Genomic DNA, 230686 nt, shown 5'->3' with positions numbered 1-230686 from the left:
GGGCGTCCTGAACGTCACGGCCGATTCCTTCTCCGACGGCGGCCGCTATCTCGACACCGATGCGGCGGTAGCGCACGGGCTCCAACTGATCGAGCAGGGTGCCGACCTCATCGACGTCGGCGGCGAATCCACGCGTCCGGGCGCCGTGCGCGTCGAACCCGCTCTCGAGGCGCAACGTGTCGCCCCGGTCATCGCCGCCCTCGCGTCGCACGGCGCCACGGTCTCGGTCGACACCATGCGGGCCGACGTCGCGTCCGCCGCCATCGAGGCCGGCGCCGCGATCATCAACGACGTCTCGGGCGGACGCGCCGACGCCGACATGGCGCGGGTGGTCGCCGACGCCGGGCTGCCATGGGTCCTGATGCACTGGCGGCCCGCGGGCGAGAGTTCGGATCGCCGGTTCACCCATCGCAGCGGTGACGTCGGCGGATACCGCGACGTGGTCGCCGAGGTGAGCGGCGAGCTGCTGGCGCAGGTCGACGCCGCGGTCTCGGCGGGTGTCGACCCGGACCGCCTCATCCTCGATCCCGGACTCGGGTTCGCCAAGACCGCCGAGCACAACTGGGCGCTGCTGCATGCGCTGCCGACTTTCGTCGGACTGGGCTTCCCCGTCCTCGTCGGCGCCTCCCGCAAGCGGTTCCTCGGCACGCTACTCGGTCGCGACGGCGTCGACCGACCACCCGCGGGACGCGACGTCGCGACCGCGTCGATCTCGGCGCTGACCGCGGCGGCGGGGGCCTGGGGTGTCCGCGTCCACGATGTGGCGAGCAGCTACGACGCCGTCACCGTCGCCGAGGCCTGGCGTGCGGGTGGCTCACGGACCACGTTCCCGGCAGGAGGATCGCATGGCTGACCGGATCGAACTACGCGGACTGAAGGTCCGGGGCAACCACGGGGTCTTCGATCACGAACGCGCCGACGGCCAGGACTTCTTCATCGATGTCACCCTCTGGCTCGATCTGCGTGCCGCCGCCGACACCGACGATCTCGCCGAGACCGTCGACTACGGTGCACTGGCCCAGCAGGTCGCCGCGATCGTCGGGGGCGAGCCGCGCGATCTCATCGAGACGGTCGGTGCGGAGGTCGCCGAGACGATCATGGCCGACGAGCGCATCTCCGCGTGCGAGGTCACCGTGCACAAGCCGTCGGCACCGATCCCGCTGACCTTCGACGACGTCGCGGTGGTGACCCGCCGTTCCCGGAAGGGCATGCGATGAGTCGCGCGGTTCTCTCGGCCGGCTCCAACGTCGGTGATTCGCTGGGCCATCTGCGGTCGGTGGTCGAGAGCTTCGCCGACGAACTCGTCGCGGTGTCCGCGGTGTACGCGACGCCGCCCTGGGGTGGGGTCGAGCAGGACGACTTCCTCAACATCACGCTCATCGTCGACGGCCCGCTGAGCGCGCGGCAATGGCTCGACCGGGCTGCCGGTCTGGAGCAGTCCGCGGACCGAACCCGTGAGGTCCGCTGGGGACCGCGGACCCTCGATGTCGACGTCATCTCGGTGTCGGACGCCGGACGCGTCGTCGTCGACGACGACGACCCGGTCCTGACGCTTCCACATCCGCGGGCCGCAGAGCGTGCGTTCGTACTCATCCCGTGGCTGGAGATCGAACCGGAGGCCACGTTGTGGACACCTGACGGCGAGCGGTCCGTGCGTGAACTGATCGATGCGCTCGATCCCGACGAGCGGGACGCGGTCCGTGCCGTTGACCGGCTCACCGATGGCCCGGTTGGGGGTGGCACGTCATGACCCGGCCCGACCCGCACCGCCCCGGGAAGGACGACGAACAGACCGGCCTCGGTCCCACCCGCATCCGCGACCTCCTCGTCATCGCCGCGGTCACCGCCATCGCCGCGTGGATTCTGGTGCGGTACAACTACAACGACTTCCCGCCGCTGCCCCTGCTGGCCGGGATCGTGCTGTACGTGCTCGCCGCGCTCGAGGTCGTCATCGCCTTCGTCGTGCGGTCGCGGGTGGAGTCCCGCGACGTGGGTCGTGCCCGTGGGCAGCTTCATCCGCTGACCGCGGCACGAGTGCTGGCCCTGGCCAAGGCATCTGCCATCCTCGGGGCGATCGCCGTCGGGGTGTGGACCGGTCTGCTGGCCTTCCTCCTCGGCCAGCAGGATGTGGCGGCCGCCGACCACGATCGTCCCGGCGCGATCGTGGGCTTGATCGGCGGCGTGCTGTTGGTGTGCGCGGCGATGTGGCTCGAGTACTGCTGCCGGGCTCCCGACGATCCGCCCGCCGTCGGCGATTCGTGACTTCGGCTCCGTGCGAATGGCGTGGGTCGGGAGCGGATGTCGCCGAGTGGACCGATCATGGGCGACATAACACGTCGCCGATATGAGAAACTCCGTGCCCGCTTGGCCTCTGAATGTACTCACAGCGGGTAAGTTCACGATCATGACGACCTCGAACGGCCGTTCTGCCGACTCGCGACGCTCCAGTCGGTCGGCGGCGCAGTGGCTGCTCGGTCTGCTGATCGTGCTGGCTCTGGCGGCCAGCGTGCTGATGGTCTTCACCGACCGCCTGTCGATCCTCGGTTCGCTGGCGGTCATCGCGGCATTGTGGGCGGCGGTCATCGGCGCCATCCTGGTGACCAAGTTCCGGCGTCAGGCCGAGAGCGCGGAGGCGAAGAGCCGAGACCTACGGCTGGTCTACGAACTGCAGCTCGAGCGTGAGATCGCGGCGCGACGTCAGTACGAGCTCGACGTCGAGACGACCATCCGCAAGGAGGTCACCGCCGAGTCCAACGAGGAACTCTCCGAGCTGAAGGCCCAGGTGCTTGCCCTGCGTTCGAGTCTCGAAATGCTTCTCGGAGAACCGCTTCCGGATCAGCGTGCCGCGCTGTCGAGTGAGAAGATGCGTGAGCTCGCCTCCGGATTGTCCGGAACCCACGCGGGTTCCTTCGGCGGCGTCCCGCCCTACAGCTCGGCCTACGACGACGACGGTCTGCTCGCCGCCCGCGACTTCGCGGCCACCGCGCCGACTGCCGACGACGGCCGGCACACGGAGCCGGTCGATCCGAACGAGATGACGGAGGTCATTCCGGTCGTCACCGACGAGCCGATCTCCGGTCGCATCGCCACCGAGGTCCCCGTCGAGGAGGTCGACCAGCATTCCGCCGGTTCGGCGCCGTTCGCCGCGTACACCGACGAGGCCCCGGCAGCCGACACCTCCGTCGCCGAGGAGGTGTCCGATGCGGAGGTCGTCGACGACGCGCACGGTGCCGCCGAGTCGGGCGCCTACACCGACGAGACGCCGACCGACGAGTGGGCGACCGGTGCGAGGACCGGGCCCGAGGCCGGGTCTCGCGAGCCGACTCCGGCTCCGGCGGAGGAAGCGTCGGCGGCTTCCGATGTCGAACCTCCCGCATTCCTCGCTGCCGGCGGTCGGCACGAGGGGAGTGCCGGACGCCCGGCCGCGGCGTACGGCGGTGGTCGACGCCGACGCGGTGCCGACGACGACTCCGAGTCGGCTCATTCGGCTGGCCTCCCGGTCTCGGAGCTACTCAGTCAGCTGCGGCAGCAGACCGGTTCGAGCGGCGGCCGCCGGCGCCGCGACAGCTGACGCCAGACGACGCCGGTACGACGGATTTCTGCTCGTCAGAACCCGATTCGGGCAGACGATTTCCGGGATTCGTATCAGTTTCGTCATCCGGTCGGATCACTTCTGTGACATGGGTGCGAATTCGGTTCCTCGAAGTTGGACGATCGCCCTAGAATGCGGAAATGAGGGGAGCTCTGGCGGGCGGTACGTCCGGTCTGGTCGACCGGGCCACCGCTCTTGCGCCCGTCCGCCGAACCGATCGCGGCACGGCGGTCAAACGAACGCTGGTGAGTGCCTCGCTGTTCCTGCCGGTCCTCGCCTGGTGGCCGATGGTGTTGTGGCTGTTCACCTTCGACCCGCTCAACGAGACCCCGTTCCCCGAGTACTACGCGGACTATGTCGCCAACGGACCCGCGACGAGCCTGATCCTGATCTGGGTGCTCACGGCGTTGATGCCCGTCTACATGGTCCTGGTGCTCGCGTTCTGGTCACGGAGTGTCGTCCGCGCGGCGTTCGCGGTCCCCATCGGCGCGATCGGAGCACTGGGTTTCTGGGGCGGTCAGATACCGGTCCTGGTCAGGTCGGGAGAGTACGGGATTCTCAATTTCTGTTCCGATCACATGCCGGCGTGGGTCGTGTTGCTGATCGTCGCGTGGTCGGTCGCACGTCGCCGACAGTTCTGGTGGGTGCTCGCGATTCCGGTCATCGCATTGCTCGCCGTCAACGCCTACGCGGGGTGGGCCGCGAATCCGGTGGACGCGATAGTGGACGGCACCGGTCACCTGCTGGGTGTGCCCGCGTCCAGGGTCCTCGACCCCTTCTCGCCGCGTTTCCGGTCGCCGTTCGACGACACCGTCGACATCATCGCCGGTGTGGTGACGCTGTGGATCGTCGACGCGGTGTTCGGTGCGCTGTCACGTCAGGGACGGCCGGAGCCGACGACGTACGACGAGCGGTGACCTCGCGGACGCCGAGCGGGCTCGTCAGAATTGCAGGGCGATCGCCCGGCCGATGACGAAGCCGAGGAACCCGAGACTCAGCAGCATCCCCAGAACGGACAATGTCTGTGCCAGTCGCGCCGCCGACGAGGCACGACCACGTCCGGCGAGATACCAGCCCGCGACGCCCACCGGAAGGCCGAAGCCGCCGACGAGGCTGAGCGGCACCGAAGCGATTCCGCAGGCCAGCGACGCCGTCGTGAGTCGCGCCGCCTCCGCCCCGGTCGGACGAGGGTCGATCACCACGAGGTCGCCGGAGGCCCGGATCATCGTCGACTCGAGGGCGGGGCCGGGGACCGTCTGCCCCGGGAGCTCCGAATAGGCCGTCGCCGCGGGGAACCCGTGACCGTGTGAGGAGGACGAGGGCACCTGTCCGGTCTCGGCGGGGGCGGGATCCGATGGTCCGGCGGGGGTGATCGGTACCGCGGTGGTGCGCACCATCGCGGCCCCGGTCGGAGGCGAGGTGCCTCGGTTCCGCATCGTCTGGGTCTGCGGCGGAACCGGAGTGCTCCCTCCCGTCCGGGAGCGGGACGGGATTCCTGCACCGACGCGCCCGGCGGGGGCGGGGAAGAAGCCGGTGGTGTCGACCGCATACCGGAACTCCGCGGCGAAGGCGCCCGCCGAGGGTGGCCGGTCCGCGGGGTTCTTGGCGAGCCCGTGGCGCACCGCCTCGGACACTGACGGCGGGAGGCCGGAACGCAGGGACGAGACGTCCGGTGGCGGTGTCGTGAGGTGATGGTGGATCATCATCATCGGCGTCCGTCCGGTGAACGGCACAGTGCCGGTGAGCAATTCGAAGATGCTGCACGCGAGCGAATAGACATCGCTGCGGGCGTCGAGCGTCTCGGCCGACAGTTGTTCGGGTGAGGAGTAGGGGAACGAACCGAGCACCAGATTGGCCGAGGTCAGCGAGGTTCCCCCGTCGGTCTGGCGGGCGATCCCGAAGTCGGCCAGTCGAATACGACGCTCCTGAGAGTCTCCGGAGTCGGATTCGGTTGCGCTGATGAGGATGTTGGCGGGTTTCACGTCGCGGTGCAGAAGGCCGTGTCGGTGCGCATGGTCGAGGGCGGCGCCGATCGAATCGCTCACCGCCGCGACGTCGTCGAGGGGGAGACCTCCGGGGGACGCCTTGACGAGAGCCGCCGCATCGGTCCCGGGCACGTACTGCATCGAGATCCACAGCCGGCCGTCGACCTCACCGCGGTCGTAGACGCTCACGATGCACGGGTGGTCGAGCTGCGCGGCCAGGTCGGCTTCGCGGGTGAAGCGTGCACGGAACGTCGGGTCGTTGGACACGTGTTCGGCGAGGACCTTGATGACGTCGAGGCGCGGGAGCCGGGGGTGCTGCGCGAGGTAGACCGCGCCCATGCCACCGGCACCGATCTTGCGCATGATCGTGTAACCGGCGAACTGAGTACCCGCTTCCAGGCTCATCTGCGGACTCCCTGAGGTCGGGCGTTGGAGCGATGACACGCCTCGGACGGCCTCAGAGTACGCCGGTTCGGGCCAGGTCACAGCGGGGTACGTCGAGCGTCGGACACCGGCGAGGCCGCCGCGCGACACCGGTGGAGGACCGTCATGCCGGGTGACACCTGTCACACAGCTGGCTCGGACCGCGGTGAGAGTCCTACCCTGGCTCTGCAACGTCTGGTACCCGTGCCGACGCCGCTGAGGAGTAAGGCTTCTCCCCGCGGAATCCGGCGACGACGGGACTGGAACGAACCACGGAGGACAGCGGTGACCTCACCGATCGGTGATCCCGGCGTGCCGTTCGCACGGCAGGCCGGCGGCGACGACGCTTCCGGCACTCATGCCGGGCACTCGCTCGGCAGCTCTGCTGAGGACGCTTTCGGCGATCGCCCGTATCCGGTTCACCCCGACCCTTTTCCCGGCACGTCCAATCTGCCCGCACCCGCCCGCCTCACCGTCGGCATCGTTTCCGCCGGACGCGTCGGGACCGCACTGGGCGAGGCCCTGGAGAAGGCCGGCCACGTCGTCGGCGCGGTCGTCGCCCGGTCCGCGGAGTCGCGCGCTCGAGCAACGCAGCGCCTTCCGGACTCCGAGATCCTCGACCTCGGCGCCGTCGTCGCCCGCTCGGAACTGCTGCTGGTCAGCGTGCCCGATGCCCAGTTGAGCGCGGTGATCGACGAGATCGCGGCGTCGGGTTCGCTGCGCCCCGGCACGATCGTCGCGCACACCGCCGGTGCCCAAGGGGTGGACATCCTCGCGCCGGTGACCTCGCGTGGGGCGCTCGGGCTGGCCCTGCACCCGGCGATGACCTTCGTCGGCACCGCGGAGGACACCGCGCGCCTGACCAACGCCTGCTTCGCGGTGACCGCCGCCGACCCCGTCGGGGAGGCCATCGCGTCGTCGCTGGTCCTGGAGATGGGCGGGGAACCGGTGCGGATCGCCGAAGCCGACCGCACGCTCTACCACGCGGCGCTCGCGCATGGTGCCAACCACCTGATCGCGCTGATCTCCGACGCCGTGGCCGCGCTGAACGCCGCCATCGACCATTCCGGACGCGACGTCGCGACCGTCGACGGGAGCGGCGCGCGACTCGCCGAACGCATCCTCACCCCGCTGGTCACCGCGTCGTTGAGCAACGTGCTCGAACTCGGACCGTCGGCGCTCACCGGTCCGGTGGCACGCGGCGACGCCGCCGCCGTTCGACGACACCTCGCCGCGCTCCGCGCCGTCCCCGGCGGCTCCGGCGAACGCGGGATCGCCGAGGCCTACCGCACGATGGCTCGTCGCGCCGCGGCGCGCACCGACGCGCCGGCCGCACTTCTCGACCTCCTGGAGGGGCGATGACCCGCACCGAGGTCACCGACCCGACACCGCCTATCGAAGGAGATGCTGTGAGTGTCCCGCCCGATGAGACGCCGACCTACAGGGCCGGTCAGATGACGGTGCACCGTGAACCGGCGACCCTGACCCGGGTGACCAGAACGCTGCGCGCCGCGGGCAAGCGGGTGGTGCTGGTCCCGACCATGGGAGCGCTGCACGCCGGACATCTCCAGCTTGTGCGCGCGGCGAAGGCCAAGGGCAACACGATCGTCGTGGTCTCGATCTTCGTCAACCCGCTTCAGTTCGGTGCGAACGAGGACCTCGACGCGTACCCACGCACCCTCGACGCCGACCTCGCGCTGCTCGAGTCGCTCGGCGTCGAACTGGTCTTCGCGCCGAACGCTGCGTCGATGTACCCCAACGGGCAGCGGACCACGGTGCACCCCGGCGGGGCCGGTGCGATCCTCGACGGCATCTCCCGCCCGACGCACTTCGCGGGGATGCTGACAGTTGTCCTCAAGCTGCTCAACATCGTCGGACCCAATGCCGCCTACTTCGGCGAGAAGGATTATCAGCAGCTCGTGCTGATCAAGCAGATGGTCACCGACCTCGATCTCGACGTCGAGATCGTCGGGGTCCCGACGGTCCGTGAATCCGACGGGCTGGCGATGTCCTCGCGCAACCGCTACCTCAGCCCGGAGCAGCGGGAGCTGGCCACGACGTTGTCGGCCGCGCTGGTGGCCGGGGCGCATTCCGCCGAGGGCGGCCGGGACGCGATCGTCGCGGCGGCGCAGGCGGTGCTCGACACCGTGCCCGAGATCGACGTCGAATACCTGGCCCTCCGCGGCCGCGCACTGGAGGACGCCCCGGAGAAGGGCGCCGCCCGGCTGCTCGTCGCCGCGCGCCTCGGACCCGCCCGCCTCATCGACAACGTCGGCGTGAACGTCGGAGGCCTCGCCGCACTCGAAGAAGAACTCTCCGGACCCGCAACCACATCCACGACCGACACAGGGGGACACTGACCCATGCTGCGCACCATGATGACCTCGAAGATCCACCGCGCCACCGTGACCCAGGCGGATCTGCACTACGTGGGGTCGGTGACGATCGACCAGGATCTGCTCGACGCCGCGGGTCTGCTCGAGGGTGAACAGGTCACCATCGTCGACATCGACAACGGTTCCCGACTGGTGACCTACGCGATCGCCGGGGAGCGCGGCAGCGGTGTCATCGGGATCAACGGCGCCGCAGCACATCTCGTTCACCCCGGGGATCTCGTCATCATCATCGCCTACGGCATGCTGAACGAGGCCGAACTGGAGGCCTATGCGCCGCAGGTCGTCTTCGTCGACGACCACAACCGCATCCTCGAATCCGGTGACGACCCGGCGCATGCGCCGGAGGGTTCGGGTCTGCTCGACCCGCGGCAGTTCGACGGCCCGGTCTTCGCCGACTCCGCGGTCTGACACCGACGAGCGACCCGGAGCCACCGATGCTGCTCGCCGTCGACGTCGGCAACACCAACATCCACCTCGGCGTCCACGCCGGAGCAGGGGATCACGCGCGATTGGTGCGCGATTGGCGTATCCACACCGACCCGAACTACACCGCCGACGAACTCGCCTGGGTCTTTCGCGGCATGCTCGGCTCGGACATCGAGCAGGTCACCGGGGTCAGTGCCCTGTCGACGGTGCCCTCGTTGCTGCGCGAGCTGCGGGTCATGCTGCCCCGTTACTTCGGCGACGGCCCGCACGTCCTGCTCGAACCCGGCGTGCGGACAGGTGTGCCGCTGCTCGTCGACAACCCGAAGGAGGTCGGTACCGACCGTGTCTCCAACTGCCTTGCCGCGCATCATGAATACGGCGGCCCCTGCATCGTGGTGGCCTTCGGGACCGCGACCGTCGTCGACGCGGTGTCGGCGAAGGGTGAATTCCTCGGCGGCGCCATCGCGCCCGGCGTGAACCTGGCGGTCGAGGCGCTCTCCGAGCACACCGTGACCGTGCGCAAGGTCGAGTTGATGCCGCCACGAAGCGTGCTCGGCAAGAACACGGTCGAGGCCCTGCAGTCGGGCATCCTCTACGGATTCGCCGGCCAGGTCGACGCGCTCGTCGATCGCGTCTGCGACACCGTGCCCGGCTTCGACGGCGACGACGTCACCGTGGTCGCCACCGGCTACCTGGCCCCGCTGATGTTCGACGAATGCCGGTCGCTCACCGACCACCACCCGCACCTCACCCTCGAGGGGTTGCGGCTGGTGCATGAGCGGTCCAAGGCCAACCCTCGTCGGGGCAAGTAGGACCCGGACATCGCGTTGACTGAGCCGAGGGAGCGCATCCCTCGCTGCCTGATCCGGAAGGACCCCACACCAGCGGTCCGTCGGGGCACTCCGGACCGGTGCGCGCCGGAGCGATGTCGCATGCGACCTCACTTCTTTCCCGCTGACGCGGGCCCCGAGGGTGAGGTGAGCCGGCTTCGCCAAGCCGTTCATGACGTGCGGCAAGCGGCTGAGGAACTCGTCCCCGTGAGCACCCACGAAGGGCACATTTCCCTCGGAAGCCACTGAGATGGACGCGAAGTCACCCCACCCGACCCACTGTGCGGCATCCACACCCGCAGCCCAGTTCCCGGCACCAGTGGTACACGATGTCAACCGAAGTCCTACAGCCACAGCGATGGTCGACCCGTCATTCTTCTCCGTGTGGAGAGGTCTGGGATGAAGGTCGTCATCGTCGGTGCAGGCATCGCGGGGTTGTGCACTGCTGCCGGGTTGTCGTCGATGGGCGCGGAGGTCACGCTGCTCGAGCGGTCGGCGGAGGTTCGTGGGGGAGGTTCGGGACTCAGCCTGTTCGGCAACGGGCTCCGCGCGCTCGAAACGCTCGGCCTCCGGGCGGCGGTTCCCGACGCCGTCGGGGTTTCACCCACCGTGAACGGAACACGTCGCGCCGACGGACGTTGGCTCACCCGCTTCGACCCGTCGGCGATCGGGCAACTCCGGGTGGTGCGCCGCGGCGATCTCCACGAGGCGCTCCTCGGCCGGCTCGGGTCGGGCGTGGAGATCCGGACCGGAACCGCGGTGCGTGAGGTTCGTGACGGGTCGGTCCGGCTCGAGGACGGCACGTCGATCGACAGCTGTGACCTGGTCGTCGGAGCCGACGGTCTGCGGAGTCGGGTACGGCCCGCGGTCGCCGACGACCCGGGTGTGGCCTACCGCGGATATGTCGCGTGGCGAGCCGTCACCGCACGGCCCGTCCACCTCGACGCGGCGGGCGAGACGATGGGACGCGGTCAGCGGTTCGGCATCGCCCCGCTGCCGGACGGACACGTCTACTGGTTCGCCTCCGTCACCTACGGGCAGAGTGGCGAGCCGGGTGGTATCGACGAAGTGCGGCAACGGTTCTCGGGGTGGCATGCACCGATCGGGGAGATCCTCGACGCGACCGATCCGACGGACGTCGGAGTGTTACCCATCGAAGAACTGGCGCGTCCGTTGTCCACCTTCGTCCGGGGCCGGCGCGTGCTCGTGGGCGACGCCGCGCACGCCATGACCCCGAACCTCGGCCAGGGGGCGAACCAGGCCATGGAGGACGCGGCGACCCTGGCCGCGCTGCTCGGGCAGGGCGGAGCAGGCGTCGACGAGGCCCTGCGAACCTACGACCGTCTACGACGGCGTCGCACCCGACGCATCGCTCGCCAGGCGTCGGTGATCGGACGGGTCGGTCAGTGGCGGTCGGGACCCGCGGTCCGCCTGCGCGAGCTGGCCCTGCGGGCGGCCCCCGATGCGGCACTCGACCGCCGGCTGCGGCGCATTCAGGATTGGCAACCACCGGTGCGGTAGTCGTCACTCGAGTCTGGTCCCAGGCGCGCAGCTGTGGCATACTCGTCGCCGTGATCAAGAGCTGTCAGGAGTGTTGTCAGGGCTAGTACCGCATCTGCGGCTGCCCTCCTTCGCGCTCCCCGCTCGTTTTCGATCACCCGAGGACTCCCTCTCATGACCGCTTCGGTTGCTACCCCTGTTCTGTCCCGCACCACCTTCGCCGCGACCGCGCCCATCGTCGCTCCGGCACCGGCCGCACCCCTGTCGCTGCAGGTCGGCGACTATGCGGAGGCCGTCGCCGAGGGCGCGACACCCGTGGACGTCCGCTCGCATCGCCGACGCCAGGTCGACGGCGCACTGTTCGGCGCACTCGCCATCGACGCCGTCGAGGTCCTCGACCGGCTCACCCCCGGCACCCCCGAGTCGCTGACCGCGGCGCGCACGGATTCCCGCTGGATCCTCGTCAGCGAGGACGGCCACGAGGCCGAGTGGCTGGCCTGGCACCTGCAGGCGAGGGGCATACACGGCGCGGTGTTCGTCGTCGGCGGGCACCGCCGGATGCGCCAGGCCAAGGTCAACGGTCGCCTCCGCGCAGACGAACTCGCCGTCATCTCCGCGCACGAGAGCTGAAACCACTGGCGGTCTGTCACCGCTGTCACAGCGACTGCGGCGAGTTGGGAGTCGGTGACCGGCACCGATAGGGTGCGTGGGGTGAGTGACAGCCCGACCACCGCCGCTTCCGCCGCGGCCGCGAAGACCCCGGACGCCGACGACCAGACTCCCGAGCAGTTGCGAATCCGCCGCGAGAAGCGCGAGCGCATCCTGTCCGAGGGCCGCGAGGCATACCCGGTCTCGATTCCGCGCACCCACTCCCTCGGCGAGATCCGCGCCGCCTACCCCGACCTCGAGGCCGGCACCGAGACCGGCCGGCACGTCGGTGTCTCCGGGCGCGTCATCTTCCTGCGGAACAAGGGCAAGCTGTGCTTCGCGACCCTCCAGGAGGGTGACGGCACCCAACTGCAGGCGATGGTCAGCTTCAACGGCGTCGGCGAGGAATCGCTGGCCCGCTGGAAGTCCGACGTCGACCTCGGCGACATCGTCTTCATCTCCGGCGAGGTCATCAGCTCTCGCACCGGCGAGCTGTCGGTGATGGCCGATGGTTGGCAGATGGCGTCGAAGTCGTTGCGGCCGTTGCCGGTTGCCCACAAGGAGATGAACGAGGAAACCCGGGTGCGGCAGCGCTACGTCGACCTCATCATGCGTCCGGAGGCCCGTGACAACGCCCGGACCCGCATCCAGGTGATCGCCGAACTCCGTGCGGCGCTGGGGCGTCGAGGGTTCCTCGAGGTCGAGACCCCGATGCTGCAGACCCTGCACGGCGGTGCCGCGGCGCGTCCGTTCGTGACGCACTCCAACGCCTTCGACATGGACCTCTTCCTGCGCATCGCGCCGGAGCTGTTCCTCAAGCGCTGCGTCGTCGGCGGCATCGAGCGCGTCTTCGAGATCAACCGCAACTTTCGCAACGAAGGCGCCGACTCCACCCACTCGCCCGAGTTCGCGATGCTCGAGACCTATCAGGCCTACGGCACCTACGACGACTCCGCGGTCATGACCCGTGAGCTGGTGCAGGAGGTTGCGCAGGCCGCCCTGGGTACCCAGACCCCGATCATGCCCGACGGTTCGACGTACGACCTGTCCGGCGAGTGGACCTCCCTCGAGATGTACCCGTCGCTGTCGGAGGCGCTCGGCGAGGAGATCGTGCCCGCGGGTGCGCCCGGGGAGACCACCGTCGACCAGCTGCTGGCGATCGCTGATCGTGTCGGCCTGGAGGTCCCCAAGGGCAAGGGCTACGGCCACGGCAAGCTCGTCGAGGAACTGTGGGAGCACATGGTCGGCGAGAAGCAGACCCGGCCGGTGTTCGTCCGCGACTTCCCGGTCGAGACCTCGCCGCTCGTCCGCGCGCACCGGTCGGTGACCGGCGTGGTCGAGAAGTGGGACCTCTACGTCCGCGGGTTCGAGCTGGCCACCGGCTACTCGGAGCTCGTCGACCCGGTGATCCAGCGTGAGCGCTTCATCGACCAGGCACGACTCGCCGCCGCCGGTGATGACGAGGCCATGGTCCTGGACGAGGAATTCCTCACCGCGATGGAGTACGGCATGCCCCCGACCACCGGAACCGGCATGGGCGTCGACCGTCTGCTGATGGCCCTGACCGGTCTCGGAATCCGCGAGACCGTCCTGTTCCCATTGGTCAAGCCGCTCCCTCGCGGCTGACCGGACGCTATCGGGTGCCGGCGGACCCGGGCAGGCCGAGTGCGTGCCGCACTCGATCGAGAACCCCGGCGCCGGCGTCGACGTGCACCCATTCGGCCCCTGGGGTCTCCAGCGACCGGGTCTGTCGTCGTGCCACCGACGCATCGGCATCCGACGCGTCGGCGCCGCGCGCCTCGATGCGCGCGATGCGTTCGGCCTCGTCGAGTTCGAGCCAGATGCCGGTGAACGGGACAGCAAGTGTCTCGGCGACGCCGGCGATCGCGTCGCGCTGTGCGGCACGGCCGAACACCGCGTCGGCGATCACACTCATCCCGCCACCCAGCGTCTGAGCGGCCAGCCGGCACAGCTCTCCATACACCCGGGAACCCATCTCCACGGTGTAGCCGGTTGCCGGGAGCCGGGTGTGCTCCGGCACCCCGGCGAGGCGCTTGCGCAGCACATCGCTGCGCAGAATGCGAGTGCCCGGTGCCGGGACGAACTCCGCTCCGATGGCGCGGGTCACGGTCGACTTCCCGGTGCCTGATCCGCCGCCGATCGCGACCAGCCGTGCCGGTGCCGGATCGACGACTGCCAGGGCGAGGTCGAGGTAGTCGTGGGCCTTGCTGACGGCCCCTTCGGCGGCGGCGACATGAGCGCGCACCGTCGCACGCACCGAGAGGAAGATCGGCATCAGCGAATAGCCGTCCTCGTCCGCAGGAGAGAGGTCGAGGTAGTTGTTGACCACCACGTTGGCCTCATGCCGCAAATCTCGTGCCCACAGGTCCATGACGAGGAACGCGACGTCGTAGAGCACGTCGGTGGTGGCCATGTCGGCGTCGAACTCGAGACAGTCGAAAGGCAACGGTTCGCCGTCGATCACCGCGATGTTGCCCAGATGCAGGTCACCGTGACCGTGCCGGACCCGACCGGCGCGGGCCCTGGTGTCGAGCAGATCGGAGTGAGCGCTGATCATCGCGGTCAGGCGATCGGTCAGCAGCCTCGCTCGCGAGGGATCGAGGATCTCCGGAAACGCCGACATGCTCCCCAGGTTCCCGTCGACGACCTCCTGGATGCGCGCGGCACCGTGCGGGTCGGGGCAGATCTCCGACGCCGCGTGCAGTTCTACGGTGAGCTCCGCCAGTCGTCGCAGTAGGGCGTCGTCGAGATCGCCGCGCTCGGCCCGGGTGGACAGCAGTGCGTCGTCGTCGAAGCGACGCATCTCCAGCACCCAATCGCTGTTGCCGTCTGCGTCGTCCACCTTGTGCAGTCCGAGGTAGACGCCGGGGGCGATGCGCCGGTTGAGGCGCAGTTCGGCGTCGAGTGCGTCGTGCCGGAATTCCGGGGTGGAGAAATCGAGGTAGCGATAACGCACCGGCCGCTTCATCTTCCATGCACGATCACCGTTGAGGAACACCACCGCGCCGTGCGTGACGATTCGGGTGGTCGGCAGATCGGGATCCAGAATGCCTGCCCGGGTGAGGAATTCGGTGGTGGGATCGGTGCCGATCAGGGTCATGGCCGGACCGCCGCCGGACGTGCGGACCCGACCGTGATCATCATCGGTGCTCTGTCGTGAGTCGTCGCCACCCGTCCATCCGACCACAGCGGCTTGCCGATCGCACGGGGTGGTCAGGCAGTCATGGGACCGATCGCGCGCTCACAGCACCGCCGCACCGAGGACGTGTGCGGTGTGCAGGGCCAGTTCGGTGTCGAGGCGACGCTCGCCGATCGGGTGACCCAACTCCTCGACGACTCGTCCGAGCCGGTACTTCACGGTGTTGCGGTGCATGTTGAGGGCCTCGGCCGTCGCGACGTAGCTGTTGCCGCAGTCGAGGAACACCCGGGCGGTGTCGCGCAGTCGCTCGGCGGCCTCGGTGTCGGCGGCGAGCGGTCCGAGGACATCGCGCACCCAGCGTCGTGTGCCGGGTAGATCGCGAGCGAGCATCGCGATGATCGACATGCCGCCCGAGCCGTGCCCCACCACTGTCATCGCCTGATTCGTCGACACCGCCGCCACATGCTTGACACTCTCGGCCTGCTGGTGACTCTCCCGGAATCCCTCGAGTCCGGGTGCCGGGGAGCCGAAGGCCATCCGTGCGCCCGGCACCACGGACAGCACTGGTCGGACCACCTCGGGATCGGCGTCGGCCACGGGGTACCAGACCCACGCGGTGCTGCGGTCCACCGAGGTGAAAAGGGGTGCTCTGGAGCCGAGAGTGGTTGCGACGTCGTGCGCCAGGGACTCCAGCAGTGCGGTGTTGTCGGTGCCCGGGTTGGCGCGGTCGATCCACAGGGTGGCCGCGAGATGGGTGCGCGTCAGCGGATAGCCGGTCCTGACGGTGAACTCGTCCGTGCTCGTGAGGTCGCCCTGCAGCGCCCGCCGCACCATCGTCGACACCACGGTCGCGTTCTGTTCGACCGAGTACCGGCGGCCCTCCTCGTGTACGTCGAGAACCACACGGGTGATCCAGTCGACGTACTTGTGCAGCCAGCCGGAGAAGTGGTGCAGCACCCGCAGCCGCAGTTCGGGAGAGGTGTCGAGCTCTCTCACCTCCTCGAACACATTGGCCAGCAGGTCATCGGAACCGAAGTGGTATGCCCGCCGCAGCGACGAGGCGGGGATGCCCCGCTGTCCCAACCGATCGGCATACTCGGTCGCTGCGGTGACCGGTGGCGCCTGATCGAGCGGGATGTTGTTGCGGATCATGTGCAGGATCGTCGCGATGTTGGCGGCGACGCTCGCTCGCAACAACTCGAGAAGGTCGGGGTCGTTGAGCTCCTCGAGGCCGTTCTCGATCGCCGTGGTCATCGACTCGCTCAGTTCATCGCTGCGCGCGGCGAGCCGCTCGCCGACGATGGTGGACAGCCGGATGATCTCCGCCGCGTCGGGTGAATCGGGGGAGACCAGCCGGCGTCCGAGAGCGCCGTTGCTCATCAGGACGAACCCTGTTGGGTCGAATCCTGTTGCCTCGAGGCCTGCGGGCCGCCACCGCGTTCGAGCTTCTTCAGGGCCGAGTTCGCGGCATGGAACCCGCACAGGCCGTGTGCACCGGCCCCCGGTGGCGTCGCCGCCGAACACAGGTAGACGCCGTCGACGCCGGTCGAGTAGGGGTCGAACGCCACTCGCGGACGAAATATCAACTGGCGCGCGGAGTTGGCGCCGGTGGTGATGTCGCCACCCACGTAATTGGGGTTGTCGGTGGCGATCGTGGCTGTTGCGCGGACATGCGATGCGCGAATGCGCCGGGTGAAGCCGGGGGCGAATCGTTCGATCTGATCGACGACGAGTTGCCTTGCGTCACCGGTGAACCCGGCAGGCACATGGGCGTAGGCATCCACCGGGACGAGGTTGCCCGCTGCGCGGTCCGGATCGGCCAGATACTGCTGCCCGACCAAGAGGAAGGGTTTCGACGGCATCCGCCCCGACCAGGTGTCGCGTTCGGCGGCCACGACTTCGGAGGAACTCCCGGCGACATGGATGGTCCCGGCCCGACGTGCCGGTTCGTAGCTCCACGGGATGCCGTCCTCGACGGCGAATGCCACCTGGAATGCCGCCGGCCCATGCCGGTATCGGCGGTAGGCACGCGCCACGCGCTCTGGCTGCTTGCCGGAGAGGATGCCGGCCGCCGCCTGTGGCGAGGTGTCGAGGAGGACGACGTCGGGGGAGTCGAGCTGGTCGAGTGAGGTGACGGTTGTGTCGGTGACCACCGTTCCGCCCAGCGACTCCAGGAGTGCGATCATCGCACGGCTGATCGTCGCCGACCCCCCGACCGCGACGGGCCATCCGTAGCGATGTGCGGCGGTGCCCAGGGCGACGCCGATCGCCGACGACAGCGGTGTGGTGAGTGGATGGAAGGCGTGCGCCGCCACTCCCGTCCACAGTGCCGCCGCCCGCTCGTCGCGCAACCACCGGGCAACCCAGGTGGCCGGCAGAGCCGCCGGAATCCCGAACTGCGCCAGCGGGAACGGGTCCCGCGGTACGTGGAGCATGGGCTGGAGGAACTCCCCGGCGATGCGATCGAACTTGCCGGTGATCGAGCCGAAGAGCTGCCGGTACCGACGGGCGGAATCACCGAACTGGTCGGCGGTCTCGTCCACCGAGCGATAGGCCGCTGCACCGTCACCACCGTCGAGCGGGTGGGCGTACTGCACAGGTGGAGCGGCCCAGCGCAATCCGTGTGCAGCGAGGTCGAAACGCCTGCTGAACGCGTTGTCCAGCGCGAGTGGGTGGAAGCCCGAACATTCGTCGTGCACCAGGCCGGGGACGGTGACCTCGGCCGACCTGGTTCCACCGCCGGGCACCGCCGCGGCCTCGAGGACGGTGACCTCGAGACCGGCGGCGGCGAGGGTGATGGCGGCAGCGAGTCCGTTGGGCCCGCTGCCGACCACTACTCCACGACTCATGCATTCACCCTAGACTGCTGCACGTACTGCGAACCGTCCGATGGCGCAACATATCCGGGGCGCGTCCAGGTGACGGTGTGCTTGATCGGCCCGTTGGGCAGCCACGGCAGTTCCTCGGTGGCGTCGGCGACCACATAGGTGCCGCGTTCCACCACGCCGATCGCCGCGTCGATCACCTTGTACTCGATGTAGTTGCGGTGGATCGGCTGGGACTCGGTCCAGGTCACGATCACCTCGCCAGGTGCGAAGTTGCAGCGTCGCTGCACCGCGGCGATGGTCTGCTCGTTGTGCAGGTGTGCGTCGCCGAACTGCCAGCCGATCAGGGTGGTGCACACGAACTCGGCCTCACGGATCACGTAGTTGTCGAGTTCGTCGGTGTGGCGCATCATCAGCGAGATCAGCGCTCGCCCCTGGCTGTGCATGGTGCGCCAGGCCACCGCTTTCTGCATGAAGATCTCCGCAACCTCATTGCCGAATGCCGCAGTGAGCTGGTCGATCTGGTTCAGGTTGGACTTGACGAGATGCTGGTTGAGCTTGTCCTCCACCTCTCGTCCACGGAACGCCCAGGTCGCCGACGCCCAGTTGCCGGCGTACTGCCGCATCGACGGGAGGAAGGAGACGAGGTCCGGACGCAGGTTGCCCAGGATCGGGAAGAACGCGGCCATCACGATGGCGGCGAGCAACCAGCCGGTGCTCATGTCGGTGACCGCCCAGCCCTCACCGGCCGGGTGACCCCAGAAGAGGAACCACGCCGAGAAGATGAAGAAGACGTTCCACTCCAGCGGCACCGCCAGCGGGAAGGTGGAGATGATGAAGATGTGGAACCCGGTCATGCCGATCAGGGCGAGCAGCGTGAGCGTGGTGTTGGTCGAGAACAGCAGGATCAGCGGCAACGCGAGCTCGACGATGGTGCCCAGGATGTGGGCGATCGAGCTGGTGACCTTGGAGGCACGGATGTCCTCCGGGAAGTTGCGGTACAGCGATCGCTTCAGACGCCGTGAGGTGATCCACGGGGTGTTCGACACCATCGGCGCGACGACCAGGGTGAAGTGGCGGCCGAGCTTGGAGATGCCGGCACCGAACCAGCTCGCGAAGATGAAGATCTTGGCCGCGATGATCATCTCGACCACGGAACCGGCCGAGGCGAAGATCAGGAGTGCGGCGAGGTACTGCTCCGAGCGGGCGGCCAGGAAGACCGTCTTGTCGCGCAGGCCCATGAGCACGATCAGCCCGATGTAGCTGAACATCGCCCACTGCGGGGGCAGGCCGGCCTCACTGCCGGGAACGCGGTCGGTGACCTGTCCCGGGAAGCAGACCAGGAACGCCAGATTGAGCAGGATGAGGCCGTAGACCGCCACGTCCCACAGCTGACGGGTGTCACCGGCGGTGAAGGGCACCTTGCCCGGCCATGGTGGAACACGAATCGTCTTGGGGCGCAACCAGTACAGGCAACCGCCGATGAACGGCGAGAACTTGAACGCCAGCGGTCCCGACGACGAGGCGAGGCCCAGGACCTCGAACAGCGTGGTCCACGCCATCAGCTTCACGTAGACGATCGGCTCGGTCCACCACGAGCCGATCTCGCCGAAGCCGCCGAGCGCCGGGGTGGTCAGGCCGACCAGCAGCAGGCCGACAACCGTGAAGAAGATCAGTTTGTAGACGTAGAGCATGTGCAGCTTCTTGGGGCTGCCGAAGCCGTACTCGCACCAGTGGGTTGCGAGCAGGCGCATGCGTTCCATGAAGGGTAAAGATCCGAACTTCGCCGGATCGACCGGCGGCATGTCGGCGGTGTTGAAACCCATTGTCGCTCTCTTTCTTGAGGGATCGGGTGGAGGGGGCTCTTCTCGGAGGCTCGGGGGGGGGGGGGGACCTCGCGGTGGGCAGGACCTACCGGCACGCCGGCGTGGTGCGGTGCCGGGGTGCGTTGGGGGCTCGGTCGGTCAGGTCACCGCGAGGCCGCGGCGCAGCGAGGGCTTGTCGATCTTGCCGACCGGATTCTTCGGCAGCTCGTCGAGGATGGTGACCTCGGCAGGCACCTTCACCCGGGTGAGGTGACCGGCGCAGTGCGCGAGGACGTCGTCGGCGGTGAGTTGCGAGTCCGGGTACCGCACCACGTAGGCGACGGGTTCCTCTCCCAGCACCTCGTGCGGGCGACCGACCACCGCGGACTCGAGCACACCCGGCAGTTGCGCGATGGTGGACTCGATCTCCTTGGGGTACAGGTTCTCTCCGCCACGGATGATCATGTCCTTGATGCGGTCGACGATCTGTAGGTAGCCGTCGGCGTCGAGGCGCCCGATGTCGCCGGTGTGCAGCCAGCCGTCACGGATGGTTTCGGCGGTGGCCTCGGGATTGTTCAGGTAGCCCGCCATCACGGTCGGTCCCGAGATGATGACCTCGCCGGTCTCGCCGGTGGGGACGTCGTGTCCGTCGGCGTCGACGATCCGGATCCGTTGTCTAGGAAGGGCCGGCCCGACGGTGCCGAGTTTGCGCACTCCGTCCACCGGGTTGCAGGCCGACGCGCAGGTGCCCTCGGTCAGGCCGTAGCCCTCGACGAGGCGCAGACCGTAGCGGGTCTGGCATGCGTCGAGCAGTTCTCGGCTGACCGGTGCAGCGCCGCAGATCGCGAAGCGGAGCGACGAGGTGTCGGGTCGCACCTCGGGGGGCATCGCGGTCAGCACCGCGAAGATCGTCGGCACGGCCGAGAAATAGGTGGGCCGAAGGGTTTCCACGTCGTCGAAGAAGCGCGACGCCGAGAACCCGGTGCGGATCGTGAGACGGGCACCGGCGCGCAATGGGGCGAAGGTGGACACCATGAGTGCGTTCGCGTGGAACAGCGGCAGGATCAGCATGCAATGGTCGTCGGCGGTCAGGCTGAAGTGCTCGGCCATCGTCGCGCTCATCGCGTCGACGTTGGCATGGGTGACCTGCACGCCCTTGGGACGTCCGGTGGAGCCGCTGGTGTAGATCAGCAGCGCGGTGTCGGCGCCGGCGACCGGTGCGGGCGCGAGTGGACCCTGTTCGTCGGGGAGTTCGGTGGCCAGTTCGTCGACCGCCAGGCCGGCGACGCCCGAGGTGGGGGACGAACCGTCGACACTGATGATCAGCCGAGCACCGGAGTCGCTGACCTGATGGTCGGCTTCGGTGTCGGTGAATGCCGGGTTGATCGGCGTGGCGGCGGCGCCCAGGCGCCACGCGGCGGCGATCGCCACGACCAGCTCGACCCGGTTGGGGAGCTTGATCGCCAGCACGTCACCGCGGCCGAGTCCGAGTGCACGGAGTTGGGCGGCCAGCGCGGCGGATCGGGCGTCGAACTCGGTGAAAGAGAGCTCGGTGCGTTCGTCGGCGAGTGCGGGCGCAGAACCGTGCTGCTCGGCGAGGTGCCAGGGGAGGTACGCGAGGTCAGGCATCGATGCCCTTTCGGAGGGTCGGTCGGTGTGTGATGACCGACACTAAGCCGCCCGCTGTGATCTATCCCACGTCCTCTCGCAACGAAGTTCCGACGGGGTGTTGGCCAAAATGCACAAACCCGCCCCCGGCCGTCTTATAGCTCGAGGCCGCGCTCCGAACGTGACCCGTCGGCGATCGCCGCGACCATCTCGCGAGATCTTCGCGAGCCTCGTCGTCCGCTGTTGCGGGTCTGCGCGTCGACGACGTCGGCCACCGTCGTGTACTTACGAAGCAGTGCGGAGTCCAGTAGCCGGGAACCGCCGTCGACGGCGGCATCGAGGACGGTGAGGGCTTTCTCTGTCACGCGCAGGTCGTCGACCTCGGTGAGGTCGGGCGGCGCGACTGTTCGATGCCAGATGCGGACGCCGTCGACGGGGCGTCCGTGGCGTCCCTGAGGTGTGACCACGTGGATCTGCTTCGGCGCTTTGGTCGTGAAGCCGTGCCACCAGTAGGCGGTTTCGGAGCAGAGTGCGGCCCGCGGTGAGGTGCACAGCACTGCGATCCGTGCGCGCATCCGGTCGTCGAGTCGGCGATCGCCGACATGGAAGACACCGCGGGAGACCCGAATCCATTCGCCTGATCTCACCCTCCGGAACGCCGCGTCGGGGCTGATGGCACAGGCACTGACGTCGGCGCTGGTGAACACGCCGTCGCGAGCGGCGACCAGTTCGCGGAACCTGGTGAAGTCGGGCACGCATCTTCGACGCGACAGCCCAGCGCCCGGTTCCCCTCCCGAAACTCATAGCTCGAAGCCGCGCTCAGCGCGGCTTCGAGCTATGAGTCGGCTAGGTGTACTGACCCGCCAGGTTGGGTACGCGGTCGGCGGGTGAGTCGCCTCTGAGTGCGGTGTGGCCGCGTTCGTGATTGTAGATGCGCAGGAACTCGTCGAAGGCGGCCACGCGTTCGGTCTCGCTGTTGTAGGGGCGGGCGTAGGCCCATTCCTCTTGCAGTGTGCGGTTGAATCGTTCCACCTTGCCGTTGGTTTGCGGCCGGTACGGTCGTGTCCATTTGTGTTTGATCCCGTTGTCGGCCAATCGTTTCCGGAACATTCTGGACCGGTAACAGGACCCGTTGTCGGTCATCACCCGTGTGGTCGTGACGCCGATCGAGGCAAAGTGGGCCAAGGCCCGGGTCATGAACGCGGTCGCGGTTTCCTTCTTCTCATCAGCGAGGATCTCCGAATAGGCGTATCGGGAGTGATCATCGACGGCGTGGTGCAGGTAGGCGTATCCCAGGTTGGGGCGGCCATGCACGGTGCGGGGCCGGGACGGATCGCGATGGGCACTGGAATTGCGGCCGCCTCGGGCGCGGCCGTGCACGCGGTGCCCACCACCGTCGGGGATCCTGCCCAGCTTCTTGATGTCGACGTGGATCAAGTCCCCGGCAGCTTCGCGTTCATACCGGCGAACCTCACGTCGTCGTGCACGCACCGGTGCTCCGGTGGCCGGGTCGGTCCACGACAACCGCACACACTGGTACCGGGTGAGGATGCGGTGGACTGTGGACACGTTCAACCCCAGGTGGAACCCGATCCGAGCTGGTCCCCAACGGCGCGACACGCGTAACCCCACCACCCGGCGTTCCCGGCGACGGGTGGTGCGATGCGGGCATGAGCGGGGCCGGCTTGAGCGGTCAACCATCCCTGCGGGCCCGTGGTCGCGGTAGCGGTCGGCCCACCGTTTGGCCGTGGTCACCGAGACATTGAAACGGTCCGCGGCACGCCGCAGCGGCCACCCATCCTCGACAACACACCGAGCCAGACGCAGCCGGCCAGTCGGGGACAACGGTGAATTACGGTGAGACATGAAGACCTCCGGGTTGAGGAGCGGTTCTTAGACAGCTCCACACCTCACTCGGAGGTCTTCCCTATGTCACGCCGACTCGCCGAACCCCGTACCTAACGTCCCGGGTCAGTACAGCTAGGTGAGGTTGCGCTTGAGGATCTTGCCCGAAGCGTTGCGTGGGAACTGGTCGACGAAGACCACCGACCGCGGAACCTTGAAATTCGCCAGATGCTCTTTGGCGTAGTCGATGACCTTCGCCTCGTCGAGGTCGGCGTCCTCGCGAACGGTGAGGTATGCGCGGCCCACCTCGCCGAGCCGGTCGTCGGGGACGCCGATGACGGCCGATTCGGTGACCCCGTCGAGGCGCGCGAGTGTCTGCTCGATCTCGGCGGGGTAGACGTTGAAGCCGCCGGAGATGTACATGTCCTTGAGGCGGTCGGTGATCTTGAGGTTGCCGCGGGCATCGATGGTCCCGATGTCGCCGGTGTGCAGCCAGCCGTCGGCGTCGATCGTCTCGGCGGTCGCCTCGGGGTCATCGAGGTATCCGACCATCACCATCTCGCCGCGCGCGAGGACCTCGCCGGCGTCGGACAGTGTGATCTCCATGCCCGGGAAGGCTCGACCGCAGGTGTTGGCGACGGTTTCGTCGTCGTCGTCGGGGGTGCACGTGGACACGAATCCGCTGGCCTCGGTCAGCCCGTAGGCGGTGATGACTGTGTCGACGCCGATGTCGTGCTGCAGACGTTCGACGAGCACCACCGGCACGATCGCCGCGCCGGTGATGACGATGCGCAGGGACGACAGGTCGTGGTCGGAACGTTTCGGGTCGTCGAGGATCGTCTGGAAGATGGTCGGTGCACCGGGGAAGACGGTGATGCGGTGTTCGGCCACCATCTGCATCGACTTCTCCGGCGAGTACACGGCCAGGGGCACCATCGTTACGCCGAACAGCACGCACGGCAGGATGCCGGCCTTGTATCCGAACGTGTGGAAGTACGGGTTGGCCATGAGATAACGGTCGTCGGGGGAGAGGGCCGCGTTGGCACCCCACCCGTGCGACCCGGTCATCGTCTGACGGTGAGTTGCCAACACGCCCTTGGACTTCCCGGTGGTGCCGGAGGTGAAGAGGATGTCGCAGATGTCGTCTTCGGAGACGGCCGCCGCACGACGGTCCGCCTCGTCGCGTGCATCCGGGGTCGCCCGGGACAGGAAGTCGTCCCAGTCCACGGCACCGTCGGGTACGGCTTCGCCCGCCGAGAACGGCACCCGCACCACCAGATTCGGCATCGCGTCACGGTGCTTGTCGAGCAGTTCCGCGCAGTGGTCGGCGGCGAGGAACGGTCCCGACACGACGACGCCCTTCGCGCCGGAACGTTCGATGATCTCGATCGCCTCATTCGCGGTGTAGCGCGTGTTCAACGGCACGAGTGTCGCTCCGGCGCAGTGGATGCCGAGTGCGGCGATCGGCCAGTGGAAGCTGTTCGGTGACCAGAGGGCCACGCGATCGCCGGCCTCGATGCCCGACGCCACGAGCGCCGCCGCGAAGTCGCGCGCCGCATCGCGCAGCTGTGACCAGGTCAGTTCGACGTGCGGTTGTGGCGAAAGGTGCCACTGGTCGTCGATGAGGGCGATACGGTCGGGCCAGCTGTGTGCGGCGTGTGCCAGCGCGGCCGGAGTCGTGATCGCGGAGAGTTTCCCGAGCTGGGACGTCTGCGCCATGGCCCCAACCTAGCACTTGCTTGGTGCGTTATGCTAGCTCGCATGACCTCGATCAATCTGGCCGATCGTGCCGTCGACCTGGGCGAATGGGCCAAGGCCACGCCGAACTCCGCCGAGGTGTTCGCCAAGGCGGTGCGCACCTGGCTGGAGGACAACCTCACCGGGACGTTCGACGGCCTCAAGGGGCGCGGCGGACCCGGCAGCGAGCACGAGTTCTTCGCCGAACGCCTCGAATGGGACCGTCACCTGGCTGCCGGCGGGTGGACCTGCATCGGTTGGCCTCCCGAACACGGCGGTCGCGGGGCGACGCTGGAGCAGCGGATCATCTTCCACCGCGAGTACGCCCGCGCCAACGCGCCCGCCCGGGTGAATCATCTGGGCGAGGAGTTGCTCGGTCCGACGCTCATCGCGTACGGCACGGAGGAGCAGAAGAAGCGCTTCCTGCCGGGCATCGTCGACGTCACCGAGCTGTGGTCGCAGGGTTACTCCGAACCCGGTGCAGGCTCCGACCTCGCCGGGGTCTCGACGAATGCCCGTGTCGAGGACGGTAAGTGGATCATCAACGGCCAGAAGATCTGGACCTCGCTGGCGCATGTCGCGCAATGGGTGTTCGTGATAGCGCGGACGGAGAAGGGGTCGACACGACATGCCGGTCTGAGCTTCCTCCTGGTCCCGCTCGACCAGCCCGGCGTCACCGTGCGTCCGATCCAACAACTCACCGGCACATCGGAATTCAACGAGGTCTTTTTCGACGACGCGGTGACCGACGCGGACCTGATCGTCGGCGAACCCGGTGACGGCTGGAAGGTCGCCATGGGTCTGCTGCAGTTCGAGCGAGGTGTGTCCACGCTGGGCCAGCAGGTCGGGTTCGCACGTGAGCTGGAGAACCTGACCGAGGTCGCGCGCACGAACGGTGCGGTCGACGACCCCGAACTCTCCTCCCGGCTCGCGCGCGCCGACATCGGGCTCAAAGTCATGCGGGCACACGCCCAACGGACCCTCGACGGCGACGTGACCAGTCAGGCCGGTGCCGCGTCGGTGTCGAAGCTGTTGTGGGCCAACTGGCATCGCGATCTCGGCGAACTCGCGATGGATGTCGTCGGGGCGCCGGCACTGATCGGTCCCGACGCGACCGCGGAAGGACAGCCCAACGACATCGCCGATCCCGAACACGTCGAACTCGACGAATGGCAACGGCTCTACCTCTTCACCCGCGCCGACACCATCTACGGCGGCTCGAACGAGGTGCAGCGCAACATCATCGCCGAGCGTGTGCTCGGTCTTCCCCGAGAGGCACGCTGACATGACCCAGACTGATGTGACGGAGCACGGTGCACGGGCGATCTCGCCGCTGGCCGTCCCGCCCGCCGAGACCCCCGGTCACGATCTGCTGCTCGGTAAGAAGGTCGTGATCACCGCAGCTGCCGGTACCGGAATCGGGTTCGCATCGGCCCGTCGGGCACTCCTCGAAGGTGCGGACGTCCTCGTCAGCGACTGGCACGAACGCCGCCTCGGTGAGGCCGCCGAGAAGCTCGCGGTCGAATTCCCCGAACGGACTGTCGCCCAGCGCACCTGCAACGTCCAGGTCACCGCCGAGGTCGACGCCCTGATCGCCGACGCCGCAACCGAACTCGGACGCATCGACGTACTGGTCAACAACGCCGGACTCGGCGGGGAGACGCCGGTCGCCGACATGACCGACGAAGAGTGGGACCGTGTCCTCGACATCACGCTCACCGGCACCTTCCGCGCCACCCGAGCCGCGCTCCGTTACTTCGGATCGGTCGAACACAACGGCGTCATCGTCAACAACGCCTCGGTCCTCGGCTGGCGCGCCCAGCGCGGACAGGCGCACTACGCCGCGGCGAAGGCCGGCGTCATGGCGTTGACCCGGTGCTCGGCACTCGAAGCCGCCGACGTGGGGGTGCGGATCAATGCGATCGCGCCGTCGATCGCCAAGCACCCGTTCCTCGCGAAGGTCACCAGCGACGACCTTCTCGACGAGCTGGCCTCGAAGGAGGCCTACGGCCGTGCCGCGGAGGTATGGGAGGTCGCCGCGACCGTCGCCATGCTCGCCAGCGACTACACCACATACCTCACCGGCGAGGTCATCTCGATCTCCAGCCAGCGAGCCTGAACCGGTTGCCCTCCAGCACCGCCCACCCAAAGGAGTACCGCCCATGACCACGCCGCAGGCCTACATCGTCGACGCCATCCGCACCCCCGTCGGCAAACGCAACGGCTCGCTCGCCATGGTCCACCCCGCCGATCTCGGCGCGCACATCATCTCCGCACTCGTCGAGCGGACCGGCATCGACCCCGACGTCGTCGACGACGTCGTGTTCGGCTGCGTCGACGCCATCGGCCCCCAGGCCGGCAACATCGCACGCACCGCATGGCTGGCCGCGGGTCTGCCGCTCGACATCCCCGGCACGACCGTCGACCGGCAATGTGGATCGAGCCAGCAGGCCATCCACTTCGCCGCGCAGGGCGTCATGAGCGGCACCCAGGACGTCGTCGTCGCCGGCGGCGTACAGAACATGAGCGCGATCCCGATCTCGCAGGCCATGATCGCCGGCCAGGAGTTCGGATTCACCACGCCCACCGCAGAATCCGCGGGCTGGCGGGAGCGCTTCGGCGACACCGAGATCTCGCAGTTCGTCGGCGCGGGCATGATGGCCGAGAAATGGGACATCAGCCGCGAGGACATGGAGCACTGGGCCCTGCAGTCCCACGAGCGCGCCCGCGCGGCCATCGCCGCCGGCCGTTTCGACAACGAGAACGTCCCGCTCGGCGACTGCGTCGTCGACGAGTGCCCGCGTGAGACCTCGCTGGAGAAGATGGCCGGACTGCAGCCGCTCGCCGAAGGGTCGCGCCTCACCGCGGCCGTCGCCTCGCAGATCTGCGACGGCTCGTCGGCCACCCTCGTCGTCTCCGAACGCGCGCTCAAAGAGCACAACCTCACCCCGCGCGCCCGCATCCACCACATGTCCGTCCGCGGCGACGACCCGGTGATGATGCTGTCCGCGCCCATCCCCGCCACCAAGTACGCACTCGGCAAGGCCGGCCTGTCCATCGACGACATCGACGTCGTCGAGATCAACGAGGCCTTCGCGCCGGTCGTGCTCGCCTGGCTGAAGGAGACCGGCGCCGACCCCGCCAAGGTCAACCCCAACGGCGGTGCCATCGCACTCGGACACCCGCTCGGTGCCACCGGCGCCAAGCTGTTCGCCACCCTCCTCAACGAACTCGAACGCACCGGCGGCCGCTACGGCCTCCAGACGATGTGTGAGGGCGGCGGGACCGCCAACGTCACGATCATCGAAAGGCTCAGCTGAGGAGGGCGGTCAGCCGCGGGTGTGAGGGCGGCGGGACCGCCAACGTCACGATCATCGAGCGCCTGAGCTGACCACCCGCAAGGTCGAGACCTCCCCGAAGATCCCCCGGGCGAGGTCTCGACCTTGCGGCGTGCCGGTCGTACCATTCTGACAACGGACGTACCCACATCCTGGTGTGGTCTGGCGCATACTATGGTGTGGGACAAGCGGACTCTTTTGTTCCAAACGCCGCACGTCCGACCTGCAGCACGAACTACCTGAGGGGATCTCGATGACCAAGCCTGCTGAGCACACCAGCACCGGGGCGACGACCGCGAAGCGTGGCGTCTCCTCGGAAGAGCACACACTGACCGAGTTGGTCGAGATCCAGCGAGCCGCGTTTCTGCGTGACGGCATCCCCGACGCCGACACCCGCATCGACCGCATCACCCGACTGGTCGCGCTGCTGCTCGACCACTCCGACGAGATCGCTGCCGCGCTGACCGAGGACTACGGCTCACGTCCGCGCGAGCTGTCGCTGGCCGCCGACGTCGCGGGCTGCATGATCGACCTCACGCACCAGCGTCGTGGCGTCAAGGAGTGGATGGGTGAGACCAAGTACGCCAAGGTCCAGGGGCTCCTGGGCTACAAGCAGAGCGTGCGCCACGACCCGCTCGGCGTCGTCGGCATCATGGGCCCCTGGAACTTCCCGCTGCAGCTGACGATCGTTCCGGCCGGCTCGGCGTTCGCCGCGGGTAACCGCGTACTGATGCGCCCGTCGTCGATCACCGCGAAGACCACGGACGTTCTCGCCAAGTACGCACCCGACTACTTCTCCATCGAAGAGCTGGCCATCGTCACCTCGAAGCACGGGTCGGGCTCGGACTTCGCGAAGCTCAAGGTCGATCACATGTTCTTCACCGGCTCGCCCGAGGTCGGCGCCTCGGTGGCCCAGGAGGCCGCCAAGAACCTGATCCCGGTCACCCTGGAGCTGGGCGGCAAGAACCCGGCCGTCGTCGACCTCGACGCCGACATCGACAAGGCCGCCAACATGCTCGCCGACGCCCGCCTGGTCAACGGCGGCCAGGTGTGCCTGTGCCCCGACTACGTCTTCGTCCCGGAGGCCAAGCTCGGCGAGTTCACCGACAAGGTGGTCGCGCGCTGGACCGAGCACTTCCCGACGATCTACGACAACGACCAGTACACCGCGACGATCAACCAGAAGAACTTCGACCGCATCGTGGGCCTCATCGACGACGCCGTCGCGCTCGGCGCCACCAAGCGCCAGGTCATCCCCGGCGGTGAGCCGCTGCCGAACGCCGAGCGTCGCAAGATCCCGCCGACGCTCCTGACCGGCGTCAAGGCCGGCATGAAGATCGAGGAGGACGAGGTCTTCGGTCCGGTACTGACCGTCTACCCGTACCGCGAGCTGTCCGAGGTCATCAGCCACATCTCGTCGCATCCGCACCCGCTGACCATGTACTGGTGCGGCGATCGCAACGACCGCTTCGAGAAGCTGGCCGACAACACCCGCAGCGGCTCGATCAACGGCAACGATTTCGCCATCCACCTGTTCAGCGGCGAGCTGCCGTTCGGTGGCGTCGGTCGCTCCGGCATGGGCGGCTACCACGGCCGGACCGGCTTCGAGACCTTCAGCCACGCCCGCGCGGTCGCGTTCTCGACGCTGCCGCTGACGGTGGCCGAGATGATGTCGCCGCCGTTCGTGGCCAAGGACACGAAGATGACCGATCAGCAGCTCAAGCTGTTCAAGTTCTTCAACACTCGCGCCATGAAAAAGGTGCGCAAGCGCCTCGGCGCCTGACACGGGTGCGCATGATCTGCGCGTAGGACGCTTGGCCGGGTTCGTCGGATAACGTACCCGGCCAAGCGCTTGCTAGGGTGATGGGCAGACTCCAGGAGGATGCGTGTCACCACGTGGTCAGACCAAGACCGATGACAAAGGCGGGACCGACGCAAAAGCCGGCGCCGATACCGTCGTCCGTTCGTCGCGCCGTGACGAGTTGCTCGCCACCGCCGGGCGGATGTTCGCCGAGAACGGCCTGCGTTCGACGACGGTGCGCGACATCGCCGATGCCGCGGGAATCCTGTCGGGCAGTCTCTACCATCATTTCGACTCCAAGGAGTCGATGGTCGACGAGATCCTGCGCCGGTTCCTCGACGACCTGTTCGCCCGGTACCGCCAGATCGCCTCGGCGGGACTCTCGGCGACCGAGACGCTCCGCGGGCTCGTCGTGGCCTCCTTCGAGTCGATCGACGCCGAACGCAATGCGGTCGCGATCTACCAGGACGAGGCCAAGCGGCTGTCGGGGCAGGAGCGGTTCGGCTACATCTCGGAGCTGAACGTCGAGTTCCGCCAACTGTGGCATGCGGTGCTGCAGCGGGGCGTCGACGACGGTGAATTCCGTCCGGATCTCGATGTCGAACTGGTGTACCGCTTCATGCGCGACACCGTGTGGGTGGCCGTGCGCTGGTACCGGCCGGGCGGCCCGATGACGGTGGAGTCGATCGCCGATCAATACCTGTCGATCGTCCTCGACGGCATCCTGCCCCGCTGAGAGCGGCGAGAGTTAGGGTACCTTTCCTTAACTCGTCGGCGGCCGCTAAGGTGCGCCTATGACAACTGGCGGAACCGAAGTGGCCGCACCTGCACCGACCCGGGTCCCGGAGGAGACGCCCGACGACCCGAAGGCTGCCCGGAACAGGGCTCGGGCGGAGGCCAAGGCCAAGTCGGCGGCTCTCGCCGACGTGCTGGCACCGGTGAAGACGCGGACCGTTCTCGCGCAATTCGTCCAGATCTTCGCCTCGGCCGCGACCGTGGTGCCGTTCATCGGCATCGTCGAGCTCGGGCGCACACTTCTGGCACCGGGCCCGACCGACACCGGCCGGGTCTGGCTGGTGGTGTGGCTCGTCGTGGGCGGTCTCGCGGCGCGCGCCCTGTTCGCCTTCCTGGCGCTGGCGATCACCCACTTCGCCGACCTCGACCTCCAGGCACAACTCCGAATCCGCATCGCCGACAAGCTCGGTCGGCTCCCGCTCGGCTGGTTCAGTCGTACCAGTTCGGGTGCGGTGCGCAAGTCGGTGCAGAACGACGTCGCCGACCTGCACTATCTGGTCGCCCACGCGCAGGTGGAGGCGACTGCCGCGGTGCTGTCGCCGATCTTCGCGCTGATCTACTGCTTCGTCCTCGACTGGCGCCTCGGTCTGCTGGCCATCGCCACCGTGCCGCTGTACGCCCTGACCTACTCCTACATGGCGCGTGACCTGACCGCCGAGATGGAGAAGATGGACAAAGGTGTCGCCCGCATCAGCGCGACCATCGTCGAGTTCATCGCCGGTGTCGCCGTGGTCAAGACGTTCGGGCAGACCGGAAAAGCCCACCGCCGCTTCATCGATGCCGCCGACGAGTTCAACGACGACTTCGCCGGGTACATGGGCCCGATGCTCCGCGTCCAGGCCATCACCACGGTCCTGATCTCCGCCCCGCTGATCCTGCTGGTCAACCTCGGCGTCGGCTACTGGTTCGTCGACCAGGGCTGGGTGTCGCCGATCGAACTCGTCGGTTCGACGCTGATCGCGATGGTGCTGCCGACGGCGCTCCTGACGGTGTCCACCGCGGTCCACACCCGCCAACAGGCGTCGGCCGCGGCGCTGCGCATCGCGGATCTGCTCGCCGAACCCGAGCTGACGGTCCCCGAGAACCCGCAGGTCCCCGCCGGACACGACGTGCGAATCGAGAACGTGCACTTCACCTATCCGCCGCGACTGGGTGTGCCCGCCGGGGTCAAGGCACTCGACGGCGTCAGCGTCGAACTCGCCGAGGGCACCGTGACCGCGCTGGTCGGACCGTCGGGAAGCGGTAAGTCGACCCTGGCGACACTGTTGCCGCGATTCGGCGATCCCGATTCCGGGTCGGTGCGCATCGGCGGGGTCGACGTCCGCGACATCGCCCCGACCGAGCTCTATCGACACGTCGGATTCGTGCTGCAGGACGTGCAGCTGCTGACGATGTCGGTGCGGGACAACATCCGTCTCGGCCGGCCCGGCGCCTCCGAGGAGCAGGTCCACGACGCCGCGCGTGCGGCCCGGATCCACGAGCGCATCCTGGAACTGCCCGACGGATACGACACCGTCGTCGGCGACGGCGCACACTTCTCCGGTGGTGAGGCGCAACGGGTCTCGATCGCCCGCGCCCTGCTCGCGGACACCCCGATCCTGGTGCTCGACGAGGCGACCGCCTTCGCCGACCCGGAATCGGAAGCCCAGATCCAGCAGGCCATCGGCGCACTGATGGTCGGCCGGACGGTCCTCGTCATCGCGCACCGGCTGGGCTCGATCACCCACGCCGACAACATCGTCGTGCTCGATCGCGGCCGGGTCGTCGAACAGGGACGTCAGGACGAGCTGGTCGCCAACGGTGGTCTGTACGCGTCGATGTGGGCGAGCTACGAGGCCGGCACCACCCGGCAGGACGAGAAGATCGCGCTCGGCGCGGTCGAGAGTGGCGAGGTGGCACGATGATCCGCGGTTTCTACACGATTCTGGGTTCCGAGCGTGCCCGCATGGTCGTCTTCCTGAGCTGGGTCGTCCTGTACGGCGTCGCCCAGGGCCTCGCGATGCTCACACTCGTCCCGATCACCGAGAACCTGCTGACCGGCGACCTCTCCGGCGCGGCGAAGTGGTTGTGGCCGTTGGCCGTCCTGGTGCTGATCTGTGCCGTGAGCGCTTACATCCAGTCGCTCAAGGGCATGACGATGGCCCTGTACGCGATGCGCATGCTGCATCACCGGCTCGGCGACCACATGGTCACGCTGCCACTCGGCTGGTTCACCCGCGAACGCATCGGCGACGTCTCGCAGATCGCCGTCAAGGGAACGATGTTCGTGGGCAGCACCGGCGCGCACTACATCACGCCGGTCGTCGTGAACACGGTCAGCTCGGTGGTCGTCGTGTTGGGAATCTGCGTCTTCGACTGGCGGATCGGCCTGCTGATGGTCGCCGGGACGCTGGTCCTCATGTACGTCGGCAAGCTGTCCAGCCGGTTCCTGGCGAAGGCCGAGCGCCGCAAGCGGGCCGAGGCCGTGAAGGTCAACAACCGTGTACTGGAGTACGCGCGATGCCAGGCCGTGTTGCGTGCCTTCGGCGCGGCCGACTCCGCACACGCACCGCTGGCCGATGCGCTCGGACAGCAGGCGCGGGTGGGCAAGTCGATGCTCTGGCGCTCCATCCTCGGCATCCTGCTCAACGGGCTCTCGGTCCAGGTCGTGTTCAGCGCGGTCCTCGCGCTCGGCGCCTGGCTCGCGGTGTCCGGTCACATCGAACCGGCCCTGCTCGTCGCGGTGTTCGGTCTCGCGGCCCGCTTCTTCGGCCCGATCGGCGAACTCGCCGAACTCGGTTCGACGCTGCGCATGTCGACCGACGAGATCAACCGCATCACCGGTGTCCTCGACACCGACCGGATGCCCGCCCCCGACCAGCCGCAACCGATCACCGAGCCGGGTTCGGTCGAACTGTCGCAGGTCGCTTTCGGTTACGAGAACGGCACCCCGGTGCTCCGAGATGTGTCGTTGCGCGCGCAGCCCGGCACGATGACCGCGCTCGTCGGCCCGTCGGGCTCGGGCAAGTCGACGATCTTCCGTCTGATCGCCCGGTTCTACGATGTCGACGGCGGTTCGGTGAAGGTCGGCGGTGTCGACGTCCGCGACCAGGAGACCGGCGCGCTGATGGGCCAGCTGTCGCAGGTCTTCCAGGACGTCTATCTGTTCGACGACACACTGTGGGAGAACATCAAACTCGGCCGCCCCGATGCCTCCGACGCCGAGATCCGCGCGGCCGCCGAGACCGCCGGTGTCACGTCCATCGTCGAGCGTCTGTCCGACGGGTGGGACACCGTCGTCGGCGAAGGCGGATCTGCGCTCTCCGGGGGTGAGCGGCAACGTGTTTCGATCGCTCGCGCGCTCCTCAAGGACGCCCCGATCGTGCTCTTCGACGAGGCGACCTCCGCTCTCGACCCGGAGAACGAATCGCACGTCGCCGAATCCATCCGTCGCCTCGCCGACCGCAGCACCGTGCTCGTCATCGCGCACAAGTTGTCGACCGTGATCGCCGCCGACCAGATCGTCGTCCTCGACGACCGGGGCGGCGTCGACGACATCGGTACGCATGACGAACTGCTCAGCCGCGGTGGCCGTTACACCGAGTTCTGGAACCAGCGCACCGCAGCCGCGGGCTGGACGCTCACGCCATCGTCGTGACAACCTCTGCTGCCTGAGATGCGAGGAGCGGCGGGGTCCCCCATCTGCTCCCTGAGGAGCGAGCTTGCGAGCGTCTCGAAGGGTCAGCCCAGCGAACCGAGCGTCTTCAGCCGTTCGTGGGCCTGGTGCATGATCGACTGGATCAGCTCGTCGCAGCTCGGCAGGTCATCGATCATGCCGACGACCTGTCCCGACGCGAGAACACCGGCGCGGGTGTCACCCTCGACGAGTCCGGCCTTCAGCAGCATCGGGGTGTTGCCGGCCATGATGACCTGCTGCCAGGTCCGCTCACCCGACTTCTTCATCGTGCGACCGTCTTTGAGCATGGTGGTCCAGCGCATGCCGGTCATCTGTTTGAACTCGTTGGCATTTCGGGCCGCGGCGAACAGCGCCCGCACCGGACTGCCGCTTTCCAGTGCCTCGACGAGCGGGGTACGCAGCACGCGGTGGGGCATGCCGTCGACCTTCACCGACACGACGGTGTCGTTGAGGCCGCGCTGCAGGTACTCCTGCTTGACCGAGTCGGGGACCGCGCTGTCGGAGGTCAGCAGGAACCGGGTTCCCATCGCGACGCCCTGGGCGCCGTAGGCGAGCGCCGCGGCGAGTCCGCGACCGTCGAAGAAGCCACCCGCAGCGACCACCGGCATGTCGATGTTCTTCGCGGACAGCGCATCCAGGACGGACGGCAGCAGCAGGGTGGTGGCGACCGGACCGGTGTGACCGCCGCCCTCGCCACCCTGAACGATGACCGCATCGGCGCCCCAGGAGGCGACCTTCACCGCGTGTTTCGCTGCGCCGATCGACGGGATCACGACGATGCCGTGGTCCTTGAGCTTCGCGATCAGCTCGGGCTTCGGCGCGAGCGCGAACGACGCGACCTTGACGCCCTCGCGGATCAGCAGATCGATCCGTTCCGGGGCGTCGGTGGCGTCGGCGCGCATGTTCACGCCGAACGGCTTGGTGGTCAACGACTTCGTCTTGGCGATCGCGGCCTCGAGTTCGGCGAAGGTCATCGTCGCCGACGCCAGGATGCCGAGACCGCCGGCATTCGACGTCGCCGAGGTCAGCGACGGCCCGGAAACCCAGCCCATTCCCGTCTGCACGATCGGGTACTCGACCCCGACCAGCTCGGTGAACGACGTGGACAGGCCGGCCGCCCGCGCCGGACTCATCGGACTTCCTTGTTGCGAACACCCTTGGGATCGAGGACGTCTCGGATCAGGCCGAGTTCCTCGGCGGTGGGCTGCCGGGTCTCCGGAGCGTCGGCGAGACCCTCGATCTCGAAGCCGGTGTTCTCCGCGACCTCGTCGGCGGTGACCCCCGGATGCAGCGACAGTGCCCGCATCGTGTGACCCGCCCCGCCGAAGTCGAAGACACCGAGGTTGGTGACGACTCGATGGATGTTCAGGTCGTCGTATGCCGGGTTGTCCGGGTCGACCTTGTCGTATCCGATGCCGGACACGATGTCGACGGTCTCCCCGAAGACGCGTGCCGTGTGACGCGGCACCCAGTAGCTCGTCGGGTGGTTGATGGTGTTGCCGGGTGCGCCGCGGACACCGAACATCTGCCGCGTCGGGTGCTGCAGCGGGCCGAACGCCGACAGGTTCTGGTTCCCGTGACGATCGATCTGGTTGGCGCCCATGACCACATGACGACGGCCCGACGCCACGACGTCGAACACCTTGCGGAACGGCATCCAGCCCTCGATGGGGCCGGTCTTGCCGATCGGCGGTGTGTCGGCGAGGATCAGCGCCTCGCCGTCGGTGATCAGCAGGTCGGGTTCGGTGGTGAGGCGTGCCAGGCGAGCGCCCAGCAGGGGGACGGGCGCCATCGGCGACGCCATGATCTCGCCGGCACCGGCGAAGATGCCGGCGCATGAGATGACGCAGTACTCGGCGCGCGTGACTTCGACAGGCTCAGCCAGCGGGGAGGAAGGCTCAGCCGGCGGGATATTCGTTGCCTGTGTCTCTGCGGTGCTCACTGTGCGTTCTCCTCCTGCTCGGCCTGCCATGCGGTCACCTCTCGCTGGTAGGTCGCCTCGTCGACCTGAAGGAATCGGCGCGAGAACGCTTCCCAGGTGTCGGGTTCCTTGGCGCTGGCGACGTAGAACTGCTGGAACTTCTCGTCCCGCCCGTACTCGCCGGCAAAGGTGAAGTGCGCGCCGTTGGGGGCGTGCACCACGCGGTCGACGTTCATCCGGTTCAGCAGGAGTCGCTGATGCGGAACGGTTTTCACCAGTACCTCGTTCGAGACGAGCTGATCGGTCTCCAGGTAGCGGCGCTCGGCGGCCGCGCAGTAGAGGTCGTCGAAGTACGGGTCCACGCCGGTGTAGGCGGCGTTGCCGTGGGCGTCGGCCAGATCCAGGTGGACGAAAGCGGCGTCGAGCTTGAGCGCCGGCATCGCGACCAGCGTCTGGGTCCGTCCGTCGGCGTCCGGATACGGGGATTCGACGGTTTTCAGTTCGCCCTCCCAGAAGTTCAGGACGTCGGAACCGAGTCCGGCGCGGATCGGGAGGAACGGCAGCCGTGCGGCCGCGGCCTCCAGGCCGCACTTGACCATGCCCTCGTCCATCTCGCGCACCTCGATCTCGCCGTTGGTGCGCGCCTTCGCGAACCACGGGTCGTAGAACGGGGCGGAGTCGAGCGACACGAAGCCGTAGTATGCGCGACGCACCTTGCCTGCGGCGCAGAGCAACCCGAGGTCGGGGCCGCCGTAGGTCACGACGGTGAGGTCCTTGACGTCCGAGCGGGCGATCGCGCGCACGAGCGCCATCGGCTTGCGGCGCGAACCCCAGCCGCCGATCCCGATGGTCATCCCGTCGCGGAGCTCCGCGACGACGTCGTCGAGAGTGCTTGTCTTGTCGGTCGGCATCTCAGGCGTGTCCTCCGTTGTGAGAAGCGTTCGAGGCGAGCGGTTTACCGGTCGAGACGAAGGCGTCGCGGTGCTCGTCGGCGACGCCGGCCAGGTTCAGCTCGAAGGTGTAGCCCTGTTCCAGGCGGTAACTGGCCTTCACGTCCACCGGATCGATGTTGTTGATGGCCTCTTTGGCCGCGCGGATCACCCGGGTGTCCTTGGCCGCGATGGCCTCGGCGACCTCGAGTGCGGCGTCGAGCAGGTCCTCGCGGGGGACGACCCGGTACACCGAACCGAAGTGCTCGAGTTGCTGGGCGGTGACGTTCTTCGCGGTGAAGTAGAGGGTGCGCATCATGTGCTGCGGCACCAGGCGCGCGAGATGTGTTGCCGCACCGAGGGCGCCGCGGTCGACCTCGGGAAGCCCGAAGACCGCGTCGTCGGAGGCGACGATGACATCGGCGTTGCCGACCAGACCGATTCCGCCGCCCACGCAGAAGCCGTTGACCGCGACGACCACCGGCACCGCGCAGTCGTAGACCGCGCCGAAGGCGGCCGCGCATCCCCGGTTGGCGCCGATCAGGGCGTCGAAGCCCTCGGTGGCCTGCATCTCCTTGATGTCGACGCCGGCGTTGAAGCCTCGTCCTTCGGCGCGTAACACCACGACGTGTGTGGCCGGATCGTTGCCGGCCGCCGTGATGGCGTCGGCGAGTTCGAACCACGCTGCCGATGGCAGCGCGTTGACCGGCGGGTAGTCGACCGTGATGGTCACGATGCCGGACTCGGTACGTGTCGTGGTGATCGGCACGCGTGCTCCTCTCGTGGCTGCGTTGGCAACCTCGTGGGCTGCGCAAGCATTGAACCAAGCAAGTGCTTGGTTGTTTGGTAGGGTAGCACCCATGCAGACGCAGTCACAGGCCGAGCTGGGCCTGGTCGGGAAGGTTGTCCTGGTCACCGGTGGTGCACGCGGAGTCGGTGCGGGTATCACGCGGGTGTTGTCGACCCTCGGTGCCCGGCCGGTCATCTGCGGCCGGAGTGCGGACAGTCTCGCCGACGACCTTCGCGAGATCGACTTCGTCTCGTGCGACGTCCGCGACGCCGCGGCCGTCGAGGCGATGATCGACGACATCGTCGACCGCGCCGGACGCATCGACGGGGTGGTCAACAACGCCGGTGGGTCGCCCTTCGCGCTGGCCGCCGACGCATCGGTCCGGTTCGCGAGCAAGATCGTCGACCTCAACCTCCTGGCCCCGCTGGCGGTGGCGAAGGCGGCGAACGCGGTCATGCAGACGCAGCCGGACGGTGGGGCGATCGTCAACGTGTCGAGCGTGAGCGGACACCGGCCGTCGCCCGGGACGTCGGCGTATGGAGCCGCCAAGGCGGGCCTCGACAACCTGATGACTTCGCTCGCCGTCGAATGGGCCCCGAAGGTGAGGGTCAACTCGGTCGTCGCCGGACCCGTGGAGACCGAGCAGTCGCATCTCCACTACGGGGACGACGCCGGAGTCGCTGCCGTGGGCGCCACCATCCCGCTGGGCCGGATGGCAACCCCCGTCGACGTCGGCAACGCCGTTGCCTTCCTGCTGTCACCGCTGGCGGGATACATCAGCGGCTCGACGCTCACCGTGCACGGCGGGGGCGAGAAGCCGGCCTTCCTCGACGCCGCGACCGCCGGCAACGCCGTCTGACCCACCGCACAAGCACAGTCTTCGCAGTTCAGAAAGGAAACACCTTGAGTAGCAAGTTGAATGAGGGCCGCGTCGTCATCGTGACCGGTGCCGGACAGGGCATCGGACGAGCCCACGCGCTCGCGTTCGCCGCCGACGGGGCGAAGGTCGTGGTCAACGACTATGCGGAGGATCTCGCTGCCGGGGTCGTGGACGAGATCGTCGCGGCCGGCGGCGAAGCCGTCGTCTCGGTGGGCGACGTGGCCGACTGGAAGAGTGGCGAGGCCATGGTCGCCACCGCCCTCGACGCCTTCGACCGGCTCGACGTGCTCGTCAACAACGCGGGATTCGTCCGCGACCGCATGCTGGTGTCGCTGTCGGAGGACGAGTGGGATGCCGTCATTCGCGTGCACCTCAAGGGTCACTTCGTCGGCTTGCGTCATGCCGCGGCCCACTGGCGGGCCGAGGCCAAGGCGGGTCGTACGCCGCAGGCGCGGATCATCAACACGAGTTCCGGTGCCGGACTGTACGGTTCGATCGGCCAGGGCAACTATGTCGCGGCCAAGGCGGGTATCGCGGCGCTCACCGTCCAGGCGGCCGCCGAACTGGGCGGCTACGGCGTCACGGTCAACGCGATCGCGCCCGCGGCCCGGACCCAGATGACGATGGGTGCCGGTGACGAGATGGCCGCGCAGATGGCCGCCCCCGCGGACGGATCGTTCGACGCGATGGATCCGGCGAACATCTCACCGCTCGTGGTGTGGCTCGGCTCGCCCGAGTCGGCGTCGGTGAGCGGTCGGGTCTTCGAGGTCGAGGGCGGCAAGATCTCGGTGACCGACGGCTGGCAGCGAAGCGTCGAGCGGGACAAGGGGTCTCGCTGGGAGGTTGCCGAACTCGGTCCGGTGGTGGAGGAGATCCTGGCGAAGGCGCCGGTCCCCATGCCGGTCTACGGCGCGCGGTGACCTCGGCGGACAGAGACCAGCAGCGGGTCGCGGCGGCCCGCGCATATGTCGACGCCCTGGTCAGCCACGACCCGTCGGCGGTGTCGCTGCATCCCGACTGCACCCGCGTGGAATTCGGTCTGCGGACCGGCCGCAACGGCCCCCACATCGCACGAAGCCTCGCGCGGGGTCCGCAGTTCCGGTTGATCCACCGCGTCTCGGACTTCACCGCGACGGTCGACGGTCACAGCGTCACCACGCGGTATGTGGTGCATGTCCGACCCCGGACCCTGCGACTCGGTGCTCCGGTGTCGGAGACCTTCGTCGTCGACGAGGAGAACCGGATTCGCGCGATCGTCGCGCGGTTCGGACTACCGCGTCCTTACTTGGCCCCGCACGCCCAGCAGTGACCGACGCGTCTACTACTTTCGGGACGGGTCGTCGAGTGCGATGCGTTGCCTGTTGGGTAGTGGGTGCGAGGACCTGTGGATGCCGACGAGACGGCTCGCCGATATGTGCCTAGCATCGGTTGAGCAGGTACTTCGCCGGGCGACTGCGCGCAGATTGTGGCAGGCGCAGTACTGTGTTCTGCGTAGCCATCTCGGGGGAGAAACATGTCGGATCTGGTCGTAAAGCCTGAATCGTTGATTTCGGCCGCTCAGGCGATCGAGCAGAGTGCATCTCGGATCGGCGAGCTGACGCTCGGTCCAGGCGGGGAAGACGGCTACGCCACAGAGTCCTTCAGCTCTCTCGTGAATGCGTTCCGCGGTGCGACGCACGATATGTCGCGTATCGCGTCGAAAACGGACAAGTAGATCGCGACCGCGTTGTCGAACACCTCAGACGCCGTCTCCTCATTCGCCGCGTTGGTGATGAACTGCCGGAACATCACCGTTGAGGCTGACGATGACAGTGCCAAGCGGATCGAGGACTCTATCGGATATCCGACACGCGTCGGGGCGCTCACCGATCATCTTGTCCCGGCTCCCATCCTTGAGGACGTCACAGCGAAGGCATCTCGCTGAGATGACGCCTAGCTACGACGAGATCGCGTCGTGGAAGCCGGAGGCACTGACCCCGATCGCGAATGGGTTGTTTGCACTCAAGGCGAACCTCGACCTTGAAGCCCCGAAAGCCGGGAACCCGGTCCTGAATCTGATGCGCGGCGAGTGGACCGGAGACGCACGTGGACCTGCCGACGACCGTGCCGTGTCCATCACGTGCTGGCTTCAGAGCATGGCCGATGAGTACGGCGATCTGGCGCAGACCTTGAATACCGACGCAGGCGACATCGCCAGCGCCAGGACCGGACTGAGAAACGCTACCGATGCCGCCGCGGACCTCGGGTATGTCCTCGACACGGCGAGCCGTGACTACATGCTGAATTTTGTTCCGGAGAAGGCGCCCGACGGCGCGGAGTTCGACGCCACCACGGCTGCCGAGATCCAGGGACGATTGAAGGGCTTGGGAGATGCCGCAGACCAGGCTGTCACCTCTGCCGGTAGCGCGATCAGCGCTGCGGTCGGCGAGCTCTACGCCATGGCCCCGGAATCTCTCGTTGTCAACAGCGGTTTGGTTGCCAATCAGATCGAGGCTTTCCGCAAAGTCTATGGACGGGAGCCCGACACCCTCAATGACTGGCGAATGGCAGCAGCGTTGGACCTCCACAGTTGTCATTTGCCACCGTGAAGGGACCACCTGGGCTGATTGTTTGCCATAGGGATGGGACCACCTGGATTGCCAGTTATGGGACCACCGGCGCGTCGCGCTGGTGGTCCTTCATTTTGTCCGTTGACTCGGCCGTGACGATGTTCACGGAAGGGGCCGACGGCATGGGCTACCGGGAGGTTGCAGTGGAAGAGATCAGAGAAGTCCTGCGGTTGTGGTTGGGCCTTGCGGTGGGGTTACCGGCGCCGGGTCTGCGCACGATCGCCGCGCGTGCGGGTGTCGATAGGAAGACGGTGCGACGCTACATCGCGGCGGCGCAGGCGGCGGGGTTGACGCGCGATGTCGGTGCGTCGGCACTGACCGATGAGTTGCTCGGTGCGGTGGTGGCCGGGGTGCGTCCGGCGCGGCCGAATGGTCATGGCCAGGCGTGGGAAGCGTTGGTGCCGTTCAGCGAACAGATCACGCAGTGGGTGAGGGGAGGAACGCCGGAGAATCCAGAACCGTTGACGGTGACGAAGATTCACATCCTGCTGGCCCGTCAGGGGTGTGTGGTCCCGTATCGGACGCTGGTGCGGTTCGCGACCGAGTGCTGTGGGTATCGCCGCACCACGACCACGGTGCGGGTGGCCGATGGGGATCCCGGGGTGGAGTGCCAGATCGACTTCGGCTACCTCGGGATGCTCGATGATGCGGCAACAGGTAAGCGCCGCAAAGTGTTCGCGCTGGTGTTCACCGCCGTGTACTCGCGGCACACGTTCGTGTGGCTCTCACACACCCAAACCCTGTCAACGATCCTCGAGGGCTGTTCAGCGGCGTGGGAGTTCTTCGGCGGCGTGTTCGCTGTGATCATTCCGGACAACATGAAACCTATTGTCACCCAAGCAGACACCCTCAATCCGAGGTTGTCTCGGGGCTGGTTGGACTACGGCCAGCATGCCGGGTTCGTCACCGACACCGCCCGAGTCGCCACACCAACCGACAAGCCGCGGGTAGAACGCACCATCCACTACGTGCAGAACAACTTTTGGGCCGGTGAGCGATTCTCGAGCCTGCCCGATGCCCAGGCCGCCGCGGTGGCGTGGTGCCAGAGCACCGCGGGGCTGCGGATTCACGGCACCACCGCCGCCGCGCCAGCGGTGCTGTTCGACACAGACGAGCGCGCCCACCTGTTACCGATACCGGCCGACTACGACGTACCGATCTTCAAAACTGTCAAGGTGCACAGAGACTTTCACGCCTCGGTCGGCAAAGCACTGTACTCACTGCCCGAAACCTGGATCGGCTCGACACTGGACGTTCGCCTGGACAGCGAAGCGGTGAAGTTCTATCACCGCGGCGAGTTGGTCAAGCAACACCCGCGCCAGCCCGCCGGTGGGCAGAGCACCGACCCCAACGACTACCCCGCAGACAAGGCCGCCTACGCGCTGCGCAACATCAGCAAGCTGCAGGCCACCTGCGAGCATCACGGCCCCCATATCGGGCTCTACGCGGCCCGTATCGTCGACGACCCGCGCCCGTGGTCTCGGGTGCGGGCGGTGTACACCCTGCTCGGCCTGGTGCGCACCTACGGGCCCGGACCTGTCGATGCTGCCTGTGCCACCGCCCTGGAGTTCGATGTCATCGCCGTGCCCAAGATCGCCTCGATGCTTGAGCAGGCCACCGAGAACACCACCCCGGACATGCCCGTGGCCGCCGGGTCGGAATCGTCTCGCTTTGCCCGCGACCCCTCCGAATACGCAACCAACAGAACACAGTTGACACTTGTTCCTAACCCCGACAACACCATTCAGGAGTGAACCGATGACCCGAACCACCAACAGTGTGCCCGAACCTGTCGGCGCCGACATGCTCGGCCTGCTCAAAACCCTCAAACTCGGAGCCCTCGCCGACACCCTGCCCCAACGCGCAGCCCTGGCCCGCCAACACAAAACCTCGCACCTGACGTTCCTGCAACAATTGCTCGCCGATGAAGTCTCACGGCGTGAATCCAGCTCCGCCGCCCGACGATCAGCCAAGGCAGGTCTCGACCCCAGCATGCGGATCGACAACTGGCGCGCGGCAGACGATCTACTCTACGACCGCCCCCTGCTCGAGGACCTCACCACCCTGCGGTTCATCGACGCCGGCCACTCCGCGATCCTGCTCGGCCCCGTCGGAGTCGGCAAAACACACCTAGCAAACGCGTTGGGCCACATGGCCATCGGCCGACGCAAAACAGTGCTGTTCGCGCGAGCGGACAAACTGTTCCACCGACTCAAAGCCGCCCGCCTCGACAACAGCGTCGACGCCGAACTCCGCCGCATCACCGCCGTCGACATCCTGATCATCGACGACTTCGCACTCAGAGCGCTCGACGCGACCGAAACCAACGACTTCTACGAACTCATCGTCGAACGCCACCAGCAGACCAAGACCACCATCGTCACATCCAACCGAGAACCCGCCGAATGGCTCACCATGACCGCCGACGCGCTACTGGCCCAATCGGCCATCGACCGACTCACCTCACGCGCGCACACCCTCGTCATCGAAGGCCCCTCCTACCGCCAACGACACCGACCCGGACTTGACCGACCCAACCCCGCAGAGCATCCTCAATAACGCGCCAAGGTGGTCCCATCCTCGTGGCAATCCAGGCGGTCCCATAGCAGTGGCAAATGACACACAGTTATAACCCCAAGAACCAAGGGGTCCCGCCGGTCATCAGCGTCATCAAGATTGACCCCGTACCCGGACAGGGTGTTGTCGCCACTGGTCTGTTCATCCCCAACGGCAAGGTACTCGGGGGAGCATCGCGGCACTATGGAGACGGCCGCGAATTTGACCCGAACTTCGCCCCCGAGAACACCCGGGTCTCGTACTTCATCGACTACGAGAACGGCATAGTGATTGCGCGGCAGAATCCGTCGGCCGATACGGTGGGGCAAGTCAGGACCGGCACGCCCAAGATGTCTGCTGCTCAGCTGCCAGACGGCACTGTGTTGATCAACTACGACGCCGCGGATCCACTTGCTCCTGGGCCGGCTGGTGACGCGGGGTGGAGGGTGCGCGGACAGACGATCGTGACCCCTGGCGTTGACGGTGCCCTGGTCTCGGGGGTTGCGACCGACTTCCCGTCGATGGAGACCTACCAGTACCTACCTGACGGCAAGACCAGGATCTTGCATCAAGACGACTCCGGCGACCACATCGGGTTAGGGCCGCTCGTGCATCTCCCGTTCCGCCATGAGTACGGGGACTATCAATGGGACTTGCAAGGATTTCCGAGAGAGAACAACCCCGAGCAAGTGTATGGTCCTCATCCGCCCGGCATCGAGGGGATAACGGACTTCGGATCGGCAGACAGTCCGCCTACCGTCAAAGGAGCCGCATGAGTGACGGCGCTCATCGAAATTCCCTAGTTTCGCTCACCGAAATTCCCTACCCGTGTGGCATCGCCAACGAGGGCGGGTCTCCCCGGATGCTGGTGGTCTCTGACCACGCACCAGCTATCCAAAGGAGACCCGCTCCTCATGCTTACACGAGAGGAAGACGTGGAAATTCGCGCCCTGAAAGAACGAGGCTGGACGATCGCGGCGATCGCCCGTCACACCGGCCGAGACCCCAAAACAATCCGGTCCTACCTGAACGGCACCACCGCCCCTGGCGTGCGTAAACGTAGCGCCCCGGACCCGTTCGACAGGTTCGTCGCCTACGTCACCGCCCGCCTGCTCGACGACCCGCATCTGTGGGTGCGGACGTTATGCGACGAACTCGAAGACCTCGGCTACGCGATGTCGTATCAGACACTTTCCCGCAAGATCCGCGAGCTGGCGCTGCGACCGATCTGCCAGGCCTGCCTGACCGCCACCGAACGTCCCAACGCTGTCATCGAACACCCACCTGGTGAAGAGACACAATGGGATTGGGTGGATCTTCCCGATCCACCGGCCACCTGGGGCTGGGGTTCGACAGCCCACTTGTTCGTCGGCACCCTCGCCTGTTCAGGCAAGTGGCGCGGCGTACTGGCCCCAGCGATGACACAACCGCATGTCGTCGATGGACTCGATCGGATCAGCCGAGGACTGGGCGGAATCAGCCGAGTCTGGCGATTCGACCGGATGGCCACGGTCTGCCATCCAGAATCGGGACGCATCACTGCGAGCTTCGCCGGCGTCGCCAAATACTATGGAGTCTCGGTCGCGATCTGCCCACCGCGCCGCGGCAACCGCAAAGGGGCAGTGGAGAAGTCCAATCACACTGCCGCCCAACGCTGGTGGCGCACATTGCCCGACGATGTGACCGTTGAACAAGCTCAAGCGAGTCTCGATCAGTTTTGCCGCACCCGCGGCGATACCCGCTTACGGGCAACCAAAGACGGCAAAGCCTCCGTAGCGACGATCGCGACCGCCGAAGGGCTGCACCCCCTGCCAGCCACCGCGTATCCCGCGATTCTGGCCACCGAGCGCACCGTCTCACGACAAGCATTGGTCGCCTACCGCGGCAACCGCTACTCGGTTCCACCCGAGCTCGCCTGCGCACAGGTCACCGTCACCCAGGTCCTGGGCACCGAGGTCATCGACGTCGTCACCGCCTCGGGAATCACCATCGCCCGCCACCAGCTGGCGGCCGACGGGACCGGGGCGATGGTCCGCGATCACGGCCACATCTACGCCCTCGAACAAGCAGCCATGGCCAGCGCGAACACCGGACGACCCCACCGCCGCAAAGAACGCATCCCACCCGGCCCGGACTCCATCGCTGCCGCACAGCAGCTTCAGGCAACAGCTAGCAAAGCCGATCAGCACGACTCCATGATTACCGAAACAGTCACTAGTGCAACCCAATCCGAAGAATCAGACGCAGTGATATACGACCTTTCGGTCTACGAACGTGCCGCCCACGGAAGGAACACCCTGTCATGACCACCCACGACACACCGACCGGCGCCGACCGGTTGCCGGCACCGAACACCGCCGAAGCCGCCAGCCTCTACCAACGCCTGCGCGGGCATCTCGCGGTCCTCAAACTTCACGACGCCGCCGAAGCGCTGCCCTCGGTCCTGAACCAAGCAGCCGCCGAAGAACTATCGATGACCGCAACACTGGACCGGCTCCTTTCCATAGAAGTCGAGGCCACTGAAGCACGCCGGCTACTGGGTCGCCTGCGGTTCGCGTGCCTGCCCACACCAGCATCACTGCAGGACTTCGACTACGACGCCGCCGCAGGCATCGACCGCAAGCTGATCGAGGAACTAGCAACCTGCAGATACCTCGAAACAGCGACGAACGTGCTGCTCATCGGCCCTCCAGGAGTCGGAAAAACACATCTGTCGGTCGGACTCGCCCGCGCCGCGGCGCACGCCGGATACCGGACGTACTTCACCACCGCAGCCGACCTCGCGGCCCGCTGCCACCGAGCCGCCCTCGAAGGCAGATGGGCCACCACGATGCGATTCTATGCCGGGCCGACACTGCTCGTGATCGACGAACTCGGGTATCTTCCGCTGCCCGGCGAAGCGGCATCAGCTTTGTTTCAGGTTGTCTCACAACGATATATGAAGACATCAATCGTAATGACAACCAACCGTGGCGTGGGATCGTGGGGCGAAGTACTCGGCGACAACACCGTCGCCGCAGCAATGCTCGACCGCCTCCTACACCGCTCGGTCGTACTCAACCTCGATGGCGATTCCTACCGCTTACGAGACCACAACGCACGAACGGAAAAGCTCCGCAAAGCCACCACCGGAACCCGCCAACCGCTACAGTAAACACCGCTCACAGGTAGGGAATTTCACCGAGCATGATCAGGGAAATTCGCTGAGCCTCGTCATGAGCACGCCCGATATCAACTCACGCAACGCAGCACAATGACCAGCGAGCAGGCTGCGACAGTCGAGCCCGGCGACAGTACCAGTCAACGGAGTTACGCGACGAGGACGTGCGTGGCTCTCCTGCTCATGATTTTGTGTTTCTTTGCCTCGTATTTTGCTGAGCGCTTGCCCATTTACCAGGGCGCCAAGGCGATTCCGGTCGCAATCATCGTGGGAGCATGCGTTCTGGCGATATTCAGAAACACGCGCGGCTGGGCGTCCGTGGTTGCTACAGCCGCGGTTTCCGCGGGGCTCGCCCGACTGATTTTCGAAAGCGCGACGTGAACCCGATTACGAGCGAAGTCCAGGACCATCGGTTCTTCGGGCCAATGACACCGTTCGCTGCAATCGGCACATTGGCGCTGGCCCCGTTGACCTGGATCGTGGTGTTGGCGGCCAGCTTCGTGCTGTACCTTCTGGTGGCCGTTGTCGGTGGGTTCTTGATGTTCAACGGTGGTAAGCGTCGTCAGATAGGCGCCGGCATCGTTTTCGGGTCGATGGCGTATGTGCTCGTGTTGGTCGTACTTGCCGTCAGGCTCGCGCTCGGCGCGTGAGCGTTCATGTGCAGCGCCACAGGCCTTCGCGCTCGACCCGCAGCGTAATCCACCGAGAATGATGGACCCACCAACAGCCTGGCAGTGGGTCCAGCGAGAAATGCTGGATTATGCGCCGGGCGCCCGCACGACCATCGGCACTCCGGGGAAATATGCGGCCATCTCCGAGCGCGACTTGCGCAGGGCAGCCGTGCCGTAGCCGGACTTGCGGTACTGCGGGTGGATCCAGATCCGCAGGTCCACCTCGCCGTCCTTCAGTTCGCCGAAGACGAAGCCCACCTTGGATTCTCCCTCGACGGCGACGAGCCACACGGCCTCTTCGGCGTCGACGCGGTCGGCGGCGGCGCTGATCTCGGCGGCGACGTCACCGGCCGGTGCCCCGGAACCGTCGCCGGCGGTGCCGAGTTCGTCGGTGCGGGCCGCGAACAGTTCGGCATCGGCCTCGGCGTCGAACGGGCGCAGGTCGAGGGTGTCCCCGCTGCTGGCCGGACGCTCGGCGAGTGTGAAGGTGAGGGCGTTGTTGAGGTCGTCGAGCTCGGCTTGGTTCTTGCGGCGCTCGTCCTTGGTCAGCTGGTCGAGTTTCATGTCCAGGATCGCCTTGGCGCCCAGCTGCGACTTGCCGAGCAGCTCGACGATCGCCGTGACGGCTTCATCGTGATTCTCCGCGTCGACGATGGCGTCGAGAACCTCGTGGCGGCGTTCCAGCGCGGTCAGCAAGGCGTCGGCGATGTCGCGGCGAGTGGTGGCCAGGTCGAGATCAGTCATACTTCGATCGTAGGGCAACCCGCTCGATCCGTGGCGGGAGTCGCGGATGGGTGAGCGTTCCCCGGAGACCGCAACCTAGAACGTGTTCTACAGGCGATAACCGCGATTTTGGTGGACCTTCTTTCCTGAAGCTGTAACACGTCCTAGTCTTGTGGCATGACGAACGAGGGTACGACGACCGCACCGACCGACTTCGATCACCTTCGCGGGGGCACGCACATGGGCGACCTGATGGTCGCCGCGCTGCGGCGCCATGCCGATCGCACGGTGTTGTCCCTGGGGGACACCGAGATGACCGGCGGCGAGATGGCCGCCGCGATCAGCCGCTACATCCAGGCGTTCGAGGGGCTGGGCGCGGGCACGGGCACCGCGGTCGGCCTGCTGGCACTGAACCGGCCCGAGGTGCTCTTCGTCATCGGGGCCGGCCAGACGCAGGGGTGGCGACGGACCGCGCTGCACCCGCTCGGCTCGCTCGACGACCACGCCTACGTCCTGTCCGACGCCGGTGTCTCGACCCTCATCATCGACCCCGTGCCGATGTTCGTCGAGCGTGCGGCGGCGCTGCTGGAACGTGTCCCCGGACTGAAGCAGGTGCTGACCCTCGGCCCGGTGCCCGAGCAGTTGTCGGCCCAGGCTCGTGACGTCATCGCCGAGGCGGACAATTTCGAACCGAAACCGCTTGTGGCCGAACATCTGTCGCCCGAACACGTCGTCTCGATCACCTACACCGGCGGCACCACCGGAAAACCCAAGGGCGTCATCGGAACCGCGCGCGCGATGGCGACGATGACGCAGATCCAGCTCGCCGAATGGGAGTGGCCGGAGCATCCCCGGTTCCTGCTCTGTACGCCGCTGTCGCATGCGGGTGCGGCATTCTTCATCCCCACCCTCATGAAGGGCGGGTCGATGGTGGTGCTGTCGAAGTTCGATCCGGCCGAGGTCCTCAAGACCATCGAGGAGCAGAAGATCACCGCGACGATGCTCGTGCCGTCCATGCTGTACGCGCTGATGGACCATCCGGATTCGCGGACGCGTGACCTGTCGTCGCTGGAAACGGTGTATTACGGTGCGTCGCCGATCAATCCGGTCCGGCTCGCGGAGGCGATCGAACGGTTCGGCCCGATCTTCGCCCAGTACTACGGCCAGTCCGAGGCGCCGATGGTGATCAGCTACCTCGCCAAGGGGGATCATCCGGGGCCGGGGGAGGACCAGCGTCGCCTGAGCAGTTGCGGCCGGCCGTCGGCCTTCCTGCGCACCGCACTCCTCGGCCCCGACGACAAGCCCGTCCCGCAGGGTGAGCCGGGCGAGATCTGCGTTGCCGGACCACTTCTCGCCGGCGGATACCTCGGACTCCCGGAGCAGACCGCCGAGACCTTCCGCGACGGATGGCTGCGTACCGGCGATGTCGCACGTGAAGACGAGGACGGATTCTGGTTCATCGTCGACCGCACCAAGGACATGATCGTCACCGGTGGCTTCAACGTGTTCCCGCGCGAGGTCGAGGACGTGGTGGCAGAGCATCCTGCGGTGGGCCAGGTCGGCGTGATCGGTGTGCCCGACGAGAAGTGGGGCGAGGCGGTCACCGCGATCGTCGTGCTTCGTCCCGACGCGGACGCCGACGACGCAGCCAAGGAGCGCATCACCGCCGAGATCCAGCAGGCCGTCAAGGATCGCAAGGGTGCCGTGCAGTCACCGAAGCGGGTGATCTTCGCCGATGCACTGCCGTTGACCGCGCTGGGCAAGCCGGACAAGAAGGCACTGCGGGCGCAGTACTGGGCCGACGCGGAGCGCGGGGTCGGCTAGGCGTCCCGCGCCTGGAAACCGCCCCTGGAAACCTCCCCTGGAAACCGCGCTGAGCAGGCGGAACGCCGACATACTGTCGTCGAGCCGCCTGTGGAGGGCGGATTTCGGGGGCGCATTTCAGGGGCGGGCGAGGACCGCTCGCGCCCGGTCGGCCAACGACTCCCGGACCCACTGCGGTTCGAGGACCGCGATGTCGAGGTCGAACATCGCCGCCCACAACGCGCCGGCGGCATGCCGGCGGTCGGCGAACCGGAGTTCGACCCGTCGACGATCTGCGGCGTCACCCCTCGTCTCCGAGGAGAGCACGATCGCGCGGACCCGATCGACATCGTCGGGGGTGCACTCGACCACGACGTCGACCGCATCGAACGAGGAACGAAACGCGGTACGACGCCGCTCCCAGATCTCTTCCAGATCCACGTCTGCGTCGCGCACCGCCGGTTCGTCCAGGACCTCCACCTCGCTCATCCGCGACAATCGGTACATCCGTTCCTCGGTCCCGTCACCCGCACCGTGTGCGACGAGGTACCAGGTGTCGCCCGCGATGATCAGCCCGATCGGATCGAGAATCCGCTCCCGTGCCTCGCCCACCCCACGCGGGCGGTACCGGGTGCGGATGCGCCTGCCCGCGAAGACCGCGAACTGCACCGGATCGAGAGCGTCGAGTTCCTTCGGCGTCCGCACGAATCCCTCGGGGCGGACCAGAACCCGCTGGGCGGCCCGTACCGCGGTACCTCTGTACGCCTCGGGCAGTGCCGCGGTGACCTTGCGCATCGCGCTGGCGAAGGCGGGCGAGTCGAGCCGTCCCGTTCCGGCGAGCAGCGAGGTCGCCTCTTCGACCGTCAGGCCGGTGAGGTCGGTGCGATAGCCGGGGACGAGCGAGAACCCGCCGTGCCGGCCGCGCTCCGCGTAGACGGGCACCCCGGACAGCGACAGCGCCTCGATGTCGCGCAGCACGGTCCGCTCCGACACCCCGAGTTCGACGGCGATCGTCGACGCGGTCACCCGATCGTGCTTCTTGAGCAGCATCAGGACCGCGATGAGGCGTTCGGCGCGCATGCCGACGATCATCTCGCACAAACATGACAGAAGATGTCAGGTTTCGCGGTTTGACTGGACTCGTCAGCCACCGACGAAAGGAAAGACCATGAACGCACAGACCACACCGCCGGATCCCCGCCCGGTCTTCGCGGCCGCCACCACCTGGGTCACCGAGCTGCTCTCCGCGGTGACAGCCGACCAGTTCGCCGCCCCGACGCCGTGCGACGACTTCGACGTCCGCACTCTCGGGGCCCATCTGCTTGCGACGGCGCAGCGCGCGGCCGCCCTGCCCGCGGGAGTCGACGTGCGGTCGATGCCGTTCATCGCCGACCGTTTCGACGCGCAGGAGTATGCGGCGGTCGTGGCTCGTGCCCTCGAACTCTGGTCCGACGACGCAACGCTCACCGCGCCGGTGCAGGTCCCGTGGGGTGAGGTTCCCGGCGCCGGTGCGTTGTGGGGTTATGTCAACGAAAGTCTGGTGCACGGTTGGGATCTCGCGGTGGCGACCGGGCAGCCGTCCGAAGCCGTCCCGAAAGCCGCCGCCGCGACGCTCGCGATCGCGCGTCAGTTCATCCCCGCCGAGATCCGCGAGGACCCGAACGTTCCCTTCGGCGTCGTTGTCGAGCCGCGGGACGGCGCCGTGCCGACCGAGACGCTGGCCAACTGGTCCGGACGGCGTTCCGCGGCATGGATTCCGGCCGCGACTCGGTGAACCGGTCCGGCCACCTCAGTTCCGGTAGGAGACGTCGAACTGTTTGACCCCGTTCAGCCAGCCCGATCGCACACGACGCAGTTCGCCGAGCCGGGCGATGTCGGGCAGGGTGTCGGCGATCGCGTTGAAGATCAGGTTGAGTTCGAGTCGGGCGAGGTTGGCGCCGATGCAGAAGTGGGCGCCGTTGCCGCCGAAGGACAGGTGCGGGTTGGGATCTCGCGTGATGTCGAAGGTGAACGGGTCGTCGAAGACCTCTTCATCGAAGTTCGCGGAGCTGTAGAACAACCCGACACGCTGGCCGGCGGCGACGTCGACGTCGCCGATTCGGGTGTCGGTCAGGGCGGTTCGCTGGAATCCATGGACCGGGGTGGACCATCGCAGGATCTCCTCGATGGCCGTCGCCGGACGTTCCCGCCGGTAGAGCTCCCACATCTCCGGATGGTCCAGGAAGGCGTTCATCCCGTGCGACGTCGCGTTGCGGGTTGTCTCGTTGCCGGCGGTGATGAGCAGGACGACGAAGAAACCGAACTCGATCTCGGTCATTCTCTCGCCGTCGATGTCGGCCTCGATGAGGGCGGTGATGAGGTCGTCGGTCGGGTTCTTGCGGCGTTCCTCCGCCATCGCATATGCGTAGGCGAGTACCTCGGCGTTCGCGGTCGCCGGGTCGATGGTCTCGTCGGGGTCGTCGTTGTTGATCATCGCGTCGACGAGCACGTGGAGCCGCTCGCGATCGGCCTGCGGGACGCCGATGAGGTCGAGGATCGACTGCAGGGGTAGATGCACCGCGATGTCGTCGACGAAATTGCCGCTGCCCTTGGCGGCCGCGGCCTCGACGATCTCGTGAGCCGAGGCCGCCAGTTGGTCCTTGAGCAGTGCTACCGCCCGCGGAGTGAACATGCGCGACACGATCTTTCGCAGTCGAGTGTGCTCCGGCGGGTCGTGGTTGATGAGCAACGCCTTCGTGAGTTCGATCTGGTCGGGCGTCACGTAGTCGGGCAGGCGCAGGATCGCGCCCTTGGCGTTGGTGGACCACAGCTGGTTGTTCTTCGAGATCTCGCGGATGTGCGCGTGCTTGGAGATCACCCAGAAACCGCCGTCGGTGAACCCCGATGTACCTACCGGCTGCGCATTCCACCAGACGGGTGCGGTGCGGCGGAGCTCGGCGAACTCCTTGACCGGCATGCCGTGCTGCTGGAGTAGATCGGGGTCGGTGAAGTCGAAACCGTCGCGGAACGGATTGACCTTCGTCGGTGTCGTCATCTCGAACCTCCGGGTGGACGAGCACGCATGTACGCGATCTGTGCTACATCACCACACCATACATCATTGGGTCATGCGTATGGTCAGCTCGAGACGCGGGCAAACGGACTGGTGACGGTAGGCTCATGACCTGATGCGCACACATGGTTGGAGCGGTCGGGTACCCGTCAACGACGCCGAGGCGGTCGCGCGCATCCTGGCGGCGACCCGCACGACCATCGACCGGCGTGGCACGGCCACCAGCATCGCCGACGTCGCACGTGAACTCGGGGTCACCCGGCAGACGGTGTACCGCTATTTCTCCGGCACCGAGGAATTGTTGTCGGCGACCGCCCTCGACGCCGTCGAAGGACTGCTCGAACGGGTGATGACACGACTGGCCGGTATCGCCGAACCCGACGCGGCCCTCGTCGAGGGCATCGCCGCCGTACTCGAGGAGCTCGCCGAAGACGACTACGTCGGCCTACTCCTGCGGGCCGACAAGCTGAGCGTGCCGGTGGTCGGCGGATTCACCTCCGCCGACGCCCGACGATTCGCCCGCACGATGGTCGACCGACTCGAGGTCGGCTGGGCCGAGAATGGCTACGACGCCCACGCCCTCGACCTCATCGCCGAGATCGTCCTGCGCACACTGCAATCCATGGTCCTCGACACCGAGTCGCACCGGACCGGTGCCGAACTCCGGGCTTTTCTCGACGCCTGGACCGGTGCCGCGGTTCGGGAGCTCGCGCGACAGGGCCCGGTCGTTCCCTGAGGTGCGAGCCGGCGCTTGTACTTGCTCCCTGAGGTGCGAGCGCAGCGAGCCACGAAGGGCTGGCGACGTCGACTCACCAGGCCTTCGTGGCTCGTCGCTTGCGCTCCTCACACCTCAGGCAGCACTGCTGGTGTGTCGCGTTCTCTCCGATCAGGCACCAGAGGTGTCGCGCTCCTCAGGCGGCAGCGGCAGGCTTGCAGATCACCACCGGGATCTCCCGGTCGGTCCAGGCGGCGTAGGTGTCGTAATCCGCGTAGACCTTGACCAGATCCGGCCACAATCCGGCGCGCTCGGCGTCGGTGGCGGTATGTGCGACGAGGTCGTACTTCTCCTTGCCGAGCTGGATCGTGACCTGAGGGTTGTCGCGCAGATTGAGGTACCACGCAGGGTGTTTCGCCGAGCCGCCCTGCGAAGCGACTACGACGAACGCGTCCCCGCGACGCAGGTAGATCAGCGGCGCGGTACGCGGCTGACCGGATTTGCGGCCGATGGTGGTGAGCAGGCACACCGGCGCTGGCTTCTTGAGCCCCGCACCGATGCGCCAGGTCTCGCCGAATCGTCCGCCCGTCAGCTTGTACACCGCGGTGTGTGCCCGTGAGCCGAGCTTGATGATGGTGCTGACGATCGGCGAATCGAGCTGGTCCGGTTTCTTGTCCGGGTCGAAGACGGCCACGCGGTCAGATGCGCTCGAGGATGGTGCCGGTGGCCATCGCGCCGCCGGCGCACATGGTGACCAGGGCGGTCTGTCCGTCGCGTCGCTCGAGTTCGTGCAGGGCCGTGGTGATCAGGCGAGAACCGGTGCTGCCCACGGGGTGGCCGAGAGCGATGGCGCCGCCGTTGACGTTGACGCGATCCATGTCGGCGTTGTGGACCTGGGCCCAGCTGAGCACCACCGATGCGAAGGCCTCGTTGATCTCGACGATGTCGATGTCGGACAACGACATTCCCGACTTCGCCAGGACACGTTCAGTCGCCTGGACCGGGCCGTCGAGGTGGAAGTGCGGTTCCGAGCCGACGAGCGCCTGAGCCTTGATGCGGGCGCGCGGCGTCAGGCCGAGGGCACGGGCCTTCGCCTCGTCCATGATCAGCACGGCCGCGGCGCCGTCGGAGATCTGCGACGACGTGCCCGCCGTGTGGATGCCGCCGTCGATGACCGGCTTGAGTGCGGCGAGGGATTCGAGAGTGGTCTCCCGCAGGCCCTGGTCGCGGCTGACATCGATGATGTTGCCCGTCAGCTCGCCGTCCTTGGTCCGCTCGGGCGCCTTGAACGTGAGCACCTCACGGTCGAAGCGTCCTTCGTCCCAGGCCTGGCGGGCGAGGCGCTGGCTTCGTTCGCCGAGTGCGTCGACGTCGGCACGGGTGATGCCGCGTCGCTTGGCGATCCGCTCGGCTGCCTCGAACTGATTCGGCAGGTCCACATTCCATGAGTCCGCGTGGTAAGGGCCGGCATTGGTGCCGACATTCGCGCCGAGCGGCACGGCGGTCATGGTCTCCACGCCGCAGGCGATGCCGACCTCGATGGCGTCCGACGCGATGAGCCCGGCGATGAGGTGATTGGCCTGCTGGGCGGATCCGCACTGGGCGTCGATCGTGGTGGCGCCGGTGTGCTCGGGGAGTCCGGCCGACAGCCAGGCCTTGCGGGTGACGTTGCCCGCCTGCGAGCCTGCCTGCGTGACGCAGCCGCCGATGGCCTGCTCGACGAGGGCCGGGTCGATTCCGGCCTTCTCGATGAGACCGCGCTGCATGATGCCCAGCAACTCCTCTGCGTGGAGGCCCGACAACCACCCGGCGCGCTTGCCGATCGGCGTGCGTGCTGCTTCCACGATGACCGGAACGCCCATCTTCACTCCTTCGTTCACCCGGCGGACCTCGTCCGTCGTCTGCGGGTCGACGGCACTTCGACGGAGGTGTCGAGGCCGTGCAATCAAGCTAGAACATGTTCTATGTTTGCGTCCATGGGCAGCGTCGGAAGGCCGGTCTGGGCGGTGTCGTAGCACGTTCCGCCGGACTTCCGATGCGTACCGGGATACATGGGATCTTATGTCCCCGACGGCCGAACTCCGCAGGTGGGGCGGGTGCGCGATCCAAAAACTAGAACAAGTTCTCATCCGGGGGTGTCGCGTGTGTCACAATGTGGTCTAATGAGATTGAAACAGGTTCTAAATCTCCAGCAAGGTGGTGTGACGTGACCCAGGCCCAGAGTGCCCCGATCGGCAGTGAGCCGACCACGGCGGATTCTGCGCGCACGAGCCCTTCCGACGTAGTCGTGAAGTGTGCGTTCATGGAGCAGGAGGGTTGGGACTTCACCAACCCCGACCTGCTCGAGCAGGGAATCCCGGTGGAGGAGTTCGCGCAGCTCCGTAAGACCGCGCCGGTCTGGTGGAACGCCCAGGCGCCCGGCAAGGGTGGAGGTTTCCACGACGGCGGTTACTGGGTGATCTCGAAGCACGCCCACATCCGCGAGATCTCCAAGAACAACGATGACTGGGAGACCAACGCCAACGGCGTCATCATGCGTTTCGACGACGAGATGACCGCCGAGCAGATCGAGATCACCAAGGCCCTGCTGATCAACCACGATCCGCCGGAGCACACCCGTCTGCGCAAGTTGGTCTCCAAGCTGTTCACTCCCCGTGCGGTGCACTCCCTCGAGGAGAAGCTCGACGACGCCGCCCGCGAGATCGTCACGCGCGCTCTGGAGAAGGGCAGTGGCGACTTCGTCAAGGACGTCGCCGTGGACCTGCCGCTGCTCGCCATCGCCGATCTCCTGGGTGTTCCGGAGCAGGATCGCGAGAAGCTGTTCGACTGGTCGAACTCGATGATGAACGCCGACGACCCGGATTACACCACCGATCCCCAGCAGGCCAACGCCGAAATCCTCGGCTACGGCTACACGATGGCGGAGGAGAAGCGCCGCAACCCGGGCGAGGACATCGTCACCAAGCTCGTGAACGCCGACATCGACGGGCAGTCGCTCGACGAGACGGAGTTCGGCTTCTTCTTCATCCTGTTGACCGTGGCCGGCAACGAGACCACGCGTAACGCCATCAGCCACGGCATGAACGCCTTCCTGGACAACCCCGACCAGTGGGAACTGTTCAAGAAGGAGCGCCCCGCGACGGCCGTCGACGAGATCGTCCGCTGGGCGACCCCGGTCAACTGCTTCCAGCGGACCGCGAAGCGCGACACGCAGATCGGTGGCATCGACATCAAGAAGGGCGAGCGCGTCGGCATGTTCTACGGCTCGGCCAACTACGACGAGGACGTGTTCGACGATCCGTTCTCGTTCAACATCCTTCGCGACCCGAACCCGCACGTCGGCTTCGGTGGCAACGGTGCGCACTTCTGCGTCGGCGCCAACCTGGCGCGCATGGAGATCAACCTGATGTTCAACGCGCTCGCCGATCTCGTCCCGGACATCACCAAGGTCGCCGCGCCGCGTCGTCTGCGTCACGGCTGGATCAACGGCGTCAAGGAACTCCGCGTCGACTACGGGACGAAGTGACCGCGACAGACCCGAAGCCGGCCTACCTGGACATCGACCGCGAGAACCATCCCGCGGTCGTGGCGGGTCGTCGTTCACGAGAGTTCGTGGAGTCCCGCGACAAGCAGGCGTGGATCGACAACTTCGCGCCGGACGCGATCGTCCAGGATCCGGTGGGTCCCTCGATGTTCGATCCGGAGGGTGTCGGATTCCGGGGGTACGAGCGCATCTCGGAGTTCTGGGACAAGTCGATCGCGACCACCGAGAGCATCGAGTTCCGCTTCGACGAGGAGATCATCTGCGGGAACGAGGTCGCCTACATCGGCAGCATCGTCACGCACATCGCAGGTCATGTCTCCGAGGCGCGTGGTGTGTTCACCTACCATGCCGACTCCGAGGGCCGCCTCTCCGCACTGCGGGCCTACTGGGAGGTCGAGAAGACGATCAACTCGGTGCGCAAGGCCTGAACGAGCACACGAACCGCCGCGGGCGGGACCGGTGATGACCTCACCCGTCCCGCCCGCGGTCTTCTTGTCGGATCGGTCGTTACAGTGGTTGCCTCGTGGCCGGAGATGGGTCGAGAGAACCATCGACACGAAGGGTGGAAGGACTCGGAGTCCGGCGCGATCGATCAGTTCGACGCGGTGTACCGCGAGCACGTTGCGGGGGTGTGGCGCTACGTGCGTACCCGTGTGCCCGGAACCGCCGATGCCGACGACGTCACCGCTGAGGTGTTCGCCAAGGCGATCCGCTCCTGGGGCCGTTTCGACGGCCGGCGCGGCTCGGTGGGCAGGTGGCTGATCGGGATCGCCCGGCATGTCGTCGCGGACTGGTGGGCGCGTACCGCGCGAGAGGTGCCCGTGGCCGAGGTGAGTGCCGATGCCGACCGGTCCGAGGGGCATGATCCGGAGACGGCGATGCTCCGCGCGGCGGACGTCGACGATGTCCGGAGTCGCCTGTGGGTTCTCACCGCGCGGGAACGCGAAGCGGTCACGCTGCGGTTCACCACCGAGCTGACCTCGGAGGAGATCGGTGCTGCGATGGGTCTCTCGGCGACCGCGGCTCGCATGCTGGTCTACCGCGGCGTGGCCAAACTGAGGGAGGTGATGCCGCGGTGACGTCGAACGATCCATCCGATTCCGAGCCGCCGTTCGATCCCGAGGAGGTCGCGGCGGCCGAGCGCCTCGACGACGACATCGCCGCCGTTCTCGCCGGCTCCGCCCGACCGGGTGCGGTGGAGCCGGATCTCGTGTTGCTGGCCAATGCCTTCCGGCGTGCGCCGACCACGTCGACCTACGCGGCCGTGGAACGGCAGGTCGCCGCGGCGCGGGCGAGTTCCGCCGGCCGGTGGCGGTGGTCGCTCGCACAAGGGGCCGCGGCTGTGCTCGGGCTTCTCCTTGTCCTGCATGGTGTTGGCAACATGGTTGCCGGAGAATGGCTCTCGACCTCGCTCGGTGAGCCGTACAACCAGCACGCGATGGTCGACGGTGGCCTCGCGTTCATGGCGGTCGGTGCGGCGATCGTGGTGGCGTCGACGCGTCGCCGATGGCTGCCGGTCGCATTTCTCGTGGGGGTGCCGCTGGGTCTGGTGCTGGGCGGCCGCGGGGTGCATGAGATCGGGGTCTTCGCCTGGGGGGCCGTGGCGCACGGTGCGGTGGCGCTGGCGGCGATTGTACTGCTGGTCACATACTTGGCTGCACGGCGTTACAGCCGGCGACGCGGACGGGAAGGGTAGATATGAGAGCACTACACCGGATCCGAAACTACCTCAGCGCCATGAGCGGGGCCCGGCGCAACCGCACCGAACTCGTCGGGAAGATAGCGCGGCGACCACTCATCGCCGGGGCGACGATGGGGATGGAGAGCGCGATGCTGCTGTCCAACAGTGTCGACCCGAAACTCAAAGAGCTCGCCGAACTCAAGGCCGCGGGGATGGTCAGCTGCGAATTCTGTCTCGACATCGGCTCGGCGCTGGCATCGGGTGCCGGGATCACCGAGCAGCAACTCCGTGATCTGCCCGACTACCAGGACTCCGATGCCTACAGCGAGGTCGACAAGCTCGTGATCGCCTTCGCCGAGGCGATGACCCGCACCCCCGCGGTCGCCGACGATCTCGCCGAGGTGCGTCGACGCCTGGCCGGTCACTTCTCGCCGACGCAGATCGTCGAACTCGCGATGACCGTCGCCTGGGAGAATCAGCGGGCTCGCCTCAACCAGTCCCTGGGGGTCCGTCCGACCGGAATGGCGGACGGGATGGCCTGCGCTGTGCCCGAGCGGATTTCGTAGCATCCATGCGCTGATGGTGCGCATGAATGCTACGAAACGCCGGTCAGTGGAGGGGCTTGTCGGCTCCGACGAGCCACATCGAGAAGTACTGTGAGCCACCGCCGTAGGCGTGGCCCAGGGCCTTGCGGGCACCGTCGACCTGGTGGTCGCCGGCCTTGCCCATGACCTGGATCGCGGCCTCCGCGAAGCGGATCATGCCCGACGCGCCGATCGGGTTCGACGACAGCACGCCACCGGAGGCGTTGAGCGGGATGCGCCCACCGATCTCGGTGTCGCCGGATTCGGTCAGCTTCCAGCCCTCGCCCTCGGCGGCGAAGCCGAGGTTCTCCAGCCACATCGGTTCGAACCACGAGAACGGCACGTAGATCTCGGCGACGTCGACCTCGTCGAGCGGATTGCTGACGCCCGCCGACTTCCACAGGGCGGCAGCGGCATCCCGGCCGGCCTGCGGACTGACCACGTTGCGGTGTGCGAACGACAGCGGCTCGGTCCGCATGGCGGTGGCGTGAATCCACGCGACCGGGTTGCCACCGGCGACCGCGTCGTCGGCGACCTGCTCGTCACCGATCACGACCGCACACGCGCCGTCCGACGACGGGCATGTCTCGTCGTAGCGGATGGGATCCCAGAGCATCTGTGAGCTCATGACCTTCTCCACGCTCTGATCCGGCTGATGCAGGTGCGCCAGCGGATTGAGTGCGCCGTTGCGACGATCCTTCGCCGCGACCATCGCGCCGATGTGCTCCGGTGCGCCCGACTGGCGGATGTACGCGCGCACGTGCGGCGCGAAGAAGCCGCCGGCGCCGGCGCCGACGGGCTTCGTGAACGGCACCGGGATGGACAGCGCCCACATGGCGTTGGACTCGGACTGCTTCTCCCAGGCGACGGCGAGGACGCGCTTGTGGACGCCTGCGAAGACCAGGGATGCGGCGACGTTCGCCGTCGAGCCACCGACCGATCCGGCGGTGTGCACCCGGATCAGACGCTTGCCGACGGCACCGATGGCCTCGGCCATGGCGAGCTCGGGCATCATCGACCCCTCGAAGAGGTCGGGGGCCTTGCCGATGACGATGGCGTCGATCTCGTCGAGGGAGACCCTGGAGTCGATCAGCGCCGCGTCGATCGCCTCGCGGACCATACCGGCCATCGTGACGTCGGAGCGCTTGGCGACGTAGCGGGTCTGGCCGGTACCGAGGACTGCCGCACGGTTCTTGTGTCCCATCAGTTCCCGCCTCCCGCGTTGTTCTGGTCGCTCAGGGTGACCACCATGTTCTGCTGCAGCAGAGGGCCGCTCGTCGCGTGGGCGACGGCGGTGCCGGCGTTGCCGGTGAGGATCTCGTGGGCCGCATAGCCGATGCGCTGTAGGCCTACCGAGAACAGCGAGTTGCCGGCCAGCGCACCGCCGGACGGGTTGATCCGCACCGAATCAGGTAGATCGAGAGCATTACGCACGATGATCTCCTGATGCGAGTACGGCGCGTGTATCTCGGCCACGTCCACCGCTCGGCTGCGGTCACCGAACGCGGTGTCGCCGGCGAGCTTCGTCGACGGCGAGACGGTGAGATCCCGGGCCCCGAAGTTGGGCGTGTCGATGCGGTGATCCCAACCGGTGACGAACGCCGGATTGGCCACCAGTTCACGGGCTTTGCGCTCGCTGGCGATGACGACCGCGGCGGCTGCGTCGGTGTAGGGCGCGATGTCATGGCGGCGCAGGGGATTCGCGACGTAGTCGCTCGCCAGGAGGTCGTCGACCGAACCGCCGGAGGTGCGGGCCCCGATGGCGGCCATGTCGGCCTCGGTCCAGGTCCCGGCGTCGATCCCGGCGCGTGCCTGCAGCGCGGCCAGCGAACGGGCATCGGGATGCAGCGGCGCGACCGTGTAGGGGTCGGTCTGCAGGGCGAGGGTCTGGTCGGTGTTGCCTGCGGAGGCCTTGCCGAAGCCGTAGGCGAGCGCCAGGTCGACCTCGCCGGTGGCGATCTTCACCCAGGCCTCATAGAGTGCCCAGGCGCCGTCCATCTCGACATGGGACTCGTTGATCGGCGGCATCGCGCCGATCGAGTCGATTGCGGAGATGAACGAGAAGGCGCGTCCGGCAAGATAATCCGACGAACCGCTGCACCAGAACTCGATGTCGGTGCGGCCGATGCCCAGTTCGGCGTAGAGCTTGTCGAAGCAGGGGATGAGCATCTCGACACCGTTGGTGGTGCCATGTGTGCCCACGACGTTGGGGCTGTGGGCGAACCCGATGATCGCGATCGGCGGCAGTGTCATCACAGATGGTCCTTCATCACAGGTGGGCTCGGTAGGTGTCGTACTCGGCGTCGGGTTCGCCGGTGGGTGCGAAGTGGCTGATGTTGCCGATCGAGTGCTCCCACTCGTCCTCGGGCAGCCAGACGGCCTTGACGCGCATGCCCATTCGGACGTCGTCGGCCTCGCAGTCGAGGATCAGGTGCAGGAACGGGATGTCCGCACCGTCGAGGAGCACATATGCGGCCACATACGGAGGCTTGATCCGCTGGCCCTGGAACGGCACGTTCACGATGCAGAACGTCGTCACGATGCCGGTGTGTGGGAGTTCGACTCGTTCGACGGCGCGGGCGCCGTCCGCCGGGCTGACCGAACGGGGCGGGAAGTACACGCGCCCTTCGTCGACGCCCGAACCGATCCGGGTACCGATCAGCTTGCCCGCCTTGAGGCCTTCGAGGTAGGCGGACTCCTCCTCGGTGGCCGAATGCGTGATCTCGGTCGTGATGGGGGTCGGGATGACGACGAGGCCGGCCTCGGCACCCTTCGGTGCGTCGGCGGTGTTCTCCGGTGCGGTCTGTGGGCTCTCGCCCGGGGCGAAGTACGCGATGTCGTCGATGCGGCCGATCCGTGCGGCGCCGAACACCGCGTGCACACGCAGTCCGGTGGAGATCTCCGACGGCGACTCGACCGAAACCGCCTGCAGCAGTGCGGTGTCCGCGCCGTCGAGCCGGATCAGTGCCCACGCGAAGGGTTTGTCGAGCGGCTGTCCGGGCACCGGCTCGTCCTGCCAGGTCCAGCTGGTGACGGTGCCGACGGTCGAGACCTCCGCGAACTCCGTCGACTGTTTCCCGGTCACGGGATCGAATTCGGCCGGCGGCACGGAGACCTTGCCGTCGCTGCCCTTCGACCCGACGATGCGGCCGTCGCGCAGCGCGAGCGCGAACTGGCTCAGCACCGGACCCAGCGACCGTGTGTAGTCGAAGGAGTTGATCAGGGGAGCGGTCAGGATGGGGGACTTCGGCTCGGGCACCGTGGCAACAGGACTGGCGATGGGGTTGCCGGCGGCCGGAGACGTTACGCTCATGCTCACATCTCGAGTAGAACACGTTCTAGTATTGGACACAAGACGCATGTCAGGCCGTGAGAATCTCCGCGGCCGGCGAAAGGGAATGCGAGTGAAGCTCGGTCTGCAACTCGGATATTGGGGTGCCGATCCGATCCCGAACGCGCCAGAGCTGATCGCGGTCGCGGAGGAATGCGGATTCGACGCGGTGTTCACCGCGGAGTCCTGGGGATCGGACGCCTACACGCCGCTGGCGTGGTGGGGTGCGGCGACGTCGCGCCTCCGATTGGGCACCGCGGTGGCCCAGCTGTCGGCGCGGCCGCCGACCTCGCTGGCGATGCACGCGCTGACCCTCGATCACCTGTCGAACGGCCGGCACATCGTCGGCCTCGGTGTCTCCGGGCCGCAGGTGGTGGAGGGCTGGTATGGCGAACCCTTCGGAAAACCGTTGGCGCGCACCCGTGAATACGTCCAGGTGGTTCGTGACGTCCTCGCCCGCGCCGACAAGGTGACGAGTGCCGGACCGCACTATCCGCTGCCGTACCCGGCCGACGCGCCCGGCGCCACCGGACTCGGCAAGTCGCTCAAGCCGATCACGCATCCGCTGCGCGCCGACCTCCCGATCTGGCTGGGCGCCGAGGGGCCGAAGAACGTCGCGCAGACCGCCGAGATCGCCGACGGCTGGCTCGCCATCTTCTTCAGCCTCGGGCTCGCCGATCAGTACAACTCTTGGCTCGACGAGGGATTCACACGTCCCGGAGCACGCCGAAGTCGTGAGGACTTCGAGGTCGCGGCCACGGTGCAGGTCGTCATCACCGACGACGTGGCGTCGGCGATCGAGCGGTACCGGCCGTCGACCGCGCTGTACGTCGGCGGAATGGGCGCCAAGGAGAAGAACTTTCACGCCGAGCTCTACAAGCGCATGGGTTACGGCGACGCGGTCGACGAGATCGTCAGCCTGTTCCTGAGCGGCAAGAAGGCCGAGGCGATGGCCGCGGTCCCCGACGAGATGGTCCGCGAGACGATGCTCGTCGGAACCGCCGACGTGGTCCGGGCGCAGATCAAGGATTGGGAGGCCGCGGGTGTGACGATGCTGATGGTCACCGCGCGCGACACCGAGACCATCCGGCAGTTGGCGACGCTGGTGTAGTCGCCTCATCGCTCAGGCAGCAAGTGGTCAGAGGCTGTCGATGATCTCCGCGAGCGTCTCGTCGGCGAGCGGGAACGGTTGGTAGATCGCGACATCCGTGGCGATGTCGTGCGACCGTGCGCGGATCGTCGCGGCCACATCGCGTGGACTGCCGTGTGCGGCGATGAGTTCGAGGAGTTCGTCGTCGACGAGACCGGCCATCTCCGCCCAGCGCCCCTGCTTCGACAGCAGGTTCAGCTCGGTCTGGAGGTCCCCGTACCCGTGCATCTCCAGCACCGGTCGATAGGCGGGCGTCGACCCGTAGAACGACAGGAGGCGGCGGGCCGCGTCGACCGAGGTGTCGAACTCCTCCTCGGTGCGACCGGTGGCGACGATGATCTCCGGGACGACCGCGAAGTCCGCGCGGGTACGTCCGGACGCGTCCAATCCGGCGTCGACGCGCGGCAGGATCGATTCGCGGACGAATCGATCGGTGGTGAACGGCATGACGAGCAGGCCGTCGGCATGTTCGGCGACGGCGCGGGTGAGGCGGGGTCCCAGGGCGCCGACGTAGATCGGTGGCATGCCGTGTGGGTTGGGTCCCGGGTTGAACATCGGGGTCATCAGGCGGTGCCGATAGAACTCGCCGTCGAAATCCAGACGGGTGCCGTTCTGCCAGCAGTCGAAGATCGCGCGCAGTGCGGAGACGAACTCGACCATCCGGTCGACGGGCCGCTCGAACGGCACCCCGAACCGCTTCTCGATCTGCGGTCGGATCTGCGTGCCGAGTCCGAGGGTGAACCTGCCGTCGCTGAGCAACTGGAGGTCGTTGGCCTGATGGGCGACCGTGATCGGATTACGCGGGAACGCGATGGCGACGTTGGTCATCAGCGCGACGTCGTCGACGCCGGCCGCGCCGAACAGCGGGCTGAAGACGTCGTGCGGGCCGTCGAAGGTGAAGATTCCGTCGATCCCGACGTCCCGTAGTGCCCGGGCGCGTTCGGCCGCCTGCTGCGGACCGAAGAGTGCGGTGTGGATTCTCACCGGTGGTCGGTGGTCCTCACTCGCCGGTGAACTCCGGGGTGCGCTTCTCGGCGAATGCACGGGGACCCACCTTGGCGTCCTTCGACTTGAAGACCGAGACGCCGATCTTCGCGTCGACCTCGAAGGCATCCATCTCGTGCAGGCCCTCGGTCTCGCGGATGGTCTTGAGGATGCCCTGGACCGCGAGTGGTCCGTTGGCGGCGATCTGCTTGGCCAGCTCCAGGGCTTTGTCCAGTGCCTTGCCGTCGTCGACGACATGCCCGATGAGGCCGTACTCGAGCGCCTCGCGCGCGGTGATGTGCCGGCCGGTCAGGAGGATGTCACAGGCGACGGTGTACGGGATCTGCCGGACCAGGCGCACGGCGCTGCCGCCCATCGGGTAGAGACCCCACCGTGCTTCGGACACGCCGAACTTCGCGCTCTCGCCGGCGATTCGGATGTCGGTGCCCTGCAGGATCTCGGTGCCGCCGGCGATGGCCGGGCCCTCGACCGCGGCGATCAGCGGCTTGGTCAGGCGACGGCCCTTGAGCAGCGCAGGCAACGATGCGGGGTTCCACGCGCCGGAGTCGACGGTGTCGCCAGGGGCCTGCTTGTTCATGCTCTTGAGGTCGGCGCCCGCACAGAAGTAACCGCCCGCGCCGGTGAGGATCGCGACCCGGATGTCGGGATCGGAATCGACCTGGTCCCAGGCCTCGGTCATGATCCGCATCATCTCGGTGGAGAGCGCGTTGCGTGCCTCCGGACGGTTCATCGTCACGATGAGGATGTGTCCGCGCTTCTCGACGAGGCACTCGGGAGCCTTGTCGGTGACGGACTCGGTGGGGGTGGCTGTGGTCATCGCTGTCTCCCGGGTCATATTCCGCACTTGCCCAGAACGATAACACGTTCTAATTTTGAGCCATGGCCTATACGATTGCCGACCTCATCGAGCATGCCGTCGACCTGGTTCCGGAGCGCGTCGCCCTGGAATCCGGCGATCGCGGCCGGACCTATGCCGAACTCGAGGCGCGCTCCAACGCGCTCGCGCACAAGCTCCGCGAACTGGGCGTGCAGCCCGGCGACCGGGTGGGTCTGTACAGCAGAAACACCCTCGAGTCGGTCGAGTCGATGATCGCCGTCTTCAAGGCGCGAGCGGTCATGGTGAACGTCAACTACCGCTACGTCGAGGCCGAGCTCGAGCACATCTTCACCGACTCCGGGATGAAGCTCCTGATCCACGAGCGACGGTACTCGCAACGGGTGTGCAACACGTTACCGAAATCGCCGGCGATCGAGCACCGCATCGTGATCGAGGACGGGACGTCGGAAGACCTGTGCTGCGAGGGCCACGACGACGCGATCCGGTATGAGGAGGCCATCGCCGGGGCGCCGTCGGAACGCGACTTCGAGGACCGCTCCAACGACGACCTGTACATGCTCTACACCGGCGGCACGACCGGCAAACCCAAGGGCGTCGTGTGGCGCCAGGAGGATGTGTGGCGCGTCCTCGGCGGCGGAATCGACTGGTACACCAGCGAACCCGTGCCCGACGAGTGGCACCTCGCGAAGACCGGAGTCGACGGTGGACAGCTCGTGCGCTACCCGATCCCGCCGTTCATCCACGGCGGCTCCCAGTGGGCGATCTTCCAGTCACTGTTCGCCGGCGGAAAAGCCGTGGTGTACCCCGAGTTCAGCGGTCCGACGGCCTGGGAGATCGTCGAGCGCCACAAGGTCAACGTCGTGTTCATCACCGGTGATGCCATGGGGCGCCCGATGGTCGAGGCCCTCGGGCAGGGCAGGGAGTACGACCTGTCGAGCGTCGTCTCGATCGCCTCGTCGGCCTGCTTGTTCTCGCCGAGCGTGAAAGAGCAGTTCCTGGAACGCTTCCCGAACGCCGTCATCGTCGACGCGATCGGCTCGTCGGAGACCGGTTTCGGTGGTCTGGGCATCGTCGCGAAGGGCACACCGCACACCGGGGGCCCACGCGTGAACGCCGACAGCGAGACCCACGTCCTCCGTGAGGACGGTACGCCGGTGGAACCGGGCAGCGGCGAGATCGGGGTGCTCGCACGGTCGGGCCATGTGCCGCTGCGCTATCACAACGACCCGGAGAAGTCGGCGAAGACGTTCAAGGTCTTCGACGGCGTGCGCTACTCGCTGCCGGGCGACCACGCGGTGCTCGAGGCCGACGGCAGCATCACCATGCTCGGCCGCGGATCGGTGTCCATCAACACCGGCGGGGAGAAAGTCTTCCCCGAGGAGGTCGAGGGTGCGCTCAAGGCCCATCCCGATGTGTTCGACACCGTTGTGGTGGGAGTCGCCGACGACCGCTGGGGTCAGCGCGTCGCCGCGGTGATCGCCGCCCGTGACGGGGCACGTCCCTCGCTGGAGAGTCTCAACGACGTCGTGCGCAAGGAGCTCGCGGGCTACAAATGCCCGCGCAGCGTCTGGTTCGTCGACGAGATCAAGCGTTCGCCCGCAGGTAAACCCGACTATCGCTGGGGGGCGGCGGTCACCGCCGAGCGTCCCGCCGACGAAGCGCTGTAGCGCCGGAAATGTGACAAGGCGCTGTAGAGCGCCGGAAACGAGTGAGAGCAATGCGTACAGAACTGGCCGACAGGTTCGGCATCGAGTACCCGATCTTCGGGTTCACCCCGAGCCAGGATGTCGCGGCGGCGATCAGCCGTGCCGGCGGATTGGGTGTGCTCGGATGTGTGCGGTTCAACGAGGCCGAGGAACTCGACGAGGTCCTCGAGTGGATGCACGAGAACACCGACGGCAAGCCGTTCGGCGTCGACGTGGTGATGCCGGCCAAGATCCCGACCGAGGGGTCCAAGGTCGACCTGGATTCGATGATCCCGCCGGAGCATCGGGCGTTCGTGGAGCGCACGCTCGACGATCTCGGTGTCCCGCCGTTGCCGGGTGGTGATCGCGTGAATGCGGGTGTGCTGGGCTGGCTGCACTCGGTGGCCCGCTCGCATGTCGACGTCGCGATGGAGCATCGTCGTAAGTACGGGCAGATCAAACTCATCGCCAACGCGCTCGGATCGCCGCCGTCGGATGTCATCCAGACCGCGCACGACAACGGGGTGCTGGTCGCCGCCCTCGCGGGCGCGAAAGACCATGCGCTGCACCATGTCGAGGCCGGCGTCGACATCGTCATCGCCCAGGGCTACGAGGGGGGCGGCCACACCGGCGAGGTCACCTCGATGATCCTGTGGCCCGAACTCGTCGACGCGGTCGGCGACTCCGCGCCGGTGCTCGCGGCCGGCGGTGTGGGTAGCGGTCGCCAGATCGCCGCGGCCATCGCGCTCGGTGCGCAGGGCGTGTGGATGGGTACGTACTGGCTGACCGCCGCCGAATACAAACTCGGTGTGCCCGAGGGCTCGGACAAGCCGTCGACGGTACAGCAGGCGCTGCTCAAGGCGACGTCGCGCGACACGGTGCGTCGTCGTATCTACTCGGGCAAGCCCGCGCGTCTGCTGAAGACGGCGTGGACCGACGCCTGGGACGCCGAGAACGCTCCCGAACCGCTGCCGATGCCGCTGCAGAACCTCCTCGTCGCCGAGGCGCACGCGCGCATCTCGGCGGCCGACGATCCCGACGTCGTCGCGATGCCCGCGGGTCAGATCGTCGGACGCTGCAACGCGATCACCCCGGTCGCCGGCCTCATCGCGGATCTCGTGAGTGAGTACGAAGAGGCCGTCGGGCGGATGAACAAGACGCTGGGCGGCTGACCCGCCCCGCACCCACCCCTTTTCGGCAAACCCAGCACGCGCGGGTGGTGGAAACGCCGAAAAGGGGTGGGTCTGCGTCAGGAGCGGTAGGTTCGACCCTCACGTCGCCAGGTGGGCGGGCCGGGATCGGATGCCAGTAGGCGCTTCACCGTCTTGAACGTGGCGGTCTCGGGAAGCGAGTCGACGATCCGCACCCGGTGTGGCCATTGCTTCGGGCCGAGATCGTTCTGCGCCGAGAGGAAGTCGGCGAAGTCCTCGGGGTCCAGGTCACCGTCCGCGACGATCACCGCCTCGATCTCGTCCCCGATCTCCACCGGTATCCCGTGCACCGCGACCTGTCGGATCGCGGGATGCCGCAGCAGGATTCGTTCGATGGGTCCGGTGCCGAGGTTCTCCCCGTCGACGCGCAACCAGTCGCCGAGGCGGCCGGCGAAGTGCAGGTAGCCGTCGTCGTCCACCCAGGCGAGATCGCCGGTGTGGTAGACGCCGCCGCGCATGCGTTCGGCCGTCGCGTCGGGGTCGTTGTGGTAGCCGGCGAACAACCCCGGCCCCGAGGAGTTCACGATCTCACCGATTACGCCGGGCGGTGCGGGTTCACCGGTCTCGACGTCGACGACGGCGGTCGGTGCACGAAGCGGACCCAGCGCATCGTGCGGGGTGTCCGGGGTCCGGGTGATCGCGACACCGCCCTCGGTGGACCCGAATCCGTCGACGACGCGGCAGCCGAAGCGGACGGCGAAGCGTTGCCGATCCACCGCCGACGCCTCGTTGCCGTACATGATGCGCAATGAACTCGACGCGTCGTCGGGATGTGGGTCGGTGGCGAGGATGTAGTTGAGCGGCTTTCCGACGTAGTTGGCGTAGGTCACGCCGTAGCGGTGGAGGTCGGCGACGAAGCCGCGTGCGGAGAAGCTGCGACGCACCGCGATCGACGCACCACCCGCGACGGCCACGCTCCATCCCGCGATCATCGCGTTCGAGTGGAACATCGGCATCGACAGATGGATGACATCGTCGGCACCGATTCCGAACCGTTCCGCGAGCATCGGTCCGCTGACCGCGAAGGTCCGATGCGTGCAGCGCACAGCCTTCGGATCGCCGGTGGTTCCCGACGTGAAGATCAGCATCAGCAGGTCGTCGGGCGTCGCTTCGACCAGCGGTGCCGCGGCACCCGATTCGATCGCCGACGACCACTCCGGACCATCGACGTCGACGACGCGGACGTCACCGAGGTCGACGCCGGCAAGCAGGTCGCGGGTATCGCTGCCACACAGCACGATCTGGCAGTCGGCGCGCGCGACGTCGGCGGCGAGCGCGGCGCCGCGTCGAGTGGTGTTGAGTCCGACGAGGACGAAGCCGTGCCGCGCCGCGGCCGCGAACAGGGCGCTGAACTCCGGTGTGTTGGTGAGTAGTACACCGACATGGGGTGGCCGGTCGGGTGACAACCACTCGAGCAGGACGTCCGCCCGGACCGCAGCGCCCTCCAGATGGCGTGCCCACGAGGTGAACTCCTCCTCGAAGTACACACCGCGGTCGGTGACCTCGCTCAAGGGGGCGAGCAGGTCGCCGACCGTCGACACCACCGACCCCGTCGACACCCGGCCCGGCGCGCTCACGCCGGGGTGGCGGCCAACTCGGCGCCGATCGCGCGTACCGACGCCGTCGCCGATCCGTAGGCGAACTCGTTGTGCTTGGCGCGCAGGAAGTATCGATGAACCGGATGGCTGGTGTCGAGGCCGACGCCACCGTGCACGTGGACCGTGGTGTGCGCTACCCGATGCCCGGCCTCCGCGGCCCAGAACTTGGCAGTCGCGATCGCGTTGTGCACCTCGGTGGCGTTGTCCGAGTTCGCCAGCAGCCAAGCGGCCTGGGTGGCCGTCAGCGCGAGACCCTGAGCGTCGATGTAACCGTCGGCGAGACGCTGGGCGACGGCTTGGAAAGAGCCGATCGCCCGGCCGAACTGCTCACGCTCACGGGCATATTCGGCGGTCAGCTCGAGCGCGCGTTGCACGACACCCGACTGTTCGGCGCAACAGGCCAGCGTCACCCGTGCCCACAGGGCGTCCGCCACGCCGGAACCCTCGAGCACGGCGTCGGGATCCACCGGCACGTCGTCGAACTCGACCTGCGCGGTCGGTATCAGTCCGGTCGACGGCGCGGCCGTGACCCGGACCCCGGTCGAGTCGGTGCGCACGGCGACCACCACGACGCCGTCGGGCCCGACCGCGTCGACCAGCAGCAGATCAGCGGCCTCGGCATAGGGCACGTTGACCTTGACGCCGGACAGTCGCGAACCGTCGGACGAGAGGGAGGTGGTGGGGGAGTCGGTGGGCGAGCCCAGGTCCTCCTCGACGGCCACCGAGACGACGAGACCACCAGAGGCCCCCGAAGCCAACACCTGCTCACGAAGAGCCGTCGACCCGTGCGCGGCGATGACCGGCAGTGCGGCGATCGCATGCGATCCGAACGGCACCCGCGCGAGAGTCCGGCCGAGTTCGGTTGCGATGAGTGCGTTCTCGATGACGCCGAGATCGCCGCCGGCATCGCCCGCGTCCTCCGATGTCAACTCGAGCCCCAGCAGGCCCGCATTGCCGAGTTGCCGCCAGAGTTCGGCGTCGATCGGTGCGCGTGCGGATTCGAGTTCGGCGACGCGTTCGGGCGTGCTGACGGCGGTGGCGATGTCACGGGCAAGGCCACTGACGTCGTCACCGGATTCGGGAAGGGAGAAATCCATGGTGGAGTGCCTCTTTCGAGTGAGTCGTCAGCGACGCTGGTGGGGAAGACCGAGGGCGAGCATGGCGATGATGTCGCGCTGGACCTCGTTGGTGCCGCCGCCGAAGGTGAGGATCAGCGAGGTGCGCTGGAAGCGTTCGAGCCGACCGTTGAGGTGGGCGCCGGGGCTTCCCGCGCGCAGCGTCGCCGCAGGGCCGACGACCTCCATCAGCAACCGGTAGGCCTCGGTGGCGAACTCGGTGCCGTACACCTTGGTCGCCGAGGCGTCGGCGGGGCTCGGCGCCTCGCCCGAACCGGCGATCGAGGCGATCTTCCAGTTGATCAACTTGAGGAACTCGACCTTCGCATGCACCCGGGCGAGATTCTGCTGAACCCACTGGGCGTCGATGAGTCGCTGTCCGTCGCCGGTCTTGGTGTGCTGTGCCCAGGCGATCGTCTCGCGCAGAGCGGTCTGGATCGGTGCCGCGCTGCACAGGGCGACGCGCTCGTTGTTGAGCTGGTTGGTCACCAGCGGCCACCCGCCGCCCTCGTCGCCGACGATCGCCGACGTCGGTACCCGCACGTCCTGGTAGTACGTGGCGCTGGTGTCGACCCCCGACATCGTGTGCACCGGGGTGTAATCGAAACCCTCGGCGGTCGTCGGCACGATGAGCACCGAGATGCCCTTGTGCTTCTTGCCGCCTTCCTGCAGCGTCGACGGATCGGTACGACAGGCGAGCCAGATGTAGTCGGCGTAGGGGACCAGGCTCGTCCACATCTTCTGGCCGTTGATCACGTAGTCGTCGCCGTCGCGGACCGCGGTGGTGCGCAGCGCAGCGAGGTCGGTGCCGGCGCCCGGCTCGGAATAGCCGATGGAGAAGTGCAGCTTGCCTGCCGCGATGCGCGGTAGGAAGAAGGCCTTCTGGTCCTCCGTGCCGTAGTGCATGATCGTCGGCGCCACCGAGTTGATGGTGAGGAAGGGAACCGGGGCACCTGCGATGGCGGCCTCGTCGGTGAAGATGAGCTGATCCATCATCGAGCGGTTCTGGCCGCCGAACTCGGTGGGCCACCCGAGGGCGAGCCAGCCGTCGGCGCCCATCTGCGCAACGACATCGCGGTAGGCGTCCCCCTCGCCGAGTTCGCCGTCGCCGCCGGACAGCGCCGCGCGGCGCTCCTCGGTCATCAGGGACGAGAAGTAGCCACGCAGCTCCCGCCGGAGCTCGGACTGTTGATCGGTATAGGCGATTCGCATCGAAACTCCATGGGTGGGTGGCTAGCGTCCGAACCCCGCTTGTGGTCAAGTTATGGGGGAAGGCTCGTCTAGTTTCTGAAACACGTTCTAACCTGTTCTGGCAGCCCCGTCAACAGGCGACGAGCCGGTGAGGAGGAGGTTCTGATGCGTATCAAGGCAGATTTCGACCTGTGCGAGTCCAACGCCATCTGTGTGGGGATGGCACCGGACTTCTTCGACCTGGATGATGACGATTACCTGGTCATTCTCCAAGAGGAGATCCCCGCGGACCGCGTCGAGGAACTGCGGCAGGTGGCGGCCAACTGCCCGAAGTCCGCACTCTCGGTCGTCGAGGACTGACAGAGCTGGAACTCCCGTTCGGTTCCATCTGATCGGGAATCATGCTAGAACAGGTTCTAGTTTCAGCTCAGGAGGATGTCGGGTGGGTTACTCGTTGGACGGTCGCGTCGCGGTCGTCACCGGTGCAGGTGCAGGTCTCGGTCGGGCGGAGGCCATCGGTCTCGCCGCAGAAGGGGCCGCGGTCGTCGTGAACGACCTTCCGGCAGCGCTCGATTCGAGCGATGTCATCGACACGATCACCGCGACCGGTGGTCGAGCGATCGCCGTGCCCGGCGACATCAGCGACTCGTCCACCGCGACTGCCATCATGACCGCGGCGACCGAGCAGCTCGGTTCGCTCGACATCGTCGTGAACAACGCGGGCGTGGTTCGCGACAAGATGCTGTTCAACATGACCGACGACGAGTGGGACCTGGTCATCCGCGTGCACCTGCGCGGCCACTTCCTGCTCAATCGCAATGCGGCGTCGCACTGGCGTGCGGCGTCGAAGGCTGCTGGTGGTCCGGTCTACGGCCGGATCATCAACACCTCTTCGGAGGCCGGTCTACTCGGTCCCGAGGGGCAGGCCAACTACGGTGCCGCCAAGGCCGGCATCACCGCGCTCACGCTGTCCGCGTCGCGTGCACTCAAGCGTTACGGCGTTCGCGCCAACGCCATCTGCCCGCGCGCGCGGACCGCGATGACCGCGGACGTCTTCGGAGAGGCGCCCAGCGATGGCGTGGATCCGCTCGATCCAGCACATGTGGTCCGTCTCGTGACCTACCTCGCCGGCCCCGAAGCCGACGGCGTCACCGGACAGGTGTTCGTCGTATACGGCCCCAAGGTCACCCTCATGGCGGCACCCACGATCGACGAGGTGTTCACCGCCGACGGCGATGCGTGGGACTCGGAGGACCTGGCCAAGACTCTCACCGGCTACTTCGCCGACCGAGATCCGGGACGTACGTTCTCGGCAAGCGCTCTGGTCAACTGACTTAATCGCCGGGATTCTGCGTGATAGGTTTCGCGATGGTGCGAGGGTGAAGGGGGTCCGCTGGTGCTGAACAAACTGGCAACACCCCTCGGGGTGATCGGGGATTTCGTCGCGCTCGGCGTCGATTCGGCGCGTGAGCTCTTCCGTCGTCCGTTCCAGTGGCGGGAGACAGTCGAACAGTCGTGGGCCATCGCCCGGGTGTCGATGGTGCCGACCTTGCTCGTCGCAATCCCGTTCACGGTGCTCGTGAGCTTCACCTTGAACATCCTGCTGCGCGAGATCGGTGCGCAGGATCTGTCCGGTGCGGGCGCGGCCCTGGGCACCATCACCCAGATCGGCCCGATCGTCACCGTGCTGATCGTCGCAGGTGCGGGTGCCACGGCCATCTGCGCCGACCTCGGCGCCCGCACCATCCGCGAAGAGATCGACGCGATGAAGGTGCTCGGCATCAACCCGATCCACCGTCTCGTCGTCCCGCGCATCGTGGCGTCGACGGGCGTCGCCCTCCTGCTGAACAGCCTGGTCTGCACCATTGGCATCGGTGGCGGTTTCGTCTTCTCCGTATACCTCCAGGACGTGAACCCGGGCGCCTTCGTGGCCAATCTGACCCTGCTCACCGGCTTTGGCGAGCTGATGATCTCCATGGTCAAGGCCGCCTTGTTCGGCCTCTTCGCCGGCATGGTCGGCTGTTACCAGGGACTCAACGTCAAGGGAGGCGCGAAGGGTGTCGGCGATGCCGTCAACGAGACCGTCGTGTACTCGTTCATGGCACTGTTCGTCGTCAACGTCGTCGTCACCGCCGTCGGACTCAAAGCAACGACGGGCTGAGCGATGGTACTTCCGTTCACCACCCGCTTCCGGACCGCGCGCGTCGCGGTGAAACGAGCCGGCGAGGACTGGGACCAGATCGGCGATCAGGCACTGTTCTACTGGGACAGCATCGTGTCGATCCCCCGTGCGCTCAAGCAGTACAAAAAGGAGACCCTCCGGCTCATCGCCGAGATCTCCATGGGCACAGGGGCACTCGCCATGATCGGCGGCACCGTCGTGGTCGTCGGCTTCCTGACGCTGTTCACCGGTGGCACCATCGCCGTCCAGGGCTACAGCTCGCTGGCCAACATCGGCGTCGAGGCCCTCACGGGCTTCTTCTCCGCGTTCATCAACGTGCGTATCGCGGTGCCGGTGATCTCCGGGATCGCGCTGGCCGCGACCATCGGCGCCGGCGCGACCGCGCAGCTCGGCGCCATGCGGGTGTCGGAGGAGATCGACGCCCTCGAGACGATGGCCATCTCCTCGATCCCGTATCTGGTCAGCACCCGCATCGTCGCCGGTCTGATCGCGATCATCCCGCTGTACGCGTTGGCGTCCCTGGCATCGTTTCTCGCGAGCCGCTCGGCGACGGTGTTCCTCTACGGACAGTCGCCGGGTGTGTACGACCACTACTTCGACACCTTCCTGATCCCGTCGGACATCCTGTGGTCGTTCGTGCAGGCCATCTGTATGGCCGTGGCGGTCATGCTCATCCACACCTATTACGGGTACAACGCCTCCGGCGGTCCGGTCGGCGTGGGCGTCGCGGTCGGCAACGCCGTTCGTGCCTCGCTGGTCGTGGTCGTCGTCATCACCCTGCTCACCTCCCTCGCCATCTACGGCGCGGACGGCAAGTTCAACCTGGCGGGCTGAGCGATGAGCAAGAGACAAGAACGGACACGGACCACCCGTCGCCTGGCGGCAGTCGTCATGGTCTCGGCGCTGCTGGCCCTGATCATCGGCGCCAGCGCGTCGTTCCTCGGCGCGTTCAAGGGAACCCAACAGGTCACGCTCGTCGCACCGCGCGCCGGCCTGGTGATGAATCCCGACGCCAAGGTCAAACTGCGCGGGGTCGAGGTGGGGCGGGTCGGCGAGATCACCGAACGCGGCGGCGACGCGATCCTCACCCTGGACATCGCCGACAGCGAGATGTCGAAGATCCCGGGTAACGTGGTCGCCGACATCAAGTCCAACACCATCTTCGGCGCCAAGGCCGTCAACTTCGTCGTCCCCGGCGAGGCCGAGGGAGAACTCACCGCGGGCGCGGTCATCCCCGCCGACCGCGTGGTCGTCGAACTCAACACCGTCTTCCAGCAACTCGTCTCGGTGCTCGCCGACCTGCAGCCCGAGAAACTCAACGCCACCCTCGGTGCGGTCGACACCGCGTTGTCGGGTCAGGGTGAGGACATCGGTGTGGCCCTGGAGCAGCTGACCACGCTGCTGGGCAAGACCAATCCGCACCTGCCGGCGCTGAACCGGTTGTTCCGAGAGGGGGCGACCGTCACCAACGTCTACGCGGACTCGATGCCGGACCTGATGCGCACCGTCGACAACTTCACCGTCGTCGGAAACACATTGGTGGACAACACCTCCAACCTCGACGCGCTGCTGATCAACGCCACCGGGATGGCCAACACCATCGACGGTGTCATCGCGCCGACCAAGAAGACGCTCATCGGCGCGCTGTCGGATCTCAATCCCATTGCTGCGCTGCTCGGTTACAACTCGCCGGGCATCAAGTGCTTCCTCACCGCGGGGGCCATCGCCTCGGAGGTCGCCAAACCGTTCATGGGTGGCCGCAACGGCATGCTGATGCTCGACGCCGGACTGTTCCCCGGCAAGGACCCCTACGCCTACCCGTATGACCTGCCCAAGGTCGGGGTCGAGGCACCGCCCACCTGCGCCGGTGGTCTCTCCGACCCGGGCAGTACCGAACACGCCCCGTTCTTCGTGGGCGACAACGCTCCTCAGCCCTACGAGCCCAGGACCAAGCCGAAGGTGAACTCGAAGAAGCTGTTCCAGATCCTGTTCGAAGAGCCGCCCCGTGGATAACCGCGCACGCGCGTTCCGCGCGACCCTCATCAAACTCGGCGCGTTCACCGTCGTGATGATCCTGGTGTTCGTCGCGCTGGTCGTGGTTTTCAGCCGGTACCGCTCCGGGGCGTCGAACGAGTTCTCCGCGGTCTTCACCAGCGCATCGGCGATGAAGTCGGGCAGCAAGGTCAAGATCGCCGGCGTCGAGGTCGGTTCCGTGGGCGGTGTGGAACTGAACCGGGCAAACGAGGCCGTGGTCACCTTCTCCGTCGACGAGCAGTACCCGCTCCCGAAATCCGTTCGGGCACTGATCCGGTACGAGAACCTCACCGGCGACCGGTATCTCGAACTCCAGCAGGGGACCGGTGACACCTCGAGCTTCCTCGGCGACGGTGCGCAGATCCCGATCACCCAGACCGAACCGGCACTCGACCTCGACAAACTCGTCGGTGGTTTCAAACCGCTGTTCCGGACCCTCAACGCCGACGACGTCAATGCGCTCACCAGCTCGCTGATCGCGGTCTTCCAGGGCCAGGGCGGGGCGCTGAACACCCTGCTGGCCAACACCGCGTCGTTCACCGATGCACTCGCCGACCGCGACCAGTTGATCGACAGCGTCATCAACAACCTGAACACGACACTCGCGACCCTCGACGGCGACCGCGCGGGACTCGACACCAGCGTGGACCTGCTGCAGCAGTTGGTGACCGGCCTCGCCGAGCAGAAGGGCACGATCGGCAATGCCCTCACCCAGACGTCGCGGGTCACGAACGGTCTCGCCGATCTGCTCTCGACAACCCGTCCCACGCTGCAGTCGATGGTCGCCAACACTGGTCGGGTGTCGGAGGAGCTGCTGGCCGCCGAGCCATTCGTCCGCAATCTGCTGACGCGCCTGCCGGAGGATTACAAGACCTTGTCGAACCTGGGTTCCTACGGTGCCTGGCTGCAGATCTACTTCTGCCGCATCCGACTACTGCTCCCCGCGCCGGGCGGACAGACGATCATCTACACCTCGAACAACGTCATGGGCGACACCACCCGCGCGGGCGGAAGGTGTGACGGCTCATGAGTCTTCCCTTCGGCGGCATGTTCTCCAGCCGCAGAACCGAATCCGACGAGGCCGACATCGCGCGCGAGCAGAAGCGCGGCGGACGCACCCGGGCGCAGGTGGGTGTCATCGGCATCGTGGTGATCGCGCTCGTCGTCATCACCGCCATGCAGATGGACAAGCTGCCGTACCTGGCACCCATCAGCACCTACAGCGCCTACTTCGACGACGCCGGCGGACTCGCCAAGGGTGACATCGTGGTGGTGTCGGGCGTGCAGGTGGGCACGGTGGAGGGCATCGAACTCGCCGGCACCGACCAGGGCACCAAGGTCAAGGTCTCGTTCCGGATGAACGACGAGGTCGAGATGGGCGACGAGACGCAGGCCGCCATCCGCACCGAGTCCGTGCTGGGCCGGCGCAACCTCACGGTCATCCCGCACGGCGGCGAACGGATCAAGCCGGGGGGATCGATCACCCTCGGCAACACCATCGCGCCGTATTCGTTGCAGGACGCACTCGAAGGCGCTACCGACACGATCTCGGGGACGAAGACCGACCAGTTGAACACCGCGCTGAACACGCTGTCGGTGACTTTCTCCGAGACACCCGACCAGGTGCAGGGCGCGGTCGACGGCGTCGCCCGGCTGTCGAAGGCCGTGGCCGACCGCGACCAGGAACTCCGTGCCCTGCTGGCCAAGGCCAATCAGGTCGGCAAGATCGTCGGAGACCGCAACGACCAGATCAACCGGCTGCTCATCGACGCCAACGCCCTGGTCGGCGAGATCGAGATGCGGAGATACGCGCTCAACCAGCTGATCAAGGGCATCGGCGACGTGACCGCTCAGTTGCGTGGCTTCATCGCCGAGAACAACGCACAGCTGACGCCGGTGCTCGAGAAGTTCGACCGGGTGGCGACGATCCTGACCGACAACGAGAAGAACCTGAAGGAGACGATCGATCGGCTCGGGCCTTTCGCCAACACCCTGGGCGAGGCGGTGGCGTCCGGTCCGAACTTCGACTCCCTGGTGGGCCTCAACAGCTTCGGCGACTACACCGCGACCTTCCTGAACGCGCTGCGCGGACGCTACCCGCAGGTCTGGCAGTCGCTGATGTATACCGGCTTCCCGTTGATCCCGGACTACTACAAGCTCGGTCCCCCCGACGGCACGGACTCGCCACGCGGCCCGCTGCCATCCCCGACCTATCCCACGCCGGCGCCGACCACGAGAGGGCGGTGAACATGACCATCGGACGCAAGGTGCTGCTCGGTGTGCTCGCCGTGGTACTCGTGATCGCCCTGGTCGTCGTCGGCTGGACGGTCTTCCTCCGGTCCACGACGAACACCTTCACCGCCTACTTCGGATCGGTCGCGAGCCTCTACGAGGGTGATCCCGTGCGGGTCCTGGGTGTGAACGTCGGCCGGGTCTCGAAGATCACGCCCCGCGAGAACGACGTGAAAGTCGAACTGCGCGTGGACAAGAGCGTCGACATCCCGGAGGACGCGAAGGCGGTCATCGTTGCGCAGAGCCTGGTGTCGGGGCGTTTCGTCCAGCTGACCCCGGTCTACTCGGGCGGCCCGGTGATGTCCGACGGCTACGACATCCCGATGGATCGCACGGCGGTCCCGATGGAATGGGATGACATCAAGGCCCAGCTCACGAAGCTGACCGAGGCGATCGGTCCGGAGGGTCCCGACCAGGGCTCGGCGGCCAGGGCGGTCAACGTCTTCGACGAGAATCTCGAGGGCAACGGCGCCGCGATCAACAAGTCGATCCGCGAGGTCTCCGACGTCATTGGCACCCTCGCCGCCGGCCGGGGAGATCTGTTCTCGACGATCCAGAGTCTGCAGAAGCTGACCGACGCGCTGTCGGGCAGCCACGAGCAGCTCGTGCAGTTCAACGGCCGGCTCGCCTCGGTGAGTTCGGTTCTCGCCGACAACACCACCGAGCTCGACGAGGCGCTCAAGGGCCTGGACTCGGCGATGACCGACGTGCAGGGCTTCATCGACACCAACAAGGACGCACTGGCCTCGTCGGTGGAACGGCTGCAGGCGACCACCAAGATCGTCGCCGACAAGAACGAGCAGGTCGAGGGCGTGCTGCACTCCGCGCCCAACCAGCTCGCGAACTTCTACAACATCTACAACCCGCTCTCCGGCTCGCTGTCGGGCGTCTTCGGCCTGGGCAACGGCACCAACCTGATCACGCTGCTGTGTGGTTCGATGGATGCCACCAACCGTCCGGGAACGTCGATGCAGGACATCGACAAATGCGTCGAGATCCTCGCGCCGGTGCTGTCGTCGATCTCGATGAACTACCCGCCCTTCCTCACCAACCCGGTGCAAGGAACCAATGCGCTGCCGAGTCAGCTGCAGTACCAGAATGCGAACGTGAAGGCGCGGGCGCAGGCCGGCGTGCGGCGCATCGACAACGAGACGCGGCGGGACAACGCCGGTTCGCCGCTCGGAAACCTCCTGGTGCCGTTCGGGGGTGACCGATGACCTCGGCACGCCTACGCGGCGGACTGGCCGCAGGCGCGGTGGCGCTCACCGCGCTCCTCGCCGGATGTTCTTTCGACGGACCGAATTCGCTGCCCGTGCCGGGTGCGGAGGGGACCGGCGGCGGCTCCTACCAGATCACCGCCCTCATCCCGTCCGCCGCCGGACTGGTGAACAACGCCCCGGTCCTCATCGACGATGCGAACGTCGGCAGCGTCGGCGACATCGAGGTGAAGGACTGGAACGCACAGGTGACGATCCGTCTGAACGACGGCGTCATCGTCCCGCGCGGTTCGCATGTGATGGTCGGGATGACTAGTGTGTTGGGCTCGACGCACCTGGAGATAGTCCAGCCCGCCGAACCGAAGGGCGGACGCCTCGAAGCGGGCGACGAGATCCCGCTGACAAAGTGTCCCGAACAGTCCAACATCGTCACCGATCCCAAGGTGCCGACGGTGCCCGACATCAATGCCGCGCAACAGGTCGCGGCGTGCACCTACCCGAGCACCGAGCAGGTGCTGAGCTCGCTGTCGGTGGTCCTCAACGGCGGCGGGCTGTCGCAGGTGGGCGACATCGTGCACGAGATGAGCCAGGTGTTCGGCGGACGTGAGACGCAGATCAAGAAACTCATCCCGCGGCTGACCACCCTGGTTGCGGATCTGAATGCCCAGAAGGACAACATCATCCGCGCCACCGAGGGGCTTGATCGCCTGTCCCGCACGATGAACGAGCAGAAGGACACGATCGAACGAGCGCTGGACGCGAGCCCGCAGATCCTGCAGCTGCTCGTCGACCAGCGTCAGCAGTTCCTCGACACCCTCGCCTCGGTGTCGAAACTGTCGAAGACCGCCAACGACATCCTCGGCGCCAACTCCGAGGACATCGTCACGATCGTCAAGGGAATCGAACCCGCCCTCGATCAGCTGCAGGCCTCGGGACCGGCGATGACGCAGTCGCTGAACATCCTGCTGACCTTCCCGTTCTACGAGCCGACCATCCGCCAAATCGTCAAGGGCGACTTCGTGAACTCGGATCTGACCCTCGACCTCACGGTGGACCGGCTGAGCGAGACGATGTTCGCCGGCCTGGGCGTCACCGGCCCAGAAGGCGTGTTCGGCCGCCCGGCCGGTGCGGCCGCTCGCGGACTCAACCCCTTCACCGCGCCGTTGATCCCGGGTGGTGAGAAGCTTCCCGACACCGCGGAACCGGTTCCGGCCAATCTCATTCCACCGGTGCAGGTGCCGTCGCCCACGGCGCCGCCGACGGTGCCCTCGTATGCGGGAGGTGGGCGCTGATGAAGATCACTCGATTCGTCCGGATCCAGCTGATCATCTTCTCGATCGTCACCGTGATCGCGATGGTCGCGATGGCGCTGTTCTACATCCGGATCCCGTCGATGTTCGGCGTGGGCAGCTATCGGGTGCAGCTGAACATGGAGACCAGCGGCGGCCTGTACCAGAACGCCAACGTCAGCTATCGCGGCGTCTATGTCGGCAAGGTCGACTCGGTCAAGCTCACCGACGACGGCGTCGCGGCGACGCTCGTCATCGACAACGGCACCGACATCCCGGCGTCGGCGGTGGCATCGGTGCGCAGCGTCTCGGCGATCGGTGAGCAGTTCGTCGAGTTCACCCCGAACAAGAACCCGCCGGCCGACGCTCCGACCGGGTACCTCCACGACGGCACCGAGGTCACCGTCTCCGAGGTCCCCGTGGAGATCTCGACCATGCTCGACCAGGCCGACGCGATGCTGCAGGAGATCGGCGACACCAAACTCCGGTCGCTGGTCGACGAATCCTTCGTCGCCTTCAACGGCACCGGTGAAGCGCTGCAGCGGCTCCTCGACTCGATGACCCTGTTCATCGGCGAGGCCAACAACAACACCGACACCACCATCGCACTCGTCGAGCAGGGGGCTCCGCTGCTGGCGACGCAGTCCCGCACGGCCGACGACATCCGGGCGTGGACCCGTGACGTCACCGCGTTCACCGACCAGCTGCGGGCCGATCGTCCCGAGATCGGCGACATCCTCCGCAAGGGGCCGTCGACGACGTCGAAGGCACAGAAACTGTTCGAATCGCTCGGCGGTTCGTACCCGTTGCTGGTGTCGAATCTGGGCACGATCGCCCAGACCCAGGCGATCTACCTGCCGAACTGGAAGCAGATCCTGGTGCTCTATCCGCGTCTGATGAACTCACTGATCACCGCCCTGAACACCGGCACCAACAACTACGGGCCGAATGTGAACTTCTCGCTGGGCTTCCAGGACCGGCCGGTGTGCAACATCGGCTTCCTGCCCAAGGAGGAGTGGCGGTGGCCGTCGGCGCAGACCGCGCGCGAGCTGCCGCCGGGAATGCTCTGCCGGGTGCCGCAGAACTCCAACGTCGCCGTGCGCGGCGCCCGCAACTACCCGTGTGCGGAGTTCCCGGGCCGCCGCGCGACGACGCCGGCCGAGTGCCGCACGGGCTACAAACCGCTGCCGGGATCGGTCGATCCGTTCCAGAGCGGTCTTCCGTTCGGCTTGAAATGGCAGCCGGCGTCCTCCGGTACCGTGACACCGGGCACACCGAAGGACTTCACCCCGGAGCCCGCGGTGTACGCCACGACATACGATCCGGAGTCGGGCAACTTCATCGGACCCGACGGCAAGACGTACAACGCCGGCACGGGGAGTGAAGGGCAGGGACAGAGCAGTACATGGCAGACGATGATCAGCAGGACGGTCAGTCCGTGACGCCTGACGGCACCACGTCGACCCCGGTCACCACGAGCCCGGCCGGCACGGCACCGAGTCGCACCGCCCAGACCGACCGTCGGAAGCCGACGAGGCCGGTCCGGTCGGCGCCGATCCGACGTGGCCGCCCGGCCGGAAAGAAGCCCGCGGAGCAGACCCCGGTTACCGAGACCCCCGTTGCCGAGACCGCCGCCGCCGAGACCCCGGTCGAGTCGGCCGAGGAGACGACGACCCCCGCAGTGCCACTCGCCGAGCCGGACGCCGGGTCGGAGATCGCTCCCGATCCCTCCGAGGTCGAGAAGACGGTCAGCTACCGCGAGCGACGTCGGGCACGTCTGGCGTCGAAGTCCCCGGAGAAGGCCGGCAAGGGCAAGGTTCGCTACCGCGGGTCGGGCCGGCGATCGCCGCGGGCCGTGGTCGGCGTCGTCGTCGCGATCGTGGTCATCGTCGTCTGCGCGGTGGCCTCGGTGGTGTTCGCGCTGGGCATCGCCCGGCAGAACGAGCAGAACGATCTGCGGGCGGAGTACTCGGCGTTCGCCTCGCAGGTGCTGATCAACCTGACGAGCATGAATCCCGACACCGTCGACCAGACGCTGAGGTCGGTGCAGGACGACACCAGCGGCAAGGTCAAGCAGGAAGTGCAGAACAACATCCAGCAGGTCGCCTCGCTCGTGCGGGACGGCAAGCTCGAGACCAAGTCGATCATCCTCAGTTCGGCGGTCACCAAGGCCGAACCCGACGAGGGTTCGGTGATCATGGTGTTCGGCTGGCATCAGCAGTCGCTCGACGGCCAGACCCCCGCCCAGGACAAGGTGTTCCGCTGGCGTGTGGACATGACCCGGATCAACGGCGACCTGAAGATGACGGATTTCGAGTGGGTGGCGTGATGGCAGGCAAGACATCCGGGCTCAGCAAGGCGCGCCTGGGATTGATCGTGCTGGCCGTCCTCGTGGTGGCGACCGTCGCGGCCACCGCGTTCCTCGGCTACCGGTACACCCAGGGCCGTGCGGAGGAGGAAGCGCGCGAATCCTCGCTCGCCACCGCCCGCGACTACGCGAACACCATGTTCGGGTACAACGCCGGGAACGTCAGCGATCACATCGACCAGTCGATGAGCGTGCTCACCGGCCCGGCCAAACCCGAGTACACCAAGCTGATCACCGAGAACAACCTGGCCGCGGAGGTTCGCAAGCAGCAGGTCGTCTCGGAGGTCACCATCCAGGACGCCGGCGTGGTCACCAACACCGCCGACACCTCGCAGGTGCTGATCTTCATGAACCAGTCGGTCACCCGTGGCCAGAAGGAACTCGTCAGCATCAACCCGTCGCGGCTGACCTTCGACATGGAACGCCAGGGCGGGCGCTGGATGATCAACCACATCGAGGTCATCACCGACGACACCTTCCGCTCCAAGCTCGAGGTCGTCGAGTCCCTGCCGCCGGATGCCAAGCCGGTGCCCGGACAGTCGCCGGCGCCCTCCCCGGCCCCGGCAGCGCCGCCGGCCGCGCCGGTCCCGGGATCGGGCGCACCCGCAGTACCCGTGCCCTGATCCACCCCGTCTGACCCAGCTGATCGAGCCGCGTGCCCCGATCGAACCGGTGTCGAGCGAAGGGCGGAGCCGTGTCGAAAATCCCGTTGCGGGACGCCGAGAGCGGGCGTACTTTCGCGGTTACACAGGGAAGGAGGTGGTCTGATAGTGATTTCTCATCGGACATGTGAGGTGACCATCCGTTAGCAGCTGACCGTGTGGCATTCGTGTCGCCGGAGGTGGGTCACCACCTCATCAGCGCCGACGAATACCAGGTGGTCACCCGGCCCCCGCATCCCGACCCGGTCCGGTCGGCACGAGGCTCGTTCGAGCGATGCGGGGGCCGTTCCGTGTCTCGGGCCCTCATGTCCGCCCACCACTCGTTCCCGGCACGACGGCCATCGGTGATCCGCGTAGCGCACTACTCGTGAGACCGGGCTCCAGCGGGAGTGAACTGGAGCAGTCCACCGTTGTGCGTGCCACGAATACCTGCCAGAGGAAACACCGGCCAGAGGGAGAGAACGATGGTCACCACGAACGCTGTCCGTGAAGACCCGATCGAACCCGGTCTCGACGGCCCTGAAACCAATGAAGCGGCCGCCTGTCATTTGCCACTGCTATGGGACCGCCTGGATTGCCACGAGGATGGGACCACCTTGGCGCGTTATTGAGGATGCTCTGCGGGGTTGGGTCGGTCAAGTCCGGGTCGGTGTCGTTGGCGGTAGGAGGGGCCTTCGATGACGAGGGTGTGCGCGCGTGAGGTGAGTCGGTCGATGGCCGATTGGGCCAGTAGCGCGTCGGCGGTCATGGTGAGCCATTCGGCGGGTTCTCGGTTGGATGTGACGATGGTGGTCTTGGTCTGCTGGTGGCGTTCGACGATGAGTTCGTAGAAGTCGTTGGTTTCGGTCGCGTCGAGCGCTCTGAGTGCGAAGTCGTCGATGATCAGGATGTCGACGGCGGTGATGCGGCGGAGTTCGGCGTCGACGCTGTTGTCGAGGCGGGCGGCTTTGAGTCGGTGGAACAGTTTGTCCGCTCGCGCGAACAGCACTGTTTTGCGTCGGCCGATGGCCATGTGGCCCAACGCGTTTGCTAGGTGTGTTTTGCCGACTCCGACGGGGCCGAGCAGGATCGCGGAGTGGCCGGCGTCGATGAACCGCAGGGTGGTGAGGTCCTCGAGCAGGGGGCGGTCGTAGAGTAGATCGTCTGCCGCGCGCCAGTTGTCGATCCGCATGCTGGGGTCGAGACCTGCCTTGGCTGATCGTCGGGCGGCGGAGCTGGATTCACGCCGTGAGACTTCATCGGCGAGCAATTGTTGCAGGAACGTCAGGTGCGAGGTTTTGTGTTGGCGGGCCAGGGCTGCGCGTTGGGGCAGGGTGTCGGCGAGGGCTCCGAGTTTGAGGGTTTTGAGCAGGCCGAGCATGTCGGCGCCGACAGGTTCGGGCACACTGTTGGTGGTTCGGGTCATCGGTTCACTCCTGAATGGTGTTGTCGGGGTTAGGAACAAGTGTCAACTGTGTTCTGTTGGTTGCGTATTCGGAGGGGTCGCGGGCAAAGCGAGACGATTCCGACCCGGCGGCCACGGGCATGTCCGGGGTGGTGTTCTCGGTGGCCTGCTCAAGCATCGAGGCGATCTTGGGCACGGCGATGACATCGAACTCCAGGGCGGTGGCACAGGCAGCATCGACAGGTCCGGGCCCGTAGGTGCGCACCAGGCCGAGCAGGGTGTACACCGCCCGCACCCGAGACCACGGGCGCGGGTCGTCGACGATACGGGCCGCGTAGAGCCCGATATGGGGGCCGTGATGCTCGCAGGTGGCCTGCAGCTTGCTGATGTTGCGCAGCGCGTAGGCGGCCTTGTCTGCGGGGTAGTCGTTGGGGTCGGTGCTCTGCCCACCGGCGGGCTGGCGCGGGTGTTGCTTGACCAACTCGCCGCGGTGATAGAACTTCACCGCTTCGCTGTCCAGGCGAACGTCCAGTGTCGAGCCGATCCAGGTTTCGGGCAGTGAGTACAGTGCTTTGCCGACCGAGGCGTGAAAGTCTCTGTGCACCTTGACAGTTTTGAAGATCGGTACGTCGTAGTCGGCCGGTATCGGTAACAGGTGGGCGCGCTCGTCTGTGTCGAACAGCACCGCTGGCGCGGCGGCGGTGGTGCCGTGAATCCGCAGCCCCGCGGTGCTCTGGCACCACGCCACCGCGGCGGCCTGGGCATCGGGCAGGCTCGAGAATCGCTCACCGGCCCAAAAGTTGTTCTGCACGTAGTGGATGGTGCGTTCTACCCGCGGCTTGTCGGTTGGTGTGGCGACTCGGGCGGTGTCGGTGACGAACCCGGCATGCTGGCCGTAGTCCAACCAGCCCCGAGACAACCTCGGATTGAGGGTGTCTGCTTGGGTGACAATAGGTTTCATGTTGTCCGGAATGATCACAGCGAACACGCCGCCGAAGAACTCCCACGCCGCTGAACAGCCCTCGAGGATCGTTGACAGGGTTTGGGTGTGTGAGAGCCACACGAACGTGTGCCGCGAGTACACGGCGGTGAACACCAGCGCGAACACTTTGCGGCGCTTACCTGTTGCCGCATCATCGAGCATCCCGAGGTAGCCGAAGTCGATCTGGCACTCCACCCCGGGATCCCCATCGGCCACCCGCACCGTGGTCGTGGTGCGGCGATACCCACAGCACTCGGTCGCGAACCGCACCAGCGTCCGATACGGGACCACACACCCCTGACGGGCCAGCAGGATGTGAATCTTCGTCACCGTCAACGGTTCTGGATTCTCCGGCGTTCCTCCCCTCACCCACTGCGTGATCTGTTCGCTGAACGGCACCAACGCTTCCCACGCCTGGCCATGACCCTTCGGCCGCGCCGGACGCACCCCGGCCACCACCGCACCGAGCAACTCATCGGTCAGTGCCGACGCACCGACATCGCGCGTCAACCCCGCCGCCTGCGCCGCCGCGATGTAGCGTCGCACCGTCTTCCTATCGACACCCGCACGCGCGGCGATCGTGCGCAGACCCGGCGCCGGTAACCCCACCGCAAGGCCCAACCACAACCGCAGGACTTCTCTGATCTCTTCCACTGCAACCTCCCGGTAGCCCATGCCGTCGGCCCCTTCCGTGAACATCGTCACGGCCGAGTCAACGGACAAAATGAAGGACCACCAGCGCGACGCGCCGGTGGTCCCATAACTGGCAATCCAGGTGGTCCCATCCCTATGGCAAACAATCAGCCCAGGTGGTCCCTTCACGGTGGCAAATGACAGCCGCCCGCGACAGCCATTGGCAAGACGGCTACTGGGGCCCGGGTGACACGGATTTCGGAACCGCGACACCACCGCGTTTCGCCTTCGCCGATCCCCACGCCGCCGGGCTCTTCCACGCGGACGACGAGCATGTGACGATCCACAACCGGGGTGACGGCTCCGCGGCCGCGCTCATCTTCTTCGATGGCCGCGTCGAACTCCGCCGCCTCGGACCCGGTGAGACGATCACCCTGTCCGACGAGGACTCGTTCACCTATGTACAGGCACCCCGTCGAGCCGACGGTCGTCCGGTGATCTACGGAGGGGTGTGGGTCCACCGGGGTCGCGCGATGCCGGTGACCATCCCGATCCCGTCGGAGCGGGAATTCTTCGACCAGCGTTACCTCACACCATGGAGTGCCGACTGGGTCAGCGGACTCGCCGGCTGCCGGCTGCGGGACCCTGTAGAGGACCGGATAACGTACCAATTTCGTTCCGGCGGAACGACATTCACGGTCCGCAATGCGGGTGACACCTGGGTCGCGGTCGTTCATCGTTCCGGAGCGGAGTACACCGTCGTCGAATGCGGGCCGCATGAGCGGGTCGACTTCAAGATCGCCCCGTACTCCACCCACAGCGACGTGTTCTCCGTGGTGGGGCCGCGGCGCGGCGGTTCACCCGGACACGGACCCTACATCTCGGCGTCGGGGACGGTTCACCCCGGCTGGGCGGGCCGACCCGGCGCCGCGACGGCGTACGGGTCGGTCGTGATCATGCTCGGGTCGCTGGTCTACAGCGCCCTTCCGAAGCGGAATCTGTACCTGGCGTTCTCGGATCTACGACGTTGCGGCCGGACTCATCGGTGAGGGGCTCCCGGGAATCCGCTGATCCCGCGAGATGCTCAACCGACGTGGCGTCGGAGCTTGGCCGACAGACGGGGGATGAGGTCGCCGTCGGTGTCGACGCGCTCCTCGACGTAGGCCAGGTCACCGTCGGGGACCAGACCGTAGAGGCGCTTCGCCCCGCCGGCGCGGCGGCCGGACTGGGACTTGATGACGACGTCGGTCGCCAACTCCCACGAGGTCTGGTTGAGGGGAGTGCCGTAGAAGAGCTCGACCGAACCCTCGGCGTGGGCAAGGAGCAACTCGATGGTGTCGTCCTCGCCGATACGCCAGAAACCGGATTCGCGGAGGTCTGGTCGGACGAAGACGGCGTCGTCGTCGATGACCCACGAGCGCGACTCCCAGGTGAGGAAGTTCTGGCCGTCATGCGAGACGACGATCTGCTGCGCGAAGTGGTAGTCGGTGTCGGTGTCCGCGTCGTGGCCTTCGCCCTCGCCGCGCCAGACGCCGACCAGCGGCAGAAGTGCCAGCAGGCCGGGATGGAGATCGGCGCCCAGGCGAAGGTTCGCGGTGTCGGCGGGCAGCGGGAGGTCGTCCCAGGTGGGGACGTTGCGCTCGCGGCTGCCGGACTCGACGGCCCGTGCCTCGGCCTGGCTTATCGCCTCGTCACCGGAACGATGGGCGACACCTTCGCCCGCGGGCACAGCGACACCGTCGCCCGATGGCGGCGTGACACCGTCGCCCATGGGCACGGAGCCGGCAGGCTCGTCGGCGGCTCCACCGGTTCCCGGGTGGGACGTCACGACTCGTCGGTGACCAGGCGGTAGAGGGTGTAGACACCGAACCAGGTGATCAGCACGGCGGCCAGGATCAGCAGGATTTCGAAGAAGAGGACCACGAGGCAAATTCTAACCCGGGCTCCTGCGGAGGGTTCAGCGGGTCGCCACTCGAGGGACCCGAAAACGACGAAACCCGGTCACCGCAGTGCGGTGACCGGGCGGCGTCGTGAGGTCTCGGACACCCACGACGAGGAGTGCATCACTTGGAGACGGTGATGTCCTGTTCGTGGATGCCGGGGCCCTCGGGGCTGATCGACGCATCGCCGTTGCCGACGGACGACAGGGCGCGAAGCGTCCAGGTGCCGGGGGCGGCGAAGAAGCGGAAGTCGCCGGTCGGTGAGGCGACGACCTCGGCGGTGAACTCACCGGTCGAGTCGAGCAGACGAACGAAGGCGCCCGCGACCGGGTTGCCCGAGCCGTCGGTGACCTGCCCGGTGAGGACCGTCTCCTTCTCCACGTCGACGCCGGCAGGCAGCTTCTGTCCCTGCTTGGGTGCAGCACACATAGTTGTTACTTTCCTTCTCCGAGTTCGATCGGCGCGCCGACCAGCGAGCCGTATTCGACCCAGCTTCCGTCGTAGTTCTTGACGTTCTTCTTGCCGAGCAGCTCGGTCAGTACGAACCAGGTGTGGCTCGAGCGCTCGCCGATGCGGCAGTACGCGATGGTCTCGCGGCTGTCGTCGAATCCCTTGCCCGCGTAGAGAGCCGTGAGCTCTTCGTCGGACTTGAAGGTGCCGTCTTCGTTCGCGGTGGTCGACCACGGGATGTTGATGGCGCCGGGGACGTGGCCGCGCTGCTGTGCCTGCTCCTGCGGGAGGTGCGCCGGCGCGAGGATCTTGCCGGAGAACTCGTCAGGGCTGCGCACGTCGACCAGGTTCTTGGTGCCGATGGCGTCGATGACCTCGTCGCGGAACGCGCGGATGCTCAGGTCGGGCGAGGAGGCCTTGTACTCGGTGGCCGGGCGGGTGACCGCATCCGAGGACAGCGGACGGCCGTCGAGCTCCCACTTCTTGCGGCCGCCGTCGATCAGCTTGACGTCGTTGTGGCCGTACAGCTTGAAGTACCAGTAGGCGTAGGCCGCGAACCAGTTGTTGTTGCCGCCGTACAGGATCACGGTGTCGTCGTTGGCGACGCCACGCTCGGACAGCAGCTTCGAGAAGCGATCGGCGTCGACGAAGTCGCGGCGGATTCCGTCCTGCAGGTCCTGCTTCCAGTCGAGCTTGATCGCGCCGGGGATGTGGCCGCCGTCGTAGGCCGAGGTGTCCTCGTCGACCTCGATGAAGACGGTCTTGTCGGCGTTGAGGTTCTGTTCAGCCCATTCGGCGCTGACCAGGACGTCGGAACGTGCCATGTCTGGTTCCTTTCGGATGAATATCTGGTGGTGGATGGATCTGTGTGGCGAAACAGCGGCGAGGCGCGGACAGACGCCCGCGGGCTCTGATCTGTGATGAGCGAGGAGGCGTGTGGAGAGAGGACTCAGGCCTCGGTGAAGACGCACCCCGTCGTCATCGGCGGTGCGCATGATGCGACTGCGTGGCAGCGCATGTAGGGCACACCGTCAGCGGTGCGTGCGACAGCAACAATCGGCGACACGACAGAAGTCGATCGCCCGGCGGCGTGTGAGCAAGTACTCACGGCGCTGTTGCATGCCCACGAGGGTACAACAGTGCCGATCGGAGTCCGAACCCCCGGGTGGATTGCGCTCTGACCAGCGCAGAAAGGCCGCGTGCAGAGCGGTGTGTGCGCTGCGTACGGCGTTGTCAGAACCGGCCCGGCCGGAGGCCGGCGGGGCCGGAGTCGGCGACGAGTTGCACGTCGCCGCCGAAGCTCTCCGCACGTTGGGCCACGAGTCCCCAGGCCATCGGGAGCGGGGGGAGGACCATGCTGAAACGGTCGAGTACAGCTGCGCGCATCTGCTCGGGGACGTCGGCGTCCACGTGTCGTTCGGGTCCGGTGTAGAAGTCGGTGGCCCGGATCTCCAGTGCGCCGTCGGAGACCGACAGGTCGACCGCGACGCTGACCCGAACCTTCGGCCCGGTGAACGAGGACGCCGAAGGGGGATCATCGGCGGCGAGCCCGGCGTCCGGCGGCAGGGCGACCGTGCCGGTGAAAACGACACCCTCCGAACGGGAGACGACGCCGTCCTGGGGACCACCGCCCCCGGCCTTGCCGTCTGGGGCGGGCGTGCTCACCGTCAGATCGGTGATCCGCAGATAACGCGCGAGGGTGACCGCGTCGAGGCGGGTGTAGGCCGAGATCGACGATGTGTGCAGAACATCACTCCCGGTGAAATCCCCTCGTTCCGGGCCCTGGAAACGGCCGAGTGTGGCGCCGAGTTCGCCTCGGCAGATGCCGCGGGCGGGTTCGCAACCGGGTAGTTCGACACCGCGAGCGGCGATCGTCGCCCCGGAGTAGTCACCCTTCGACGCCTGGGTGAGGAACGGGAACCCGGCGAGTGTCACCTCGGGATCGAATGGGACGCGCGGTGATTCGGCGAGGGCACGGGCGAGTCGGTGCTCGCTGCGAATGGCCGCGCCGACGTCGACGAGCAGCACCGATCCGGCGGCGACGACCGCCACGGTGACCGCGATGACGAGGACTTTCCGGATGCCCGGCATGCTCGGACGACCATCCTCTCCGGCGTGTCCACCGATCGCCCCGACTCGACTTGTTAACAGCGAAGTGCGCGGATGGCGCTATTCTGTCACCTATCTCGCACACGTTGGTAAGCCAGAGTAAACAATCTGCGGTGGCGTGTGCGGAGGCGTTCACAGCGTGGTGGGCGGATTGGATGGTCTGGGACGGGGACGAACGAGATCGGAGTGCTAGGTGGATCTCTTGTTGTTGACGGCCGATCCCAATCCGGAGTCGGTCCTGCCGTCGCTGTCGCTGCTCGCTCACAACGTGCGTGTCGCCCCGACGGAGGTTTCCTCACTCATGGAGGCGGGCAACGCGGACGTGGCCCTGGTCGACGCACGCGCGGATCTGGCGGCGGCACGAGGACTGTGCCGGCTGCTGGGTAGCACCGGCTCCTCGGTGCCGGTGGCGGCCGTGCTGACCGAGGGCGGATTGGTCGCGGTCAATGCGGACTGGGGCATCGACGAATTCCTGCTCCCGGGCACGGGACCGGCGGAACTCGACGCGCGGTTGCGCCTGCTGGTGGTGCGCACCCGCGGAGTGGCCGCCGAGGAGACGTCGGGGAAGGTCACGCTCGGGGAGCTGGTCATCGACGAGGGGACGTATACCGCGCGACTGCGTGGACGTCCCCTCGATCTGACTTACAAGGAATTCGAACTCCTGAAGTACCTGGCGCAGAACGCAGGTCGTGTGTTCACGCGCGCTCAGCTGCTGCAGGAGGTGTGGGGGTACGACTTCTTCGGCGGTACGCGCACGGTCGACGTGCACGTGCGCCGTCTGCGCGCCAAGCTCGGCAGCGAACACGAATCGCTGATCGGCACGGTCCGCAACGTCGGATACAAGGCGGTGCGGCCCACGCGCGGTCGGGGGGCCCAGGCCGAGGTCGAGGAAGTGCCGGAAGACGTTGCCCCGGAAGTTGATCCGGGCGAGTTCGACGACACCCTCCACGGTCCGGATACCTTCGACGAGGAGTTCAGTGCCAGCGCCGGAAACTGACCGAATGCAGGTACGACGAGGTGCCGCCCCCGCGGAGGTCGTCGCCGAGGCACGTCGCATGGTGCGTGCGGCGACCTCTGCCGACGGCGTCGCTCCGCTCTCGGACGAGGCGGTCAAAGCGATTGACACCGACGCGGATTCGCCGGTCATCCACGTGTGGTCCACAGGTGCCTACGCCAACGTCGTGCCCGGTCGGGACGGCGAGCCGTCGATGATCGAGGCGGTCGTCGACCCCGAGCGGCGGCGCGAGGGACTGGGACGCTCGCTGCTCGACGCCGCTTTCGCCGCGGCGAAGCAGGAAGGGCTCCCGGCCCGGGTGTGGGCGCACGGCGATCTGCCCGGTGCAGTCGCGCTCGCATCGGCGATGGGACTGCAGAAGCGGCGCGAACTCCTGCAACTACGGCGCCCGGTCGGTGAGGGACACGAGCTCCCCGAACTCGTCGTCGATCCGGGTCTCACACTCCGGACCTATGCCGGGTCGGACGACGATGCAGAGATCCTGCGCGTCAACAACGCCGCCTTCGACTGGCATCCCGAACAGGGCGGCTGGGAGCTCGATCAGATCGCCGAGCGGGTCGCGGCCGACTGGTTCGATCCCGAAGGTCTGTTCCTCGCCTTCGACGCCGAGGATCCGGCACGGCTCCTGGGTTTCCACTGGACCAAACAGCACGATGCCGATCTCGGCGAGGTGTACATCGTCGGTGTCGATCCGCAGGCGCAGGGGCGCGGGCTCGGGAAGCTGCTGACGCTTGCCGGACTCCACCACCTCGCACGGCGCGGTGTCGCCGAGATCAACCTCTACGTGGAAGGCGACAACACGGCGGCCTTGCGCACGTATGAACGCCTGGGCTTCACCAGGTATGCCGTCGATGTCGCCTACGGGTGAAGCCCGCGGCTGAGCGCGGTCCGCATCGCCCCGACGATGTCGCCGATGTGTGGCTCCCGCCAAGTAAGGACACCTGCGTTGCGTAGATCACTTCCATCCGGTCCCGGAGGTCGCGGCACGCCATTCGCACCTGACCGCCTCGGGTGGTTCACCTTCCGTTCACCTTCTGTCGGGGATTCGGCCACCCGGCGCGCCTAGCTTTCCTTTTCGGACACTCCGGACGCCCGGGCCTCGGGACGGAGCACGATACGGAAAGGCAACACCTGCGGTGAGAATCAAGCGGAACGGCGCTCTGGCGGCGGTGTCGGCGATCGCGGCATTGACCCTGGTGACGGCGTGTGGTGGGGGAGACACTCAGACGGTGAGTGGCGAGGGTTCCACCGCCCAGCAGAAGGCCATGGAGCACTTCAGTCAGATCCTCTCGGACGACAGCGACATCGTCCTCGACTACACCGGCAGCGGCTCCGGTGACGGCATCAAGAAGTTCATCGCCGGCGACGTCGACTTCGCGGGTTCGGACTCGGCCCTGAAGGGCGACGAGATCACCAAGGCCAAGGATCGCTGCAACGGCAACGACGCCTGGCATCTGCCGATGGTCGTCGGACCGGTTGCGGTCGCCTACAACCTCGAGGGCGTCGACGACCTCAAGCTCAATCCCGCCGTCATCGCCAAGATCTTCAACGGCAAGATCACCAAGTGGAACGATCCGGCGATCGCCGCACTCAACCCGGGCGCGCAGCTGCCGGGCGGCGACATCGTCCCGGTCTACCGCTCCGACAGCTCGGGCACGACCGACAACTTCCAGCGGTTCCTGCAGAACTCGGCGCCCAACGACTGGCCGTATGAGCACAGCAAGGAATTCGCTCCCAAGAACGTCGGTTCGGGCGCGTCGAAGTCGACCGGTGTCGGTGACACGGTCAAGAAGACCCCCGGCTCGATCAGCTACGTGGAGTGGGGCTTCGCGACCGAGAACAAGCTCGGTGTCGCCGACATCGACTTCGGAGCGGGTCCGGTCGAGCTGAACGCGGAGAGTGCCGGCAAGGCCCTCGACGCGCTGGAGTTCAAGAACCCGGCCAGCAAGGACCTCGTCGTCGACACCGACGCGCTGTTCGCGTCGAAGACCCCGGGTGCCTACCCGCTGTTGCTGACGCCGTACAGCATCGTCTGTTCGGCCGGTTACTCCGACGAGGCCACCAGTGCCACCCTGAAGGATGCGTTCACGAAGATCCTCGGCGACGGCCAGACCGGTCTCGCGGAGATCGGCTACGTGCCGGTGCCGCAGAACTTCAAGGCCAAGCTGCAGGGCAGCATCGACGCGCTTGCCGGCAGCGGCAACGCCTGACGTGACACAACGGAACAGTGCATGCGGGGCCGCCAGGAATTGCGGCCCCGCATGTGCGGTTGACACACTGACACGACTCTTCGCGTGTCGCACGGACTGTGAGCAGTGGACCGGGAAGTGGCCCCAATGACCAGAGCGGAAGCACAAGAGGGACGCATGACGTCGCTGAGCAAAGAAAGTGGTGCGATCCCGCCGGATTCGGATGGGACGAGCCTTCCCGAGTCGTCGCCCGACGGCGCCACACCCAGCAACCTGCACTCCGGGGCGCGTCACCGTGTGGCCGACCAGGTGTTCCGCAACCTGGCGGTCGGTTCGGGCTTCGTCGTCTCGCTCGTCATCGGGCTCATCGCGCTATTCCTCCTGGCGCAGGCCATCCCGTCGCTGGCCAAGAACGAGGAGAACTTCTTCACCTACACCGGTGACTGGATCACCAGCGGCAACCAACTCGCGTTCGGCATCCCACAGCTGTTCTACGCGACGGTCGTCGTCTCCGTCATCGCCCTGCTCATCGCGATGCCGGTCGCGCTCGGGATCTCGATCTTCCTCACCGAGTACGCCCCCAAGCGCCTCGTCGGACCGATCACGTACACCGTCGACCTGCTCGCCGCGGTGCCCTCGATCGTGTACGGCTTGTGGGGCATCCTCGTCCTCGGCCCCGCGCTGGTGCCGGTGAACGAGTGGCTCGTCGGCCACCTCGGTTTCCTGCCGTTCTTCCAGCAGCCCACCCAGGTCGCGAACATGTCCACCGGTGGCACGCTGCTCACCGCGGGCATCGTGCTCGCGGTCATGATCCTGCCGATCATCACCGCGGTCACCCGTGAGGTCTTCATGCAGACGCCCAAGGGGCACCGTGAGGCCGCTCTCGCCCTGGGCGCGACGAAGTTCGAGGTCGTCAAGCTGGCGGTGCTGCCCTTCGGCTTCTCCGGCTACATCTCCGGTTCGATGCTCGGCCTCGGTCGCGCGCTCGGAGAGACGATGGCGCTGCTGCTGATCATCTCCACCGCCGGCCCGATGAACTTCAACCTCATGGAGAGCGGCGAGACCTTCGCGACCAAGATCGCCAACAACGCCGCCGAGTTCGACTCACCGGCCAAGACCGGCGCCTACATCTCCGCCGGACTCACCCTCTTCGTCCTGACCTTCATCGTCAACGCCGCCGCACGCGCGGTCGTCGCCGGAAAGAAGTGACCATGACCGTCACAACGCCCTCTCGATCGGCCGACCCGGTCAAGAAGCCGACCGGCTTCGCCCCGCTCGCGAAGCGTCGGCGCCTGACCGATCACATCGTCCGGACCTCGGTCATCGCCGCACTCCTCATGGCCTTGGTCCCGCTCGTGTGGCTGGTCGCCACGCTGGTCATCCGCGGCATCGAACCACTGCTCGACATCGACTGGTGGACCCTGCCCGAGCGCAAGGGCGGCGCGGCCAACGCCATCGTCGGAACGCTGATGCAGACCGCACTGGCCGCCGTGATCTCGATCCCGCTCGGCATCTTCGTGGCCATCTACCTAGTCGAGTACGCCACCAAGAAGTCGCTGCTCGCCCGGGTCACCACGTTCATGGTCGACATCCTCTCCGGAGTTCCGTCGATCGTCGCGGCCCTGTTCGTCTATGCGGTGTGGCGCACCAGCCTCGGACTGCCCCGCTCGGGGTTCGTGGTGGCGATCGCGCTGGTGCTGCTCATGGTGCCGCTCGTGGTCCGTGCCACCGAGGAGATGCTCAAGATCGTCCCGCAGGATCTGCGCGAGGCGTCGTATGCGCTGGGTATCCCGAAGTGGAAGACCATCGCGAAGATCGTGCTGCCGACGGCCCTCTCGGGCATCGTGACCGGCGTGATGCTGGCCATCGCCCGCGTGATGGGGGAATCGGCACCCGTGCTCATCCTCGTCGGCTCGACGCGCGCGATGAACTGGAATCCCTTCGACGGCAACCAGGAATCACTGCCGCTGATGATGGTTCAGCAGTACAACAACGGGCCCGGTGCCTTCGACAAGGTCTGGGGCGCGGCCCTGTGCCTGGTCATCCTCGTGGCCATCGTCTACTTCGGGGCCAAGGTCGTGTCGAAGATCTTCGCACCCAAGACATCCTGAGTCTCGGTGACTCTGAGACCACCCCCGGCCCGGTGAACGGGTCGACACTGTAGAAACGGACAACGTCATGGCAAAGCGCCTCGACATCAAAGACCTGAACATCTACTACGGCGACTTCCATGCGGTGAAGGACGTGACCCTCGAGGTGCCGCCGCGCTGCATCACCGCCTTCATCGGCCCGTCGGGCTGCGGCAAGTCGACGGTCCTGCGCACCCTGAACCGGATGCACGAGGTCACCCCCGGCGCCTACGCCGAGGGCAGCGTGCTGCTCGACGGCGAGGACATCTACGGCCGCAACGTCGATCCGGTGAGCGTGCGCGCCACGATCGGCATGGTGTTCCAGCGACCCAACCCGTTCCCGACCATGTCCATTCGCGACAACGTCGTCGCCGGCCTGCGCCTCCAGGGTGTGCGCAACAGGGCCGAGCTCGACGAGGTCGCCGAGCGCAGTCTGCGCGGCGCGAACCTCTGGGAAGAGGTCAAAGACCGTCTCGACAAGCCCGGCGGCGGACTCTCCGGCGGCCAGCAGCAGCGGCTCTGTATCGCGCGGGCCATCGCGGTCTCCCCGGACGTGCTGCTGATGGACGAGCCGTGCTCGGCGCTCGACCCGATCTCGACGCTGGCCATCGAGGATCTGATGGGTGAGCTCAAGAAGGAGTACACGATCGTCATCGTGACCCACAACATGCAGCAGGCCGCCCGCGTCAGCGACCAGACCGCATTCTTCAATCTCGAGGGTGCCGGTCAGCCCGGACAGCTGGTCGAGATCAGCGACACCGAGACGATGTTCTCGAATCCGACGAAGAAGGAGACCGAGGACTACATCTCGGGGCGCTTCGGCTGACGCACGCACCAACCCCGCGAACAGGGCCCTTCCCGGTGACGGGAGGGGCCCTGTCTGCTGCTCACATGTTGATCAGGAGAATGACCAGCAGAGCGGTGAGCGATGCGATGACGCCGAGGTAGGTGATGATCTGCCGTCGGTGGGCGGCTGCCGCGGCGTCCTCGTCGGTCATCGCATTGAAATCGGGTTCGATCGGCTGATTCTGGCCCATGTCCGCCACCATAACGGGGACATGTGCAGCTGTGAAATCGTTCCCGGGCGTAAAACGCGCCAGATCTTCACTGACATGAAGAGAGACCGAGTTCAGTTCATCCAACTGAATCCTCGGCCTCTCGAAATGTGTGCCCTCGCTCCCCGGGAAGGGTGAGCGAGGAAGATCACCCGATGTTCTGGAACTGTTCGGGGGTCTTGCCGGTGGCGGTGAACACCACCCGGCGACCGATCAGCACGGCATGATCAGCGAAGCGTTCGTAGTAGCGACCGAGCAGGGTCACATCCACCGCCGCGGCGACGCCGTGCTGCCATTCGCGGTCCATCAGGACGGTGAACAGGTGGCGGTGGAGATCGTCCATCGCGTCGTCGTCTTCCTGCAAGCGCAGCGCGGCCTGCGGGTCGCGAGTCACCAAGACCTCATGCGCATTCTTGGCGAGTGTCACCGCGAGCCGGCCCATCTCCGCGAAGTAGCCGTTGACCTCCTCGGGGAGGGCCTTTGCCGGGTGGCGACGACGGGCGACCTTGGCCACGTGGAGGGCGAGGGCACCCATCCGGTCGGCGTCGGCGACGATCTGGAAACCACTGACGACTCCGCGGAGGTCGCCGGCGACCGGGGCCTGGAGAGCGAGGAGAGCGAAGGACTGTTCCTCGGCGCGGGCCGACAACTGTGCCATCCGTTCGCTGTCGCCGATGACCTCTTCGGCAACGGCGAGGTCGGCCTGCAGGAGCGCCTGGGTGGCACGCGACATCGCGGTACCCGCGAGTTCACACATTTCACCCAGGACGTTGGTCAGCTCCTCGAGTTGCTCTTGGTAGGCAGTACGCATGTACCCAGGGTACGTCGGGGAACGGTCTTCTTCGCTCACGGGCGATGAACGCAGCGTGAACGACCGGCGCGGTGACGTCGTCGTCGTCTCATCCGGACGATCGTGCTAGGTACAGGTCGTGTCGCCCGCGTTGGTGACGGCGAGATCGTTGGGCAGATCACCGGTGTTCTCGGCCGGCGCGAGCTGCTCGACGTTCACCGTGGCCCCGGCGTCGGGCACCGATCCCAGCTCGCCGGTGAAGTCGGACCCGAGGATGAGTTCGACCCCCGATTTGACCGTCCGGTCGAGCTGGATCTCGGCGCCGGGGAACATGGCGGCCAGCGTGGCGGCCGCGTTCTGCTGTCCGGTGCCGTACCGCACGACGGTGTCGTCCCGGCTCTCCGAGGCGTCGGCCACACCGCGGACGTCGAAGCCGTACGGCTTCAACTGGTCGGACACCTCGGCGGCGAGACCGGTGGTGCTGGTCCCGTTGAGCACGCGGATACCGATGTTGCCGGGATTCTGCGCGGTGGCGTTGATCCGTCCGGGGGTCTCCGTCGAGTTCCTCGAACTCGGAGCTCGCGAGGGCGCCTTGGACGTCGGCTTCTTCTTCTCGACCTTCTCGCCGGGCAACGGCAGGTCGTCGATGATCGCGTTGAAGATCGCATCGACGTCGTCGGTGCGTGGGATCTCATTGTTGGAACCGTCGGTGGTCGTGCCGGAGGTGGGGATGGTCAGGAACGAGACGCGACCGGCCTCGATGCCCTGCATCGACTCGGCGAGGTTGATCAGCGACTGGGTGTCGACGCCGTCGACGTAGCTGTACCTGATGAACGTGTTGACGATGCTGTTGAGCTTGTTGGGGTTCGCCAGCACGTTGCCCGACAGCGTCGAACGCAGCAACGACGACATGAACAGCTGCTGACGCTTGATGCGACCGTAGTCGCCGTTGCCCTCGGAGGCGATGTTGCGGGCGCGGACATAGTTGAGGGCCCTGCGCCCGGTGAGCTTCTGTTTGCCGGGTTTGCGGAGGATGTTGCCGAGCTCGTAGTCGTAGAGTGGCACCGTCGAGCACACCTCGACACCACCGATCGTCCGTACGACCTGCTCGAAGCCGTAGAAGTCCATGCCGATGAAGTGGTTGATGTTGAGGCCGCTCATCTGGGTCAGCACCCGGACGAGGCACTGCGGGCCGCCGTAGAAGTAGACGCTGTTCAGCTTCACGCCGCTCTGTGCCGGCATCTCCGCGCCGTACTTGCCGGTCTCGTTGTCCCACGAGTTGCATGCGGGCTGGTCCACCTGGAGGTCGCGTGGGAAGGACACCGCGACGACGCGTTCACGGTTGGCCGGGACGTTGACCAGGATGACGGTGTCGGAACGGGCGCCCTCGGCATCGGCGGTGGTGCCCGCACCCACCTTCGCGTTCTTGCCGCCACGCGTGTCGGTGCCGACGATCAGGTAGGTCTCGTCGCCGTTTTGGGCGTCCTTGTTGCGGATGTTCTTGTCTTCGGCGTCGACGGCGGTGACATTGCGCCAGTTGCCGTTCCACGACTGCAGGTAGTTCCAGACGAAACCGGTGCCGACCAGGGCGGTCACACATGCGATGGCCACCAGGATGCGTCCGGTGGCGGTGGTCTTTCGGACGAGTGCACCGCGACGGTCGCCGCCGCGCCCCGGGTGGTGGCGGGGCGCCTGGCGGAGTTGGAGTGGACCGGTCAGGTCGGGGGTTCGTTCGAGCGGTTCGCGAGGGGTCGGCGGTTCGTCCGGCGTGGTCGCGGCCGGGGGTACCAGCGCGTCCTGGGCACGCGACTCCTCGAAGGCGCGCTGGGCGGTGGCGCGGTCCGACAGGTCGGGTGCGGGCTCGCCGGGTTTGTCACCGATCGTGGGGATCTTCTGGGTGACGTCGTTGTCGAAGCGGTGGATCTCGGTGGGACGATCGTCGGCCGCGGGCTGGCTCTGGTCGCTCCGTCCGAGCGGAGGACGAGGGGGCCGGACCTGATCGGGCTGCGCCGGGTTGAAGCGGCGGGACCGGCTGCGGGTCGTCGGCGGGATGTTCGCGTAAGGGCCGGGCGGGGGTGCCTGGTCGGGCGCACCGGCGCGGGAGCGTCCGCGGCGGGGGGAGTCGGCCGGGGGCGTCCGGGGTTCCTCCGCGTTCATCTGCTCCATGAGCTCGCGGACGGTCAGTCGGGTCCGCCCGCGGACGAAGCGATCACTGGAACGCGGCTCGCGGAGACTCGGGTGCGCTCCCGGCGGCGAGGCGTCCCGAGCGCCGGGGTCCACCGGCGGACGGCGGTCGTTGGCATCGTCGGGACGCCCGGCACGACGGCCACGACGAGACCGGTTGGCCTCGTCTCCCGCCTCCGGTTCGTCCGGTCCCGATGTCCGACTCAATGCACGTTCCTCTACCCCGTAGGTCTCGAATGCGCATGACCGCGCGTCGGGGCTGATCGACGCGGCACGCACGCACGCAGGGCCCCGGGTGGCCGGGACCTTCGCGCCATATTACTGATCGCACCTGAGAATCGAACTCAGCCGGACCGTCGTTGTGACGGTTTTCGCAGAACGTGTCAGCCGCCGGAGTGCATGATCTCCGCACCGGCGGGCACGACGTCCTCGTCGGGATCGTCGAGCCAGCCGTCGGGCAGGGCGACCTTCGCCGGCGAACCCTGGCGGCCGCGCGGGCCATGACCGTCTCTCGGGAACGGTGCGTCGGCAGGCAGTTCGGACAGCAGTTCGCGCAGCTCGTCGACGCTGCCGACGAGCGCCATCCGCCGACGGATCTCCGAGCCGGCCGGGAATCCCCGCAGGTACCACGCCACATGTTTGCGGATCTCGCGGCAGCCCTTCATCTCGCCGTGGTGGTCGACGAGGAGCTGGCAGTGCCGGACCATGATCTCGGCGACCTCGCCCAGGTTCGGGGGACTGGGTGCCTCGAATCCGTTGAGTTCGGCGGCGAGTTCGGCGAACAACCAGGGGCGTCCGAGGCAGCCGCGGCCGACGACGACTCCGTCACACCCGGTCCGGTTCATCATCGCCACCGCGTCCGCTGGTTCGAAGATGTCGCCGTTGCCCAGCACCGGCACCGAGGTGACGTGCTCCTTGAGGCGGGCGATCTCATCCCAGTCGGCTTCGCCGGAGTAGCGCTGCGACGCGGTCCGGGCGTGCAGGGCGACCGCGGCGGCACCCTCCTCGGCGGCGATGCGCCCCGCGTCGAGATGCGTGCGGTGGTCGTCGTCGATGCCGATGCGGAACTTGACCGTGACCGGGATGTCGGTGCCCTCGGTCGCACGGACGGCGGCCGCGACGATCTTGCGGAACAGCGTCCGCTTGTAGGGGATGGCCGAGCCACCGCCCTTGCGCGTCACCTTGGGTACCGGGCAGCCGAAGTTCATGTCGATGTGATCGGCGAGGTTCTCGTCGACGATCATCTTCGCCGCCTGGTACGTGTACTCCGGGTCAACGGTGTACAGCTGCATCGATCGCGGACTCTCGTCGGGTCCGAAGGTCGTCATGTGCATCGTGACCGGATGACGTTCGACGAGGGCGCGGGCGGTCACCATCTCGCAGACGTACAGACCGGAGACGGTCCCGGTGCGGGCGAGCTCGAGTTCGCGGCACAGCGTGCGGAATGCGACGTTGGTGACACCCGCCATCGGCGCGAGGACGACGGGGCTCGCCAGCTCGATGGAGCCGATGCGGAGCTTGGCCGGGGACGCAGAACCGGCGCCTTCGGAGGTCGAAGGCGCCGGGCTGCTGGAGAGGGTCGTGCTCAGGATGCCCGCTGCTCCCGCTTCTTGGCCTCGCGGGCGAGCGAACGGTCGCGCATCTCCTCGAAGCGGATGGTGTCCTTCTCGAGCTGCTCGAGGAAGGCGGCGAGCTCCTCACGGGTCTTCTCGCCCTCGGCGGTGAAGTCGTCGCGCTCGAAGACGTTCCACTTGCGCAGAACCGGCATGACGACCTCTTCGAGGTGCTGGCGAAGGTCGTAGATGCCGTGCTTGGCCATCAGGACGCCGTGGCGGCGGAAGTTCGGCATTCCGGCGCCGGGCATCTGGAAGTTGGTCACGATGTCGGTGACCGCGCGCAGCGTCTGGTCGGGGGAGATGTCGAAGCCCGCACCGCAGATGTTGCGGTAGAAGATCATGTGCAGGTTCTCGTCGGCCGCGATGCGCTGCAGCATCTTGTCCGCGATCGGGTCCTTGCAGGCCTTGCCGGTGTTGCGGTGGCTGACGCGGGTCGCGAGTTCCTGGAAGGTCACGTATGCGACCGAGTGCAGCAGGCCGAGTTCGTCGGCGTGCTCCTCGAGTTCGTCGACGCGACCGGCGGTCGCCAGCATCGGGTCGTAGCCGTTCGTCATGTGGATCATCCGCGCCTCTTCGAGGGCGACCGGATCGACACCGCGGGTGACGACGAGGTAGTCGCGCATGACGATGCCGTGGCGGTTCTCCTCGGCGGTCCAGCGACCGACCCAGTGGCCCCAGGCGGAGTCCATCGAGAAGTTGTCGGCGATGACGCGGTGGTACGATGGGAGGTTGTCCTCGGTCAGCAGGTTGGTGATCATCGCGGCCTTGGCGACCTCGTCGAGCTGCGACTGCTCGGGGTCGTAGTCGACGCCGCCGAGCGCCGCGAAGTTGCGACCCTCGTCCCACGGGACATAGTCGTGCGGGTTCCAGTCCTTGGCGGTCTTGAGGTGACGGTTGACGTTCTCCTCGGCAACCGGGGCGAGTTCCTTGAGAAGCTCGAGTTGCGTCAGCTCGCGTGCCATATAGATGTCCTCCGAAGGGTGTCCGCGTATGTCGTACGTGTGTCGTCTTTTCTTGCCTCGCGACGGTGCCGCGAGTGGGATAGCGGCGTCGTCGTGGGCGGGTCACGCCCACCCGGGCGGACCTTGGGTGGTCTCGGACGCGCGACTGCGCAGCCCTCCTCCACTGGTCAAAGCCCTAGCCTACGGCACTTGCGATCGGGTCCCAAGTCCGTCTGTGACACTGTCGTGTCCGTATGGTGCCGACGTTACGACCGTGCACGGTGGTGTCGGTCACGGTTGTCCTGGGCGATCGGTTCGGTCGCCTCGTCGCAGGTCGGCGGGGATTTTTCCCGGCGTCAGCCCTTCTTGTGGGACCGGGCGAAGAAGGCGCCGCTGGTCTCCATCCACGTGGCGGCGGGCTCATCGAGATTGCCGTGTTCGCGGGCTTTCTCACACCACCGCATCGCTGCCCGGCCGAACTCCATCGGGTTGTAGACATCCTCCTCGCGGCTCCACAGACCGTCGCCCGCATAGGTGAGGATGGTGATGTTCGTGGCGGTGATGAGGCTCTGGTCCCCCGGATCGCGCATCGGGTTGTCGACCTCGCAGATCACCCGACCGGTCGGGGCGTCGACCACGTGCCACAGCGACGGGAAGCCCGTCATGTGACTTCCGGGGAAGGCGGTCATCGTGCGCCAGGCCCAGGCGCGGATCTCCTCGCGGCCGCGCAGCGTCCCCAGCGCGTGCTCGACGAAGTCGGCGTCCTCGGTGAACATGTCGGCGTAGCGGTCCCAGTCACCGCTGACCGCGACCTCGGCGACCGTGCGCTGGAATTCGGCGAACGCCTCGTCGAGTTCGGTCGCGCTGAAGGCCCCGCCCGGGGCGTCGGGAAGTTTCTCGGTGGATTCCATCGACGCCGATCGTAGGGTTCGGACGGTGTACCCGGCCGGGGTTTGGTGACACTCGGTAGCATTCGGTGCCTATGCATCCGCCCGAAGCCGCGGGTGCACGGGGTATCGGTGAGGACGTCATGTACCAGGTAGGGGACCTGATCGCGGGGTACCGCGTCCTTGACGTGCTCGGACGCGGTGGCATGGGCGACGTCTACAAGGCGGCCCACCCGCGGCTGCCGCGGTCGGATGCACTCAAGGTCCTGCGGTCGGGACACGCCACCGATCCGGTGTTCCGCGCCCGGTTCGAGCGGGAGGCGGACATCGTCGCGCCGCTACACCACCCCAATGTCGTCACCGTCTACGACCGGGGGGTCTTCGAGGGTCAGCTCTGGATCGCGATGGAGTACGTGCCCGGTGTCGACGTCGCGCGGATGCTCGCGGCCGACGCGCCCCTCGACCCTCGGCTGGCGTGCACGATCGTCCGCGGCGTGGCCGCCGGGCTCGACGCCGCGCACCGTCGCGGGATCATGCACCGCGACATCAAACCGGCGAACATCCTCGTCACCCCGGGTCTCGGCGGCGACCGTCCCGGAAACACCGGCTCCCTCACACCCGAGGCCGTCAAGGTCACCGACTTCGGCATCGCGCAGGTGCTCGACGAGGTGACGAACCTGACCGGGACCGGCATCACGATCGGGACGATGCATTACGCGTCGCCCGAGCAGATCGAGGGCCGACGCGTCGACCCCCGTAGCGACATCTATTCGCTCGGCGCCACCGCCTTCGAACTCCTCACCGGCGCACCGCCTTTCGATGCGACGTCGCTGCACGGCCTGATGACCGCGCACATGTACCACGAGCCGCCGCCGGCGAGCAGTCGCAATGGGGCGCTCCCGGCCGCGGTCGACGCGGTCCTCGCTCGGGCGATGGCCAAGAACCCAGACGACAGGTACCCGACCGCCGGCGAGTTCGCCGACGCCCTGCACGATGCCTTCGACACCCGTCAGACCCTCGTCGGGCCGCGTATGCAGCCGGATCCCCATGCGTCTCCGGGTTCTTCGGGGTCGGCTCCGGGCATGCCTGCCGCCGGAGATCCGACTTCATCTGCGGCGTACCGTGATCGGGCGACCGATCCGACCGCCCGGGAGCGGCTGGGGCCGCCGATGGTCTCGACCGAGACCCTGCACGGATGGGAGCCCACACATGCCGCGGAACCGGCCCGGCCCGTCCGGCGTGGAGGTGGCGCCACGGTCGTCGCGATCGGGGCGGCGGTCGCGCTGATCGCCGGAATCCTCGGCGCCGGTGCCGGATTCGTGAGCACCTCGGCGGGGACACTGGAGACCCCGAACGCACCCGACGCCGAGGTGACGACGACCGCCGTCGAACTGTCCTGGGGTCACGTCGACGACGCGACCGACTACGTCGTCACCCAGAACCACGAGGTCATCTACTCCGGTCCCGATACGAAATTCACCGCACCGCGCCCGATTCCGGGTACGTACACCTACCAGGTCGCTGCGCAGGACGAGGACGGCCGGACCTCGGAGTTCTCCCGCAACTCAGAGGCTGTCGACGTCTTCATGACCTGGGGCGAACTTCAACCCATCGCCGACCTCTACCACGACCTCGTGCCGGCATCTCCGTTGAGCACCAACGGTTTCGACGGCATGCGGTGCTGGGGCGAGGACGGCGACCTCGCGTTCGAGTCCTCCAAGCGCACCGTGTGGTGCACCCGTTACCGCGACGACGAGGCGAAGAATGCGGACTACCAGGTGATCGTCGACGTGTACGACACACCCGAGGAGGCGCGGGCGGCGGCGGACGTGACCGCCTACAATCTGCGCGGCACCGGTTACACAACGGCGCAGGGTTTCACGGGGACGCTGTACCTCTCGGACAAGCAGCGTGATCAGGGGCAGGCCATCCTCGCCCATGACACCGGCGACCGCGCCAAGTCGGTCGTGTGGGTCGTGGTGCCCGGCAAACCGGCTGCCGCTGCGGCCGATCTGCTGAAGAGGCTGCCGATCTGATGGCACAACCTGTGACCACCCCACCCGCGGGCCCGCCCACCACCCCGCCGAACTCACCGACCGTGCGGCCGTGGACGATCGCGGCGATCGTCGTCGCCGCGGTGCTGCTCGCCGTCGGCTCCTTCTTCTCGGTACGTGCGCTCACCAGCGTCGACGTGCCGGATGCACCGACCGGCCTGAAACTCGACGCCGGAACCGGACGCCTCGTCGCGACCTGGGATGCGGTGCCGGGTGCGACGGGCTATCAGCTCGTCCGCGACGACGGGATAGTCGTGTACCGCGGTACGGAGACCGAGGTCGTCGACGCCTCGGTGCCCGCAGGCGAACACACCTACCGGGTGGCCGCGCTGGACGGCGACACCGTCTCGCCGCCGAGCCCGTCGCAGTCCGTACGCACTGGCGCGACCTGGGGGGTCTTCGCGCCGCTCGTGGCGCAGTTCCCCGAGCTCCTCCCACAGACCCCGGACACCGCCGCGAGATGGGGCAACGCCGAGTGCGTCCGTAGGTACGCCGGCGGCCGCGACGAGGTCGGCCCGTCGGAGACCGGAAACGGCAAGGTGCGTACCGTGTTCGTGGTGCGATGCGCCGCGGGGGCGGTCGACCGCCCGTTCGGCGTGTTCTGGTTCGCCTCCAAGGACGCCCTCAACGCCGAGTACTCCCGCTCGTCGGCGACCTCGCGGCCGGTGCGGTGGAAGCACGGCACCGGCCTCATCGACGAGAACGGTCGCGGCGTCTTCAAGATCACCGACGACCCGGCTCGGGAACTGGCGATGATCGTGGTGCTGGAGACCCCGGCCCAGAACGTCCTCCAGATGGTCGATTCGATGCCGATCTGAGTCCTGTCCGGGCGGTGGAGGACAACCTGGTCGATCGACTGGGACGAACACGCTTCCGGAGTCTCCGGCGTGCGGCATGATGGCGTGGGGGCTTTCGGGTGCGGGGAGACGAGAGGTTGATGTCATGCAGCGGTTGAGTGGTTTGGACGCTTCGTTCCTCTACCTGGAGACCCGGAGCCAGCTGATGCACGTCATCGGTCTCGTGGAGATCGATCCGAGCACCATGCCCGGCGGGTACAACTTCGACAGGCTGCGCGAGGAGATGGAGCGGCGCGTCGCCGCGATCCCGGCCTTCCGCCGAAAGCTCGACAACTCGATCTTCAACATCGACCACCCGGTGTGGATCGAGGACGAGGACTTCGACATCCAGCGTCACGTCCATCGCGTGGCGGTGCCCGCGCCGGGCGGTGCGGGTGAGGTCGCCGAACTGTGCGGTCATCTCGCCGGCCAGACCCTCGACCGGGGCAAGCCCCTCTGGGAACTGTGGATCATCGAAGGGCTCTCCAACGGCCGCATTTGCGCGATGCTGCGTATGCACCACGCCGGCACCGACGGTGTCACCAGCGCCGAGATGCTCGCCCAGATGTGCACTCTCACACCGGACCCACCCGAACTCGACTCGTCGAAGGTCCACGAATCGGCGGGCCCGCCGTCGCGCGCAACGATCGCCGCGACCGGGGCGATCAACTACTTCGCCAGCGCCCGCAGGCGATGGCGAAACTGTTGCCGCGGACGGTCAGCGTCCCGGTCGGCTGGCTGCGCCGGGCTCAACGGCAGTCCGCCATGCCCGCACCGTTCATGGCGCCCCGGACCCGGTTCAACTCGGCGATCACGCCCCACCGCAGCATCGGCCTCAGCCAACTGTCGCTCGACGACGTCAAGCGCGTGAAGAACCACTTCGGGGTGAAGCTCAACGACGTCGTGCTGGCGCTGGTCGGCGGTGCGATGCGCACCTACCTACTCGAACACGACGAGCTGCCCGACAGGCCGCTCGTCGGGATGGTGCCGGTGTCCGTCCACGGTGCCGACGAGTCCGACCTCGTGGTCGAGGGCACCAACAAGGTGACGGGAATGTTCACCCAGTTGTCCACTGACGTCGAGGATCCGGTGGAGCGACTCGAGAAGCAGGCGGAGTTCAGCCGAAAGTCGAAGGAACACCACGCCGAGATCGACGCCAACATCCTGCGGTCCTGGGCTCAGTTCGCACCGGGGGTCACACTGTCGACGGCGATGAAGTTCTACGGCAACCGGAAGCTTGCCTCGGCGCATCCGCCGATCTTCAACGTCCTCGTGTCCAACGTGGCCGGCCCCGATTTCCCGCTCTACTTCCTCGGTTCACGCGTCACCGCCGTCTACCCGCTCGGGCCGATCTTCCACGGACTCGGACTGAACATCACGGTGTTCTCCGCCGACGGACACCTCAACATCGGCATCCTGGCGTGCACCGACCAGACCCCCGACCCGTGGGAGATCGCCAACGCCTTCGACGATCAGCTCAAACAGCTGCTCGCCGCCTGCGACTGAGCCGCGCCGCGCGCGGCGTGACCGGTGGGCGCTACACCCGGTCCGATCCGCCCGCCAGCTGGTCGAGCCAGACCCGCGCCGACGCATCGGACGGCGAACGCCAGTCGCCGCGCGGTGACAGCGAACCGCCCGAACCGATCTTGGGGCCGTTGGGCATGGCGGTGCGTTTGAACTGGTTGCCCATGAAGCGCTTCAGGAAGATCCCGAGCCAGTGCTCGATGGTCGCGGTGTCGTACTCGTTGCGCTTGTCCTCGACCAGCAGCTCCGACCACGGGCCGCGTGAGCGGTCACCCCAGGCCTGCCGGGCGAGGTAGGCGACCTTGGTCGGCCGATACCCGAACCGGGTCACGTAGTAGAGGAAGAAGTCGTGGAGTTCGTACGGGCCGACGGTGTCCTCGGTGGACTGGATCTTCCCGTCGTCGCCGGCCGGGACGAGTTCGGGGGAGATGACGTCGTCGAGGATCTCGGCGAGCACCTCGGTGGTCTCCGCGGAATGGTGGCTGTTGCTGATCATCCACCGGATCAGGTGCTGGATGAGGGTTTTCGGCACCGAGCCGTTGACGTTGTAGTGCGACATCTGGTCGCCGACACCGTATGTGCACCACCCGAGCGCGAGTTCGGACAGGTCGCCGGTGCCGAGGACGATGGCGCCGTGGTGGTTCGCCAGCCGGAACAGATGCGACGTGCGTTCACCGGCCTGCACGTTCTCGAAGGTGACGTCGTAGACCTTCTCGCCGCGGGAGTAGGGGTGGTCGAGGTCGGCGAGCATCTGCTCGCACGACGGCCGGATGTCGATCTCCTTGCCGGTCACACCGAGTGAGTTCATCAGGATGTGAGACCGGCGCAGCGTCGCGCCGCCGGTGGCGAAACCGGGCATCGTGTAACCCAGGATGTTGGTGCGGGGCAGGCCGAGTCGGTCGAAGGTGTCGACCGCGACGAGCAGTGCGAGAGTCGAGTCGAGTCCGCCGGAGACGCCGATGACGATCTTGTCGATGCCCGTCGAGCGCAACCGCTGGGCCAGACCCTGCACCTGGATGTGCCGGACCTCGGCACAGCGCTCGTCGAGATCGGCGGAATCCGTCGGGACATAAGGAAATCGGGGCACGACCCGGCGCAGCACATCGTCGTCGCCGTTCAGTTCGCCGAACGAGAACCCGATGCGCCGCAACGACTTCAGTTGATCGGAGTAATCGCCGGCCTGGTCGCGCAGGCTGATCATCCGCATGCGTTCCTGCCGGAGCCGGTCGAGGTCGATGTCCGCGGAGATCACCTGATCGGTGGTCGCGAACTGTTCGCTCCGGGCCAGCAGAGAGCCGTTCTCGGTGATGAGGGCGTCACCGTCCCAGGCGAGATCGGTGGTCGACTCGCCGTAACCCGCCGCGACGTAGACGTGCGCGGAGATCGTGCGCGCGGAATGGCCTGTGCAGAGGTTCTTCCGGTAGGACTCCTTGCCGATCGTGACCGGGCTGCCGGACAGATTGGCCAGCACGGTCGCGCCGCCCAGGGCCGCCCAGGTGCTCGGCGGGATCGCCACCCAGCCGTCCTCGCAGATCTCGACATGCAGTGCGAAACCGGGCAGATCGGTCGCCTCGAAGATCAGATCCGCCCCGAACGGGACCTCTTTGCCGTCGACGGTCACGGTGGTGGGCACCGCATCGCGGGCGGCCGAGAAGAATCGCTGTTCGTAGAACTCGCGGTAGTTCGGCAGATACGACTTCGGGACGATGCCGAGCACCTCGCCGTCGTGGATGACCGCCGCGCAGTTGAACAGTCCGTCGCCGACGACCATCGGCAGACCCACCACGATCAGTGGTCGGAGACCCCTACTGGCCGTGGCGATCTCGCTCAGTGCGTCGCGGCACCCGTCGATCAGCGCGTCCTGGTGGAACAGGTCGTCGATGCTGTAGCCGCAGAGCCCGAGCTCGGGGAAGACTACCAGAGCGGCGCCGTCGTCGGCGGCGCGCCGCATCAGCTCGACGGTGCGTGCGGCATTCGCGGCGGGTTCGGCGATCGTGAGGACGGGCACCGCACCCGCGACCCGAACGAAGCCGTTTGCGTAGACAGACACGTCGACAACAGTAAACCGCGGAGTGCCCGAAGATCGCGCGCCGGCTCGCTAGGTGTACTGACCTGCCAGGTTGGGTACGCGGCTGACGGGTGAGTTGCCTCGCAGTGCGGTGTGGCCGCGTTCGTGATTGTAGATGCGCAGGAACTCGGGGAAGGCCGCGACGCGTTCGGTTTCGCTGAGGTAGGGGCGGGCGTAGGCCCATTCCTCCTGCAGGGTGCGGTTGAAGCGTTCGACCTTGCCGTTGGTTTGCGGCCGGTACGGGCGGGTCCACTTGTGCGTGATCTCGTTGTCGGCCAACAACTTCCGGAACATTCGGGACCGATAACATGACCCGTTGTCGGTCATCACCCGCGCGGTGGTGACACCGATAGAGGCGAAGTGCGCCAATGCCCGGGTCATGAACGCGGTCGCGGTTTCCTTCTTCTCATCACCGAGGATCTCTGAGTAGGCGTAGCGGGAATGGTCGTCGACGGCGTGGTGGAGGAACGCGTACCCCAGGTTGGGGCGGCCGTGGACTTTGCGGGGTCGTGCGGGCTCGCGGTGGGCGCTGGAGTTGCGGGCGCCCAGGGCGCGGCCGTGGATGCGGTGTCCGCCACCGTCGGGGATTCTGCCGAGTTTCTTGATGTCGACGTGGATCAAGTCTCCGGGCGCTTGGCGTTCGTACTGACGAATCTCGCGTCTGCGGGCACGTACGGGCGCCCCTGTTGCTGGGTCGGTCCACGACAACCGTAGGCATCGGTACCGGGTCAGGATGCGGTGGACTGTGGACACGTTCAACCCCAGGTGGAACCCGATCCGAGCTGGTCCCCAACGGCGCGACACGCGTAACCCCACCACCCGGCGTTCCCGGCGACGGGTGGTGCGATGCGGGCATGAGCGGGGCCGGCTTGAGCGGTCAACCATCCCTGCGGGCCCGTGGTCGCGGTAGCGGTCGGCCCACCGTTTGGCCGTGGTCACCGAGACATTGAAACGGTCCGCGGCACGCCGCAGCGGCCACCCATCCTCGACAACACACCGAGCCAGACGCAGCCGGCCAGTCGGGGACAACGGTGAATTACGGTGAGACATGAAGACCTCCGGGTTGAGGAGCGGTTCTTAGACAGCTCCACACCTCACTCGGAGGTCTTCCCTATGTCACGTCGACTCGCCGAACGCGGTACCTAACGTCCCGGGTCAGTACAGCTAGGCCCGCCACCAGGAGTCGTCGAGTTCCACCGGAGTCGTGCGCTTGTGCCGGTTGCGGTGCCAGGCGGCCTCGATCTTCTCCACCGCATCGATCGGGACCTCGCGGCCTTCGAGGTAGTCGTCGATGATCTCGTAGGTCAGGCCCAGTTCGTCTTCGTCGGTCTGGCCCGCCTTCTCGTCGAGCAGGTCGGCGGTCGGGATCTTCTCCCACAGTTGCTGCGGCGCACCGAGGTGACGCAGCAGCGATCGGCCCTGACGCTTGTTCAGACCCGACAGCGGCAGGATGTCCGCGGCGCCGTCGCCGTACTTGGTGAAGAAACCGGTGACGTTCTCGGCCGCGTGGTCGGCGCCGATCACCAGCAGCCCGCGGTCGCCGGCCACGGCGTACTGCGCGACCATGCGGTGTCGTGCCTTGGCATTGCCCTTGGTGAAGTCGGTGAGCGGCGCGCCCATCGCCCCCGAGATCTCGCTGTTCAGGGCATCCACTCCCGGCGCCACGTTGACGGTCAGCGTCTCGTCGGCCGCCACGAACTCGACGGCGGCGGCGGCGTCGTGCTCGTCGTGCTGTACCCGATACGGCAGACGCATGCCCACGAACACCGCGTCGGCGCCATCGGCCCGGACACGCTCCGCCGCGATCTGGGCCAGGCGCCCGGCCAGCGTCGAGTCGACGCCGCCCGACAGGCCGAGCACATAATCCGACGCGCCGACCGCGCGGAGATAGTCGGCGAGGAAGCCCACCCGCCGCTCCACCTCGTCGGCGGGATCGATGGAGGGTCGGACCCCCAGGGCTTCGATGATGGTCCGCTGGGTCTCGCGCATACGCGCTCCTATGCTCGCTCGGGGTCGGGTCGAGCAGCCGCGGTCACTCCTCCCGAGGTATCCGCACGCCGACGAGGTGAGCGTCGGGGTCCGGCGCCATACCGAGGCGCTCCCATGGCTGCGAGACGGTGAGTACCGCATACGCGGACGTCGGAAACCGATCGATCGGACCGGCCGGATCGAGCGTCAGCGCGGTCTGTGGCATACCGGGCTCGTGTCCGACGACGAGCAGCGTGGCCGCGTCGGCCGGCGCGTGGATGCGGATGGACTCGAGCACGTCGTCGGCGTCCCCGCCGTAGATGTCCTCGACAAAGGTGACCGGCGCCCGCACGCCGGTCCGTTCGAGGGTCTGGCGGGTCCGGGTCGACGTCGAGCACAGCACCGCGTCGATGCGCAGGCCTTCGTCGCCCATCCAGCGCCCGGCGAGGGCGGCCTGCCGGTCGCCGCGTCCGGCGAGCGGGCGGTCGTGGTCGCGCGTCGCCGGAGGATAAGCCGACTTGCCGTGACGCATCAGGATCAAGGTGCGTGTGCCGCTCATGCGGTGCCGGTCCGCCGGGACTCCGCGGGATAGGCGTCCGGATCGGCGGCGATGGTGCGCAACAGGCGAACGGTCGCGCGCCACGCGGCGGCCTCCTGGCGCAGGAAGGCGGCGTGCTCGCGCTCGTCGTGCATCTCGGCCTCGTCGGCCAGCGCATCGAACTCGAGGTGTTCGTCGACGGCACAACCGATGAGTTCGTCCAGGGTCGTGCAGTCGGCGCAGGCCCGCTCGATCGCGGCTGCGTCGAGAGTGGCCAGGCGTTCCAGATCCGACCGATACCGCATGCACTCGAATGTACGTCGTCGGCGCTGGTTGTCGGGGTTGCGACACCGGGTGCATCCTCGGCCGGCAGGTGCCCGACTCGGGCGCGGGGTCCCCGACGCCCTTACCCTTGGGGACGTGCACTCCTGGGTTCCCGCGCTACTGGCGGTGCTGGCGGCGTTGATGATCGCCGCCGGCACCGTGTTGCGGCAGCGTGCGTCCCGGGTCAACGGTGCGATCACCGTCGGATGGTGGGTGGGTGCCGGGATCGCGCTCTGCGGCTTCGGCCTGCAGGCGTCCGCCCTGGGGCTCGGGTCGATCCTGCTGGTACAGCCGCTCGTCGTGCTCGCGGTGTTGTTCGCGTTGCCGCTGGAGGCCTGGGCGGACCACCGGCATCCCGCGCGCATCGAGTGGGCGTGGGGAGGGGTGCTCGTCGTCTGCGTCGCGACGTTCCTCATCGTCTCGCGACCGGAACCGTCACTCCGGCGACCGGATGCGCTCCTGCTGTGGGGCACCGTCGGGGCCGTCATCGGGATGGTCGTGGGCCTGGTGATCCTGGCGCGACGCTCCAGCCCGCACTACAAGGCGCTGTTCTACGGACTCGTCGCGGGCACGATGTTCGGGGTCTCGGCGCTGCTGGTCAAAGCGGTGATCTACCAGATGACCCACGAGTTCTGGCGCACCTTCGTCCAGCCGGAGATCTATCTGTTCGTGCTGGTGGTGGTCTGTGCGGTGGTCGCGCAGCAGCTGGGTTTCGGGGCGGGCGACCTGCAGACGTCGTTCCCGTCCATGACGGTCGCCGAACCGGCGGTCGCGATGGTGCTGGGCGTGTTGCTGCTCGGCGAGAACCTCAACGTCTCGGTGCCGACCGCGATGTTCCTCGGCATCGTGCTCGCGATCATGATCCGCGCGGTGTGTGAGCTGGCGAAGCTGTCGGCTGTCCGCGGATGGGAGCAGGCGGTGGCCACAGAGACGGCAATGCCGCCGACCGTGGGACGGCCGGCGGCATGATCAGCTCGGAGACGACCAGTCTGTTCTGATCAGCCCTCGATGAGTTCCGCGATGCCCTCGGCCCATTCTTCGGCCTGCTTCGCGGGCTTGATCGACGACGAGTTGTCGTGGCGGGCGTGCTCGCCGACCTGGACGGCCCCACGCTTCGTCAGCATCTCGGCGATGATCTCGCCGCCGCGGTTGAAGGTGTCGTAGATCGAGTCGCCGAGCCCGAACACGGCGAAGCGCAGCCCGCCGAGATCGGGGTTGACGCTCTCGAGTTCGTCGGCGAAGGGCTCGGCACCGGTGGGGAGCTCGCCCTCGCCGTAGGTCGAGCAGACGATCACCAGGAAGTCTTCCGGGGCAAGGTCCTCGACCGCGTACTCGCTCATGTCGTAGATCGAGGGATCGTGCTGGTCGAGCGCGTCCGCGATGGCGTCCGCGACGAGCTCGCCCGTTCCGGTCTCGGTTCCGTAGAGGATGACGACCGACATTTGCAGAACTCCTCTCGACGTCGGCTTTTCGCAGCGAGGGTAACCTAACCCGCTCCTCGCTGCGAAATCGCAGGTGGGAAGGGGGTTGGAAGAAATACTTGGATGTCCTACTATGTGGTGACAGAGGCCATAACCCCGAACTCCGGAACGGGGCGCTCGCCGCCGGCTCCGACGCCGACGAGGCAGGTCCGAAAACCCCGAACAACGCGTCAGGCCCCCGGCCGAGACCCCGACCAGGCAACGCCCGAGAAGAATCAAAGGTGATCTCCGTGTCCGCTCCCGCTGTCCCTTCCATCCCGCACTTCCTGAACGGCAAGCGCGTCACCGCCGAGGGTGGCCGCTTCGCCGACGTCTTCAACCCGAGTACCGGTGCCGTGCAGGCCCAGGTGCCGCTCGCGTCGACCGACGAGGTCGCCGCCGCCATCGCCACCGCCTCGAAGGCGCAGAAGGAATGGGCGGCGTGGAACCCGCAGCGTCGTGCCCGCGTCCTCATGCGCTTCGTGGACCTGGTCAACAAGAACGCCGACGAGCTCGCGACCACACTGTCGCTCGAGCACGGCAAGACCCACGCCGATGCCCTCGGTGACATCCAGCGCGGAGTCGAGGTCATCGAGTTCGCCATCGGCATCCCGCATCTGCTGAAGGGCGAGTTCACCGAGGGTGCCGGCAACGGCATCGACGTCCACTCGGTCCGCCAGCCGCTCGGTGTGGTCGCGGGTATCACCCCGTTCAACTTCCCGGCGATGATCCCGCTCTGGAAGGCCGGCCCGGCACTCGCCTGCGGCAACGCCTTCATTCTCAAGCCCAGCGAGCGGGACCCGTCCGTGCCGGTCCGCCTGGCCGAATTGTTCACCGAGGCAGGGCTTCCCGACGGTGTCTTCCAGGTCGTCCACGGCGACAAGGAAGCCGTCGACGCGCTCCTGACCCACCCGGACGTCAAGGCTCTCGGCTTCGTCGGCAGCTCCGACATCGCGCAGTACATCTACTCGACCGCCGCTGCACACGGCAAGCGTTCGCAGTGCTTCGGCGGTGCCAAGAACCACGCCGTCGTCATGCCCGACGCGGACCTCGACCAGGCCGCCGACGCCATCATCGGCGCCGCCTATGGCAGTGCCGGCGAGCGTTGCATGGCCCTCTCCGTTGCCGTGCCGGTCGGTGAGGAGACCGCGAACCGGTTGCGCGAGAAGATGCTCGAGAAGGCCAACGCACTGCGCGTGGGCCACAGCCTCGATCCCAAGGCCGACTACGGCCCGCTGGTCACCGCCGCCGCACTCGATCGTGTCCGCGGCTACATCGCCAAGGGTGTCGAGGAAGGCGCCGAGCTCGTTCTCGACGGCCGCGAGATCGGCACGCCTGAGCAGCAGTACGGCGACGACGACATCTCCAACGGCTTCTTCATCGGACCAAGCCTGTTCGACAACGTCACCAAGGACATGAGCATCTACACCGACGAGATCTTCGGTCCGGTGCTCGTGGTGGTGCGCGCGCACGACTACGAAGAAGCCCTCGCGCTGGCCTCGGATCACGAGTACGGCAACGGTGTTGCTATCTTCACCCAGGACGGTGACGCCGCCCGCGACTTCACCGCACGCGTCGAGGTCGGCATGGTCGGCGTCAACGTGCCGATCCCGGTGCCGGTGGCCTACCACACCTTCGGTGGCTGGAAGCGTTCCGGCTTCGGCGATCTCAACCAGCACGGCCCGGCGTCGATCCAGTTCTACACCAAGACAAAGACTGTCACGACGCGCTGGCCGTCGGGCATCAAGGATGGCGCCGAGTTCGTCATCCCGACGATGGACTGAGTGCGGCCGAGATGACCACACTTGCCGAGGCCGCAGTCGCGCGGCTCGACGGTGACGAACGCGTCATCGTCGAGACCGCAGCGGCTTTCGCGGCCAAGAAACTGGCGCCCTTCGCGCTGGAATGGGATGCGTCCAACCACTTCCCGGTGCCTGAGCTCCGCGAGGCGGCCGAACTGGGGATGGGTGCCATCTACTGTTCCGAGGACGCCGGGGGCAGCGGACTCCGCCGTCTCGACGGCGTGCGGATCTTCGAGCAGTTGGCCTACGCCGATCCGGCGGTCGCATCGTTCCTGTCCATCCACAACATGTGCGCATGGATGATCGATCACTACGGCACCGACGAACAGCGCAACAAGTGGGTGCCGCGACTGGCGACGATGGAGACCATCGCGAGCTACTGCCTCACCGAACCGGGTGCCGGATCGGATGCGGCGGCACTAGCCACCCGTGCCGAGCGTGAGGGTGACGAGTACGTCCTCACCGGGGTCAAGCAGTTCATCTCCGGTGCCGGGTCGTCGGACCTGTACGTGGTGATGGCCCGCACCGGCGACGCCGGACCCAAGGGCATCTCCACCTTCCTGATCGAGAAGGACACTCCCGGACTGAGTTTCGGTGCGCAGGAACACAAGATGGGTTGGCATGCACAGCCCACCGCGCAGGTCATCCTCGACGAGGTGCGGGTCCCGGCGGCCAACCTGCTCGCCGAGACCGAGGGCATCGGGTTCGGCATCGCGATGAACGGCCTCAACGGTGGCCGTTTGAACATCGCGGCGTCCTCACTCGGTGGTGCCCAGGCGGCGTTCGACAAGGCGGCCGCCTACGTCTCGAGTCGTCGGGCGTTCGGCAACTCGCTGCTCGACGAGCCGACCATCCGGTTCACACTCGCCGACATGGCGACCTCGCTGCAGACCTCACGGTTGATGCTGTGGCACGCGGCGACCGCGCTCGACGACAACGCCCCCGACAAGGTGGAGCAGTGTGCGATGGCGAAACGCTTCGTCACCGACAGCTGCTACGACGTCGCCGACCAGGCGCTGCAGCTGCACGGCGGCTACGGGTATCTGTCCGAGTACGGAATCGAGAAAATCGTCCGCGACCTCCGTGTGCACCGCATCCTGGAGGGGACCAACGAGATCATGCGGGTCGTCCTCGGCCGTTCGATCGCGTCCCGTTACCGGGAGAGCTGACGCGAACTCGCTGCAACGCAATGGTTTTCGCAGGCAAACACTCTAGGGAGCAAAGACAATGACGACGATCGCTTTCCTCGGCCTCGGCAACATGGGTGGCCCGATGGCCGCCAATCTGGTCAAGGCCGGGCACACGGTGCACGGGTTCGATCCGGTTCCCGAGGCGGTCGAGACCGCCAAGGCCAACGGCATCGAGACGTTCCCCGCCGCCATCGAGGCCGTGGCCGCGGCCGAGGTCGTGATCACCATGCTGCCCAACGGCGGCATCGTGAAGAAGCTCTACGACGAGATCATCCCGGTCACCCCGACCGGTGCGCTCTTCATCGACTCGTCGACCATCTCGGTCGACGATGCGCGGGAGATCCACCGTCGCGCCGTCGACCACGGTTTCGCTCAGGTCGACGCACCGGTCTCCGGCGGGGTGAAGGGTGCCGTGGCCGGCACCCTGGCCTTCATGGTCGGCGGCGAGGACGAGGCCTTCTCCGCGGCGCGTGGGACCCTCGACCCGATGGCGGGGAAGATCATCCACTGCGGTGCGGCGGGTGCCGGCCAGGCGGCGAAGGTGTGCAACAACATGCTGCTCGCCGTCCAGCAGATCGCGGTCGGCGAGGCGTTCGTCCTCGCTCAGAAGCTCGGCCTCGACGAGCAGGCGCTCTACGACGTCGTCACCGGTGCCACCGGCAACTGCTGGGCCATCGAGACCAACTGCCCGGTCCCGGGCCCGGTCCCGACCTCGCCGGCGAACAACGATTTCAAGCCGGGCTTCGCCACCGCACTGATGAACAAGGACCTCGGTCTGGCGATGGACGCCGTCGCCAGCACCGGCGCCCGCGCACCGCTCGGGACCCACGCCGCACAGCTGTACCGCGGCTTCGCCGAGCAGCACGCCGACCTCGACTTCAGCGCGATCATCACCTCGCTGCACTAGGTCTCGAAGTACCTGCCTGACGGCTCCTGAAATCCCGTTGCGTTTTGTCCCGGTTACCGGGACAAAACGCAACGGGATTTCTTGCGCTCGGGGGAGGTGGAACCGCGTCGACGCGTGCTGCGTCGAAGTTCCGTGGTCGACCTCAACGAGCTCATCATTCGCCAGGACGGCGTGCTGACGACGTCGCAGGCGCACGCGGCCGGGCTGAGCCGGTCCGCGATCAGCCGACGCCGGGCAGCGGGGGACTGGACCGCGGTTGCGCCCGCTGTCTACCTGGTCTCCGGCCATCATCGTTCGGCACGGGCGCAGGCCCGGATCGCGGTGCTCTCCGTCGGCGACGACGCCGCGCTCGGTGGGATCGCGGCGTGCTGGTGGCTGAGGCTGCATCCCAGGGAGCCCGCGGAACATCTGGTGCTCACGCGACGTCGCGGGCGCCACGCGAGGTCGTCGGCGACTGCGCTGGTACGGCACCGTGACCTCGCCGACGAGGACGTCACCGTCGAAGACGACCTCCGCGTCACCAGGCCCGCGCTGTCCGTCCTCGACGCGGCAGTCGATCTCGGGATCGGCGTCCTCGACTCGGTGCTGCTCTCCGAGGACGTGACGCTCGCCGACCTCCGGGCCGCACATGGCCGATACCCCAAACGCGCCGGATCCGGAGCGGTGTCGAAGTATCTCGATCAACTCGAGGACGGGACACGCTCTGAGGCTGAACGCCTGACCGCTGGACTGTTCCGTCGTGAGGGCATCGACGGATGGACGGCCAATCTGCCGGTATGCGGGTACCTGCTCGATTTCGCGTTCACGCAGGCCAGGCTCGCCGTCGAGATCGATGGCTTTGCGTTCCACCGCGACGCCGACACATTTCAGCGGGACCGGACCAAGCGCAATGCGCTTATCGCCGACGGATGGACAGTCCTGAATTTCACGTGGGCGGACCTGACCGAACGGCCGCAGCAGGTCGTCGAGGCAGTTCGGAGTGCTCTACTGCGGGCCGCTTCGTGATGACGTTGCGTTCTGTCCCGGTTGCCGGGACAAAACGCAACACCGATCTCGGTCAGAAGTCCCCGTTGTGCTTCCGCAACGACTGGATCGCCCCGACCAGGCCGGCCATCTCGTCGTCGGTCATGCCGACGTCGGCGAAGACCTTCTCGTTGAGGGTCTTGGTGGCGTCCTCGACGGTGGAGCGGCCGAGGTCGGTGATCTCGACGAGGGTGGTGCGCCCGTCGGTCGGGTGCGGGACACGTCGGACGAGGCCGCCTTCCTCGAGGCGACGGATCGCATGGGTGACGCTCGTGACGTGAACCTGGAGACGGTCGCTGGCCTTGGTGATGGGCAGTGCGCCCTGGCGTGAGAACGCCAGCAGCCGAAGGAGTTCGAACCGGGAGAAGCTGAGATCGAACGGTCGCAACGTGGCCTCGACGCGGGCGAGCAGGATCTGGTGCGCGCGCATCACCGAGGTCACCGCGACCATGCCGTCGGCGACGTCGCCCCACCCGGCCTGGGTCCAGTTGTCCCGTGCCTCGGTGATGGGATCGAAGTCCATGCTGCGCCCTGCCATGATCACCACCCTAATCGGCCTGCGGCGTCGCCGATCGACGGCGCGCCAACCGTCGATCACGGCGTACCTGGCCGCGACGGGGTCCGCCCGGCGGGGTAGTGGGCGGCGAGGAGCAGCAGGGCCAGTCCGTGGACCTGAGCCCTGCGCGAGCGGGATGCCTCCGCCGGGTCTGGCGCACGCGGTCGGTGCCTGCCCGGCAGAGGCCGGTTCGGCGACTGCGGCGCAACGGTCGGCACGCGGTGAACCGAACGGGGGACAGCGTGATGACCAAAGGCACCCGCCGAGTGACAAAGGTCCTACGGAGCAGCGCGGCAATGTGGTTGCCGCAGATGTACATGCGTCTGGGTCGTTGTAGTTTCCTGGAACGACACCGTCTGAATCGAGACCTTCTGTCGCGGTTGAGAATCTAAGTGGAGATTGAATATCGAAATGGTCACGGCGTCGTTAGTCAAATTATTCATACCCATTAGCTACCCAATCTAATGAGATTGACGATATGCGCACTCTGGGCGATTTGTGCTTATTAACCGTCTTCCGGTGTCGCCTGAAACCACCTCCCCGACAAACGTTTTCGGGACCGTACCCCCGGGTTTGTGAATCTGGATCCGAATCTGTTTCTGCGGCAGTGGAGATGCAGAAATCTGCGCGGATAACAGGCGGTCAGGGCAATGTCATCCGATTGGACCAATTGCCGAATGTCATCATTTCGAGACCTTGCCATCCTGGTTCATAACGGGCGGTTTGTCTTCGCGGAAATCGTTGTGGCGGAAAGTTTCGCGAGAGTAGGGTCCGTTCTTGTCGAGGGGGCGACAACTATCCAGGGGGGCCACTTTGCCCGGTCTCGTGTCAGGCGCGGGATTGGCGATTTGTGGTCTGAAGATTCCGCCAGGGCTCTGCCCCCATGCCCGGCGAATGCAGTCGATGAAAACGCATGGGGAGGCCGCGTTGACCATCTCAGAGAGAAATTTCGAGTCAACCTTCGACGATGAGTCGGGCGCTCGGTCACGGGTCGGCACCCTGCCCCTGTCCGCAGCGCAGCGGGGAATCTGGTTCGCCCAGCACGTGGCAGGTGACCTGCCGATCTCGGTGGCGCAGTACGTGGAGATCGAAGGTGAACTCGACACCGGTGTGCTGGAAGACGCCGCGCGGACGACCGGACGAGAATTCGGTTCCGGGTACCTGCGGTTGATCGAGGTCGACGGCGAGCCGCGGCAGTACGTCGACGCGGCCCACAGCGCCCCGGTGTACACCGTCGATCTGCGCGGGGAGCCCGACCCGGTCGAGACCGCACATCGCCTGATGTCGGAGGACTACTCGCGGCCTCTGGATCTGCTCGTCGACCATCTGATGACGAGCATCGTGTACCAGGTGGGGACGAACCACTACTTCTGGTACCTGCGTGCACACCACATCGCCCTCGACGGGTTCGGGGCGGTCACGATGGTCCGGCGCATCACCGAGCGGTACAACGCCGGCATCCGAGGCGAGGCCCCACCGCCTTGCACGGCAAGCGATCTCGCCGACATCATCGAGCAGGACGCGTCATATCCCGGCTCGACCCGCTACGAGAACGACCGGAAGTACTGGAGCGAACACCTCGAGGGTGCCCCGCCGGTGGTCAGTCTCGCCGGCCGACTCGGCAAGCCCACGCTGCATCCGACCCTCGTGAGCACCCCGTTGCCCGACGAGACCGCCCGACTCCTCGACGACGCCTCGCATGACGGCGGGGTCACGCCGGTGATCGTCGCGGCCTTCGCCGCCTACCTCGCCCGGATGACCGGGAGTCCCGAGGTCCTTCTGGGTCTGCCGGTCTCGGGCCGGCATTCCGCCGTCCTCCGTCGCTCGGGTGGCATGGTGGCGAATGTCGTGCCGCTCCGGGTCCCGGTCGCGGGGCACACGCTCAGCGAGGTCGTCACCGCCGTGAAAGGCGAGCTGCTGAGCGCTCTCCGGCGGCAGCGGTACCGCCAGGAGGACATCTTCCGTGACATGGGGATCGCCCGCGACGAGGCGTCCTCGTTCGGTCCGGCCGTGAACCTGATGATGGTCGACAGCGAGGTCGTGTTCGGCGACGTGGTGGGACGCCTGCACGTGCTGACGTCCGGGCCCACCTCGGATCTGTTCGTCAACATCTATCCCGGTGCGGGGCACGACAGCACGCACATCGACTTCCAGGGAAACCCCAACGTCTACACCGCTGCCGAACTCGCCGACCACCACCGCCGGTTCCTGATGTTCCTGCACGAGTTCCTCGGCGGTCCGCCGGAGCGCCAGGTGGGTCTGCTCGACCTGCTCGACGATCACGAACGCGCTGCGCTTCTGCCCGTTCGTGGTCCGGAAGGTGTTGCGCCGCGGCTTCTTCCGGACATCCTCGCCGAGAGCGTGGCTCGTCACGGCGACCGGGTCGCGATCTCGTCGAACGGAGTCCGCCTGACCTATCGGGAACTGGACGCCGTCTCGTCCCGGATGGCGCGCCGCCTGATCGCCCTGGGCTGCGGGCCGGACACGTCGGTCGCGATACTTCTCCGACGGTCCGCCGAGTCCGTCGCCGCCGCGTGGGCGGTTGCGAAGTCCGGGTCTGCCATCGTCCAGGTGGACCCGGACTACCCACGCAAGCGAATCGAGCACATCGTCGCCGACAGCGGCGCCGCGGTGGCCATCTCCGCCGACGAGTTCACCGATCGACTCCCGGAGTCGATGCCCACGGTGCTCGTCGACGGTGACGATTCCCGGGGGGACGAATCCCGAGGGGAGGGCGGTCTCGGGGAGGGGGCCGCCCTCGCCTCGGGCCCGGCGATCGGGGACGGCGACCGCATTCGTCCGCTGCGTGCGGACAACGTCGCCTACGTGACCTACACCTCGGGATCGACGGGTGTGCCGAAGGGCGTCCAGGTCACGCACAACGGACTCGCGAACCTGATCTCCGACCGGTCCGAGGCCTACGGCCTCGACCCGGAGTCGCGGGTGTCCTACGCGCTCTCGCCCAGCTTCGACGCGTCGATGGAACAGCTGCTGACCTGCTTCGCGAGCGGTTCCGCGCTGATCGTCGTGCCGCCGGACGTGATCGGCGGCGAGCGGCTCACACGCCTGCTCGCCGACGAGGGTGTCACCCACCTGACGTTGACGCCGGCGATGCTGGCCACGGTCGAGCCCGAGGAGCTGACCGATCTGCGGGCGGTCATGGTCGGCGGCGACAAGACCGCGCCGCGCATCGTCGAACTCTGGACGCGGCGCGCGCGGATGATCAACGAATACGGACCGACCGAGGCGACCATCACCGCCGCAAGCGGGGTCCTCGACCCTCCCGAGGGTCTGACGGCCGGCCGGCCGGTGCGCGGCGCGTCGATGGTGATCCTCGACCCTGCGTTGCAGCCGGTCCCCGTCGGCACCGCGGGCGAGTTGTATCTGACCGGACCGGGTCTTGCGCGTGGCTACGCGAACCTGTTCGCGCAGACCGCGGACCATTTCGTCGCGAACCCCCACGGCCGGCCCGGGGAGCGGATGTATCGCACCGGCGATCTCGCACGGTGGGTCGGAGACGATTCTGCACTGTCGCTCGAACTGTTGGGACGCACCGACTTCCAGCTGAAGATCCGTGGGTTCCGGATCGAGCCCGGCGAGATCGACGCGGTTCTCATCGGTCACCCGGACGTCGAGGCGTCGATCACCGTGCCGGTCCGCAACAACTCCGGCGCAACCGTCCTCGCGTCCTACGTGACGCCCGTCCGCGACCACCGGATCGATGTCCCGGAGCTGGGCCGATTCGCGCGCGAATCGCTTCCGCCGCACATGGTCCCGGCGGTGATCACCACGCTGGACGCCCTGCCGCTCAACCCGTTCGGCAAGGTCGACCGGAAGGCACTACCCGCTCCGGTCTTCGCGTCCGCGCGCACCGGACGGCCTCCGTCGGCGCCCGGGGAATACCGACTGGCACAGCTGTTCTCCGACGTCCTCGGGGTCGACGAGGTCGGCGCCGACGACAGCTTCTTCGTCCTCGGCGGCGACAGCATCTCCTCGATCGAGCTCGTCGCCCGCGCCAAGGCCGCCGGACTGGCGTTCTCGACCCAGGACGTGTTCGAGTGCAAGACCGTCGCGGCCCTGGCGGTGCGGGCCACCGACTCAGCCGACGACGACGCCCTGCAGGAACTCCCCGGGGCGGGCGTCGGATCGTTCCCGCTGGCGCCGATCATGCACGCGATGCTCGACCGGGGGCACATTTCCCGTTTCGCCCAGGCCGCCCTCGTCGAACTCCCGGACGACCTCGACCGCGCCGACCTCGTTCGTGCACTGGGCGCCCTCGTCGACCGTCACGACATCCTGCGCGCGGTACTGCGCGACGTCCACTCGGGCGAGAGGTTCGTCGAGGTGCGGGAACCGGGCTCGGTCGACGTCGACTCCACGCTCGCCGAGGTGTGGCTCGACCGTCGCGACGCCGACGAGATCGACCAGCACCTGCAGGCCGCGGCCGATCTCCTCGACCCGACGGCCGGGTTGCTGACGCGTTTCGTGTGGATGCGGGACCGTGGCGGTGCGAAGCCGGATCTGTTGTGGCTCGTCATCCACCACCTTGCCGTCGACGGGGTGTCGTGGCGAATCCTCCTGGGCGACCTCGCGATCGCCCACGGTCAGATCGCGGCGGGCGCCGACCCGCAGCTCAGCCCGCGGACGACCTCCGTGCGGCGCTGGGTCCACGGCCTGGTCGAACGGTCCTCCGGCCGTACCGCCGCCGAACTCGACCTGTGGTCGGACATCCTCGCGGCCGGTGACCGTCCGCTGGGTGCCCGCGCGCTGGACCCCGATCGCGACGTCACCGCCACCGCGGAACGCGTGCGTGTGCGCCTACCCGCCGACGTCACCGAGTCGGTCGTCACCACCATCCCCGGCCGGTTCCACGGCAGCCCCAACGACCCGCTGCTCGCCGCCCTGGCACTCGCGCTGGCACGCTGGCGGTCTCTGCGCGGTGAGGCATCGGGCAGCGAACTGATCGCGCTCGAGGGGCACGGTCGTGAGGAGTCCGCGGTCCCCGGTGCCGACCTGACCGCGACCGTCGGTTGGTTCACCTCTCGCTTCCCGGTCCGCCTGGACCTGGCCGGCATCGATCTGGACGACGCCTTCGCCGGCGGGGCAGCCGCCGGCGCGGCGATCAAGCGGGTGAAGGAACAACTGCGCGCGGTGCCCGACAACGGCATCGGCTACGGCATGGTCCGGCACCTGGACCCGGTGGGCTGCAACGAACTCCAGAACCGTCCCGAACCGCAGATCAGCTTCAACTACCTGGGCCGCGCGGGCACCCGGGATCTCGTGGGACCGTGGACGCCGTCACGCGAGTTCGACGCGCTGGCCGGGACGGCCGACCCGTCGATGGCGTTGCCGGCCATCCTGGACATCAACGCGATCGCCGAGCCGGGTCCGGACGGACTCGAACTCGACGCCGTGTTCGAATTCGCCTCGCTGGTGCTCGACCGCGCCGAGGCCGAAGAACTGTCGCAGCTGTGGGTGCAGGCTCTCGAGGCCTTCGCCCGACTCGCGCAGGCCGATCACGTGGGCGGTCACACCCCGTCGGACTTCCCGCTCGTCGAGACCACCCAGGAGGAGATCGACGGCTGGCTGCGCGACCACCCGTCGATGGTCGACGTCTGGCCCTTGACCGCCCTGCAGGCCGGACTCCTGTTCCACGCCACCTTCGACGGCATCGACGCCAAGAACAGCGCCGGAGGCATGAGTGGCGCCGACGGCTACGTCGTGCAGGCAGAGGTCACCCTCGGCGGGTCGGTCCGGCCGGAACGGATGCGGCAGGCGGCGCAGGCGCTCATCGACCGCCACGACAGTCTCCGGGTCGCCTTCGTCGAGACCCGCTCCGGTCCACGCCAGATCCTGCTGCGCGACTTGCCCGTCGACTGGACCGATTCCGACCTCACCGGCATCGTCGACGCCGAGGAGCGGCATCGTGAGCTGCGCCGGCTGATCACCGAGTCGGCGACCCCCTTCGACCTGTCGCAGCCGCCGCTGGTGCGGTTCCACCTCATCCGCGTCGACGACGACGAGTTCCTGCTCCTGCTGACGAACCACCACATCGTGCTCGACGGCTGGTCGATGCCGCTGCTCGTCCACGACCTGCTCGCGCTGTACATCGCCGACTCGGCGGACGGCGGAGCGGCCGGGCTGCCCGCACCGCGGTCCTTCCGGGAGTACCTGCAGTGGTTGGATTCTCAGGACCATGAGGCGACGACGGCCGCGTGGGAGGAGATGCTGGCCGACATCGAGAGCCCGACGCGACTCACCGGCAACCCGGACCGGGTCGCCGCGGACGACGTCGCGCAGGTCGACCTCGATCTCGACGTGGCCACCACCGACGCGGTGCTCGGACTCGGCCGCGCCCACGGCGTCACCCCGAACACCGCCATCCAGGTGGCGTGGGCACTGCTGCTCTCCGCCATGACCGGTCGGTCGGATGTGGTGTTCGGCAACACGGTCTCCGATCGGCCGGCGCACATCGCGGGCATCGAGCGGATGATCGGCCTGTTCATCAACACCCTGCCGGTGCGGGTCCGGCTCGATCCCGACGAGACCGTCACGGAGTTGCTCACCAGGGCGCAGGCCCAGCAGGCCACCATGCTCGAGCACCGCAACATCGGGCTCGCCGAACTCCAGCGCGCCGCGGGGATGGCCGACATCTTTGACACCGCCACGGTTCTGGAGTCCTATCCCATCGACGCCGAGGGGGTCGCGGGCGCCCTGGCGGATGCCGGGTTGCGGTGGAAGGGCATCGTGGCGCACGACGCCACCCCGTATCCGGTCAGCCTGCAGGTCACCCCGCCCCGACCGGTGACCGCCGGACGGGGGGCGGGCGATCCGGGCCGCTACGAGCTGATCCTGAAGTACTCCGCCGATCGTCTCGACGCGCAGAGCGCGTCACTCCTGCTCGAACGTTTCGCGATGCTGCTGGGGCAGATCGCGGCGGACCCGGGCCGGAAGGTCGCGGCGGTCTCTCCCTGCTGGGACACCGAACGGGCCGCGCTGTCCCGCGTCGAGGGTCCGCCGGCCATGACACCGCGGACGCTCCGGGGCATCCTGTCGGACACCGCGCGCCGCCACCCCGACATGCCGGCCGTGCGTTCGGGAGAGGGCACGCTGACCTACCGGGAGCTCGACCGACGGGCCGACCGTGTCGCCCGTGAACTCGTGCGCCGCGGCGCCGGACCCGAGGGGTTCGTCGCGCTGGCGCTCCCGCGGTCGGTCGAACTGATCGTTGCCATGTGGGCGGTGGCCAAGTCGGGAGCAGCGTTCGTCGCACTCGATCCCGGCAATCCCGCATACCGCCTGGCCGAGTTGCTGGCCGACTCGCACTGCACGCTCGGTATCACGGTCGAGGAGGTCACGAAGAACCTCCCGGATTGCGTCGACTGGCTCGTTCTGGACGCCGCCGAACGGGCGGATGACGAAGGGGCGGAAGCGGACTGGTCGACGACCACGGTGGAGGCCGACAGCAGTGCGTACCTGATCTTCACTTCCGGATCGACCGGACGGCCGAAGGCGGTCCACATCGATCACCGGGGCCTGCGAGACCGGGTCACCGAACTGGGCGACTACTTCGGCGTGCAACCGGGTTCGGCAGTGCTGCAGGTGTCGTCTCCGGGCTTCGACGCCTGCGTCTCCGAGGTGCTGCTCGCGCACGGCAACGGGGCATGTCTGGTGGTGGCGCCCCAGGACGTCTACGGCGGAACCGATCTCGAGGAACTGGTGCGGACCGAGGAGATCTTGTGCGCGATCATCACCCCGACCGCCCTCAACACCATGGACCCCGCACGCGTGCCGTCGCTCACGACGATCGCGGTGGTCGGGGAGGCGACCGGCGCGGACATCGTGAACCGTTGGGCCCCCGGACGCCGGCTGATGAACCACTACGGCCCCACCGAATGCACGATCTGGGCCACCGCGGCCGACGACCTGCAGCCCGGACAACCGGTGACCATCGGCGGGCCGGTCCGCGGGGTGTCTGCGGTGGTGCTCGACGCATGGCTGCGGCCGGTGCCGGTCGGCGTGTCCGGCGAACTGTACCTGGGCGGACCGGGTCTGGCCCGCGGGTACTTCGACCGTCCCGACCTCACCGCATCCCGGTTCGTCGCCGATCCCCGGTCGGCGACCGGCGAGCGCATCTACCGCACCGGTGACCAGGTGCGGTGGATCCGAGGACGCGGCGGACTCGAACTGGACTATCTGGGACGCAACGACCAGCAGGTCAAGATCCACGGTCTGCGTATCGAGACCGGCGAGATCGACGCACATCTCGCGCGGCACGACGCGGTCGCGCAGGCCGTCACCCTGGTCCAGCCGGGACCGGCGGGCCGGCCGGTCATCGTGTCCTATGTGGTCGGCACGCCGGGGGAGCAGCTCGACGTGACCGCGCTGCGCACGGACCTCGCGGAATCCCTGCCGCGCTACATGGTGCCGACCGTCATCCTCGAGTTGCCGGCGATGCCGGTCACCCGCACCGGCAAGGTTGATCAGAAGGCGCTCCCCGCGTGGGACTTCCGCGCCGAGAGCGCCGGCGGTCGAGAGCCGTCAACCCCCACCGAGAAGCTCGTCGCCCGGCTGTTCGCCGAGGTCTTGGACGTCGACACGGTGACCGCCGACGACAATTTCTTCGCCCTCGGCGGCGACAGCATCGTCTCGATGCAGCTCGTGGCACTGGCGAAGTCGGTCGGACTGACGATCACCGGCCGCCAGGTCTTCGAGGCGAAGACGGTCGCCGCGCTGGCGGCCCTCGCCGACCTCGACGGCCCCGAGTCCGGCGACCCCGCTCGAGCAGTCGAGACCGACGTCGCACCTCTGGAGAACCGCGATGCGCTCTCCGACAACGACTTCGGGGATGTCTGCGACTCCGATGCGGAGCTCCTCCACCATCGCTACCCGGATCTGGCCGAGATCTGGCCGCTGTCGCCCACGCAGGCCGGCATCCACTTCCATTCCACGCTCGATCCCGACGCTTCGGACAACTACACCGTGCAGTCGACGATCCGGCTGTCGGGGTACCTCGACGGCGCGCGGTTGCGTCGTGCCGCACAGGCGCTCGTCGACCGTCACGACATCTTGCGCGCCGGTTTCGTCGAGACCTCCCGGGGCCCACGCCAGGTCGTGGTCGGGCACACCGACGTCGCCTTCCGCGAGATCGACCTCACCGGCCGGTCCGCCGACCGGGCCCGGGAGGAAGCCGAACGCATCGCCGCCGAGGACGCCGCCGCGGGGTTCGACCTGAGCATCCCGTCGCTGATCCGGTTCACCCTGGTCCGTCTCGAGGCCGAGGCGTTCGCGCTGCACATCACCAATCACCACGTGATCCTCGACGGTTGGTCGATGCCGCTGCTCATCGGTGAACTCCTCGAGTTCTACGGCGAGCCGGAGCGTATCGACACGGCCGGCTCGGCCCCCTCCTACCGCGACTACCTGCGCTGGCTGGCCGAGCAGAACCACGACGCGTCCATCGCGGCGTGGACACGGGCCTACGCCGACGTCGACGCGGCGACCCGCGTCAGCCGGAACGGTGCCGCGATGTCGGGAGATCGGGCCGGCGAGGTCGGCGCGGAGTTGCCCGCACAGGAGTTCCTGCGTTTGCGCTCCGTGGCCGCCGATTCCGCGGTGACCGTCGGTACCGCGGTGTCCACGGCATGGGCACTCGTCCTGCGTGTGCTGACCGGTGAGACCGACGTGATCCTCGGTTCGGCCGTCGCCGGACGCCCGCCGGAACTGCCGGGGGTCGGCCAGGCCCTCGGGATGTTCCTGAACACCGTCCCGGTCCGGGTCCGGCTCGATCCCTCGACGTCGTTGCGGGAGTTGCTGGTCGAGGCCCAGGACCACAACGCCGAACTGCTCGACCACCACTACGTGGGCCTTCCCGCCATCCACCGCGCGGTGGGGCTGGCCGACATGTTCGACACCGCGCTCGCCTTCCAGTCCTTCCCCCTGCGCGAGTCGAGCCTGCAGGAACTCGTCTCGTCGGCGGGTCTCCGCGTCGACGGGCTCACCGGCGTCGACGCCACCCCGTACCCCCTGAGTCTGGTCGTGGCACCGAAAAACGATGCGGGGGAGGGCGAACCGGGCCTGTCCATCACCCTTCGCTTCCGCCGTGACGATTTCGACCCCAGCCGGGCGCGGGAGATCGTCGACCTCTTCGTCGAGTGCCTGTCCCGGATCGCCGACGACCCCGACGCGCGCCTGGGCATGCTCGCGCATGTCGGCGGCGAGCGGGATCGGCCGGCGCCGCTGCGGGGTCACCACCCGGAGACGTTGCCCGACATCCTCGCCGCATCCGTCGCCCGCCACCCCGACGCGATCGCGGTGACGTGTGGCGCGTCGGTGTCGTACCGCTGGCTCGACGAGCGGTCGAACCGAATGGCCAGATTCCTGTTGCGCCAAGGAGTCCGGTCGCACGACGTGGTCGCCTGTGTGTTGCCGAGATCGCTCGACGCGGTCGTCGCCCTCTGGGCGGTGGCCAAGACGGGTGCGGCATTCCTGCCGGTGGACCCGACCCTGCCTGCTGAACGGATCGGATACCTGCTCTCCGATGCCGATGTCAGGCTGGGTCTCACGCACGCCGGGACCGCTACCCTGGACGGTCCCGGCGTGCCCCCCGGCGTCGAGTGGCTCGAACTCGACGACGAACGGCACCTGTGCATGCTCGACGCCGAAGCCGCCGAGCCGATCAGCGATGTGGAGCGGGGCGGTCCGATCCGGATCGCACAGACCGCCTACGTGATCTACACCTCCGGTTCGACCGGCACGCCGAAGGGCGTGCTGGTCAGCCACCGCGGCCTGGCGCGGCTCGTCGACGCACAGCATCGCATCCTCGACTGCGATGCCACGTCGAGCGTTCTGCAGGTGGCCTCACCGAGCTTCGACGCCTCGGTCTTCGAGATGCTGATGGCGCACGGTTCCGGTGGGCGCCTCGTCGTCTCGCCGCCGGATGTCTACGGCGGCCCCGAACTCGCCGAGCTGATCCGTCGGGAACATGTCTCCCACGTGGTGGTGACGCCCTCGGCTCTGGCGACCGTGCCCGATGCGGGACTCGACACGCTGCGTGTCCTCGCGACCGCCGGCGAGGCCGTCGGCCCCGAGCTGATCGCGCGGTGGGCGCCGGGACGCGCCATGATCAACCTCTACGGCCCCACCGAATCCACCATCTGGGCCACGGCCAGCGAACCGCTCGAACCGGGTGGCCGGGTGACGATCGGCCGCGCGGTCGGTCCGGTCGCCGCAGCCGTGCTCGACACCTGGATGCGCCCGGTGCCCCAGGGCGTCGTCGGCGAGCTGTACCTGTTCGGACCCGGACTGGCCGACGGCTATGTCGGGAACGCGACGACGACCGCGGCCCGGTTCGTCGCGTGCCCGTTCGGTGACACCGGCGACCGGATGTACCGGACCGGCGACCTGGTCCGGCGCACCGTCGACAACCAGCTGGAGTTCCTGGGACGCAACGATTTCCAGGTCAAGATCCGCGGTACCCGGATCGAGGTCGGGGAAATCGACGCGCTCCTCGGCGGTCGCTCGGACGTGGCGTACGCAGCCACAATCGCCCGCAGTGACAACGGGATGCCGCGGACGCTGGTGTCCTACGTCGTGCCGGTACCGGGTGCGGAGTGCTCCGGCGACGACCTGCGGGAGTCGCTGTCGCAGCGGCTGCCCGCATACATGGTCCCGGCCGCGGTCGTCGTACTCGACGAGGTCCCGCGCACACAGACCGGCAAGCTGGACCGGAGCCGGTTGCCCGCACCGGTGTTCGCCGCAACGGAGTTCCGGGCACCGTCGAATCCCGCGGAGTCCGCGGTGGCCACCGCCTTCGAGGAAGTCCTGGACATCGCTCGGGTCGGTGCCGACGACGACTTCTTCGCCCTCGGCGGCGATTCGCTGAGCGCGTCGGTGGTCGCCGCGCGAGTGGGTGCGGCGTTGGGCGTCCGTGTCCCGGTGCGCGCCCTGTTCGAGGCGCCCACCGTGTCGAGCCTGGCCGCGCTCGCCGGATCGCTGCACGAAGGACAGCGGGCACCGCTGATCCCGGGCCCGCGACCGGAGCGCCTCCCGCTGTCGCTGGCGCAGCAGCGCATGTGGTTCCTGAACCGGATGGAGCCGGAATCACCCGCGTACAACATCCCGGTGATCCTGAAGCTGGCCGGACACCTCGACATCGCGGCGCTGGAGGATGCGCTCGCCGACGTGATCGGCCGGCACGAGGTGTTGCGGACGATCTACCCGGACGACGCCGGTGAGCCGCACCAGCTGGTGCTCGACCACGTGGCAGCAGCGGTGGAGATCCGGTACGTGCCCGAGAGCGCCGTCGAAGACGCGGTGGGCGAGTTCGTACGTCGCGGCTTCGACGTGACCACGAGGGTGCCGATCCGCGTGGGACTCCTGCGCATCGGCGAGCCCGGCACCGCGGTCGGCGGTCCCTTCCTGGACCAGGCCGGAGAGTTCCTGCTGATCCTGGTCGTGCACCACATCGCAGGTGACGGACAGTCCATGGCGCCGCTGGCACGGGATGTGATGTCCGCCTACGCAGCCCGGCTCGCCGGACAGGAACCGGCCTGGGAACCGCTCGAGGTCCAGTACGCCGACTACGCGCTCTGGCAGCGTCGAGTGCTCGGTGAGCCCGACGATCCGCAGTCCCTCATGCACGCGCAGCTGGACTACTGGCGGTCGACGCTGGCCGAGATCCCGGATGTGCTGGATCTCCCCACCGACCGTCCGCGACCTGCGGTGGCGAGTCTGTCCGGCGGCCACGTCCCGGTGGAGATCGACGCCCGGCTCCACGGCCGCCTGCTGGAACTGGCGCGATCGCGGAACGCGTCGCTGTTCATGGTCCTGCACGCCGCGCTGGCCACGCTTCTCGGCCGCTTGAGCGGTGGCGACGACATCGTCGTCGGCACCCCCGTCGCCGGCCGCGGCGAGCCGGGACTCGAACCGCTCGTCGGCATGTTCGTGAACACGCTCGCGCTGCGCACATCCCTCGACCGCGATCAGTCCTTCGCCGGACTTCTCGGCGAGGTCAGGGACACCGACCTGCACGCCTACGAGCACGGCGACGTCCCGTTCGAGCGGATCGTCGAGGAGCTGAACCCGCAACGCTCGACCGCACACCACCCGTTGTTCCAGGTGGCGCTCGCCTTCCAGAACCTCTCCAAGGTCGACGTGCAACTGCCCGAGGTGACCGTGTCGCGGGTGCAGGCCGACACCGGTGTCTGCCAGTTCGACCTACAGCTCGTGGTCGCCGACGCCTACGGCGAGAACGGTGCGGCGAAGGGCATCTCGGGCGCGATGATGTTCGCGCACGACCTCTTTGACCCGGAGACGGTCCAGGGCTTCGTCAAGCGTCTGTGCCGGATACTGGAAGCGATCGTCGACGATCCGGAGACACCCGTCGGCGAGATCGACTGGCTCGACTCCGCGGAACGTACCGACTTGCTGTCGCGTGTCGGACGGCCGCGGCTCGCCGGTGACCAGGCGCCGCCCTCATCGGTACTCCTGCCGGAGGTCTTCGCCGCTGCGGTTCGGCGGAACCCGCACGGGCCGGCGGTGGTCGCCGGTGGCGTCGAGCTGTCCTACACCGAACTCGACCGACGCTCGAATCGATTGGCACGTCACCTCATCCGACGGGGCGCGGCACCCGAACAGCCGGTCGCCGTCGCGGTCGAGAGGTCCCTGGACTCCGTCATCGCCTGGTGGGCCGTGGTCAAGTCCGGCGCCGCCTACGTGCCGGTCGATCCGCACTACCCGACCGCTCGGATCGGTCAGATGGTCACCGATTCCGGTGCGACGCTGGGTATCACGACGCTCGGTGCACGCGCCGGACTACCCGGGACGATCGACTGGGTCGTCGCGGACGATCCCGCCGACGCCGCGCGCATCGACGCGCTGGACGACGGCGAGGTCGGACAGGCCGAACGGATCCGGCCGGTGCGCGCAGCGAACACGGCGTGGGTCGTGTTCACGTCCGGATCGACCGGGGTGCCCAAGGGCGTCGCGGTCACCCACGCCGGGGTCGCCGACTATCTGTCCTCGCTGTTCGTCGATCCCGCGAGCGGACCCGACTCCCGGGTCCTGCATTTCGCCTCGCCGTCCTTCGACGCCTCACTGCTCGAGATCCTGCTGGCGATCAGTTCGTCGTCGGCACTCGTGGTGGCGCCGACCGACGTACGCGGCGGCAGCGAACTCGGCGACTTCCTCCGCAGCCGACGCGTCACCCACGCGTTCGTGACCCCCGCGGCGCTGGCGTCGGTCGATCCCACGGGTCTCGACGACCTGCGAGAGGTGATGTCCGGCGGCGACGAGGTGCCGACGGATCTGATCACCCGGTGGGTGGGCGACGACCCGGTCCGCGCACGCCGATTCCGAGTGCTGTACGGGCCCACCGAGGCCACGATCGTCGCCACTGCGACCGAGCCGCTGAAGGCGGGGGAACGGTCGACGATCGGTACCCCGATGGCCGGGATGCAGGCCCTGGTCCTGGACGCGCGGATGCAGCCCGTCCCGGTCGGTGTGGCAGGCGAACTCTATCTGGCCGGTCCGGCGCTGGCCCGTGGCTATCTGAACCGGCCCGGCGTCTCGGCATCGCGTTACGTGGCCCATCCCCACGGTCGGGCCGGGGAGCGGATGTACCGCACCGGTGACGTCGTCCGCTGGAATGCCGCCGGGTCGTTGGAGTTCCTGGGACGCAATGATTTCCAGGTCAAGATTCACGGCTTCCGGGTGGAGCTCGGCGAGATCGATGCCACGCTGGGGGAGCATCCCGGGGTGTCGTTCGCGGTGACGGTGCCGCGCCGCGACAGCGGGGTCGGCATGCGGCTGGTCTCCTATGTGGTGCCCGCTCCCGGTGAGGTGGTCTCGGGCGAGAAGCTGCGCGCCCTCCTCCTGGACTCGCTGCCGCCGTACATGGTCCCGGCCGCGGTCATGGTTCTGGACGAGATCCCGTTGACGCCGAGCGGCAAACTCGACCGCAAGGCCCTTCCCGCACCGCTGATCACCACCCGGCGATTCCGCGCCCCGGCGTCCCCGGTGGAGGAGATCGTGGCGGGGGTCTTCGCCGAAGTCCTCGGGATCGAGGGCGGGGTCGGTGCCGACGACGACTTCTTCGACCTCGGCGGCAACAGTCTCGCCGCGACCCGTGTCGTGTCGAGGATCGGCGCGGCCCTGGGCACCAATGTCGGCGTGTCGATGATCTTCGAGGCGTCGACGGTGTCGAAGCTGGCGGCACGGGCCGAATCCCACACGGCCATCGGCCGGATCCCGTTGGGATCGCTGGAACGACCCGCACGCATCCCGCTCTCGTACGCGCAGCAGCGGATGTGGTTCCTCAGCCGGATCGAACCCGACTCGCCGGCGTACAGCATCCCGATCGTCGTACGGCTGTCCGGACACCTCGACGTCGACGCCCTCCGGTCGGCCGTCGGGGACGTCGTCGACCGTCACGAGATCCTGCGCACGGTCTACCCCTATGTGGATGCCGAACCCACGCAGGTGATCCTGCCGCCCGCCGCCGACCGTGTCCCGGTCGTCGTCACGTCGGTTCCCGAATCGGAGATGCCGCAGGCGATGTCCCGGCTGCTGGCCAGGCCCTTCGACGTGACGTCGGAGGTCCCGGTGCGGATCAGCCTGTTCTCGCTCGGCGACGACGAGTGGGTGCTCGCGGTCGTCATCCATCACATCGGTGCCGACGGTTCGTCGTTGACGCCGCTCGCCCGCGATCTGATGAACGCGTATGCGGCCCGCACGAACGGTGGGGAACCCGGTTGGGAACCGCTGCCGGTGCAGTACGCGGACTACGCGCTCTGGCAGCGGGTGGTCCTCGGTGCCGCCGATGACCCCGACTCGCTTCTGCACGCGCAGATCGACTACTGGACCAGGCAGCTGGCCGACGCGCCTGCGCTGCTCGAACTGCCCGCCGACCGCACGCGGCCGCCGACACAGTCCTACACCGGCGGTAACGTGCCGCTGACCGTCGACGCCGATCTGCACGCCGCGCTGCAGCAGGTCGCGCGTGCCCACAACACCACGCTGTTCATGGTCTTCCACGCGGCGCTGGCCGCACTCCTGGCCCGGCTCGCGGCGACCGACGACGTGTCGATCGGCACCCCGTATGCCGGGCGAGGCGAGCGCGAACTCGACGATCTGATCGGCATGTTCGTCAACACCCTGGTCCTCCGCACACAGCTGCGGCCGGGCATGTCGTTGCGGGAACTGATCGACGACGTTCGAGACACCGATCTGGCGGCCTTCGGGCACTCGGATGTCCCCTTCGAGCGACTCGTCCAGGAGCTCAACCCGGTCCGGTCCGACGCCTACAACCCGTTGTTCCAGGTGATGCTCGCGTTCCAGAACACCGCCTCGGCAGACATCGAACTACCGGAGCTGTCGGCGTCCGCCGTCGAGCCGGACACCGGGATGTCGCTGTTCGACCTGCAGGTGACGGTGTCGGACACCTACGACGCGAGCGGCGCGCCGGCCGGTCTCCGAGGCGGGATCACCTTCGCCACCGACCTCTTCGACGCATCGACGGTCGCCGGCTTCGGCGAACGCCTGGTGCGGATGCTCACCGCGCTCGCCGAGGATCCCGCGCGAGGAGTGCTCGAGGTCGACCTGCTCGACGACTCGGAACGGGACGCGGTCCTGGTGCGGTGCAACGAGACCGCCCACGCGATCGATCCGACGGCGACGCTGGCGTCGCTCTTCGCCGATTCCGCGGTCCGGTTCGCCGACAGCCCGGCGATCACCGCCGGCGAGACCGTCCTGACCTACGCGGAGTTCGCCGGCCGCGTCAACCGGCTGGCCCGGTGGCTCGTCTCCCGCGGGGTCGGCCCGGATTCACTGGTGGCGCTGCGGATGCGGCGTTCGCTGGACCAGGTGACCGCGATGTACGCGGTGCACGCCGCCGGTGGAGCGTACGTCCCGGTCGATCCCGATCATCCGGCCGAGCGGATCGACTACATGCTGGAGTGCGCCGACCCGGTCGTGGTCCTGACATCGCTCGACGGCGTCGAACTCGACGCCTTCGACGATGCGCCGCTGACCGACGACGACCGGCTCGGTCGGCTGACACCGGACCATCTCGCCTACGTCCTGTTCACCTCCGGTTCCACCGGAAGGCCGAAGGGCGTCGCCGTGTCGCACCGTTCGGTGGTGAACCAGGTTCTCTGGATCAGCGACGAGTACGAGCTGAACGTCACCGACGTCGTCCTCCAGAAGACGCCGGCCACGTTCGACGTCTCGGTGTGGGAGCTGTTCGCCACCCTCGCGGTGGGAGCGCGCCTGGTGATCGCGCGGTCGGACGGACACACCGACACCGACTACCTCGCCGACACGATCGCCCGGGAGCGCGTGACCATCACCTCATTCGTGCCCTCGATGCTGGCAGTGTTCGCGGGCGCCGCGACCACCGGCTCGTTGGATTCGCTGCGGGCGCTCCTCGTGGCGGGCGAGGCCTTCGGCCCGGACGTGGTCGCCGCGGCGCGGCGGATGCTGCCCGGGGTGGAGCTGCACAATCTCTACGGTCCGACGGAGTTCACGGTGCACGCCACCGCGTATGCCGCGCATCCCGACGACACCCGGGCCGTGCCGATGGGCAAGCCGGTGTGGAATGCCCGTGCCTACGTTCTCGATTCGCGGTTGCAGCCCGTACCGACGGGCGTCACCGGCGATCTGTATCTGTCCGGGACCCAGGTGGCTCGTGGCTATCACGGACGAGCCGGCCTGACCGCGGAACGCTTCGTACCCGACCCGTTCGCGCCGGGGGAGCGGATGTACCGCACCGGCGACCTCGTGCGCCGCCGGCCGAGCGGGGATCTGGAGTACCTGGGCCGCAGCGACTTCCAGGTGAAGCTGCGTGGCCTGCGAATCGAGCTCGGGGAGATCGAGGCGGTGTTCGCCGAACACCCGAAGGTCGCCCGCGCGGTCGCCACGGTCACCTCGACCGACACCGTCGAGTTCCTCGCGGTCTACCTGGTGCCCGCGACCCCGGGCATCGACTCCCCGGACGCCGCCGACTTCGACACCGACGAGGTGACGGCCTACGCGTCGACGGAACTGCCGGGGTACATGATGCCCACCGCGGTGCTGGTGCTGGACACGGTGCCGCTGACCGCGTCGGGCAAGCTCGACCGCAAGCGCCTGCCGAAGCCGGCGCTGAACACCGCGGAGTTCCGCGAGCCGTCGACCTGGCTGGAAGGTGAGATTGTCCGCACCTTCGAACACGTCCTGGGGGTGCCACGGGTGGGGGTCGACGACGACTTCTACGAACTCGGCGGCAACTCGCTGCGGTCGGTCCAGGTGGTCAACGACCTGAAGAGCGAACTGCACATGGACATCCCCGTCCGGTGGATGCTGTCGGCGTCGAGTCCGGCCGATCTGGCCCGGCGGATCGAGGACGGGATGGGCAACGGCGAAGGCACCGGCGAATCCATGGAATTCGATGCGCTGCCACCGCTGGGGTTCGACGTCCTGCTGCCGATCCGGCCGGGCGGTGAGAGGCCGCCCCTGTTCTGCGTTCATCCCGCGTCCGGGCTCTCGTGGGCCTATCACACCCTCGGCCGGCACCTCGCGTCCGGACGACCGGTGTACGGCCTGCAGGCACCACAGATCGGTGGCGAGAAGGACGGTCCCACAACCGTGGCCGGGCTCGCCCGCCGCTACTTCGACGAGATCCGCACCGTGCAGCCGCACGGGCCGTACCACCTGATGGGGTGGTCGCTGGGCGGCACGATCGCGCACGCGGTCGCCGCGGAGATGCGGGCAGCAGGGGAAGAGGTCGCGCTGCTCGCGATGCTCGACACCGAGGCCGACGCGGTCGACACCGAGGCGATCACCACCATCACGGCCGGTGAACTCATCAGCAACCTCGGACCGGTCCTCGGCATCGACTTCGTCAGCGCCGACGCGACCGCGGAGGAGGCGGCCGAACAGATCGCCGCGCGTCTCGGCGGCGGACTCGGCATCGACGCCGAATCCATCGAGAACCTCACCGAGGCGTACAACATGCTGATCCGGGCGACCGGGGACTGGCAGCCACCCGTCGTCGACGTCGACCTGCGGTACTTCACCGCGGTCCGCGACCGTCGTGCGGACGCGGTGGGGCACGACGGATGGGCACCGTATGTCCGCGGGAACATCTCGAACGTCGACGTCGACGTGCACCACCTCGGGATGACCGAGAACGAGGCGATCATCCGGATCGCCGCGATTCTCGACGAATACATGACTCGCGAAAACGGCCACGAGGACGGCCGTTCCGGGTCTAGCGTTTTTCAACAATGGGAGATTCACCATCCAGAAATGAGGTAGTCCATGAGCAGGTCAGGGACTTCGACCGAGCTACGCCGAATGCGCTTCCAGGGCTTGCGCGTTCGACGCCCAGCGGTCGTACTGTTGGGATGTGCGATGGCCGCGTCGTTCGCGGTGACCGCACCTGCCGACGCAGCCACTCCAGGGGCCGGGCCGCCGACACCGGACCTCGCCTCGGCGGGGATTCTCGCCGGGGCCCCGCCGATCGGGAGGTTGCCGGACCTTCGTCCGGTGTCCCAGGTGGTGGTGTCGAAGGCCGTTGGCGGGAAACAGGAGTCGGTCGTGACGTCGACCTGGCCGCGGGTTCTGCCGGGTGATGTGTCGGTGCATCCGACGCCGCTGGGGCCCGCCCGTCGGGTCGCCGATCGAGCGGCCGGAACCGGTGACGTCGTGCGTATCGGCAATCTCGAGCTACGTCGCCCCAGCGTCGTGTCCCGGCAGCTGGCCGCGGACATCAGTGCCGGCTCGGGTGAACTCGTGGCGGGTATCTCCGACGTCCTGCGCAGCAACGGGGTTTCGGTGGCTCGTGCGGACAAGGTCGCCGAACAGATGGTCGGCGACGCCGCGGTCGGTGGTGTGATCGGCGCCGGTGTCGCGGCTCCGCTGGCCTTGGCCGTCGGCGGTGTGGTCGGTGGTGGACTCGGACTCGTTCTCACACTTCCGCTTTGGCCTACCGGTCTCGTCGTGGGTCCGCTGGTCGGGACCGCTGTCGTCGCCACTCTGGTCGCGCTGCCGGCAGTCGCGGCCGGTGTCGCCATCGGAGCGGCGCACGGTTACGACAAGGGGTGGAAGGTGCCGCTCAACCGGAAGCCGGCCACGCGTCCCCAGCCGACGTCGGTCTCTCTCGACCGGGCTCCGGCCCAGGTGGCCCCGCCGGTACCGGCGACCGTCATCAGGCAGCTGACCCCGGTGTCCGCCGTCACGCGGTCGGCCCCGGTGCCCGCGGTTCGGCGCGTGACGCCGACGCCGGCGGTGAAGAGGATCGCGCCCGCCCAGTCCGCCCGTCGCGATGCGGTGCCGTGTTCGCTGCTGCGGATGGCGGAGGTCGCGTTACAGGGAGGTGTGGTCGGCAGCTGCTGATCGGACCAGAGCAACGACCCTGGCGCAGTGACCTACTGCGCCAGGGTCGTTCTGCTCTCCGCTGGGCCGTCGGCCGGTCAGGGCCGGTGTTCGGTCAGCATCCGGATCGCGCCGACGATCGTGCCGACGAGACCCTCGGCGGTGTGGCTGCCGAGCTCGCCGCGCTGTTCGTCGGCGCGCATCATGATGACCGACTCCACGAGGCGGAACGGCAGCAGACAGCGCTTGTCCGCCGGATCGCCCAGCGCCGCGGACGTCAGTGCCGCATAGGCGGCGGCGAGTTCTTGTCGCGCGGAGCGGAATTCGACGAATCGGGGTTCGCCCACCTCGGGTAGCAGATAGAGCGCGCCGAGGTTCCAGCGTGCGCGGGCGAGCTGTTCCACGTCGAACCGGGCCAGTGTGAGCAGCCGATCCAACGCCGGTCCCTCGGTGTCGAGCAGAGCGCGGGCCTGTTCGACCGAGGCGAGCACGGTCGTCTCCAGCAGGTTCGCGAGGATGTCGTCCTTGGTGCCGAAGTAGTGGTACATCGATGCCTGACGGATGCCCACGGCCTCGGCGATCATCCGCGTCGATGTCCCGGTGTAGCCGTGGCGCGTGAAGAGCTCGGCGGCGGCGTCGAGGATCTCGTCGCGGGCGGTCTCGCCCCGACGTCTCGACGGCACCAGGCGTGGGCGCCCGGGACCGCCGGATGTGGTGGCCGAGCGCGCGCCGGTCGCCATGATTCCTCCTGCGTTGGTGGATGTTCTCGACCCAGTGGACCATGTGTGAGCGACTCCGGAGGCCGTTGCGATACCTCGACCTGCATCGATTAACGCACTCGTTACGCCCGTTTTCGCGGTCGGAACAAAACTGTCAACCGCAAGAAATGTTCGTTCGCTTATCTGTCAACTGACAGATTCGCGCTCGACGAGGAGCTCCTCGACAAGAAGGAACGCACCATGACCTCAACCCCGGAAACGGCTGTTGCGCCACCGGCCACCGCGCCGGCCGGCGACCTCGACGCCGACGACCTCTCCGAATTCGGTTACGAGCAGCAGCTGCACCGCTCGCTCGGCAAATTCGCCTCCTTCGCTGCGGGCTTCTCGTTCGTCTCCATTCTGACCACGATCTTCCAGCTCTTCGGACTCGGCTTCGGATTCGGTGGACCGGCGTTCTTCTGGACCTGGCCGATCGTCTACGCAGGCCAGTTCCTGGTGGCCCTGTGCTTCGCGGAAATCGCTGCGCGGTACCCGATCTCGGGTGCCATCTACCAGTGGTCCCGCCGCCTGGGCGGTGAGGTCATCGGCTGGTTCGGTGGATGGTTCATGATGATCGCGCAGATCGTCACCGCCGCCGCCGCGGCCATCGCGCTGCAGGTGGTCCTGCCTGCGGTGTGGACGGGCTTTCAGATCGTCGGTGACGACCCGACGCTCACCAGTACCAGCGGTGCGGCGAATGCGGTGCTGCTCGGCTCGATCCTCCTGGTGATCGTCACCGCGATCAACTGTGTCGGCGTCACCTGGATGAGCCGCGTCAACAGCATCGGCGTCATCTGCGAACTCGTCGGCGTCACCGCGGTGATCCTCGCGCTGTTCACCCACGCCCGCCGCGGCCCCGACGTCGTCTTCGACACCGGCGTCCCCGGGCAGCAACCCGGCTACATCTGGGCGTTCATCGTGTCCGGCCTGATGGCCGCATATGTCATGGTCGGATTCGGTTCCGCAGGCGAGCTCGCCGAGGAGACCCGGGACCCGCGACGGGTCGCACCGCGCACCATCCGGATGGCTCTGACCGTCTCCGCCGTCGGCGGTGGACTGATGCTGCTCGGTGCGCTCATGGCAGCGCCGACGCTCGATGAGGAACTCGCGACCGGCGGACTGCCCTACGTCCTGGACTCGGTGCTCGGCAGCTTCTGGGGCAAGGTCCTGCTGTGCGACGTCGCGGTGGCGATCTTCATCTGCACCCTCGCCATCCAGACCGCGTGCTCGCGACTGATGTTCTCGATGGCCCGCGACGGCCGGCTCCCGTTCTCCGCGCAGCTGTCCCACGTCAACCGCCGCACCGGTACCCCGATCGCGCCGTCGATCCTCATCGGTGTGCTCTGCATCGGCATCCTGCTGGTCAACGTGGGCAACTCCGCGATCTTCGCGACACTCGCCAGCGTCTGCATCATCCTGATCTACCTGGCCTACCTCGCGGTCACCGGTCCGATGCTCTACCGCCGGTTCCAGGGCTGGCCGCACCGGGGCGGCGTCGACGCCGGCGGCAAGAAGCTGTTCAGCCTGGGTCGCCTCGGGATCGTCGTCAACGCTCTCGCGGTGCTCTACGGAGCGCTCATGGTGATCAACCTGGCCTGGCCACGCGCCGAGGTCTTCGATCCCGCGGGCGAGATGCCGATCCTGCGCTGGGCCGGACCGATCTGCATCGCCGTCACCGTCCTCGTCGGGATCGCGTGTTTCCCACGCGGCAAGGAACATCCGAAGCCCGTCACCTTCCCCGCTTCCTGAACAACTCGGAGGAGTCACGAGAATGACCACCATCACCGCCACCGGGACCACCGCGGGAGCCCGCGAGCATGCCCGGTCGCAGGCCGGCCGTATCACCGACAGCATGCCGGTCGTCCCGGCGTCGAACTGGCCGAACCCACCCGCGGGCATCGAGCCCGCATCCCTGACCTGGGCCGAGGCCGTTCCCGGTGGGCGCTACACCAGCAAGGTCCTGGCCCGCGGTACGCGCCTGCGCCTGCACGACGTCGCCGGTTCGGCCTGCGCCCACATCCTGTTGTGGCGCGCCGACGCACCGTGGGAGCGGCTCAATGTCGCCGACACGGTGAAGGTCCCGTGGCAGGCCTATCTCGGCGCCGGACATCCGTTGCTGAGTGATCAGGGACGCGTCCTGGCGACCGTCGTCGCCGACGAGTCCGGCCATCACGACGCCCTCTGCGGCACGACCACTCTCGCCGGCAACATCGCGAAATACGGCGACGGACATGTACATTCGGCAACCCCGGCGGGACGCGAGATGTTCACTCTCGCCGCCGCCAAGCACGGCCTGACGCCGACCGACGTCGCACCCTCGGTGTCGTTCTTCCACGGGGTGAAGGTCGAGGACGACGGCTCGTTGCGCTCCACCGGTTCCGCCGGTGCCGACAAGTCGGTCGACCTCATCCTGCACCTGCCGTGCGTCGTGGCGATCGTGAACACCGCACACCCCGTCGACCCGTCGCCGACCTTCGACACCACCTCGCTCGAGTTGCTCGCGTGGAAGGCCCAGGCCGAACTCGATGCGCTGCTGGCCGGCGTCGCACACACCGACCCCGAATACCAACGGGCCGTCGCCAACTCCGAAGACGCCTGGGCCGCGGCTCGTTTCTGAGCTCCCCATCCCGAGAGGACCGAACACTCATGACCGCCACCATCGATCTCGCCGCGGCACCCGCCGCCGGCCTCGCCCTCGTCACCGGCACGGTCGTCCACGACGCCACCGTGGGTGAACGCGGCCCCTGGTCGGGTGTCGTCGCGGCCGGCGACGTGCTCACCATCGTCGACCTACACGGCAACCAGGCCGTGGACACCCTCTTCTACGGTGCCGACGACCACACGAAGCGCTACTCGGCGCAGGCCACGATCGCCGCGCAGGGCAACATCTTCCTGACCACCGGCACCGTCATCCGCGACCAGGAGGGCGACCCGCTGATGACGATCGTCGCCGACGAGGTCGGCAACCACGACACCGTCGGTGGTGCGTGCTCGCAGGAGTCCAACACCCTCCGCTACGGCCACCACACCAAGCATCAGCACGCGTGTGTCGAGAACTTCCTGATCGAGGGCAGCCGGCACGGACTGGGCAAGGCCGACCTGGTCGGCAACGTCAACTTCTTCATGAACGTGCCGGTCGACCCCGACGGGTCTCTCGGCATCGTCGACGGACTGTCGGCGCCCGGAAAGCGCCTAGCGCTGCGCGCCGAGACCGACACCCTGGTGCTGATCTCCAACTGCCCGCAGATCAACAACCCGTGCAACGGATTCGACCCGACCGCGGTCCGGGTCATCGTGACCCGACCAGCCGCCTGACACCTCCGCCGCGTCGAATCCGTACAGCTCACCGACTCACCGAGGGACCACACCATGTCTGCCTCCATCGGGGCCCCCACGCCGGCCCCCGTCACCGTCCTGCGGTCCGGCCCGCTCACCACCATCCAGGACTGGCCCGGTCGTACCGGGTACTGGAAGGTCGGGGTACCGCCCTCCGGGCCGATGGACGACCTGTCGTTCCGGCTCGCCAACCTCGCGGTCGGCAACCCCGAGGCGGCGGCCGGCCTCGAGATCACCCTCATGGGTCCGGCATTGCGTTTCGAGGCCGGGGCCGTCGTGGCGGTCACCGGTGCGCCGGTCGCCGTGACGCTCAACGGACGGCCCGTGCCGCAATGGGTTCCGTTGTCGGTGGCTGCCGGTGACGTCCTCGACGTGGGTACCGTCGGGTCGCTGGGCATGCGGGCATACATCGCGGTGTCGGGCGGATTCGACGCGGAGGATTATCTCGGTAGCCGTTCGGCCTTCACGATGGGGCGTTTCGGTGGACTCGACGGCCGGCCGCTCGCGGCGGGCGATCAGCTCGCACTGCTGGGCGGTCCGACCGGTCCGGCGCGGCGCATCCTCGGCGACGAGCAGCCCGCCTTGACCAACACCTGGCAACTGGCGGTGACCGTCGGTCCGCACGGCGCACCCGAGTTCTTCACCGAGGCCGACATCGCCGACCTGTTCGCCACCGATTACGAGGTGCACTTCAACTCCGACCGGACGGGCATCCGGCTGATCGGTCCCAAGCCGCGATGGGCGCGCAATGACGGCGGCGAAGCCGGACTGCATCCGTCGAACATCCACGACAACGCGTACTCCGTTGGTGCCCTGGACTTCACCGGCGACACACCGATCCTTCTCGGACCCGACGGGCCGAGCCTCGGCGGATTCGTGTGCCCGGTGACGGTCGTGACCGCCCAGCGGTGGAAGCTCGGTCAGCTCAAGCCCGGTGACACGATCCGCTTCGTGGCCGTGCGCAGTGCGGAGACCGCCTCGCCCAAGGAGACCGGCCTCGGCCGGCGCGCCAGTTTCGTCGACGTCCTGTCCTCGGGCGGCGACGCCGACAACGGAATCCTCGGCTCGACGACGACCGCCGACGGGTCGACGTCGGTGACGTACCGCCGCTCCGGAGACGACAACATCCTCGTCGAATACGGCGAGATGCAGCTCGACCTGGCGCTCCGGGCACGTGTGCACGCGCTGAGTGAGCGCATCGCCGCCGAAGAGCCCCGGGGTCTGATCGATCTCACGCCCGGCATCCGGTCGCTGCAGGTGAAAGCGGACCCGGATGTGTGGTCACAGACGCAGATGCTCGAATGGCTGGCCGAATGCGAGAGCGAGCTTCCCGCCGCCGAAGATCTCGTGGTGCCCAGCCGAACGGTTCACCTGCCGCTGTCGTGGGACGACCCGGCCACCCGGGAGGCCATCGAACGCTACATGCTCGGTGTGCGTTCCGACGCTCCCTGGTGCCCGTGGAACATCGAGTTCATCCGCCGCATGAACGGCCTCGACTCCGTCGACGACGTCTATCGCACCGTGTTCGACGCCAGCTATCTGGTACTCGGCCTGGGCGACGTGTATCTCGGTGCGCCGGTGGCGGTTCCGCTGGACCCCCGCCACCGGCTCGTCACGACGAAGTACAACCCGGCGCGGACCTGGACGCCGGAGAACGCGGTCGGCATCGGCGGTGCTTACCTGTGCATCTACGGAATGGAGGGTCCCGGCGGCTATCAGTTCGTCGGACGCACCACGCAGGTGTGGAACCATCGCCACCCGCAGCCGGCTCCCGGTTTCGATCCCGAACACCCATGGTTGCTGCGCTTCTTCGACCGTATCCACTGGTACCCGGTGAGTGCCGAGGAACTCCTCGACATGCGCGCCCACGTCGCTGCCGGACGCGGGGACAGTACCAAGATCGTCGACGGTGTCTTCTCGCTGGCAGAACACCAGCAGTACCTCGAAGACAATGCCGCCGACATCGCCTCTCGGCGGGAGAAGATGGAGATCGCCCGGGCCGAGGAGCGTCAGAGATGGTCGGCGCAGGGTGAATTCGCCGACGACGGCAACGGCGCCGAGACGGCAGTGGTCGGCGTGGGGAACGAGGAGCGAGTGGCATGAGCAAGGTCGACGAGGTCTACACCCGGATCGCCGCGGCGGACCGTCCCGAGGTGTTCATCACGTTGCGTCCGCAGGCGGACGTCGCGGCCGAGTTCGATGCGGCACTCGCGTCCGGCGGGCCGCTGGCCGGCACGATCCTCGCGGTCAAGGACAACGTCGACGTCGCCGGGCTGCCGACCACCGCGGCCTGCCCGGGCTACGCCTCCACGCCGACCGCAGACGCACCCGCGGTCGCGGCACTGCGGGCGGCCGGTGCCGTGGTGATCGGGAAGACGAACCTCGACCAGTTCGCGACCGGACTCGTGGGAACGCGCAGTCCTCATGGCGCCGTGCGTGATTCGCGACGACCCGATCGCATCTCGGGCGGTTCGAGTTCGGGATCTGCGGTGGCGGTTGCGCTCGGATTCGCGGACATAGCGATCGGCACCGACACCGCCGGATCGGGCCGCGTACCCGCGGGCCTACAAGGGCTCGTCGGCGTCAAGCCGACGGTCGGGGCGATCTCGACCGACGGCGTCGTGCCGGCGTGTGCAAGCTATGATACGGTCACGATCTTCGCCGCCGACCTCCCACTGGCGAACCGCGCCATGTCGGCTATGGCTGCAGCGCAGGGCCCGAGGCCGTTCGGCTCGTCGGCGCCGCTGGCCGCACCGGAACGTCCCGTGGTCGCCGTGCCCGCCGACCTGCCTGAACTCGACGAGGCCTGGCGCGCCGCGTTCGCCGAGGCGGTGCTGCGGGCCGAGGCCGCCGGACTCGTGATCAAGACCGTCGACCTGTCGCCCTTCCTGGCGGCTGCGAAACTTCTGTATGAGGACGCGCTCGTCGCCGAACGGCACGACGCGGTCGGTGACTTCCTGGACTCGGCGGACCCGGACGATGCCGGGCTCGACCCCACCGTAGCCGGGATCATCGGTGCCGCAGCTCGATTCACCGCCGTGGATCTCCTCCGCGCGCGCCGCCGCCTTGCCGAACTCCGGACGGAGGCCATGGAGGAGTGGGGTGACGCCACCGTGCTGATGGTCCCGACCGCGCCGGCGCACCCGACGATCGCCGAGGTCGCCGACGACCCGGTCGGCGTCAACTCCCGGATGGGCACGTACACCAACTTCTGCAATCTGTTCGATCTCTGCGGCCTCGCCGTCCCGAGCGGCGTCGTATCCGAAACCGACGGGACCGAGGCGCAATTCGGCGTCACCTTCCTGGGCACGGCACACGAGGATGCGGTCCTCGTCGACGTGGCGGGCCGGTTCCTCGGTGCTCCCGACATCCGGGCGTCGTGGGTGGAGACCGCGGAGTCGATCGAGCTCGCGGTCTTCGGCGCGCACATGCGGGGCGGGCCGCTCACCCACGAGCTCAGCGAGCGTGGCGCCCGATGGGCGGGCGAGATCACCACGACCCCGACCTACCGACTCGTAGCGCTCGACACCATCCCGCCGAAACCGGGCCTGATCCGCGATCCTGCTGCCGGACGGGCCATTCGGGGCGAGATCTGGCGGTTGTCGCCGGCCGCGCTCGGCGAGTTCCTCGCCGCTCTGCCGGAACCGATGATGCTGGGCAAGGTCGAGGTGGCCGCCGGCGAGACGGGACCGGCGCGGTGGATCGTCGGCTTCGGTTGCGCGGCCGACGCCGGTGCTGCCGGAACGGAACTCGACCGCGACCGCTGGTAGTCCCGACCTCGCCCACCCGCATCTCATCCGTATGACGTCGAGCCCGGTATCCGGGTTCGACGTCATACGGATCGGGGCGGCCGCATCCGTCTCGCGCAAACCTTCCGACCTGGTCGTTTGTCCAGCAGGTCGCTTTCGTGCCGTGGCGCCGCGTCGGCTACCAATTTTCGATCCCCGGTGCTTAACTTGCTCAGCGCAAGGGGTGGGAGAAGAAAGTTGGACGAGTGACCAGCATGGGGCGGAACGGAACTCAGCGTTCGGAGAAGGTCGCGCGCCGCGCGGACCGCAAGCAGAAGCGCCAGCACCGCGTCGTCGCGGGTGCTGCCGCGCTCGCCACGGTCGCCGCGATCGGCGCCGGACAGGCGATGGAACCGGCCGCGGCAGAGGCATTGTCGTTGTGGCCGACCCCCACGACCGGCTCCGGTCTGGCGAACCAGATCAAGGACCTGAAGAACGAGTACGGTACGAATCCGCTGGGCGACCTCTTCGCCGACATCAACAACGAGGCTCTGGCCGAGCTCGTCGAGGCGTGGCGGATCGAGCTCTGCGCATCGGGCGGTGGCAATGGGGGAGCGGACTGCTCCGATTCGTCCACCGACCTCGGTGGATTCGGCGTCGCGGTCGTGCTGCCCGACAGCCTCGAGCTGGTCCCGGTCGGCGTGTACGGCTCGTTCAAGGAGCTCTACGACGGTATTCCGCAGTGGATCAAGGATGCCGCGAACGTCATTCTCGTGCCGATCTTCCAGACGGAGCTGCCCTCCGAGATCACACCCGAACCCGACACCACCGGCTCGGCGACGGTCAAGGGCAACGGTTTTCAGTTTGCCCTCGCATACCGCGACGGTGATGCCACCGCCGTCTCCTACCTGCCGCTGAGCATCGCGACCGCCGGGGCCAGCGACGGCCGGTCGGCGTTCGCCTTCGCGGTGATCGGTTCGGCCCACGCGTGGAACACCGGCGATCTCGACGTGACCGTTCTCGGCAAACCTCTGGCCACCATCCCGGGGATCACGGGCGTCGGTTGCTACGGCGGACTCACCGCCGGCTACGCCGACGGCGTCGGCGCGTGTGCGAATGTCGCCGGAACCTTCGACTTCCGTTACCAGCAGCCCAACGGCGAGGTGCAGTTCGCGCTCACCGACCCGACTGCGCTCCTGGCGGACCCGACCGGCGTACTGGGCGGCGCAGGTCTCGAGATCCTGTCCGGCTTGGCGTCCGCGCTGCTCGGCGGCGAAGGTGTCGACTTCGACGGAGACTGGTTCTCCCTCTCCAAGGACTTCGCCCGGCTCAGTGTCGGGGGCGACCACGGCCTGCTCAGCGGCAACTTCCTCCGCCTCACCAGCGACTACGGCTTCACCGGGCCGATCACCGTCGACTGGCTCGGCTCCACGGTCACCTTCCGTCCCCTGGTCGAGGTGAACGGCGAACTCCGGCCCAATCGTCTCGGCCGCCCGGTCATCTCCTTCGGTCAGCTCGACACCGGCGAGATCGTCCCGGTGATCCACATACCGAGCTACGAGTTCCCCTTCGGTATCCCGGCGACCGACGACGCGGTGATCCCGCAGTCGAACACCGTCGCCCGGGTCGCGGCCTCGGCCCCCACCGGGTTCGCGTCGGTCACCTCTGCGGACACCGAAGCCCCCGAGCTCGCTGCCCCCGAGACCGGCGAGTCGGGCAGCGACGTCGTCGAGGAAGAGGAATACGTCGGCAAGCATCGCGCCACCTACGAGGGCAAGCACCGCGCCCCCGAAACCGCGGTGGACGCCGAGGACACCGGTGCGGGCTCGGACGACGGTGCGGGCAACGACGACGGTTCGGGCACCGACGACGGCGGTGAATCGGGCAGCGGCTCCAGCGGTTCCGGTTCCGACGGCGCCGGTTCGGACAGCGGCGGCGACGCGGGTCCGGACGCCGGCGGCGACGCGGGTTCGGACACCGACTCCGCCAGCGCATCGGACTCGGGCTCGGACTCGGCGAGCAGCTCCGGCGCAGAAGCGGCCTGACACCGGCCGCCCCCCAGACCGGCGCCCCGGCATTGCACTCGATCCGTGCCGGGGCGTCGACCACTACTCTGGACGAAAAGCGGGGCTGGACGCCACGCGGAGCCGATGAGGAGGTCGTGATGGCGATCGATCGCGACAGAAGCAGAGCGGTGTCGGAGGTCGTCCGGGAGCATCCGGTGATGAGCCTGGTCGCGGTCTCGCCGGGCATCGCCGTGTTCGTGGTCCTGCTGCTGCTCGACCAGACGTTCCTGGCGATCCTGTTCGCCGTCCTCGCCGTCGGCGGCGGAGTGTATCTGTTGACCCGCAAACGGTGAGCACGTCGCCCGCGCGGTGAAACCGCGACTCGACGGCGGGCGCGGCTACAGTGGTGGCCACTGAGCTCGACCGCGACGCCGTGCGCGTCGGCGGCGGGCGCACGCGGGTGAAGGGAGTGCGGGCACATGATCGACTATTCGGGTCGTCACCACGGCCCGGCGGCCGGGCGGCCGGGTCGCTGACCATGTCCACGCGCGTCGATGCCTACATCTGGGCGATCCGTTTGACCAAGACCCGATCCGCGGCGGGTGCGGCGTGCCGGGGTGGCCATGTGCGGGTCAACGGCGTAACCGCGAAGCCCGCTCAGCCCGTGGTTCCGGGCGACGAGATCCGTGTCCGTCTGGCCGGGCGCGAACGCATCGTCGAGGTGATCAAGACGATCAACAAGCGGGTGTCCGCGCCGATGGCCGCCGAATGTTTCGTCGACCGGTCCCCTCCACCTCCGCCCAAGGAGATCCTCGCAAGCCAGCCCCGTCGTGACCGCGGCGCCGGCAGGCCCACCAAACGTGAACGGCGACAACTCGATCGGCTCCGCGACTCGAGCTTCCTCGTCGCACTCCTCGCCGTCGTCGTGCTGCTGGTCGGCGGTTGTTCGGACGACGCGCCGGCCGACCCGAACAAGCCGAACACCCCGGAGGCCCCCGCCCAGGCGGGCTCCGGACCGTTTTTCGGCAAATGCGGTGGGGTGACGCTGGACGAGGTCACCCGGATCACCGGTTTCGGCGGGCTCACCGAGACCGTCAACAACACCTCGGTCTGTGAGTGGGACACCACCGGCTCGCGCACGGGCGCGGTCGCCTCGTTCAACTGGTACCGGGGTTCACCCATCGGCCGGGAAGAGGCCAACGTCAAGTTGTCGCGCGATGTCACGAACAAGCTCGAGATCGACGGTCATCAGGGGTTCATCGGCTACACCCAGTCCGGTCAGATCTGTGAGGTCGGTATCGGTTTCGGGGCCGACTTCTTCGAATGGTCCATCCGCGGCGACGCACAGCAGGCCCGTCCGATCGAGCAGATCTGCGACGCCGCCCGGGAGTTGGCGACACTGTCGATCGAGCGTGCGTCATGAGGCGGCCGCTGGCGGTTCTCATCGCCCTTCTCCTCGGCCTGACCGCGCTCGCCGGGTGTGCACGAACGGTCGACGGTGAGCCGGTGCCGGTGGGCGCCGCCGGACAGACCGGCAGCAGTGACATCGACACCGATCAGTTCGACAAGCTGCTCCTCGAATGCGACGTGCTCCCCGACGCCATGATCGCCGACGTCGTGGCCGGCGGTGGATTCGCCGAGCGATCCTTCAGCGGTGCCATCTGCCGTTGGCTGGTGTCCGGTGCCACCGACGTCGTCAGCGTGACGTTCAACTGGTTCGAATGGGGCAACGTCAACCTCGAGAAGGAGACGGCGAAGAAGCTCGGATTCCAGACCGAGAACATCAAGGTCGCCAGCCAGTCCGCCTTCACCCAGCGCAGTCCCGACCGTCCGGGCGTCTGCGGGGTCACCGCGCGGGCGCCCAGCCGGGGGATCTTCACCTGGTTCGTCGAACCCCGCAGCGCGCCCCAGGGGGACCCGTGCGCAGCCCCGATCAAGCTGATGGAACTGCTCCTCCAGGGCGGTCAGTAGCGCCGCGCCTCAGGCCGGTAGCGGCCCCACCACCACACTCGCGGCAACGACCAGCTCGTCGCCGGACCCTGGTACCAGCAGCCACACCGTCAGCTGGTCGCCCTCGCGGACGCGACGAAGGGTGAGGCGCGTCCCGGGGACGATGGGCCGCAGGTACTCGATGACCACCCGGTGCGGCATGTCGACGAGATCGGGGTGTTCGACCAGCTCGTCCTCGATGGCCTCGAGGTAGGCGGCGTTGTTGAGGTGCTTGAACGGATCGAAGTCGGTGATGCGCAGGACGTGCTCGCGATCGGGGAACGGGATGTCCTCGGCGGCCGGAGCCTTCTCCGGGTTCATCGACTTCCACCGCAGACGGTGTTCGTCGGTCATCGACGACAGCATCTCGAAGGCCTCGTCCGACAGCCGCGAGGGCACGCCCTTGTCGTTGACGTTGATCCAGAACGCCTCGGTCTCGATCAGGCCCTCGGGACGCGGGTCGGGATTGAACCGGTTGGTCTCGTGGTCGGAGGTCAGACGTACCCGCATGTTGGTCCACCGCGTCGACAGGGCCCCGCACCAGCGCTGGGCCGTCACCGTCCCGGGCCAGGAAATCGGCCGGATGACGTCGATGACGGTTCGCCGGACGATCCAGAACGGTTCGGTCTTGCCGAACTCCGTGGCCTCGAGGTTGTCGTTGGCGATGTCCTGCAGATATCGAGCGACGGCGTCGAGCCGCACCCGCATGTCCTGATCGACATCACCGGTCCGGACCCGGTACTGCGCCTGGTAGAACCGGGCGCCGTCCTTGCGGGCCGGTAATGATCCCGCTTGTACACCTGAAGTAACCTGGCTCACTCGAGTCCCTTCAATGGGTCGCAGGTATCTTTGCAGTTAAGATACAGTCAAGGCCGAAACTAGAACACGTTCTACGTGTTGGATTACGAGGAAACAGCAGATGGCGCATGTGATTACCCGGCCATGTTGCAACGACGCGAGTTGCGTGAGCGTGTGTCCGGTGAACTGTATCCACCCGACGCCCGACGAGCCGGAATTCCTGACGGCCGAGGCGCTCTACATCGACCCGGAGACCTGCATCGACTGCGGCGCGTGCATCGACGAGTGCCCGGTCGAGGCGATCGTCCCCGACGATCAGCTCACCGAGCGCGACGAGCCGTATCTGCAGATCAACGCGGACTACTACAAGGACCACGACGTCGAGGGCGGGCTCGTCCCGCCGCGCAAGTCGCCGCAGCTGCCCGACAAGGAGCTGCACGTGGCGATCATCGGCGCCGGGCCGGCCGCCTTCTACGCCGCCGAGGAACTCGTGCGCAAGCAGAGCATCAAGGTCGACATGTTCGATCGCCTGCCCACGCCCTACGGCCTGGTCCGCGCGGGCGTCGCCCCGGACCACGCCGCCACCAAGGGCGTCGAGAAGACCTTCGCGTCCGTCGCCGCCAAGAAGAACTTCGACTACTACCTCAACGTCGAGGTCGGCAAGCACATCAGCCACGACGAACTCGTCGCGCGCTACCACGCGGTCATCTACGCGGTGGGTGCCGCCACCGACAAGCGGCTGGGCATCGAGGGGGAGGACCTGCGCAACTCCGTCGCGGCCACTCAGTTCGTCGCCTGGTACAACGGCCACCCGGACTTCGCCGACCTCGATGTCGACCTGTCCTCGGAGCGCGCGGTGGTGGTCGGAAACGGCAACGTGGCGCTCGACGTGGCACGCATCCTCGTGACCGATCCCGACGAGCTGGCCAAGACCGACATCGCCGACCACGCCCTGGCGAAGCTGCGTGAGTCGAACATCAAGGAGGTCGTGCTGCTCGGCCGGCGAGGCGTCGCCCAGGCTGCCTACACCAACAGCGAGTTCCTGGCCCTCGGCGACGTCGAGGGGGTCGACGTGGTCATCGATCCCGAGGACCTCGCCCTCGACCCGGCCACCGAGGCGGCGCTGGCCGACGACACGCTCGACTCCACCATCGCAACCAAGATCCGGCTGGCCCGCGAGTTCACCGAACGGCCGCAGACGCCCGGCAACAAGCGCATCGTCTTCCGCTTCCTGACGTCTCCTGTGGAGATCGCCGGTGACGGAGAGGTGACCGCGCTGACGTGCGTGCGCAATGCCTACACCGACGCCTCCGGGCGAGTGGCCGTGACGCCGACCGATGAGCGGTTCGACCTCGAGACGGGCCTGGTGCTGCGAGCCATCGGCTACCGGGGCGTCCCGGTCACCGACCTCCCCTTCGACGAGGGACGCGGCGTCGTCCCGAATGCCGGCGGGCGGGTCCAGGTGGCCGCCGACGGCGAGGTCATGCCGGGCCTGTACGTCACCGGGTGGATCAAGCGCGGGGCCACCGGCGGGATCGGCATGAATCGGCTGTGTGGTCAGGAGACGGCGCGCGCCGTGATCGACGACTTCGTCGCCGGCACGATCGCCGATCCGTCGACCCCGCGTGACGATGTCGCCGCGCTCGTCGCCGATCGCGGTGCCAACCGCATCGACCTCGCCGGGTGGAAGGCCATCGACGCCGCCGAGAAGTCGGCGGGCAAGGCGGCCGGCCGTGCGCGTGCGAAGTTCGTGAGCATCTCCGAGTTCGAGGCGGCTGCCACCGCCGGGGCGCAGTAACCGTGCGGATTGCACTGCTGTCCTACCGCAGCAAACCTCATTGCGGTGGGCAGGGGGTGTACGTCCGTCATCTGTCCCGAGAGCTCGCGCTTCTCGGGCACAGCGTCGAGATCTTCTCGGGGCAGCCGTACCCGGAACTGGACCAGTCGGCCATCGACGCCGGTGTCACGATCACCAAGGTGCCGAGCCTCGGGCTCTACGACGAGCCGGACCCCTTCCGTACCCCGGGACTGAGCGAGTACCGCGACTGGATCGACCTGCTCGAGGTCGGATCGATGTGGACGGCGAGCTTCGGCGAGCCGCTCACCTTCAGCCTCCGGGTCGCCCGGTTGCTGAAGGAGCGGCGCGACGACTTCGACATCGTGCACGACAACCAGTGTCTCGGTTACGGATTGCTCGACATCCAGAAGGCGGGCTTCCCGCTGATCGCGACGATCCACCACCCGATCACGCGGGACCGCACCCTCGCGGTCCGCGCGGCCAAGGGCTGGCGCAAGATCACTGCGTGGCGGTGGCATTCCTTCCTGCGTATGCAGGGACGTGTGTCGCGCCGGATCCCGGAACTGCTCACCGTCTCCCGTAGCAGCGAGGTCGACATCCGCAAGGCCTTCGACATCCCGTCGGGCCGTATCACGACGATTCCGCTCGGCGTCGACACCGAGATCTTCACGCCCGGAACCGAACGCGTACCGGGACGCATCGTCAGCATCGCCAGTGCAGACGCACCTCTCAAGGGGGTGTCGTACCTGCTCGAGGCGGTGGCGAAGCTCGCCGCCGAACGCGACGAGGTGCAACTGGTACTGGTGTCCAAATTGGACCCGAATGGACCGTCTGCCGCGATGATCGAGGATCTCGCGATCGCCGATCGGGTGTCGGTGGTCTCGGGGCTCGAGGACTCCGAGATCGCGGAACTCCTGGCCTCGGCCGAGGTTGCGTGTGTGCCGTCTCTGTACGAGGGCTTCTCGTTGCCGGCGGTCGAGGCGATGAGCTGTGGCACACCGCTGGTGGCCACTCGCGCCGGCGCGATCCCGGAGGTCGTCGGTACGGGCGAGGAAGCCGCGCTGCTGGTTCCGCCGCGGGACTCCGGGCGTCTGGCGCAGGCGATCGGTCGACTCTTCGACGACGCCGAGCTGCGGGCCCGTCTGGGCTCGGGCGGACGGCGCCGGGCCGAGGAGAACTACAGCTGGGTGGCGGTGGCCGCGAAGACGGCGGCCCACTACGAAACCGTGCTGGCCGGACACCGGCGAGCAACAGAAGGGACATCGAGTGCTGACAGTTGACTTCGACCGTCTGGGCGTGGGCCCGGGCATCAAGGCGATCGACATCGGGGCGGGTCAGGGCCGACACTCCTTCGAGATGTTCCGGCGAGGAGCGGATGTCATCGCCTTCGACATGTCGGAGAGCGACATGGCCGATGTCGCGGAGATGTTCGACGCCATGACGGCCGAGGGGCATGTGCCCGCTTCGGCCAAGGCGCGCGCCGAGGTCGGTGACGCACTGCGTCTCCCGTACGCGGACAACAGCTTCGATGTGGTGCTGATGTCGGAGATCCTGGAGCACATTCCGTCCGACGAGGGCGCGATCAGCGAGATGGTTCGCGTTCTCAAGCCCGGTGGGGTGGCCGCGGTGACGGTGCCGCGGTACTGGCCGGAGAAGGTCTGCTGGGCCCTGTCGGACGAGTATCACGAGGTAGAGGGCGGACACGTCCGCATCTACAAGGCCTCCGAACTGGCCGGCAAGCTGCGCACGGCGGGCCTCGAGGTCACCGGCACCGATCACGCACACGCTTTGCACGCTCCGTACTGGTGGCTGAAATGTGCTGTCGGCGTGGAGAACAACGACAATCCGCTGGTCAAGGGTTACCATCAGCTGCTCGTCTGGGACATGATGAGCAAGCCGTGGCTGACCCGTGTGGGTGAGCAGGTGCTCAACCCGATCATCGGCAAGTCCGTGGCCCTGTATCTCCGTAAGCCCGAGACTGCTGCGTCTTCATGACGGCCGCTCCGGCTGTCCCTGGAGTGGTCACCGCCGAGCAGATGCGCGCCACCGGCGCGGCGATCGTCGGCATGCAGGAGGAATCCGGCGCACTGCCGTGGTTCCCCGGCGGACAGACCGATCCCTGGGATCACATCGAATCGGCGATGGCGTTGTCGGTGACCGGCTTTCATGCCGAAGCCGAAGCGGCATACGAGTGGTCGCGGCGTAAGCAGCGGTCCGACGGCTCCTGGCCGATCCGCACCGTGTGCGGCAAGGTCGAGGATGCCGGGACCGACAGCAACTTCTGCGCCTACATCGCGGTCGGGGTGTGGCACCACTACCTGATCACCGGGGATGATGCCTTCCTGCAACGGATGTGGCCGGTGGTCTGGTCGGCGATCGACTGCGTCCTCCGATTCCAGCGCGAGGACGGCGCGTTCCGCTGGGGCGGCGACCACCGCACCGGCGCGATGTTCGGTGAAGCCCTGATCACGGGCAACTCCAGCATCTTTCAGGCTCTGGATTGTGCGATCCGGATCGCCGGTCAGATGGATCAGCCCGACGAGGACTGGATCGTCGCCCACACCATGCTCGGGGATGCGATCCGCGCCGACATCGTGCGGGACGAGTGGGAGATCTTCACGCCCCCGTCTGAACACTCGATGGACTGGTACTACCCGATCCTCGGTGGTGCGGTGCGCGGCCAGGAGGGGCAGGAACTGATCGCCCGTCGCTGGGACCAGTTCGTCGTCCCCGGCAAGGGGGTGAGGTGCGTCGACCACCGTCCATGGGTCACCGGCGCCGAAACCTGCGAGCTGGCACTGGCTCTCGACTCGCTGGGCGACACTGCTGATGCGATCGAACTGATCGCCTCCATTCAGCACCTGCGCGATCCCGACGGATCATATTGGACGGGACTGGTTTTCGCGGACGGCAAGCGCTGGCCGGTGGAGAAGAGCTGCTGGACATCGGCCGCCGTCGTGTTGGCGGCCGACGCCGTGAGCCGCACCAGCGTCGCCAACGGGATCTTCCGAGACGTCCGGCAGCGCCTAGCCGTCGCGCCCTAGTTCCTCTTCTGGGTAGCTGGTCTGAACCCCTGGTCTCTGTGGCGCCCATCACCTAGACTGGTGTCCAGTCAACCGTCCGATTCTGATGAGGGCGGCAGCAACGGCGCCCGGGGAGGCCCTCATGGATTTCGGAATCGTACAGTTCACCAGCGATCGCGGACTCAAGCCGCACATCCTGGCGCCGCTGATCGAGAACGCCGGCTTCGCGTCGTACTACGTCCCCGAGCACGGACACATCCCCACTCGTCGCGACGCCGCGCATCCGCAGACCGGTGACGAGACCCTGCCCGACGATCGGTACATGCGAACCCTCGACCCGTGGACGTCACTCGCGGCCGCAGCCGCGGTGACCGAGCGGATTCGACTGGGCACCGCGGTGGCCCTTCCCGTGCAGTCCGATCCCATCACCCTCGCCAAGACCATTGCGACGCTCGACCACCTCTCCGGTGGCCGGGTGACCCTTGGCGTCGGATTCGGGTGGAACCTCGACGAGCTCGAAGACCACCACGTGCCACCGAAGCGTCGCCGGACCATGCTGCGCGAGTACCTCGAGGCGATGCGGGCGCTGTGGACGCAGGAAGAAGCCGAATTCGACGGCGAATTCGTCAGGTTCGGTCCCAGTTGGGCGTGGCCGAAGTCGACGCAGGCGCACATTCCGGTGCAGGTCGGCGGCGCCGGCACGGAAAAGAACTTCAAGTGGATCGCCCGCAGCGCCGACGGCTGGATCACCACGCCGGGCGAAGACGACATCGAGGGTTCGGTGGCGCTGCTCAAGCGGGTCTGGGCCGATGCCGGCCGGGACGGCGACCCGCAGGTCGTCGTCCTCGACTTCAAACCGGTGGCCGAGAAGCTCGAGAAGTGGCGCGAGATCGGTGTCACGACCGTGCTGTACGGCCTTCCCGACGACTCGGTCGAGCGCGCCAGCGGATACCTGGCCAAGCTGGCCGGCAAGCTCGAGCTCGCACCGGCGGTCGTCTAGCGATCCGTCAGGCGCCGGGGTCGGTGCGCAGGCCGGGCATCACGAAACGGTCGAGGTGGCGCCGGACCTGTCCGGCGTCGTCGATGTCGATGGTCTCGCTCGGCGTGGTTCCGAGGCTGATCAACACGCGCGCAACCCATTCGGCGACCTCGTGCAGATCGTGCGCGGGATGGATCTCGCCGCGGGCGGCAGCCGCCTCGACGTAGGGGAACCAGAAGCCGGCGAGGTCGGGGACCAGTTTCACGACGCCGACGCCCGCGCATTCGGCGAACTCTGTCGGTTCCTCGGTACGCAGCCGCATCAGGAGGGTGCCGGGGTCGTCGTAGGCACCGCGGCCGATCCGCACACCGGCGGTCAGCTGACCGGCGAGATCGCCGATGTCGTCGAGCGCGGTCCGTGCGTCCCGCCAGAACGATTCCGTCAGTCGCACGATGGTGGCGCCGATCATGGACGGTTTGTCCGGGTAGTGCCGGTACAGCCAGGCTCGGGAAACCCCGGCCGACTCGGCGACCTGTTGCATCGTGGTGGCGCGAATACCTTTGTCGGCCAGCAATTTCTCGGTGGCGTCGAGCAGGCGTTCGTGAACCGACGGGTTGGTTGTCTCGGTCACGGGTTCTCCTGCGTTGCTCTGCGGTCTGCGTTGCTCGTTCCGGCGTGTGTGCTCCGGCGAAGACTAACAAGGCCGTAGACAGTTCGCGGAATCTGTGTACACGGCCCCGACCATCGTGTAGACACAAACCAGATTGTGTCTACACCCGATGTTTGTCCAGAACTGCTGTCTGTCCAGAGGGGGAAGCGTGCGCTTACCGACCACCGCGATCATCGGCGCCGGGATCAGCGGTCTGACCGCAGGCAAGATGCTCACCGACTACGGCGTCCCGTACACGTGTTTCGAGAGTTCCGACCGCATCGGCGGCAACTGGGCGTTCGGCAATCCGAACGGTCACAGCAGTGCCTACCGGTCGCTGCACATCGACACCTCCAAGCACCAGTTGTCCTTCCGCGACTTCCCGATGCCGGCCGAGTATCCCGACTTCCCGCACCACACGCAGATCAAGGCCTACCTCGACGCCTATGCAGAGGCCTTCGACCTCATCCGCTCGATCGAGTTCACCAATGGCGTCGAACACGCACGCCGGCTCGACGGCGGCGGCTGGGAGCTGGAGACCCAACACGGTGAACGACGCCGGTTCGACCTCCTCATCGTCGCCAACGGACATCACTGGGACCCGCGTTTCCCGAACTTCCCGGGCGAATTCGACGGCATCGAGATGCACGCGCATCACTACATCGATCCGCGGACGCCACATGACTTCTCGGGCAAACGCATTCTCGTGGTGGGCCTGGGTAACAGCGCCGCCGACATCGCGGTCGAGCTGTCATCGAAGGCGCTGGACAACAAGCTGACGCTGTCCACCCGGTCCGGGGCCTGGATCGTGCCGAAGTACTTCGGCGGCAAACCCGCCGACAAGTACTACAAGACCTCCCCCCACATCCCGATGTCGTGGCAGCGGAAGTTCGTCCAGATGATGCAGCCGGTCACCGCCGGACGCCCCGAGGACTATGGTCTGCCGACGCCGAATCACAAGTTCTTCGAGGCACACCCGACGCAATCGGTGGAGCTGCCGCTGCGACTCGGCTCCGGTGATGTCATCGCGAAGCCGAATGTCAGTCGCCTCGACGGGTCGACGGTCCACTTCGACGACGGCACCTCCGACGACTTCGACATCATCATTTACGCAACGGGTTACAACATCACCTTCCCGTTCTTCGACCCCGACTTCATCAGCGCGCCGGACAACCGGATCGACCTGTACAAGCGGATGTTCTACCCGGGTATCGACGACCTCGTCTTCGCCGGATTCGCCCAGGCGGTCCCGACACTGTTCCCGTTCGTCGAATGCCAGGCGCGCCTCATCGGCGCGTACGCGACCGGACACTATCGCCCACCATCGGTGGCGGAGATGCGGGAGACGATAGCCGCGGACACGCAGTTCTTCACCGGGCACATGGTGCAGAGCGCACGCCACACCCAGCAGCTCGATCATTACCTGTACGAATACAACATGCGTACCAAGGAGATCCCCAACGGCCGACGCCGCGCGCAGGAACAGGGGCCGATGACCTGGGCGGGAGTGGCGGACAACGTTCCTGTCGCAAGCGTCTCGGGAACGGAGGCCACCGCATGACCACACCGTCCGGAGCGCAGACCGTCCGTTTCCCGTCGGCGGGCACCGAATGCGACGCCTGGTTCTTCGCCGGTTCGTCGGGCTCGCCTTTCGAGATCGACGGCAAACGTCCCGTCGTCGTGATGGCGCATGGTTTCGCGGGCACCAAGGATTCGGGTCTCGCACCGTTCGCACAGCGATTCTCGGAGGCCGGACTCGCCGTCTTCGCCTTCGACTACCGTGGTTTCGGTCTCTCGGATGGACAACCGCGGCAGCAGATCTCGCTGGAACGCCAGGCCGACGACTACCGGGCCGCCATCGTGGCCGCCAAGAAGCAACCCGGTGTGGACCCGAATCGGGTGATCCTCTGGGGTGTTTCGCAATCGGGCGGTCATGCGCTGACGGTCGCGAGCGGTCGTCTCGACATCGCCGCGGTGATCTCGGTGATCCCGCTCGTCAACGGTCTGGCCGCCGGTCGCGTGGCCTACGACCAGGTCGGAGGTGCGGCCATCGCGCGCTCCACCGCGTCGGCCGTGGCGAGTGCCGTGTCGTCGAAGCTGGGGCGCGGCCCGAAGATGATGCGCGTGGTCGGCGAGCCGGGTGACCGCGATGCGGCACTGACCGCCCCCGGATTCCTGGAGAGCTACCTGGCCATTGCCGGACCGTCGTGGCGCAACGAAGTCGACGCGTCGGTCGGTCTGGAGATCGGCGGGTTCCGGGCCGACAAGCATGTCGGCGACCTCGATGCCCCGGTGCTCGTCCAGATCGCCGACTACGACTCGGCCGCGCCGCCGCAGGCGGCGGCCAAGACGGCTTTCAAGGCGCGCGCCGAGGTCCGGCACTATCCGTGTGATCACTTCGACGTCTTCGAGGGCAACGACTGGTTCGAACCGTGTGTCGGACACGCGGTCTCGTTCCTCACCCGCCACCTCGCGGACAAGGCCGTGAGCGCCCGGTGAAGCGCGCGATCGTCATCGGCGGGGCGTCGGGCATCGGGCTGGCGACGGTCGACGCGCTGACGGCCGACGGAGTGGAGGTCGTCGTCGCCGATGTCGACGCCGAGCGTGCCGAGAGAGTAGCCGCCGAGCGAGGTGACACGGTCCGTGCGCTGGGTCTCGACGTCACCGACGAAGACTCGGTGGTCGCCGCTTTCGACGCGGTCGGGGAGTTCGACACGGTCGTGAACTGTGCGGGCCTGTCGGATCCGGGTGCCCTGACCGAACTCGAATTGAGCGCCTGGCGTCACACCGTCGACGTCTGCCTCACCGGCACGTTCCTGGTGATCAAACACGCCGGCCGTCGGATCGCCGACGGCGGCTCGATCACCTGTATCGCCTCGCTCAACGGTCGGCAGCCAGGCGCCGGGATGGGGTCGTACTGCGCGTCGAAGGCGGGGGTCCTGATGCTCGTCGAGGTCGCTGCCCTGGAACTGGCGCACCGGGGGATACGGGTCAACGCCGTGTCGCCGGGTCTGGTGTCGACGCCACTGACCGAGGGCATCGGATTCGTCCCCGGACTCACCGAGGAGTACATCGAGAACACCCCGCTCGGACGCAGCGGCGAACCAGCCGAGATCGCCGACACCGTCGTCTTTCTCGCCTCCGACAAGGCGCGGTGGATCACCGGGGCTGCCTTCGACGTCAACGGTGGCGCACACCTGAAGCGGTATCCCGACGTCCTCGGCAAGGCGCGGGCGATGCTGGAGCAGGCGCCTCCGGTGCTCCCGGAGTAGCGAGCGTACGAGCGACGCCCTGCTGTCGTACGGTTCCACGACGTCCGTACCAGACGCCTCTGACATCGTCGCTGCTCCATCTGGTCACGAGAAAGCTCTGCAGCCCAACGTGTTATCTCCCAGCACATCGGTGACAGTTCTGCATCAAGACATCGGTCACAGTGTGAGGGGTCTTGGGGATGACACTTCTGCGTCGAGTCTCAAACGCCCGCCGGCGCCACCGCAGGCCCGCTGAAATACCCGAAGAGCGACGAGATCAAATGCCCGACCAAGGCGTGCTGATTCAACCGACGTCAGGTGAACTTCGGATCAGATGGCTCTCGGCAACCAACTCGATTGTCACCTCGTAGGGTTGATGCCGTGAAGGATTCAGGGTTGGGGCGCGCGATCGCGACACTGATCGGGATTTTCCTGGTCAGTGTCGCGATCGCGATACCGCTGGCAGTCGCCCTTGCCTGGCCTGTGATCTATGTATCGGAAACGGTGCTGCACCTGGGTTGCGAGTCGAACACCATCGACGGACAGCAGGTCTGGGTCTGCCCCGACGGGATCGGGTACGTGTTCCCCGGGCTCGCTCTGGGTGTGGTGCTGACCGTCATCGGCGTGGTCACCAGGGTCCTGTGGCGGCGCGATGCGCTGGGGCCGCCGGCGGAACGCTATACCCTTGCCATGATCATCTCGCTGGTCACCGGGGCGCTCGCGCTGCTAGTTGGGGCAGTGATGACCCTGTGCGGCTTATTCGACGTGAGCGCCGCCTACGGATGGTGGCTCATCCCGGTCGGCCTCGCAGTTGCTGCCGCTTCTCTCGCAGTCCTGGTGGCCCTCAAGCAAGCCCGTCTGCGCGCCACCACCAACACGATCGCCACGCTGGTGGTCCTTGGTGCACTGATCCCGGTGTCGGGACTGGGCCTGCCGCTGGTGGCGGCACTGGCCGGCGGGTTTGCGGTCGCTGCGGCCCTGTACTCGACGACACGAGCGGATCGCCCTTCGGCTGCGCTCGCCTGACCCGTCCGGGCAATGCCATCCTTGGGTGGGTATGGACGTGGCATGCCGGAGTGCCTCCTCGATCCTCGGCATGGACACCACCAGGCGGCGCAACGCTATGACACAGACACTCAGGCGTGGCTGTTAATGACCTATCGACCCTCTTGTGTGGCTAGCGATCTCGCAGTGGGCTGATAGTGCACCGCGCGGAGCGGTCTCGACGTCTTGCGCTGAACACGGGATTTCTCGAAAGTCGTTCTACGAGTTACGCCGCTCGGCGCGGCGGAGGTTCGACTATCCCGCGCCGAACGCGTGCTGGCAGATCGATGGCACCGAATAGGTCCTGACCGGTGGACGCAGGTGCGTCACCCTGCAACTGATCGACGATCATTCGCGCTACGCCGCGTGTTCGCATGCGGCCGCAGGTGAGACCGCCGAGCCGCGATCGCTGTGTTCGACAAGGCAGTAGCCGCTCATGGAGTGCTCCAACGGTTACTCACCGACAACGGGAACGCGTTCAACCCGTCACGCCGGGGTCGCATCGGTCGACTCGTCGAACACGCCCAAGCCCTCGGGGTCGAGACGATCACCGGCAAGTCCTACAAGCCGACCACGCAGCGCAAGAATGAACGGTTCCACCAGACACTGTTTCGGTACCTGGACAAACAACCGTTGGCCGACACCCTGTCCGAGCTGCAAGCCCAGGTCGATGCGTTCGACCACCTGGTCCGAACTATCAGCACCTCGGGCACCGTCAGCGTCAACGCAGTCACCTACATGGTGATGTGGACCATGCCTTAGATCAGGTCTCGTCGCCGTCGACGACACGGTCATTATCGCCAACACCGCCGGGGAGGTCCTTGTCGAACACCCACGGCCCGCTGCCGGAATCAGCTACGTCGGCAACCGCCAACCCCGCGGTCCACGTCCCACCAAACCAGACCGTCACCGAGGTCCTGATACACCGAGTGTCTCCGATGCCTTGATACAGAACTGTCACCGATGACCCGACGCCATACCTCCTACACCATCCCACCGACAAGCTGCGTGTCATCGTGTGTTCCTCATTAGCGTTGCAGCACAGCGGAATAGCGGGTACTGTCGAACATACATTCGCACTATCGGTTCGGAGGGTGACCGTCATGGCAGACGCAAGACCAAGCGCCGCCGTGCTGGTCGATCAGCTCCACTCCCTCATCGACGAGCTGCAGACCGTCGACCTGACCGGCTGCTCAGATTCCGATCTCGTCGACGTCGCGGCAGAGACCGAAAGGGCGATCGCGCGACTGAGTTTCGCCGGGGACCGTCAGGTCGTCGAAGCCACCGAACGTGACCTACCCCGTAAGACCGGGCACCGCAGCGTCATCCAGTTCATGACCCACCGCCTCCGGATCGCCGAACCCATGCGACGCCGCGACCAGATGTCGGCCACCGCAACCTTTCCCAGCCCTACCGGCCAACCACTCCCACCCCAGCACCCCACCCTGGCCGAGGCCTTCGCCGACGGGCATGTCGGCCCCGCCCATGTTCGTGCGGTCATCGACGTCCTCGACCAGATCCCGCACGCCGTCGACCACGACGTGAAGATCGCCGCCGAACGACAGATGGCCGAAATCGCCGTCGACCACACCCCCGCCGACATCACCGCCCTCGGCGCCCGCCTGTTGGCCCACCTCGACCCCGACGGAACACTCGCCGACGACACCGACCGCAAACGCCGTCGCAAACTGTCGGTCAACCGGCAACGCGCCGACGGCACCGCCAAGATGTCCGCCGACCTCACACCCGAACTCCTCGCGCGGATCACCATGCTGCTCGCGGTCTGGGCCAAACCCGGCATGAACAATCCCGACGACCCCGAATCACCGCACGGGTCGATCGAGAATGCCGACCCCGAGATGGTCGAAGCCGCTGCCGCACGTGATGATCGCAGCGATGCGCAGCGCAACCACGACGCGTTCAACGCCTTGCTGAAGGCTGTGTTCGAGGACGGACTCCTGGGTAAGAGTCACCGCGGGTTGCCGATACAGGTGATCGTCAAAGCCGACCTCAACGATCTGATCCGCGAAGCCGGGTTCGCCACCACCGTCACCGGCACTTTGATCCCGATCCCCGAACTCATCGACATGGCCGCCGACGCCCAACCCTGGCTGGCGGTGTTCAAAGACGCCACCGCCGTCCCGCTGTACTTCGGGCGCGGCAAACGCCTGGCGACCCGCGAACAACGCCTCGTGTCCTTCGCCCGCCCCGACGGCGACGTGTGCTCCACCCCCGACTGCGACCTTTCGGCCGCGCACGTGGAAATGCATCACGCGCAACTCGATTGGGGTCTGGGCGGGCTCACCGACATCACCGATCTCGCACCCGCATGTCCGAAACACAATCGGATGGTCGGCGATCAACCCGGACAGTTCACCACCAGAATGGTCCGAGAAGGGCCCGATGAAGGTCGCTGCGTCTGGCGGCTCAACACCCAACCCGGCGCACCCCCGAATCCCGAACGCATCAACCGGCGACCCGACCTCCCCCGCCGGTTCGCCGAACACCTACAACACGTACGCACCGAGATCCACGGACCCGACCCGGCGTCCGGCGATCAGCCGCGCCTCGAGGTCCGCCGGGTCATCGACCACCGGACGACTTCGCCGCCGGCCCGCGAACTATCTATCACCGACCTGTCACCGATCGAAGTGCACCTCGCGGCCATCATCGGACTGACCGTTACGTTCTGACACAGAGACGGCGCCGGCGTCAGGTGGGAAAGGGTGCTCCCACCTCGCCGGAGTCGCGTCGTAGCACGCGCAGCGAGCCTTCGGCCCGGACCTCGGTGAACTGGCCGGTTTCCAGGGCCTGGCAATAGATCTCGTAGGGCGGGCGTCCGCCGTCGGCGGGATCGGGGAAGACGTCGTGGATCAGGAGGGCCCCACCGATACGCACCCACGGCGCCCAGCCGTCGAGGTCGTTCTGGGCGGCCTCCATGCTGTGACCGCCGTCGATGAACACGAAGTCGGCGGGCTTGCCCCAGACTTTCGACGCGACGGTGGACGGTGCGAGCAGCCCGACGACGGTGTTCTCGAGCCCGGCGTCGAACATGGTGCGGCGGAAGCGAGCCGAGGTGTCGAGCGTGCCGGTGTGCGGATCGACGAGGGATTCGTCGTGGTACTCCCAGCCAGGCTGGTGTTCTTCGGACCCGCGGTGGTGGTCGACGGTGACGATGACTGCGTCGTTCGCCTCGGCGGCGGAACCCAGGAAGACCGTGGACTTTCCGCAGTAGGTGCCGATCTCCACCCCGACCTTCGTCGAATCCGGTTGTGACAGATACTCTCCGGCGATCTCGAACAGCGTCTGTGCCTCGTCGAGCGGCATGAAGCCCGGCGCCTCGTCGGCGACTCGGCGACGTTCGGGGGACGGTGCGTTCGGCGACGGCGCCGTGGACTGTGACATGGCACAGATCCTATCGGGTGTGTGAGGGGCGCCGCGTAGGGTGAGCGATATGAAAGCTCAGGTACTCAGCGCAGAGACAGGCCCCTCTGGACTCGAGTTGACCGACGTCCCCGACCCCACTCCCGCCGACGGCCAGGTCGTCGTCGACGTCAAGTCGTGCGGTGTGTGTTTCCCGGACCTCCTGATGAGCCAGGGCAAGTACCAGCTCCGCGTGCCCACCCCGTTTACCCCGGGTACCGAGGTCGCGGGGGTCGTGCGGTCGGCGCCCGAGGGATCGTCGGTGAAGGTGGGGGACAAGGTCCTCGTCGCGTCGATCGTCGGCGGTTTCGCCGAGCAAGTCGCGGCCGCGCCGGAACAGCTGCTGCCCCTGCCCGAGGGACTCAGCTTCGAGCAGGGTTCCGCGATGGGCATCAACTACCAGACCGCGCTGTTCGCGCTGAAGACCCGCGCACACACGCAGCCCGGTGAGGTCGTCGGCGTGCTGGGTGCCGCCGGTGGCGTCGGGACCGCGTCGATCATGGTCGCCAAGGCCATGGGTGCGAAGGTCGTCGCCATCGTGCACCGCAAGGGTGCCGAGGAACTGTTGCGCAGTGCGGGCGCCGACGAGATCGTGCAGCTCGAAGAGGGCTGGGGCGACAAGCTCAAGGAGGTCGCACCCAAGGGTGTCGACGTCATGATCGATCCGTCCGGCGGTGAGGTCTTCGACGAGGCGCTGCGCCAGGTCGCCCCCGACGGTCGTTACGTCGTGGTCGGCTTCGCCGCGGGCGGGATCCCGACGGTCAAGCTCAACCGCGTGCTCTTCCGCAACATCGCCGTCGTCGGCGCGGCCTGGGGCGAGTACGTGCGCACCCATCCCGAGCTGAACCTCCCGGCGAAGCTGCACGAGGAGCTCAGTCAGATGATCGCCGACGGGATGACCCCGCAGGTCAACGTCACCTACACCCTCGACCAGCTGCCGGAGGCGTTGACCGATCTCGCCGAAGGGCGGATCCTGGGTAAGGCGGTCGTCAAGATCGGTGACTGAGACCGGTCCGGCCGGCGACGACCGCAGGAGATGCCACCTGCGAAGGGAACCGCCATGTGCCGCAACATCACCGAACTCCGCGGACTGGAACCGCCCGCCACGGCCGACGAGGTCGAGGCGGCGGCGCGACAGTATGTACGGAAGGTGAGCGGCGTTCGGCACCCGTCGCCGGCCAACGTCGAGGCCTTCGAGGCCGCGGTCGTCGCCGTCACGGCGGCGACCCGCACCCTGCTCGACGCCCTTCCCGAGCGTCGCCAGCCGCCCAAGACGGTCCCGCCGCTTCGACGCCCCGAGGTCCAGGCGCGAATCGCCGCGCGGGGGTAGTCGCTTCGATCAGCAATAGGTATCGCTGAGCGAAACCTATTGCTGACTGTGTGGGCTCCGAGTCGGAAGCGGTTCCTGACGGCCGCGATCGGCATTGTGGAGTACCTGAGTGCACCCCTGTCTTGGCAGGGTTAGGATCGCGAAGACATTTGTGCTGATCGTGGCCACCTCGTGGCCATGCGATTGGGTGGGGGACGAGTGACACCGAAGCCTGTAGAGGTGAACCCGAGCAGTCTCGCGGACGCAGCGAGGCACTTGCATTCGTACGGGACGTCGATTCGGCGGATCGAGTCGCCGACGTTCGGAGCTATCCGTAACTCGCTGGCGGGTTTCGAGACCGCATCAGCCACGGATGGCCTCGACGGGTCGGTGAGGCAGGCTCTGACAACAATTGCGGGTCGACACGAGCAGTTCGGTGATGCTCTGAAATCTGCCTCGAGCGCGGTGGTCAATGCCGACTACGTCGCCGCTCGGCTACTGGAGTCACTCGGCAATCTCAACCAGCGTCCTGAGTGATGGCGGCAAAGACTCGAAGTATTGTCCGCGACGCGCACCCCGAGATTCTCGCTCATGCCGCGTCCGCATTGGTTCCGGTGTCGGCCGCGATCGAGAGGAAAGCCGGGGAACTCCACGCGAAGGTAACAGGCCTCGATTGGAAAGGGGTCGCGCGTGACGGAGCGGTGACCCGCGCGGACTGGGAGAAAACGCAGATGACCCGGGTTGCGGACGCAGTCGAGGAACTCGGCGAAGCGTTCACGTCTGGCAGCAGTCGGATGGCCCCGATGGTCGCGAACCTCAACACCTCAGCGTCCAATCTCGAGAACGACCTGTTCTCAGTCGAAGATGATTGGACCGTTCGTGATCTGCGCGACTACGCCTCCGAAGAGAAGCGCAACGAGGGCGACTCCACCGCGCTGTCCGAGATAGCCGAAGCTCGCCGCATCCGGGGTGAGGAAGCGACCAACGAGACCATCCGGCTGCAGAGGCTTGCGCAGGAGCTGCACACGGCTGACGTGGACACGAAGCGCGCGATCAGCGAAGCAGAAGAACTCATCAGGACGCTAACACCCGTCACAGCGGGACTCAGCATCCGCCAGTCCGAGATAGACCTGCAGGCACTCAAGGATGGCAAGCTGTCGCCGGCGGGCCGAGAGCGTCTGAGGCGAGCGACATGCCTGAGTCCCGGCCAGCTTGAAGCGCTCCGCGAAGGGCAAGTCACGGAGATCTCCCAGGGGCAGTACAACTATTTGAGCAATATCATGACCGAGCTCGAGACGGCGAACATGGACGACCTCCTCAAAGTTCACAACGCCGCGCCCGGTCTGCTCGGAGACGCGTTCCGCATCATGTCGAGTCCCAATGTGCACACGAAAGCGGGCTCGACTGGCGGCCTGGACCGTTTGCCTGGCTCGGTTGTGTCGCTGCTACGCGAGAATCCGATAAAGCACACGACAGCAGGAACGTCGACCGGATTCCCCTACTCCTTCGCGGGGGTGCCGCGTCTCGAGGACTTCAAGGCACTCAACACAATCTTGAGTGACCGGACCGACCGTGGTCTGCAGTTGGGCACCGACGTCGACCGCGGGATGCTCAAGCAGTCCTCTGAGATCGTCGGAGCTCTACCGGACGGCGACGACAAGCTCTTTGGTCTGTACGACGAGAATCAGCGCGTCGAGGACGTTCGAAAGCTCGCGAGCTCGATGCTCACCAACTCGAGTCACGACCGGCAAGCCGTCACAGATTTCCTGACCGGGGAGCGGATGAGCGTGACAGTTGCTGAAGGGCATAAGTACGACGCCGACGCGCACGTGCTGAACATCCTTTCTGAACGGTGGTCTGTCGACGGTGCCAAACTCGGTGCGGAAGGTGACTTGTCGGGCGGCAGAGATCTTTTCGATTGGATCGGGGCGGCGGCACCATCCGAGGGGTACGAGGGACAGCTCGGTGGTAGGGCCGCCGATGCATTGGCGCGCATTCTGATCGAACACGAGAACGAACTCGATTCGCTGGTCGTCGAACGAGACTCAGCAGGAAACAACAAGTACGAAACCTTCGGTGACCGGAATGCCCTGCTGTCGCAGGTACTTGCCAAGAACCTCGCGCCGTATTTCGGTAACTTCGCCGGTGCTCCGGATGGGGTGTTGGTCAACCACACAGCCGCTCCGCTCGAAGACGCGGTGGAGTTCTCGAAACTCATCGGGGTGCTCTCCACGGATCCCGGTGCGGGTCGAGTTGCGTTGAGCGCAGCCGTGCACTGGGAGAACTTCCTCGCGCACGAGTACGGCAGCGACCCGGACAACTCGGAGCTCGCCACTGCCGCTGCCAAAATACACAGGTCAATGGACGACGGGTTGACCAACGCGCTCTCAACCCTCGCCGACAACGACCAGTGGGAGAGATTGCGGGAGTACAACGAGAAGTCCTTCCTGATCGACTCGGCCGGAGGGCTTTTGGCTGCTGGCGGGTTGAAAGTGCCTGGGCTTTCCGAGGTCGCCGGCCTGGCCGTGCCACTCGTGAAGATGGATGAGATTTCATTGCCGACTGCCGATCCGCAGGACAACGAAGCTGCATGGAAGACAGAGCTTGAGAACCTGGGAACCAGCCTCGACAAATTGACCGCCGGCCAAGACCGCGTGGTACAGGTGACGTCTGGCTACCTCGAGGATCGACCAGACCTCTGGGGCAAGGCGTGGATAGCTCGCGACGGTGCTTCGATAACATTTGTGAAGCCAGACGGGTCTATCGACCTGGAAAAGGTTGAGGCCAACGGTCGAGAATTCACGAGGTTCTCGAAGGAAATTGGCGCGGAAAGTACTCGTTTCGAATACAACGACCACTTCGGTGAATCACTCGAAGATCCGACCATCAACGATTCCGACCAGTCCATGGAGGTAGTGGACCGTGCGCCGCGCTGACGTTGTCGCAGTAGCATTGCTGTGCCTTGGGCTCGTGACTGCCTGCAGCGACATCGGTACATCCTCATCCTCGGGCTCTTCGGGCAATACCGCGTCCGGTTCGGTCCGATCTATGTCCCCCTCGGAAGCGCGGGCAGCAGACCGTTTGCAGTGGAGAATGCGCTGGCGTGAGGACGGTGCTGTCGACCTGTCATCCCCGACGGGGACGTTCATTCGTGGGGTGATCGAAGGAGAAACCCTACTACTCTTCGACTGGGATGTTGACGGTGAGTTTCCAGGCATCAAAGACGCGATTCCTGGGCGCAAGGATTGGATGCCGCCTCTGGGCAGCAACGACTACCAGACGGTGGATGAGATCTATAAGATTGCCGACGTTCGTGACCTCGGCGACAACTCTGCTGTCGCGCTTGTGTGCACATCCGGGCAGGTGAGCACCGAAGAAGCGAGTTTTCCGCCCTATTTCGATTCGGAGAATGTCCCCGATGCCCGCGACAGGTTCGTGGCGGTCGACCGTCTGACGTTCCATCGTGAGGGCGAGTCGCCGCCCGAAACCCGGCCCGGTCCCAGCCTGTTTCCCGGCTATGACGTATTCGGAGATTGGTGGGTGTCGGAGTACACGGATTCGTGGGCGCCACGGGGGTCGGGGCCTGACAAGTGGGGGCGGGAACCGATGCCCGACCCGAGTATCTGCGGTGACATGGGAGACCTGACGTCTCCCGGCCCGTCGTTCCCGGGCTGGTCGGGCGCCGGAGTCTGAGACGCGCGAACGCGCAGCGGGTGAGTCAGCAGTAGGTTTCGCTCAGCGAAACCTGTTGCTGATCCGTGCCACCTGCCCCGGCGGCTCGGAGATAAAACCCCAGTTCAGTGGGGTTACGCTCACCGGTGAGCAAAAATTTGGGACGTGACCGCGGGGTCGGGCTAGGGTCCGAGTGGTGTCCAACCACCGATCTCCCCGCGCTCATCGAGCCGCTCCGCGCGTGGTTCGAATCCTCGCGCTGGCGCTGACCGCCGCCATCGTCGGCATGCTGACGATCCTCGGCGGACCCGCGCCGCATGCCCAGGCAGCCCCCGACGACAGCTGTAGCCCGGCCGGGCTTGCGTCGGCGTCGGCTGCGCCGGTCAACCTGGCCGCCGCGGAGCAGGGCGGTGAGGACAAATACACCACCCCGAGCACGACGCCGATCGACCAGATCGACATCGGCTCGCTCGAACTGCTTGCGCCGGGCAAGATCTCCGTCGGCACCTTGTCCGACGCCGGACCCAGCATCTGTGTCAACAGCGCCGGCAACTTCACCGGCTTCGACAACGAACTCCTCAAAGCCATCGCCGCGAAGCTGGGTCTGCAGATCGAGTTCAACGGCACCGAGTTCGCCGGTCTGCTCTCGCAGGTCGCCAACAACCGGTTCGACGTCGGGTCGTCGTCGATCACGACCACCGACGACCGTCGCAAGACCGTCGACTTCACCAACGGCTACGACTTCGGCTACTTCTCGCTCGTCGCCCCCGAGGGCGGTCCCATCAAGGGATTCGGCGACCTGTCGGACTCCACCCGTATCGCCGTCGTCCAGGGCACCGTGCAGGACGACTACGTCGTCAACACGCTCGGCCTCGACCCGGTCAAGTTCCCCGACTACGCAACGGCTTACGCCAATCTCAAGAGCGGTCAGGTCGACGCGTGGGTCGCGCCGTCGCAACAGGCGGAAGGCGCGGTACGCGAGGGCGACGGCACCGCCATCGTGGAGAACACCTTCAGCGTCAACAACTTCGTCGCGTGGGCGGTCGGCAAGAACAAGCCCAAGCTCGTCGAGGCCCTGAACTCCGGGCTCGACGCCATCATCGCCGACGGCACCTACGCCAAGCTCTACGTCGACTGGGTGCCGCGCGAACTCCCCGAAGGCTGGAAGCCGGGCAGCAAAGCCGCACCCGAACCCGAACTCCCCGACATCGCCGCGATCGCCGCCGAGAACGCCGAGAACGCCGGCCCGACCGAAGCCACCACGCCCAAGAGCACGCTCGAACAGCTCGGTGACACCTTCTTCAACTGGGAGCTCTACGAGAAGTCGTTCCCCGAACTGATCAAGACCGGCCTGGTCAACACGCTGATCCTCTCCGTGGTCTCCGGTGTGCTGGGCACCATCCTGGGGATGATCCTCGCGGTCTGCGGCATCTCCCGGTCGCGCTGGTTGCGTTGGCCCGCACGTGTCTACACGGACATCTTCCGCGGTCTGCCGGCCGTCGTCGTCATCCTCATCGTCGGCCTGGGCGTGGGCCCGGTGGTCAAGGGCCTCACCGGAAACAACCCGTACTGGCTGGGCGCCGTCGCGTTGGCACTGCTCGCGGCCGCCTACATCGGCGAGATCTTCCGATCCGGTATCCAGAGCGTCGACGACGGTCAGCTCGAGGCGTCGCGTGCGATCGGCTTCAGCTATCGGCAGTCGATGCGGCTGGTGGTGATCCCACAGGGCGTCCGGCGCGTGCTGCCCGCACTGATGAACCAGTTCATCAGCCTCATCAAGGACAGCTCCCTGGTCTACTTCCTCGGACTGCTCGCCAGCCAGCGCGAACTGTTCGCCGTCGGCCGAGACCTCAACGCGCAGACCGGAAACCTGTCTCCGCTGGTCGCCGCGGGCATCATGTACCTCATCCTCACCATCCCGCTGACGCACCTGGTCAACTACATCGACCGTCGCCTCCGTACCGGTAGGCCGGCCGATGTCCACGATGATCCGTTGCCCGTCACCGTCGTCGAGAAGGGATAGGCCATGCCTGCCACCACCACACGAAAAGCTGTGTCGCTGACCGGTACCGACCTGCACCTGTCCTTCGCCAGACATCACGTGCTGCGCGGCGTCGACATCCAGGTCGACGCGGGTACGACGACCACCGTCATCGGCCCCTCGGGATCGGGCAAGTCGACGCTCCTGCGGGTACTGAACCGCCTGCACGAACCCGACCAGGGGGACATCCTGCTCGACGGCCGGTCGGTGCTCCAGGACAACCCGGACGAACTGCGCCGCCGAATCGGCATGGTGTTCCAGCACTTCAACCTGTTCCCGCACAAGACGGTGGTCGAGAACGTCGCGTTCGGACCGCGGAAACTCAAGGGGCTGAGCAAAGACGAGGCACGCGACGTCGCGCTGAAGCAACTGGAGATCGTCGGCCTGACCGAGAAGGCCGACGTGCGACCCGCACGCCTGTCGGGCGGTCAGCAACAGCGTGTGGCCATCGCGCGTGCACTCGCGATGACACCGGAGGTGATGTTCTTCGACGAGGCGACCTCGGCTCTCGATCCCGAACTCGTCAAGGGTGTGCTCGCACTCATGGCCGACCTCGCATCCGAGGGCATGACGATGGTCGTCGTCACCCACGAGATGGGCTTCGCGCGCAATGTGAGTGACAACGTGCTGTTCATGGATCACGGCGTCGTGGTGGAAACCGGTGAGCCCGGCGAGATCTTCGACGACGCGAAGTCGGAACGACTGCGTACGTTCCTGTCTCAGGTCCTGTAGCAGCTCACATCCACTGCACGAGTTCGTCGGACCGTTCCGGGTGACGGTCCCGGAACCGTTGGACGACCTCGCTGATGTGATCGTGCATCAGCGTCTCCGCCTTACGAGGACGGCCCGCGATGATCGCCTTGGCGATGTCGGCGTGGTCGTGGCTCATCGCATCGTCCTCGGCGATGGTGTCGCGGCCGGCCTCGAGGACGTGCTCGACGACGATGTGGTCGATCGCCTGCGTGAGCAGCGTGAGGACGCGATTGCCGCTGAGTTCGGCGATGACGGCGTGAAAGTTGTTGAGATCGCTGAAGATCTCGCTCTCCTCGTGTTCCTCGACGTCGTAGTCGAGGAACCGCGCGAAGGCGGCCTCCTTCAGCTTCCGATCCTCGATCCGGGCGACCTTGGCGGACAGTTGCGGTTCCAGGATCTCCCAGGTGTCGAAGACCTCGTCGTAGGTCGCGCCGGCGAGATGGAAATACAGCGTGGCGGTGCGCGCGAGGTAGGACGCGTTGAGCGCGCTCACGAACGGACCCCCACCGGGGCCGCGCTTGAGCGTGATCAGCCCCTGGACCTCGAGGATGCGAAGCGCCTCACGGAGGGTCTCGCGGCTGACCGAGTAGTTGGCGAGCATGTCGCTCTCGGCCGGGAGACGGTCGCCGCGCCGCAGCCCCAGGCTGACGATGTCGGAGACGATCGACGCGGCGGTGGTCTCCGATGCCTTGGGGGCACGCGTGGTCTCGCCATTCTTCTCCGAAGACGATCGCATCTCTCCGGGGTTGTAGATGATCGGGAGACCCGTGCGGGTCAGTTCGCGTGTCATCGTCGACCTTTTCTCATTCGGTGGCGGCGGTCCGCGAGCCGCTGGCTGGATTCGCAGTCGGATTGCACACTACTGGTGAACGGTGTCCGACTTCGGAATTTCGTACGTGTGAACGAAACCGGCGCTCGACGCGGCGGGTTCAGTACGGGGACGATCCACCGTCGACGTTGAGGGTGGTTCCGGTGATCGCGCCACTGTGCTCGCCCAGGAGGCTCACAGCGGCGTGCGTGACCTCGTCCAGGGTCGCATGTCGGCCCGTCCTTGTCAGGTCCTTGTAATTCTGCTGAGGATTCGAGTAGCGGCCCGTGTTGGCCTTTCCTGCCGACGACGACTGCGTCGGAACCCGCGTCGGGATCTCCACGTATCCGGAACACAGCGTGTTGCATGTGATGCCGAGTTCGCCCGGGTCGGGATCCGCCGGCCCCCGTGGTGGATCTCTGCGATGTCGGTGTCCGTGCTCCGTGGCGCGGACACCGACATCGTCATTCGCTGGGCCGATCGAGCCCGAACAGCCGAGCGGCGTTGCGGTACAACACATTGCGCCGCCGTCGTCGTCGAACCCCAGGCCGGTGACGGCTTCGAGGGCGTGCGTGTAACCGTAGGGGATGTTGGGGAAGTCGCTGCCGAACAGAATCCTGTCCCCGGCGTCGACGAGACGCGACCGAAGGTCCGCGGGGAACGGGGCGTCCTCCTCGGCGAAGTCGGTGAACGCCATCGTGGTGTCCAGGTGCACGTTGGGGTACTCGCCCGCGAGGTCGAGGAAGGCCGCGTATTCGGGCATGCCCATGTGCGCGATGATCAGCGGCAACGACGGGAACCGATGCAGTAGAGCGCGAATGGGCTCCGGCCCGGTGTGCCGGCCGGGTGCGGGACCCGAGCGCAGTGGATGATCACCGGCACCTGGGAGTCGGCGATCTGCGACCAGACTCCGTCGAGCAGGGAATCCATGGGGGAGTAGTCGCCGACCTGGATGTGGCTCTTGAAGACCTGCGTTCCCGCCTGGATCGCGCGAGAGACGTAGGTGGTGGCCGATTCCTCCGGGTAGAACGTCGCGGTGTGCAGGCAGTCCTCGTGGTTGGCGGCGAAGTCGTTGGCCCAGCCGTTCAGCCACTCCGCCATGTTCGGCTTGTGCGGGTAGACCAGCGACGAGTAGGCGCGGATACCGAATTCGCGCAGCGTCGACACCCGGACGTCCTCCTCGGCACGGTAGGTGATCGGCCACTCCCGCCCGACCAGCGGCCCCGCGGAGTCGAAGTACGACCACACCTTGTCCATGACCGGACGCGGCATGAAGTGGGTGTGGACGTCGACGATGCCCGGCAGGTGGAGGTCCTGCCAGACCGCGCGCACCCGATCCGCCTCGTGGGAGCTGAACGGCACAGGGCCCTCAGGTCTGGGGCTGTCAGGTCTGGAGGCTTCGGGAACGGCACTGTTCACCCGTACGACGGTACGCCCGGCGGAGGTCGCAGGGCATCTCGGCCGGTCAGCCGACGGCGGGCGAGATCAGCACCTTCCGATGATCATTGGGCGCCGACAACTCGGCGAACACGCGGTCCACCTCGTCGAGCCCGACGATCTGGCTGACCAGCGTCGACGAGCCCACCGCGCCGCGGTTCAGTTCGGCGGCCGCGGTGCAGAACTCGGTCTTGGTGTAGTAGGAGACGAAGTGCATGGACGCTTCCTTGACGATGCCTGCGACGGGCATGAAGTGATCATCGCCGAGGCACACGCCGGCGACGACGATGCGGCCGTGGGTTCGGACGGCATCGAGCGCCGCGGCGATCATCCCGGGTTTGCCGACGCATTCGATGACGACGTCGAAGCCGTCGCGGACCTCTCCGGACAGCTGCTCCGGTGTGTGCACCGCGGATGCGCCGGCGTCGAGGGCCGCGGCACGCCGACCGGGCGAGGGGTCGGAGCTGATCACCTCACCGGCCACGCCGCGCGACAACCAGTGCAGCACTGCCGTTCCCACCGGGCCGGCGCCCAGCACGAGGACGCGGTCGGCGGGTTCGATCCCGGCCCGCATCACGATGTGCAGACCGACCGCGAGGGGTTCGACCAGGGCGCCGTCCACCGGGTCGATGCCATCGACCCGCACACTCTCGGCCGCACCGACGACGACGAACTCGGCCAGTGCCCCGGGGAGGACGCCCAGCCCCAGGGTGCGGACGGACGGGCAGCGAGCGATGTCGCCGACCAGACAGGCGCGACATCGTCGGCAGCCGCGGACGGGCATCGACGCGACGTGATCGCCGAGGCGGAAACCGTGGTGTGCGCCGTCGGCGGGGTCGGGTGGGCCGACCGCGACGACCTCCCGGCGAACTCGTGTCCCAAGATGGTGCCGGGTGGGAGAAACGGGGCGGTCGACAGGTCGGAGCCGCAGATGCCGTTCGCGGCGACCCGGAGGACGAGTTCACCGGGTCCGGGCGTGGGGTCGACGACCTCGACGACCTCGAATCCGTCTGCGGTGGTCACCGCGGCACGCATCCGCTCAGCCCTCCGACCAGCGCACCACGGGTCCGTCGACCGCGGATCGCGGGACGATGAAGACGCCCTCGGCCTCGCAGGTCACGCCCTCGGCGTCGGAGATGGTGCCGCGTGCGATGCGTTTGCGCCCGTTCTGCTCGGTCACCCACGCCTGGGCCACCAGCGCGCCGAGGGGAGTGGGGCGCAGGTAGCGGACGGTGATGGTGCCGGTGTAGCACGGTGAGGAGTAACTGGCCGCGTTGCCGAGCAGATGGTCGAGGAGCATGGCGCAGACGCCGCCGTGGACCTGCCCCGGCGGTCCCTCGTAGGCGGCACCCAGGGTGAACTCGCTGCGCACGCCGTCGCGGACGTGTTCGATGTCGAGCGGGGGTGCCAGGGCGTTGCGTACGCCGATCACGGCATTCCCCCAGGCCATGCCGGTGTTCTCGCGCGTGTGCCGGACGCCGTATGGGCCGTCCATCTGCTCGGTGCGCAGGTCGGCGACGATCTCGGCGATCCGCCGCTGCGCGTCGGCGAGTGCATCCTCGCCCACCTCGGTGCGGATCACGGCGTCGACGAGGTCGCGCACGGTGTCGGTCAGGGGCGTGTAGACGCCGCGTCGACGAGCGACTTCGTCTTCGGTTATGTCCTCGAGGATGAACTCCATATGTCTACCGATCAGTAGGTGTGGCATAGGTAACGAAGGGTGGAGGCCTGCAGTAGAACGTGTTCTAATTCAAACATTAGAACGTGTTCTCGTTTCTGTTTTCGTGGACACCGACCACCAGGTCATCCAGCCCACGGGCGACCTCCGGCGGTGACCCCGCGCGAGGCGGAAACACAACCACAGGCGCTGCTCCACGATGAGTGCCGAAACCTTCGACCTCACCGCTCGCGACGAGACCTGGGTCAAACGGGTGCTACCCGTCCTGAAACTCGTGGCCAAGACCTACTTCCGCTCCGAGGTCCGGGGCATGGACAAGGTTCCCGACGGGGGCGCCCTGCTGGTCTCCAACCATTCCGGCGGGCTGATGGCCTTCGACGTCCCGGTGATCAGCGTCGCATTCGCCGACGAGTTCGGACCCGACCGGCCGCTGTACACCCTCGCCCACGACCTCATCTTCACCGGCGCGGGCAAACAGATCTTCGGCAAGGTCGGCTTCCTGCCGGCCCACCCCAAGAACGCCGTCGCCGCACTCAGAGCCGGTGCCGCGACCATCGTGTTCCCTGGCGGCGAATGGGAAGCGCTGCGTCCCACCAGCCAGTCCGCGACGATCGACTTCCACGGACGCACCGGCTACATCCGCACCGCTCTCGAAGCGGGCGTCCCGATCGTCCCGATCGTCACCATCGGCGGCCAGGAGACACAGCTCTTCCTGAACCGCGGCGACAGCCTCGCCAAGCTGCTCGGACTGCAGAAGCTGCTCCGGGTCGACAGCGCGCCGTTCGCGTTCGGCTTCCCGTTCGGGCTCACCGCCCACTTCCCGCCGAACGTGCCGCTGCCGTCGAAGCTGGTCACCCAGGTTCTCGACCCCATCGACATCACGGCCGAGTTCGGGACCGATCCCGACCATGCCGAGGTGGACCAGATGATCCGCAAGCACATGCAGCATGCCCTCGACGGGCTCGCCCGCGAGCGCCGGTTCCCGGTGCTCGGCTGACCACGAAAGGAGATCGACGATGATCACTCGTTTCCGCGATCGCGTCACCACCTACACGTGGCTCGTTCGTACCCTCGTCCGCAGCGGCTTCCTCGGCACGCTGCGACTCGACCGCTACCTCCGGATGGGTCTCAACCTGCGTCGCCACGGCGGTGCGTCACCGGTGAGCGGAATCGGTCTGGCCGCCGCCCGTGCCCCGCAGGGCCTGGCCCTGATCGACGAGGCGGGCCGCCTCACATGGGGCGAGCTGGACGCGCGCTGCGACGCCCTGGCCGTCGGACTGCGTGAGCTCCCCGGCGCTCCGGTCACGACCGTCGCGATCCTCTGCCGCAACCACCGCGGACTGATCGAGGCACTCGCCGCGACGTCGCGGCTCGGTGCCGACGCGGTGCTGCTCAACACCGGCTTCGCCGGACCTCAGCTCGCCGACGTCCTCGAGCGGGAGGGTGCCGACGTCCTCATCGCCGACGACGAGTTCGACGAGGTCATCGCTCCGGCGGCGGAACGGCTTCCGGGGATGCGCCGCATCCACGCCTGGACCGAGACCGGGCCGGTCTCGGGTTTCACGACCGACTCGTTCATCGACGCGAACCTTGGCCGGCGACCCGCACGGCCGGAGCGCGCCGGACGCATCGTGCTGCTGACCTCGGGCACCACGGGTACCCCGAAGAGCGCGCGTCGCGGTGGTAGTACCGACATCGCGTCGCTGGCCGCGATGCTCGATCGCATTCCTTGGCGCGCAGGAGAATCCACGGTGATCGCGGCGCCGATCTTCCACGCCTGGGGATTCGGGCAGGTCGCCATCTCGGCGACCATGACGTGCACCATGATCATGCGCCGCCGCTTCGACCCGGTCGCGACCCTCGACCTCGTCCGCGACCACGAGGCGACCGGACTCGCCGTCGTCCCCGTGATGCTCGAACGCATCATGGACCTGCCCGACGAGGTTCTCGACGCGCATCCGATGCCCAGTCTGCGATTCGCCACGGCGAGCGGTTCGCGGATGCGTACCGATGCCCTGATCGCCTTCCTCGACCGCTTCGGCGACGTCGTCTACAACAGCTACAACGCCACCGAAGCCGGATTGATCAGTACCGCGACACCCGAGGACCTGCGCATCAGCCCGGACACCGCCGGCCGGCCGCTGACCGGCACCAGCGTCCGGATTCTCGGCGACGACGATCGCGAACTCCCGGTCGGCGAGATCGGTCGCATCGTGGTCGCCAACAACTCCGGATTCGACGGATACACGACCTCCGACACCAAATCCTTCAGTGATGGGCACATGGTGTCCGGTGACGTCGGGCGGCTCGACGAGAACGGCCGGTTGTTCGTGGTCGGTCGCGACGACGAGATGATCGTCTCCGGCGGCGAGAACGTCTATCCGCTCGAGGTCGAGCAGGTCATCGGTGCCCTCGACGAGGTGCACGAGGTCGCCGTCATCGGGGTCGACGACGACAAGTTCGGTCAGCGTCTGGCCGCGTACGTGGTGCGGACTCCGCAGACCCTCATCGGTGCCGACCAGATCCGCCGGCACGTCAAGGAACAGCTCGCCGGGTTCAAGGTTCCGCGCGACGTCGAGTTCCTTGACGAACTGCCCCGCAACGCCACCGGCAAGATCCTCAAGCGCGACCTGGAGTCGGCCGGACCGGAACGGAAGGTGAGCTGAATGACGAACGCACGCAACACACCTGACGTCACCGAGTTGTTCGCCGGTGCCGATGCCGGTTCGGGTGCCGAGCGCATGACGGGGCCGGACGCGCTGATGCTCAACATGGAGACCCCGTCGAACCCGATGCACACTCTCAAGGTCGCGGTCCTCGACACGTCCCGACACGGTCGTCCACTGTCACTCGCCGAGATCGCCGACGTCCTGCCGCGCTATCTCGGGATGTTCCCGCGTGCCACCCAGCGGGTGCGCTGGGTGCCCGGTTGTTCGGCGCGCCCCTTCTGGGTGCAGGACAACGGTTTCGACGTCTCCGACCACATCGACGAGGTGTGGGTCGGCGCCCCGGGTGGACGCACCGAACTCGACGCCGTGCTGTCCGAACTCGCGGTCGCGCAACTCGACCGCAACCGTCCGCTGTGGGCACTCACCCTGGTTCACGGTCTCGACGGCGGTCGGCAAGCGGTCGTGGTCCGTGTCCACCACGCGGTGGCCGACGGACTCGCGGCGCTCAACACCTTCATGGCCGCCACCGCAGAACCGGGCGATCGTGTTCCCCCGGCACCTGTCCCCGAGGCTCTCGAGCAGGACGCGCGGACCCTCACGAAGGCGGCGCGCGCGGAGTCGCGTCGACTGGTCCGTCGACTCCCGTCGGTGGTCTCCGCGGCCCGGCACGCGGTGGCAGCGCGGCGCAAGGCGTCCAACGGCGAGCTGATCCCGAAACCGCTGACGGTGCGTCGTACCAGCTTCAACGCACGTAGCGGGGCGAACCGGGTATGTGCGTCGGCCGACATCGCGCTGGCCGACATCCAGCGGATCGCCCTGGCCGCCGGCACCACGGTGAACGGTGCCCTGCACGGTGTGATCGCCGGTGCGATCAGGGACGAGCTCATCGCGCGCGGCGAGGAGCCGGGCACCCCGGTGACGATCTTCGGGGTCTGCAAAGACCTCGGGTCCAACCGGGTTCACGGCAACGAGATCGCCACCGCCATGGCGTATCTGCGCTCCGATCTGGCCGATCCCGTCGAGCGGATCGTCGCGACCGGCGAGAGCTGCGCGGCCACCGTGGCGTGCCGTCGGGACGTCGGCTTCGACCTGACCGAGAAGCTGGCGACCTATACCGGACGGCTCGGTCCGTTCTTCCGCGGACTGGCCGCCAACCGGGCACCGCTGGTGATGAACAACATCACCACCGCCAACATGCCCGGCCCCCGGACCACGCGCTGGATCGGCGACATCGAGGTGGTCGACTGGATCTCCTTCGCCCTGGCGATCGCGCCGGCCGACGTGAACCTGACAACCTACAGCTACGCCGGACGGCTCAGCATGGGACTCATCGCAACACCGGAATCCATGCCCGACCCGGCCGGGTTCCTCCGCCGGGTCGTGCGGGCGGTCGACGAGGCGACCGATGCGCTCGGTATCGGCGAGATGGCACGGGAGGCCAGTTGATCGACTGGGAGACCGAACGAGCCAGGCTAGGATTGTTCGCCGGCGTACTGCCTCGGGCGATCGGCAGTTCGATCGCGGCGGGACGAGGAAACCCGGAGACGGGTATCCCGGCAGCCGGGTGCGGGCCGCGGCAGGTCGGGGAGACCGCGATCGACGAACTGTTCATCGCGGTCAACTCGGTGATCCGGGACATCCCGCCGATGGAGACGGTCGAGGACATGGTGGCGCGATGCGCCGATGTGGCCGACGAATTCCTCCGACTGGGACCCGCTGGGATGCATCGGGATCCCGGTGCGCCCAGGATCCTGTCGCGCGACCGCAAGGTCTTCGGCACCACGTCGTTCGAGCACATCGACTATGCCGTCGACCCGAAGTTGCCGGCATCGGTGGCGGCGCTGGACCCGTACGCCGACGGCATCTCGTCGGTCCGGGTGATGACGAAGCGCCGGGCCGGCGCCCGATGGCTGATCTGGGTGCATGGTGCCGCGCAGGGACGACCGGATGACCTGTATGCGTTCCGGGCGGCGCATCTCCACAAGAAGCTCGGCTACGACGTCGCGTTCCCGGTGCTCCCCGCGCACGGACCCCGGCGCGTGACGAAGGTGTCCTATCCGGGTTTCGACCCGCTGGTGAACACCCTCATCACGGTCCGCGCCGTCGCCGAGATCCGGTCGCTGATCACCTGGATCGAGAGTCACGAACCAGCCGAGATCTCGATCGCCGGAACGTCTCTGGGTGGCCCCATCGCCGCCCTGGCCGCGTCGATGGACCCGCGGATCGCCGCAGTGCTCGCGGTGGTGCCGATGCTGGACATGCATGCGACGCTCGCCCATCACATGTCTCGCGGCGGACCCAAGGGGCAGCGCCTCGCATCGTTGATGCGCGACGAGTCGGTGCGCGAGGTGGCGAGCGTCATCAGTCCGCTGTCGGTGCAACCGATCGCAACCCCGGACCGCCGGATGGTGGTCGCGGCACTCAACGACCGCGTGACCTGGGTGTCGGCTGCACAGCAGCTCCACGAGCACTGGGGTGGACGCATCCACTGGTATCCCGGAAGCCATGTCGGCCATGCCATTTCGACCGGCATCCGGCACGCGACGGACGGATTCCTGAGTGAACGCGCGCGCCCGGCCGGCCCGGCCGAGGAGGGCAAGCGGGCGATCAACTGACGTCGCCCGCGACGAGTCCCGGAAAACCTACTCGGGCACCATGTCCGGATTCGCGTCGGCGATCAGCTCGTCCCGGTCCTCGACCAAGACGAACCCGGCGTTGATGGCCGCGTCGGCGGCGTCACGATAGTGCTTCTCGTATTCGTCGCGTGTGCCGTAGCGCTCTGCGAGCAGATGCGCGGGGACGGGGTGGGTCGATCCGAACAGTAGGCAGATGCGAGAGATCGGATCGGGGACAACGCCACTCAACACATGCGTCGGCGCGTCGACGCACGGCGTACGGACGCCGCCGAGGACGTTGCCGATGTCGTCGACCTCGAACTCGGGTTCGGCAGTCGTCACCCCGCGCAGACGCAGCGGATCGGCGACCGGTGGCGGATCCCCGCCGTCGGCCCACGCGCGGAGATGGCGCAGCCCCGCGCGCAACACGAAGCGCTGCTGGCCGCGGTTCACCGGATCGGGGCAGCCGAGGAACTCCTCGAAGTCGCCGATCTGATGCAGGTCGGCGTGTGAGGTACCGGCGATCTCCCACACCCGCAGACGGTCCGTGTCCGGCTGACGAACGAGGTGGTAGCGGAAGTTGGTCAGCAGATCGGTCTCGGTCTGCACGACGAGGACCGGTGCGTCGAGATCGGTACGGATCCTGGTGGGTTCGCCGCTGAACACGGTGCCCACATCGATGCCCGTACCCACGTCGCCGGCGGGCAGACCTGCAGCCGCACGACTGTGGATGAGGAACCCGTCGAAGTCCCCGGCGGCGGCCACCGCGTTGACATAGGTGGTCAGGGCCATCGCGGATTGCGATTCGCCGACCGCGAGCACCATGCCGACGGAGAGTCCGGCGAGCGGGTGATACGGGGTCGGTGCCTCTCCGGAGTGGTCACCACGAACCGCGTATCCGATCGAGCGGAAGATGTCGTAGCAGTAGGCGTCACCGGGGTGATGTAGTCCGCCGTAGCGGCCCGGGTCCTTGGCGGACAGACTCTGGGGTTCACCGGTGGCGACGCCCACCGAACCGGTGCCGCCCTCGACACCGACGTACTGTGCCGAGACCCCCACCCAGGCGTAACCCGCGCGCACCAATTCGGCGGCGAGATAGGAATACTCGGGCGCGGCATCACTGCCGCTGCTCACGTTCAGCCACTCCACGACGGCACAGCCGTTGAACGCGGCCGCGTTTGCGGGGCGTCGGACGACCAGCCGGGTCGTGAACTCGGCCGGAGGTGTGTCTCCGTCGCCGACGAGCCGGTCGGCGATTCCCGACGCGGCGTATTCGGTGTCGGTGTATCCGGCGGCGGCGAGGTCGGGCACCGGCGAGGCACTCAGCAACGAGGGACCCTTGCCGTCTGCCAGCGGGCGAAACATGATGTGCTTGTTCACTTCTGCTTCCGGTACTTCTTGATGACCTCACCGAACATGAAGTGCATCTTGGTGCCCTGGGGCCAGCCGATGTAATAGCAGAGGAAGAGACTGATCTCCTCGAGCTGTTCGGGCGTCAGCTCGCCGTTGCCCAGAGCGGCCCCGGCCTGGATCTCGGCGACGTCGATGTTGTTGCCCGCCGCGAGTGCACCGAGCAGGATCAGTCGCCGATCCCCGTCGGAGAGACCCTCGCGAGCCCATACGTTGCCGAACACCTGGTCGGCGGTGTGCGCGAAGTAGTCGCCGGGACCATCGCTCACCTCCCAGCCGTAGACCTCGGACATCCGCCTCAGGCCGCGCTTGCGCACCTCGTCGGGTGCGTCGTCGGAGACATTGGATCGGGTCATGCGGTTTCTCCTTCGAGATGGGGGACACCGAGTCCGGGGGCCAGCTCGCGGAGTGCGATCTGCCCGAGAGGCAGGTCGACGCCGAGTTCGTCGCCGAGCGCGAGCGCCAGCGAGAGGTCCTTCTCGCCCAGTGTACGAACGCCGGTGAAGATGCCGTACCACGGATCGTCGGTGTCGAGCGTCGCCGTGGTCTCCCGCAGCATGATCGCACCGGCACCGCCGGTGACGGCGTCGGTGTGCCGAACGACTTTGCCCAGCTTGGTGATATCGAGCCCGGCAGCCTCGGCGAGGCGCGCCGCCTCGGTGGTCGCGGTGAACGAGATGAAATGCAGGAGGTTCCTGGCGAGCTTCATCTTGGTGCCCGCGCCGACCTCCGGGCCCGCGTGCACGAGCATGTCGGCGGTGAGCCGGAAGGGCTCTTTGAGCTTCTCGTAGGCCTCGCGCGGGCCGCCGACCATGATCGCCAGCCGTCCCGACGCCGCTCCCATCGCGCCACCGGAGATCGGGGCGTCGAGCAGGACCACGTCGCGGGCCGCGCACTGTTCGGCGAGGTCGACCGCGGTGTCCGGTCCGATCGTGGAATGGACGGTGATGATGGTGCCCGGACGGGCCGTCGACAACAGTCCGTCGGGCCCGGTGACCACCGACCTCACCTGCTCGTCGTTCAGGACGCAGATGCCGACGATGTCGGTCCCGGCGGCGAGTTCGGCGAGTGAACCGGCCGCCTTCGCACCCTTGTCGACGACCTTGCCGATCGCCTCGTCGGAGAGCAGGAACAGGCACATCCCGACGAGATCTTCGGGCTTGCCGAACCGTTTGAGCGGCAACCGGTTCACGATGTCGGCGACCATCTCCTTCGGGGTGGTCGTGCGGGTGGCCTCGGTGTCGATGGGGCCGGGTGCGATGGCGTTCACCCGGATGTTCTGCCCGCCGAGTTCGGTGGCGAGCTGCTGGGTCAGGCCGTTGACGCCGACCTTGGCGAGACCGTAGAAGCCGCTGTACAGCCATGCGGCGGTGGAGGACTGGTTGACGATGGCGCCGCCGCCGTTGGTCATGTGCGGGTAGACGGCGCGGGTGACGTTGAGCGCACCGTCGAGGTTCACGGACATGAACTTCTTGTAGTAGTCCCACGGCACGGTGATGAGGAAGTCGAGCTTCATGCCGCCGTAGATCGCCGCATTGTTGACCAGGCCGTCGATGGAGCCGTAGGCGTCGACCGTCGCCGCGGCGAGTGCCTTCGCCGACTCCTCGTCGGCCACATCGGTGCTGACGTACAGTCCGCCGATGTCCGCCGCGACCTGCTTGCCCTTCTCGTCGGCGAGGTCGGCGACCACGACGTTGGCGCCCTCGGCGGCCAGTGCCCGCGCGTAGGCTTCGCCGATCCCGCCGGCGGCGCCGGTCACGATGACGGTCTTGTTCTCGAAACGCTGGGAACTCATTGTCCTGCTTTCTGTGTGGGTGGTGGGGTGGGCTCTGTGACGGGCCGCTGCGAGCTCCGGGGCTTCGACGCGGTGCCTCGCTTCGCTCGGTACCGGCTCAGCCGGCGGGGTGGGAGGCGTTTCTCGCTTCGCTCGGTACCGGCTCAGCCGGCGGGGGAGGTGGTGGTGTGGGCTCTGTGACGGGCCGCTGTGGGGGCTTCGACGCGGTGCCTCGCTTCGCTCGGCACCGGCTCAGCCGGCGGGGTCGGTGCCGGCTCAGCCGGCGGGGTTGGTGCCGGCTCAGCCGGCGGGGGAGGTCACGCGGGTCGCGCGACGGCCTTGGTCTCCAGGTATTCCTCGAAACCGGCGACGCCCATCTCGCGGCCGATGCCGGACTGTTTGTAGCCGCCGAACGGGACGTCGGCGGAGTACCAGATGCCGCCGTTGACGCCCATGGTCCCGGTGCGAACACCGTTGACCACCTTGTTGATCCGGTCCTCGTCGGTGCCGTAGACCATGCCCGACAGTCCGTAGGGGGAGTCGTTGGCGATGCGGATCGCGTCGTCGTCGCCGTCGTGGGCGATGATCACCAGGACCGGACCGAAGATCTCCTCCTGCGCGACGCGTGCCGAGTTGTCGAGTCCGGAGATCAGCGTCGGCTCCACGAAGAAACCGTTGGGCTTGTCGGCCGGACGGCCACCACCGATCTCGATGGTGCCGCCCTCCTGCTTGGCGAGTTCGATGTAGGACTCGACGCGCTGACGCTGACGCTCGGAGATCAACGGTCCGCAGATGGTGCCCGAACTCGTGGGGTCGCCGGGCGGGAGGCCGGCCAGCGCGTCGCGGGTCCCGGTGATCGCCTCGTCGAGCCTGGGACGAGGCACGACGAGGCGCGTGGTGATCGCACAGCCCTGGCCGGCATGGGTGACGACGTTGAACGCCGCCATCGCGCACGCCGAACCGACGTCGGCGTCGTCGAGCACGATGAACGCGGACTTGCCGCCGAGTTCGAGGAACACCTTCTTCAGCGACTCCGACGCCGCGGCCATCACCTTCTTGCCGGTCGCGGTGGAGCCGGTGAAGGAGACGAGGTCGACGCGGGGGTCGGTGGACAGTTGCTCGCCGAGGCGGTGATCGGTGGAGGTGACGATGTTCAGGACGCCGGGTGGAAGGTCGGTTTCCTCGGCGACGACCTTGCCGACGAGCGCCGCGCACCAGGGGGTGTCGGGTGCCGGCTTGAGGACGACGGTGCATCCGGCGGCGAGGGCCGGCCCGATCTTGGCGAAGTTGATCTGGTGGGGGAAGTTCCACGGCGTGATCGCACCGACGACGCCGACGGCCTCCGACCGAAGCTCACGATGGTTCTTGATGCCCATCGGCCTGGCCTCGCCGAGATCGCGGGACCACTCGTAGCTCTCGGCGAGGTCGGCGAAGTAGCCGAGATCGGTCACCGGTCCCTCGAACTGCGGGCCGTGGGTGAGGAACGACGGGCAGCCGACCTCGGCGATCGTCAGTTCGCGGAACTCGTCGGCGTGGGCGAGGAGGGCATCGCGCAGTTGTCGTAGGCAGCGGGCGCGGAAGGCGTGGTCGCGCGACCACTCGGTGGTGTCGAAAGCGGTGCGGGCGGCGGCGATCGCGGCGTCCATGTCGGCGGCGGTGGCCTCGGCGGCCTGTCCGATGACCTCCTCGGTCGCGGGGTTGACGACGTCGAAGACACCGCCGCTGCCGGGGGTGAGCTTGCCGTCGATCAACAGATCCGACGCGGTTTCGGGGCGAAGGGGCATGAGCTGGAACTCCATCTGGACAGGTGTCTGGACTCGCGTTCAAACCTAGTGTAGCGTGGCTCACATGTCCAGCCCCGTATCCCAGGAATCCACACGTCGCCGCCTCACGCAGCAGCAGGCGGAGACGGTCTCGCGGCTCACCGAGGCCGCGGTCGACGTGCTGAACGCCGAGGGTTTCGACGGGCTCACGGTGCGGTCGGTGGCCAAGATCGCGGGTGTCGCGCCGGCGACGGCGTACACGTACTTCTCGTCGAAGAGCCATCTGGTCGCCGAGGTCTTCTGGCGGCGGCTGTCCGCGGGGGTCTCCGAACCCGATCCCGCCGCGGCGCCGAGCGAGCGGGTCGCGCAGGTGCTCCGCGAGGTGGCGCTCGTCGTGGCGGGGGAGGGGCAACTCGGTGGTGCGGTCACCGTTGCGCTGCTGGGGACCGACCCCGACGTCGAGCACCTCCGCGTCCGCATCGGTGCGTTCATCCGCCGGCGTCTGGCCGCCGCGCTCGAGGAGGATCCGGAGAATCCCGGGCCGCTCCTCGACACCCTGGAGATGATCTACTCCGGCGGCCTCGTCTACGCCGGCATGGGGCACATGACCTATGAGCAGACCTCCGAACGTCTTGTCGCTGCTGCGCATCTACTGATGGAGAAGTGATGACCGAAACGACATCGGTGCCGGGGATGGAGCGAGCCCTCCCCTTCGACCCGTATGCCTATGACTTCCACGAGGATCCGTATCCGACCTACGCCCGGCTCCGTCGGGAGGCGCCGGTCTACTACAACGCCGAGATGAACTTCTGGGCACTGGCGAATCACGCCGATGTCCGCGCGGGATTCCGTGACGTGCAACGGTTCTCGAACAGCTGGGGCGTGTCGATGGACCCGTCGGCGTACGGGCCCGACGCACACAAGTCGATGTCCTTCCTCGCGATGGACGACCCCAAACACATGCGCATCCGCAAGCTGGTCTCGAAGGGCTTCACGCCGCGCCGCGTCAACGACCTCGCCGGCCGGATCACCGCGCTGACGCACCAGCACTGGAGCAAGTGCCTCGACATGGGCGAGTTCGACTACGTCCACGACTTCGCCGCACTGTTGCCGATGGACGTCGTCTCCGAGCTCCTGGGAGTCCCCGAAGCCGACCGTACACATCTGCGGCACCAGTCCGATCTGCTCCTTCATCGCGAGGACGGTGTCCTCGACATCCCCGAGGCCGCGATCCACGCGTACATCGAACTGCACAAGTACTATTCGGAACTCATCGCCGACCGGCGGAAGAGTCCCGGCGAGGATCTGGTCTCGGCTTTGATCGAGGCCGAGATCGACGACGACGCGACCCGCGAGAAGATCAGGCTCACCGAGGACGAGATCGTCGGTTTCATGGTCCTGATGGTGGTCGCGGGTAACGAGACCACGACGAAACTCCTTGCCAATGCGCTCTATTGGGGCTGGCGTAATCCCGACGAACTGGCCAAGGTGTTCGCCGACCCCGAACTCGCGGTCCCGCAGTGGACCGAGGAGACGTTGCGCTACGACAACTCGACCCAGATCGTCGTGCGACGCGTGATCGAGGATGCACCCTACGGCGACCACGTGATCCCGGCCGGTGACCGCGTCCTCCTCCTCGTCGGTTCGGCGAACCGTGATCAGGAGGTCTTCGGGCCGGATGCCGACAAGTACGACATCGGGCGCGACAACGGCCAGGCGTTGATGAGCTTCGGTCTCGGAGCGCACTTCTGCCTCGGCGCACATCTCGCCCGTCTCGAGGCCAACATCGGTCTCGGCGAGGTGATCCGGTCGATCCGCGCGGTCGACATCGACATCGACAAAGCCGTGCGCGTGCACTCGGTCAACGTGCGCGGCTTCGCCGAACTCCCCGTGAAAGTGACGGTGCGCTGATGGGTTTTCGTCCTCATCCCGAACGTCGGCCGGTCCTCGTCGCGGGTGCCTCGTCGGGCATCGGAGCGGCGACGGCCGAACACCTCGCGGCGGCCGGCCATCCCGTGGCCCTGGCGGCCCGCCGAGTCGAGAAGCTCCAGGAGCTGGCCGACAAGATCATCGCCGCGGGCGGCGAGGCGGTCGCCGTACCGCTCGACGTGACCGACGAACAGTCCGTGGTCGACTGCGTTGCGAAAGCGGAGGCCGCACTCGGCGAACTCGAGATCGTGGTCGCCGGAGCCGGCGACCTCGCGGTCGGGCTCTCCTACGAGACGAGTCCGGAGCATTTCGCCGATCAGGTCAACATCCATCTCACCGGTGCCTACCGGATCTACCGGGCCGTCATCGGCGGCATGATCGACCGTGCCCGAGGCGATTTCGTGTTCATCGGTTCCGATGTCGTACTCCACCCGCGGCCCTGGTCGTCGGCCTACGTCGCGGCGAAGTCGGGGATCGACGGACTGGTCGCCACCATCCAGCTCGAACTCGAGGGCACCGGTGTGCGAGCAGGTGTGGTCCGACCGGGACAGACGCTGACCGGCATGGGCATGAACCTCGACCAGAAGACCACCGAGGACATGCTCAACGACTGGATCAAGCACGGCTTGGCCCGCCACGGCAACTTCCTCGAACCCCAGCACATCGCGCTGGCCGTCGCGGCGATGGTCACCATGCCGCGCGGTGCCCACATGCGCGCGGTCGAGGTGGAGGCCGAGGGTGCGGTCTCCCGGGACCGGGCCACGACACCAGAAGACCCCACAGTCGACGAAGGACAAGGGGACCCATCGATGACCGCCACCACCGCATCAGGTCTGAAGAAGCCGCATCGAGTCTCGGGCGGCGAGAGCGAACACGGCCATCTCGACGAACTCGCGAGCGACCCGATCTCGCTGTTCTGGCGCGTCCGCGAGGAATGCGGCGACGTCGGCATGTTCCAGCTCGCCGACCGCGAGGTGGTGCTGGTGTCCGGGGCCGCGGCCAACGAGGAGTTCTTCCGCGCGCCCGAGGAAGACCTCGATCAGGCTGCCGCCTACCCGTTCATGACCCCGGTGTTCGGCGAGGGCGTCGTGTTCGACGCGAGCCCCGAGGAGCGGTCCAAGGCGATCCACAACTCAGCGCTCAAGGGCGCCCACATGAAACAACACGCGGTGACGATCCCGAACGAGGTGGAGCGCATCATCGCCGAGTGGGGCGACGAGGGCGAGATCGACCTGCTCGACTTCTTCTCCGAACTCACGCTCTACACCTCGTCGTCGTGCCTGATCGGACGCAAGTTCCGGGAGCGGCTCAGCGGGCACATCGCCCACCTCTTCCATGACCTGGAGAAGGGCACCGACCCGATCGCGTACGTCGACTACAAGGCCGACATCGAGAGCTTCCGCAAACGCGACGAGGCGCGTGCCGAACTCGTCGAGTTCATCCAGGGCGTGATGGACGAGCGCGTCGCGAATCCGACTGAGGACAAAGACGATCGCGACCTGATGGACGTGCTCGTCCAGGTCGGCTTCGACGCCAACACGATCACCGGCATGTTCATCTCGATGATGTTCGCCGGCCATCACACGACGTCGGGCACCGCCGCGTGGACGCTGATCGAGCTGTTGCGCAACCCGGACTACATGTCGCGCGTCTACGACGAGCTCGACGAGATCTACGGCGACACCCCGACCGGTGAACGTCCCGAGTACACCTTCGCCCACCCCCGGCAGATGCCTCGGCTTGAGAACGCCCTCAAAGAGGCGTTGCGCCTGCACCCGCCGCTGATCATCCTGATGCGTGTGGTGCAGAAGGATTTCCACGTCGAGGACTACGAGATCTCCGCCGGCCAGTCGATCGCGGTGTCGCCGGCGATCTCCAACCACCTGCCGGAGGACTTCCCGGACGCGGACACCTTCGATCCCGACCGGTACGACAAGCCGCGGCAGGAGGATCTGGTCAACCGCTGGACCTGGATTCCGTTCGGGGCGGGCCGGCATCGTTGCGTCGGTGCGCAATTCGCGATCATGCAGCTAAAGGCGATCTTCTCGGTACTGTTCCAGAACTACGAGTTCGAGATGCTGCAGCCGTCCGAGAGCTACCGGAACGACCACTCGAAGATGGTCGTTCAGCTCCAGCAGCCGTGCCGCGTTGCCTACCGTAAGCGTCAGGACCGCTGATGCGCATCGAGGTCGATCTGGATCTGTGCCAGGGCCACGGCATGTGCGAGCTCGAAGCCCCCGAGGTCTTCGCGACGAAGACCGACCACGTCGAGATCCTCGACGCGACTCCCGACGAATCCCGGCGCGCCGAGGTCGAGGCGGCCGTGCAGTACTGCCCGACGCAAGCGTTGCGTCTCACCGAAGATGACGAGTGAAGGTGGAACACATGTCTTTTGACCGTGCCGAACTGGAAGAGATGAAGGAACGGTGGCTCGCCGCCAACATCGAGGCGGAGAAGGCGGGAGACTGGAAGCCGCTCGCCGAGTTCTACACCGAGGACGCCACTTACGGCTGGAACTACGGCCCGAAGAAGGACTTCATGGCCGTGGGTCGCGAGGAGATCCGCGAACTCGCGCTCGGCCAGGAGATGGAGGGCCTCGAAGGGTGGGAGTACCCATACCAGGCTTGGGTCATCGACGAGAAGACCGGCGACATGATCGGGCTCTGGAAGCAGATCTACGAGGGCACCCGCGACGACGGCACCCACTATGCGCTCGAAGGTATCCAGGGCAGCTGGTTCAAGTACGGCGGCAACTTCCAGTTCTCGTGGCAACGTGACTTCTTCGACTACGGCAACGTCTCTGCACTCTTCATCGAGATGATGCAGAACAACGCGATGAGCGAGGGCATGCTCAAGCGGGTGGAGAAGGCGGCGCCGGGGAATCTGCCGGGCTGGTATGACTTCGGTACGACGCCGGTCGCGTTCTGGTGAACTGAGATGACTCCCACAGCCCCGACCTACCAAGGTCTGAGTCAGGAACAGCTCGCCGTCCTGGTACCCGAACTCCTGCTGTGCGGTCAGATGATCGACCGCAGCGGAATGGCCCATCTCATCGGCGCATTCGGACGAGACGTGATGGGCCGGATCGCCATCGAGGAGTGGAAGGCCGCGAGTCCGGTCTACACACACCGGATCCGGACCGCGCTCGGCATCGACGGTGACGGCGTCGAGGACATGTTCAAATGCCTCCAGCTCGACATCGGCGCGCCGCCGCAGTTCATGGATTTCCGGTTTCGGGTCGACGACAAGTATCACGGGTCGTTCGTGCTCGATCACTGCGGTGCGCTGCTCGACGTCGAACCGCTCGGCGACGACTACGTCACCACGATGTGCCACGACATCGAGGACCCGACCTTCGACGCGACGGCCATCGCCACCAACCGGCGGGCGCGAATCCGGCCGGTGCATCGTCCACCTCGTCGTCCCGTCGACCGGACTCCGCACTGCGAGTGGACGGTCACCATCGAACCCGACCGCGAGGAACTGCCGCTCCCTCCGGACGCCGAGGAGATGTTCGGCACTCGCGCCGGCCAGATCCAGCTGTCCGCGATCGACAGCTCGGCAACCGACGGCTGGGTCGACTATCGAGGCCCGCTCGTCGAGGATCTCCAGTTCGCCGAGTGGTCGGCGTCGGCATTGGGGCGGATCGCCGAAGAGGTTGCGCTGCAGCATCAGCTGTTGTCCCTCGGCTTCCTGGTCGGTTTGCGGCGGTGTGCCGAGAGCGAGGATCAGGTGGTCGAGATCCTCCGCAAACAGCTGATCGGGATCGCCGGACTCGCGGCGGACCGCATTCGCGCGGCGCTCGATCTCCCCACCGGCGCCGCAGGTCTCGCCCAGGTCCTGGCCCTGCATCCGTGCTTCGGTCCGGTGCAGTACACCGGCCTGACCGCGACCGTCGACGGCGACGCCGTCGTCGTACGGATTCCGCGTGAGTCCGATGCGACGGCCGACGGCGGGTGGATGTCGATCATCAGCCCGGATCATCTGGAACCGCTGCAGGCGGCGGCGACCGCGGTGAATCCCTACCTGAGTGTCGAGGGTGCCGTCGAGACCGACGACGCGCTCGAGATCCGGATCGTCACGTCGGACACCGCACAGAAGGAGAGCGGCGAGGTGGCGATCGCTCGGTTCAGCGGTGGCGCGAGTTTCGAATTCGTCGACCGCGGCCGCTCGATCCCGATCACGCCGGTCGGTAGCTCGACGTGAGTCCGGACAGCGGCTGGTCTCCCGGTGCCGCCGGACTGGGTGGCCGGGTCGCCGTGATCGCCGGCGCCACCCGGGGCATCGGTCTCGCGGTTGCATATGCACTCGCGGGACAGGGGGTTTCGGTCGTCGCCAACGGTCGTGACGGTGATGCGCTGGAGGAGACGGTCGCGGAGATCCGCGGCGGCGGCGGTCAGGCTGTCGGCGTCTGCGGTTCGGCCGGTGACGACGGTGTCGCCCAGCAGATGGTCGACGCCGCGCTCGCCGAGTTCGGCGCACTGGACATCGCCATCAACTGCGCCGGTATCGCCGAACCCCCGGGTTCGACGGTGCTGACCATCGCCCCGGACGAATTCCGTGCCCAGGTGGACGCCCATCTGATGAGCGCGTTCCATCTGGTCCAGGCCGCCGGGCGGGTCTTCGTCGAGCAGGCGTCCGGGTCGATCGTGCTCACCGGCTCGGCGGCGTCGCTCGGGATGTTCGGTGGCAGCGGCTATCCCGCGGCGAAGGGTGGCGTCAATGCGCTCGCACTCGCCGCGGCCGCGGATCTTGCCGATCACCACGTTCGGGTGAACGTGGTGATGCCCGGAGCCAAGTCACGATTGTCGACCGGCGATGACTACGTCGCGCACATCGAGGGGCTGCATCGGCGCGGGATTCTCGACGACCTCACCCGCGACGCGGCCCTGGACCCGGCGCCGCCCGAGTACGTGGCGTCGCTGTACGTCTTCCTCGCCAGCGACGCGGCCGAGCACATCACCGGCAACATCTTCAGCGCCGCAGGCGGTTTCATCGGCCGGTTCGAGTCACAGCAGGCGAGCTTCGTCGCCTACCGCGACCACAGGGACACCTCTCCGTACAGCCTCGTCGAGCTCGCCGAGCTACTCGGCTAACTCGGACACCCCACAAACCCACCCTTTATCGGCATTTCCACCACCCGCGCGGGTGGTGGAAATGCCGAAAAAGGGTGGGTTTGCGTCAGGAGTGGCGGGCGGCTCGGCGATCCACCCAGAACCGCGCCCCCTCCTCGATGGCTTCGGTGACCGGGCGCGGGCGCCAGTTCAGGTCGCGTTCGGCCTTGGAGTGGTCCATCTCCGACATGAAATGCATGAGCCGCACCGACGGAACGGTCAGCCGGACCGGCCTGCGCGTGATCGCTGCCCGAGCCGAGCCCACGGCGCCGACCCCATACAACGCCGCACGACGGAGCACGAGGCGCGGCGGCTCCCGGCCCGCGGCGCGTGCGGCGATCGCCACGATCTCACCCATGTCGATGGACCGTTCGGACACGATGTAGCGTTCGCCCACCTCACCCCGATCGGCCGCCAGGGCAAGCGCGCGAGCGGCGTCGTCGATACCGACCGACTCGGCTCGGCATCCGCGGACTGTGAACGGCATCTTGCCGAGGGCTGCTCCGGCGACGAACGATCCATGCGGCGTCGGCTGCCAGTCGCCCGCGCCATAGGTGTTGGCGACGCACATGGCGACTCCCGGCACGGCCCCGTCGCGCGAGTAGTCGAGCAACAGGTTCTCCGCCGCGACTCGACTCCGCACGTACTCGGGTGCGTGCCGAGACCAGTTGAACGCGTCGCCCTCGGTGGCCCGACGACCCTTCACCCGACCGATGGTGGCGACACTGCTGGTGAACACGAACTTGCGCAACGGCTGACGGGCGGCGACGTCGAGCACGGCCCGCAATCCGTCGACGTTGGTGCGGTACAGCGGAGCCGGATCCCGTAACCAGGCCCGGGTGTCGACCGCGCAGTGGAACACCACGTCGCAGCCGGCCATCGCGGCGCGCACGGAATCCTGGTCGAACAGATCGCCGGTGACATGGTGGACGTCGAGTCCGGACAACGTGCGGAGGTCGCTCGTCGGGCGGGTGAGGACGCGGACGTCGTCGCCGTTCTCGACGAGCCGGCGGACCAGCCGGGAACCCAGGAAACCGTTGCGCCGATGACGAGCTTCATCGTCCGGCCAGCCCTCCGGGTGCGAGGTCATCGATCGCCGCCGCACTCCGGGACAGCATGGCGTCGAACATGGCGGTGCCACGCTCGGTGGGTTGGGCGGCGGCCGAGCCGAAGACGATGATCAGCGGGGCCTGGATGAGGTTGCCGACGTAGTCGTCCCAGCACTCGTCGAGGGTGTACCCGGTCACCCCGGCGGTGACGACCGCGCGATGATACGATGCCACGATGCCGCGCTCGTGCTTGCGACGATCCTCGGTGGTCAGGCTTGTACTGAGCAGAAAAGCGATGTCGCGCAGCGGGTTACCGGTCGTGATCGTCTGCCAGTCGATCACCGTCACCTCACCGGACGGCCCGAACAGCACGTTGTCCACGCGCAGGTCGCCGTGGATCAGAGCCGTGTTGCGCAGCGGGGCGACGAGCCAGTCGCCGGCCTCACGCACCAGCCAGTCGACGGCGGCCGAACTCTGTCCGTCCGGGGAGAAGCGCTCGCGATAGACGTCGGCCATCGGCGCGAGCAACGACTCCATCATCTCGCGTTCGGCTTCACCGGGCAGTGGCATCTCCGCGAGCAGTGCGGGGTCGTTCCACCGCGGAGCATGCAACCCGGCCGCCGCTACCGCGACCGACTCCGCCTGTGCCGCCGTACATCCGATGATCTGGTCACCCTGCACCGCCGCGCCCATGTCCTCGAGCAGGAGGACGAACTCGGTGCCGGGGTCCGAGATCGTCGCGGCGTAACACCTCGGCATCGGCACGGTGAAAGCCGAGGCCAGATCACGATAGAACCGGACCTCGTTGCGGAACACTCCGGAACCGAACGCCCGCTGTTCCGGTTCGCCGGTCGCCAACTTGGCGATCATCGTGGCCGGGAGTTCGGCCGGTCCGGAGTAGTCGAGGGTGAGGCGGTACGACCCGGCCATCTGCCCGGTTCCCACGGCCGAGGCGGCGACGGCGGTGATCGATTCGTCGTGGCCGTTCTCGCCGAGGAAGTCCGTCAGCCAGGCGGGCGTGAGTTGCTCGACGCTCGTGGGTATCTCGATGGTTTCTGTCATGCGGGTGTCTCCGTCACGAGGGCATCCTTCCCGGGTTGGCCGGCAGTCCGACCGCGCGGTCGGGGCGTATGTCGCGGTACGCCGAGGCCACCGGCGCGAGTTCGGTCGGTGTCGCACCGTGCAGGATCACCGAGTCGACGCCCAGGTCGAACTGCGCGGCGACGGTCTTCGCGCAGTCCGACGGCGATCCGGTCGCCGAGTGGGCGACCCACGCGTTCGGGATCACGGCGGCCAGGTCGGCGAGTTCACCGGCGGTGGCGGTGGCGTCGATGGGACCGCGCGCACCGCTGAAAGCCGCAGTGGCCCGGACTCGTTCCAGGTCTGTCGGGTCCCAGGCGTTGGCCGCCATGAGTTGATCCGGATACCCCTGGAGATAGGTGGCGAGCCGTCCGTACAGCCTGCGCAGACGGTCGGTCTCATCCAGGTGGTCGCCCACCGTCGCCACGACCGACCAGATCCGGATCGAGGCGGGATCGCGCCCGGCCCGCTCCGCTGCGCCTCGGACATGGGCAACTGCCCGGCGGGTCGCGTCGTCGCTGAAATATGTGTGCAGGACGACGCCGTCGGCGATCTCACCGGCCAGCTCGAGAGTCCTGGGACTCATGGTGACCATCAGGATCGGTGGGGGAGGGTCGAGTGTCACACCGAGATTCAGCAAGGGGTAGGAGCCGGCCGGTCCGTCGTGACCGATCACCATCTCGCCCGTCCACAGCCGGCGGAGGAGCCCGGTGATGTCACGCAGGCCGGCGCCGGTGACGAGGGGGAGCCCGAGTATCTGCCACTGCGGGGTGATCCCGCGCCCGAGACCCAGAGCGAACCGCCCCGCCGAGAGTTCGCTGAGCGTCGCCCCCATGGTCGCGGTGACGATGGGATGCCGGGTGTTGTGGTTGGTTGCCGCCGTGGCGATTCCGAGATTCTCGGTCGCACCGGCGAGAGCCCCGCACAGTGCGGCGGCGTCCTTGATGTTGAACCGTTCCGAGACGAAAGCGGTGCCGAGTCCGATCTCGTCGGCGAAGCGTGCTTCGGCGGCGAGCTCGCTCGGGGTGACGGGGTGCCGGGAGAGTGCGTAGTAGCCGAGCTCGGTGAGCTGATTCTCCATCGTCTCAGGCACTCGCCCCGACGGCCTCCCCGTACGTGCGTGATCGCGGCTCCCGGACCCACAGGATGCCGTCTCCGGCGGTCGCACCCTCCTGCTTCAGGGTGCGCTTGAGGATCTTGTTGGTGGCGGTCGTCGGCAGGTCCTCCGCGACCCGGACGTAGCGCGGCCAGGCCTTCGGTGACAGGTCTGCCTGTGCGGCAAGCTGTTCGGCGAAGGACTCCGGGCTCAGCGAGGCGCCGTCCTGCAGTACGACGGCCGCCATCACGGCGTCACCGACCTGTTCGTCGGGGACCGCGTACACCGCGACGCGGTTGATCTCCGGTATCCGGAGCAGGATGCGTTCGATCGGTCCGGCGGCGAGGTTCTCGCCGTCGACGCGCATCCAGTCGCCGGTACGTCCGGCGAGATAGATCCACCCGTCGGAATCCTTATAGGCGAGGTCGCCGGACCAGTACATCCCGTGACGCAGTCGCTCGTTGGTGGCGTCGGAGTCGTTGTAGTAGCCCATGAACATCCCGCCGCCCTCGACGTTGACCAGCTCGCCGATCGCCTCGTCGGAGTTGAGAAGTGCTCCGGTGTCGTCGAATCGGGCCGGGGGACACTCGGTGATCGTCGAGGGGTCGTAGACCGCGACGTTGGGGAAACCCCGGCCGATCGAGCCGTGCGGGGTGCCGGGTTCGCGGGTGATGATGATCGCGAGTTCGGTGGAGCCGAATCCGTCCCAGACCGTGCAACCGAACCGACGCGAGAATTCGTCGATGTCGCGGTCGGTGGCCTCGTTGCCGAAGGCGACGCGCAGCGGGTTGTCGGCATCGTCGGGCTTCTCCTCGGTGGCGAGGATATAGGCGAGCGGCTTGCCGACGTAGTTCATGTACGTCGCCCGGTAGCGGCGGATGTCGTCGAGGAAGGTCGACGCCGAGAACTTGGCCGGGGCGATCGCCGCGCCACCGCACAGGGCGACGCAGTAGCCACCCATCAGTGCCGCGCTGTGGAAGAGCGGCATCGAGAGGTAGCAGACGTCGCCCGGGCCGATGTCGTACTTGTCGACGAGTACGGGGCCGGCGAACGGAATCATCATGTGCGCGAACTGAACCGGTTTCGGGTTACCGCTGGTGCCCGAGGTGAAGATCAGCATGAACGTGTCCATGGCACCCGGCACCGAATGCGGGGTCAGCTCGCCGGCTCCGGCGACCAGGTCGGCCCATCGGGGGGTCGAGGTGTCCAGGACGGTGACGCCGGGCAGGTCCAGGCCCTCGAGGAGAGGGCGGTGCTCGGCGTCGGTGATCAGGATCTGGCAGTCGGCGCGCAGGATGTCGGCGGCCAGGCCCTCGCCCCGTCGGGTGTTGTTGATGCCGGCGGTGACGTAGCCGCCGAGAGCCCCGGCGGCCAGGGCGATGAGCATGTCCGGGGTGTTCCCGAGCAGAGTGCCGATGTGCATCGGGCGAGACGCGTCGGCCACGGACAGCATTGCGGCCGCGGTCTTCTCCGCGTCGCGGATGTACTCGCGCCACGTCCACCGGCTGCCCTCGTAGGTGATTGCCAGGTTGTCGTCGTCGGCGCGTTCCTGAAGGAGCTGGGTGACTGTCTCGGCCATGCGGCCAAATCTAGAACGTGTTCACCCGGTCTGTGTACAGATCTGAAATATTGTCTACTGCAAGCCTGTCGGGGACGCCGAAGCGTCCCCGACAGGCTTGTGAGGGTGTGCTCTAGCGGGTGAAGGAACCGCTACCGGGTACGACGGTGAACGTCTGGTCGTTCTTGCCGATGATCGTCGTGGTGAATTCGACAGGCCCGGCGCCGGTCGCGATCGAGACCCCGTCCGACGGGCGTCCGTCGGTGCATGTGGCGAAGACCTCGCTACCGGAGTTCCCGGTCGACCGGTTCGTCCAGGAGATGCCGATGCGCGCGTCCTTCAGGTTCGTCGAGCAGGACTCGGTCGGGGTGGTGTTCAGTGAGACATGGGTGATCCCGGGTTCGGTTGCGGATGCGAGGATCGAGGCGACGAAACCTCCGGTTACACCGTTGGAGCCCACGGTGATGCCGGCGTTCGGGATCTGCTCGACGCTCAGTGGCTGCTCGCCGGGAGCCGCCTGCGCGGTGGCAGTGCCGAGGGTCAGTGCAGCGAATGCCGCGGCGGCTCCGAATCCAGCAACAGTCTTGCGTCCCATGTGTATCTCCCGTCACTTTGGACACTTCGAACCCACAGCGTACGGGAGTGATGTTGGACTCCTCAAGGTGGGGTCGGCCGCATTCTGCTGATACAGAAGATGCATGAGCGATCTGCACCACGCCGAGTCACCGAATCCGGGGCCGCATGACCCACTGTCCGCATTCCACCTCGGCGACCTGGCCGTCGAGCCCAACGGTGTGCGTGCCGCCCAGCTCCTGTGCTCGCAGTTCGCCGACCATCGCGGCCTCATCGAGGTGCCCGCCCTCGCTGTTCTCTTCGATCACTGCGGCGGAATCCCGTTCCATCGCGTCCACAACGATCCGGCGGCCGCCACGCTGCAGGCTCGGCTGTCGCTCTCGACGCACGGTCGCGCACGGATCGGGGACATGCTGGCGGCGCGTGCCGAGGTCGTGATGCACGACGACGGCTGGGGGTCGACGAGCGTCGAGATCCGTTCCGGCGCAGGGCAACTCTGCTGTGTCGGTTCCGCACGCAACGTCCGCGTCGGACGCGCCCCGACGGGGCAGACGCCGTCCGCGGAGATCGGGATGCCGATGCCCCGCTGCAACGACGACCACGGGGTGACGCTCCCGCCGACGATTCCCTCGGGTCTGCCGGGACGGGCGGTGGTCGAGGAGATCGCCACCAAGCAGCGTGACCCGGGGCCGCTCGTCGAGATGCTCAACGGCACGGTCGAGGTGCTCGACGGTGCCACCGACCGGGACGCCGGCATCCGCTTCCGCAGCGCCACCGATCCCTGGATGGGCAACATGTTCGGCACCATGCACGGCGGCGTCATCGCCACGATCGTCGGCCAGGCGGGCTCGTTCGCCGGCCACCTGCACGCCGGGCCGGGGCAGGATTACTCGATCGGCGACATGGCCATCGGCTTCTACCGCTCGCCCGCAGTGGACGGCGGCGAGGTCACCGTGGAGGTGACGCCGATCAAGACCGGGCGTCGTATCTCGTCCTTCGAGGCCACCATGACGTCCTACGACGACGTGCTGCTCAGTCGCGCGACGCTCGACGTCCACTATCACTGAGAGTCCGTCGCACCACTGCCCGAAAACCGCCCCTGAGATCTGCCCCTGAAAACCGCCCCTGAGATCTGCCCCGGAAAACTGCCCTGTGCAGCGGAGTCGGCGACATATCGTCGCCCGACGCGGTCCGGAGGGCCGTTTCCAGGGGCGGTTTTCAGCGTTTCCGGCCGAAAAACAATCAAGCGTGCTTGATTCTTCTGGGATCCTGTGTGAGGCTGACCGCATGACTGATCGGGCAGCGGCCGTCCACGGTGTGGTGGCAGATCTCGAGGCCGAGTCGGAGCAGCTCGATGCGCTGGTCGCCGACCTCGACGACGCGGGATGGGCGACGCTCACACCCGCACCGGGGTGGACGATCGCCCACCAGATCGCGCATCTGGCGTGGACCGATGAGGTCGCGGCCATCGCGGCAACCGATCCCGATCGCTTCACAGATCTCGTCACCGAAGCCCTGCAGAAGAATCCGGAGACCTACGTCGACGACGCCGCCGAGGCCGGGGCGGGTGCCCCGGCCGAGGAGATCCTCGCCGGCTGGCGTCTCGCCCGCGGCAAGCTCGCGGATGCGCTCCGGAACGTGCCACCGGGTGTGAAGATCCCGTGGTTCGGCCCGCCGATGTCGGCCGCCTCCATGGCCACCGCGCGATTGATGGAGACGTGGGCCCACGGCCTCGACGTCGCCGATGCCCTCGGGGTGACCGTGCTGCCCAGCGACCGCATCCGCCACGTCGCGCACATCGGGGTGCGCACACGCGATTTCGCCTACATCGTCAACGGCACGACCCCGCCGGCCGAACCGTTCCACTATGCGCTGACGTCGCCGTCGGGGGAGCTGTGGACGTGGGGGCCCGATGACGCGTCCGACGTCATCCGCGGTTCGGCGCTCGACTTTTGTCAGCTGGTGACCCAGCGTCGCGCCCTCGCCGACCTCGACCTGGAGATCGTCGGTCACGACGCGCTCGAATGGTCCGGCATCGCTCAGTGTTTCGCCGGCCCGCCGGGAGAGGGGCGCGAGCCGCGCGGGGCCTGAACCACCGCACCGACGACCCGACCCCAACACATCACAGTCACATCACACAAAGGAGCCTTGGGTGCCCATTGTCAGCCCCGACGTCTGGGACACGCCGGAACGTCTCGAACTGCGTTCGACGGTCCGCAGATTCGTCGATAAGCACATCCTGCCCTTCCAGGACGACTGGGAGCGTGACGGCGAGATCCCGCGTTCGCTCCACCTCGAGGCCGCGAAGCTCGGATTGTTCGGCCTCGGGATCCCCGAGGAGGTCGGCGGTTCCGGTGGCGATCACATCGACACAACGATCCTCGCCGAGGAACTGCACTACGCGGGTGCGGCCGGCGGCATCTTCGCCTCGCTGTTCACTCACGGCATCGCCCTGCCGCACCTGATCGCCGCCGGCGATCCGGAACAGATCGACCGTTGGGTGCGCCCGACCCTGGCCGGCGAGAAGATCGGCAGCCTCGCGATCACCGAGCCCGGCGGAGGCAGCGACGTCGGCCACCTGACCACGAAGGCCGAGCGGGACGGCGACCACTACGTCGTCAACGGCTCCAAGACCTACATCACCTCGGCTGTCCGGGCGGACTTCGTCGTCGCGGCGGTGCGCACCGGCGGGCCGGGCGCGGGCGGCGTATCGCTGCTCGTCATCGACAAGGACACACCCGGATTCACCGTCACCCGGAAGCTCGACAAGATGGGCTGGCGCTGCTCGGACACCGCAGAGCTGTCGTTCGTCGACGCACGTGTGCCGGTCAAGAACCTCGTCGGCCCGGAGAACTCCGGATTCGCCCAGATCGCCATGGCTTTCGTCACCGAGCGGTCCGGACTCGCGGTGCAGGCCTACGCCAGCGCGCAGCGCTGTCTCGATCTCACCGTGCAGTGGGCGCGCGACCGCGAGACCTTCGGCAAACCGATCATCGCGCGGCAGTCGGTGCAGGACAGCCTCACCGAGATGGCGCGTCGTATCGACATCGCCCGCACCTACACACGCGCCGTGGTGGAACGCAAGGTGACCTCACACGACGACCTCATCGCCGAGGTGTGTTTCGCCAAGAACACCGCCGTCGAAGCGGGAGAATGGGTGGCCAACAAGGCCGTTCAGCTCCACGGCGGACTGGGATACATGACCGGCACCGAGGTCGAGCGGCAGTACCGCGACATGCGCATCATCGGTATCGGCGGCGGCACCACCGAGATCCTCAACGGTCTGGCCGCCAAGCGGCTCGGCTTCCACGCCTGAACCGCTGCGAACATCCGAACCGACACGACCGAGAGGGAACGACGCGATGACAACCCTGGACAACCCCTTCGTGGAAACCCCGGAGCGCGCCCAACTGCGTTCCGCGGTGGCCGGTCTGGCGGCCAAATACGGCCAGGAGTACTTCCGGCAGTGCGCCCGTGAGGGACGCAAGACCGACGAACTCTGGCAGGAAGCGGGCAAGCTCGGCTTCATCGGGGTCAACCTCCCCGAGGAGTACGGCGGCGGCGGAGCCGGCATGTACGAGCTGGCGATCGTCATGGAGGAGATCGCTGCGTCCGGCACCGGGCTGCTGATGCTGGTGGTCTCACCGGCCATCTGCGGCAATGTGATCGCGCGCTTCGGCACCGACGAGCAGAAGCAGCGGTGGTTGCCCGGACTGGCAGACGGGTCGATCACGATGGCGTTCGGTATCACCGAACCCGACGCCGGGTCGAACTCGCACAACATCACCACCACCGCTCGCCGTGACGGCGCGGACTGGCTGCTGTCCGGCCAGAAGGTCTACATCTCGGGTGTCGACCAGGCCCAGGCGGTCCTGATCGTCGCGCGTACCGAGGACGCCAAGACCGGCAAGCTCAAGCCGGCGCTGTTCATCGTGCCGACCGATGCGGAGAACTTCTCCTACACCATGATCGACATGGAACTGCAGAACCCGGAGAAGCAGTTCCAGCTGTTCCTCGACGACGTCCGACTGCCGGCCGACGCGCTGGTCGGCGACGAGGACGCCGCTCTCAGCCAGCTGTTCGCCGGATTGAACCCGGAACGGATCATGGCTGCGGCGTCGGCGGTCGGGATGGGACGGTTCGCACTCGACAAGGCCGTGTCGTACGTCAAGGAACGAACGGTGTGGAAGACGCCGATCGGCGCGCACCAGGCCATCGCGCATCCGTTGGCGCAGGGCAAGATCGAGCTCGAGATGGCCAAGCTCATGATGCAGAAGGCCGCGACGATGTACGACGCGGGCGACGACTGGGGCGCGGCCGAGCCGGCGAACATGGCGAAGTACGCCGCGGCCGAGGCTGCGGTGAAGATCGTCGATCAGGCCGTGCACTCGATGGGCGGCAACGGACTGACGTCCGAGTACGGTATCGCGCCGATGCTGAGCCTCGTCCGCATCGCCCGCGTCGCGCCGGTCAGCCGGGAGATGATCCTCAACTTCGTCGCGCAGGCCAGCCTCGGCCTTCCCAAGTCCTACTGAGGTGTGGCGCCGGTGTCCACGGCAGTGTCCCCGAACCCAGGGTCGTCGAATGCCGGCCCGAATTCGCGTGGCCCGCAGCAGGAACGCTCACGGCTGACCCGTCATCGACTGCTGCGGTCCACGGTCGACGTGCTCGCGGCGGACGGATGGGCGGCCGCCACGGTTGCCGCCGTCGCCGAACGTGCCGGAGTGTCGCGAGGTGCTGCGCAACATCACTTCCCGACGCGGGAAGCGCTCATCACCGCTGCGCTCGAGCAGGTCTTCGACGACCTGACCGCGGCGGCGGGCAGCGAGATCGAGGCACCCGGCTCCGACGAGGCGATCACCCCTGCGCGGGTGAGCGCCGCGGTCCAGCGCGCGGTGGCGGTGTACACGGGCACGGAATTCAAGGCGGCACTGCAGGTGTGGGCCGCGGCAGCGTCCGACCCTGCGCTGCGCAAACTGATCCTGCCCCTCGAGGCGAAGTTCGCCCGGGCCGCCCATCAGCGGACGATGGCGGCGATGGGTGTCTCGCCGGATGACCAGAAGGGACGCCGCCTTGTCCAGGCGACACTCGACTTCGCTCGCGGACTCGGTCTCGCCGATACCCTGTCGGACGATTCGGCACGACGCGCCCAGGTGGTCGACACCTGGTGCGAGCAGATCGCCGTGGCGCTGGGCGTCGAATCCGGTCTCTAGTTCACCGCCCTCAGGCGGCGACCTCCTCGCGTGACCTGCCTCGGGTCCCGGCCCAGTAGACGCCGAAGGACATGAGCGCCATCCCGACGAACACGACCACCAGCGAGATGGTCATCGAGACATAGCCCTGCCCACGGGGATCGATGAACGGATACGGATATTAGTCGACGAGGGGTCCGCGGATCAGGGTGTACACGCCCTACACCAGCGGAACGGCCAACCAGGTGAGCCAACTGCGTTCGGGAAGCCGCTTGGCGCGCACCACGATCCAGTCCACCAGCATCACCAGGGGGATGATGCGGTGCAGCACGTCGTTGACCCAGCCGTAGGTGACGTCCACATCGACCCCGCTGAGCAGCAGTGCGTACACGATTCCGGTGATCACCATGCAGGTGGTCACCGCTCCGTCGGTAACCGGGATCCGATGATGCTCGGACAGTTGCCCGGTCCATCCCGGACACCGGTGGTGCGGCGCGCGGGGAACTGCGTGCGGCGAACCGGAGGGCAACGGATACGCGAACTCGCCCGGGGATGAGTCCCCCGGGCGAGTCCGGCTCGGCTCACTCGCCGTGGATGATGACCCCGCGAAGGTTCTTGCCGTCGCGGAGATCCTGATAGCCCTCGTTGACCTGGTCGAGGGTGTAGGTGGTGGTGATCAGCTCGTCGAGCTTGAGCTGGCCCTGATCGTAGAGACGCAGCAGCTTGACGATGTCGTACTGCGGGTTGGCCGAGCCGAACAGGCTGCCCTTGATCGTCTTCTGATTGAGCGTCAGGTCGGTGCCCGACACGTGCACGGTCAGTTTGGCCGGATCGGCGAGACCGGTGATGACCACTGTGCCGCCCTTGCCGATGACGGCCGTCGCGTTCGACACGACTTCCTCGTCGACCGTGCCCACGAGGATCAGTGCCTGGTCGGCGCCCTGTCCCCACGTCAGTTCGTTGACCTTGGCGGCGGCCTCCTGCGGGTCCGCATAGGCATGCGTCGCACCGAATTTCAGAGCGGCGTCGCGCTTCATGTCCACCGGGTCGACGACCACGACGAACTTGGCGCCGGCCGACACCGCACCCTGCACCGCGTTGATGCCGAGGCCGCCGATGCCGTAGATGACCACGGTGTCACCGGGTCGCACGCCGCCGGCGTACACCGAGGTCCCCCAGCCCGACGGTACGCCGCAGCCGACGAGGACCGCCTTGTCCAGGGGCAGCCAGTCGTCGACCTTCACCACCGAGTGCTGCGAGATGGTGGCGCGTTCGGAGAACGTGCCCAGCATGCACATGGCGCCGAAATCATCCTTGCCCGAATGGAATCGGAAGGTGCCGTCGGGCATCGAACCCTCGAGGATGGTCGCGCCCATGTCACACAGGTTCTGTCGTCCCGACGAGCAGTAACGACACGTGCCGCAGTTGGGGATGAAGCTGCACACGACGTGGTCACCCGGCTTCACCTTGGTCACACCGGGTCCGACTGCCTCGATGATCCCGGAGCCCTCGTGACCACCCACGATCGGGTAGCGGGGCGGCAGGTCGCCGTCGGTGAGGTGGAGGTCGGAATGGCACAGGCCCGCGGCGGTGTACTTGATCAGGACCTCACCCTCGCGGGGTTCGTCGAGATCGAGTTCGACGATCTCGAAGGGCTTTCCGGGGGCGGTGAGAACGGCGGCCTTGGTGGTGAGTGTCATGACGTGCTCCTTTGCACTTGATGGGAACTCTGGGTGAATCAGGGATGGCCGGTCACAGCGCGATGTTGACGGCCTTGGTCTGCGTGTAGAGGTCGATGGCCGAGGAGCCGAGTTCGCGGCCCCAGCCCGACTGCTTGTAGCCACCGAAGGGCATCGCCGTGTCGAAGCCGTTGTACTGGTTGACCCACACCGAACCGGCCTTGATCTGGCGGGCCGTCCGGTGCGCCTTCGACAGGTCGGTCGTCCAGATGCCCGCGGCGAGACCGTAGATGGAGTCGTTGGCCGCGGCCGCGACCCCGGTGTCGGCGTCGAACGGCAGCGCTGCGACGACCGGCCCGAAGATCTCCTCGCGCACGATGGAGAAGTCGGGTTCGACGTCGCCGAACACGGTCGGCTCGATGAAGAATCCCTCATCGCCCCAACGCTTTCCGCCGGTCAATGCTCGTGCACCGTCGGCGAGTCCGGCCGCCAGGTAGCCGGACACGCGGTCGAACTGCTCCTGACTCACCAGCGGTCCGAGTTCGGTGGCCGGATCGAGGCCGGGGCCGATCTTCGTCTGGGATGCGGCCTCGGCGACCGCCGCGGTGAAGTCGTCGAAGATCGGACGCTCGACGAACAACCGGGTGCCGGCGACGCAGCACTGGCCGTGGTTGAACATCCACGCGGCCACCGATCCGGCGACCGCCTTCTCGAAGTCGGCGTCGGCGAAGACGATGTTGGGGCTCTTGCCGCCCAGTTCGAGCGACACCTTCTTGAGATTGCCCTTCGCCGCCTCGACGATCTTCTTGCCGACCTCGGTGGAACCGGTGAAGGCGATCTTGTCGACGTCGTCGTGTGCGGCGAGGGCGGCGCCTGCCTCGCCGTATCCGGTTACGATGTTGACCACGCCGGGCGGGAAGCCCGCCTCGTCGAAGATCTCACCGAGCAGCAGTGCGGTGAGGGGGGTCTGCTCGGCGGGTTTGAGGATGACGGTGTTGCCCGCCGCGAGCGCCGGCGCCAGTTTGAAGGCGGCCATCAGCAGCGGGAAGTTCCACGGGACGATCAACCCGCACACCCCGACCGGTTCGCGCAGCGTGTAGGCGTGGAACTCGCCACCCGGTACGAACGGCATCGACACGTCGACCGTCGAACCGGTGATTTTGGTGGCCAGGCCCGCGTTGTAGCGGAAGATGTCGGCGGCCCAAGCGGTGTCGACGGCGGTCGCGATGGTCGCGGCTTTGCCGTTGTCGAGTGCTTCGAGCTGACCGAACTCGGCCGCGCGTTCGGTGACCAGATCGCCGACGTGCCAGAGCAGCCGTTCGCGTTCGTTCGGCTTCATCCGCGTCCACGGTCCGGAGTCGAAGGCCTCGCGGGCGGCGCGGACCGCGCGGTCGACGTCGGTGGCGTCACCGTGAGCGACCGAGGTGAGGGGACGGGTGGTGGCGGGGTCGATGGTCTCGAAGGTGCGGCCGGACGCCGACCACACCCATTCACCGCCGATCAGCATCGGGCGGTCGTGGCCGATGAAGTCGCGGACCTTCGGGAGCAGGTCGGTGGCGACTGCGGTCATGGGTACCTCCTGGGAAAGCGCTCGACGCCGGTGGCGAAGCGAGCGGGTCGAGACGAGCCGGTCAGGGTGATCTGGGTCATAGCTGTGACCTGACTCATTTCTGCCACCGATCGGGGCGGTCGCCGTGTCCAGAAACTGAACACCTTCACCTCGTCGTTGCCGGATGGCGTGATCCGGGGTCGCGGAAAGTGCGTCCGGCGGCGTCGCTAGCGTGTCCGGGGGTGGCGAGCGCCGCCTCCACATCCGGAGAGGGAACCGATGGCAGCGCGCATGGCCGACCGTCTTCGCGGTGCGCTGCAGTCGGTGGGACCGCCGGGAGCGTCGGTGTCGCTGCGCGAGGCGGTACGTGCCGGAGTCGGATCGGTGCTGGGTCTGGGGCTCGTCGGACTCGTGCTCGCGACGTCCGGAGTCGATCTGCGGACGGGTCTGTTCCTGATCGTCCTGATCGCACCGTTCGGGGCGTCCGCGGTCCTGATGTTCGCCGCGCCCAACAGTCCGCTCGCCCAGCCCTGGTCGGCGGTCGTCGGCAACACCGTGTCGGCGTTCGCCGGCGTCTTGGTGACCCTGCTGGTGTCGCCGAGTGAGCTGCGCGTCCCGCTCGCAGTCGGTGTGGCGGTCCTGGCCATGGTGGTCTGTCGCGCAGTGCATCCGCCCGGCGGCGCCGTCGCGATGACCGCCGGGCTCAGCCCGGACGTGGTCCACGCGCTCGGGGTCCGGTTCGCCCTGGCCCCCGTCGCCGTGGGGACGATCGCGCTGGTCGTGCTCGCGGCCGGATACGCACGGGTCACCGGACGCCGGTATCCGTACCGTCGGTTCGACGACGAGTCGTCGGCCACCGCGCGGATCGGACTGGACGAGGACGAGCTGACCGACATCCTCAACCGGTACAGCCAGTCCCTCAATCTCGGTGTCGCCGATCTCGCACGACTCATCGGGGCAGCCGAACTCCAGGCTGCGGGCCATCGCGCCGACCCGCTCGTCGCCGGTGACGTCATGTCCGGGGATCTGGTGACAGTGGGACCGGACGCGACACTTCCCGACCTGGCGCAGATGTTCGACACCCACCGCTTCACCTCGCTGCCCGTGGTGACGCGCGGCGGCCGGTTCCTGGGTGTCGTCTTCCAGATCCATCTCGTCTCACGCCTTCGCGTGGGCTCGGCACGCGGATCGGACCGGATGTTCGCCCGGCTGCTGCGCCGGGACGGCAGCGTCCTGACGGCCGCCGACGTCATGGACACCACGCTGCCGATCGCGGCGCCGGACGCGCCGGTGACCGCGTTGTTGCCGATGCTCGCCGACAGCGGATGCGGTGCCGTGCCCGTGCTCGACGGGGACCTGCTGGTCGGCATCGTCACGCAGACCGACCTCATCGCCGCGCTCGCACGGCACACGCTGGCCGATCCGCTCGTCGACTGACGTACGGCCCGGCCTCATCGCGGTGCCTACTGGATCCCGAGTGCTCGCATCCGCGCGTACAACGTGGTGCGGCTGATCCCGAGGTCCCGGGCGGCGCGGACCTTGTTGCCGCCCGCTCGGTCGAGCGCGTCGACGATCGCGGTTCGCTCGGCCTGTTCCCGTCCGGAGAGATGGGCCGCCCGACTCGTCGTCCGATAGGTGGCCGGGAGATCCGCGGTTTCGATCACGCGTGCCGCCCGCTCCCGGCACGACGCCGCGGCCTCCCGCAGGACCGCGATCAGCTCGGTGAGGTTCCCGGGCCAGTCCTGGCTGAGCAGGGCGTCGGTCGCCGGTCCGGACAGCGTGAGTTCAGGATCGATCTCACCGAGGACGCCGCTCGCGACGGCCGCGAGCTCCGAGGTCCGGTGACGTAGTGGCGCCGGATCGATGCGGGTTGCGCACCGGCCGAGCAGCGCCGCGACCGCGGGACCCGCCTGTGCGCGAGGACCGCTGACGAGGATCAACGGCGCCGCCGCCGGTGTCGATGCCGTGGCCCGCGTGACCAGGGCGATGGACCGGTCGTCGAGCAGGTCGACACCGTCGATCACCAGCGGGACCCCCGACGATCGAGCTCGTGCGAGCTGACCGGCGACATCCGGCTGTCGACCGTTGATCAACTCGTCGGCGACGTCGACGACCACGGTTCGGCCGGACTCGTCGGATGATTCGGCGGCAAGTTCGAGAGCCAGCGTCGTGCGTCCGGTGCCCGGCTCACCGGAGACGGCGACGGTCGTGCGAGACGGCCGGACCGGAGTGGACCGCGTCGGCGTCGTCGGTGTGCTGAGGGCGCGGAAGCGGAACAGTGCGGCCCCGCGGGTACCGGCCACCGGTTCGACGGCGACCTCGACCTCCGCCCCGGAGACGAGCGTGAGGGGCAGCGTCGTCGTACGCAGCGCGGGATCGGTGGCGATCACGCGGAGTGCGCCGATGTCGGTGGGGGAGAGCAACTCGGCGGCCAGGGCATTGGTGAGTTGCAGGTCGTCGCCGATGGCGGCCACCGCGATGTCGCGACGTGGCGCGGCGCGCTGGAAGGCGTCGAGCACGCGTCGCTGGTGCGCACGGGATCGGTCGAGCAACCGGTCCGCGATGTCGGCGACGATGCCGTTGACCACCGGCACCGCGAGCGGGTTGATGCGGTCGGCGATCTCGGACATGCAGATGATCCCCGCGAGGCGTCGCGTCGCGGGATGGATGATCGGCTGCCCGAAGCAGCTGATCGTCCGGAACTGTTCGAGGTAGTGCTCGGTGCTGTTGACGATCACACCGCCGCGCGTCTCGGCGGGGGTGCCGAGCGCGGTGGTCCCGACGATGTCCTCGCCGAACGGGACACCGGGCGTCGCACCGATCGCATCGAGCCGGCGTTCGACGGTCGTCCCGAATGCCACCCGGGTGACCATGCGGCACTCGTGGTCGACGAGCAGCAGCGACACGTCGGTGTCGGCGAGACGGGCCGCGGCGTCGTCGAGGACGGGACGCGCCGCATCGAGCAGCGGATCGGCGGATCCGATGTCCCGGAGTCGGGCGGGGGTGTTGTCCTCCGGCCTGACTCCCGATAGCGCCGACCGTCGCCACGAGTGCTCGATGACAGGGCGGTGTGGCGTTCGATCTGGCCGGAACGAGAGAGTGTCGATGACACCAACGTGACACACATCACCGACGAAGGAAAGCCCGGATGCCGGGCCGGAACGGCGTCGGTGGGTCGTACTACCGTGGGCCCATGCGCGTCGCGACCTGGAACGTGAACTCGGTGAAACAGCGGATTCCGCGCCTGCTGCCGTGGCTCGACGAACGGCGTCCCGACGTCGTCTGCCTGCAGGAGACCAAGCTCTCCGATACCGCATTCCACGAGACGCTCGGCGCCGATCTCGCCGAACGCGGTTATGAGATCGCGCATGCGGGGCAGGGTCAGTGGAACGGCGTCGCCCTGCTCTCGCGGGTCGGGCTCGATGACGTGCGAATCGGATTCGACGGCATGCCCGGCTACCCGAACCCGGAGACGCTCGAGGCGCGGGCGGTCTCGGCGGTGTGCGACGGCCTGCGCATCTACTCGCTCTACGTGCCCAACGGCCGCACCCCGGACTCCGATCACTACACGTACAAGCTCGAGTGGCTGGCCGCGCTCGCGCGCGCGGTCACAGACCCGTCGTCGACGCTTCTCTGCGGCGACATGAACATCGCTCCCGCCGACGCCGACGTCTTCGACCCGGACGCCTACGTCGGGCACACGCACGTCACCCCGCCGGAACGGGCGGCACTCGCCGAGTTCGCGGCTCTGGGTCTGCGGGACGTCGTCCGTGACCGCTGGCCGGACGACCGGGTCTTCAGTTACTGGGACTACCGTGCCGGAATGTTCCACAAGGACCTGGGCATGCGGATCGACCTGATCCTGGCCGGCGAGTCCGCCGCCGGCCGGGTCGAGGCGGCCTGGATCGACCGCAAGGCGCGCAAGGGCAGCAAACCCAGCGATCATGCGCCGGTCATCGTCGACCTCGACGAGGCCCCCGACGGGGACATCGGCCCGGTGGTCCCGCCCCCGTCGAATCCGGCCAAGCGCGGTGGCTCGAAGGTGAAACTCCCCCAGACGCCGGAGTGATCCCGCTCACTATTCTCGAATCTGCTGCGCCGCAACGTGATTCGTCAGCGCCCACACGGGATTGGCCTGTTGAGACGATTGCGGCAACCTGTCTCTTCTCCGATATGATCACCGCGGCCCGAGCACGGGCCAAAGATCCTCGTGAGAAAGAGAATTCACACATGAAGCACCTCAGGGCAGGGATCATGGCGCTGGCCATGATGGGTGCAGTACTCGTCGCCGTCCCCGTTGCGACGGCACACGCGGCACCGGCGACGGTGGCGCTCCCGACGGCGTCCGCAGCGATCGGCGGCGACCACAGGAGCGTGATCGTCGACGTCCGCGGGGGAAGCCTCGCGGTCACGCCGGCGGGTGCGCTGCAGATCCTCGACGGCCGCGGTCGCACCGTCTCGTCGATGCCGCTGTCGGGGCAGATGGACGGGTTCACCGTTCCGCTGCGCGCCGCGGTCGGCGCGGACAAGTCGTCGGTCACCCTCACTCCGGTCGTCGGAACGGATTTCCGGTCTGTGCTCGACGCCGCCGAGACGAAGGCGGCCAAGCAGCGCCTGACCAAGCAGCAGCGTTACGACATCATGTGGACGGAGCTGAACAAGGGCTGGCGGGGGAACACGCCCTTGTACACGCTGATCGGCGGCCTCATCGGCTTCATCGTCTTCGGCTGGATCGGCGCCGGCGTCGGTGCGTTCATCGGTGCCTACATCGGCTACGGCGAGTCGAACCCGAAGGCGTGGCCCTCGGTCGTCGCCTGGTTCAACACCCCGTAGGCGTCCAGAATCGTCATGCCCGCCCCCGGCCGGATCTCCGGACCGGGGGCGGTGTCGTATCCGGGTCCTATCGTGGGGCCCATGCGCGCCGACCCCATCGATCGACCGGCCGACCTCGACGCCGTCCGCGCGTCTTATGACCGGGTGGCCGACGACTACGTCCGACTGGTGGTGGACACGGGAATCGGCGACCCCCGGTATCAGCCGTGGCTGAAGGCCGCACTCGACGCGTTCGCCGAATCGGTGGCGGGCATCGGTCCCGTGCTCGACGTCGGCTGTGGACCCGGGACCGTCACCGCCTATCTCGCCGAGCGCGGACTCGACGTGACCGGCGTGGACCTCTCGCCGCGCATGATCGACAACGCGCGTCGCCTGCACCCGTCCTGCCGTTTCGAGGTCGGCTCGGCGACCGACCTGGATCTCGCCGACGCATCGCTGGGCGGTGTTCTGGGGTGGTGGTCGTTGTTCATCCTCCCGCGGCACGTTCTCCCTCAGGTGCTGGCCTCATTCGCCCGCGCATTGATGCCGGGCGGCTGCTTCATCACCGGCACCCACACGGGCGAGAAGGACGTGCGACGCACTGTGGCCTACGGCGGTCCGGTCGAGTGGACGACCCATCAGTGGTCGCCGGAGAAGTACGTCGGATTGATCGAGCAGGCCGGCCTGCGCCCGGTCGCCGAGCTCCGGCTGCCCGCCGACGAACACGTCGGGCCCGGTCTGGTCGTCATGGCCGTACGGGACTGAGGGTCACTCGATGTCGAGACGACTCCTCATCCGGGTGGCCCGCGGCTACGGACGGTTCCTCGGTGTCGTGCTGTCACTCGCCCATCGAGTCGGAGGTCAACGTCTGCCCGCGGGACCAGGGCCGACCGCAGGGGTGCTCGTGGCCGCGCACGTCGCACTCGTGACGATCTGGTTCGGACCCCTCGGGCTCGCGATCGCGGTGATGGCGGGCCTGGGTGCCGGGATCGTTGCCGGCCTCCGCATCCGGCACCGCCCGCTGTCCGACGAGGAACGTCGAGCCGCCGAGCGTGTGTTCGGGCCTGCCGAGTGGTTCGATGACGTGATCCTCACCGACCTCTCCGGACGCGGGGGACGTGCCTTCACGCTGCCCGCGGTGGACGGCCTGGTCTTCTGTCACCTCGGCGCGATGTTCGACGCGCCGCTGGGGCCCGGGCCCGCGGCTTATCCGGTGCCCGGCCAGCTGCTGATCCACGAGCTCGTGCACGTCCGGCAGATCGTCGACGCCGGGTCGTCGGCGTCGTTCCTGGCCGACGCGCTCGCGGTTCAAGCGCGGCACGAACTCGGCGAGAACGTCTACCGCCTCCGCGGGCCGGGTGATGCTCACCACGAATGGGCCGATCACAACCTCGAACGCCAGGCGACGATCGTCGACCGCTGGTACGGCGGTCAGAGCTCACCGTCGCGCCGGCCGATGGATCCTGACAGTCCTTTTGCGCCCGTGATCGCGCAGGTCCGGGCACCGATTCCGGCCAGGGGAAACGGGCGGCGAGATCGGGCCGGACGAAGCCTCGACGCGCCGGGTCCGGGGGTGTAAGAGTGGAGAAGGTAATGCCATGTCGCAGTGTGTTCGGGCCCCAGCGCACACGACCTGTTCACCTGCAGGTCGCGCGGAGGATCCGTTTTTTGACCTGTGCAAACCCGATCGGTAGAGTGGATCGTCGGTGCCCGGCCAATGCTGGGCCAGTCCGCATGCCCGGCCAATGGCTCTCGAGTCGGCCCCGAGATCGAGTGAACTCGGGGCAGGGCGGCACAGCGGCCTGACAGGCGAATCCGCTGTCGAGTGTATGACACGCCCGACCCCGGGGTAGCGAAAATGTACTGACCAGTGCGTATGCGCTGGTGGGGCGAGTTGTGGAAGCGCGCCGGAAGTCGGTCTGGAGACCGGTTTCCACGAGCTTGCCCGGAGCACCAACCACAACGGACAACAAAGAGGAATGAACACCTAGTGCCAACCATCAATCAGCTGGTCCGCAAGGGCCGTCATGACAAGGCTGCGAAGACCAAGACCGCGGCCCTCAAGGGAAGCCCGCAGCGTCGCGGCGTGTGCACCCGCGTGTACACCACCACCCCCAAGAAGCCGAACTCCGCGCTGCGCAAGGTCGCCCGTGTGCGTCTGACCAGCTCGGTGGAGGTCACCGCCTACATCCCCGGCGAAGGCCACAACCTGCAGGAGCACTCGATGGTGCTCGTCCGCGGCGGTCGTGTGAAGGACCTCCCGGGTGTGCGCTACAAGATCATCCGCGGCTCGCTCGACACCCAGGGTGTCAAGGACCGCAAGCAGGCCCGTAGCCGCTACGGCGCGAAGAAGGGGAACTGATAAGTCATGCCACGTAAAGGACCCGCACCCAAGCGCCCGCTGATCAACGACCCGGTCTACGGTTCGCCGCTGGTCACCCAGCTGGTCAACAAGATCCTGCTGGACGGCAAGAAGTCGACCGCCGAGCGCATCGTCTACGGCGCGCTCGAGCAGGCCCGCGAGAAGACCGGCACCGATCCGGTCGTCACCCTCAAGCGTGCGCTCGACAACGTCAAGCCCACCCTCGAGGTGAAGAGCCGCCGCGTCGGTGGCGCCACCTACCAGGTGCCGATCGAGGTCAAGCCGGGTCGCGCCAACACCCTGGCGCTCCGCTGGCTCGTGACCTTCAGCCGTCAGCGTCGCGAGAAGACGATGGTCGAGCGCCTGGCCAACGAGCTGCTCGACGCGTCCAACGGCCTCGGTGCTTCGGTGAAGCGCCGCGAGGACACCCACAAGATGGCCGAGGCCAACCGGGCGTTCGCGCACTACCGCTGGTGATCACTGTCGGCCGCGGTGGCCCTTTCCGGGTCGCCGCGGCCGGACCCACCTCAGACCCAACAGCTCTAGCGAAAATGCGAGGCGAATAAGTGGCACAGGAAGTGCTCAGCGACCTGAACAAGGTGCGCAACATCGGCATCATGGCCCACATCGATGCCGGCAAGACCACCACGACCGAGCGAATCCTCTTCTACACCGGTGTGAACTACAAGATCGGTGAAACCCACGACGGTGCCTCGACCACCGACTGGATGGAGCAGGAGAAGGAGCGTGGTATCACCATCACCTCCGCGGCCGTGACCTGTTTCTGGAACAAGAACCAGATCAACATCATCGACACCCCCGGCCACGTCGACTTCACCGTCGAGGTGGAGCGCAGCCTCCGCGTCCTCGACGGCGCGGTCGCCGTGTTCGACGGCAAGGAAGGCGTCGAGCCGCAGTCCGAGCAGGTGTGGCGTCAGGCCGAGAAGTACGAAGTCCCCCGTATCTGCTTCGTCAACAAGATGGACAAGCTGGGCGCGGACTTCTACTTCACCGTTCAGACCATCAAGGACCGTCTCGGCGCCAAGCCGCTGGTCCTGCAGCTCCCGATCGGTGCCGAGGACAACTTCGACGGCGTCGTCGACCTCATCGAGCAGAAGGCCATCACCTGGCGCGGCGTCGTGCCGACCGGTGCCGAGCCGACGATCGAGGAGATCCCGGCCGACCTGGTCGAGAAGGCTGCGGAGTACCGCGAGCAACTGCTCGAGACGGTCGCCGAGTCCGACGAAGCCCTCATGGAGAAGTACTTCGGCGGCGAAGAGCTCACCGTCGAGGAGATCAAGGCTGCGATCCGCAAGCTGACCGTCTCCCGTGAGCTCTACCCGGTTCTCTGTGGCTCGGCCTTCAAGAACAAGGGTGTCCAGCCGATGCTGGACGCGGTCATCGACTACCTGCCGTCCCCGCTGGACGTGCCGTCGGTCGAGGGCCACGCCGTGGGCGACGAGGAGGAGATCCTCTCGCGCAAGCCGTCCGCCGACGAGCCGTTCTCGGCTCTCGCGTTCAAGATCGCGGCCCACCCCTTCTTCGGCAAGCTCACCTTCGTGCGTGTGTACTCCGGCAGGATCAACGCCGGCACCCAGGTGCTCAACGCCACCAAGGGCAAGAAGGAGCGCATCGGCAAGCTGTTCCAGATGCATGCCAACAAGGAGAACCCGGTCGAGGACGCCACCGCGGGTCACATCTACGCGATGATCGGCCTCAAGGACACCACCACCGGTGACACCCTGTGTGATGCGGCAGCGCCCATCGTGCTCGAGTCCATGAGCTTCCCGGACCCGGTCATCAACGTCTCGATCGAGCCGAAGACCAAGTCCGACCAGGAGAAGCTCGGCACCGCGATCCAGAAGCTCGCCGAAGAGGACCCGACCTTCTCGGTCCAGCTCGACGAGGAGACCGGCCAGACCGTCATCGGCGGTATGGGCGAGCTCCACCTCGACATCCTGGTCGACCGCATGAAGCGCGAGTTCAAGGTCGAGGCCAACGTCGGCAAGCCGCAGGTGGCGTACCGCGAGACCATCCGCAAGACGGTCGAGAAGCACGAGTACACCCACAAGAAGCAGACCGGTGGTTCGGGTCAGTTCGCGAAGGTCATCATCAAGCTCGAGCCCCTCGTGGATGCCGAGGACGGTGCGACCTACGAGTTCGCCAACGCCGTCACCGGTGGTCGAGTCCCGCGCGAGTACATCCCTTCGGTGGATGCCGGTGCCCAGGACGCCATGCAGTACGGTGTCCTCGCCGGTTACCCGCTGGTCAACCTGAAGGTCACCCTGCTCGACGGTCAGTACCACGACGTCGACTCGTCGGAAATGGCCTTCAAGATCGCCGGCTCGCAGGCCCTCAAGGAAGCTGCGAAGATGGCCGGCCCGGTCATCCTGGAGCCGATCATGGCCGTCGAGGTCACGACTCCCGAGGACTACATGGGCGACGTCATCGGCGACCTGAACTCCCGCCGTGGCCAGATCCAGGCCATGGAGGAGCGCAGTGGTGCACGTGTCGTGAAGGCACAGGTGCCGCTGTCGGAGATGTTCGGCTACATCGGAGACCTTCGGTCGAAGACCCAGGGCCGGGCAAACTACTCCATGGTGTTCGACTCGTACGCGGAAGTTCCCGCGAACGTGTCGAAGGAAATCATCGCGAAGGCCACCGGAGAGTAATTCCCCGGTCGCCCTGGCGACACGCGCTGGCCGACAAGCGGGCGCACCAACGTAAATGAAAACCCCTGCTGGGATCCGCCCAGTAGAGCAACAACAGTCCAGGAGGACAATCAAGTGGCGAAGGCGAAGTTCGAGCGGACCAAGCCGCACGTGAACATCGGCACCATCGGTCACGTCGACCACGGCAAGACCACCCTGACCGCGGCCATCACCAAGGTGCTGCACGACAAGTACCCGGAACTCAACAAGAGCTTCGCGTTCGACCAGATCGACAAGGCTCCTGAGGAGAAGGCTCGCGGTATCACGATCAACATCTCGCATGTTGAGTACGAGACCGAGAAGCGTCACTACGCTCACGTCGACGCTCCGGGTCACGCCGACTACATCAAGAACATGATCACCGGTGCGGCTCAGATGGACGGCGCGATCCTCGTGGTTGCCGCCACCGACGGTCCGATGCCGCAGACCCGCGAGCACGTGCTGCTGGCCCGCCAGGTCGGTGTGCCCTACATCCTCGTCGCCCTGAACAAGGCCGACATGGTCGACGACGAAGAGATCATCGAGCTCGTCGAGATGGAGGTCCGCGAACTGCTGGCCGCCCAGGACTTCGACGAGGAAGCACCGGTCGTCAAGGTCTCGGCGCTCAAGGCGCTCGAGGGTGACGCCGAGTGGGCCAAGTCGATCGAAGAGCTCATGGCTGCTGTCGACGAGTCGATCCCGGATCCGGTTCGCGAGACCGACAAGCCGTTCCTCATGCCCGTCGAGGACGTCTTCACCATCACCGGCCGCGGCACCGTGGTCACCGGTCGTGTGGAGCGCGGCGAGGTCAACGTGAACGAGGAAGTCGAGATCGTCGGCATCCGCGAGAAGAGCACCAAGACCACCGTCACCGGTATCGAGATGTTCCACAAGCTCCTCGATTCCGCACAGGCAGGCGACAACGCCGGTCTGCTGCTCCGCGGCCTCAAGCGTGAGGACGTCGAGCGCGGTCAGGTCATCGTGAAGCCGGGCACCACGACCCCGCACACCGAGTTCGAGGGCCAGGCGTACATCCTGTCCAAGGACGAGGGCGGCCGTCACACCCCGTTCTTCAACAACTACCGTCCGCAGTTCTACTTCCGTACCACGGACGTGACCGGCGTCGTGACCCTCCCCGAGGGCACCGAGATGGTCATGCCGGGCGACAACACCGAGATGAGCGTCAAGCTCATCCAGCCGGTCGCCATGGACGAGGGCCTGCGCTTCGCCATCCGCGAGGGTGGCCGCACCGTTGGTGCGGGTCGAGTCACCAAGATCACCAAGTGATCTTGCTTTGACACACTGACTCTCTGAGTCGACGAAGGCGCCCCAGCCGCGAAAGCGGTTGGGGCGCCTTTGTCGTCACGCGACCGTGAGCGGATCGTCGACGAACTCTGACGAGACGAGAAAAGCCCGCCGGCGCTCGACTGCACGCAGTCGAGCGCCGGCGGGCTTTTCGGAAATGTCCTACTGCGTGTTCGTGTAGAGATCTCCGTACTCGCCCCGCATGTTCTTCTTGTCCAGCTTGCCGACGCTGGTGCGCGGCAACCGGTCGACCCGGATGATCGTGTCGGGGAGCTGCCATTTGGCGAAGCGGTCGACGAGCAGCGCGTGCACCTCGTCGATGTCGATGTCTTCGCCGTCGGTCGTGGCCACCAGCACGACCGGTCGTTCCTGCCACTTCGGGTGTTCGACGCCGATGACGGCTGCCTCGGCCACGCGCGGATGAGCGACGATGGCGTTCTCCATGTCGATCGAGGAGATCCACTCACCTCCGCTCTTGACGACGTCCTTGAGACGGTCGGTGAGCTTCATGTAACCGTTCTCGTCGATCACGCCGACGTCGCCGCTGCGCCAGTAGCCGTCGAGGAACTTGTCGGCGTCGTCGTCGAGGTTGTGGTAGCGCTCGGTGATCCAGGGACCGCGGAAGAGCAGTTCACCCTGGCTGACCCCGTCGTGCGGCAGGTCGTTGCCGTCGGCGTCGACGACGCGTACATCGACGCCGTTGAGCGGAAGTCCCTGGGAGCGCTTCAGATCCCACTTCTCTTCGTCGGAAATCCTGCCCTGCAGGGTGTACTTGAGGCCGCGGTTGATGGTCACCATCGGGGTGGTCTCGGTGGCGCCGTAGGCGTGGATGATGTCGGCGCCCGTCAGGTCGGCGAAGCCGCGCATCAGAGACAGGGCGGGTTCGGTTGCGCCACAGAGGAGTCGGGCGCGACTGAAGTCGGGCTTCTCGTCGAGTGTGGTGATGTAGTCGAGCATCGGCTGGAAGATCGCCGGTGCTCCGTTGGCGATGGTCACGCCTTCGTCGATCATCGTGTCGACGAGCATCGCGGTGTCGTCGGCCTGGTATCGCCCGGGCAGAACGACTTTGGCGGCACTGAAGATCGCCGACTGGGGAAGTCCCCAGCACGAGGAGTGGAATATCGGGGTGATCAGCATGACCGCGTCCGATGCATCCATGCCGAGGTTGGCGGCCTCGGCCAGCGTGTGCAGGTATATCCCGCGATGCGAGTAGTAGACGCCTTTGGGCCGACCGGTGGTGCCGGTGGTGTAACACGCACTGTAGGAGGAGTTCTCCTCGATCACCGGCCAGTCGAAGGACGGTTCGGCGGCGGCCATCAGGTCCTCGAAGAACACGACGTCGGGCAGGCTGGTGGAGATCTCGGCGGACGGGCGATCCGTCATGATTACCCACTGGCGGACACCGGGTGCGTGTGGGGCGATGGCCTCGGCGACCGGGAGCAGCGACTCGTCGACGAGCACCACAGATGCCTCGGAGTGCGAGGTCACGAAGCCGAGATCCTCCGGGGCGAGTCGCAGATTCATCTGCAGCATGACCGCACCGGTACCCGGGATGGCCCAGTACAGCTCGAAGTGACGTCTGCTGTTCCAGTCGAGGACGCCGACGACGTCGGCCGGCTTCACACCGAGGCCGGTCAGCACGTTGGCGGCGCGCTGGGTGCGGGCATAGCACTCGGCGTAGGTGTAGCGATCCCAGGAACCGTCGGCGGCGCGGGAGACGATCTCCTGCTCCGGGTAGGTGCGAGCGCTGTGGCGGATCAGCGTGGTGGTGTTGAGCTGGTAGGAGTCGCCGTGCGTCGAGGGCAGGCCCCGGACGATCTCGGTGGTCATGACGGTCCCTTCGGATTCGTTGGTCGATCGTGCTGTCCTGAGGATCACGACCAGACAGCCGATACAACTGTACAGTTGACGATTCTGATGTATGGAAACCCATCTCTTTGTACAATCGACGTCGGCCTGCGGGAGGTACACAGTCATGTCAGATCCACGCGCGAGTCCTGGTGATCTCACCGCGAAGGCGAAGATTCGCAACGCGGCACTCGACCTGTACGCCGATCAGGGGGAGGGGCGTGTCTCGATGCGCGCTGTCGCCGCGGCGGCCGGGGTGACGGTGGGGCTGGTCCAGCATCATTTCAAGACCAAAGAGGGCCTGCGCAATGCGGTCGAGCAGCTCATCGTCGACTACCACGCCCAGGCCATCGCGTCGGCGCCCACCGACGGCACCCCCGGTGAGGTGATAGCCGAACGGGACCGGGCGGTTCAACGGATGCTTCTCGAACACCCGCCGGTGGTCGACTACCTCCGACGCGCCGTGCTCGATCCGGCGGGTGAGCACGGGGCACTGATCGGACGTCTCACGGAACTGACCAGGTCGGAGGTCACCAAATCGCGCGAGAGCGGGCTGGCATCCACCGACCGGTCCGAGGCCGTGCAGGTGGTTCGGGTGATGGTGCGCCAGCTCGGTGGCCTGTTCCTGCAGCCGATGGTCGACGCGATCTGGGCGGGCGCGGGTGGGCTCGACACCGCCGACTCGGAGAAACCCTCCCTGAGCGTGTCCATCGTCGAGCGGTAGTCCGGGTGGCCCACGATGGCCGCGGTACGGGTGGGAACGGCATGGTGTGACGCGGCGCGCACCGCGGCCGGCCGTAGGCTGATTTTCATGCGCGTGCTGAAGCGGCGGGCCGAGCCGGCCCTCGCGGTCCGGGTGGCCGGCGAACCCGACAGGGGGTTGCCGGTGGTACTCGTCCACGGGATGGCGTCGGACCATTCGACATGGCGTCCCCTCGCATCGGCGTTGCGCCGGCAGGGTCGACCGGTCGTGAGCGTCGACCTCCGCGGACACGGCCGCAGCGGTCGCCCGCAGAGCGCCTACCGGCTCGACGACTTCCGGGACGACCTCGTCTACGTGCTCGACGTCCTCGGCATCCACCGGGCAGACGTGGTCGGGCATTCGCTCGGTGCGCACACCGCGCTCCGTCTGGCGATGCACGAGCCGTCGCGGGCGCGGCGTCTGGTCCTCGAGGAGGTACCGCCCATGCCCCGCGACGAGGCCGACCTCTCCGAGGGCATCACCATGAAGGCGACCCTCGGCGAACAGGTCCGCGGACTCCTCGCCCTGGTGGGAAACCCCTTCCCGGTCATCCGGTTCGACGGCCGGATGGGCGACGAGATCGTCGCCGAGTTCGATGTCTGTGCACCACAGTGGTGGTCGGAACTGCCGCGCGTGAGCGCCTCGACGATGGTCATCTCCGGCGGGGAACGCAGCTTCCTGCCGCCTCGTCACCTGCGGACGGTCAGCGAGGCCCTGCCGGATTCACGGTTCGTCACCATCGATGCCGGACACAGCGTGCACCGCGACCGACGTGCGGAGTTCATTCGGCACGTCGAGGAGTTCCTGGGACCCACCGTTCCCTGAGGTGCGAGCGGAGCGAGACCCACCGTTCCCTGAGGTGCGAGCGGAGCGAGCCTCGAAGGGCCTGGGTCGTTAGGCCGGCTTGTTGTGCAGCGGCCGCGGGTCGACGCCCACCTTCGTCCACGCCTCATGCGCCCACGGGACGTAGAGGTACTTCAGCGGCAGTCGGTTGACCAGCGGGTTGATGGCGCGCATGAAAGCCGCGAAGCGCTGGAAGTTCTTCTCCTTCTTGTCGTTCCACTCCAGGTCGCAGACGTCACGCATCTGTTGGGGGAGTGTCCCCACGATGACCGTGCGGATGAACGCGTTGAGCGGAGCCGACAGAACCGTCCACACCGGGCCCGGGACCTTCTTGGGGCGAGGCAGCCCCTGACGGATGTAGCCGGTGGCATAGACGATCGTCTTGTGGGGGACGAAGCGGTCGAGCATGTCCTCCCAATACGCGAGGAACTCCTCGTAGGTCTGGGGCTGACCACGGTCGCTGACACCGTAGAGCTGGTACCAGACCTTGCTCTCCTCGAAGATCTGCACCTTCTCGGCGTAGCTGAGCCGGCGGATGAACGTGTCGGTGATGTAGAGGACCTGGTCGACGAAGGTCGCGTGCGCCCAGTAGAACAGCTCCGGGTTGAGCGCGTGATAGCGCGAGCCGTCGCTGATGGTGCCCTTGATGTCGCGGTGGAACTCACGGACCGTCCGGCCCCACTTCTCGGGTTCGGTGCTGTAGACGGTCTTCATCACGGGCGGCCCGGTCCGCTTGGCGCGACCGAGGAAGTCGCTGAAGATCACCGAGTGGTCGAGGACGGCCTGCCCGAGTTGCTCGATGCAGTTCTCGGTGCCGGCCAGCCGCTGGAAGCCGAGGATGCCCCGGGAATCGCCGTAGAACTTCCACACGAGTGAATCGGCCCCGAGCCGAGGCCGCACGATCTCGCCGGCGGTGTCCGGGGTGTCGTCGACGATCATCGGCTCCGCCTCGCGGATACCGGCATCGAATCCCTGGTTGACTGACATGAGGGCGAGGGTAGTGCACTTGGAACAAAGTGGGAAGGTTGTTCCATCGAATTCACACAACCCTCGTTCAAAGTCGACGCGAGTGACCCAGGAGGATGTGATGCCCGGCGGCGTGAACGGTGAGTGGGAGCTCCCGGATGTGGAGGATCTGCTCGCGACGGCCGTGGTGGTTCGTCTCCCCATGCGAACCCGGTTCCGTGGGCTGACCGCCCGCGAGACGATGGTCTTCGCCGGGCCGGCGGGCTGGGGCGAGTTCGGTCCCTTCGTCGAGTACGGCGACGTCGAGGCGTCCGCGTGGCTGCGGGCCGGCATCGAGGCCGCCTACCTCGGTCCGCGCCCCGCGGTGCGGGACACGGTGCCGGTCAACGCGACCGTGCCCGCGATCCCGGCCGAGGACGTTGCCGAACTGCTGAAGCGGTATCCGGGCGCGGGGACGGCGAAGGTGAAGGTCGCCGAACCGGGCCAGACCCTCGACGACGACGTCGCGCGGGTCGCCGCGACACGTGAGGTGATCGGGCGGGTGCGCGTCGACGCCAACGGTGGCTGGTCGGTGGACGAGGCGATCACCGCTCTCCGTGCGATCGGGGACGTCGAGTACGCCGAACAGCCGTGCCGCACGGTCGACGAGCTGGCGCAGGTGCGGCGTTCGGTGGACGTGCCGATCGCCGCCGACGAGTCGATTCGCAAGGCCGACGATCCGTTGCGCGTGGTCGCCGCGGAGGCCGCGGACGTCGCCGTGGTGAAGGTGGCGCCGCTCGGTGGGATGCGGGCGACGCTCGAACTCGCCGACACCCTCGGGCTCGACGTCGTCGTGTCGAGCGCCCTCGACAGCGCGATCGGCATGGCGGCCGGCGTGGCCGCGGCCGCGGCACTGCCTCGTCTCGACCTCGCCTGCGGCCTCGGCACCGGTTCGCTCTTCACGGCGGACGTCGCGCCGTCGTTCCTGATGCGGGACGGCGTCGTCGAACCGCGGTGGTTCGGTGCCGGGTTCGACGTCGACGTCGTGAGTCATGCTGCGCCGGAGGACCGTCAACAGTGGTGGCGGCATCGGCTTCGACGCTGTCATCGGCTGCTCGTCGAGGGCTGAGCTCTCGCCGGCCGATCGGAGGCGAGTTAGGAACGCTTTTCCCGGATTGTCTCAACATGGTCTAGTATGCGATGTGGATCACATTCTGCACGACTCGACTGGATGGGAGACGGTCATGGCGTCGGTACTCGCGACCCCTCCCGCGGGGAGCGGCTTGCAGGCCGTGCCGTGTTCGGGTCGTAACAGCATCCTCGAGATCATGTCGATGCGGCGCGACCCGTTCGCCTTCGCCGACCGCCGCCGCGCCCGGTTCGGCAACGTGTCGGGACTCGATGCCTTCGGCGTGCGGATGGTGGTGACGGGAGACCCCCGCGCCGCGCAGGAGATCCTGATGAACAAGGACCGGGCGTTCGCCAATGGTCCGGCGTGGAGCTACTTCATCGGTCCCTTCTTCAACCGCGGCGTCATGCTCCTCGACTTCGACGAGCACCGTCACCACCGGCACATCCTGCAGCAGGCGTTCAGCACCTCCGCGCTCAAGGGCTACATGCAGGAGATGCAGCCCATGATCGCCGAGCGCGTCGGGGAGTTCCCGGTCGGCTCGGTGAGACTGTTCGAACAGTTCAAGGCGCTCACGCTCGACGTCGCGCTCGAGGTCTTCCTCGGCCTGAACCTTCCCAGGGACGAGGCCGACCGGATCAACAAGGCGTTCATCGACACCGTCCGTGCAGGTGTCGCCTACGTGCGCAAACCCGTTCCGGGCGGTCGCTGGTGGAAGGGGCTGCGCTCGCGCAAGGTCCTCGAGGAGTTCTTCTACGCCAACATCGCGGCGAAGCGGGCACGGGAGACACCGGATCTCTTCTCGGTTCTCTGTCACGCGGAGAGCGATGAGGGAGATCGCTTCTCCGACGAGGACGTGGTCAACCACATGATCTTCGTGCTCATGGCCGCGCACGACACGTCGACGATCACGATGACCCAGATGGCCTACCACATGGCCAAGGCGCCCGAGTGGCAGGAACGTGCCCGGTCGGAGTCGCTCGAACTCGGACCCGAACTCGGATACGACAGCCTCGGGAGCATGACTGCGCTGGACCTGGTGATGAAGGAGTCGCTGCGGCTCTGTCCGCCGGTGCCGGCCCAGCCCCGCATGGCCATCAAGGACACCTCGGTCCAGGGTTTTCACATCCCCGAGGGCACCATCGTCACGACTTCCTCCTTGTCCGGCCAGCGGGACCCGGAGTTCTTCACCAATCCCGACATGTTCGACCCGGAGAGGTTCGGTCCGGAGCGCGCGGAGGACAAGTCGCACCGGTTCGCCTGGATGCCATTTGGTGGTGGCGTTCACAAATGTATCGGCCTGTATTTTGGCCAGATGGAGATCAAGACGATCATGCATCACCTGCTGCGTGGTTACGAATGGTCGGTGCCGGCCGACTACACGATGCCGATGGACTACAGCGCGCTGCCCGTGCCCAAGGACAAGTTCCCCGTGACCCTTCGGCGCAGGTGATCGAGTGTCGGACAATCTCGTGAAGGAGACCGTGAAGAGCGTCATGAAGGGAAAGGGCGCCCGCACGTCCACCCGGAAGGTGCGCAACACCGCGAGCCCGGCCGACCAGGAGGCGGCGATCCTCGCAGCCGCGGCGTCGGAGTTCGCCGAGGTCGGTGTGCGCCGCGCCAACATCGACGAGGTCGCAGCGCGTGCCGGCGTCAGCCGCAGCACCCTGTACCGCCGCTTCCCGAACAAGGAGGCGCTCCTCTATGCCGTGGCCAACGATGCCTACGAACGCGGCATGCAGAAACTCGAGGCCTCGGTCAAGGGGATGGGACCCAAGGAAGCGCTCGTCGAGGCGTTCGCGGTCGGTGCCGAGCTCGTCATGTCCGACCCGCTGTTGAGCCGGATCGTCCTCACCGACTCCGAGATCAAGAGCGTCACCGCGAAGATGACGTCGCTGTTCATCGACATGGTCACCGACCGGGTTGCGGCCACGCTGCGCGAGGAGGGCGCCCAGATGCCGGTCGAGGATCTGCTCGAGGCGGTCGAGATCCATATGCGCCTGGTGATCTCGCTCCTCGAGACGCCGCCGTCGGATCCGGCCCGCACCGAACCGCAGCGGGTTCGCGACTTCGCGGCGAAGTTCCTCGCCCCGATGATCTGGTGACCGGAGCCCGACGCACTACGGCGACGACCTCATGCGCGGCGGCCGTGCGCGCCGCCCACTGTCGAGACCAATCAACAACAATCACCCGAGGGGGAACCAATGAGCCTGCGTGACAAACTGTCTCGGAAGCCCGACCACGATGCCGTCCGAGCAGCGCTGTAGGACAAGGTGGTGGTCATCACCGGCGGCGCGCGCGGTATCGGATTCGAGACCGCGACCCAGCTGTTCCGGGCGGGCGCGAAGGTGGCCATCGGCGATGTCGACGGCGAGGCGGTCGGCAAGGCCGCGGC

192 protein-coding genes and 8 pseudogenes (2 of these 200 cut by a window edge) are annotated in these 230686 nt (G+C 67.2%); 130 read left to right on the top strand and 70 right to left on the bottom strand.

The features are described 5' to 3' along the window. The 6 genes from folP to IHQ52_RS23120 all read left to right on the top strand — a co-directional run. Positions 1-853, top strand: partial view of a dihydropteroate synthase gene (gene folP, locus IHQ52_RS23145; RefSeq protein ID WP_006437769.1) — the 3' portion only. Its footprint begins 56 nt before the window's first position; the window shows 853 of its 909 coding nt (coding positions 57-909); the start codon falls outside the window, past its left edge; its stop codon occupies positions 851-853. Continuing rightward, the gene (folB, locus tag IHQ52_RS23140; protein ID WP_006437768.1) at positions 846-1217 is read left to right on the top strand and encodes a dihydroneopterin aldolase; all 372 of its coding nucleotides are present in this window, start codon (positions 846-848) and stop codon (positions 1215-1217) included. The genes folP and folB overlap by 8 nt, the downstream gene beginning before the upstream one ends. Then, on the top strand, positions 1214-1750 hold the full coding sequence (folK, locus tag IHQ52_RS23135; RefSeq protein WP_006437767.1) for a 2-amino-4-hydroxy-6-hydroxymethyldihydropteridine diphosphokinase: 537 nt from the start codon (positions 1214-1216) through the stop codon (positions 1748-1750). Before folB ends, folK begins: the two co-directional genes overlap by 4 nt. Next, positions 1747-2262, top strand: coding sequence for a DUF3180 domain-containing protein (locus IHQ52_RS23130; protein ID WP_006437766.1), 516 nt, complete (start codon positions 1747-1749; stop codon positions 2260-2262). Before folK ends, IHQ52_RS23130 begins: the two co-directional genes overlap by 4 nt. Positions 2263-2404: 142 nt before the next feature. Then, entirely contained in the window at positions 2405-3571 is a 1167-nt protein-coding gene (locus IHQ52_RS23125; RefSeq protein ID WP_006437765.1) for a DUF6779 domain-containing protein, read from the top strand. A 161-nt stretch (positions 3572-3732) separates the two neighbouring features. Next, positions 3733-4509: a hypothetical protein gene (locus IHQ52_RS23120; RefSeq protein ID WP_006437764.1), complete on the top strand. Its 777-nt coding sequence runs from the start codon at positions 3733-3735 to the stop codon at positions 4507-4509. Between the two features lie 24 nt (positions 4510-4533). Here the strand turns inward: IHQ52_RS23120 and IHQ52_RS23115 are convergent, their stop codons facing one another. After that, positions 4534-5982, bottom strand: coding sequence for a serine/threonine-protein kinase (locus IHQ52_RS23115; protein ID WP_006437763.1), 1449 nt, complete (start codon positions 5980-5982; stop codon positions 4534-4536). A 303-nt stretch (positions 5983-6285) separates the two neighbouring features. On the opposite strand from IHQ52_RS23115, the gene IHQ52_RS23110 reads away from it, so the two are divergent. The 7 genes from IHQ52_RS23110 to lysS all read left to right on the top strand — a co-directional run bounded on the left by IHQ52_RS23110 (position 6286) and on the right by lysS (position 13426). Beyond that, complete coding sequence (locus IHQ52_RS23110; RefSeq protein ID WP_040004931.1) at positions 6286-7362, top strand: Rossmann-like and DUF2520 domain-containing protein; 1077 nt, start codon at positions 6286-6288, stop codon at positions 7360-7362. 92 nt (positions 7363-7454) lie between these two features. Further along, positions 7455-8360 carry a pantoate--beta-alanine ligase gene (gene panC / locus IHQ52_RS23105; RefSeq protein ID WP_374978483.1) on the top strand — a complete coding sequence of 302 codons (906 nt, stop codon included), beginning with the start codon at positions 7455-7457 and terminating at the stop codon, positions 8358-8360. A gap of 3 nt (positions 8361-8363) precedes the next feature. Continuing rightward, positions 8364-8804 (top strand): aspartate 1-decarboxylase, encoded by a 441-nt coding sequence (gene panD / locus IHQ52_RS23100; protein WP_006437760.1) that lies wholly within the window; start codon positions 8364-8366, stop codon positions 8802-8804. Between the two features lie 26 nt (positions 8805-8830). After that, complete coding sequence (locus tag IHQ52_RS23095) at positions 8831-9634, top strand: type III pantothenate kinase (protein ID WP_006437759.1); 804 nt, start codon at positions 8831-8833, stop codon at positions 9632-9634. A 417-nt stretch (positions 9635-10051) separates the two neighbouring features. Then, a complete protein-coding gene (locus IHQ52_RS23090) occupies positions 10052-11173 on the top strand; it encodes an FAD-dependent oxidoreductase (RefSeq protein WP_006437758.1) in 1122 nt (373 codons plus the stop codon). 153 nt (positions 11174-11326) lie between these two features. Further along, the gene (locus IHQ52_RS23085) at positions 11327-11782 is read left to right on the top strand and encodes a hypothetical protein (RefSeq protein ID WP_006437757.1); all 456 of its coding nucleotides are present in this window, start codon (positions 11327-11329) and stop codon (positions 11780-11782) included. An 81-nt stretch (positions 11783-11863) separates the two neighbouring features. After that, positions 11864-13426 carry a lysine--tRNA ligase gene (lysS, locus tag IHQ52_RS23080; RefSeq protein ID WP_051995434.1) on the top strand — a complete coding sequence of 521 codons (1563 nt, stop codon included), beginning with the start codon at positions 11864-11866 and terminating at the stop codon, positions 13424-13426. A gap of 7 nt (positions 13427-13433) precedes the next feature. On the opposite strand, the gene IHQ52_RS23075 is transcribed toward lysS, so the two are convergent. From IHQ52_RS23075 to IHQ52_RS23040, 8 genes are all read right to left on the bottom strand, one after another. Then, complete coding sequence (locus IHQ52_RS23075; protein ID WP_006437755.1) at positions 13434-14921, bottom strand: bifunctional aminoglycoside phosphotransferase/ATP-binding protein; 1488 nt, start codon at positions 14919-14921, stop codon at positions 13434-13436. Positions 14922-15062: 141 nt separating this feature from the next. Continuing rightward, a complete protein-coding gene (locus IHQ52_RS23070) occupies positions 15063-16340 on the bottom strand; it encodes a PucR family transcriptional regulator (RefSeq protein WP_006437754.1) in 1278 nt (425 codons plus the stop codon). Further along, a complete protein-coding gene (locus IHQ52_RS23065; RefSeq protein ID WP_006437753.1) occupies positions 16340-17809 on the bottom strand; it encodes a phytoene desaturase family protein in 1470 nt (489 codons plus the stop codon). The genes IHQ52_RS23070 and IHQ52_RS23065 overlap by 1 nt, the downstream gene beginning before the upstream one ends. Next, positions 17806-19611 (bottom strand): DUF3556 domain-containing protein, encoded by a 1806-nt coding sequence (locus IHQ52_RS23060; RefSeq protein WP_006437752.1) that lies wholly within the window; start codon positions 19609-19611, stop codon positions 17806-17808. The genes IHQ52_RS23065 and IHQ52_RS23060 overlap by 4 nt, the downstream gene beginning before the upstream one ends. Before the next feature lie 138 nt (positions 19612-19749). Continuing rightward, positions 19750-21219 carry a class I adenylate-forming enzyme family protein gene (locus IHQ52_RS23055; protein ID WP_006437751.1) on the bottom strand — a complete coding sequence of 490 codons (1470 nt, stop codon included), beginning with the start codon at positions 21217-21219 and terminating at the stop codon, positions 19750-19752. A gap of 134 nt (positions 21220-21353) precedes the next feature. Next, a complete protein-coding gene (locus IHQ52_RS23050) occupies positions 21354-21953 on the bottom strand; it encodes a type IV toxin-antitoxin system AbiEi family antitoxin domain-containing protein (RefSeq protein ID WP_006437750.1) in 600 nt (199 codons plus the stop codon). A 91-nt stretch (positions 21954-22044) separates the two neighbouring features. Beyond that, the gene (locus IHQ52_RS23045) at positions 22045-23064 is read right to left on the bottom strand and encodes an IS481 family transposase (protein WP_238063993.1); all 1020 of its coding nucleotides are present in this window, start codon (positions 23062-23064) and stop codon (positions 22045-22047) included. A gap of 114 nt (positions 23065-23178) precedes the next feature. Then, the gene (locus IHQ52_RS23040) at positions 23179-24762 is read right to left on the bottom strand and encodes a FadD3 family acyl-CoA ligase (RefSeq protein ID WP_096274642.1); all 1584 of its coding nucleotides are present in this window, start codon (positions 24760-24762) and stop codon (positions 23179-23181) included. Between the two features lie 42 nt (positions 24763-24804). Here IHQ52_RS23040 and IHQ52_RS23035 point away from each other — a divergent pair, with 42 nt between their 5' ends. The 7 genes from IHQ52_RS23035 to IHQ52_RS23005 all read left to right on the top strand — a co-directional run bounded on the left by IHQ52_RS23035 (position 24805) and on the right by IHQ52_RS23005 (position 34351). Then, the gene (locus IHQ52_RS23035) at positions 24805-26064 is read left to right on the top strand and encodes an acyl-CoA dehydrogenase family protein (protein ID WP_006437748.1); all 1260 of its coding nucleotides are present in this window, start codon (positions 24805-24807) and stop codon (positions 26062-26064) included. Between the two features lies 1 nt (position 26065). Further along, positions 26066-26899, top strand: coding sequence for an SDR family oxidoreductase (locus IHQ52_RS23030; RefSeq protein ID WP_006437747.1), 834 nt, complete (start codon positions 26066-26068; stop codon positions 26897-26899). A gap of 43 nt (positions 26900-26942) precedes the next feature. Beyond that, a complete protein-coding gene (locus tag IHQ52_RS23025; RefSeq protein ID WP_006437746.1) occupies positions 26943-28100 on the top strand; it encodes an acetyl-CoA C-acetyltransferase in 1158 nt (385 codons plus the stop codon). A 271-nt stretch (positions 28101-28371) separates the two neighbouring features. Beyond that, positions 28372-29901 carry an aldehyde dehydrogenase family protein gene (locus IHQ52_RS23020; protein ID WP_006437745.1) on the top strand — a complete coding sequence of 510 codons (1530 nt, stop codon included), beginning with the start codon at positions 28372-28374 and terminating at the stop codon, positions 29899-29901. 103 nt (positions 29902-30004) lie between these two features. Further along, a complete protein-coding gene (locus tag IHQ52_RS23015; RefSeq protein WP_006437744.1) occupies positions 30005-30655 on the top strand; it encodes a TetR/AcrR family transcriptional regulator in 651 nt (216 codons plus the stop codon). A gap of 58 nt (positions 30656-30713) precedes the next feature. Continuing rightward, on the top strand, positions 30714-32618 hold the full coding sequence (locus tag IHQ52_RS23010) for an ABC transporter ATP-binding protein (RefSeq protein ID WP_006437743.1): 1905 nt from the start codon (positions 30714-30716) through the stop codon (positions 32616-32618). Beyond that, entirely contained in the window at positions 32615-34351 is a 1737-nt protein-coding gene (locus tag IHQ52_RS23005) for an ABC transporter ATP-binding protein (protein WP_006437742.1), read from the top strand. The genes IHQ52_RS23010 and IHQ52_RS23005 overlap by 4 nt, the downstream gene beginning before the upstream one ends. Before the next feature lie 83 nt (positions 34352-34434). On the opposite strand, the gene IHQ52_RS23000 is transcribed toward IHQ52_RS23005, so the two are convergent. The 4 genes from IHQ52_RS23000 to echA20 are packed head-to-tail and all read right to left on the bottom strand — an operon-like array spanning position 34435 to position 38009. Further along, a complete protein-coding gene (locus IHQ52_RS23000; protein ID WP_006437741.1) occupies positions 34435-35523 on the bottom strand; it encodes an NAD(P)H-dependent flavin oxidoreductase in 1089 nt (362 codons plus the stop codon). Beyond that, entirely contained in the window at positions 35520-36332 is an 813-nt protein-coding gene (locus IHQ52_RS22995; RefSeq protein WP_006437740.1) for a CoA-transferase subunit beta, read from the bottom strand. Before IHQ52_RS22995 ends, IHQ52_RS23000 begins: the two co-directional genes overlap by 4 nt. Continuing rightward, positions 36329-37222, bottom strand: a complete 894-nt coding sequence (locus IHQ52_RS22990) for a CoA transferase subunit A (protein ID WP_006437739.1) — start codon at positions 37220-37222, stop codon at positions 36329-36331. Before IHQ52_RS22990 ends, IHQ52_RS22995 begins: the two co-directional genes overlap by 4 nt. Position 37223: 1 nt before the next feature. Then, positions 37224-38009: a (7aS)-7a-methyl-1,5-dioxo-2,3,5,6,7,7a-hexahydro-1H-indene-carboxyl-CoA hydrolase gene (gene echA20 / locus IHQ52_RS22985; protein WP_006437738.1), complete on the bottom strand. Its 786-nt coding sequence runs from the start codon at positions 38007-38009 to the stop codon at positions 37224-37226. A 91-nt stretch (positions 38010-38100) separates the two neighbouring features. Here echA20 and IHQ52_RS22980 point away from each other — a divergent pair, with 91 nt between their 5' ends. The 11 genes from IHQ52_RS22980 to IHQ52_RS22930 all read left to right on the top strand — a co-directional run bounded on the left by IHQ52_RS22980 (position 38101) and on the right by IHQ52_RS22930 (position 47885). Then, positions 38101-38889: an SDR family oxidoreductase gene (locus IHQ52_RS22980; RefSeq protein WP_006437737.1), complete on the top strand. Its 789-nt coding sequence runs from the start codon at positions 38101-38103 to the stop codon at positions 38887-38889. 44 nt (positions 38890-38933) lie between these two features. Continuing rightward, a complete protein-coding gene (locus tag IHQ52_RS22975) occupies positions 38934-39830 on the top strand; it encodes an SDR family oxidoreductase (protein ID WP_006437736.1) in 897 nt (298 codons plus the stop codon). Next, the gene (locus IHQ52_RS22970) at positions 39827-40219 is read left to right on the top strand and encodes a DUF8021 domain-containing protein (RefSeq protein ID WP_006437735.1); all 393 of its coding nucleotides are present in this window, start codon (positions 39827-39829) and stop codon (positions 40217-40219) included. Before IHQ52_RS22975 ends, IHQ52_RS22970 begins: the two co-directional genes overlap by 4 nt. Before the next feature lie 204 nt (positions 40220-40423). Next, complete coding sequence (locus IHQ52_RS22965) at positions 40424-40624, top strand: hypothetical protein (RefSeq protein ID WP_232513021.1); 201 nt, start codon at positions 40424-40426, stop codon at positions 40622-40624. Positions 40625-40835: 211 nt separating this feature from the next. Continuing rightward, entirely contained in the window at positions 40836-41498 is a 663-nt protein-coding gene (locus tag IHQ52_RS22960) for a hypothetical protein (protein WP_168432465.1), read from the top strand. Between the two features lie 119 nt (positions 41499-41617). Beyond that, positions 41618-43273: an IS21 family transposase gene (gene istA / locus IHQ52_RS22955; protein WP_238063992.1), complete on the top strand. Its 1656-nt coding sequence runs from the start codon at positions 41618-41620 to the stop codon at positions 43271-43273. A 4-nt stretch (positions 43274-43277) separates the two neighbouring features. After that, positions 43278-44078 carry an ATP-binding protein gene (locus tag IHQ52_RS22950; protein WP_006438890.1) on the top strand — a complete coding sequence of 267 codons (801 nt, stop codon included), beginning with the start codon at positions 43278-43280 and terminating at the stop codon, positions 44076-44078. Between the two features lie 56 nt (positions 44079-44134). Continuing rightward, positions 44135-44851 carry a hypothetical protein gene (locus tag IHQ52_RS22945; RefSeq protein WP_182155432.1) on the top strand — a complete coding sequence of 239 codons (717 nt, stop codon included), beginning with the start codon at positions 44135-44137 and terminating at the stop codon, positions 44849-44851. 138 nt (positions 44852-44989) lie between these two features. Further along, positions 44990-46381 carry a Mu transposase domain-containing protein gene (locus IHQ52_RS22940; protein WP_238064307.1) on the top strand — a complete coding sequence of 464 codons (1392 nt, stop codon included), beginning with the start codon at positions 44990-44992 and terminating at the stop codon, positions 46379-46381. Continuing rightward, complete coding sequence (istB, locus tag IHQ52_RS22935) at positions 46378-47229, top strand: IS21-like element helper ATPase IstB (RefSeq protein WP_006438910.1); 852 nt, start codon at positions 46378-46380, stop codon at positions 47227-47229. The genes IHQ52_RS22940 and istB overlap by 4 nt, the downstream gene beginning before the upstream one ends. Before the next feature lie 281 nt (positions 47230-47510). Next, a complete protein-coding gene (locus IHQ52_RS22930) occupies positions 47511-47885 on the top strand; it encodes a hypothetical protein (protein WP_157228314.1) in 375 nt (124 codons plus the stop codon). A 108-nt stretch (positions 47886-47993) separates the two neighbouring features. Here IHQ52_RS22930 and IHQ52_RS22925 read toward each other — a convergent pair whose 3' ends face one another. Further along, entirely contained in the window at positions 47994-48650 is a 657-nt protein-coding gene (locus IHQ52_RS22925) for a GNAT family N-acetyltransferase (protein WP_006437015.1), read from the bottom strand. Positions 48651-48806: 156 nt separating this feature from the next. On the opposite strand from IHQ52_RS22925, the gene fadD8 reads away from it, so the two are divergent. Next, positions 48807-50453 (top strand): fatty-acid--CoA ligase FadD8, encoded by a 1647-nt coding sequence (gene fadD8, locus IHQ52_RS22920; RefSeq protein WP_006437014.1) that lies wholly within the window; start codon positions 48807-48809, stop codon positions 50451-50453. A 117-nt stretch (positions 50454-50570) separates the two neighbouring features. Here the strand turns inward: fadD8 and IHQ52_RS22915 are convergent, their stop codons facing one another. Next, entirely contained in the window at positions 50571-51512 is a 942-nt protein-coding gene (locus IHQ52_RS22915; RefSeq protein WP_006437013.1) for a helix-turn-helix transcriptional regulator, read from the bottom strand. Positions 51513-51600: 88 nt separating this feature from the next. On the opposite strand from IHQ52_RS22915, the gene IHQ52_RS22910 reads away from it, so the two are divergent. Beyond that, positions 51601-52206, top strand: a complete 606-nt coding sequence (locus tag IHQ52_RS22910; RefSeq protein ID WP_006437012.1) for a TIGR03086 family metal-binding protein — start codon at positions 51601-51603, stop codon at positions 52204-52206. Positions 52207-52221: 15 nt separating this feature from the next. Here IHQ52_RS22910 and IHQ52_RS22905 read toward each other — a convergent pair whose 3' ends face one another. Beyond that, entirely contained in the window at positions 52222-53466 is a 1245-nt protein-coding gene (locus IHQ52_RS22905; protein ID WP_006437011.1) for a cytochrome P450, read from the bottom strand. A 133-nt stretch (positions 53467-53599) separates the two neighbouring features. Here IHQ52_RS22905 and IHQ52_RS22900 point away from each other — a divergent pair, with 133 nt between their 5' ends. Beyond that, positions 53600-54220, top strand: coding sequence for a TetR/AcrR family transcriptional regulator (locus IHQ52_RS22900; protein ID WP_006437010.1), 621 nt, complete (start codon positions 53600-53602; stop codon positions 54218-54220). A gap of 175 nt (positions 54221-54395) precedes the next feature. Here IHQ52_RS22900 and IHQ52_RS22895 read toward each other — a convergent pair whose 3' ends face one another. Both IHQ52_RS22895 and IHQ52_RS22890 read right to left on the bottom strand, forming a co-directional pair. Further along, positions 54396-54893: a nitroreductase family deazaflavin-dependent oxidoreductase gene (locus tag IHQ52_RS22895; RefSeq protein WP_006437009.1), complete on the bottom strand. Its 498-nt coding sequence runs from the start codon at positions 54891-54893 to the stop codon at positions 54396-54398. A gap of 4 nt (positions 54894-54897) precedes the next feature. After that, positions 54898-56061 carry a steroid 3-ketoacyl-CoA thiolase gene (locus IHQ52_RS22890; RefSeq protein ID WP_006437008.1) on the bottom strand — a complete coding sequence of 388 codons (1164 nt, stop codon included), beginning with the start codon at positions 56059-56061 and terminating at the stop codon, positions 54898-54900. 344 nt (positions 56062-56405) lie between these two features. On the opposite strand from IHQ52_RS22890, the gene IHQ52_RS22885 reads away from it, so the two are divergent. The 5 genes from IHQ52_RS22885 (at position 56406) to IHQ52_RS22865 (ending at position 59990) form a co-directional block, all read left to right on the top strand. Beyond that, positions 56406-57725: a cytochrome P450 gene (locus IHQ52_RS22885; RefSeq protein ID WP_006437007.1), complete on the top strand. Its 1320-nt coding sequence runs from the start codon at positions 56406-56408 to the stop codon at positions 57723-57725. Beyond that, positions 57722-58171, top strand: a complete 450-nt coding sequence (locus tag IHQ52_RS22880) for a nuclear transport factor 2 family protein (RefSeq protein WP_006437006.1) — start codon at positions 57722-57724, stop codon at positions 58169-58171. The genes IHQ52_RS22885 and IHQ52_RS22880 overlap by 4 nt, the downstream gene beginning before the upstream one ends. A gap of 177 nt (positions 58172-58348) precedes the next feature. After that, on the top strand, positions 58349-58822 hold the full coding sequence (locus IHQ52_RS22875) for an RNA polymerase sigma factor (RefSeq protein ID WP_040004815.1): 474 nt from the start codon (positions 58349-58351) through the stop codon (positions 58820-58822). Beyond that, on the top strand, positions 58819-59439 hold the full coding sequence (locus tag IHQ52_RS22870; protein ID WP_006437004.1) for a hypothetical protein: 621 nt from the start codon (positions 58819-58821) through the stop codon (positions 59437-59439). Before IHQ52_RS22875 ends, IHQ52_RS22870 begins: the two co-directional genes overlap by 4 nt. 2 nt (positions 59440-59441) lie before the next feature. Beyond that, positions 59442-59990, top strand: a complete 549-nt coding sequence (locus tag IHQ52_RS22865; protein WP_006437003.1) for a carboxymuconolactone decarboxylase family protein — start codon at positions 59442-59444, stop codon at positions 59988-59990. 43 nt (positions 59991-60033) lie between these two features. Here IHQ52_RS22865 and IHQ52_RS22860 read toward each other — a convergent pair whose 3' ends face one another. The 3 genes from IHQ52_RS22860 to IHQ52_RS22850 are packed head-to-tail and all read right to left on the bottom strand — an operon-like array spanning position 60034 to position 63321. Beyond that, positions 60034-61212 (bottom strand): thiolase domain-containing protein, encoded by a 1179-nt coding sequence (locus IHQ52_RS22860; protein ID WP_006437002.1) that lies wholly within the window; start codon positions 61210-61212, stop codon positions 60034-60036. Further along, positions 61212-62261 carry a thiolase domain-containing protein gene (locus IHQ52_RS22855; protein ID WP_040004814.1) on the bottom strand — a complete coding sequence of 350 codons (1050 nt, stop codon included), beginning with the start codon at positions 62259-62261 and terminating at the stop codon, positions 61212-61214. Before IHQ52_RS22855 ends, IHQ52_RS22860 begins: the two co-directional genes overlap by 1 nt. A gap of 16 nt (positions 62262-62277) precedes the next feature. Further along, on the bottom strand, positions 62278-63321 hold the full coding sequence (locus IHQ52_RS22850; RefSeq protein ID WP_006437000.1) for a Zn-ribbon domain-containing OB-fold protein: 1044 nt from the start codon (positions 63319-63321) through the stop codon (positions 62278-62280). 91 nt (positions 63322-63412) lie between these two features. On the opposite strand from IHQ52_RS22850, the gene IHQ52_RS22845 reads away from it, so the two are divergent. Continuing rightward, a complete protein-coding gene (locus tag IHQ52_RS22845) occupies positions 63413-64450 on the top strand; it encodes an LLM class F420-dependent oxidoreductase (protein ID WP_006436999.1) in 1038 nt (345 codons plus the stop codon). Between the two features lie 27 nt (positions 64451-64477). Here IHQ52_RS22845 and IHQ52_RS22840 read toward each other — a convergent pair whose 3' ends face one another. Further along, positions 64478-65473 (bottom strand): TIGR03617 family F420-dependent LLM class oxidoreductase, encoded by a 996-nt coding sequence (locus tag IHQ52_RS22840; protein WP_006436998.1) that lies wholly within the window; start codon positions 65471-65473, stop codon positions 64478-64480. A gap of 16 nt (positions 65474-65489) precedes the next feature. Next, positions 65490-66311 carry a crotonase/enoyl-CoA hydratase family protein gene (locus IHQ52_RS22835; RefSeq protein ID WP_006436997.1) on the bottom strand — a complete coding sequence of 274 codons (822 nt, stop codon included), beginning with the start codon at positions 66309-66311 and terminating at the stop codon, positions 65490-65492. Between the two features lie 62 nt (positions 66312-66373). On the opposite strand from IHQ52_RS22835, the gene IHQ52_RS22830 reads away from it, so the two are divergent. Together IHQ52_RS22830 and IHQ52_RS22825 are read left to right on the top strand one after the other, a co-directional pair. Then, positions 66374-67999, top strand: coding sequence for an acyl-CoA synthetase (locus tag IHQ52_RS22830; protein WP_006436995.1), 1626 nt, complete (start codon positions 66374-66376; stop codon positions 67997-67999). Positions 68000-68049: 50 nt separating this feature from the next. Continuing rightward, positions 68050-69189 carry an NAD(P)H-dependent flavin oxidoreductase gene (locus IHQ52_RS22825; protein WP_006436994.1) on the top strand — a complete coding sequence of 380 codons (1140 nt, stop codon included), beginning with the start codon at positions 68050-68052 and terminating at the stop codon, positions 69187-69189. Positions 69190-69266: 77 nt separating this feature from the next. Here the strand turns inward: IHQ52_RS22825 and IHQ52_RS22820 are convergent, their stop codons facing one another. From IHQ52_RS22820 to IHQ52_RS22810, 3 genes are read right to left on the bottom strand one after another with little or no spacing between them, the layout of a single operon-like run. Then, complete coding sequence (locus IHQ52_RS22820) at positions 69267-70805, bottom strand: long-chain-fatty-acid--CoA ligase (protein ID WP_006436993.1); 1539 nt, start codon at positions 70803-70805, stop codon at positions 69267-69269. Then, the gene (locus IHQ52_RS22815; RefSeq protein WP_006436992.1) at positions 70802-71923 is read right to left on the bottom strand and encodes an acyl-CoA dehydrogenase family protein; all 1122 of its coding nucleotides are present in this window, start codon (positions 71921-71923) and stop codon (positions 70802-70804) included. Before IHQ52_RS22815 ends, IHQ52_RS22820 begins: the two co-directional genes overlap by 4 nt. A 27-nt stretch (positions 71924-71950) precedes the next feature. Beyond that, positions 71951-73153, bottom strand: coding sequence for an acyl-CoA dehydrogenase family protein (locus IHQ52_RS22810; protein WP_096274636.1), 1203 nt, complete (start codon positions 73151-73153; stop codon positions 71951-71953). Between the two features lie 144 nt (positions 73154-73297). Here IHQ52_RS22810 and IHQ52_RS22805 point away from each other — a divergent pair, with 144 nt between their 5' ends. The 13 genes from IHQ52_RS22805 (at position 73298) to IHQ52_RS22745 (ending at position 85787) form a co-directional block, all read left to right on the top strand. Next, positions 73298-73492 carry a ferredoxin gene (locus tag IHQ52_RS22805; RefSeq protein WP_005201561.1) on the top strand — a complete coding sequence of 65 codons (195 nt, stop codon included), beginning with the start codon at positions 73298-73300 and terminating at the stop codon, positions 73490-73492. Positions 73493-73574: 82 nt separating this feature from the next. Beyond that, complete coding sequence (locus IHQ52_RS22800; protein WP_006436989.1) at positions 73575-74465, top strand: 3-oxoacyl-ACP reductase; 891 nt, start codon at positions 73575-73577, stop codon at positions 74463-74465. Between the two features lie 63 nt (positions 74466-74528). Then, entirely contained in the window at positions 74529-75293 is a 765-nt protein-coding gene (locus IHQ52_RS22795) for an MlaE family ABC transporter permease (RefSeq protein WP_238063991.1), read from the top strand. A 3-nt stretch (positions 75294-75296) separates the two neighbouring features. Beyond that, the gene (locus IHQ52_RS22790; RefSeq protein ID WP_006436987.1) at positions 75297-76148 is read left to right on the top strand and encodes an MlaE family ABC transporter permease; all 852 of its coding nucleotides are present in this window, start codon (positions 75297-75299) and stop codon (positions 76146-76148) included. A gap of 57 nt (positions 76149-76205) precedes the next feature. After that, on the top strand, positions 76206-77327 hold the full coding sequence (locus tag IHQ52_RS22785) for an MCE family protein (protein WP_040004809.1): 1122 nt from the start codon (positions 76206-76208) through the stop codon (positions 77325-77327). Continuing rightward, positions 77320-78378: an MCE family protein gene (locus tag IHQ52_RS22780; RefSeq protein ID WP_006436985.1), complete on the top strand. Its 1059-nt coding sequence runs from the start codon at positions 77320-77322 to the stop codon at positions 78376-78378. Before IHQ52_RS22785 ends, IHQ52_RS22780 begins: the two co-directional genes overlap by 8 nt. Then, positions 78375-79595 carry an MCE family protein gene (locus IHQ52_RS22775; RefSeq protein WP_096274635.1) on the top strand — a complete coding sequence of 407 codons (1221 nt, stop codon included), beginning with the start codon at positions 78375-78377 and terminating at the stop codon, positions 79593-79595. Before IHQ52_RS22780 ends, IHQ52_RS22775 begins: the two co-directional genes overlap by 4 nt. Positions 79596-79597: 2 nt before the next feature. Next, positions 79598-80857: an MCE family protein gene (locus IHQ52_RS22770; RefSeq protein WP_006436983.1), complete on the top strand. Its 1260-nt coding sequence runs from the start codon at positions 79598-79600 to the stop codon at positions 80855-80857. Continuing rightward, a complete protein-coding gene (locus tag IHQ52_RS22765; protein ID WP_159405214.1) occupies positions 80854-82149 on the top strand; it encodes an MCE family protein in 1296 nt (431 codons plus the stop codon). The genes IHQ52_RS22770 and IHQ52_RS22765 overlap by 4 nt, the downstream gene beginning before the upstream one ends. After that, positions 82149-83588 (top strand): MCE family protein, encoded by a 1440-nt coding sequence (locus tag IHQ52_RS22760; RefSeq protein ID WP_006436981.1) that lies wholly within the window; start codon positions 82149-82151, stop codon positions 83586-83588. The genes IHQ52_RS22765 and IHQ52_RS22760 overlap by 1 nt, the downstream gene beginning before the upstream one ends. Next, positions 83585-84475, top strand: coding sequence for a hypothetical protein (locus tag IHQ52_RS22755; protein WP_006436980.1), 891 nt, complete (start codon positions 83585-83587; stop codon positions 84473-84475). The genes IHQ52_RS22760 and IHQ52_RS22755 overlap by 4 nt, the downstream gene beginning before the upstream one ends. Beyond that, a complete protein-coding gene (locus tag IHQ52_RS22750; RefSeq protein WP_006436979.1) occupies positions 84475-85137 on the top strand; it encodes a hypothetical protein in 663 nt (220 codons plus the stop codon). Before IHQ52_RS22755 ends, IHQ52_RS22750 begins: the two co-directional genes overlap by 1 nt. Before the next feature lie 503 nt (positions 85138-85640). Further along, on the top strand, positions 85641-85787 hold the full coding sequence (locus tag IHQ52_RS22745; protein ID WP_238063990.1) for a hypothetical protein: 147 nt from the start codon (positions 85641-85643) through the stop codon (positions 85785-85787). On the opposite strand, the gene IHQ52_RS22740 is transcribed toward IHQ52_RS22745, so the two are convergent. After that, complete coding sequence (locus IHQ52_RS22740) at positions 85781-86581, bottom strand: ATP-binding protein (protein WP_006438890.1); 801 nt, start codon at positions 86579-86581, stop codon at positions 85781-85783. The two genes, IHQ52_RS22745 and IHQ52_RS22740, sit on opposite strands and share 7 nt — an antisense overlap. 4 nt (positions 86582-86585) lie before the next feature. Beyond that, positions 86586-88241, bottom strand: coding sequence for an IS21 family transposase (gene istA, locus IHQ52_RS22735; RefSeq protein ID WP_232513133.1), 1656 nt, complete (start codon positions 88239-88241; stop codon positions 86586-86588). Between the two features lie 131 nt (positions 88242-88372). On the opposite strand from istA (IHQ52_RS22735), the gene IHQ52_RS22730 reads away from it, so the two are divergent. Beyond that, positions 88373-89224 (top strand): hypothetical protein, encoded by an 852-nt coding sequence (locus IHQ52_RS22730; RefSeq protein WP_238063989.1) that lies wholly within the window; start codon positions 88373-88375, stop codon positions 89222-89224. Between the two features lie 35 nt (positions 89225-89259). Here the strand turns inward: IHQ52_RS22730 and IHQ52_RS22725 are convergent, their stop codons facing one another. The 4 genes from IHQ52_RS22725 to IHQ52_RS22710 form a co-directional block, all read right to left on the bottom strand. Beyond that, positions 89260-89946 carry a heme-binding beta-barrel domain-containing protein gene (locus IHQ52_RS22725; RefSeq protein ID WP_035760795.1) on the bottom strand — a complete coding sequence of 229 codons (687 nt, stop codon included), beginning with the start codon at positions 89944-89946 and terminating at the stop codon, positions 89260-89262. 292 nt (positions 89947-90238) lie between these two features. Beyond that, complete coding sequence (locus IHQ52_RS22720; RefSeq protein WP_006436976.1) at positions 90239-90544, bottom strand: DUF1416 domain-containing protein; 306 nt, start codon at positions 90542-90544, stop codon at positions 90239-90241. A gap of 5 nt (positions 90545-90549) precedes the next feature. Further along, positions 90550-91389 carry a sulfurtransferase gene (locus IHQ52_RS22715; RefSeq protein WP_006436975.1) on the bottom strand — a complete coding sequence of 280 codons (840 nt, stop codon included), beginning with the start codon at positions 91387-91389 and terminating at the stop codon, positions 90550-90552. A gap of 409 nt (positions 91390-91798) precedes the next feature. After that, a complete protein-coding gene (locus IHQ52_RS22710; RefSeq protein ID WP_006436974.1) occupies positions 91799-92656 on the bottom strand; it encodes an LmeA family phospholipid-binding protein in 858 nt (285 codons plus the stop codon). 211 nt (positions 92657-92867) lie between these two features. Here IHQ52_RS22710 and IHQ52_RS22705 point away from each other — a divergent pair, with 211 nt between their 5' ends. The 6 genes from IHQ52_RS22705 (at position 92868) to pstB (ending at position 98833) form a co-directional block, all read left to right on the top strand. Further along, on the top strand, positions 92868-93671 hold the full coding sequence (locus IHQ52_RS22705) for a winged helix-turn-helix domain-containing protein (protein WP_006436973.1): 804 nt from the start codon (positions 92868-92870) through the stop codon (positions 93669-93671). Between the two features lie 4 nt (positions 93672-93675). Continuing rightward, complete coding sequence (gene mshD, locus IHQ52_RS22700) at positions 93676-94557, top strand: mycothiol synthase (protein WP_006436972.1); 882 nt, start codon at positions 93676-93678, stop codon at positions 94555-94557. A 268-nt stretch (positions 94558-94825) separates the two neighbouring features. Then, positions 94826-95899: a phosphate ABC transporter substrate-binding protein PstS gene (pstS, locus tag IHQ52_RS22695; protein WP_006436971.1), complete on the top strand. Its 1074-nt coding sequence runs from the start codon at positions 94826-94828 to the stop codon at positions 95897-95899. 156 nt (positions 95900-96055) lie between these two features. Beyond that, on the top strand, positions 96056-97087 hold the full coding sequence (gene pstC / locus IHQ52_RS22690) for a phosphate ABC transporter permease subunit PstC (RefSeq protein WP_006436970.1): 1032 nt from the start codon (positions 96056-96058) through the stop codon (positions 97085-97087). Between the two features lie 2 nt (positions 97088-97089). Continuing rightward, complete coding sequence (gene pstA, locus IHQ52_RS22685; protein WP_006436969.1) at positions 97090-97989, top strand: phosphate ABC transporter permease PstA; 900 nt, start codon at positions 97090-97092, stop codon at positions 97987-97989. Between the two features lie 67 nt (positions 97990-98056). Next, positions 98057-98833, top strand: a complete 777-nt coding sequence (gene pstB, locus IHQ52_RS22680; protein WP_006436968.1) for a phosphate ABC transporter ATP-binding protein PstB — start codon at positions 98057-98059, stop codon at positions 98831-98833. A 61-nt stretch (positions 98834-98894) separates the two neighbouring features. On the opposite strand, the gene IHQ52_RS22675 is transcribed toward pstB, so the two are convergent. From IHQ52_RS22675 to IHQ52_RS22650, 6 genes are all read right to left on the bottom strand, one after another. Continuing rightward, positions 98895-99149, bottom strand: coding sequence for a hypothetical protein (locus IHQ52_RS22675; protein ID WP_006436967.1), 255 nt, complete (start codon positions 99147-99149; stop codon positions 98895-98897). 61 nt (positions 99150-99210) lie between these two features. Further along, positions 99211-99873 carry a phosphate signaling complex protein PhoU gene (gene phoU, locus IHQ52_RS22670; RefSeq protein WP_006436966.1) on the bottom strand — a complete coding sequence of 221 codons (663 nt, stop codon included), beginning with the start codon at positions 99871-99873 and terminating at the stop codon, positions 99211-99213. A gap of 105 nt (positions 99874-99978) precedes the next feature. After that, positions 99979-102243 carry an LCP family protein gene (locus tag IHQ52_RS22665; protein ID WP_238063988.1) on the bottom strand — a complete coding sequence of 755 codons (2265 nt, stop codon included), beginning with the start codon at positions 102241-102243 and terminating at the stop codon, positions 99979-99981. Between the two features lie 176 nt (positions 102244-102419). After that, positions 102420-103505, bottom strand: a complete 1086-nt coding sequence (dusB, locus tag IHQ52_RS22660; RefSeq protein ID WP_232513017.1) for a tRNA dihydrouridine synthase DusB — start codon at positions 103503-103505, stop codon at positions 102420-102422. Between the two features lie 116 nt (positions 103506-103621). After that, the gene (locus tag IHQ52_RS22655) at positions 103622-104614 is read right to left on the bottom strand and encodes an acyl-ACP desaturase (RefSeq protein ID WP_006436963.1); all 993 of its coding nucleotides are present in this window, start codon (positions 104612-104614) and stop codon (positions 103622-103624) included. 335 nt (positions 104615-104949) lie between these two features. Continuing rightward, complete coding sequence (locus tag IHQ52_RS22650) at positions 104950-105504, bottom strand: nuclear transport factor 2 family protein (protein ID WP_006436962.1); 555 nt, start codon at positions 105502-105504, stop codon at positions 104950-104952. 119 nt (positions 105505-105623) lie between these two features. On the opposite strand from IHQ52_RS22650, the gene IHQ52_RS22645 reads away from it, so the two are divergent. The 3 genes and pseudogenes from IHQ52_RS22645 to IHQ52_RS22635 all read left to right on the top strand — a co-directional run bounded on the left by IHQ52_RS22645 (position 105624) and on the right by IHQ52_RS22635 (position 109876). Next, positions 105624-107516 carry a serine/threonine-protein kinase gene (locus IHQ52_RS22645; protein ID WP_096275013.1) on the top strand — a complete coding sequence of 631 codons (1893 nt, stop codon included), beginning with the start codon at positions 105624-105626 and terminating at the stop codon, positions 107514-107516. Further along, positions 107516-108352 carry a fibronectin type III domain-containing protein gene (locus IHQ52_RS22640; protein WP_096274622.1) on the top strand — a complete coding sequence of 279 codons (837 nt, stop codon included), beginning with the start codon at positions 107516-107518 and terminating at the stop codon, positions 108350-108352. The genes IHQ52_RS22645 and IHQ52_RS22640 overlap by 1 nt, the downstream gene beginning before the upstream one ends. A 124-nt stretch (positions 108353-108476) precedes the next feature. Then, positions 108477-109876: pseudogene (locus IHQ52_RS22635) on the top strand (WS/DGAT/MGAT family O-acyltransferase). A 31-nt stretch (positions 109877-109907) separates the two neighbouring features. On the opposite strand, the gene IHQ52_RS22630 reads toward IHQ52_RS22635, so the two are convergent. The 5 genes from IHQ52_RS22630 to IHQ52_RS22610 form a co-directional block, all read right to left on the bottom strand. Then, positions 109908-111944 carry an NAD(+) synthase gene (locus tag IHQ52_RS22630; protein ID WP_159405212.1) on the bottom strand — a complete coding sequence of 679 codons (2037 nt, stop codon included), beginning with the start codon at positions 111942-111944 and terminating at the stop codon, positions 109908-109910. A gap of 48 nt (positions 111945-111992) precedes the next feature. Next, positions 111993-113012 carry an IS481 family transposase gene (locus IHQ52_RS22625; protein WP_238063983.1) on the bottom strand — a complete coding sequence of 340 codons (1020 nt, stop codon included), beginning with the start codon at positions 113010-113012 and terminating at the stop codon, positions 111993-111995. A gap of 114 nt (positions 113013-113126) precedes the next feature. Further along, complete coding sequence (nadE, locus tag IHQ52_RS22620; RefSeq protein ID WP_006436957.1) at positions 113127-113951, bottom strand: ammonia-dependent NAD(+) synthetase; 825 nt, start codon at positions 113949-113951, stop codon at positions 113127-113129. 43 nt (positions 113952-113994) lie between these two features. Beyond that, on the bottom strand, positions 113995-114489 hold the full coding sequence (locus IHQ52_RS22615; RefSeq protein WP_006436956.1) for a SixA phosphatase family protein: 495 nt from the start codon (positions 114487-114489) through the stop codon (positions 113995-113997). Next, on the bottom strand, positions 114486-114773 hold the full coding sequence (locus tag IHQ52_RS22610; RefSeq protein WP_006436955.1) for a hypothetical protein: 288 nt from the start codon (positions 114771-114773) through the stop codon (positions 114486-114488). Before IHQ52_RS22610 ends, IHQ52_RS22615 begins: the two co-directional genes overlap by 4 nt. Positions 114774-114888: 115 nt before the next feature. Between IHQ52_RS22610 and IHQ52_RS22605 the strand changes: the two genes are divergently transcribed. Next, positions 114889-115761: a DMT family transporter gene (locus IHQ52_RS22605; protein WP_006436954.1), complete on the top strand. Its 873-nt coding sequence runs from the start codon at positions 114889-114891 to the stop codon at positions 115759-115761. Between the two features lie 29 nt (positions 115762-115790). Here IHQ52_RS22605 and IHQ52_RS22600 read toward each other — a convergent pair whose 3' ends face one another. Then, on the bottom strand, positions 115791-116234 hold the full coding sequence (locus tag IHQ52_RS22600) for a flavodoxin domain-containing protein (RefSeq protein ID WP_006436953.1): 444 nt from the start codon (positions 116232-116234) through the stop codon (positions 115791-115793). Between the two features lie 269 nt (positions 116235-116503). On the opposite strand from IHQ52_RS22600, the gene IHQ52_RS22595 reads away from it, so the two are divergent. The 4 genes from IHQ52_RS22595 to IHQ52_RS22580 all read left to right on the top strand — a co-directional run bounded on the left by IHQ52_RS22595 (position 116504) and on the right by IHQ52_RS22580 (position 121156). After that, positions 116504-118036: a CoA-acylating methylmalonate-semialdehyde dehydrogenase gene (locus IHQ52_RS22595; RefSeq protein WP_024499775.1), complete on the top strand. Its 1533-nt coding sequence runs from the start codon at positions 116504-116506 to the stop codon at positions 118034-118036. A gap of 11 nt (positions 118037-118047) precedes the next feature. Then, complete coding sequence (locus IHQ52_RS22590; protein WP_006436951.1) at positions 118048-119223, top strand: acyl-CoA dehydrogenase family protein; 1176 nt, start codon at positions 118048-118050, stop codon at positions 119221-119223. 58 nt (positions 119224-119281) lie between these two features. After that, positions 119282-120151 carry a 3-hydroxyisobutyrate dehydrogenase gene (gene mmsB / locus IHQ52_RS22585; protein ID WP_006436950.1) on the top strand — a complete coding sequence of 290 codons (870 nt, stop codon included), beginning with the start codon at positions 119282-119284 and terminating at the stop codon, positions 120149-120151. A 132-nt stretch (positions 120152-120283) separates the two neighbouring features. Continuing rightward, positions 120284-121156: a type IV toxin-antitoxin system AbiEi family antitoxin domain-containing protein gene (locus IHQ52_RS22580; protein ID WP_182155907.1), complete on the top strand. Its 873-nt coding sequence runs from the start codon at positions 120284-120286 to the stop codon at positions 121154-121156. 52 nt (positions 121157-121208) lie between these two features. On the opposite strand, the gene IHQ52_RS22575 is transcribed toward IHQ52_RS22580, so the two are convergent. Next, positions 121209-121712: a MarR family transcriptional regulator gene (locus tag IHQ52_RS22575; protein WP_006436948.1), complete on the bottom strand. Its 504-nt coding sequence runs from the start codon at positions 121710-121712 to the stop codon at positions 121209-121211. 921 nt (positions 121713-122633) lie between these two features. On the opposite strand from IHQ52_RS22575, the pseudogene IHQ52_RS22570 reads away from it, so the two are divergent. Next, positions 122634-141021 (top strand): annotated as a pseudogene (locus tag IHQ52_RS22570) (amino acid adenylation domain-containing protein). A gap of 101 nt (positions 141022-141122) precedes the next feature. Next, positions 141123-142106: a hypothetical protein gene (locus IHQ52_RS22565; RefSeq protein ID WP_006436945.1), complete on the top strand. Its 984-nt coding sequence runs from the start codon at positions 141123-141125 to the stop codon at positions 142104-142106. A 77-nt stretch (positions 142107-142183) separates the two neighbouring features. Here IHQ52_RS22565 and IHQ52_RS22560 read toward each other — a convergent pair whose 3' ends face one another. Beyond that, positions 142184-142825, bottom strand: a complete 642-nt coding sequence (locus IHQ52_RS22560; RefSeq protein WP_006436944.1) for a TetR/AcrR family transcriptional regulator — start codon at positions 142823-142825, stop codon at positions 142184-142186. A gap of 219 nt (positions 142826-143044) precedes the next feature. Here IHQ52_RS22560 and IHQ52_RS22555 point away from each other — a divergent pair, with 219 nt between their 5' ends. The 9 genes from IHQ52_RS22555 (at position 143045) to IHQ52_RS22515 (ending at position 153884) form a co-directional block, all read left to right on the top strand. Continuing rightward, the gene (locus IHQ52_RS22555) at positions 143045-144592 is read left to right on the top strand and encodes an amino acid permease (protein ID WP_006436943.1); all 1548 of its coding nucleotides are present in this window, start codon (positions 143045-143047) and stop codon (positions 144590-144592) included. A gap of 22 nt (positions 144593-144614) precedes the next feature. Then, positions 144615-145460 carry an urea amidolyase associated protein UAAP1 gene (locus IHQ52_RS22550; protein WP_006436942.1) on the top strand — a complete coding sequence of 282 codons (846 nt, stop codon included), beginning with the start codon at positions 144615-144617 and terminating at the stop codon, positions 145458-145460. Positions 145461-145489: 29 nt separating this feature from the next. After that, entirely contained in the window at positions 145490-146158 is a 669-nt protein-coding gene (locus IHQ52_RS22545) for an urea amidolyase associated protein UAAP2 (protein WP_006436941.1), read from the top strand. Positions 146159-146212: 54 nt separating this feature from the next. Beyond that, entirely contained in the window at positions 146213-148282 is a 2070-nt protein-coding gene (locus tag IHQ52_RS22540; RefSeq protein WP_182155901.1) for a 5-oxoprolinase/urea amidolyase family protein, read from the top strand. After that, positions 148279-149949, top strand: coding sequence for an allophanate hydrolase (gene atzF, locus IHQ52_RS22535; RefSeq protein WP_159404975.1), 1671 nt, complete (start codon positions 148279-148281; stop codon positions 149947-149949). Before IHQ52_RS22540 ends, atzF begins: the two co-directional genes overlap by 4 nt. A gap of 233 nt (positions 149950-150182) precedes the next feature. Beyond that, complete coding sequence (locus IHQ52_RS22530) at positions 150183-151952, top strand: hypothetical protein (RefSeq protein ID WP_006436938.1); 1770 nt, start codon at positions 150183-150185, stop codon at positions 151950-151952. A gap of 119 nt (positions 151953-152071) precedes the next feature. Then, positions 152072-152266 carry a hypothetical protein gene (locus IHQ52_RS22525; RefSeq protein WP_006436937.1) on the top strand — a complete coding sequence of 65 codons (195 nt, stop codon included), beginning with the start codon at positions 152072-152074 and terminating at the stop codon, positions 152264-152266. A gap of 185 nt (positions 152267-152451) precedes the next feature. Continuing rightward, positions 152452-153336: a DUF3558 family protein gene (locus IHQ52_RS22520; RefSeq protein WP_040004812.1), complete on the top strand. Its 885-nt coding sequence runs from the start codon at positions 152452-152454 to the stop codon at positions 153334-153336. Then, entirely contained in the window at positions 153333-153884 is a 552-nt protein-coding gene (locus IHQ52_RS22515) for a DUF3558 domain-containing protein (RefSeq protein WP_182155903.1), read from the top strand. Before IHQ52_RS22520 ends, IHQ52_RS22515 begins: the two co-directional genes overlap by 4 nt. A gap of 9 nt (positions 153885-153893) precedes the next feature. Here the strand turns inward: IHQ52_RS22515 and IHQ52_RS22510 are convergent, their stop codons facing one another. Further along, a complete protein-coding gene (locus IHQ52_RS22510) occupies positions 153894-154721 on the bottom strand; it encodes an acyl-[acyl-carrier-protein] thioesterase (RefSeq protein WP_006436934.1) in 828 nt (275 codons plus the stop codon). Positions 154722-154821: 100 nt separating this feature from the next. Between IHQ52_RS22510 and IHQ52_RS22505 the strand changes: the two genes are divergently transcribed. From IHQ52_RS22505 to IHQ52_RS22485, 5 genes are all read left to right on the top strand, one after another. Then, positions 154822-156498, top strand: coding sequence for an FAD-dependent oxidoreductase (locus IHQ52_RS22505; RefSeq protein WP_006436933.1), 1677 nt, complete (start codon positions 154822-154824; stop codon positions 156496-156498). 2 nt (positions 156499-156500) lie between these two features. Beyond that, entirely contained in the window at positions 156501-157778 is a 1278-nt protein-coding gene (locus tag IHQ52_RS22500; RefSeq protein ID WP_159404971.1) for a glycosyltransferase family 4 protein, read from the top strand. Beyond that, positions 157765-158493: a class I SAM-dependent methyltransferase gene (locus IHQ52_RS22495; RefSeq protein WP_238063971.1), complete on the top strand. Its 729-nt coding sequence runs from the start codon at positions 157765-157767 to the stop codon at positions 158491-158493. The genes IHQ52_RS22500 and IHQ52_RS22495 overlap by 14 nt, the downstream gene beginning before the upstream one ends. Beyond that, on the top strand, positions 158490-159542 hold the full coding sequence (locus tag IHQ52_RS22490; RefSeq protein ID WP_024499759.1) for a prenyltransferase/squalene oxidase repeat-containing protein: 1053 nt from the start codon (positions 158490-158492) through the stop codon (positions 159540-159542). The genes IHQ52_RS22495 and IHQ52_RS22490 overlap by 4 nt, the downstream gene beginning before the upstream one ends. A 121-nt stretch (positions 159543-159663) precedes the next feature. Then, positions 159664-160521, top strand: coding sequence for an LLM class F420-dependent oxidoreductase (locus IHQ52_RS22485; protein ID WP_024499758.1), 858 nt, complete (start codon positions 159664-159666; stop codon positions 160519-160521). Between the two features lie 7 nt (positions 160522-160528). Here the strand turns inward: IHQ52_RS22485 and IHQ52_RS22480 are convergent, their stop codons facing one another. After that, complete coding sequence (locus tag IHQ52_RS22480) at positions 160529-161131, bottom strand: TetR/AcrR family transcriptional regulator (protein WP_024499757.1); 603 nt, start codon at positions 161129-161131, stop codon at positions 160529-160531. 187 nt (positions 161132-161318) lie between these two features. On the opposite strand from IHQ52_RS22480, the gene IHQ52_RS22475 reads away from it, so the two are divergent. The 6 genes from IHQ52_RS22475 (at position 161319) to IHQ52_RS22450 (ending at position 168137) form a co-directional block, all read left to right on the top strand. After that, positions 161319-162710, top strand: a complete 1392-nt coding sequence (locus IHQ52_RS22475) for a flavin-containing monooxygenase (protein WP_024499756.1) — start codon at positions 161319-161321, stop codon at positions 162708-162710. Next, positions 162707-163648 (top strand): alpha/beta hydrolase, encoded by a 942-nt coding sequence (locus IHQ52_RS22470; RefSeq protein ID WP_024499755.1) that lies wholly within the window; start codon positions 162707-162709, stop codon positions 163646-163648. The genes IHQ52_RS22475 and IHQ52_RS22470 overlap by 4 nt, the downstream gene beginning before the upstream one ends. Continuing rightward, positions 163645-164421, top strand: a complete 777-nt coding sequence (locus tag IHQ52_RS22465) for an SDR family NAD(P)-dependent oxidoreductase (RefSeq protein WP_024499754.1) — start codon at positions 163645-163647, stop codon at positions 164419-164421. The genes IHQ52_RS22470 and IHQ52_RS22465 overlap by 4 nt, the downstream gene beginning before the upstream one ends. A 360-nt stretch (positions 164422-164781) precedes the next feature. After that, positions 164782-165426, top strand: coding sequence for a hypothetical protein (locus tag IHQ52_RS22460; RefSeq protein ID WP_024499753.1), 645 nt, complete (start codon positions 164782-164784; stop codon positions 165424-165426). A 459-nt stretch (positions 165427-165885) separates the two neighbouring features. Further along, positions 165886-166206, top strand: a complete 321-nt coding sequence (locus IHQ52_RS23820) for a hypothetical protein (protein WP_024499752.1) — start codon at positions 165886-165888, stop codon at positions 166204-166206. A gap of 341 nt (positions 166207-166547) precedes the next feature. Then, positions 166548-168137: a DUF222 domain-containing protein gene (locus tag IHQ52_RS22450; protein ID WP_238063969.1), complete on the top strand. Its 1590-nt coding sequence runs from the start codon at positions 166548-166550 to the stop codon at positions 168135-168137. A 19-nt stretch (positions 168138-168156) separates the two neighbouring features. Here IHQ52_RS22450 and IHQ52_RS22445 read toward each other — a convergent pair whose 3' ends face one another. After that, positions 168157-168849 carry a class I SAM-dependent methyltransferase gene (locus IHQ52_RS22445; RefSeq protein WP_024497586.1) on the bottom strand — a complete coding sequence of 231 codons (693 nt, stop codon included), beginning with the start codon at positions 168847-168849 and terminating at the stop codon, positions 168157-168159. Positions 168850-168898: 49 nt separating this feature from the next. Between IHQ52_RS22445 and IHQ52_RS22440 the strand changes: the two genes are divergently transcribed. From IHQ52_RS22440 to IHQ52_RS22415, 6 genes are all read left to right on the top strand, one after another. Further along, entirely contained in the window at positions 168899-169873 is a 975-nt protein-coding gene (locus IHQ52_RS22440) for an NADPH:quinone oxidoreductase family protein (RefSeq protein WP_006434769.1), read from the top strand. Between the two features lie 54 nt (positions 169874-169927). Beyond that, positions 169928-170197: a DUF2277 domain-containing protein gene (locus IHQ52_RS22435; RefSeq protein ID WP_024497587.1), complete on the top strand. Its 270-nt coding sequence runs from the start codon at positions 169928-169930 to the stop codon at positions 170195-170197. A gap of 515 nt (positions 170198-170712) precedes the next feature. After that, positions 170713-173112: a TPR repeat domain-containing protein gene (locus IHQ52_RS22430; protein WP_096275010.1), complete on the top strand. Its 2400-nt coding sequence runs from the start codon at positions 170713-170715 to the stop codon at positions 173110-173112. Between the two features lie 220 nt (positions 173113-173332). Continuing rightward, the gene (locus IHQ52_RS22425) at positions 173333-173869 is read left to right on the top strand and encodes a hypothetical protein (protein ID WP_232513016.1); all 537 of its coding nucleotides are present in this window, start codon (positions 173333-173335) and stop codon (positions 173867-173869) included. Positions 173870-174134: 265 nt separating this feature from the next. Beyond that, positions 174135-175871 carry an ABC transporter substrate-binding protein/permease gene (locus IHQ52_RS22420; RefSeq protein ID WP_238064306.1) on the top strand — a complete coding sequence of 579 codons (1737 nt, stop codon included), beginning with the start codon at positions 174135-174137 and terminating at the stop codon, positions 175869-175871. Between the two features lie 3 nt (positions 175872-175874). Then, on the top strand, positions 175875-176621 hold the full coding sequence (locus IHQ52_RS22415) for an amino acid ABC transporter ATP-binding protein (protein WP_238063967.1): 747 nt from the start codon (positions 175875-175877) through the stop codon (positions 176619-176621). A 4-nt stretch (positions 176622-176625) separates the two neighbouring features. Here the strand turns inward: IHQ52_RS22415 and IHQ52_RS22410 are convergent, their stop codons facing one another. The 5 genes and pseudogenes from IHQ52_RS22410 to IHQ52_RS22385 form a co-directional block, all read right to left on the bottom strand. Continuing rightward, the gene (locus IHQ52_RS22410; RefSeq protein WP_096274612.1) at positions 176626-177432 is read right to left on the bottom strand and encodes a FadR/GntR family transcriptional regulator; all 807 of its coding nucleotides are present in this window, start codon (positions 177430-177432) and stop codon (positions 176626-176628) included. A 482-nt stretch (positions 177433-177914) separates the two neighbouring features. Continuing rightward, positions 177915-178812, bottom strand: a pseudogene (locus IHQ52_RS22400) (amidohydrolase family protein). A gap of 103 nt (positions 178813-178915) precedes the next feature. After that, a complete protein-coding gene (locus tag IHQ52_RS23855; protein WP_238064305.1) occupies positions 178916-179461 on the bottom strand; it encodes a zinc-binding dehydrogenase in 546 nt (181 codons plus the stop codon). Between the two features lie 126 nt (positions 179462-179587). Next, positions 179588-179922 (bottom strand): annotated as a pseudogene (locus IHQ52_RS23850) (alcohol dehydrogenase catalytic domain-containing protein); the annotation flags it as partial. A 4-nt stretch (positions 179923-179926) separates the two neighbouring features. Further along, positions 179927-180568, bottom strand: coding sequence for a PaaI family thioesterase (locus tag IHQ52_RS22385; RefSeq protein WP_159404959.1), 642 nt, complete (start codon positions 180566-180568; stop codon positions 179927-179929). A 196-nt stretch (positions 180569-180764) separates the two neighbouring features. On the opposite strand from IHQ52_RS22385, the gene IHQ52_RS22380 reads away from it, so the two are divergent. From IHQ52_RS22380 to IHQ52_RS22365, 4 genes are read left to right on the top strand one after another with little or no spacing between them, the layout of a single operon-like run. Beyond that, entirely contained in the window at positions 180765-181562 is a 798-nt protein-coding gene (locus IHQ52_RS22380; protein WP_006434756.1) for a lysophospholipid acyltransferase family protein, read from the top strand. Positions 181563-181581: 19 nt separating this feature from the next. Then, positions 181582-183231 (top strand): AMP-binding protein, encoded by a 1650-nt coding sequence (locus IHQ52_RS22375; protein WP_159404958.1) that lies wholly within the window; start codon positions 181582-181584, stop codon positions 183229-183231. Further along, a complete protein-coding gene (locus IHQ52_RS22370) occupies positions 183232-184680 on the top strand; it encodes a wax ester/triacylglycerol synthase domain-containing protein (RefSeq protein WP_159404957.1) in 1449 nt (482 codons plus the stop codon). Next, positions 184677-185849 (top strand): alpha/beta hydrolase family protein, encoded by a 1173-nt coding sequence (locus IHQ52_RS22365; protein WP_159404956.1) that lies wholly within the window; start codon positions 184677-184679, stop codon positions 185847-185849. The genes IHQ52_RS22370 and IHQ52_RS22365 overlap by 4 nt, the downstream gene beginning before the upstream one ends. A 27-nt stretch (positions 185850-185876) precedes the next feature. Here IHQ52_RS22365 and IHQ52_RS22360 read toward each other — a convergent pair whose 3' ends face one another. The 5 genes and pseudogenes from IHQ52_RS22360 to IHQ52_RS22340 form a co-directional block, all read right to left on the bottom strand. After that, on the bottom strand, positions 185877-187229 hold the full coding sequence (locus tag IHQ52_RS22360) for an alpha/beta hydrolase domain-containing protein (protein ID WP_159404955.1): 1353 nt from the start codon (positions 187227-187229) through the stop codon (positions 185877-185879). Continuing rightward, positions 187226-187615, bottom strand: coding sequence for a carboxymuconolactone decarboxylase family protein (locus IHQ52_RS22355; RefSeq protein ID WP_159404954.1), 390 nt, complete (start codon positions 187613-187615; stop codon positions 187226-187228). Before IHQ52_RS22355 ends, IHQ52_RS22360 begins: the two co-directional genes overlap by 4 nt. Beyond that, positions 187612-188370 (bottom strand): NAD(P)-dependent oxidoreductase, encoded by a 759-nt coding sequence (locus IHQ52_RS22350; protein WP_236577620.1) that lies wholly within the window; start codon positions 188368-188370, stop codon positions 187612-187614. Before IHQ52_RS22350 ends, IHQ52_RS22355 begins: the two co-directional genes overlap by 4 nt. Next, positions 188371-189054 (bottom strand): annotated as a pseudogene (locus IHQ52_RS22345) (SDR family oxidoreductase); the annotation flags it as partial. Between the two features lie 296 nt (positions 189055-189350). Beyond that, complete coding sequence (locus IHQ52_RS22340) at positions 189351-190817, bottom strand: aldehyde dehydrogenase (RefSeq protein ID WP_006434748.1); 1467 nt, start codon at positions 190815-190817, stop codon at positions 189351-189353. A 64-nt stretch (positions 190818-190881) separates the two neighbouring features. On the opposite strand from IHQ52_RS22340, the gene IHQ52_RS22335 reads away from it, so the two are divergent. From IHQ52_RS22335 to IHQ52_RS22300, 8 genes and pseudogenes are all read left to right on the top strand, one after another. Then, the gene (locus tag IHQ52_RS22335) at positions 190882-191463 is read left to right on the top strand and encodes a TetR/AcrR family transcriptional regulator (protein WP_006434747.1); all 582 of its coding nucleotides are present in this window, start codon (positions 190882-190884) and stop codon (positions 191461-191463) included. Continuing rightward, a complete protein-coding gene (locus IHQ52_RS22330; RefSeq protein ID WP_006434746.1) occupies positions 191463-192707 on the top strand; it encodes a cytochrome P450 in 1245 nt (414 codons plus the stop codon). The genes IHQ52_RS22335 and IHQ52_RS22330 overlap by 1 nt, the downstream gene beginning before the upstream one ends. Beyond that, positions 192707-193426: pseudogene (locus tag IHQ52_RS22325) on the top strand (SDR family oxidoreductase); the annotation flags it as partial. The gene IHQ52_RS22330 and the pseudogene IHQ52_RS22325, both read left to right, overlap by 1 nt. A gap of 108 nt (positions 193427-193534) precedes the next feature. Beyond that, complete coding sequence (locus IHQ52_RS22320; RefSeq protein WP_006434745.1) at positions 193535-194902, top strand: cytochrome P450; 1368 nt, start codon at positions 193535-193537, stop codon at positions 194900-194902. After that, entirely contained in the window at positions 194902-195099 is a 198-nt protein-coding gene (locus IHQ52_RS22315; protein ID WP_006434744.1) for a ferredoxin, read from the top strand. Before IHQ52_RS22320 ends, IHQ52_RS22315 begins: the two co-directional genes overlap by 1 nt. An 11-nt stretch (positions 195100-195110) precedes the next feature. Further along, positions 195111-195656 carry a Cif family virulence factor gene (locus IHQ52_RS22310; RefSeq protein WP_040004510.1) on the top strand — a complete coding sequence of 182 codons (546 nt, stop codon included), beginning with the start codon at positions 195111-195113 and terminating at the stop codon, positions 195654-195656. 6 nt (positions 195657-195662) lie between these two features. Beyond that, complete coding sequence (locus IHQ52_RS22305; protein ID WP_006434742.1) at positions 195663-196931, top strand: hypothetical protein; 1269 nt, start codon at positions 195663-195665, stop codon at positions 196929-196931. Then, positions 196928-197821 carry an SDR family NAD(P)-dependent oxidoreductase gene (locus IHQ52_RS22300; protein ID WP_006434741.1) on the top strand — a complete coding sequence of 298 codons (894 nt, stop codon included), beginning with the start codon at positions 196928-196930 and terminating at the stop codon, positions 197819-197821. Before IHQ52_RS22305 ends, IHQ52_RS22300 begins: the two co-directional genes overlap by 4 nt. Before the next feature lie 85 nt (positions 197822-197906). Here IHQ52_RS22300 and IHQ52_RS22295 read toward each other — a convergent pair. The 5 genes and pseudogenes from IHQ52_RS22295 to IHQ52_RS22275 all read right to left on the bottom strand — a co-directional run bounded on the left by IHQ52_RS22295 (position 197907) and on the right by IHQ52_RS22275 (position 203217). Next, positions 197907-198898 (bottom strand): annotated as a pseudogene (locus IHQ52_RS22295) (NAD-dependent epimerase/dehydratase family protein). Then, on the bottom strand, positions 198895-199950 hold the full coding sequence (locus tag IHQ52_RS22290; protein ID WP_006434739.1) for a phosphotransferase: 1056 nt from the start codon (positions 199948-199950) through the stop codon (positions 198895-198897). Before IHQ52_RS22290 ends, IHQ52_RS22295 begins: the two are co-directional and overlap by 4 nt. A 13-nt stretch (positions 199951-199963) precedes the next feature. Continuing rightward, positions 199964-201049 carry a TIGR03857 family LLM class F420-dependent oxidoreductase gene (locus IHQ52_RS22285; protein WP_006434738.1) on the bottom strand — a complete coding sequence of 362 codons (1086 nt, stop codon included), beginning with the start codon at positions 201047-201049 and terminating at the stop codon, positions 199964-199966. Between the two features lie 4 nt (positions 201050-201053). Next, positions 201054-202643, bottom strand: coding sequence for a fatty-acid--CoA ligase FadD1 (fadD1, locus tag IHQ52_RS22280; protein ID WP_006434737.1), 1590 nt, complete (start codon positions 202641-202643; stop codon positions 201054-201056). Positions 202644-202755: 112 nt separating this feature from the next. Further along, on the bottom strand, positions 202756-203217 hold the full coding sequence (locus IHQ52_RS22275) for a hypothetical protein (protein ID WP_006434736.1): 462 nt from the start codon (positions 203215-203217) through the stop codon (positions 202756-202758). A 103-nt stretch (positions 203218-203320) separates the two neighbouring features. On the opposite strand from IHQ52_RS22275, the gene IHQ52_RS22270 reads away from it, so the two are divergent. The 5 genes from IHQ52_RS22270 (at position 203321) to IHQ52_RS22250 (ending at position 208408) form a co-directional block, all read left to right on the top strand. Next, entirely contained in the window at positions 203321-204262 is a 942-nt protein-coding gene (locus IHQ52_RS22270) for a PaaI family thioesterase (protein WP_006434735.1), read from the top strand. A 220-nt stretch (positions 204263-204482) separates the two neighbouring features. Further along, positions 204483-205286, top strand: coding sequence for a TIGR03084 family metal-binding protein (locus tag IHQ52_RS22265; RefSeq protein ID WP_006434734.1), 804 nt, complete (start codon positions 204483-204485; stop codon positions 205284-205286). Positions 205287-205347: 61 nt separating this feature from the next. After that, positions 205348-206511 (top strand): acyl-CoA dehydrogenase family protein, encoded by a 1164-nt coding sequence (locus IHQ52_RS22260; RefSeq protein ID WP_006434733.1) that lies wholly within the window; start codon positions 205348-205350, stop codon positions 206509-206511. Between the two features lie 46 nt (positions 206512-206557). Next, the gene (locus IHQ52_RS22255) at positions 206558-207730 is read left to right on the top strand and encodes an acyl-CoA dehydrogenase family protein (RefSeq protein WP_006434732.1); all 1173 of its coding nucleotides are present in this window, start codon (positions 206558-206560) and stop codon (positions 207728-207730) included. Between the two features lie 3 nt (positions 207731-207733). Beyond that, complete coding sequence (locus IHQ52_RS22250; protein ID WP_006434731.1) at positions 207734-208408, top strand: TetR family transcriptional regulator; 675 nt, start codon at positions 207734-207736, stop codon at positions 208406-208408. A 10-nt stretch (positions 208409-208418) separates the two neighbouring features. On the opposite strand, the pseudogene IHQ52_RS22245 reads toward IHQ52_RS22250, so the two are convergent. The 3 genes and pseudogenes from IHQ52_RS22245 to IHQ52_RS22235 all read right to left on the bottom strand — a co-directional run. Continuing rightward, positions 208419-208814: pseudogene (locus IHQ52_RS22245) on the bottom strand (Pr6Pr family membrane protein); the annotation flags it as partial. 154 nt (positions 208815-208968) lie between these two features. Continuing rightward, positions 208969-210087 (bottom strand): NDMA-dependent alcohol dehydrogenase, encoded by a 1119-nt coding sequence (locus IHQ52_RS22240; protein WP_006434729.1) that lies wholly within the window; start codon positions 210085-210087, stop codon positions 208969-208971. 52 nt (positions 210088-210139) lie between these two features. Continuing rightward, entirely contained in the window at positions 210140-211636 is a 1497-nt protein-coding gene (locus tag IHQ52_RS22235; protein ID WP_006434728.1) for an aldehyde dehydrogenase family protein, read from the bottom strand. Positions 211637-211894: 258 nt separating this feature from the next. On the opposite strand from IHQ52_RS22235, the gene IHQ52_RS22230 reads away from it, so the two are divergent. Next, a complete protein-coding gene (locus IHQ52_RS22230) occupies positions 211895-213052 on the top strand; it encodes an HPP family protein (RefSeq protein ID WP_006434727.1) in 1158 nt (385 codons plus the stop codon). A gap of 26 nt (positions 213053-213078) precedes the next feature. Here IHQ52_RS22230 and IHQ52_RS22225 read toward each other — a convergent pair whose 3' ends face one another. Continuing rightward, positions 213079-214740: a sigma-54-dependent Fis family transcriptional regulator gene (locus tag IHQ52_RS22225; protein WP_006434726.1), complete on the bottom strand. Its 1662-nt coding sequence runs from the start codon at positions 214738-214740 to the stop codon at positions 213079-213081. Between the two features lie 68 nt (positions 214741-214808). Here IHQ52_RS22225 and IHQ52_RS22220 point away from each other — a divergent pair, with 68 nt between their 5' ends. From IHQ52_RS22220 to tuf, 8 genes are all read left to right on the top strand, one after another. Then, positions 214809-215684, top strand: a complete 876-nt coding sequence (locus tag IHQ52_RS22220) for an exodeoxyribonuclease III (RefSeq protein WP_006434725.1) — start codon at positions 214809-214811, stop codon at positions 215682-215684. Between the two features lie 161 nt (positions 215685-215845). After that, positions 215846-216448: a DUF8020 domain-containing protein gene (locus IHQ52_RS22215; protein ID WP_006434724.1), complete on the top strand. Its 603-nt coding sequence runs from the start codon at positions 215846-215848 to the stop codon at positions 216446-216448. Between the two features lie 81 nt (positions 216449-216529). Next, the gene (locus tag IHQ52_RS22210) at positions 216530-217192 is read left to right on the top strand and encodes a class I SAM-dependent methyltransferase (RefSeq protein WP_006434723.1); all 663 of its coding nucleotides are present in this window, start codon (positions 216530-216532) and stop codon (positions 217190-217192) included. 10 nt (positions 217193-217202) lie between these two features. Further along, positions 217203-218006, top strand: coding sequence for a hypothetical protein (locus IHQ52_RS22205; protein ID WP_006434722.1), 804 nt, complete (start codon positions 217203-217205; stop codon positions 218004-218006). Between the two features lie 411 nt (positions 218007-218417). Next, positions 218418-218789 (top strand): 30S ribosomal protein S12, encoded by a 372-nt coding sequence (rpsL, locus tag IHQ52_RS22200; RefSeq protein WP_004020596.1) that lies wholly within the window; start codon positions 218418-218420, stop codon positions 218787-218789. Positions 218790-218795: 6 nt separating this feature from the next. Beyond that, on the top strand, positions 218796-219266 hold the full coding sequence (rpsG, locus tag IHQ52_RS22195) for a 30S ribosomal protein S7 (RefSeq protein ID WP_006434721.1): 471 nt from the start codon (positions 218796-218798) through the stop codon (positions 219264-219266). An 89-nt stretch (positions 219267-219355) separates the two neighbouring features. After that, on the top strand, positions 219356-221461 hold the full coding sequence (gene fusA / locus IHQ52_RS22190) for an elongation factor G (protein ID WP_006434720.1): 2106 nt from the start codon (positions 219356-219358) through the stop codon (positions 221459-221461). Positions 221462-221575: 114 nt separating this feature from the next. Next, positions 221576-222766: an elongation factor Tu gene (gene tuf, locus IHQ52_RS22185; protein WP_006434719.1), complete on the top strand. Its 1191-nt coding sequence runs from the start codon at positions 221576-221578 to the stop codon at positions 222764-222766. A gap of 180 nt (positions 222767-222946) precedes the next feature. On the opposite strand, the gene IHQ52_RS22180 is transcribed toward tuf, so the two are convergent. Beyond that, positions 222947-224614: a long-chain-fatty-acid--CoA ligase gene (locus tag IHQ52_RS22180; RefSeq protein ID WP_006434718.1), complete on the bottom strand. Its 1668-nt coding sequence runs from the start codon at positions 224612-224614 to the stop codon at positions 222947-222949. Positions 224615-224759: 145 nt separating this feature from the next. Here IHQ52_RS22180 and IHQ52_RS22175 point away from each other — a divergent pair, with 145 nt between their 5' ends. Both IHQ52_RS22175 and IHQ52_RS22170 read left to right on the top strand, forming a co-directional pair. Further along, positions 224760-225356, top strand: a complete 597-nt coding sequence (locus IHQ52_RS22175) for a TetR/AcrR family transcriptional regulator (RefSeq protein WP_006434717.1) — start codon at positions 224760-224762, stop codon at positions 225354-225356. Positions 225357-225443: 87 nt separating this feature from the next. Beyond that, complete coding sequence (locus IHQ52_RS22170) at positions 225444-226199, top strand: alpha/beta fold hydrolase (RefSeq protein ID WP_040004507.1); 756 nt, start codon at positions 225444-225446, stop codon at positions 226197-226199. A 69-nt stretch (positions 226200-226268) separates the two neighbouring features. On the opposite strand, the gene IHQ52_RS22165 is transcribed toward IHQ52_RS22170, so the two are convergent. Continuing rightward, a complete protein-coding gene (locus IHQ52_RS22165) occupies positions 226269-227204 on the bottom strand; it encodes an oxygenase MpaB family protein (protein WP_238063963.1) in 936 nt (311 codons plus the stop codon). A 100-nt stretch (positions 227205-227304) separates the two neighbouring features. Between IHQ52_RS22165 and IHQ52_RS22160 the strand changes: the two genes are divergently transcribed. The 4 genes from IHQ52_RS22160 to IHQ52_RS22145 all read left to right on the top strand — a co-directional run. Then, positions 227305-228291 carry an o-succinylbenzoate synthase gene (locus IHQ52_RS22160; protein WP_006434714.1) on the top strand — a complete coding sequence of 329 codons (987 nt, stop codon included), beginning with the start codon at positions 227305-227307 and terminating at the stop codon, positions 228289-228291. Positions 228292-228406: 115 nt separating this feature from the next. Beyond that, positions 228407-229744, top strand: a complete 1338-nt coding sequence (locus tag IHQ52_RS22155; protein WP_006434713.1) for a cytochrome P450 — start codon at positions 228407-228409, stop codon at positions 229742-229744. Between the two features lie 4 nt (positions 229745-229748). After that, a complete protein-coding gene (locus IHQ52_RS22150; RefSeq protein WP_006434712.1) occupies positions 229749-230396 on the top strand; it encodes a TetR/AcrR family transcriptional regulator in 648 nt (215 codons plus the stop codon). A gap of 168 nt (positions 230397-230564) precedes the next feature. After that, positions 230565-230686 carry the beginning of an SDR family oxidoreductase gene (locus tag IHQ52_RS22145; RefSeq protein WP_006434711.1) on the top strand. The gene runs 709 nt beyond the window's last position, so only the first 122 of its 831 coding nucleotides appear in the window; the start codon lies at positions 230565-230567; its stop codon lies beyond the right edge, outside the window.

Origin of the sequence: Gordonia amicalis, assembly GCF_022059885.1 — a bacterium.
Taxonomy (GTDB): domain Bacteria; phylum Actinomycetota; class Actinomycetes; order Mycobacteriales; family Mycobacteriaceae; genus Gordonia; species Gordonia amicalis.
Note: the sequence above shows the minus strand (reverse complement) of the source record. Positions and strands in the feature narration are given on the sequence as shown.

What these genes read in the sequence shown, in the direction of transcription:
- folB (WP_006437768.1), top strand. Translation starts at nt 846, where the DNA reads ATGGCTGACCGGATCGAACTACGCGGACTGAAGGTCCGGGGCAACCAC.
- folK (WP_006437767.1), top strand. Translation starts at nt 1,214, where the DNA reads ATGAGTCGCGCGGTTCTCTCGGCCGGCTCCAACGTCGGTGATTCGCTG.
- IHQ52_RS23130 (WP_006437766.1), top strand. Translation starts at nt 1,747, where the DNA reads ATGACCCGGCCCGACCCGCACCGCCCCGGGAAGGACGACGAACAGACC.
- IHQ52_RS23125 (WP_006437765.1), top strand. Translation starts at nt 2,405, where the DNA reads ATGACGACCTCGAACGGCCGTTCTGCCGACTCGCGACGCTCCAGTCGG.
- IHQ52_RS23120 (WP_006437764.1), top strand. Translation starts at nt 3,733, where the DNA reads ATGAGGGGAGCTCTGGCGGGCGGTACGTCCGGTCTGGTCGACCGGGCC.
- IHQ52_RS23115 (WP_006437763.1), bottom strand. Translation starts at nt 5,982, where the DNA reads ATGAGCCTGGAAGCGGGTACTCAGTTCGCCGGTTACACGATCATGCGC.
- panC (WP_374978483.1), top strand. Translation starts at nt 7,455, where the DNA reads ATGACGGTGCACCGTGAACCGGCGACCCTGACCCGGGTGACCAGAACG.
- panD (WP_006437760.1), top strand. Translation starts at nt 8,364, where the DNA reads ATGCTGCGCACCATGATGACCTCGAAGATCCACCGCGCCACCGTGACC.
- IHQ52_RS23095 (WP_006437759.1), top strand. Translation starts at nt 8,831, where the DNA reads ATGCTGCTCGCCGTCGACGTCGGCAACACCAACATCCACCTCGGCGTC.
- IHQ52_RS23090 (WP_006437758.1), top strand. Translation starts at nt 10,052, where the DNA reads ATGAAGGTCGTCATCGTCGGTGCAGGCATCGCGGGGTTGTGCACTGCT.
- IHQ52_RS23085 (WP_006437757.1), top strand. Translation starts at nt 11,327, where the DNA reads ATGACCGCTTCGGTTGCTACCCCTGTTCTGTCCCGCACCACCTTCGCC.
- IHQ52_RS23075 (WP_006437755.1), bottom strand. Translation starts at nt 14,921, where the DNA reads ATGACCCTGATCGGCACCGATCCCACCACCGAATTCCTCACCCGGGCA.
- IHQ52_RS23070 (WP_006437754.1), bottom strand. Translation starts at nt 16,340, where the DNA reads ATGAGCAACGGCGCTCTCGGACGCCGGCTGGTCTCCCCCGATTCACCC.
- IHQ52_RS23065 (WP_006437753.1), bottom strand. Translation starts at nt 17,809, where the DNA reads ATGAGTCGTGGAGTAGTGGTCGGCAGCGGGCCCAACGGACTCGCTGCC.
- IHQ52_RS23060 (WP_006437752.1), bottom strand. Translation starts at nt 19,611, where the DNA reads ATGGGTTTCAACACCGCCGACATGCCGCCGGTCGATCCGGCGAAGTTC.
- IHQ52_RS23055 (WP_006437751.1), bottom strand. Translation starts at nt 21,219, where the DNA reads ATGCCTGACCTCGCGTACCTCCCCTGGCACCTCGCCGAGCAGCACGGT.
- IHQ52_RS23045 (WP_238063993.1), bottom strand. Translation starts at nt 23,064, where the DNA reads ATGTCTCACCGTAATTCACCGTTGTCCCCGACTGGCCGGCTGCGTCTG.
- IHQ52_RS23040 (WP_096274642.1), bottom strand. Translation starts at nt 24,762, where the DNA reads ATGGCGCAGACGTCCCAGCTCGGGAAACTCTCCGCGATCACGACTCCG.
- IHQ52_RS23035 (WP_006437748.1), top strand. Translation starts at nt 24,805, where the DNA reads ATGACCTCGATCAATCTGGCCGATCGTGCCGTCGACCTGGGCGAATGG.
- IHQ52_RS23030 (WP_006437747.1), top strand. Translation starts at nt 26,066, where the DNA reads ATGACCCAGACTGATGTGACGGAGCACGGTGCACGGGCGATCTCGCCG.
- IHQ52_RS23025 (WP_006437746.1), top strand. Translation starts at nt 26,943, where the DNA reads ATGACCACGCCGCAGGCCTACATCGTCGACGCCATCCGCACCCCCGTC.
- IHQ52_RS23020 (WP_006437745.1), top strand. Translation starts at nt 28,372, where the DNA reads ATGACCAAGCCTGCTGAGCACACCAGCACCGGGGCGACGACCGCGAAG.
- IHQ52_RS23010 (WP_006437743.1), top strand. Translation starts at nt 30,714, where the DNA reads ATGACAACTGGCGGAACCGAAGTGGCCGCACCTGCACCGACCCGGGTC.
- IHQ52_RS23005 (WP_006437742.1), top strand. Translation starts at nt 32,615, where the DNA reads ATGATCCGCGGTTTCTACACGATTCTGGGTTCCGAGCGTGCCCGCATG.
- IHQ52_RS23000 (WP_006437741.1), bottom strand. Translation starts at nt 35,523, where the DNA reads ATGAGTCCGGCGCGGGCGGCCGGCCTGTCCACGTCGTTCACCGAGCTG.
- IHQ52_RS22990 (WP_006437739.1), bottom strand. Translation starts at nt 37,222, where the DNA reads ATGCCGACCGACAAGACAAGCACTCTCGACGACGTCGTCGCGGAGCTC.
- IHQ52_RS22980 (WP_006437737.1), top strand. Translation starts at nt 38,101, where the DNA reads ATGCAGACGCAGTCACAGGCCGAGCTGGGCCTGGTCGGGAAGGTTGTC.
- IHQ52_RS22965 (WP_232513021.1), top strand. Translation starts at nt 40,424, where the DNA reads ATGTCGGATCTGGTCGTAAAGCCTGAATCGTTGATTTCGGCCGCTCAG.
- IHQ52_RS22960 (WP_168432465.1), top strand. Translation starts at nt 40,836, where the DNA reads ATGACGCCTAGCTACGACGAGATCGCGTCGTGGAAGCCGGAGGCACTG.
- istA (WP_238063992.1), top strand. Translation starts at nt 41,618, where the DNA reads ATGTTCACGGAAGGGGCCGACGGCATGGGCTACCGGGAGGTTGCAGTG.
- IHQ52_RS22950 (WP_006438890.1), top strand. Translation starts at nt 43,278, where the DNA reads ATGACCCGAACCACCAACAGTGTGCCCGAACCTGTCGGCGCCGACATG.
- IHQ52_RS22945 (WP_182155432.1), top strand. Translation starts at nt 44,135, where the DNA reads ATGACACACAGTTATAACCCCAAGAACCAAGGGGTCCCGCCGGTCATC.
- IHQ52_RS22940 (WP_238064307.1), top strand. Translation starts at nt 44,990, where the DNA reads ATGCTTACACGAGAGGAAGACGTGGAAATTCGCGCCCTGAAAGAACGA.
- istB (WP_006438910.1), top strand. Translation starts at nt 46,378, where the DNA reads ATGACCACCCACGACACACCGACCGGCGCCGACCGGTTGCCGGCACCG.
- IHQ52_RS22930 (WP_157228314.1), top strand. Translation starts at nt 47,511, where the DNA reads ATGCGTTCTGGCGATATTCAGAAACACGCGCGGCTGGGCGTCCGTGGT.
- IHQ52_RS22925 (WP_006437015.1), bottom strand. Translation starts at nt 48,650, where the DNA reads ATGACTGATCTCGACCTGGCCACCACTCGCCGCGACATCGCCGACGCC.
- fadD8 (WP_006437014.1), top strand. Translation starts at nt 48,807, where the DNA reads ATGACGAACGAGGGTACGACGACCGCACCGACCGACTTCGATCACCTT.
- IHQ52_RS22915 (WP_006437013.1), bottom strand. Translation starts at nt 51,512, where the DNA reads ATGCGCGCCGAACGCCTCATCGCGGTCCTGATGCTGCTCAAGAAGCAC.
- IHQ52_RS22910 (WP_006437012.1), top strand. Translation starts at nt 51,601, where the DNA reads ATGAACGCACAGACCACACCGCCGGATCCCCGCCCGGTCTTCGCGGCC.
- IHQ52_RS22905 (WP_006437011.1), bottom strand. Translation starts at nt 53,466, where the DNA reads ATGACGACACCGACGAAGGTCAATCCGTTCCGCGACGGTTTCGACTTC.
- IHQ52_RS22900 (WP_006437010.1), top strand. Translation starts at nt 53,600, where the DNA reads ATGCGCACACATGGTTGGAGCGGTCGGGTACCCGTCAACGACGCCGAG.
- IHQ52_RS22890 (WP_006437008.1), bottom strand. Translation starts at nt 56,061, where the DNA reads ATGGGCGTTCCGGTCATCGTGGAAGCAGCACGCACGCCGATCGGCAAG.
- IHQ52_RS22865 (WP_006437003.1), top strand. Translation starts at nt 59,442, where the DNA reads ATGAGAGCACTACACCGGATCCGAAACTACCTCAGCGCCATGAGCGGG.
- IHQ52_RS22860 (WP_006437002.1), bottom strand. Translation starts at nt 61,212, where the DNA reads ATGGGACACAAGAACCGTGCGGCAGTCCTCGGTACCGGCCAGACCCGC.
- IHQ52_RS22855 (WP_040004814.1), bottom strand. Translation starts at nt 62,261, where the DNA reads ATGACACTGCCGCCGATCGCGATCATCGGGTTCGCCCACAGCCCCAAC.
- IHQ52_RS22850 (WP_006437000.1), bottom strand. Translation starts at nt 63,321, where the DNA reads ATGAGCGTAACGTCTCCGGCCGCCGGCAACCCCATCGCCAGTCCTGTT.
- IHQ52_RS22835 (WP_006436997.1), bottom strand. Translation starts at nt 66,311, where the DNA reads ATGACCACAGCCACCCCCACCGAGTCCGTCACCGACAAGGCTCCCGAG.
- IHQ52_RS22830 (WP_006436995.1), top strand. Translation starts at nt 66,374, where the DNA reads ATGGCCTATACGATTGCCGACCTCATCGAGCATGCCGTCGACCTGGTT.
- IHQ52_RS22825 (WP_006436994.1), top strand. Translation starts at nt 68,050, where the DNA reads ATGCGTACAGAACTGGCCGACAGGTTCGGCATCGAGTACCCGATCTTC.
- IHQ52_RS22815 (WP_006436992.1), bottom strand. Translation starts at nt 71,923, where the DNA reads ATGGATTTCTCCCTTCCCGAATCCGGTGACGACGTCAGTGGCCTTGCC.
- IHQ52_RS22810 (WP_096274636.1), bottom strand. Translation starts at nt 73,153, where the DNA reads ATGCGAATCGCCTATACCGATCAACAGTCCGAGCTCCGGCGGGAGCTG.
- IHQ52_RS22805 (WP_005201561.1), top strand. Translation starts at nt 73,298, where the DNA reads ATGCGTATCAAGGCAGATTTCGACCTGTGCGAGTCCAACGCCATCTGT.
- IHQ52_RS22790 (WP_006436987.1), top strand. Translation starts at nt 75,297, where the DNA reads ATGGTACTTCCGTTCACCACCCGCTTCCGGACCGCGCGCGTCGCGGTG.
- IHQ52_RS22785 (WP_040004809.1), top strand. Translation starts at nt 76,206, where the DNA reads ATGGTCTCGGCGCTGCTGGCCCTGATCATCGGCGCCAGCGCGTCGTTC.
- IHQ52_RS22775 (WP_096274635.1), top strand. Translation starts at nt 78,375, where the DNA reads ATGAGTCTTCCCTTCGGCGGCATGTTCTCCAGCCGCAGAACCGAATCC.
- IHQ52_RS22770 (WP_006436983.1), top strand. Translation starts at nt 79,598, where the DNA reads ATGACCATCGGACGCAAGGTGCTGCTCGGTGTGCTCGCCGTGGTACTC.
- IHQ52_RS22765 (WP_159405214.1), top strand. Translation starts at nt 80,854, where the DNA reads ATGACCTCGGCACGCCTACGCGGCGGACTGGCCGCAGGCGCGGTGGCG.
- IHQ52_RS22760 (WP_006436981.1), top strand. Translation starts at nt 82,149, where the DNA reads ATGAAGATCACTCGATTCGTCCGGATCCAGCTGATCATCTTCTCGATC.
- IHQ52_RS22750 (WP_006436979.1), top strand. Translation starts at nt 84,475, where the DNA reads ATGGCAGGCAAGACATCCGGGCTCAGCAAGGCGCGCCTGGGATTGATC.
- IHQ52_RS22745 (WP_238063990.1), top strand. Translation starts at nt 85,641, where the DNA reads ATGGTCACCACGAACGCTGTCCGTGAAGACCCGATCGAACCCGGTCTC.
- IHQ52_RS22740 (WP_006438890.1), bottom strand. Translation starts at nt 86,581, where the DNA reads ATGACCCGAACCACCAACAGTGTGCCCGAACCTGTCGGCGCCGACATG.
- istA (WP_232513133.1), bottom strand. Translation starts at nt 88,241, where the DNA reads ATGTTCACGGAAGGGGCCGACGGCATGGGCTACCGGGAGGTTGCAGTG.
- IHQ52_RS22730 (WP_238063989.1), top strand. Translation starts at nt 88,373, where the DNA reads ATGACAGCCGCCCGCGACAGCCATTGGCAAGACGGCTACTGGGGCCCG.
- IHQ52_RS22725 (WP_035760795.1), bottom strand. Translation starts at nt 89,946, where the DNA reads ATGGGCGACGGTGTCACGCCGCCATCGGGCGACGGTGTCGCTGTGCCC.
- IHQ52_RS22720 (WP_006436976.1), bottom strand. Translation starts at nt 90,544, where the DNA reads ATGTGTGCTGCACCCAAGCAGGGACAGAAGCTGCCTGCCGGCGTCGAC.
- IHQ52_RS22715 (WP_006436975.1), bottom strand. Translation starts at nt 91,389, where the DNA reads ATGGCACGTTCCGACGTCCTGGTCAGCGCCGAATGGGCTGAACAGAAC.
- IHQ52_RS22710 (WP_006436974.1), bottom strand. Translation starts at nt 92,656, where the DNA reads ATGCCGGGCATCCGGAAAGTCCTCGTCATCGCGGTCACCGTGGCGGTC.
- mshD (WP_006436972.1), top strand. Translation starts at nt 93,676, where the DNA reads ATGCAGGTACGACGAGGTGCCGCCCCCGCGGAGGTCGTCGCCGAGGCA.
- pstC (WP_006436970.1), top strand. Translation starts at nt 96,056, where the DNA reads ATGACGTCGCTGAGCAAAGAAAGTGGTGCGATCCCGCCGGATTCGGAT.
- pstA (WP_006436969.1), top strand. Translation starts at nt 97,090, where the DNA reads ATGACCGTCACAACGCCCTCTCGATCGGCCGACCCGGTCAAGAAGCCG.
- pstB (WP_006436968.1), top strand. Translation starts at nt 98,057, where the DNA reads ATGGCAAAGCGCCTCGACATCAAAGACCTGAACATCTACTACGGCGAC.
- phoU (WP_006436966.1), bottom strand. Translation starts at nt 99,873, where the DNA reads ATGCGTACTGCCTACCAAGAGCAACTCGAGGAGCTGACCAACGTCCTG.
- dusB (WP_232513017.1), bottom strand. Translation starts at nt 103,505, where the DNA reads ATGGCGGGTGTCACCAACGTCGCATTCCGCACGCTGTGCCGCGAACTC.
- IHQ52_RS22655 (WP_006436963.1), bottom strand. Translation starts at nt 104,614, where the DNA reads ATGGCACGCGAGCTGACGCAACTCGAGCTTCTCAAGGAACTCGCCCCG.
- IHQ52_RS22650 (WP_006436962.1), bottom strand. Translation starts at nt 105,504, where the DNA reads ATGGAATCCACCGAGAAACTTCCCGACGCCCCGGGCGGGGCCTTCAGC.
- IHQ52_RS22645 (WP_096275013.1), top strand. Translation starts at nt 105,624, where the DNA reads ATGTACCAGGTAGGGGACCTGATCGCGGGGTACCGCGTCCTTGACGTG.
- IHQ52_RS22640 (WP_096274622.1), top strand. Translation starts at nt 107,516, where the DNA reads ATGGCACAACCTGTGACCACCCCACCCGCGGGCCCGCCCACCACCCCG.
- IHQ52_RS22625 (WP_238063983.1), bottom strand. Translation starts at nt 113,012, where the DNA reads ATGTCTCACCGTAATTCACCGTTGTCCCCGACTGGCCGGCTGCGTCTG.
- nadE (WP_006436957.1), bottom strand. Translation starts at nt 113,951, where the DNA reads ATGCGCGAGACCCAGCGGACCATCATCGAAGCCCTGGGGGTCCGACCC.
- IHQ52_RS22615 (WP_006436956.1), bottom strand. Translation starts at nt 114,489, where the DNA reads ATGAGCGGCACACGCACCTTGATCCTGATGCGTCACGGCAAGTCGGCT.
- IHQ52_RS22610 (WP_006436955.1), bottom strand. Translation starts at nt 114,773, where the DNA reads ATGCGGTATCGGTCGGATCTGGAACGCCTGGCCACTCTCGACGCAGCC.
- IHQ52_RS22600 (WP_006436953.1), bottom strand. Translation starts at nt 116,234, where the DNA reads ATGTCGGTCGTCATCCTCTACGGAACCGAGACCGGAACGGGCGAGCTC.
- IHQ52_RS22590 (WP_006436951.1), top strand. Translation starts at nt 118,048, where the DNA reads ATGACCACACTTGCCGAGGCCGCAGTCGCGCGGCTCGACGGTGACGAA.
- mmsB (WP_006436950.1), top strand. Translation starts at nt 119,282, where the DNA reads ATGACGACGATCGCTTTCCTCGGCCTCGGCAACATGGGTGGCCCGATG.
- IHQ52_RS22575 (WP_006436948.1), bottom strand. Translation starts at nt 121,712, where the DNA reads ATGGCAGGGCGCAGCATGGACTTCGATCCCATCACCGAGGCACGGGAC.
- IHQ52_RS22565 (WP_006436945.1), top strand. Translation starts at nt 141,123, where the DNA reads ATGGCCGCGTCGTTCGCGGTGACCGCACCTGCCGACGCAGCCACTCCA.
- IHQ52_RS22560 (WP_006436944.1), bottom strand. Translation starts at nt 142,825, where the DNA reads ATGGCGACCGGCGCGCGCTCGGCCACCACATCCGGCGGTCCCGGGCGC.
- IHQ52_RS22555 (WP_006436943.1), top strand. Translation starts at nt 143,045, where the DNA reads ATGACCTCAACCCCGGAAACGGCTGTTGCGCCACCGGCCACCGCGCCG.
- IHQ52_RS22550 (WP_006436942.1), top strand. Translation starts at nt 144,615, where the DNA reads ATGACCACCATCACCGCCACCGGGACCACCGCGGGAGCCCGCGAGCAT.
- IHQ52_RS22545 (WP_006436941.1), top strand. Translation starts at nt 145,490, where the DNA reads ATGACCGCCACCATCGATCTCGCCGCGGCACCCGCCGCCGGCCTCGCC.
- IHQ52_RS22540 (WP_182155901.1), top strand. Translation starts at nt 146,213, where the DNA reads ATGTCTGCCTCCATCGGGGCCCCCACGCCGGCCCCCGTCACCGTCCTG.
- atzF (WP_159404975.1), top strand. Translation starts at nt 148,279, where the DNA reads ATGAGCAAGGTCGACGAGGTCTACACCCGGATCGCCGCGGCGGACCGT.
- IHQ52_RS22530 (WP_006436938.1), top strand. Translation starts at nt 150,183, where the DNA reads ATGGGGCGGAACGGAACTCAGCGTTCGGAGAAGGTCGCGCGCCGCGCG.
- IHQ52_RS22525 (WP_006436937.1), top strand. Translation starts at nt 152,072, where the DNA reads ATGGCGATCGATCGCGACAGAAGCAGAGCGGTGTCGGAGGTCGTCCGG.
- IHQ52_RS22520 (WP_040004812.1), top strand. Translation starts at nt 152,452, where the DNA reads ATGTCCACGCGCGTCGATGCCTACATCTGGGCGATCCGTTTGACCAAG.
- IHQ52_RS22515 (WP_182155903.1), top strand. Translation starts at nt 153,333, where the DNA reads ATGAGGCGGCCGCTGGCGGTTCTCATCGCCCTTCTCCTCGGCCTGACC.
- IHQ52_RS22505 (WP_006436933.1), top strand. Translation starts at nt 154,822, where the DNA reads ATGGCGCATGTGATTACCCGGCCATGTTGCAACGACGCGAGTTGCGTG.
- IHQ52_RS22490 (WP_024499759.1), top strand. Translation starts at nt 158,490, where the DNA reads ATGACGGCCGCTCCGGCTGTCCCTGGAGTGGTCACCGCCGAGCAGATG.
- IHQ52_RS22485 (WP_024499758.1), top strand. Translation starts at nt 159,664, where the DNA reads ATGGATTTCGGAATCGTACAGTTCACCAGCGATCGCGGACTCAAGCCG.
- IHQ52_RS22470 (WP_024499755.1), top strand. Translation starts at nt 162,707, where the DNA reads ATGACCACACCGTCCGGAGCGCAGACCGTCCGTTTCCCGTCGGCGGGC.
- IHQ52_RS22450 (WP_238063969.1), top strand. Translation starts at nt 166,548, where the DNA reads ATGGCAGACGCAAGACCAAGCGCCGCCGTGCTGGTCGATCAGCTCCAC.
- IHQ52_RS22445 (WP_024497586.1), bottom strand. Translation starts at nt 168,849, where the DNA reads ATGTCACAGTCCACGGCGCCGTCGCCGAACGCACCGTCCCCCGAACGT.
- IHQ52_RS22440 (WP_006434769.1), top strand. Translation starts at nt 168,899, where the DNA reads ATGAAAGCTCAGGTACTCAGCGCAGAGACAGGCCCCTCTGGACTCGAG.
- IHQ52_RS22435 (WP_024497587.1), top strand. Translation starts at nt 169,928, where the DNA reads ATGTGCCGCAACATCACCGAACTCCGCGGACTGGAACCGCCCGCCACG.
- IHQ52_RS22430 (WP_096275010.1), top strand. Translation starts at nt 170,713, where the DNA reads ATGGCGGCAAAGACTCGAAGTATTGTCCGCGACGCGCACCCCGAGATT.
- IHQ52_RS22420 (WP_238064306.1), top strand. Translation starts at nt 174,135, where the DNA reads ATGCTGACGATCCTCGGCGGACCCGCGCCGCATGCCCAGGCAGCCCCC.
- IHQ52_RS22415 (WP_238063967.1), top strand. Translation starts at nt 175,875, where the DNA reads ATGCCTGCCACCACCACACGAAAAGCTGTGTCGCTGACCGGTACCGAC.
- IHQ52_RS22410 (WP_096274612.1), bottom strand. Translation starts at nt 177,432, where the DNA reads ATGACACGCGAACTGACCCGCACGGGTCTCCCGATCATCTACAACCCC.
- IHQ52_RS23855 (WP_238064305.1), bottom strand. Translation starts at nt 179,461, where the DNA reads ATGCGGGCCGGGATCGAACCCGCCGACCGCGTCCTCGTGCTGGGCGCC.
- IHQ52_RS22385 (WP_159404959.1), bottom strand. Translation starts at nt 180,568, where the DNA reads ATGGAGTTCATCCTCGAGGACATAACCGAAGACGAAGTCGCTCGTCGA.
- IHQ52_RS22380 (WP_006434756.1), top strand. Translation starts at nt 180,765, where the DNA reads ATGAGTGCCGAAACCTTCGACCTCACCGCTCGCGACGAGACCTGGGTC.
- IHQ52_RS22375 (WP_159404958.1), top strand. Translation starts at nt 181,582, where the DNA reads ATGATCACTCGTTTCCGCGATCGCGTCACCACCTACACGTGGCTCGTT.
- IHQ52_RS22370 (WP_159404957.1), top strand. Translation starts at nt 183,232, where the DNA reads ATGACGAACGCACGCAACACACCTGACGTCACCGAGTTGTTCGCCGGT.
- IHQ52_RS22355 (WP_159404954.1), bottom strand. Translation starts at nt 187,615, where the DNA reads ATGACCCGATCCAATGTCTCCGACGACGCACCCGACGAGGTGCGCAAG.
- IHQ52_RS22340 (WP_006434748.1), bottom strand. Translation starts at nt 190,817, where the DNA reads ATGCCCCTTCGCCCCGAAACCGCGTCGGATCTGTTGATCGACGGCAAG.
- IHQ52_RS22335 (WP_006434747.1), top strand. Translation starts at nt 190,882, where the DNA reads ATGTCCAGCCCCGTATCCCAGGAATCCACACGTCGCCGCCTCACGCAG.
- IHQ52_RS22330 (WP_006434746.1), top strand. Translation starts at nt 191,463, where the DNA reads ATGACCGAAACGACATCGGTGCCGGGGATGGAGCGAGCCCTCCCCTTC.
- IHQ52_RS22320 (WP_006434745.1), top strand. Translation starts at nt 193,535, where the DNA reads ATGACCGCCACCACCGCATCAGGTCTGAAGAAGCCGCATCGAGTCTCG.
- IHQ52_RS22315 (WP_006434744.1), top strand. Translation starts at nt 194,902, where the DNA reads ATGCGCATCGAGGTCGATCTGGATCTGTGCCAGGGCCACGGCATGTGC.
- IHQ52_RS22310 (WP_040004510.1), top strand. Translation starts at nt 195,111, where the DNA reads ATGTCTTTTGACCGTGCCGAACTGGAAGAGATGAAGGAACGGTGGCTC.
- IHQ52_RS22305 (WP_006434742.1), top strand. Translation starts at nt 195,663, where the DNA reads ATGACTCCCACAGCCCCGACCTACCAAGGTCTGAGTCAGGAACAGCTC.
- IHQ52_RS22290 (WP_006434739.1), bottom strand. Translation starts at nt 199,950, where the DNA reads ATGACAGAAACCATCGAGATACCCACGAGCGTCGAGCAACTCACGCCC.
- IHQ52_RS22285 (WP_006434738.1), bottom strand. Translation starts at nt 201,049, where the DNA reads ATGGAGAATCAGCTCACCGAGCTCGGCTACTACGCACTCTCCCGGCAC.
- fadD1 (WP_006434737.1), bottom strand. Translation starts at nt 202,643, where the DNA reads ATGGCCGAGACAGTCACCCAGCTCCTTCAGGAACGCGCCGACGACGAC.
- IHQ52_RS22275 (WP_006434736.1), bottom strand. Translation starts at nt 203,217, where the DNA reads ATGGGACGCAAGACTGTTGCTGGATTCGGAGCCGCCGCGGCATTCGCT.
- IHQ52_RS22270 (WP_006434735.1), top strand. Translation starts at nt 203,321, where the DNA reads ATGAGCGATCTGCACCACGCCGAGTCACCGAATCCGGGGCCGCATGAC.
- IHQ52_RS22265 (WP_006434734.1), top strand. Translation starts at nt 204,483, where the DNA reads ATGACTGATCGGGCAGCGGCCGTCCACGGTGTGGTGGCAGATCTCGAG.
- IHQ52_RS22255 (WP_006434732.1), top strand. Translation starts at nt 206,558, where the DNA reads ATGACAACCCTGGACAACCCCTTCGTGGAAACCCCGGAGCGCGCCCAA.
- IHQ52_RS22240 (WP_006434729.1), bottom strand. Translation starts at nt 210,087, where the DNA reads ATGACACTCACCACCAAGGCCGCCGTTCTCACCGCCCCCGGAAAGCCC.
- IHQ52_RS22235 (WP_006434728.1), bottom strand. Translation starts at nt 211,636, where the DNA reads ATGACCGCAGTCGCCACCGACCTGCTCCCGAAGGTCCGCGACTTCATC.
- IHQ52_RS22230 (WP_006434727.1), top strand. Translation starts at nt 211,895, where the DNA reads ATGGCAGCGCGCATGGCCGACCGTCTTCGCGGTGCGCTGCAGTCGGTG.
- IHQ52_RS22220 (WP_006434725.1), top strand. Translation starts at nt 214,809, where the DNA reads ATGCGCGTCGCGACCTGGAACGTGAACTCGGTGAAACAGCGGATTCCG.
- IHQ52_RS22215 (WP_006434724.1), top strand. Translation starts at nt 215,846, where the DNA reads ATGAAGCACCTCAGGGCAGGGATCATGGCGCTGGCCATGATGGGTGCA.
- IHQ52_RS22210 (WP_006434723.1), top strand. Translation starts at nt 216,530, where the DNA reads ATGCGCGCCGACCCCATCGATCGACCGGCCGACCTCGACGCCGTCCGC.
- IHQ52_RS22205 (WP_006434722.1), top strand. Translation starts at nt 217,203, where the DNA reads ATGTCGAGACGACTCCTCATCCGGGTGGCCCGCGGCTACGGACGGTTC.
- rpsG (WP_006434721.1), top strand. Translation starts at nt 218,796, where the DNA reads ATGCCACGTAAAGGACCCGCACCCAAGCGCCCGCTGATCAACGACCCG.
- IHQ52_RS22180 (WP_006434718.1), bottom strand. Translation starts at nt 224,614, where the DNA reads ATGACCACCGAGATCGTCCGGGGCCTGCCCTCGACGCACGGCGACTCC.
- IHQ52_RS22175 (WP_006434717.1), top strand. Translation starts at nt 224,760, where the DNA reads ATGTCAGATCCACGCGCGAGTCCTGGTGATCTCACCGCGAAGGCGAAG.
- IHQ52_RS22170 (WP_040004507.1), top strand. Translation starts at nt 225,444, where the DNA reads ATGCGCGTGCTGAAGCGGCGGGCCGAGCCGGCCCTCGCGGTCCGGGTG.
- IHQ52_RS22165 (WP_238063963.1), bottom strand. Translation starts at nt 227,204, where the DNA reads ATGTCAGTCAACCAGGGATTCGATGCCGGTATCCGCGAGGCGGAGCCG.
- IHQ52_RS22160 (WP_006434714.1), top strand. Translation starts at nt 227,305, where the DNA reads ATGCCCGGCGGCGTGAACGGTGAGTGGGAGCTCCCGGATGTGGAGGAT.
- IHQ52_RS22155 (WP_006434713.1), top strand. Translation starts at nt 228,407, where the DNA reads ATGGCGTCGGTACTCGCGACCCCTCCCGCGGGGAGCGGCTTGCAGGCC.